The organism is Mesorhizobium sp. C268A (assembly GCF_040324475.1).
In the GTDB taxonomy this organism is placed as follows: domain Bacteria; phylum Pseudomonadota; class Alphaproteobacteria; order Rhizobiales; family Rhizobiaceae; genus Mesorhizobium.
Genome location: NZ_JAMYVX010000001.1, coordinates 4,872,858 through 5,097,596, shown reverse-complemented (window position 1 = coordinate 5,097,596; position 224,739 = coordinate 4,872,858). Strand labels below are relative to the sequence as shown.

The following is a 224,739-nucleotide window of genomic DNA, read 5'->3' as shown; positions in this document are numbered from 1 at the left end:
GGGTGGCGCGGCAACGGCGCGCGAGCGCACCGCCGCCGGCCTCAACCCGGTCGCCGGTCTCGACATCTCGCTGGAAGACGCCGAGACGATGGCCTCGGGCAGCGTCACCGCGACGGTCGCGGCGCTGTCGGCGCTGATCGAATCCGGCAACCCGCTGCACAAGGACGGCGTGCTGTGGACGCCGCACCGCCCTGCCCGCCCGGAAAAATCCGAAGGCGGCATCGCTATCAAGATGGTGTCGGATTTCGAGCCGGCCGGCGACCAGCCGACCGCCATCAAGGATCTTGTCGAGGGCGTCGATAACAATGACCGCACCCAGGTACTGCTCGGCGTCACCGGCTCCGGCAAAACCTTCACCATGGCCAAGGTGATCGAGCAGACGCAGCGCCCTGCCTTGATCCTGGCGCCCAACAAAACGCTGGCCGCGCAGCTCTATTCCGAGTTCAAGAAATTCTTCCCAGACAATGCGGTGGAGTATTTCGTCTCCTATTACGACTACTACCAACCGGAAGCCTACGTTCCGCGCACCGACACTTTCATCGAGAAGGAATCCTCGATCAACGAGCAGATCGACCGCATGCGCCATTCGGCGACGCGTTCGCTGCTCGAGCGCGACGACGTCATCATCGTCGCCTCGGTGTCCTGCATCTACGGTATCGGCTCGGTCGAGACCTACACGGCGATGACCTTCCAGATGCAGATCGGCGATCGGCTCGACCAGCGGGCGCTGCTCGCCGACCTCGTCGCCCAGCAGTACAAGCGCCAGGACATCAATTTCGTGCGCGGCTCGTTCCGCGTGCGCGGGGACACGATCGAAATCTTCCCGGCGCACCTTGAGGACCGCGCCTGGCGCATCTCGATGTTCGGCGACGAGATCGAGGCGATCACCGAATTCGATCCGCTCACCGGCCAGAAGACCGGCGAGCTGAAGAGCGTCAAGATCTACGCCAACTCGCACTATGTGACGCCGCGTCCAACGCTCAACCAGGCGATCAAGTCGATCAAGGAGGAGCTCAAGCACCGGCTGGTCGAGCTCGAGCGCGCCGGCCGCCTGCTGGAGGCACAGCGGCTCGAACAGCGCTGCCGCTTCGATCTTGAGATGCTGGAAGCCACCGGCTCCTGCGCCGGCATCGAGAACTATTCGCGCTATCTCACGGGACGCCAGCCGGGCGATCCGCCGCCGACTTTGTTCGAATATATCCCGGACAATGCGCTGGTCTTCATCGACGAAAGCCACGTCACCGTGCCGCAGATCGGCGGCATGTATCGTGGCGACTTTCGGCGCAAGGCGACGCTGGCGGAGTATGGTTTTCGCCTGCCCTCCTGCATGGACAACCGTCCGCTGCGCTTCGAGGAATGGGACGCCATGCGACCGCTCTCCGTCGCGGTTTCTGCGACACCCGGCGCCTGGGAGATGGAACAGGCCGGCGGCGTGTTCGCCGAGCAGGTCATCCGCCCGACCGGCCTGATCGATCCGCCGGTCGAAGTCCGCCCGGCGAAAAGCCAGGTCGACGATGTCGTCGGCGAAATCCGCGACACCACGGCCGCCGGCTACCGCACGCTGGTCACCGTTTTGACCAAGCGCATGGCCGAAGACCTGACCGAATATTTGCATGAGCAAGGCGTGCGCGTTCGCTACATGCACTCCGACATCGACACGCTGGAGCGCATCGAGATTCTGCGCGATCTCCGCCTCGGCGCTTTCGACGTGCTGGTCGGCATCAACCTGCTGCGCGAAGGCCTCGACATTCCCGAATGCGGTTTCGTCGCCATCCTCGACGCCGACAAGGAGGGCTTTCTGCGCTCCGAGACGTCGCTGATCCAGACCATCGGCCGCGCCGCCCGCAACGTCGACGGCAAGGTCATCCTCTATGCCGACCAGGTCACCGGCTCGATGGAGCGGGCAATGGCCGAGACCAACCGCCGCCGCGAAAAGCAGATGGAATGGAACGCGGCCAACGGCATCACCCCGGAATCGGTGAAGTCGCGCATCTCCGACATTCTGGACTCGGTCTACGAGAAGGACCATGTCCGCGCCGACATCTCGCAGTTCACCGACGGCGCCGGCGCGATGATGGGCAACAATCTGAAGGCCCATCTCGACGCCATGGAAAAGCAGATGCGCGACGCCGCCGCCAATCTCGACTTCGAGAAGGCCGCCCGCATCCGTGACGAGATCAAGCGGCTGCGCGAGATGGAACTGTCCATCTCGGAAGACCCGCTGGCCAAATACGCTGACATGGAAAGCCCGGTCTCGGGCCGCGAGAAGGGCAAGCACAACAAGGGCGTGGCCAAGCACCGTACGGCTGAGGAACAGGAGCGTTTCCGCAAGTTCGACGACGCACGCGCGGCTGAAGAGGCGGCCAGGGCTGCCCGGTCCAACCTCTTCCGCAAGCCGGCGCTCGACGAAATGGGTGCCGACGGCGCCGTGCCGGTGAAGAAACCGCTGTTTGCCAAGCCGTCGATCGACGATATGGGGCCTGGTACCGACATGCCGACACCGTCAGGCGCGGTGTCGCGCTCGCTGTTCAAGAAACAGTCGGCGCAGGAAGCGCACGGCTCCGACTTCGGCATCCCGGGCGACGCCACCAAGCCGCTGTTCAAGAAGAACTCACTGGACGAGATGACGGTTCGGCGGACCGAAAAGCCGATCGAAGGAAAAGTGCCGGCCAAGCCGCAGCCAATCTCCCCCCAGCTGGGGGAGATGTCCGGAGGGACAGCCGCGAAGGATCGCGACGCCAAGCCAATCATTCGCCAGCGTGCCGGCATCGGCTCCTATGAGGACCCAGGCGACGCGCGTCGCGAGAAACGACGGCCTGGCAAGACGGGCAGGCCGGGAAAGTAGCACCTCTTTCCTTCTCCCCTTGTGGGAGAAGGGAAGAGCGCTCCACCGCGGCCGCATCCGTCGCCCACTTGCCTCCACCCCCGCCTTTGGTGTAATCGCTCCACACACTCAAAGTTTTGTCTTGAAAGGAGGGCTGCGTGTCTATCGATCACCATCATCAGCGTGGCCCGATTTCTGCCCTGCGAGTTCGCTTGCAGGGTTGACCAGGGACATTACGGGTTTTTTCCCGTTTCGATTTTTTGGTCTGCCCTTCGTGGTGCGCAAAGCTGAGCCTGATGGCCGGCAAGCACACCGTCAAAGTGCATCCGGAGTTGTCTCCGGCGAGACCAGAGAAATCACAATGGCCCTGATCAGCCTCAAATCCTTCGGCGTCACCATGAGTGCGCCGCTGTTTTCCAACCTCGACCTCACCATCGGCACCGGCGACCGGCTCGGCATCGTCGCCGCCAATGGCCGCGGCAAGTCGACGTTGCTTAAATGCCTGACCGGCGCGCTGGAGCCGACCTCGGGCGACATTTCTCGCACGCGCGGCCTGCGTGTCGGCCATGTCGAGCAGTCGGTTCCGCCTGCCCTTCTTAGCCGCACCTTCCATCAGGTGGTGGCCGATGCCTTGCAGGCCGAGCAGGCCGACAGCGAGATGTGGCGCGTCGACGTGGTGCTGGATTCGCTCGACGTGCCCGAGCCGATGCGCGAACGGCCGATGCAGGCGCTGAGCGGCGGATGGCAGCGGCTGGCGCTGATCGCCCGCGTCTGGGTCACCGATCCGGATGTGCTTTTGCTCGACGAGCCGACCAACCATCTCGACCTCGCCAAGATCAGCCAGCTGGAAAGCTGGCTGAACGCCCTGCCGCGCGAGGTGCCGGTGGTCATCGCCAGTCACGACCGCGCCTTTCTCGACGCTGTCACCAACCGCACGCTGTTCTTGCGCCCGGAGGACTCGCCGGTGTTTGCACTGCCCTATTCCAGGGCGAGGCAAGCGCTCGACGACCTGGACGCTTCGACGGCGCGCCGGTTCGAGCGCGACATGAAGGTGGCGCAGCAGCTGCGCAAGCAGGCCGCCAAGCTCAACAACATCGGCATCAATTCCGGCAGCGACCTTTTGACGGTGAAGACCAAGCAACTCAGGGAACGGGCGGAGAAGCTGGAAGACGCCGCGGTATCGGCGCATCGCGAGAAATCAGCCGGCGCGATCCGGCTGGCCAACCGCGGCACCCATGCCAAGGTGCTGATTACGCTGGACGACGCCACGGTGGAAACGCCGGACGGCATGCTGCTGTTCAAGACCGGCAAGCGCCACATCTGCCAGGGCGATCGCATCGTGCTGCTCGGCCGCAACGGCGTCGGCAAGTCGCGTTTCGTCGATCTGATCCGCAACGCCATCGCCGAGCCGGACACGGTGCCGAACGTCAAGGTGACGCCGTCGACGGTGCTTGGCTACAGCGACCAGGCGCTGGCCGGCATCAGTGGCGACGACACGCCGCTGGCCCTGGTCTCGCACCGCTACGATGTCGGCGAGCAACGCGCCCGCTCGCTGCTTGCCGGCGCCGGCGTTGTCATTGAGATGCAGGAGAAGAAGATCGGCGTGCTGTCCGGCGGCCAGAAGGCGCGGCTGATGATGCTGGCGCTGAGACTCGCCAACCCCAACTTCTACCTGCTCGACGAGCCGACCAACCATCTCGACATTGACGGCCAGGAAGCGCTGGAGGAGGAACTGCTCAAGCACCAGGCGAGCTGTGTGCTCGCCTCGCACGACCGTTCCTTCATCCGCGCCATCGGCAACCGCTTCTGGCTGATCGACAAGCGGAAGCTGACCGAAGTCGAAGACCCCGAGGATTTCTTCCGCTCAGTGGCTGAAACGGCGGGCTGAGGAACTACCACCATGGGCCGCACTGTGTTGCGGCCCATGGTTTCACATCTCTCAGAATATTTTCAGCGCTCTGTCGGATCGCCTGAACCTGCTGCGTCCTTGGGATGCCGACACGATGATGCCGGCTTCATCTGAGGAGAACGCATCATGTCCATCCTGTCATCCATAGGCCGCGTCGCCGCCCGTTACGCACAGAACCGCGCCCGCTATCGCAGCGAGCGCGAGCTTCTGGCCCTGCCGATCGAACTGCGCAAGGATATCGGCTGGCCGGAAATCCTCATCGACGCGCAAAACGGCCCGCGGATCTGCAGGGCGCCCTGACCATGCGGTCGGGAAAGATCGATGCAGGCCGCCGCGGGGCGACCGTTGCTCAGTCATGCGTATCGCCAGACAGCGGCGTCGCCTGCATCGATCGACGCTTTTCGAACGCCTCGAACCAGCGCGTCAGCCGCGCCCGCGCGCGAAAGGACGGCAGCTGGCGGAACGCCATCCAGGACAGCGTGGTGGCAAGCGCTATATGGCCGACATGGAGCGATGTCTCGGCGTCCAGCGCGCTTTCGATCCAGTCATAGCTGGCCTCGATTTTTTCCCGGTAGCCTTCGGCAAGCGCTGCATAGCGCAACTGTTCGGGCCGCCTTTCCGTCTCCCAGCGCAGGCCTATGCCCGTCTGCGCCAGGCCTTGGGCGACCGCCTGCAGCCGCAACGCCTGCCAGCGCGCTTCGCCGTCCTGCGGCAGCAATTTGCGGCCGTCATGCAGCGTATCCAGATAGGCGCAGATGACATCGGAATCGAAGAGCGGCGGCGCATCCGGCCGCAGCAGCACCGGCACCTTGCCGAGCGGGTTTTCGGCGTAGACACGGGCATTGCGCAAGGTCGGGCTGGTCTCGTGATGAATGACCTCGAGCCGGTCGGCAAGCCCGACCTCATGGGCGAAGACGAGCGCCTTGCGCGCAAAGGGCGAATGGGTCTGGTAATAGAGGATCATTGTCGTCTCAGCGGGTTGGAGAAGCAGTCCCCTTTTCTAGCCTGCTCATACCGAGGATTGCGCTCTGATTGGGCGCCGCCGACGCAAGTTCGTTTCGCCAGAAAATCGCATCGGCCCAGAAAATCGCATCAGACATGTAGGATCGCCGCCGCCTCGTTCGTCCTAGGGTTCGCAAGGCCAACCAAGCGCCCAGACCAAACCCAAAGAGGAACAAGACATGACCGACCAGACCCCCATTCAGCCGGCCGCGAAAGTTCTCGGTGGATTGACCCCCTATCTGCAGCTGGACGGCGCCTTCAAGGCCGCCGAATTCTACAAGAAGGCTTTCGGCGCCGAACAGGTGTTCTTCTATCCGCCCGATGAGCAGGGCCGCACGATGCACATCCATCTCCACATCAACGGCTCGACGCTGATGATTTCCGATTTCTACCCCGAAAACGGCATGCCTGCCGTCAAGCCGCAGGGCTATACCATGCAGCTCCATCTCGGCGCCGACGAGATCGATGGCTGGTGGAAGCGCGCGGTCGGTGCCGGCTGCGAAGTCGCAGTGCCGCTGCAGCTGATGTTCTGGGGCGACCAGTGGGGCAACATGCGCGACCCCTTCGGGGTCGAATGGGCGATGAACGCGCCGGCGAAGAAAGACTGACCACCGCTGACAAAGCTCCTCACCGGCTGACGCCGGTAAGGAGCTTTGTGAGATACTCCAAGGAGAACCTCATGTCCTATGTCGATGGTTTCGTGCTCGCCGTGCCGAAGGCAAATATCGATGACTACAAGAAGCTGGCCAACGTCGCAGGCCCGATATGGAAGGAACACGGAGCGCTCGCCTACGTCGAATGTACCGCCGACGACGTGCCCTATGCGAGTTGACCTCGTTTCCGCGTGCCGTTCAGGCAAAAGACGACGAGATCGTCGTCTTCGCCTGGGCCGTCTATTCGTCCAGGCAAAGCCGCGACGCGGTAATGGCCAAGGTTATGGCCGATCCGCGTTTGACGCCCGATTCGGGGCCCATGCCCTTCGATATGAAGCGCATGATCTTCGGCGGCTTCCAGCCCTTCATCGAGCTTTAGCCGCTGCTCAGGCCAGCTTGTCCAGCAGCGGCTTCAACCTGTCGCCATAGCGCTTCCAGAGATCGACCGAGCCCTGATACATCGGCTGGCGCACCTGCGCGGCCGAGGCCGTGCGCACCGGGCGGTCGGTCTCGTGGAACGACAGCGCCTTGTCGTCCCAGGACAGGCCGAGATGCCCGATCAGCGCCCGCGTCTGTCCCTCCTGGTCGGCCACGAAATCCTCGTAACGCACGTCATGGACGACGCCCGGCAGAACATCGTGCCAATGCGCCATGATGTCGGTGTAGATGTTGTGGAAATCGGCGAGCTCGCCCAGATCATAGCCGTAGCGGTGGTTGTCGCCGCGGAAATGCACCTTGTAGATCGAAAGGCAGGTCGCCGCCGCATCGCGCGCGCAATGGATGATCTTGGCTTTCGGCAGCATCATATGGATGAAGCCGATGAGCAGGAAGTTGCCGGGCATCTTGTCGGTGACATGCCTGAAGTTGGGATAGCGCTCATGCAGCATGTCGAGATAGGCTTGGCCCGCCTCCGCAAACTCCGCGTCGGATACATCGACCAGTCCCCAGGGGAAACCTCCCGGCATGGTCAGCGGAAATTGCTTGCCGACCGCGGTTTTCAACATGCTGAGCTCGCCCGCGCCATAGACTTGTGGATGGCTGGCGATGATCTGTTCGACCAGCGTGGTGCCGGAGCGCGGCATGCCGACGACGAAAATCGGCGTGTCGTCGGAGATTGCACTTGGCTTGTGCTTTTCGAAAAAGCCGGCGTTGAACACCGTCTTCATCGCCTCGAATTCGGCCCGCGTCCTGACCGGATCATAATCGATGCCCTTGCGGCGGATCGCATTGCCTTCAGCGAAATAGTCGAAGGCCCTGTTGTAGTCCTTCAAATCGTCATTGGCCTTGCCGAGACCGAAGGACAGCTGCATGCGCGCCAGGCTGTCGGCCGGCGCCTTGGCATGCTGGGCCTCCATGCCGGCGAGTTCGGCGTCGCGCTCCTTCTGGCGCTTGACCTGCGTCAGCATCAGCCAGGCTTTTGCCATGCCTGGCGTGATCGCCAGCGCCTGCCGGAACAGGTCGGCCGCCTCATCGAGCTTGCCTTTTTCCATCAGCCCGACGCCGAGCCCGTGCAACAGGTCGGCATCCCTGGGCCGGATCGTCAGCGCCTCGCGAAAGGTCGCCAGCGCCTCGTCCAGACGACCGGCTTCCTGCAACGTTTCGGCAAGCCCGATGCGGGCGCGGACATGGAAGGGATTGCGCCCGATTGTGCCGCGATAGATGTCCTCCGCAGCCTCGAACTGGCCGAGCTGTTTCAACGCCGAACCCAGATTGTCGCGTGCCGCGAGCTGGTCGGGCTTGAGATCTACCGCGCCGCGGAAGAAATCGGCGGCCGCTGCGATGCGGCCGAGATCGCGCATCACCGTGCCGAGATTGTTGAGGAAATCGGGATTCTTCGGCTGCAGACGCACAGACTGCTCGATCAGCTCCAGGCCTTCGGGGTTGCGCCCGGTCTGGTGCAGCAACAGGCCCAGGAAATGCGCCGCTGCCGGGTGATTGGCCTTGCGCGCCAGCACCTGCCGGTACAGCGTCTCGGCCTCCTGCCGGCGCCCGGCCTGATGCAGCTGCAGCGCCTGCTGCACATATTGGTCGAGGCCCAGCGGCGGCTGTCCGCCAGCTCCAGCACCCGCCGCTCTTCTCTGATCTCTGTTGATGGGAAACCTGCCGTGTTTTGTCCGCTTGCCGCGATCTAGGCCATCGGCGCTGCAGGTTCAAGGGAAGAGTGGGCTCGCCAAGGGCGCGGACCTCTTCGAAACTCTAGAGGAATTCCAGGAAAATGTAGCGTTCAAATCAGCCGGTTGCTCTCGGCGAGCCGGCGCTCCCGCCGTTGCGTGCCGTCGGTGTCGGCAATCTTGCGCCGTGCCGCTTCGTCGCTTCTTATCGTCAGGCGCACTGATATTGCCTTGGGGAAGAGGACGATTGGCTCGATTGTTGCGGTCGGACGATCCGGCGTTTTCATGAATCTCATATATTTTTGCCTTTCGTAAAAAATAATCTTAGGGGCACCGGAATAATTATTCCGATGCGCTCTAAATAAGAAATTGGCTGATATTGTTCCACGATAGCAGATTTATTAGGGGTTTATACGAGAAATTTTTTATACCGGTCGAGCCGTGGCGGAAATCAGCTTGAATAGCCAACAATTTCGGATTATTGATCTGAGATCGTTTTTTGGGTCAAGCTTGGCATATAGCGGCGTCGGAGATACTCGACCCGCCAAACTCATTCCAATCGCCGATGGTTGAGTTCCCGGTTGATGCCGGAAAGCATCGACGAACCAGAGCCAAGCCAATGCCGGATCGCACCACCCGTTCCATCGCCCATTTCGCGGCACCCTTCGTGCTTGGCGGGCTGGAAGGGCAACTGCCGGCCGGCGACTATGACATCGATCACGACGAAGAGCTGATCGAGGGCATGTCGCGGCTTGCCTGGCGTCGCGTCGCCACCTTCATCCATTTGCCGGCAAGGGCGGTGAAGAACCCGGCCACCAGCCAGCTTGTCGCCATCGACTACCTCGAACTCGAAACAGCGCTGAGGCGCGACCAGGAGAACGCAGCATGATCCGCTTCCAGCAGAATGCGCGTCCGCGCACCGACACGCCCTCGCACCTCTTCGCCATCGGCCAGACCGTGCGCATGAAGAGCCGCAGCGGGCTCGCCCAGAAGACCGCCGAGCTGTTTCAGATCAAGAGCAGATTGCCGGTCAAGGATGGCTCGCCGCAATATCGCATCCGCAGCGAGGAGGAGACCTATGAGCGGGTCACCACGGAAGACAACCTCGAAGTAGCGGACGCCCCGGCTGTCCCCGACAGCCAGGCAGTCTGACACCGCACCCACCCAGCACGTACGAAGGAGCAGACAGATGGCCAAGGGTCAGCAGCGCAGCAATCGCGAAACGCGCAAGCCCAAGAAAGACAAGGTGGTGGCCAAGGCCGCCTCCCCGTTCGGTTCCTCGGTCAAGCAGGCAGAGAGCAGCCTGAAGCCGAAGTCGAAGGGCTGACCAGGCAGGGCGCGCCTGGCGCACCTGCCGGCAATGGACTGACGATCTCGGACTGACGATCTCGCCCAAAACTCTGCAACGGAGGCTTGCTTGACGTTCTTCGTCGAGCCGCTCGCGCGACGTCGACGAAGCCACGCTCGACAAGGTATCCTTCTTCCCTTGGAGGTGAGAAGCGGTCCGCGCAGCGGACGAAAAGCCAATTGTTGGCTTTTCGAGTTTCGAACGCCCTGAGCCTGCGAAGGACCAAGGGTGGTCCGGTCCACCCGCCCGGTCCCCGCTGCTTCGCAGGGTCCCGGCATTCGCCGCCTTTTTTATCGTGCCAGTGGGACGGTGAATTCGCCTCCGGCGGACTCACCCGACAGGGGAGAAGGAAAAATCAGCAGGGGCCGTCCTCGACGACGCGGTAGTCGGCGGCACGGGCCTCGCAGGCGTTGGGAAAGGTGCGCAGCTCGCCATGGCGGCGGGCGCAGACCGGGGCGTATTCGCGCGTGCAGAATGTCGGCTCTTCGCCACCACCGCCACCACCGCCGCCGTCGCGGCAAGGGCCGTCGCGAACGATGCGGTAGCCTTCCCGTTCGGCAAGGCAGGCATTGGCGAAGGTCTGGCGGTCACCGCCGCGCCGCGCGCAGACCGGCTCGTATTGCCTGGTGCAGAATTCCGGTTCCGGCCGTGGCGGGCGCGGACGTGGTCCCGGCCCGTCATCGACGACGACGGTGCAGGCCGCAAGAAGACCCGACAGGAAGAGAATAGTAAAACCCTGGCGCGAGAAGATCGTCGCAAGAAATCTCATGAATATGCCTCCCTCGAGACCCCCGTCCCCGGCGCAAAACGCGCCTGTCGATCCTCGCCATTCCCTTGCCAAATGCAACCCCCGTTTGCGGCGCGGGAGCCATGCGATGCCCGGCCCGCGCATTGCTTTGGCCCTGGACCAAACCGCTGGACCATGCGTGGCCGGGCTCTGGCTGATGAAACTTAAGAACCCAGGTTTATCGAAGCGCCTTCGTTGGGATGCGTCGATGGACGCGGCCCGCGGCGCTATCTTGCAACGATCACGTTTCCGTGCGATAAATTTTGTGTTCGGGCATTTGCGACCCGGAGAGCGGAACGTTTTGGACGACCTTTCCCCGATACTGTGAATCTCTGACGGCCCCATTTTCGGCGGGGGGTTTTACCATGCGCAAATGCAGGACTGCCGAAGCAACCACCGGGACTTGCCCACGATGCCAGGCGGCGGGCAAACCATAAGACTGACACGGGTGAAGGAGTTTCCCCAATGGCCCAGACCGGCACCGTTAAATTCTTCAACGCGACCAAAGGCTTCGGCTTCATCACGCCCGACGGCGGCGCCAAGGATGTGTTCGTCCACATTTCCGCGATCGAGGCCTCGGGCCTGCGTACCCTCGTCGACGGCCAGAAGGTCACCTTCGACGTTGAACCCGACCGCATGGGCAAGGGTCCGAAGGCGGTCAACCTCCGCGCGGCCTGAACCGGCGGTGCCCGCGCGCCCGTCGGGCGCTCGAAAAAGCACCTAAAGCGTGTTTGAACCGGCTTTGTCAGCCGTCCAGAGTTTCGAAGGCGCGACGTTTCCCGTTGCGCCTTTTTCATGACCGCCGTCGCCGGAGGCAAAGGACGCTTTATCGGTCAATGCCGTGGCTGATCGCCGGAGCAATCGTCTGGCGCGAATTGCCTTCGGTGCCACGATCTATTTGACCAGCCTTCAGCGTTGCCGCCGTCGCCAAAACTTTCTCTTGCCGATAGCGCTAAAATAAAGGACAAATTTCCCTTCGGGCATTTGCCGGCCCGAAACTGGACTTTATGGGATCAAAGGGAGCTTCCCATGCCGCAGACCGGCACCGTCAAATTCTTCAATCATGCCAAAGGCTTCGGCTTCATTACGCCCGACGACGGGCAGAAGGATGTCTTCGTTCATATTTCGGCCGTGCAGGCTTCGGGTCTTTCCGGTCTGGAGGATGGACAAAAAGTGACATTCGACACCGAGCCGGACAAGCGCGGCAAGGGTCCAAAGGCCGTCAACCTGTCGGTCGGCTAAGCCGGCTCAAGACAGTCCGGACGGAGATTGACGAGGCGGAGCGCCTTGCGTACGCGCTTGGTTTTGCCGCAAGAACTGGATCGTATCAGCCAATTCCGTTCAGCCCCCGTTCAGCCACGGTCTTCTATTAATCGTCCCCTAGGCTGGACCGCATCCCCGAAAACTATCCGGGCCGGCACGAAGGAGACCAAAATGAATCGCATTTTCAAGACCGCCATCCTGGGCGCCGCTCTCGCCGCGACCACCCTCGCCACCTTGCCTGCCGCCAATGCCAAGGACTGGAACCGCTGGCATCATGGCCATGGTCGTCATCATAATGGCGACGCGCTTGCGGCCGGTGTCGTCGGCCTTGCGGCCGGCGCTCTGATCGCCGGTGCGCTGAGCAACCCGCAGCCGCGCTACAGCAGCTATGATGACGATTACGACTACCGCGAAGTGCGGCCGGCGCCGGTGCGCCGTTACTATGCCGAACCGCGGGTCGTCTATGCCGACCGCTATGCCGAGCCGTGGACCCGCGACTGGTACGAATACTGCTCGGACCGCTACCGGAGCTTCAATGCCCGCAGCGGCACGTTCACCGGCAATGACGGTGAGCAGCATTTCTGCGTCGCGAATTGAGCTTCCCTGTCCCACAAAAAGCGCTGACCGCAAGGCCAGCGCTTTTTTCTTGGCAGAAAGACATCGCTAAGTCAGGAAGGGATTGGTCCGCCTTTCCTCGCCAAAGCGGCCACCCGGGCCGTGGCCGCAGATGAAGCCGATCTCGTCACCGAGCGGCAAAAGCTTGTTCTTAATCGAGGCGATCAGCGCCGCATGGTCGCCGCCCGGCAGGTCGGTGCGCCCGACCGAGCCGCGAAACAGCACGTCGCCGACATGGGCGAACTTCGCCGCGCGATTGTAGTATACGACATGGCCGGGCGCATGGCCGGGGCAGTGCAGCACCTCGAACATATGTGAGCCGAACGAAACCGTCTCGCCCTCTGCGAGAAACCGGTCGGGCACGCAGTTGCGCGCCCCGGCAATGCCGTAGCGCTGGCCCTGGTTCTCAAGATTGTCGAGCAATAGCTTGTCGGCTTCGTGCGGGCCGATGATCTCGATGCCGAGTGCTTCCTTCAGCTCCATGGCGCCGCCGGCGTGATCGATGTGGCCATGGGTGATCCAGATCGCAGCGGCGGTGATCGCATTGTCCCTCAGCACCGCCAGCACCTTGTCGATGTCGCCGCCCGGATCGACGACGACGCCATGCTTGTCATCCATGTCGAACAGGATGGTGCAGTTCTGCTGGAAAGGCGTGACCGGCACGATGCCGGCATTGAGCTGACCCATGATTGTCCTTTCGCTGTTCCAGCGTGATGTAGAGGCGCGGGCGAAGGCCGTCCACTGCTGAAAGGCAAACAGTCCGTCCCAAAACAGAAATGGGCGGCCCAACGGCCGCCCATTTGACGAAGCCTGAGTCTCGAGCAATTCCAGGAAAAGTGTAAAGCGGTTTTCCGTCCGGAATTGGGTAAAACAACAAACTAGATCATTCGCCGTGAAACGGTGAATGATCTAGAGGCTTACTTCTTCATCGCGCCCATGACCGCACCGATGATGCCGGTCAGGATGGCGCCGCCGCCGGCGCCGCCGAGCAGGTTTTTGAGGTTCAGCGTATCGCCCAATCCGCCCGCTGCCGTTGCAGCCGCTGCCGGGTCGGCCGTGCCGCCGAGCAGGCTGCCGAGGATCGCCGCCCCGCCAACGCCGCCAACCGCGCCGCCGAGGATTTTGGTCAACTGGCCCATCGCCGCATTCTTCAGCGCAACGCCGACCGCCTGACCACCGACAACACCTGCAATTACCTGTACAACGAGCGCAATGAGCGTATTCGTATCCATGTACCTAGTCCCTCCATAGCTGCCAGCCTCCCGGGCCGACACCATCATGAGACGCTGAATTGTACGAAAGTCAAATGCACAGATGCTGAAATAAAGGGGCCGGCCTCAAAACCGCCCCTGCTTGCGAAAAAAGCTGTGACTTTCGTTATTCTGCGGCTATCGCATGCTTAGGTTGCACCGCAGCAGAATAGTCGTTCATCAAAGTCTTGGCGATCTCGCCGACCTCGAATCGGTACGGACCGATCTCGGAGACCGGCGTCACTTCCGCTGCCGTTCCGGTGAGGAAGCACTGTTCGAAGCCTGCGAGTTCCTCAGGCATGATGGCGCGCTCGACGACTTCAAGGCCGCGGTCCTTGGCGAGGCCGATGACGGTGCGGCGGGTGATGCCGTCGAGGAAGCAATCGGGCTTCGGCGTGTGGATCTTGCCATCCTTGACGAAGAAGATGTTGGCGCCCGTTGCTTCGGCGACCTGGCCGCGCCAGTCGAGCATCATGGCATCGGCATAGCCCTTGGCCTCGGCGGCATGCTTGGACATGGTGCAGATCATGTAGAGGCCGGCGGCTTTCGACTTCGACGGCGCGGTGCGCGGATCGGGCCGGCGCCATTCCGCCAGATCGAGACGGATGCCCTTGAGCTTCTGCGCCGGGTCGAAATAGCTCGGCCATTGCCAGATGGCGATGGCGCAGTTGATGCGGCTGTTCTGCGCCGACACCCCCATCTGTTCGCTGCCGCGCCAGGCGATCGGCCTGACATAGGCGTCCTGGAAACCCTGCTTCTTCAGAAGCGTGGTCGAGGCGTCATTGAGCTCGGCCACGGAATAGGGAATATTGAAGCCGAGCAGGCGCGCCGATTCATGCAGACGCTCGGTGTGCTCGTTGAGCTTGAAGATGGCGCCACCATAGGCGCGCTCGCCCTCGAAGACGGCGCTGGCATAGTGCAGGCCGTGGGTCAGCACGTGGATCTTGGCATCGGCCCATTTGACGAACTCGCCGTTGATCCAGATGAAGCCGTCCAGTTGGTCGAAGGGAACGGATGCCATGGAAACCTCCCGCGGGCGGCGACCCGCACATCATTAGTGTTGTTCTTGTTGCGCGACAGCCGCGTCGGGCGGCCCTTGAAGCGTAAGCGGAGAATCGAACTCTGGCAAACTCAGGAAGTTCCGGAAAAACCGCACTCCCTTGCCTTTTCGTTCGCATTCAGCCGAAAAGCTTGTCAAAAATTACCATTGCGGGGAAATTACGTCAATAGTACTGACATAATTTCCCTCTATGGACGGAGAAATGATGACGGATCGAAGCCCAGCTGCCGGAAAACCGATCAAGACGCCGATCACCGACGAGGACGGCATCGACTTCGCCATCATCGAACTGTTCTTCTTTGCGTATCGCGATTTCACTTCCGATCCGGACCAGATCCTGGCCGATTACGGCTTTGGCCGCGCTCATCACCGTGTGCTGCATTTTGTCAACCGCCGGCCGGGACTGACGGTCGCCGAACTGCTCGACGTGCTCAAGATCACCAAGCAGAGCCTGGCGCGGGTGCTCAAGCAGCTGATCGACACCGACCATATCGTCCAATTGCAGGGTCCGCGCGACCGCCGCCAGCGGGAGCTCTATCCGACAGCCAAGGGGCGCGCCCTGGCGCTGGCCCTGGCGCGGCCACAGTCACGCCGCATCCGTGCTGCATTGGAAGATTCCGGAGCCAGCGAGCGTCCCTTGATCGAACGATTCCTGGAAGCCATGGTCAATCCGGAACTAAGGGCGCAGATCGACATTGTGCCTGCAAACATGTCAGGGAAAAGCCATGGAGACCATTGAGAGGGTGGACCAGCCGACGGCGCCGGACGATGACGCGCCGCATCTGCTTGTGGTCGACGACGACACCCGCATTCGCAATTTGCTCAAGCAGTATCTGACCGAAAACGGTTTTCGCGTCACAGTTGCCGGAAATGCCGGCGAGGCCAGGCGAAAGCTCGCCGGACTCGACTTCGACCTCCTTGTCCTCGACGTCATGATGCCCGGAGAGACCGGCGTCGACCTCACCAAGGCGCTGCGGGCGGAGAAGAACGTGCCGATCCTGATGCTCACCGCGCTATCGGAAACCGACAGCCGCATCACCGGGCTCGAGGCCGGCGCCGACGACTATCTGCCCAAGCCCTTCGACCCGCGCGAGCTGATCCTGCGCATAAACAACATCCTGCGCCGTGGCGGCCCCGCGACGACGCCCAAGGTCGAGCAGCTGGTCTTCGGCCCTTATACTTTCCAGATCGCCAGGCGCGAGCTGAAGCGGGGCGGCGAGGCGCTGAAGCTGACCGACCGCGAGCAGGAGATCCTGGCGATCTTTGCCGCGCGGGCCGGCGAAACGATCCCGCGCCATGAACTTGTCGGCGACGATTCGGAAGTCGGCGAGCGCACCATCGACGTTCAGATCAACCGGCTGCGCCGCAAGATCGAGCGCGATCCGTCCAATCCGGTCTGGCTGCAGACGGTGCGCGGTATTGGGTATCGGCTCAGCGTGGAATAGAATGCCGCTGACGGCCGCCCTTGGCCATAGATGTGCGGCCATCGACCAGCGGCCATTGACCCAGCGAAAGGACAAATGGCGACCACGCAACTGGAACGGCCGGAACAGGGCGGCTTTGGCGCGCGCGTATCACGCGCGCTGAAAGCAATGCCGCGTGCCTGGAAGCGGTTCTGGCGGCTGGTTGCGTTCTATATGCCCAAGCGGCTTTATGCCCGCTCGCTGATCATCGTCATCGCGCCGATGATCCTTCTGCAGTCGGTCGTCGCCTTCGACTTCATGGAACGCCACTGGGCAACCGTGACGCAGCGCCTGTCGCAGGCCACCGTGCGCGACATCGCCGCGATCATCGACATGATCGAGACCTATCCGCATGATGGCGACTACGCGAACATCATCCGCATCGCCCAGGACCGCATGCAGTTGAAGGTCGACCTCTTGCCGCCCGACCCGTTGCCGGCGCCTGGACCCAAGCCCTTCTTCTCGATCCTTGACGACGTCCTTTCCACCGAGATCACCCGCCAGATCAACCGCCCGTTCTGGATCGACACGGTCGGCAATTCCAACATCGTCGAGGTCCGCATCCAGCTCGAGGGCAAGGTGCTGCGCGTCTTCGTGCGCCGCAGCCAGGCCTATGCCTCCAACACCCACATCTTCCTGATCTGGATGGTCGGGACGTCACTGGTGCTGCTGACGATTGCCATCCCCTTCCTTCGCAACCAGATCCGGCCGATCCTGTCTCTGGCCGAGGCCGCCGAAAGCTTCGGCAAGGGCCGGCCGATGCCGCGCGATTTCCGCCCACGCGGCGCCGAGGAGGTTCGCCGGGCCGGCTTTGCCTTCATCCAGATGCGCGAGCGCATTGAACGCCAGCTGGAACAGCGCACCGCCATGCTGACCGGCGTCAGCCACGATCTCAGAACCATCCTCACCCGCTTCAAGCTGCAGCTGGCGCTGGCCGGCGGCAAGCCCGAGACCAAGGCCGCGCTCAACCAGGACATCGACGACATGCAGTCGATGCTGGAAGGCTATATCGCCTTTGCCCGCGGCGAAGCGTCGGAAGATGCCGGCCATTTCGATCTCGAGGCCTATTTCCAAAAGCTCGGCGAGGAGGCGTCGCTGCACAAGCGCAAGCTATCGACCGTGCTTGCCGGTGATCCGGACGTGCATGTGCGCCCGCACGCTTTCGCCCGGCTGTTGTCCAATGTCGCCGGCAATGCCTTGCGATATGCCAAGACGGTGGAGATCAGCGCCGATCACGGCCGCGGCTCACTCGTCGTCACCATCGACGATGACGGTCCGGGCATCCCGCCGGAAAAGCGCGAGGACGTGTTCAAACCGTTCGTGCGGCTCGACGAGGCGCGCAACCTCGACGCCAGCGGCACCGGCCTTGGTCTCTCTATCGCCCGCGATATTGCCCGCAGCCATGGCGGCGACATCATGCTGGAAGACAGCCCGCTCGGCGGCCTGCGGGCGGTGATCAAGGTGCCCGCCTGACCAAAGCATGATCTGGGAGGCGGGCTCGGCCAAAAACCACCTTCATCCGCGCGTCATGAAACCATGGTCAAGAGCGCGCATGAAGCGCGCGACCTCAGTTGATTCGGCTCAGCCGCCTTACTTCGACCTCGTGCCTGCCCGGGTGCGGTGGAGCGAAGCGAGGGCAGCCGGGCCGTACCGCTATCGCATCAAGGCAACCGTCGACCCGAGCAAAGGACCGCCATGCGCATCCTGATGGTCACCGACGCCTGGCGGCCGCAAGTCAACGGCGTCGTCCACACGCTGGAGCGGCTCACCGAAACGCTGAAAACCTTCGACGTTGCGGTCGACTTCCTGACCCCGAACATCTTTCGCACCTTGCCCTTGCCGACCTACCCCGACATCAGGCTGGCGATGACCACGCCCGGTCATGTCGCGCGGCTGATCGAGGCTCGCAAGGCCGACCATATCCATATCGTCACCGAAGGCCCGCTCGGCATCATGGCGCGGCGCTATTGCCGCAATGCTGGCCGTCCCTTTACCACCAGCTATCACACCCGCTTTCCCGAATATCTCAGCGCCCGCCTGCCGGTGCCGGAGAGCTGGGCCTATCGCTGGCTGCGTGATTTCCACAATTCGGGACAAGGCACGCTGGTCGCCACCCAGTCGCTGGCGGAGGACCTTGCGTCGCGAGGCTTCACCAAGCTCAGGCCGTGGACGCGGGGCGTCGACACCGATCACTTCCGCCCGGACAAGAAGAAGGACCTCGGCTTTCCCGGCCCGGTATTCCTGTGCGTCGGCCGCGTCGCCATCGAGAAGAACCTGAGCGCCTTCCTCGATCTCGACCTGCCCGGCAGCAAGGTGATCGTCGGCGAAGGACCGGAACTGGCCAGGCTCAGGGCGAAATACCCGCAGGCGCATTTCCTCGGCCATCGCCCGAACGATGAGCTGGCCGAGATCTACGCCTCGGCTGATGTTTTCGTTTTCCCCAGCCGCACCGACACGTTCGGCAACGTGATCATCGAGGCGCTGGCCAGCGGCACGCCGGTGGCCGCCTATCCGGTCACCGGACCGATCGACATTGTCGGCGACGGCATCGGCGGCGCGGTGTCGACCGATCTGCGCGAGGCCTCGCTCGCCGCGCTCAATGTCGACCGCGCCGAGGCGCGCGAACGCGCCATGCGCTACAGTTGGAAAGCCTGCGCCGAAATGTTCATGGACACGGTCGAAGAGGCGCTGAGCACAAGGCGCAAGCTGGCCGCCTGACGCAATCTTCCTAAAACAACCTGCCGCCGTCCGGCACCTTGCGCTCGATGGCGCCAAGGACCACGGCGCCTTCCTCATCAGGGAAGCCGAGCGTGAGCACTTCCGACATGAACGGACCGATCTGGCGCGGAGGGAAATTCACCACCGCAAACACCTGCCGTCCCACCAGCGTTTCCGGCGCATAGTATTTCGTGATCTGTGCCGAGGATTTCTTCACGCCGATCTCAGGGCCGAAATCGATCTTCAGCTTGAACGCGGGTTTGCGCGCCTCGGGGAAAGGCTCGGCCTCGACGATCGTGCCGGCACGGATGTCGACACGATCAAAATCGGCAAAGCTGATCTCGGGCTTGCGCGCGCTGCTCGAACTCATGGAAGCTCAGGCGTTGCCATAGGTCTCGAACAGGACACCGGCCAGCGCATCCTTGGCCGAGGTTCCCGACCAGACAACGAACTGGAAGGCCTGGAAATAGCATTCGCAGGCTTCAAGCGCCGACGACAAAAGCACCTCGACCTGCTGGCTCGACGGTTCGACCCCGCCGGCGAGCAGCAGTGACTGGCGAAACATGATCGCGCCCTCCTGCTCCCAGAGATCGAAATGGCCAAACAGCATCTGCTCGTTGATCAGCGACAAAAGCCGCATCACTTCCAGCGCGCGGGCTTCCGGCACCTTGATGTCGAAAGCACAGGCCAGATGCAGCGCCTCGAAGTCCTCCATCCACGAGAAGGAGACGTGATAATCGGTCCAGCTGCCGGCAACCGAGATCGAGATTTCGTCATCGCCGGCCCGTTCGAAGGACCAGTCATTGTTATGGGCGACCTGCTCGATGACATCCACCGGATGGATTTCGCGGGAGAATTCGAGTTCGAGAAGTTCCATGGAATGCTTCCTGTGTTCAGGGGAGCGCCACACGCTCCGCGGGGCACACACGACGAACAATCTTGTCTTGAACTCGGACGGCCAGGACTTCACGACACAAAGACCCCGGACCGGACCCCACCGCCCGGCCGCATGACCCTGCTCCGAATCATGCAACAAATTCAGTCTATTGATCGGGAGTCGCGTGAACAGCCTAATTTTTCGCACTGCGTCATCAGCATGTGGAAAGGCGCTGTCACAAAGATTCATGCATTGCCGGTAAACGATTCACGGCAAAGCATTTTTTCGGATTGTGCTTTGTGGAAAAGTTCAAATTTTATATTTTGCTTTGGGCTTTGCCGCAGCCGCAGGTGCGGCCTGTCCGGTCAATTCGGCAAGCCTGGCCTCGAGCGCGTCGATGCGGGCGGCCAGCCTGGTGTTTTCTTCGCGGGCCTTGGCAGCCATGTCGCGGGCAGCCTCGAACTCCTCGCGCTGCACCACATCCATGGTGTTGAGGATGCGCTCGGCCTGCCCCTTGAAGGCAGTCTCCACCTCGCGGCGCACGCCTTGTGCGGCACCCGCGGCATCGGTCATCAGCTTGGCGAATTCATCGAGAATGCGGTTCGGTCCGGTCGACATGGCAAATCCTCGCTTGCTGGAATTGACGTAGTGGCACTGCCTGCGGAATGCAAGAACGTTGAAGCTGGTGCGGCTTCATGTCGGACGCGATTTGGCTCACGGTCCGGCCGACAGATTGCTATTATCGCAAATGGATTCTTGGAACGACGGTTGCCGTGACGGACAGTGCGGACTTGGAGAAGCGCTTTGCAGCACTCGATGCAGCACTCGCAAAGGGCATTTCGGATGCCAGTGCGGGCCGGGTCTAGCCTGGCGACGAGGTGCTGGACAGGCTTGAAGCCAAATACAGGGCAATGGCAGAGAGAACCAAGTGAAGTTACTGGTCTTCACAGACCAGCGGCCTAGTTTTCCTCACGACTTGCTCCAGGCAAGAGTCACTCTCATTCAGGATCAACCAATGGCAACGCCCCCGCGCCGACCGACCAATCCGATGGAAGCCGCTGAAGCGGCCTTCAAGCCGGTCAAGAGACCCGCGCCACCCGTTCGCGAACCCTCCGCCGCACCAAACGTTCGCGAGCTTGTCTCGATCAGGATCGATCGCGCCGTGCTCGACCATTTCCAGGAAGATGGCCCCGGCTGGCAAGACAGGATCAACGATGCGCTCAGGCAATTGATCGCCGGCAAGCCGCAGGGTTGAGCCCATTATCTCTGACGATCAGGCTGTCGTCACCTTGCCTTGACCCCGCCAAAACCCTGCCGCATGGTCCGCGCCCTAACGCGAGCCCTCCCAGGAGATCCTGTTGAACGACTATTTCCCGCTGCCGATGGCGTCGCTGTCCTTCCCCAACATCGACCCGATCCTGGTTCAGATCGGCCCGCTGGCTGTGCACTGGTACGGCATCGGCTATATCGTCGGCATCCTGTTCGCCTGGTGGTACGCCAAGCGGCTCGTCACCAACACAAGGCTGTGGCCTGATGGCGTCTTGCCGATGAAGCCGATCGACCTCGACGATTTCATCGTCTGGGCCGCCGTCGGCGTCGTGCTCGGTGGACGCACCGGCTATGTGCTTTTCTACGATTTAAAGCGCTATATCGACCACCCGCTCGACATCTTCGCCGTCTGGCAGGGCGGCATGTCGTTCCATGGCGGCCTGCTTGGCGTCATCCTCGCCATGACGCTGTTTTCCCTCAAGCGCGGCATCCGCACCTGGACGCTGTTCGACGTGGTGGCAGCCGGCGTGCCGGTCGGGCTCGGCCTCGTCCGCATCGCGAACTTCGTCAATGCCGAACTCTGGGGTCGCGTGACCGACGTGTCGTGGGGCGTCGTCTTCTGCAACGAGCGTCTCCAGCAGACCGTGGCGGGTTGTGTCGCGGGCCTGGAGCCTCGCCATCCGAGCCAGCTCTACGAAGCGCTGCTCGAGGGCGCGGTGCTGTTCCTGGTCCTGCGCTTCCTCACCCATTCGCGGCTGAAGCTGAAGACGCCGCGCTTTGTCGGCGGCGCCTTTATTTGCGGCTACGGCCTGTCACGCATCTTCGTCGAGTTCTTCCGCGAGCCCGACCAGCAGCTCGGCTACCTCCTCGGCGGCTGGCTCACCATGGGCATGGTGCTGTCGCTGCCGATGGTGCTGGCCGGCATCTGGGCGATGGCCACAGCCAAACCGGCGCCGCAACCACAGCCGGCATGACACGGCTGAAGACCCGCATCGTCGACCTGATCGGCGCGCTCGGCGCCCTCCCCGTCAACGAGTACATGGCGCTCTGCCTGTTCGATCCCAGCGACGGCTACTACACCACGCGCGAGCCGTTCGGCGCCGCCGGCGACTTCGTCACCGCACCCGAGATCAGCCAGATGTTCGGCGAACTCGTCGCCGTCTGGCTCTATCAGGCCTGGCTGGCGATCGGCCGACCCCTGCCGGTCACCATCGCGGAGATCGGGCCTGGCCGCGGCACGCTGATGAAGGACATGCTTCGCACCCTGACGCGGCTCGATCCGGCTATCGCCGCCGGAGCCTCCTTCGCTCTGGTCGAGACCAGTCCGCGGCTGACCGAAATCCAGAAGCAGACGCTTGCCGAAACTTCGGTTGAGCTCGGCTGGCACGAAACCATCGCCACACTACCGCAGGCGCCGTTGCTGATTGTCGGCAACGAATTGTTCGACGCTGTGCCGATCCGCCAGTTCATCCGCGCCGGCGCCGGCTGGCGCGAACGGGTGATCGGCCTCGATGTCTCAGACGAGTTGAGCTTCTTCGCCGGCGCCGGCTCGGTCGAGGCGATGCTGCTGCCGGAAGACGCCGCCGAGGCGCCACAAGGCTCTATTTTCGAAATAGCACCGGCCCGCGCGGCACTGATGGCGACCATTGCCGAACGCATAGCCGACCACGGCGGCGCCGGGCTGTTCCCTGATTACGGCCATCTCCAGCCCGGTTTCGGCGACACATTGCAGGCCGTGCGCAGGCACGCCCCAGAAGATGTGCTGGCCAATCCCGGCGAAGCCGATCTCACCGCCCATGTCGACTTCGCGGCACTGGCCGCCGTCGTGCGGGCGCATGGCCTCGATGTGGAATTGGCGACGCAGGGCGACTTTCTGCTTGGCATGGGATTGCTTGAGCGAGCTGGCCAGTTGGGCAGCCAGGCAAGCCAAGAGGCACGACAAACCATTGCCGATGCCGTCGAGCGCCTGGCCGGACCCGACGGCATGGGCACGCTGTTCAAAATCCTGAAAATCCTGCCGCATCAGCCAGTCTGACCCTCAGAGATCGTTACAAGCCGTCCCGCCATGTCGCTTGTGGTCGCATGCCTGCTTTTGGCCAATGCAAAGTCGACGCAGCAGCACTGTCGCAATCACTCGGCCGAACTTCGCCTTGACGAAAACGCCGGCGCGGACAACAAACCCATCCATGCTGAATCAGACCAAACCGGATCCTGTTCGCTCGCCGCTGCTGGAAGCGGCCAAGCCGCGAGGTATCCGCCATGGCTATTTCACCCGTATCGGCGGCGTCTCCGGCGGCATCTATCAGGGACTTAACATCGGCACCGGGTCGGATGACGATCAGATGCTGGTCGCCGAGAACCGCCGCCGCGTCGCTGCCTGGATGGGTGTGCCGGCCAGCCATCTCCTGACCGCGCATCAGGTCCACTCGCCCGATGTCGTTATTGCCAGGGAACCCTTTCCCGGCCCGCGGCCCAAGGCCGACGCCATCGTCACCGACCGGCCGGGCATCGCCATCGGCGCCTCGACGGCCGATTGCGGCCCGGTGCTGTTCGCCGATGCGCAAGCGCGCATCATTGGCGCTGCACACGCCGGCTGGAAGGGCGCTTTCACCGGTGTGCTTGAAAACACCATTGCCGCGATGGAAAGCCTCGGCGCCCGCCGTGAGCGCATCATTGCGGTTCTCGGTCCTTCGATCGGCCCCGACAATTACGAGGTCGGGCCGGAATTCGTCTCCCGTTTCGTCGAAGCCGATGCCGAAAACATCGGCTATTTCGCGCCTTCGGCCAATCCGGCGCATGCAATGTTCGATCTCAACCTCTATACGGTCGACCGGCTGAAGAAGGCTGGCGTGACCGCCGAGGGGCTTGGCCGCTGCACCTATGCCGAGGAGGATCTCTTCTTTTCCTACCGGCGCGCGACGCATCGCAAGGAACCGGACTACGGTCGGCAGGTTTCGGCAATTGTTTTGGAGAACGGATAATGGCGCTGCATTTCGAACGGTCGGAATTTGACGCCCGGCGTGACCGGTTGATGATCGAGATGACGGAAAAGAAGCTCGATGCTGTACTGCTTTTCGCCCAGGAGAGCATGTACTGGCTAACCGGCTACGACACGTTCGGCTTCTGTTTCTTCCAGTGCCTGGTTGTGAAGGCTGACGGCTCGATGGTGCTGCTCACCCGCTCGGCCGATTTGCGCCAGGCGCGCCACACCTCGATCATCGACAACATCGTGCTGTGGACCGACCGCGACGGCGCCAACCCGGCGATCGACCTGCGCAACCTGCTCAACGACCTCAATCTCCTTGGCGCCCGCATCGGCGTCGAATACGACACCCATGGCCTGACCGCCTTCAATGGCCGCCGCGTCGACGAGCAGCTGCAGACCTTCGGCCAGATCGCGGACGCCTCCGGTATTGTCGGCCGTCTGCGCCTGTTCAAGAGCCCGGCTGAAATCGCCAAGGCCGAAAAGGCGGCCAACCTTTCCGACGACGCGCTCGACGCGGCCCTGCCGCTGATCAAGCAGGGCGGCGACGAAGCGCTGATCCTTGCCGCCATGCAGGGCGCGGTGTTTGCCGGCGGCGGCGACTATCCGGCCAATGAATTCATCATCGGCTCGGGCATCGACGCGCTGCTCTGCCGCTACAAGGCCGGGCGCCGCAAGCTGACCAAGAACGATCAGCTGACGCTCGAATGGGCCGGCGTGTTCCATCACTATCACGCGCCGATGATGCGCACCGTGCTGACCGGCAAGGCGTCGAAGCGCCATCAGGAGCTGTTCGACGCCGCCCGCGCGGCTCTTCTGGCGGTCGAGAAGGCGATGACGCCCGGCAACACCTTCGGCGACGTCTTCGACGCGCATGCCCGCACGCTGGAGGCGCACAGCCTGACCAAGCATCGGTTGAACGCCTGCGGCTATTCCGTCGGCGCCCGCTTCACCCCGTCCTGGATGGATATGCCGATGTTCTACCAGGGCAATCCCGAGCCGATCGCGCCCAACATGACATTGTTCGCGCACATGATCATCATGGACTCCGAAACCGAGACGGCGATGACGCTTGGCCGCACCTACCTGACCACCGAATCCCAGCCGAAGCCGCTTTCACGCCATGATCTCGACTTGATCGTACAGTGAATCCATAATGGTTGGTCCACGCGGGGGCGTTCACGACTAAGGAGTTTTCGGGCAGATGAGACGATCGCATGTGACGACCGTGTCATTGCTCGCAGCGCTTGTGCTAGCCGCTTGCACCAACGCCAAGGACGTCCTTGAGCCGTCCGTCATCACGCCGCCGGCAGCCTCGGCTCAGCCCTTGGCTGCCCCGGGCATTGCGCCCGCCGCCACACCAGCGCCGGCCGTCGGCGCCACGACACCCGCCAACCCCGCGCAGAGCGCCGCCGCTTTGTCGAAGACCCGGCTGCAGATCGCGCCGATCGTCGGCGCCTCGGTGGAAGCGGCAACGCCGCTGACGGCCGAACTGCAGACACGCGCCAAGCAGCGCGGCATCACCCTTGCCGGCAGCGCCGACCAAGCCGCCACCCATGTGCTGAAGGGCTACTTCTCGACGATGACGGAAGGCAAGGACACCACCGTTATCTATGTCTGGGACGTCTATGACCCCGCCGGCAACCGGCTACACCGCATCAATGGCCAGCAGAAGGCGCCCTCGGTCAATGCCGCCGAAGGCTGGCCCGCGGTTGCACCCGCTACCATGCAGGCGATCGCCGACCAGACGATCGACCAGTTCGCGGCCTGGCTCGGCGGCAGCGCCGGCTGATCCGCCTGTTACCGGCTTCCGTTCACTGTTGACGTTTTTGAGATTAGCCGGCGGATTCCCGTCAACGAGGCTTGCAATACCGGCACGGCTCGCTACAAGCCCGATTAAGAGGACCTCCCCATCCTTCGCCAGGAACGGTGCATGAAGCTTTTCGCGGGCAATTCCAACCGGGTGCTGGCCGAAGCGGTCGCCCGCTATCTCAATGTCCCGCTGGGCAAGGCCAGCGTCAGACGCTTCGCCGATCAGGAAATCTTCGTCGAAATCCAGGAAAACGTGCGCGGCGAGGATGTCTTCATCCTGCAGTCGACCTCGTTCCCGACCAACGATCATCTGATGGAACTGCTCATCATGATCGATGCCTTCATGCGCTCCTCGGCCAAGCGCATCACCGCGGTCATCCCATATTTCGGTTACGCCAGGCAGGATCGCCGGGCCTCGGGCCGCACACCGATCTCGGCGAAGCTGGTCGCCAACATGATCACCCGCGCCGGCGTCGACCGCGTCTTGACGCTCGACCTCCATGCCGGCCAGATCCAGGGTTTTTTCGACATTCCGACCGACAATCTGTTCTCGGTGCCGGTGATGGCCCGCGACGTGAAGGCAAAATACAAACAGCTTGCCAATGTCGTCGTCGTCTCGCCCGACATCGGCGGCGTGGTGCGCGCCCGCGCGCTCGCCAAACGCTTCGACGCACAACTGGCCATCGTCGACAAGCGCCGCGAACGTCCCGGTGAATCCGAAGTGATGAACATCATCGGCGCGGTCGCCGGCAAGGATTGCCTGCTGATCGACGACATCGTCGATTCCGGCGGCACGCTGTGCAATGCCGCCGATGCGCTGCTCGCCAACGGCGCTACCAGCGTCACCGCCTATATCACCCACGGCGTGCTGTCGGGCGGTGCGGTCGCCCGGATCAGCGGCTCGAAGCTGCAGGAACTGGTGATCACCGATTCCATCCAGCCAACGCAAGGCGTGCTCGACGCCCCGAATATCCGCGTCATCTCCATCGCCGACCTGATGGGCGAGGCGATTTCGCGCACAGCGACCGAAGAGTCCGTGTCGAGCCTGTTCGATTAATCCATGTTGCCCAAAAGCGTGCCCCCGGGCCTGGCTCGGGGGTAATCTCGTTTTTGGAATCTGCCCCAAACCGTCGTGAAAGGAGCGCAGCTGATGCGCAATCGAATCAAGGCTGCAGGCATCGCAGGAATGCTTCTCGCAATCGGCATCGCCAGCGCGGCCTATGCGCCGACAATCGCTCCGGTTTCGACCGCGCAGGCGCAAACGGAATATCTTCCCACCGAAACGGATTTCATCGGCAAATGGAGCATCGCAGGGTCCGCAATCCGGCCACCGCGTGATCTGAAAGAGCCGGCGAAGCCCGACCAGGAAGCGGCTGCGACCGAATTTCAGCAGACTGTGACCGCCTTTTATGGCGCCTTCGACTATCTGGAGATCACGGCGGACGGCCGCTACAATTTTCACCAACCGGGTGACCCGGCATCGGGGCCTTGCGTCTGGTGCGGGACATGGTCGTTCAAGAACGATTCCCTGTGGCTCGAACTGGACACGGCGCCCAGGCTCGACATCTACGCCGAGGGCGGCGACATGCAGATGACCTACACGGCCGAGCCTGAAGAGACGTCACGATACAAATGGCTTGTTTTCAGCTGGACCAAGGCTGATTGAACTGAGGGGTGAGGCGTTCTCGCGCACGCCAACCGAAGCATCGGTGTCAAGCCCGATCTCCTGAGGCGGGCAGTCAGTCCATGGTTGCATTGTGCGAGGAGTTCACCATGGCCATACTGCCCCTCCAATCAACGGAGGAGTAGCAGATGCGGCGTAGGACTTTGCTCGGGCTCGCGGTTTCCATCGCAGCCACCCTTTCAGCACCGGCGGCTTGGGCCGCCGATTTTCCGGACCGGACCATCACCATGGTTGTCCCCTTTTCCGCCGGTGGCTCGACGGATCTGGTCGCGCGCCTAGTCGCCAACAAGATGTCCGAAAAGCTGGGCCAGCAGATTGTCGTCGAAAATGTCGGCGGCGCCGGGGGCAGCATCGGCGCTGCCCAGGTCGCCCGAGCCGAACCGGACGGCTACACGATCCTGATGGGCACGGTCGCAACCCACGCGCTCAACCCGCTGATCCTGAAGACAAAGCCCTACGACGCGGAGAAGGATTTTGCGCCGATATCGTTGCTCGTGCTGGTGCCAAACGTCCTGGTCGTGAACCCTGAATTCCCCGCCAAGGACGTCAAGGAACTGATCGAGATGCTGAAGAAGGATCCGGACAAATATGCCTACGCCTCATCAGGCAATGGCACCCCGCTCCATCTCTCCGGCGAGCTTTTCAAGACGATGGCCGGCGTCAGCATGCAGCACATTCCCTACAAGGGCGCCGGACCGGCCTTGAACGACGTTATCGGCAATCAGGTGCCGATGATGTTCGACAACCTCCCCTCTTCATCGGGCCATATCAAGAGCGGGACGCTGAGAGCGCTTGGCGTCACCACCAAGGAGCGCGTTCCCTCCTTCCCCGACATACCGGCCATTGCCGAAACCATTCCCGGCTATGAAACCTACAGCTGGAACGCTCTGTTCGCGCCCGCAGGCACGCCGCCGGAGGTCGTCGCCGTTCTTCAGAAGGCGGCAGTTGAAGCCCTGAAAGACCCTGATGTGATCGCCCGCATGGCCCAGTTCAGCGCCTCGATCGTGGCCTCCACCCCGGAAGAGCTTGGAGCGCATGTGAAGGCCGAACTTGCCAAATGGGAACCAATCGTCAAGGCCAGCGGCGTTCAGCTGGACTAGGGCCTACGACAAAGTGCTGCGGGCTGTTCCTGGCGCTACGGCGCCGGGGCCTCAAGTCGGGGCTGAGCCCGTCGCATGCCTTCGCCGCGCGCGCCGCGCATATAGCCGCGCGGCGAGGCCCCGAGCATGCGCTTGAACATGGTTATGAATGCCGGCACGCTGTCATAACCGAGGTCGAGCGCCACCCTGGTAATCGGCTCGCCATCGGCGAGCCTGGGCAGGGCCGCAAACAGGCAGGCCTGCTGGCGCCAAGTCGACAAGGACAGTCCGGTCTGGCGCTGGAAGGCGCGGGTGAACGAACGGCGGCTCATGCCTGCGGCATCCGCCCACTCGTCGATCGTGGCGTGCGGCGAAGGTGCCGCGACAAAGCGTCGGCAGAGCGCCGCCAGCTTCGGGTCGGACGGGAACGGCAGCCCGAGCGGCCGTTCCGGCAAGGTCGGGATCTCGTGCAGCAACAGGTTCATGATCAGCCCGCCGCGGCCTTCCAGTTCGCCACCTTGCGGCAGCTTTTCCGATTCTACGATCAGGCTGTGCATCAGCTCGGTGACGCCGACGACACGCAAGCCTTCCGGCAGGCCTGGGATCGCGCCCGGCATGACATAGACCGAGCGCATCGAGACATCGCCCAGCATTTCGACGGAATGCTCGGTGCCGGCCGGTATCCACATTGCGTGGTCGGGTGGCACCATCCAGCGCCCGTACCTGGTCGTCACCAGCACGACACCGACCAGCGCATGCAGCAGCTGGCTGCGGCTGTGGCGGTGTTGCGGAACGTGGTAGCCGTCGGGATATTCGGTCGGCAAAGCCACCGCCGGCCCGGAAACCTCCTCCAGCCACTGCCAGCGGCTTTCGTGCAATCGGCCGAGATCGGCATTGCCGGCGCGGAAGATATCCCTGCGATGTGGCATCGGCTATGGCCCACTTGCGAAACTATTGGACCAAACCACGAAAGAAGTCGCCTCGCAAGCGGCTTATAAGGCAGCCATCCCCAAGGCGCTCCGCAGGGGCGTCGCCCAAGCGCTTCAGACGAGCGTCCTTAAGGCGGTCCGCGGGAGCGGCCGCCAAGCCTGCCCGCGGGCAAACACCCGCCAAAAGACCTCGGAGCCTGCCTTGACCGATACAGCCACCAGCATTGCACCGCAGCCAAGCGCCAGCCTCCCTTCAGCCCAGGCGACCGCCTTCACCGTCATTCTGGCGGTGAGCTTTTGCCACGGCATCAACGACATCATGCAATCGCTGCTGCCGGCGATCTATCCGCTGCTGAAAGAGAATTACGGTCTCGATTTCTGGCAGATCGGTCTTCTGACCTTCACCTTCCAGGTCACGGCGTCGCTGCTGCAGCCGGTCATCGGCATGATCACCGACAAGCGGCCAATGCCCTATTCGCTGCCCTACGGCATGGCGTCCTCGCTGATTGGCCTGATCGTTCTGGCCTATGCCGGCCACTATGCGCTGCTTCTGGTCGGCGCCTCGCTGATCGGAATCGGCTCGGCGATCTTCCATCCGGAATCCTCGCGCATTGCCCGCTTTGCCTCCGGCGGCCGCTTTGGCCTGGCGCAATCTTTGTTCCAGGTCGGCGGCAATTTCGGCCAGGCGATGGGGCCGCTGCTCGCTGCCTTCATCGTTGTGCCCTTCGGCCAGACCAGCATTTCATGGTTCGCCGTCGGGTCTCTGATCGGCATCATCGTTTTGTCGCGGGTCGGCGGCTGGTACAGCCGGATGCGCGCCGCGCAGGGCAATTGCAAGGCGGCGAGTTTCGTCTCGCCCTTCCCGCGCAAGAAGGTCATGGGTGCGCTCATCGTCCTGACGCTGCTGGTGCTGACCAAGAATGCCTACATCGCCTCGCTCTCCAGCTACTACACCTTCTATTCCATCCATAAGTTCGGCGTGTCGGTGCAGATGAGCCAGGTCATGCTGTTCCTGTTCCTCGGCGCCTCGGCGCTGGGCATCCTGCTCGGCGGACCGTTCGGCGACCGCTACGGCCAGAAGGCGATGATCTGGTTCTCGATCGTCGGCGTGCTGCCGTTCACGCTGGCGCTGCCCTACGCCAATTTCGAATGGACGATGGTGCTGACGGTGCTGATCGGCCTGATCCTGTCCTCGGCCTTCTCCAACATCGTCGTGTTTGCGCAGGAGTTGGTGCCGGGACGTGTCGGCACCATCGCCGGGATCTTCTTCGGCTTCGCCTTCGGCATGGGCGGCATTGCAGCCGCAGTGCTCGGCGTCGTCGCCGACATGAAGGGCATCGATTTCGTCTTCCAGATCTGCTCGTATCTGCCGCTGCTCGGCCTGCTGACGGTGTTCCTGCCCAACATGAAGGAAGCCAGGAAGGCGCAAGCGGCGGCCAGATAAAACCGGTCGATTTTGCGGATTTGACGCAGGGCGCGGCATTGCTGCGCCCTCTGTGATTCTTTCAGCATGCGCTGGTTGAAAAGCCTGCTAGAGATAGTCATCAACGAAGGCTTGGGGCCTTCGACGTCTCTGGGGATGACATGCGCAAGATCGTATTGGCCGTATTGGGTGTGCTTCTTGTTACCTTGCCGGCGACGGCACGCATCGTTCCCTTTCCGCCGGGTTTCAAGACGCAGTCCGTCGAAACCAACGGCACCAAACTCTATGTGCGCGTTGGCGGCAAGGGTCCCGCCGTCGTGCTGCTGCACGGCTTTGCCGATACCGGAGACATGTGGGGCGCCGCGGCCATCGCCCTCGCAAAGGACCACACCGTCATCGTGCCGGACCTGCGCGGCATGGGTCTGTCGGCCCACCCGGAAGCGGGCTACGCCAAGAAGAACCAGGCCGTCGACATCGCCGGCGTGTTGGATGCCCTGAAGATCGACAAGGCAGATCTCGTCACCCACGACATCGGCAACATGGTCGGCTATGCGCTTGCCGCGCAATATCCCAAGCGCATCACCAAATGGGTCATCATCGATGCGCCGCTGCCCGGCATCGGCGATTGGGAAAAGATCAAGCAAAGCCCGCTGCTTTGGCACTTCAACTTCCGCGGCCCGGATATGGAGCGGCTGGTCGCAGGGCGCGAGCGCATCTATCTCGATCGCTTCTACAACGAATTGTCGGCAGACCCCAAGAAGATCGACGAGGCCACGCGCAGGCACTACGCCAAGCTCTATGCCCGCCCGCATGCGATGCATGACGCTTTCGAGCAGTTCAAGGCGTTTGACCAGGACGCGATTGACAACCAGGCGATGCTTGCCGCCGGCGGCAAACTGACCATGCCGGTGCTGGCTGTCGGCGGTGAAAAATCCGCCGGCACCACGCAGGCCGATCTCCTGCGGCTTGTGGCGACCGATGTCACGAGCGGCATCGTGCCCGACTCCGGTCACTGGATCATGGAGGAAAATCCCGACGCGACCGTCAAGCTGATCACTGGTTTTCTCGATAAATAAGGCACCGCCTCGCTGACATTTCGATGAAAGCAAAGGCACCCGCCCGGCGGCGGGTGCCTTGCTTATCCGACTGGACGATGTCTATTCAACTGAACGGTTCTACGCCTTGAAGAAGGCCAGGAGGTCGGCATTGATGACATCGGCATGGGTCGTCGCCATGCCGTGCGGGAAGCCCTTGTAGACCTTGAGCTCGCCCTTTTTGAGCAGCTTGACAGCCAGCAGCGCGGAGTCGGCGATCGGAACGATCTGGTCGTCGTCGCCATGCATCACCAGCACCGGCACGTCGATGGCCTTCAGATCGTCGGTGAAGTCGGTTTCCGAGAACGCCTTGATGCAATCATAATGCGCCTTGGTGCCGCCCATCATGCCCTGGCGCCACCAATTCTCGACGACAGCCTGCGACACCTGGGCGCCGGGGCGGTTGAAGCCGTAGAACGGGCCGGCCGCAACATCGTGGAAAAACTGGGCGCGGTTGCCTGCCTGGGCGGAGCGGAAACCGTCGAAAACCTCGATCGGCAGGCCGCCGGGATTGGCCGCCGTCTTCAGCATGATCGGCGGCACCGCGCCGAGCAGTGCGGCCTTGGCGACACGGCCACCGGAACCGTACTTCGCGACATAGCGGGCCACTTCGCCGCCACCGGTGGAATGGCCGACATGGATCGCGTCCTTGAGGTCGAGATGCGCCGCAAGCTCCGCGACATCAGCGGCGTAGGTGTCCATCTCGTTGCCGGTATCGGTCTGGGTGGAGCGGCCATGGCCGCGCCGGTCATGGGCAATGACGCGATAGCCCTTGGACAGGAAGAACAGCATCTGGGCGTCCCAGTCGTCGCTGCTCAGCGGCCAGCCGTGATGGAAGACGATGGGTTGTCCCGTTCCCCAATCCTTGTAGAAAATTTCGGTGCCGTCCTTGGTGGTGATCGTGCTGCTGCCGGGCTTGGTCATCTCGCTCTCCATTGATTGCTTCCGCGATAATCAATATCGCGATAACCATACGACTAGCGCAGGTCCAAATCCTTGTCTACAGAAAATATGTAGCGATATCATTTTTCGTGGTACATATTGATGTGCTCAGTCGGCAAAGGAATGCCTCGTGCCTCTCCCGTTGGACAACCAGCTCTGCTTCACGCTTTACGCCACCAGCATGGCAATCAATCGCACCTACAAGCCCATGCTGGACGAGATGGGCATCACCTATCCGCAATATCTCGTGCTGAACGCACTTGCCGAAGCCGGCGGGATGTCGGTCGGCTCGATTGCGCACAGGCTCGCTTTGGAATCGAGCACCATCACGCCGCTGGTGAAGCGCATGGAACAGGCCGGTCTCGTCACCCGCCAGCGCAGCCAGACGGACGAGCGCCAAGTGCAGGTCGACCTGACGCCTGCCGGCCGCGCGCTGCTCGTCCAGTGCAACTGCCTCAACGAAACCCTGATCGAACGCTCGGGCATGACGATGGCTGATCTCGATGCCTTGAATCGGCGGATCCAGGCGCTGCGCGAAGCGTTGAGCAGCAAGCCGGACTAGCTGCCCTACAAACACGCCAGGCTTAATCCTTGCCGGCCAGCCAGCGCACGACGTTGCCCATCAGCTTGCCGTAGAGCGGCCAGCCGAGAAAGTCCTGCGACAGCCAGTGCGGGCCGATATCCGTCGCCCAGGCGACAGTGCGGCCGTGGCCAACGCTGCGAGCAGCAAGCAGCGGCCAGTCCGTGCCACGATAATGGCAGGTCGCCAGCAGCTGGGACGAGCCATCGCGCCTGAAATCGAGTTTGTTCATGCCGAGGATCGGCGGCAACGGGCCCGCGACACCGGCAAGGATTGGATGCGACGCCTGAAGGATCGACGGCTGCAGGCCTTGCGGCACTTCCAGCCCGTCCGAGAATGGCAGGCAGCGCACGGGCAGCACGTCCTCGACCGGGGTGTCGTGGAAACGCGCCGTGCCGAACATGCCCTGGAACCCCATATAGCCGCCGGCCAGCATCAGCCCGCCGCCGCCTTCGACATAGGCCTTGAGGACGTCGAGGCGGTTGACGCCGATGCGCCCGGCGCGGGCCTCCGGCGTGACCAGCAAGGTCAGCGCGCCGACATCGGAGATCACCACCGCCTGGTATTCGGCCAGCGCGTCGAGGTCATACGGAAATTCGGCCGCGCAGCGATCGCCACCGATCTGCGTCACCGCTATGCCCTCTGCGGCAAGTGCGGCATTGAAGGCCGTCGCGCCGTTTACCCACGTCGCACTCGTCAGCACATCGCCGCCGGCGGCGACCGAGGTCGTCGCCGCGAAGGTCTCGCCTGCCAGCAAGAGTTTCATCGTCGCCCTCGCACTGTTCGACTGAGGATTGAAAGGCGAGCGCCGGCTCGAACCGGCGCCCGCAACGCCTTGGGAGGCTTAGAGCAATTCCAGGAAAAGTGTGACCGGTTTTCCGTCCGGAATTGCGTAAAACAAAGGGATAGAGCGGTTCGCCGTTTCCGTGAAACGGTGAAACGCTCTAGAACTTGAACTCGGCCAGGTTTTCCGGCGTCACGATCTTGGCCGGGCCGAGGATCAGTTCACCGCTGGCGCCGATCGTGTACTCGCCGAGCCTGCCTGCCGTGAACTTCTCACCTTCCTTGCCGGTGATCTTGCACTGCGCCAGCGCCTGGGCCGCCTGATAGGTCAGGTAGCCGAGATCGGTGACATTCCACCAGATATCCTGGGCAGCGCCATCCTTGATGTATTTCGAAATCAAAGTGGCCGGCGCAAGGCCGGTCAGCTTGACCTTGCCGATCATACCGGCTTCCTCGAGTGCGCGCGCGGCCGCCGGAAGGCCTATGCCTGCCGGCACGATGATCACCTTGAGATCCGGAAACGCCTGCACCAGCGCCAAGGCCTGCTGCTGGTTGACCTGCTCGCTCTCCTCGCCATAGGCGACCTGCACCAGTTTCATCTTGGCGTATTTCGGCTCTGCCGCCATCTTCGCCTTCATGAAGTCGATCCAGGCGTTCTGGTTGGTCGCCGTCGGCGTCGACGACAGGATGGCGAACTCGCCTTCGCCGCCGCTGAGGTTGAATGCGCTTTCCAGCATCATTTCGGCCAGACTGTCGCCCTTCACCTGGTTCACGAACACCGCGCGCGCATCGGCCGCGACGTCGGAATCGTACGAGATCACCCGGACGCCTTGCTGAACGGCGCGCTTCAGCGCAGGCGCAACGGCATTGGCGTCGTTGCCGGCGATAGCGATGACGCCGACCTTCTGCGACACAAGGCTGTTGATGAATTCGAGCTGTGCCTCGGCCGTCGCCTGCGACGGGGCGACCTGGGTGGCGGTGCCGCCAATTTCCTTCGCAGCCTCTTCGGCGCCGCCGAAAGCCACCTTGAAGTAGGGATCGGTGTCGAGCTTGGGCAGGAAGCCGACGGTCACCGGTTCCTTGGCGCATTCCTGGCTGTAGGCCAGCGAGGCCGGCGCAAGCAGAACCGCGGATGCGAGCAGGGCTATTCTAAACGCTTTCATTGTGTCTCCTCCGTCAGAATTCGGGCTTGAAGAAAGGGGCCCGAGATCACCCCTTGGTTTCGCGCAGGACGCGCGATCTTGACAGCCGCTCCTCCAGGGAGCGCCAGTAATTGCCGACCAGCAGCGAGCCGATCAGAAGCAGGCCGATGATCATGCCTTGAGCGTCGCCGCCGATCTGGTTGAGCGCCAGCACATTTCGGATGATGGCGATCAACAGCAGCGCCAGCATGACCCCCGTGAGCCGCCCCTTACCACCGAAGACGCTGACGCCGCCGAGCAGCACGATGGTGATGACATCGAGCTCCATGCCGAGCGCATTGTTGGCGCGGGCGTTGGAGAGGCGCGCGGTGTAGACGATGCCGGCGATGGCTGCGACCATGCCCGAAACGACGAACAGCTTCAGCACCATTTTGCGCGTATCGATGCCGGAATAACGCGCCACTTCGGGGCTGCCGCCGAGCGCATAGATGCGCTTGCCGGTCGGCGTCTTCTGCAGCACCACCGCGAAGATCGGCGCCAGCAGCAGGAACGGCACGATGGTCCACGGGATTTGTGTGCCCGGCAGATTGCTGATGCCGAAATCGACGACCGCCGGCGGCAATATGTTGACCGAACCGGTGCCGAGCAGGATGTAGCCAATGCCCCGATAGAGCGCCATGGTGCCGAGCGTCACCACCAGCGACTGCAGCCCCAGCCCTGAAACCAGATAGCCATTGAAGGCGCCGAGCAGGCCGCCGAAGACCAGCGTCAGCGGAATGGCCGCCAGCGTCGGCACGCCGCCCTGGACGAGCAGGCCAAACACCACGGATGTCAGCGCCAGCACCGAGGCGATCGACAGGTCGATCTCGCGGGTGATGATGAGCAGCGTCATCGGCAGGATCAGCAACGCCTTTTCCGAGGCGCTCGCCGCCAGCTGAGAAAGGTTAAAGCCGGAAACGAAATTCGGCACGAAGACCGCCGCATAGACGAAGACAGCGAGGCAGGCGGTCGCCAGCAGCAGATCCCAGAAGTCGATCGAGCGGATAAACTTTTTCATCTCGCCCTCGCCTGTCTTGCCTGTTCGGCACGCCGCGCGATGAAGGTGTCGATGCCGATGGCAACCAGGATCACCAGGCCATAGACGCCCTGCAGCCAGAGCGGGTCGACACGCACCAGCGTCAGCCCGTTCTTGATGACCAAGAGCGTGAGCGCGCCAAGGATGATGCCGAGCAGCGTGCCCGAGCCGCCGCGGATGGCGACGCCGCCGACCACCGCAGAGGCGATCACCGTGAGTTCGAAGCCGAGCGCGACGCGGGCATCGATGGTGGCGTAGCGCGAAGCCCACAGGGCGCCGCACAGGCCGCCTAGCAGGCCGGCCATGCCGAAGGCCAGCAGGATGCGCCGGTCGACCGGAATGCCGATCAGCCTTGCGCCGTCCGGGTTGGAACCGGTGGCAAACAGCTCGCGCCCGGTTGCGGTGCGATAGAGCAGCACATAGCCGGCGCACAGGATGACAATAGCGATGATGACGATCAGCGGCACGCCTGCGATCTTCAGCCCGGTCATGTCGAGCCAGGCTTGCGTGACTTCGTCGGCGCTGACCTGGTCGCCCGCCGCCCAGATCGAGTTGAAACCGCGGAAGATCGACATCGAAGCCAGCGTAACGACGATGGCCGGGATCTTTCCCCTGGTAACGACAAGGCCGTTGAGCAGTCCGGCAAAGCCGCCGACGGCGCAGGCGGTGATCAGGCCGATGCCGATGTCCAGTCCGGGATAGGCCTGAACCATGCTGGCCGCCATATAGGCGGAGAGGCCGATCACAGCTGCGATCGACAGGTCGATGTTGCGGGTGATCAGCACCAGCATCTGCGCCAGTGCGGCGACAATCAGCAAGGCCGCGTCCATCGACACAGCGGTGAGGTTCGCCGCGCTCACCATGCGCGAGTTGATGATGGTGACCGGAATGGCGACGGCGAGCATCGCCGCAAGCAGGCCGAATTCCCGCCGCTTCAGAAAATCGAACGGTCCTTTTGCCTTTTCCTCCTCGGCGGCGCGTTCTATCTGCGCTGCCTGGCCGGCACGTTCATCGGTCCTGGTCGCCGATTCCAGTACCTTTTCCTGCGTGGCTTGCCCGCGCGAAAACTCGGCAGTCTGGCGGCCTTCGCGCAGCACGACAATGCGGTCGCACATGCCGATCAGCTCGGGCATCTCTGACGAGATCAGCAGGATCGCCATGCCTTGCGCGGCAAGGTCAGCGATCATTGCATGCACTTCCGCCTTGGTACCGACATCGATGCCTTGCGTCGGCTCGTCGAGGATGAGCACGCGCGGCTCGGTGCGCAGCCATTTGGCCAGCACCACCTTCTGCTGGTTGCCGCCGGATAACTCTTTCACCGGCTGCCCGTAGCCGGAAAAGCGCAGCTTCATGCGCTTCAGCCAGTCCGCCACCAGACCGATGGCGCGGTCGGTGCCGTAGAGACCGCGTTGTGCGGCCTTGTCGAGAACAGGTAGCACCGCATTGTCGAGGATGGAGAAATCCATCACCAGGCTCTGGCCCATGCGATCTTCCGACACATAGGCGATGCGCGCATCCATGGCGTCGCGCGCCGAGGCGAACTGCACGGGCTTGCCGTCGATCAGGATTTCGCCGGCGTCGGGCCGGTCGATACCGAACAGCACGCGCGCAATCTCGGTGCGTCCGCTGCCGACCAGGCCGCCAAGCCCCAGCACCTCGCCGGCGTGAAGCTTGAGGTCGATACCGGCAAACCCGCCGGCGCGCGAAAGTCCCTTCGCCTCCAGCACCAGCGCGCCTGAGGCATGGCGCCGTTCGGGATAGAGGTCGGTGACTTCACGCCCGACCATCATGCTGATGGCGGCAGCACGGCCAAGCTCGGCCTTCGGCTTGACGCCGATCAGGCGCCCGTCGCGCAGCACCGCGATGCGGTCGGCGATGCGGAAGATCTCGTCCATACGGTGGCCGACGAACATCATCGCCACGCCGTGCAGCCTGAGATCGGCAACGACGGAAAACAGCCGCTCGACCTCGCGCTGCGACAGCGCCGCCGTCGGTTCGTCCATGATCAGCACGCACGCATCCAGCGATAGCGCCCGGGCTATTTCGACCAGTTGCTGTTCTGAGGTACGCAGGGTTCCCAGCCGCGTTGCCGCCGGCACGTCGAGCCCGACGGTCGCCAGCACCTTGCGCGCGCCGGCCAGCATGGCGGCATTGTCGATGCCGCCAATGCGGTCGCGCGGCATGTGGCCGAGATAGATGTTCTCCGCCACCGACAGATCGGGAAACAAGCCAGGATGCTGGTGCATGACCGCAATGCCGGCCGCCTGCGCGTCATGCGGCGAATGGAAGACGGCTGATTTGCCGTCAACCTCGACATGACCGCTGGTGGGAGAATGCACACCGGCCAGAAGCTTCACGCAGGTGCTCTTCCCGGCGCCGTTTTCGCCAAGCAGCGCCAGCACCTCGCCGGAGCGCAATTCGAAGGAGGCGTCCTTGAGCGCAATCGTGCCGCCGAAAGCCTTCGTCGCCTGAACCAGGGCAACAGGAACAGCCCGCACCACCGCAGCGTCGGCTTCGCTTTGTGTGCCCGAGTGCAGCACGTCTCCTCCCTGACTAGTTATTTTTTCAATTTGCTATATTAAATAGCGCAAAGGCGCAACGGCAAAATTGACTTCCATGGTTCCGACGCGCACTGTCGCCTCTCGCACAGGCATCGCAGGATGCTTCGGCCGAAGGTGGTTTCGGCCTCTTGCGGTAAGAACGGCGACATTTGAGGAGACGCGGGTTTTGTCAGGGAAAGGCAGCAATTCTGTCAAAGTTCGCCACTACAACGAGCGTTTCGTGCTCGACGCCATCCGTCGCCTCAAGGAAGCCTCCAAGTCCGATCTGGCGCGCGCGGCCAGCCTGACGCCGGCGGCCGTCGCTGCCATCGTCGACGGCTTGGAATCATCCGGATTCGTAAAGCAAGTGGGAAAAAGGTTCGGGCAACGCGGATCGCCCTCCACGCTTTACCGGCTGACACCGGAACGCATCTACAGCGTCGGCATCAAGATCGGCCGGCGTGCGCTTGAAGCCGTTCTGGTCGACTTCGCCGGTGAAATCCGCGCAAGAGAGTCGCACGAATACCGCTTCCCCGATCCTGATCTGGTGCTGAAGGCCGGCAACATGGCGCTGGCCACCTTCGAAAAGCTGGTGGATGGGCTTGGCGATGCCAGCATCGTCGGCGTCGGCATTGCCTCACCCTATTTCCTCGGCGGCTGGAGCGAGGAACTCGGCTTTCCCGACGATCTCGGCAGCCCCTGGGAGGCGATCGACCTGACGACATGCTTTGCCACGCCGGCGAAGACGCCGGTGTTCGTGGAAAACGACGCCACGTCGGCGGCGCTGGCCGAACTTGTCCAGGGCGCCGGCGCCCGCTTCCGCGATTTCATGCACATCTCGATCGACACTTTTGTCGGCGGCGGCCTGGTGCAAGGCGGCAGGGTCCATACCGGGCCGCATGGCAACAGCGCTGCCCTCGGACCCTTGCCGGTCTCGCCCTCAAGCCTCGATTCGGTGGCGGCGAAGCCTGCGCGCTACCAGAGCCTGCTGCATCGCGCCTCGATCTATGTGCTGGTCAATCACCTGAGGTCGCGCGGCGTGGTGATCAACCGCGTGCGAGAGCTCGATCCGTTGCCGCCCGAGGCGCGCGCGCCCTTGTTCGAATGGATCGACGATTGCGCGAGCGCGCTGGTCGAGGCGATCATCGCCATCACCTCCATCATCGATATCGAGGCCATCGTTCTCGACTCGATCCTGCCCAGGCCGATCCATCTCGAACTGCTGGCAAGGGTGCAGGCCCAGTTCAACCAGGCCAGCGCCATCGGCATCGTGGCGCCGGAGATCGTGCCGGGGCAATTCGGCCCCGAAGCGTCCTCGATCGGCGCCGCCATGCTGCCGTTCTCGGCGCTGCTGGCGCCCGACAGCGGCGTGCTCATGATCGGCAAGGACCGGACGAAACTGCTGAGCGCTCTGTCCACGCTCGGTGGCGCCAAGGGAAACGGATCAAATCCGCCCACCGACCTGCCGGCCTGAGCGCAATGCGGCGCCCAACGCAGGCATCGGCCACCCTTGCCCGCCATGGCTTGCACGCCTGCCCGCCTTCCGCTATAGAGCCGCCACCCGCGTAGACACCCTTGGAGGCAACGCGGCGGAAGGCTGCCTTCCCTTGTGATCCCGAACAAAGCTCCGCGTATGCGGTTTCTGGCATTCGGACATCCAGGCCTGGCGGCTTTCGACGTTTACGGTCCAGGCACACTGCCACCGCAAACGCTCCATAAAACGCGAAAGGAAATGCCATGAGCCACGATACTTACGAGCTCAAGGCCGAAGCGCGCGAACAGGTCGGTAAGGGGTCCGCCCGTGCAGTTCGCCGCAACGGTAAAGTGCCTGCAGTTATCTACGGCGACAGACAGCCTCCCCTGGCGATTGCGCTGAACTATAAGGACGTCTTCTACAAAATCCATGGCGGCGGGTTTTTGACCACGATCGCCACGATCGATGTCGACGGCAAGAAAATCCAGGTTCTGCCCAAGGATTTCCAGCTTGACCCGGTCAAGGATTTCCCGGTCCATGTCGACTTCCTGCGCATCGGCAAGGACACCGAGGTCAACGTCGACGTGCCTGTCCACTTCATCAATGAAGACAAGTCGCCCGGCATCAAACGCGGCGGCGTGCTCAACATCGTGCGTCATGAAGTCGAGTTCCACTGCCCGGCCAATGCGATCCCGGAATTCATCACCGTCGATCTCACCGGCGCCGACATTGGCGATTCGATCCACATCTCGGCGGTTACCTTGCCGGCCGGCGTCAAGCCGGTGATCTCCGATCGCGACTTCACCATCGCGACCATTGCCGGCTCCTCGGCGATGAAGCCGGAGACGGAAGAGACGACGGAAGCGGCAGCCCCCGAAGCGGCGGCTCCTGCTGCCGAAGAGAAGTAATTTTCGGGCCCGGAGTTCACGATGCTTGTCTTTGCAGGCCTCGGCAATCCGGGCGCGAAATACGCTGATAACCGGCACAATGTCGGCTTCATGGCGGCGGACGCAATTGCCCGCCGCCATTCGTTTTCGCCTTGGTCGAAGAAGTTCCAGGGCCTGATCGCCGAAGGCACGATTGCCGGCGAAAAGATTCTCCTGATCAAGCCGCAGACCTTCATGAACCTGTCGGGACAGCCGATCGGCGAAGCCTTGCGCTTCTACAAGCTCGGCCCCGAGGCGCTGACCGTCTTCTACGACGAGATCGACCTGCCGGCCGGCAAATTGCGGGTCAAAGTCGGCGGCGGCGCCGGCGGCCACAACGGCATCCGCTCGCTCGACCAGCATGTCGGCAAGAATTTTCGCCGCGTGCGCATCGGCGTCGGACACCCCGGCGTCCGGGAAATGGTGCATGGCCATGTTCTCGGCGACTTCGCCAAGGCCGATCGCGAGTGGCTGGACGTGCTGCTCGACACCATCGCCGACGATGCCGGGCTGCTGGCCAAGGGCGACGACAGTTCCTTCATGAACCGCATTACTCTGGCCCTGCGTGACAAGCTGGTGCCGACCAGCGACGACGACCGGCCGCCGCCCAAGGCGCCGAAGGCTGAAGGTCCAAAGGCTCAAAGCCACATCCGCCAGGCACGGCCACAGCAGGCGCCGGCCAAGCTGCCGGAAAGCGGCCCTATGGCCGCCATGCTGAAGAAACTGTTCGGCAAGAAGGACTGAGCGTCGATAGGATCGGGACTGCGGGGCTTGACGTTGCTCACCCCTATCGCCCATAGCCCTCATCAAATTTCTAGTTTCCCGATAGGACCGGACACATGGGTTTCAAATGCGGCATCGTTGGCTTGCCCAACGTCGGCAAGTCGACGCTTTTCAACGCGTTGACCAGGACGGCGGCGGCGCAGGCCGCCAACTATCCGTTCTGCACCATCGAACCGAACACCGGCGAGGTGGCGGTGCCTGATCCGCGGCTGCAGAAGATCGCCGCAATCGCCAAGTCTAAGGAGATCATCCCGACCCGCATCTCCTTCGTCGACATCGCCGGCCTGGTGCGCGGCGCCTCCAAGGGCGAAGGGCTGGGCAACCAGTTCCTCGCCAACATCCGTGAGGTCGACGCCATCGTGCATGTGCTGCGCTGTTTCGAGGATGACGACATCACCCATGTCGAGGGCAAGATCGACCCTGTCGCCGACGCCGATACGGTCGAGACCGAGCTGATGCTCGCCGACCTCGACAGCCTCGAGCGCCGCATCGTGCAGATCCGCAAGCGCGCTGGCAGCAAGGACAAGGAAGCAACCACCGTGCTGCCGATGATGGAGGCCGCACTCGAGCTCCTCCAGGCCGGCAAGCCGACCCGCATCCTGCTCAACGGCATTTCAGCGGAAGACCTGCGCATCCTGCAGGGACTGAACCTCTTGACCTCGCACCCCGTGCTCTATGTATGCAACGTCGCCGAAGCCGACGCCGCCACCGGCAACGAGCACACCAAAGCCGTGGAAAAGATGGCGACCGCGCAAGGCGCCGGCACCGTGGTGATCTCGGCCGCGATCGAGGCCGAAGTCGCCCAGCTCTCCGACGAGGAAGAGATGGAGTTCCTGTCCTCGCTCGGCCTCGACGAGCCTGGCCTCAACAAGGTCATCCGCGCCGGCTACGATCTGTTGCATCTCATCACCTATTTCACCGCCGGGCCGAAGGAGACGCGCGCCTGGACGATCCACAAGGGCGACAGGGCCCCGCAGGCGGCCGGCGTCATCCACACCGATTTCGAGCGCGGCTTCATCCGCGCCCAGACCATCGCCTACAACGACTACATCACACTGGGCGGCGAAGTAGCGGCCAAGGAAGCCGGCAAGGCGCGCGACGAAGGCAAGGAATATGTCGTCCAGGACGGCGACGTCCTGCTGTTCAAGTTCAACACCTGAGACGCCGAGGCATCTCGCGGCTCGCGCGCTGACCGCGGCCGATCACAGCTGCGTCAAGTGGAGGAGCCAGCCTGCCGCTTCGCTTGACTGCCCTTGGCACCGGGTCTAAGGCCCTCTGCATCCGACTGGCCGTGGCCGTGGGAACTGCCGCGCGTGCAAGACCCATCGCTATCGAACGGAACCTCTTGGGCTCAACCAATGGAGAGCGGCGATGATCAAGGCCTTCGTCGTCGACAATGACCGCCTGCGCCCCGCCGACGATCTCATGGCCAATGGCGATCACGTCGTCTGGGCCGACCTTCTCAACCCGACCAAGGAAGAAGAAACAGCGATCGAGACCTGGCTCGGCGTTGCCATCCCGACGCGCGAGGAGATGGAGGAGATCGAGATTTCGAGCCGCCTCTACATCGAGGACGGCGCCTACTTCATGACCGCCACCTTGCCAGCGCAGACCGAAATCGATGATCCCTTGATGTCACCGGTTACCTTTGTGCTTGCCGGCCCGAGACTGGTCACCATCCGCTATCATGAGCCGAAGGCGTTCAAGACCTTTCCGCTGCGCGCCGAGAAGGTGGCGACCGGCTGCACCACCGGCAACACCATCCTGATCGGCCTGCTGGAGGCGATCGTCGACCGGCTGGCCGATATTCTCGAACGCGCCGGCCGTGACATCGAGACGATCTCGCGCGATATCTTCGAAGCGCGGTCGACCAAGGTGAACAAGCGCAATCGCGACTTCCAGGAACTGCTCAAGGCCATCGGCCGCAAGGAGGACATTGCCTCCTCGATCCGCGACAGCCTTATCTCGCTGCAGCGCCTCACCGGCTTCCTTGCCCATGTCGCGACCCAGATCAAGATGAGCAAGGACGTCCGCGCCCGCATCAAGACAGTATCGCGCGACGTGCTGTCGCTCGCCGACCACGCCACCTTCCTGTCGCAGAAGATCTCGTTCCTGCTCGACGCGACGCTCGGCATGATCTCGATCGAGCAGAACGCCATAATCAAGATCTTCTCGGTCGCCGCCGTCATCTTCCTGCCGCCGACGCTGGTAGCTTCGATCTACGGCATGAATTTCGACGTCATCCCGGAGCTGAAATGGGAACTCGGCTATCCCTTCGCCATCGGCCTGATGATCCTGTCGGCGATCCTGCCGTTCTGGTATTTCCGCCGCCGCGGCTGGTTGTAGGCCCAATAGAATTCGCTTGACCAAACGCCGCCCGGACGGCATCCGGATGCCCGGTAATCGTACAACCGGATTGGGATCATGACCGCAAAAAGCTGGGCCTACGAGGATTTCACCGAGGGCGCATCGATCGACCTCGGCGCCAAGCAGGTGAGTGCGGCCGAAATCATCGAATTCGCCACCGAATTCGACCCGCAGCCGATGCATCTCGACGAAGCCGCCGGCAAGGCCAGCATCCTTGGCGGCTTGGCCGCCTCCGGCTGGCACACCTGCGCGATCTTCATGCGCATGCTGTGCGACGCCTTCCTGCTCGACTCGACCGCGCAAGGCGCGCCCGGCATCGACCAGGTCAAATGGAAGAAGCCGGTGCTGGCCGGCGACACACTGGCCGGCAGCACCAGCGTGCTTGCCAGGCGCCTGTCGAAATCCAGGCCTCAGCTCGGCCTCGTCACCTTGCGCAGCGAACTGTTCAACCAGCGCGGTGAAAGCGTCTTCGAACTTGAGAACACTGTCATGTTCTTGACCCGCGAGGCCGGCGCATGAGCCTCGACGCGTTCTTCCGCATCGGCGATACCATCAACCTCGGTTCGCACACATTCGAAACCGAGGCGATCAAGGCGTTCGCCTGCAAATACGATCCACAGGTCTTTCATGTCGACGAGGAGGCGGCGAAGAAAAGCGTGTTCGGCCGCCTCTGCGCCTCAGGCTGGCACACCGCGGCCACCTGGATGAAGCTCAATCTCAAAAATCCTATGGACGCTTCTCAATGGACCGGACCCGGCCCGGAACCAGAATTCGGCCCCTCGCCCGGCTTCAGGAGCCTGAAATGGCCAAAGCCGGTCTATGCCGGAGAAACCGTCACCTTCATGCGCACGGCCCTGTCCCACCGCCCGCTCGCCACCCGCCCCGGCTGGCGGCTGCTCGCGCTGCGCTCGGAAGGATTCGATTCTACGGGCGACAAGGTGCTGGAGTTCGACAGCGCGGTGCTGGTGAAGGCTGGGTAGTGAGTAGTGAGTAGTGAGTAGTGAGTAGCGAGTAGCGAGTAGCGAGTAGTGAGTATTCAATATCAGAGTGTGTGAGCAAGCCTAGCGCCTGTCATTGAACGCTGACATTCACTATTCACTATTCACTATTCACTATTCACTATGCACTATTCACTACTCCCTACTCCCTACTCCCTACTCCCTAATGCCCCTCAAACCCGATCAACGTCCGCACCGGCACGCCCAGCGCTTCGAGCTTCGCCCGTCCGCCGAGATCCGGCAGGTCGATGACGAAGCACGCGGCAAGAATATCGGCGCCGATCTGCCTTAGCAGCTTGACCGCCGCCTCCGCCGTGCCGCCGGTCGCTATCAGGTCGTCAACCAGGATCACCTTCTCGCCCGGCGCAACGCCGTCCTTGTGCATCTCCATCTCGTCCAGCCCGTACTCCAGGCTGTAGGCGACGCGTACCGTCTCGTAAGGCAGCTTGCCCTTCTTCCGGATCGGCACGAAACCGGCCGAAAGCTGGTGCGCGACCGCACCGCCGAGGATGAAGCCGCGTGCCTCGATGCCGGCGATCTTGTCGATCTTCTGCCCGGCATAGGGATGCACCAGCTCGTCGATGGCGCGGCGGAAGGCGCGCGCATTGCCGAGCAAAGTGGTGATGTCGCGAAACAGGATGCCGGGCTTGGGGTAGTCCGGAATGGTGCGGATCGCGGCGAGCAGCGTGTCTTCGAGCGAGGATTTCATGGGTCGAGATTACCTGAAACGGAGGTTGTTGCGCGACAATTGTTCGATCGAACTGCAGCCCATCAGCTTCATGCCGCGCTCGATCTCGACCCGCATCTGCTCCAGCGCCCGCTCGACGCCCGGCTGTCCGGCCGCCGCCAAGGGGAACAGATAGTAGCGGCCGACGCCAACAGCCTTGGCGCCGAGCGACAGCGCCTTCAGCACATGGGTGCCGCGCTGCACGCCGCCATCCATGATGACGTCTATTCTGTCGCCGACGGCATCGACGATCTCGGCCAGTTGGTCGAACGCCGCCCGCGAGCCGTCCAGCTGCCGGCCGCCATGGTTGGACAGCACAATGCCGCTGCAGCCGATCTCGACGGCGCGCTTGGCATCCTCCACCGACATGACGCCCTTGAGACAGAACGGACCTCCCCACAGTCTGACCATCTCGGCAACATCGTCCCAGGTCATCGACGGATCGAGCATCTCGGTGAAGTAGCGGCTGATCGACATCGTGCCGCCGCCCATGTCGACATGCTCGTCGAGCTGCGGCAGCTTGAACCCCTCATGGGTGAAATAGTTGATCGCCCAGCCCGGCTTCAGCGCGAACTGCAGCATGCCGGCAAGGTTGAGCTTGAAGGGGATGGCAAAGCCGGTGCGCTTGTCGCGCTCGCGGTTGCCTCCGGTGATGCTGTCGACGGTCAGCATCATCACTTCGACTCCAACCGCTTTCGCCCGCTGCATCATCGCCCGGTTGAGGCCGCGATCCCGGTGGAAATAGAACTGGTAGACCTGCGGGCTGCTGCTGATCTTGCGCGCTTCCTCAAGACTGACAGTGCCGAGCGAGGACACGCCGAACATCGTGCCGAATTTGGCCGAAGCCTTGGCCACCGCGCGCTCGCCTTGATGATGGAACAGCCGCTGCAAGGCGGTCGGCGAGCAATAGACGGGCATGGCCAGCTTCTGGCCCATCACCGTCACCGACATGTCGATCTCGCTTACCCCGCGCAGCACGTTGGGAACGAGGTCGCAGCGCTCGAAGCTCTCGGTGTTGCGGCGGTAGGTGACCTCGTCGTCGGCCGCGCCATCGATGTAGTTGAAGATTGGCCCCGGCAACCGCTGCTGGGCCATGCGCCGGAAATCGGAAAAGTTGTGACAGTCGCGTAGCCGCATCATCGATCCCAAATGCCCCTTTAGCCGGCGATCCGCCGGGCGCGCGTGCAATACCAATCGCATGGCGCCGTGCCAACGGACTTCTTACTGGACGGCTGCTGCGCCAAGATGCGAACCATGCCCGGTTTGGCAAGCAAAAAGGGCGTCCGAAGACGCCCTTTCCATTTCCGAGGAATAAGATGCGGCTTAGTGCGCCACGCCTTCCCACACCTTGCGCTTGGTCAGATACATCAGCGCGCCGAACAGAAGCAGAAACACCAGAACGCGGAAGCCGGTCTTCTTGCGGTCTTCCATATGCGGCTCGGCCGCCCACATCAGGAACGCCGAGACGTCGCGCGAATACTGGTCGATCGTCTGCGGCGAACCGTCATCGTAGGTGACCTGGCCGTCGGAGAGCGGCTTGGGCATCTTCAGCGACACGCCGGACATGAAGTATGGATTGTAGTGGGTGCCTTCGGGGATCACCATGCCGGCAGGTGGCGTCTCGTCGTAGCCGGTCAGCAGCGAATGGATGTAGTCCGGGCCGCCCTGCGCATATTGCGTGAAGATGTCGAAGACGAAGCGCGGGAAGCCGCGCTCGACGCCGCGCGCCTTGGCCAGCAGCGACATATCCGGTGGGGCAGCGCCGCCGTTGGAAGCGGCAGCCGCCTCCTCATTGGCGAACGGCGCCGGGAAATGGTCGGACGGCTTGCCCGGGCGGTCGAACATGTCGCCGGCATCGTTGGGTCCATCATGGATGGTGTACTCAGCCGACAGCGACTTGATCTGCGCTTCCGAATAGCCGAGGTCCTCTAGCGTGCGGAACGCCACCAAATTCATCGAGTGGCAGGCCGAGCAGACTTCCTTGTAGACCTTCAAGCCACGCTGCAGCTGCGCCTTGTCGTAGGTGCCGAACGGACCGGCAAAAGTCCAGTCCATCTCCTTCGGCTCGTGGATCGGGAAATGCGTCGGTGCCGCCGCGTTGTGCGCCTCTTCAGCGGCGATCGCCACACTGCCGACGGCTCCGATGCCAGCGGCAAACACGCCTAGCAGGGCGAGCGAGGTGAGAATCTTTTTCATGCCAAATCCCCTTAGATTCTCACTCAGCCTTTGGTTTCCGGCGCCGCGGTCGCACCGGCCGGATGTCCCCCTCCGGCACCCTTGTTCTTCTCCAGCACCGCCTCGGTGATCGAATTCGGCAGTCTGCGTGGCGTCTCGATCAGGCCAAGCACCGGCAGGATGACGAGGAAGAAGGCGAAGTAGAACAGTGTCGCCGCTTGAGCGTAGCCAACGTAGTTGCCCGAGACCTCACCTATCAGGAGGGTCAACAGACCGCCACCTTCCGCCGGCTGCGAGCCAAGCCAGCCAAGCAGGACAGCGTCGGCGACGAACAGCCAGAAGAAAAGCTTGTACCAGGGCCGGTAGACCGCCGAGCGCACCTTGGAGGTGTCGAGCCACGGCACCAGGAACAGCATGACGATGGCGCCGAACATGCACAGCACGCCACCGAGCTTGGAGTTGATCGGCCCGATGTTGAAGGTGATCGCGCGCAGGATCGCGTAGAACGGCAGGAAGTACCATTCCGGCACGATGTGGGCCGGCGTCTTCAGCGGGTTGGCGATCGTGTAATTGTCCGGATGGCCGAGAAAGTTCGGCAGGTAGAAGACGAAATAGGCGAAGAAGAACAGGAACACGATCATGCCGAATGCATCCTTGATGGTCGCATAGGGCGTAAAGGCAACGGTGTCGGTTTTCGATTTCACCTCGATGCCGGTCGGGTTCGACTGGCCGACCACATGCAGCGCCCAGACGTGCAGCACGACGACGCCGGCGATCATGAACGGCAGCAAATAGTGCAGCGCAAAGAAGCGGTTGAGCGTCGGGTTGTCGACGGCGAAACCGCCGAGCAGCAGTTCCTGGATCCAGTTTCCGACCAGCGGAATGGCGCTGAAGAAGCCGGTGATGACGGTGGCGCCCCAGAAGCTCATCTGACCCCAGGGCAGCACATAGCCCATGAAGCCGGTCGCCATCATCAGCAGATAGATGATGCAGCCGAGGATCCACAGCAGCTCGCGCGGCGCCTTGTAGGAGCCGTAATAAAGCCCGCGGAAGATGTGGATGTAGACGGCGACGAAGAAGAACGAGGCGCCGTTGGAATGCATGTAGCGCAACAGCCAACCGGAATTGACGTCGCGCATGATCTTCTCGACCGAATTGAAGGCGAGATTGGTGTCGGCGGTATAGTGCATGGCGAGCACGATACCGGTCAGGATCTGCGCCACCAGCATGATCGTGAGGATGCCGCCGAAGGTCCACGCATAGTTGAGGTTGCGCGGCACCGGATAAGCGATGAAGCTGTCATAGATCATGCGCGGCAGCGGCATGCGGGCGTCGAACCAGCGTTCGATACCGGTCTTGGGCGTATAGGTCGAGTGTCCCTCGCTCATCGAATTATCCCCTGCCTCAACCGATAAGGATTTTGGTATCGGAAATGAACTTGAATACCGGCACGGCCATGTTTTCCGGCGCCGGGCCTTTGCGGATGCGGCCGGCGGTATCGTACACCGAACCGTGGCACGGGCAGAACCAGCCGCCGAAATCGCCTTCCTGGCCAAGCGGAATGCACCCCAGATGCGTGCAGACTTGCACCATCACCATCCAGGCTTCCTTGCCGGGCGTGGTGCGGTTGGCATCGGTCGCCGGCGCATCGGCGGGCAGATTGGCGTTGCGGGCAATAGGATCCTTGAGATCGGCAAGGTTCACGGCTTCGCCGTCCTTCATCTCCTGCTCGGTGCGATTGCGCACCACGACCGGCTTGCCGCGCCATTTGACGATCAGCGACATGCCAGGCGTCAGCGAGGCGACATCAACCTCGACCGAGGCCAGCGCCAGCGTCGAGGCATCAGGGCGCATCTGGTCGATGAAGGGCCAGGCAACGGCGCCTGCGCCAACCACTGCGGCCATGCCGGTGGCGACGTAGAGAAAATCACGACGGTTGGGATCCTGGGTGTCGGTTGCGCTCACGGGTGCCTGATCCTTTCGCCTCTTCCGAGCCGGCGGCCGAGCTTTGTCCCCGCTCCATCGCGCCGGCCCGACAGCGCATGGCGAACAAGCTAGCGAATTCCTCCGGCATTTGGATTTCGGTTTATGCGTGAAGCCCGTTTTTGTCCAGCGGGCTGAGGCCACAAGGGCAGATTGTCGCGGGCGTTCCGCACGAAGAGAAATTTGACGAGCTTGGCCGAATGTAGCAATATGTCTACATCTTCCGGATGGAGGTGTTGATATGAATATCTCGACGAAGACGATAACCATCATGTCGAGCCGTGAATTCAACCAGGACACGGCGCATGCCAAACGGGCAGCCAAGAACGGGCCGGTCATCATTACCGACCGCGGCAAGCCCTCCCATGTGCTGATGTCGATGGAGGAATATCAGCGTTTAGAGAAGAAGCCGAGAAGCCTCGCGGACGCGATTGCCGATGATCGCCCCGAAGCAGATTTCGACTGGGAACCACCTCGCCTGGAAGGACCGTTTTTCAAGATTCCCGAACTCGACTGATGTTCATTCTTGACACCAATGTCGTTTCGAATCTGCGTCGTCGGGACAAGGCCGATCGCAACGTTTTGGCCTGGTCAGAGACCCACGACATCGCCAGCTTTTTCATGTCGGTCATTTCGATCCTGGAACTCGAAATCGGAACATTGCTCTTGTCGAGGAAGGATACTCGCCAGGCCACCATGTACCGTGAGTGGTTGGATCAGACACTCATTCCACAGTTTGACGACCGGATATTGAGCATAGACAAGGCTGTTGTCGTGCGTTGCGCAAACCTCCACGTTCCCGATCCAAAGCCGGAGCGCGACGCCCTCATAGCCGCTACCGCGCTCGTCAAAAACTTGACAGTCGTGACCCGCAACACCAAGGATTTTGAAGGCACCGGCGTGAAGCTTTTCAACCCCTGGATACCGACGAAGGGTTAGAGGCTATGGCACACATCATCGACCGCGAGACCTGGACCAGGACGCCCGGCCGCTGGCAGGGCGAACTGCAATGCGGCGCCTACGACTCCAACTCCTGCCTGATTTTCAACTATCAGGAAGAGATTGGCGGCGGCCCGCGCCTGCACACGCATCCCTATTGTGAAATCTTCATCATCCGGCAAGGCACCGGCCTGTTCACGATCGGCGACCAGCAGATCGAGGCCACGGCCGGCCAGATCCTGATCGTGCCGCCTGATACGCCGCACAAATTCACCAATCTCGGCCCAGGCCCGCTCGAAACGACCGACATCCACGAAAACGGCAGCTTCATCACCGAATGGCTGGAATGATTGTTGCCGGCTGATGACCTCTAGCTTGCACCGAGCCTGACCAGCACGGCCCTTGGGATATCGTATTCGCGGATGACCGACTCATGCCGGCGCAGGCCGCAGAGTTCACGCTGGATGAAATAGGCGTGCACCGCTGCGGCAGCCTCCTTGAGCAGCCGCAGTCGCTGCTCCTCGTCGTCGTTGTTCTGACGGAGCTTGGCCAGCGTTTCCTCGACCCGTTGGCCGGCACGGCCGAGCGCTGCGGCCTTTTCAGCCAGTATCTCATGGCCGAGGGCGTCGAACGCGGCTTCGGCAGCCGAGGCGCCTAGGGATGGCGGACGCAGTGACATCTCAGCCTCCTTTTCTGTCTTGAGAGAGCATCATGCGGTGCGTGACGAATTCTTCGCCCACCACCGGCTGGAAGCCAAGCCGTTCATAGAACCCAAAGGCTTCTTGTGGCGCGCGGGTGTTCAGCACGGCAAAATGCTGACGTGCCCTGTCAATGACGGTCTCGACCAGCATGCGGCCAATGCCGCTGCGGCGATGACGCGCGCTGACGAACAGGTGCCTGACCCGGCCGTGGTCCCTGCCTTCGAAATAAGGATCGATGTTCAACCCGCACACACCAGCGAGTTCTCGGCCATGCCATGCACCAAACAGCGCCTCGCCTCGTTTCAGGAACTTGTTGCGGCCGCCCGCCCAGCCATCCGCCAGCCGCACCAGCATCCAGTAGCCTTCCAGCCGGCTCTCCTCCTTCAGCGCATCGAAGGCCGGCGCGGTTGGCCGCAGCCGCTTGAGGACGTAGCCGATATCAGGCGACGCTGCCATGCCCTACTCCGCCGGCCGTGTCTCTTCCAGCACGCTTTCCTCGTGGTAGAGGAAGCCGCCGGACTGCCGCTTCCACAGCCGCGCATAGAGCCCGTCGAGCGCCACCAGCTCGTCATGCGTGCCCTGTTCGACGATGCGGCCTCCGTCCAGCACCACAAGACGGTCGAGCGCGGCGATGGTCGACAGCCGGTGCGCTATGGCGATGACCGTCTTGTTCTCCATCAGCCTGGCCAGATTCTCCTGGATCGCCGCCTCGATGTCGGAATCGAGCGCCGAGGTCGCCTCGTCGAGGATCAGGATCGGCGCATCCTTGAGGAAGACGCGGGCGATCGCGACGCGCTGGCGCTGGCCGCCCGACAGTTTCACGCCGCGCTCGCCGACAAAAGCCTCGTAGCCGGTACGGTCCCGGTTGTCGCGCAGGCCCAATATGAACTCGTGCGCCTCGGCCTTCTTCGCCGCCGCGATCACCTCGGCCTCGGTCGCGTCCGGCATGCCGAGCTTGATGTTGTCGCGCAGCGAGCGGTGGAACAGCGCCGTGTCCTGGCTGACCACGCCGATATTGGCGCGCAGCGAGTTCTGCGTCACCTCGGCGACGTCTTGCCCGTCGATCAGGATTTTGCCGCTCTCGAGGTCGTAGAGGCGCAAGATGAGGTTGGCGAGCGTCGTCTTGCCCGCGCCCGACGGCCCGACCAGCCCGACCTTCTCGCCAGGCTTGACCACAAGGTCGATGCCATTCAGCACGCCAAAACCCTTGCCGTAGTGGAACTCGACATTCTTCACCTCGATGCGGCCGCCGGCGACGACAAGCTCTTTCGCATCCGGCGCATCGACAAGGCCAAGCGGCTGCGAGATCAGCGCCTTGGAGTTTTCCAGGACGCCGAGATTTCGCAATATGCCGTTGAGCTGCATCATCACGCGCCCGAGCAGCATGTTGAGCCGCAAGACCAGCGACAGCGTGAACGCGACGGCGCCGACGGTGATCGACCCTTCGACCCAGAGATAGACGGCAAAGCAGCCAATCGCGGTGATCATGATGCCCGACAGCGTCGTCAGCGCCATGCGCACGCCGGTCAGCCGGCGGGTGAAGGGCCGTAGTGCATCGAGATAGATGTCGAAGCCGTTCTTGATGTAGCGGTCGTCGCCGTCGGCCGAGAATAGCTTCAGCGTCTGCACGTTGGAATAGGAATCGATGATGCGCCCATTGATCATCGAGCCCGCTTCAGCCGTGGCCTCGGCATGCCTGCGGATTGAGGGCAGATAGAGCTTGGCCAGCCAGGCGAACGCGAGGATCCAGATCACCACCAGCACGGCCAGGCGCAGATCCAGCCCGGCGACCAGCGCCAAGGTCGTCACCGTATAGATGAGCATGAACCAGATGACCTCGATGAAGCTCTCCATCAGGTCGCCGGTCGCCTGCCCCGCCTGCCAGACTTTTGTCGCGATACGGCCGGCGAAATCGTTCTGGAAGAAGGTGTAGGACTGGCGCGATACGTGCCGGTGCGCCTGCCAGCGCACCAGATTGTAGAACCCCGGCGTGATCGTCTGTTCGTTGACCAGCGCCGACAGGCCGACGACGATGGTGCGGATGACCAGCACCACTGCGATCATGAAGACAAGCTCAGGCCCGGCGGCGGCCCACAGCGCGTGCCAGCTGCGCTCGCCGGGAAGCTGGTCGAGAATATCGACCAGCCGCCCGACGAAGTAGAACAGCCCGGCCTCGATCAGCGGCGCGATGCCGCCGATGACCAGCATGGCGAAGAAGTCGAACTTCGCCTGGCCGACATAGTGCCAGAGGAAGCCGCCGACGCTTGGCGGTGGCCGAAGGTCCGCCGGCTCCCTGAACGGATAGACCCAGTCCTCGAACCAGCGATAGACGGCTGTCATCATGCTGACGTCATCACTCTGCGGCTTCACCCTTCACGCCGATGTCGTTGGCAACAGCGTCATTGGCGGCATCGACCGGACCGTCATCGAGCAGGAACCCGCCCGACTGGCGCTGCCAGAGCTGCGCGTAGAGCCCGCCGCTGGCGACGAGTTCCTCGTGCGACCCCTCCTCGATGACACGGCCCTTGTCGAGGACGACGAGCCTGTCCATCGCCGCGATGGTCGACAGCCGGTGCGCAATGGCGATGACGGTCTTGCCTTGCATGAGCTTGTAGAGATTCTCCTGGATGGCGGCCTCGGCTTCGGAATCCAGCGCCGACGTCGCTTCGTCAAGGATAAGTATCGGTGCGTCCTTCAACATAACGCGAGCAATGGCGATGCGTTGCCGCTGGCCGCCGGACAATTTGACGCCGCGGTCGCCGACATGAGCGTCGAGCCCTTTACGTCCGGTGTGATCCGAAAGCCTGCCGATAAACTCCAGCGCCTCGGCCCGCCCGGCTGCCTCGACAAGCATTTCCTCCGTCGCATCGGGCCGCCCGTAAAGAATGTTGTCGCGCACCGAACGATGCAGCAGCGAGGTGTCCTGCGTCACCATGCCGATCTGCGCGCGCAGCGAATCCTGCGTCACCGAAGCGATCTCCTGGCCGTCGATCAGGATCCGGCCGTTCTCGAGGTCGTAGAACCGCAACAGGAGATTGACCAGCGTCGACTTGCCCGCACCCGAGCGCCCGACAATGCCGACTTTCTCGCCGGGCTTCACCGTCAGCGACAGGTTCTCGATGACGCCCTTCTGCTTGCCATAGTGGAAACGAATGTCGTCGAAGCGGATCTCGCCCTTGGTGACGGCAATGTCCTTCGCCCCCGGCCGGTCTTCGACCAGGCGCGGCAGCGAGATCGAGGCGATGCCGTCTTGCACCGTGCCGATGTTCTCGAACAGGCTCGACATTTCCCACATGATCCACTGCGACATGCCCCACATACGGAGCACGAGGCCGATGACCACGGCGACGGCGCCGATCGTCACCGCCTGGCCGAGCCACAGCCACAGCGCCGTCGCCGTCACCGAAAACAGGAGCAGCGCGTTGAGGATATAGAGCAGGCCGTAAAGCACCGTCACCAGCCGCATCGACCGGTAGACCGTGTCGAGGAAGCCTGCCATGCCTTCTCTGGCGAACGTTGCTTCGCGCCGTGCATGGGAAAACAACTTGACCGTCTGGATGTTGGTGTAGCTGTCAACGACGCGGCCGGTCATAGTCGAGCGCGCATTGGCCTGCGCCTCGCCGACCTTGCCCAGCTTCGGGATGATATAGCGCAACAACCCGATATAGCCGAGCAGCCAGACGCCGAGAGGTGCCGCCAGCCGCAAGTCGGCCGAGCCGACGATGAACAGCATGCCGAGGAAATAGACGATGACGTAATTGAGCACCTCGATCACCTTGATGACGCATTCGCGCACGGCGAGTGCCGTCTGCATCAGCTTGGTGGCGATGCGGCCGGCAAATTCGTCCTGGTAGAAGCTCATCGACTGCTTCAAGAGATAACGATGCACCTGCCATCGGATGCGCATGGGGTAGTTGCCCATCAGCGTCTGCTGGTTGAGCAAAGAATGCAGCCATACCGTACCCGGCAGCGCGAACAGCACGACGAAGGCCATGCCGGCAAGCTTCCAGCTCTCGGTCTGCAGGAAGGTTTCGCGGTTCTGCCTGGACAGCCAGTCGACGATGTGGCCCATGAAGCCGAACATCCACACTTCCGCGATGGCAATCGCCGTCACCAGCACCGCGTCGACGATGATGTATGGCCAGGCGCCGCGCGTATAATGCACGCAGAAGGCAACCAGCGTCTTCGGCGGCTCGACCGGTTCCGCTGCGGGGAACGGATCGAGCCTTCTTTCAAACCAGCTAAACATAGTGATGCTCACAAAACTGTTGTCCGCTCATGCGGCGCGGGAAAAATCCCCGGGGCGCTCCGCTTCCCCAGACCGTACGTCGGCGGGGACCGACGGCCCGGAATCACCCGGGCCATCGGTCCTGCTTCGCGCAATATAGGGACCTGCGGGCTTTTCACCGACAGAAGCCTTCGACTGAGCTGACGGCACGCCGCCGCCAGTCCGGTTTTTCGCGCCCGGCCGGATCAGCCGGATGATCCGGCGCACCAGCGACGGCCGGCTGTGGTCGGGAACCGCACGCGAGAAATCGACATCCGGCAACATGCCGCGATGCGGACGCCGGCGCGTCTCGGCATGAACCGCCGACGAATAGGTCTCGCCGACCAGCAACGCCCAGGTCGCCGTCTTGCGTTCGTGCAGGCTTCTTGAACCAGGTATCTTATAGGGATCGAACATCGGTCCGTCCTCCGTGTGAAAATAGACATAAAAAGGCGAAGCAATGTCGTGCGCCGGCCTTCGGCCGGAGGCACGGATTGCATCCGTCGGGACACGAGGATAGGCCTCGGTCGCGACATGCTCAGCTGGGGCTCTAGGCCCCTTTAACCGGTTGAAAAACATCGCAGGATTCCTTCAAGAGCCGAAAATTGGGTTCGGCGGGAATCGGTGCGATCAGATCTAAGAAATCAGGTAAATCGTCGTACCGAAACCGCCGGCAGGCAGGTAAGCCCACGGGAGGGGCGCAGGATGTGCATGGTCAGCATGAAATACCCCTCCATCGGTTCGGGTTGACAATGCCTGCGGTATAATCGACTTCGCAGAAAATGGCCACCCGCAGGTCCAGCAATTTCCAAAACCAGCCACCCGCTGTGGCCGATCTGCCACTTATTAGAAAGACGCGGAAATGAACCACCGTCTCCGCATCGCCCTCTACCAGCCTGACATCGCCGGCAACACCGGAACAATCCTGCGCTTCGCCGCCTGCCTCGGCCTTGGCGTCGACATCATCGAACCAGCCGGCTTTCCGCTCTCCGACAAAGCGCTCAAGCGCGCCGGGATGGACTACCTCGAAATGGCTGCCCTGACCCGGCATGTCGACTGGAACGCCTTCGAAGATTGGCGCAAGGGCCAAGCCTGCCGGCTGGTGCTGCTCACCACCAAAGCCGCGACCCCCTATACGGGCTTCAGCTTCGCCCAAGGCGACATCCTGCTGTTCGGCCGCGAATCCGCTGGGGTGCCGGATCCTGTCCATCAGGCGGCGGATACGCGGCTGACGATCCCGATGCAGCCGGGCACGCGCAGCATCAACGTCGCGCTGTCGGTCGCCATGGTCGCCGGTGAAGCCATCCGGCAGCTCGGCTAGACCCTTCAACGCGTTGTCGTCATCGCCAACGGCCGTTGCGTCTTGCATCATTCTCACCCAGGCGCACATCGCCTTCTCCTCAATTACCCTATCGACATTTCCTGGCTACAAGCTCAACTTAAGTTGAGGTCAAGCGGAAAATCGAGATGGCTCCGGTAAAGGAATTGACGGTCGGCCAGTTGGCCATGCGCAGCGGCGTGGCGGTGTCGGCGCTGCATTTCTACGAGGCGCGCGGGCTGATCCGCAGCCACCGCACGTCGGGCAACCAGCGGCGCTATGGCCGCGACGTGCTGCGGCGGGTGGCAATCATCCGGATCGCCCAGGAGGTCGGCATCTCGCTGGCCGAGATCGGCGCCGCACTTGAATCGCTGCCAGAAGGCCGTACCCCGACGCGCGAGGACTGGAACCTGTTGTCGACCGGCTGGCGCGACGACCTCGATCGCAAGATCACTCAGCTAAAGAAGCTGCGCGACGGCCTTACCGACTGCATCGGCTGCGGCTGCATGTCGATCGACAAATGCCCGCTGCGAAACAGGGAAGATCGCTTGAGTGCGCAAGGGCCGGGCGCAAGGCGACTGCTTGTGGAATCCTAATCCGCCGCGGGCAGCCGCCGTATGGTGAATTCGATTACGTCGCCCGGCCGCTCGAACCAGCTTTCGATCTCGGTCCAGTAGGCCTGCTTTGGAAAACGCTCGAACCATTCCTTGGCCTTGAGCCGCGCATCCGGGCGCGGCAGGACGAAGGTCTCGCGCAAAAACCCGTCACGCGGCATGCGCTCGCGCTCGGCGCGTGAACGATCGAGCCTTTTCTTCAGGCCATGCAGCGGCGGTCTTGCCGGCGTGCGCATGAAAGAACTCCTGGGCCGAACCAGATGACACTTGACCCTTGCCCCTAGGAGATTAGGGATCGCGCCCGGAAAAGGCTAGTGGTCCGATTCCAACATTCGCCTCCCTAGTCCCCAGGCGCCGTTGCGAATGTTGGAATCACAAGGACCGCTAGCAAGTTTATGTTTCTGGTGGAGTTTTCGAATTTGACATTTGCATCGTGCCCTGCGCCACGCTGTGTGCAAATGTCAAATTCACTCCACTAGGTCCTTTGTCGGCCGCGACCGGAGACAGCATTTTGGAACGACCAGAAATACCGGCAGGCCTGCCACCCGACATCGAACAGAAGAAAATGAAGGCTAGGCTCTGGTTCGAGACGCTGCGCGAGCGCATTTGCACAACCTTCGAGCAGATCGAACAGGAACTGCAGGGACCACTGGCCGAATGGTCGCCCGGCAGCTTCGAGAAGACGCCGTGGGAACGCGACAATGGAAAGGGCGGCGGCGGCGCCATGTCGATGATGCGCGGCCGCGTCTTCGAGAAGGTCGGCGTCCATACTTCGACCGTCTATGGCGAATTCTCGCCCGAATTCAGGAAGCAGATGCCCGGCGCCGAGGAAGACCCGAGCTTCTGGGCATCAGGCATTTCGTTGATCGCGCATCCCTGGAACCCCAACGTGCCGGCCGTGCACATGAACACCCGCATGGTCGTGACGTCGCGCCACTGGTTTGGCGGCGGCGCCGATCTGACGCCGGTGCTCGACCGCAACTGCACGGAAGATCACCCCGACACGGTCGCCTTCCATCGAGCCATGCAGTTCGCCTGCGAGAAGAACGCTGCGATCGCCGACCACCCCAAATTCAAGGCCTGGTGCGACGAGTATTTCTATCTGCCGCACCGCCACGAGCCGCGCGGCGTCGGCGGCATCTTTTTCGACTGGCTGCATTCGGGGGAGGAGAAAGGCGGCTGGAATGCCGATTTGAACTTCGTTCAGGATGTCGGGCGTTCTTTCCTTGTCGTCTACGGACACCTGGTTCGCGCCCATTTCAACGAGAACTGGACCGACGACGACCGCGACGAGCAGCTCATTCGCCGCGGCCGTTACGTCGAATTCAACCTTCTTCACGATCGCGGCACCATCTTCGGCCTGAAGACCGGCGGCAATGTCGCTTCGATCCTGTCCAGCCTGCCGCCGGAGGTCAGGTGGCCGTAAAAAATCGGTGAGCGAAACGTGAGCCGCATTGACGTCCCATTCGCCGAATCTGGGCAGCCAATGTGGCATCGCCATTATCTTTTTCGTCTAATAGGCAATTGAAATAAACGACTATTTGTCGTTTCGGGCCGGGAAGCGCCGGCGGTTCAGTCCCGAACCGCGACACGACGCTACCGGACGGCCCTGAACAAGGCGGAGCATTTTCCAAACGGATGCCCGCATTTCCAGGAGTATTACATGCGAAAGCTCATTGTTTCGGCAGCCGCCGCTGCCCTTCTCGCTTCCGGCTCGATTGCCTTTGCCGCGGTCAAGCACACCACGGGCACGGTCAAGACCTATGATGGCACGGCCATGAGCCTCGTTCTGGACGATGGATCCACCTTCACGCTGCCCCAGACCTTCAAGGATCCAGGCTTGAAGGCCGGCGAAAAGGTCCGCGTTTCCTGGGACATGAGCGGCAAGAACAAGGTTGCCGAGTCCGTCAAGATCGTGAAGTGATGGGGACAAGACCGAACGGTCTTGCCTTGGCTTAGCCTGACAAGAGGGGGCGGAGCAGCGCTGCTCCGCCTTTTCGCACCCACGGCAACCAAAACCGTCGAACCGTGTTATGCTAGCTCCCCCGTGCGTGCCCCCGAAACCGACTGCTGTGACAGGGCGCGGAACAGAGATGGCGGAGCTTCGTGTGCCCATGAGAGGCACAGGCTCCAAGGAGGAAAAGGAGAAAACCCCATGAAGGAATTCCATTGCGGCTCGCTGGTTCCCGGCTGTGAGTGGCACACCCGTGCCGGTGAGGAAGCCGAGGTCATGCGCCGCGCCGTCGACCATATGCGCGAGACACATGGCGAAACGGTCATTCGCGAGACGATGATCGAGGCGATCCGCTCGCGCATCGAGAAAGTTCGCGACGCGGCCTGAGCAGTCCTATCTGGCCTTCAGGGCTTCCGCGGCGCGCTCCAGCAGCGCGTCGCGATCGAGCGCAAAGCCGGACCCGATCCATTCCTTTTCCAGGTTTTTCAGAATCGCACCGAGTATTGGCCCCGGCGACGCGCCAAGCGCCGTCAGATCGCCGCCCTTGACTGGGAACACCGGTTTTTCCCATTTCAGCGCAAAAGCGAGCAGGCGCGAAAACCCGCCGGCCTGAACCAGCGCGTCATTGTCCTCGAGAGCCCGCGCTCGCGCCGACGCCAGCGACAGCCGCAGGCGATCGAGAAAACCCTGGCGCTCGCCGGAATAGAGTTTCTTGGCCAGTTCCGCTTCGCTTGTCTTGGGCTCGACGGCAGCCGTCAGCGCCCAGTGGCGCAGGCGCTCCGCCTCAGTGGTCGAAAGTTTCAGCCGCTCGGCCAGTGTCTTCATCCTCTCCGCATCGGGCGGCACGATCGCCTCCAGCCTGAGCAGCGGGTCCGGCGCCCAGCCCAGATCCTTTTCTGTCTTGGTCAGCCCATGAATGGCATCGATGCCCCATTTCTCGCTTTCCGGCAGGGCGCTGGTGAGCACGCCGGCCTGGCGCATCCACAGCAAGGCGCGCGACGGATCTGGGGCCGATAACAACTTCTTCAGCTCGGACCAGATGCGTTCGGCCGAGAGATGGGCGAGACCGTCCTTGAGCCGGGCGCAGGCCTTCAATCCCTCGGCATCGGGCCGACCCTCGCCATACCAGGCGAAAAAGCGGAAGAAACGCAGGATGCGCAGATAGTCTTCGCGGATCCGCTGCTCCGCATCGCCAATGAAGCGCAGCCTTCGTGCCTCGATATCGCCGACGCCGCCAACCAGGTCGACCACCGTCCCGTCAGCCTCCGCATAGAGCGCGTTGATGGTGAAATCGCGCCGTTCGGCGTCGGCCTTCCAGTCGCGGCCGAACGACACTTTGGCGCGGCGGCCATCGGTCTCGATGTCGGCGCGCAGCGTGGTGACCTCATAGGGCGCGCCGCCGGCAATCACCGTGATCGTGCCGTGCTCGATGCCGGTCGGCACCGCCTTGAAGCCCGCCGCCTCGGCCCGGCGAACGGTTTCCTCGGGCAGGCAAGTGGTAGCAACATCGATATCGGCGACCGGCTGCCCAATCAGCGCATTGCGCACCGCGCCGCCCGCGATGCGGGCTTCCTCGCCGCCCTGCGCCAGCACGGCAAGCAGCCGCTGCAGATGCTTTTCACCCAGCCAGTCGGCTCTGCCCGCCAGCGATACCGGATCACTCAAGCATAGAGCCTTTCATAGAGGGTGCGGATGATGCCGGCGGTGACGCCCCAGATGCGCTGGCCGCCATAGGGCATATCGTAGAAGAACCATTCCAGATCGTTCCACATGCGGCTGTCCCTGGTGTGGTTGGCCGGATCCATCAGGAACGAGAGCGGCACTTCGAAGGCGGCATCGACCTCGTCGGCATTGAGCGACAGCGTAAAACCGGGCTGCACGACCGCCAGCACCGGGGCGATGCGATAGCCGCTGCCGGCGACATAATCGGGCATGCGGCCGATGATCTCGATGCGGTCATGGCCGAGGCCGATCTCCTCGAATGTCTCGCGCAAGGCCGCTGCTTCCGGGGTCGCATCGGTGGGATCAATGGTGCCGCCGGAAAAAGCCACCTGCCCCGAATGGCTGCGCAGTTTTTCCGCCCGCTTGGTCAAAAGCACGGTCGCATCGCGTCCATGATCGACGACCGGGATCAGCACTGCGGCGTCGCGCAGCGCTTTGAGCTGCGTCAACCGTGGATGGCCGGGGTTGAAGCGATGATCGCCATAATCGTCGCCGGCATGGGCTTCAGCTTGCGCCGCGACCCGCGCGCGAAAATCCGCTGTGGAAAACGGCGGCGGCCTCACCTGATCCATCATGCGCTCAGCCGCTTCAGTTTTTCCGCCGGCATGATCGGATAGATTTCGCCTTTCGAGCGTACGGCAAACATCGTCTTGCCGCCGATATCGATCTCCTCGCCATGCTCGACCAGTTCGTACATCACCGGCCGCGCCACCAGCGCTTCCAGCCTCCCGCGCACCAGCACATAGGGCTTCAGGCCGCCGGTCTCGTTCTCGTCGACGAAGCGCAGCGGATGGCCAGGTCCGGCCTCGACGACATCGCCGACATTGGTGCGGAAAGTGATGGTCTGCTCGGCGCCGGCGCCGGAAACATCCATTTCAACCGCGATGAAAGGCGCGTCCACGACGCGGATGCCGACCCGTTCGACCGGCGTCACCAGATAGGTCCTGCCATCCTCGTCCTTGCGCAGCACGCTGGAAAACAGCTGCACCAGCGGCATGCGGCCGATCGGCGTGCCGAGATAGAACCACGTTCCGTCTTGTTTGATCTCCATGTCGAGATCGCCGCAAAAGTCGGGATTCCAGCGCTCCACCGGCGCCGCGCCCTTGCCGGCGCGAGCCGCACGCGAGATCAACGCTTCGAGACCGCGCGCCTCGGTTGCGGCAGCAAGGCTGTGTTCGCGATGTTCGGAGCGTTCCGTCATGGTCACGAAATAGTCACTGTTGTTCCGCTTGTCAGCCTAAGTCTGTGATTTAAATTCATTCGTAGGCGCCAGGCGAAGCCGAATCGCGGCATTCTAAGGCACTACAGTGCAAGCCGGTACTTCCAGCACAAGGATCGATGCGGCATGAGCGTAATGGTCAAGGAAAGCCCAATCAGCGAAAAGGACATGATCGCCCAGGCCGAGACGGCGCTGGCCGATATTTCCAGGGTACGCGACGGCGTCGGCCGTGTCATTTTCGGCCAGGAAGTGGTGGTCGAGCGCACGCTGGTGGCGCTGCTTGCCGGCGGCCATGCGCTGCTGGTCGGCGTGCCCGGCCTTGCCAAGACCAAGCTGGTCGAAACGCTCGGTGTCGTGCTCGGCCTCGATTCGCGCCGCATCCAGTTCACACCCGACCTGATGCCGTCGGACATTCTCGGCTCAGAGGTGATGGAACAGGACGAGGCCGGCAAGCGCTCCTTCCGCTTCATCTCCGGCCCGATCTTCGCGCAATTGCTGATGGCCGACGAGATCAACCGCGCCTCGCCGCGCACCCAGTCGGCGCTGCTGCAGGCGATGCAGGAATATCACGTCACCATCGCCGGCATTCGCCACGACCTGCCCGCGCCCTTCCATGTACTGGCGACGCAAAACCCGCTGGAGCAGGAAGGCACCTATCCCCTGCCCGAAGCGCAGCTCGACCGCTTCCTGATGCAGGTCGACATCCTTTATCCCGAAATCGAGGCCGAGCGGCGCATTCTGCTGGAGACCACCGGCATCGAGGACGCCAAGGCGCAAAACGTGCTGCAGCCGGCGCGGCTGAGGGAAATCCAGACGCTGATCCGCCGTATGCCGGTGCCCGAAAGCGTCGTCGACGCCATCCTCAAACTGGTGCGTTCGGCGCGTCCCGGCCAGGGCAATGCCGAGACCGACAAGCATGTCGCCTGGGGTCCCGGCCCGCGCGCCAGCCAGGCGCTGACGCTGTGCGCCCGTGCGCGCGCGCTTTATGACGGGCGGCTGGCGCCGTCGGTCGACGATATCCGCGCGCTGGCCGAACCAGTGCTGCAGCACCGCATGGCGCTGACCTTTGCCGCGCGCGCCGAGGGCACGACCGTGCGCGACGTGGTGGCGAAACTGGCCAAAGGAATCTGATGGCGCGTATCGGCGAAGTCCAGGCACCGGCAGCGACGCGCGACGCGCTCGCCAGGGGCCGGTTGCGGGCTTCGCTGGTGCCGGACCTGCTGGTCGAGGCGCGCCGTATCGTCAATACGGTAATTGCCGGCTGGCATGGCCGCCGCAAGCGCGGCATCGGCGAGAATTTCTGGCAGTTCCGCCCCTATGTCGAAGGCGATTCCTCGCGCATCGACTGGCGCCGTTCGGCCCGGGACGACCACACCTATGTGCGCGACCGCGAATGGGAAGCAGCCCACACGGTGTGGCTTTGGGCCGACCCCTCGCCCTCCATGCTCTACAAATCGACTGGCGCCAGCGTTTCCAAGGAATCGCGCGCGCTGGTGCTGGCACTGGCCATGGCCGAATTGCTATCTCGCAGCGGCGAGCGCATCGCATGGCCCGGCCTGACAGATCCGTTCACCGCCCGCAACGGCGCCGAGCGCATCGCAGCGCAATTGATGCACGCCGCGGACCTGCCAGCAAAGCCTGACCTGTCCGCCATCCGCCGCTTCTGCGACATCGTCGTCGTGAGCGATTTCCTCGACCCGGTCGAGGAGACCATGGAATGGCTCGATGTGCTGGCGCGGCATGGCGTGCGTGCGCATCTGATCGAGGTTGCCGATCCGGCGGAGGAGACCTTTCCTTATGCCGGCCGCACCGAATTCACCGATCCCGAGACCGGCGACAAGTTGACCGCCGGCCGCGCCGAAATGCTCGGCGACGAATACCGCCTGCTCTACACCGCCCGCCGCCAGGAGATGGCCAGCTGGTGCAAGCGCCTCGGCTGGAGCTACACCGTCAACCACACTGATCGCCTCGCTTCCGAGGCGCTGGTGCGCATCCACATGGCGATGACCGCCGATGGCGCATTCGTGGGAAGGGCCGGCGCATGAGCTGGCTGCCGCTCTCCTTTGGCGCTCCCATGGTGTTGTGGGGCCTGCTCGCGCTGCCGGTGATCTGGTGGCTGCTCAGGCTCACACCGCCCAAGCCGCAGTCCGAAATGTTTCCGCCGCTGAAGATCCTCGCTCGCGTGCTGAAGCGCGAGGAAACGCCGCAGCAGAGCCCGTGGTGGCTGACGCTGCTGCGGCTGTTGATGGCAGCCCTTGTTGTCGCGGCATTAGCCGAACCCGTTTTCAATCCGCGCGAAAAATTGCCGGCCGAGGGCGCCGCCCTGGCGCTCGTCATCGACAATGACTGGGCGAGTGCCGCCGACTGGGGCAAGCGCGTCGCCACCGCCCAGCGGCTGATCGCCGATGCCGGTTCGAACGGCGTACCGGTCGTCATCGCCTTCACCGCCGAAAAGCCGAACGCCGAGATCGGCCCCTTCGATGCGGCGGCTGCCCTCGACCGGCTGCGCGCCGCCAAGCCGAGGCCGATCCCGACCGACCGACCCGCTGTCTATGCCCGCGTCGCCGGCGTGCTGGGAACCTTGCCCGGCGCCAGCGTTGCCGTTCTCACCGACGGCCTTGCGGCAAAGGGCGACGAGGCCGCCTTCAACACACTGCTGTCGAAAAACGCCGCCCGCGTCGTCTGGGCCAATTCCGACCGGCTGGCGCTGACTGGGCTCACTGGCGCCGAAAATCAGGTCGACGGCTTCGCCCTGACCGCCATCCGCGCGCCCGGCGATCCGGCGCCGGCCCAAGTCACAGCCGGCGCCTTCGACGATAAGGGCCGCCGCATCGCCGACGCGACGCTGACCTTCGCGCCGGGTGAGACCACCGCCACCGGCACGATGGGGGTGCCGTTCGAACTGCGCAACGACTTCGCCTCGATCGCGCTCGACGGCGAACGCCAGGCAGGTGCGGTGCGCGTGCTCGACGAAAGCTCCAAGCGCCGCCGCGTCGGACTTTTATCGCAGGCCGAGGCCGACCAGGCGCAGCCGCTTCTGTCGCCGCTCTATTACATCAGGCGGGCGTTGCAGCCTTTCGCCGATCTGGTCGAACCGTCGAGCGTCGATCTCGCCGACGCCATCCCGCAGCTTCTCGACCAGAAGCCGGCGATGATCGTCATGGCCGACATCGGCACCATTCCGCCGCAGGTCCATCAGCGGCTGGTCGACTGGGTCGACAATGGCGGCACGCTGGTGCGCTTCGCCGGTTCGCGGCTGGCCGCCGCCGGCAATGACGACGACCTTCTGCCGGTCAGGCTGCGCACCGGCGAGCGCTCGCTTGGCGGCGCGCTGTCATGGACGACGCCGCAAGCGGTGACCGAATTCCCGAAGAACGGCCCGTTCGCCGACCTCGCACCGCCGGCCGAGGTCACGGTGAGCCGGCAGGTGTTGGCCGAACCGACGCCGGACATCGTCGAACGCACCTGGGCAACTCTTGCCGATGGCACCCCGCTGGTGACCGGGTTGAAGAAGGGCAAGGGCACGCTGGTTCTGTTCCACATCACCCCGGAAGCGACATGGTCGACGCTGCCGATCTCCGGCAGCTTCGTCGAGATGCTGCGGCGCATTGTGCAACTGTCGCGCAACCAGGGTGCGGCGGTTGCCAACGCTGAAGCCGCTGCTACGTCGCTGGCGCCTTATCGCATGATAGCCGCCGACGGCACTTTGGTGCCGCCGACGCCGGACGCGCGACCGCTGGTCCCCGGCGCCGGCTCGCTGCCGGTGACGTTCGAGAACCCGCCCGGCCTCTATGGCTCGGAAACCGGCGTTTTCGCCCACAATCTGCTCGACCCGGCCACCGCCTTCGCGCCGCTGGTGCGCCCGCAATTCACAGTGCCGGTGACCAATATCCAGTACGCTTTCGATGAATCGCGCGACCTCAAGGGATCGCTGGTCACAGCGGCACTTGTGCTTATGCTGCTCGACACGCTGGCGGTGTTCTGGATGGGCGGGCTGATCTCGCGCCGGCCGCGCCGCGCCCGATCGGCCGCGGCAACGACAACTGCGCTGCTGCTTGGCCTTGGCATGCTGTTTGGCCATGCCGACCTCGCCCGCGCCGACGACGCCAAGCCCGGCGATGCCGCCGCTATCGAGGACATTGCCAAGACCCGCATCGCCTATGTGCTGACCGGTGTGCCCGGTGACGATTCGATCAGCCGCGCAGGGCTCGAAGGCCTGACCCGCTTCCTGATCGAGAAGACCGCGCTCGAGCCGGGCGCGCCGGCGGGCGTCGATATCTCGAAGGACGAGCTTTCCTTCTATCCGCTGATCTACTGGCCGATCGACCCCTCCGCGCCGATGCCGAGCCAAGCCGCGATCGCCCGCATCGACGCCTATATGCAGCAGGGCGGCACGGTGCTGTTCGACACGCGCGACCAGTTCGCCAACGGCATCGGTGCGGATTCGGCGAGCCCGGCGACGGAACGGTTGCGCGACATTCTCGGCAATCTCAACGTGCCGCCGCTGGAGCCGGTGCCCGCCGACCATGTGCTGACCAAATCCTTCTTCATCCTGCCCGAATTTCCCGGCCGCTTCTCCGGCAGCCCGCTCTGGGTGGAAGCCTCGCTCGAGGCCAGCAATGCCGAGAATCGGCCGGTACGCGTCGGCGACGGCGTCTCGCCGATCCTGATCACCGCCAATGATTTTGCCGGCGCCTGGGCCGTCGACGAGAATGGTGACCCGCTTTTGCCGACCGTGCCATCGGATCCGATGCAGCGCATCTATGCGCTGCGCGCCGGCGTCAACATCATGATGTACATGCTGACCGGCAACTACAAATCCGACCAGGTGCACGTGCCGATCCTGCTCGAACGGCTGGGGCAGTAAGCCTATGAACTGGTCGGTTTCCTTCGAACCGCTGCTGTCCTGGCCCTTGCTGGCTTTGGTGCTCGCACCGCTGCTGGTGCTGGCGGCTGTCGGCTTGTGGTTTCGCCAGCGCGGCGCGATCTTCCGCTTCGCGGCGCTGATTGCGCTGGGCGCAGCACTCCTCAATCCGGTCTTCCTCGATGAGGAGCGCGAGGCGCTGAAGAGCGTCGTTGCCGTCATCGTCGACCGCAGCCAGAGCCAGGATATCGGCGACCGGACCAAACAGACCGACGAAGCGCTTGCCGGTTTGCAGCAGCGCCTTGGCCGCTTCAAGCAGTTCGACGTCCGCGTCGTCGAGGCCGGCAAGTCGGAAGCTGCCGACGAGCTCACCGAGACCAAGCTTTTTGCAGCGCTTGAAGGCGCCTTCCGCGACGTGCCGCCCTCGCGCATCGGTGGCGCCATCATGATCACCGATGGCGAGGTGCATGACGCCCCGGCCGCCCCCGACTTCAATGCGCCGCTGCACGCGCTGATCACCGGCAACGAGCACGAGAAGGACCGCCGCATCCGCTTCGAGAACGCGCCGCGCTTCGGCCTCGTCGGCAAGCCGCTCGACATGACCTACCGCGTCATCGCCACCGACGGCGAAACCGGCCCGGTCGATGTCCGCGTCTCGGTCAATGGCGAGCAGGTCGCGGTCGAAGAGGCGACCATCGGCCAGGCGATGCCGCTGCAGGTGACCATCCCCGGCGCCGGCCGCAACATCGTCGAACTCTCCATTGACCGCGAGCCGGGCGAACTGACCGACGCCAACAACCGCGCCATCGCGCTGATCGACGGCATCCGCGAGAACTTGCGCGTGCTTTTGGTTTCCGGCGAACCGCATGCCGGCGAGCGCACCTGGCGCAATCTGCTGAAATCCGACGCCTCGGTCGATCTCGTCCATTTCACCATTCTGCGGCCGCCGGAAAAGCAGGACGGCACGCCGATCAACGAACTGTCGCTGATCGCCTTCCCGACCCGCGAGTTGTTCGTCGAGAAGATCAAGGATTTCGATCTCATCATATTCGACCGCTACCAGCACCGCGACGTGCTGCCGATCCTCTATTACGACTACATCTCCGAATACGTCGAAAAGGGCGGCGCGCTGCTGATCGCCGCCGGGCCGGAATATGCCGGCGACTCCTCGATTGCCCGCACCCCGCTAATGTCGTCGCTGCCGGCAATGCCGACCGGCGAAGTCATCGACAAGGCCTTCTATCCGCGCCTCACCGATCTCGGCCAGCGCCATCCGGTGACGCGCGGCCTCGACGGCTCGGCGACCGAGCCGCCGCGCTGGAGCCGCTGGTTCCGCACCATCGGCGTGCAGAACCCCGAAGGCGAAGTGGTGATGAAGGGCGCCGACAACCGCCCGCTGCTTCTGCTCGATCATAAGGGCGAAGGCCGCGTCGGCATGCTTCTGTCCGATCAGGGCTGGCTATGGGCGCGCGGCTTCGAGGGTGGCGGGCCGCATGTCCAGCTTTACCGCCGCATCGCCCACTGGCTGATGAAGGAACCTGAACTCGAGGAAGAGCGGCTGACCGCCGACGGCCGCGGCATGATGCTGGAAATCCGCCGCCAGACGATGAGCGACGATCCCGGCCCGGCGCAGGTGATCACCCCTTCGGGCAAGGCGCTGATCGTCAAGCTGGAGAAGTCCGAACCCGGCGTTTTCCTGGGCAGCATCGAGACCAAGGAGATCGGCCTCTACCAGATCGGCAATGGTGACCTGACCGCACTCGCCCATGTCGGCCCGGTCAACGCGCCGGAATTCTCCGACGTCGTCTCTACCGAGGACCGCTTGAAGGCTCCGACTGAGGCCACGGGCGGCAGCGTGCGCCGGCTGGCGGCCTCCTCCACCCTTGGCCAGCTCACCGGCAGCGTCGCCCTGCCCTCCATCGTCCCGGTCCGCGCCTCCGGTGCGGCCTCGGGCGCAGACTGGATCGGCCTGCGCAGCACCGACGACAGCGTGCTCAAAGCCGTCTCGCGCGTACCCCTGTTCGGCGGCTTCCTCGGCCTTTGCCTGCTGCTGCTGGCCATGGGCGCGATGTGGTACAGAGAGGGAAGGTAAGGATCCCTTCTCCGTCACTATACGGGGAGAAAGACGCTCAACCTACTCCTCCGGCTCCGTCGTAAACAGCAGCGGGTACCCCTTGGCCTTGGCCGCGTCGACGGCCCGTGTCGCCTTGGTCTCGGCGACATCCCTGGTGAAGACGGCAACGACGCAAACGCCGAGCCGGTGCGCGGTGATCATCACCCGGTTAGCCTGGTCTTCGCTGAGCTTGAACTCGCCCTTCAGCACCGTCACCACGAATTCGCGCGGCGTAAAATCGTCATTGATGAGGATGACCTTGTAGAGCTTCGGCCGCTCGGTCCGCGGCTTGGTCTTGGTGCGGGTTTGGAACTGATTTCAGGCATCGGGAACCGGTATCGCGCGAGGGGTCGCTCTCACTTTGTCATGGGGGAAAGCCGTCGTCCATTTTGATCGGCGCGCCAAACCGGCTTCCCGGAAGTGCTGCCGTTCACAAATTTAGGAACTGTACGCTGCGGTTCAACGGCTCTGGCGATCGGCGACGCGACGAGCCTGGAATTGCCGTGCGCTGGATGCCGCATCCGGCCTTGATCCGGCCGCCTTGTATTCGACCCAGGCGACCGCGAGCCAGCCGAAGAAGCAGGCCAGCGCCGCGCCGGTGATCACGGTAAGCAGCAGGCTTTGCCATGGTGTGATGTATTGCCAGCTGCTGGAGATTGCCGGTGCAAACAGCGACGGCTCCGTGCGCCCGCTCACCGGATCGGGCACCGGGCTGGCGGTGAACTGGATCAGCACCCTGACCATTGCCGAGGCCACAAGGCCGCCGATGGCCATCGAGCGCAGAATGGATGAAAGCCGCTTCTTCATGCGGGCTATCCTACCGGACCGGCATTGCAAACGGGTTAAAGTCCTGGGTGGCCGGCACCCATCAACAGGTAATCATGCACTCACACGACAAGGCCGCTCCAGCCGGGGGGGTGCTGGAGCGGCCTTGTTACAGACAAGCCTGTTGGCTGTCTGGATCAGGCCTTCGGGGCGTCCGTCTTGACGACCTTCTTCGCCTTCTTGTGCTTCTTGACGGGCTTCTTGGCGACGACCTTCTTCACCGGGGGCTTGGCGGTCGTGGTCGCCGGAGCGGTGGTCGTGGAAGCAGCCGGAGCAGCGGTCGTGGTGGCAGCGGCATTGCCCAGAGCCGGCATTGCGAAAGCGAGAGCGACGGCGAGACCGGTGGCGGAGAGGATGGACTTTTTCATGGCTTCATTTCCTTCTTTGTGCGGGTCGAGTTTCGAGTGTCACTGAACCGGGTCGATCGGTGTCACTCCAAGCAGCTTCAAAGCGTTCGCGAGCATCCGGATACCCTGTGCCTGTTTCTTGTTGGCGCAGAACCGGTTTCCCTTTCTTTGCAGTGCTTTCGCCGCGGTGACCTGCGTTGCCGCGGCATGGGTTTCAAGGGCTTCGTCTACCTGGCGATTGAGATCGATGCAGCGCTCGCTCCTTGTGATCGGCGTCACCTTTGCGGTTGTGGCTCCGACCGCGGCTGTGACGAGCGGAATGCTGAGCAGCGCACCCATCAAGCTGATCGTGAACCTGTGCATTGGTGATGTCCGTTACTCCGGAGACTTCGCGTCGCAGCCGATGTCCTGACCGCCACGGCACCTTTTATGCCCTTGATTTTTTTCGGGAGTTTTTCCGGACTATAGAATTTTGTTTCTGGATTGTTTCTGGCAAATCGGCTTTGCGGGCGATCATCGCCGCTGGCCAACATGTGGCCAGAATTCTATCGTGTGGGTGACGCCACAGAAGCAGACTCAGAAGGCAGCCGCCGACCGGCCGCCAGCAATGACAGGATCGCCGTGAAATCCGATGCGCACATACTGATCGTCGACGACGACAAGGGCATTCGCGACCTGCTTCAGGAATTCTTCCAGAAGCGGGGCCTGCGCACTACGGTTGCCGCCGACGGCGTCGAGATGGAAGACATACTGCGCCGCACGCAGGTAGACCTGATCGTGCTTGATGTGATGCTGCCGGGAAAGAGCGGGCTGGAGCTCTGCCGCGACCTGCGCGCCAGCTACTCGACGCCGATCATCATGCTGACGGCGGTGACCGAGACCACCGACCGCGTCGTCGGCCTGGAGATGGGCGCCGACGACTATGTGCCCAAACCCTTCGATCCGCGCGAGCTGCTGGCCCGTATCCGCGCCGTTTTGAGGCGCAATGGTGCTGCCGAGCCGAAGCGCGCCACCACCAAGCAGATCTATCATTTCGCCGGCTGGACGATGGACTGCTCGCGCCGCCGGCTGATGGCGCCGGGCGACGTCAGGGTCGAGCTGACGATGGCGGAGTTCAACCTGTTGCAGACCTTCGTTAAAAGCGCGCAGCGAGTGCTCACCCGTGACCAGCTCATCGAGCTTTCCGGCGGCGACAGCGACTATTCCTTCGATCGCAGCATCGACATCCTGGTCAGCCGCCTCAGGCGCAAGATGGAAGACGACCCCAAGACGCCGAAACTGATCCTGACCGTGCGCAGCGGAGGCTACCAGTTTCTGCCCGAGACCACCTCCGAATGAGACGTTTCCTGCCGCAAACCCTGCCGGTCTGGGTTTTGCTCATCGTCATTGCCGGCCTGCTGATCAGCCAGGTCGCTACGCTCTATATCGTCTCGCGCGATCGCGCCGTCGCCAATGACGAGGTCGATCTCTACCGGCTGAACGACCGCGCCTATTCGCTGGTGCAGCTGATGCATGACGACACGCCGGAGCAGCGCAAGCTGACGGCCTCCGGTCTGTTCAACGCCACCTATGCGCTCACCGTTTCGGACACGCCCGCGGTCACCTCGTCGATCGCCGGCGACGACGAACTGGCCGAACTCGAGGACATCCTGGTCGGGCGGCTGTCGAAATTCGGCATCACCGACGCCCGCGTCCGGCGCGATCCGGCAACCCAGGCAGCCAACGCGCCTGGCGGTGTGGCCGTGACCAAGGATGTCGGCGCGGTGGAGCGTGACCTGCTATCGCTGGCGGCGAGCTTCGCCCAGAGCGACAAGCTGACGGCATCTGTCCGCTTCGCCGACGGCCAATGGCTGAATTTCACCGAGCCCAACACGCCGGTCGGACCGATATTGAGCTTCGACAGCCTGCCGCTCTATTCGCTGATCGCGGCCTTGGTGGTGATCATGTCGATCTGGTCGCTGCGCCGGCTGACAGCGCCCTATCGGATGATGGAAACGGCGGTCAACCGGATCGGCACGGACCTGAAGAGCCCGCCGATCGCCGAGACCGGCAGCCGCGAAATCCGCGCCGCGGCCAAAGCCGTCAACGCCATGCAGGTCCGGCTGCGCGACTATGTCGAGGACCGCGAACATCTGGCCGCCGCGCTCGCCCACGATCTGCGCACGCCGCTGACCCGCATGCGGCTGCGCCTCGAACTGTTGCGCAGATCGACGGCCCGCGAGGCGCTGGCCCACGACCTCGCCGACATCGAGAGCATCGCCAGCTCCGTCATCGACTTCGCCACCTTCGAAGTCACCGAGGAGAAGAGCGAGCGGATCGATTTCTGGTCGCTGGTGGAATCGATCGCCGACAGTTTCGAGGACGTCACGTTCGACCATGACGGCGCCAGGCCGCGTGGCATGATCTGCATCGCGCGACCGGTGGCGCTGAAGCGCTGCGTCAACAATCTGGTCCAGAATGCCGTGACCTACGGCAAGAAAGCCCATGTCAGCCTGCGGCAGTCGGACGGCACGGTCACGCTGGTCATCCGCGACGAGGGGCCGGGCATACCGCAGGCGCAGCTCGACCAGGTGTTCGGTTCCTTCGTGCGGCTGGAGCAATCGCGCAACCGCCAGACCGGCGGTCTCGGCCTCGGCCTGACCATTGCCCGCAACATTGCGCGTGCCGCCGGCGGCGATGTCAACCTGTCCAACCGTCCCCGCGGCGGCCTGCTGACGGAGCTCAGCCTGCCGCTGGCGGCATGAGGCAGCAGACTAGCGTCTCGATGGGCACCGGGGGTGGATCAGCCAACCCAACCTTGCAATAGTGCAGCCGCTCGAACAGGAGGAGATCGCCGCATGTTTTACGCCATCCTGGCCTATCACGTCGAACAGACCATCCAGTCCCTGACGCCGCAGCAGGATGCGGCGCTGATGCACGACCTGCTCGAAGTCAACGCCAGGCTGACCCGCGAAGGCAAGCTCGGGCCGGCGGCAAGACTGGGCGCGACCGCCGACGCCGTGACGCTGCGCGGTCCGGGCGAAGGCATCGTCATCGACGGGCCGTTTGCCGAGACCAAGGAACAATTGCTGGGTCTTTATGTCCTCGACTGCGCCACGCAGGAGGCGGCGATTGCGGCTGCGCGCGACTTGCGCCGCGTGAATCCCTCGGCAGTCTACGAAATCCGGCCGATCACATTTTACCTTCCCGGCGTGACGTTTCCCGCTACGGAGGGCGATTTAAAGGAGGCCGCCAGCGGCTGAGAACTACCCCATGGCCGGTCAGGCAGAAGCGATCTCGTTGACCAGGCGGACCGTTTCGGCGGCGAGAAGGTCGAGATCCTCGCGCCGGGTCCGGTGGTTGTTGATCGCCACCCTGAGGCAATGCCGGCCTTGCACCGTGGTATCGGAAATGGCGGCGGTTCCGTCTTCCTGCAGCCTCAGCATGATCTCGGTGTTGAGCGCTTTCGCGCGCTCGCCATCGAGACCATCCGCGCGATAGCGGAAGCAGACGATGTTGATGCTGGTCGGCGCCGTCAGTTCGAGCGCTGGTTCGGCCGCGATCAGCCCTGAGAGATACTGCCCCTGCGCAATGTTCTGGTCGATCAGGCGGCCGAATTTTTCGACGCCGTGTTCTCGCAACGCCATCCACACTTTGAGTGCCTTGAAGCCACGTGTCGTCTGCAGGCCATAGTCGTGCAGCCATTGGCCGGAGGCCAACCCGCGCGGTGTCGATTCCAGATATTCCGGCGTCACCGCGAAGGTCTTGCGATGCGCCGAGGCATCCCTGACCAACGCGCAGCCTGCCTCGAACGGCGCATGCAGCCATTTGTGCGGATCGAGCGCGATGGAATCGGCCCATTCGATGCCGGCGACGCGATGTGCATTCTCAGGCGCGATCGCGATCAGCGCGCCGATGCAGCCGTCGACATGGAACCAGAGATCCTCCTCATGCGCCAGCTTGGCCAGCGCCTGCAGATCGTCGATGGCGCCGGTGTTGACAGTGCCGGCGTTGCCGATGATGCAGGCCGGCTTGAACCCGGCCGCGCGATCTTCCGATATCGCAGTCCTCAAACCTTCAATGTCGATGCGCAGGCCGGCGTCGCTGGCAATGCGGCGCAGCGCCTTGTTGCCGAGACCGAGCGCTTCCATCCCCTTGCGGTGACAGGAATGGACCTGGTCCGAGCCATAGAAACGCAAAGGCTTTTCGATTGCTCCAACGCCGTGCTCGCGCACGTCGATGCCGGCCTTGGTGTTGCGCGCCACGGTGAGCCCGATGATGTTGGCCATCGAGCCGCCGCTGACCAGCGTACCGCTGGCCGAAGCCGGCATGCCCATCATCTGCTTGCACCAGTCGACCACCTGGCCGTCCATCAGGGCGGCGGCATGGTTGCCGCCGCCGAGATTGGAGCCCTGGATTGCCGCCAGGAAATCGCCGATCGCGCCGGTAAAATTGCTCGACCCCATATACCAGGACCAGAAGCGCGGATGGATGTTGCCCATCGGATAGGGCATCACCTTGTCCACGACATCGCCATAGATGTCGGCAAGCGGGGTCGGCGATTGCGGCAGCGAGGCGGTGAAGAAATCCCTCACATCTCCAGGCATTTCCTGCCACACCGGCCGTTGCCTGACATCGCGCAGGTAAGCGACGGCATCGTCAACGATCCGATGCGACAGGCTTTGCACATCGGCCCAGTCCGAGGGGTCAAGCGTTTCCTCGGCACTGGTAGCCGAGTGTCCAGGCATCGCGTCCATGCAATTTGCTCCCGCGTCATCATGCCGGGAACTGGCAACCGGGCGTCGAGCGCGAGAGAGCAAGCTCTTCCGCATTCATCTCGGCCTCGATGCCGTCGAACAAAGGCGTGGTCATGTAGCGTTCACCGGTATCGGGAAGCATGCACAGGATCACCGATCCGGCCGGTGCCGTGCCGGCGATCTGGCGCGCCACGGCAAAAGCCGAACCGCCGGAAATGCCGGTGAAGATGCCTTCCTGCTGCGCCAGCGCCTTGGCCCATTTCATGCCCTCCGGCCCGGCGATCGGCATCACCTCGTCATAGAAGTTGCCATCGATGGCCTCCTGCAGGACGTGCGGGATGAAATCCGGCGTCCAGCCCTGGATCGGGTGCGGTTCGAAGGACGGATGGCTGGCGGCCGGCGCTCCGCCGGCGCCACGCATCTGCGGCTTGCCGCTGCCGACAAGCTGCGCGTTGGCCGGTTCGGTGAGCACGATCCGGGTCTCAGGCCGCTCGCGGCGCAGCACCCGCGCCACGCCGGCGACGGTGCCGCCGGTGCCGTAGCCGGTGACGAAATAGTCGAGCCGCGAGCCGGCGAAATCGTTGACGATCTCGCGTCCCGTGGTTGCTTCATGGATGTCGGCGTTGGCCTTGGTCTCGAACTGGCGGGCCAGGAACCAGCCATTGGCTTCGGCCAGTTCCACCGCCTTCTTGTACATGCCGAAGCCTTTCTCGGCGCGCGGCGTCAGCACCACCTTGGCGCCCAGCATCCGCATCAGCTTGCGGCGCTCGACCGAGAAACTGTCGGCCATCGTCACCACCAGCTTGTAGCCCTTCTGCGCACAGACCATGGCAAGACCGATGCCCGTGTTGCCGCTGGTCGCCTCGACGATGGTCTGTCCCGGCTTGAGCGCGCCGGTGCGTTCACCTTCCTCGATGATGTTGAGCGCCAGCCGGTCCTTCACCGACGCAGCCGGATTGAAGAACTCGGCCTTGACGTAGATGGTCGCATGCGCCGGGCCGAGATTGTTGACGCGGATGACCGGCGTGTCGCCGACCGTATCGAGAATGCTGTCGAAAAGGCGGCCGCGGCCTGCCGTGGTTCTGATTTTCTGCTGATGCAACATGGGTAAACTCCTGGTTCTTGCTCACGGGCCGGTTACACACCGGCGGTTTGGGCGACGAGGTTTCGACACCTTGCCGCACTACAGGTCTTTGAAGTGCCACAATGTGGAAAGCACCACATTCGGCACACAATCTGCGAGCCGGGTGTGCACTTTGTCGCGTTCGGTGATAAAACAAGGTCCGGTGGGCAAGCGTGGGAAAAGGCGTGGAAACAGGCGTGGAATCGAGCCAGGCAAGCAGCCGGAAAGGCCTGTCTCTGCGGCTTTTCGGCCCGCTGGCGATTGTGCGCGACGCCGCTCCGGTGGCCTTGCCGGCATCGCGCAAGCTGCGCGCGCTGCTGGCCTATCTGGCGCTGGCGCCCCATCCGGTCGGACGTGGCAAGCTCTGCGAGTTGCTGTGGGACGTTCCAAATGATCCCAGGGGTGAGCTTCGCTGGTGCCTGAGCAAGCTGCGGGCCGCGCTCGACGAACCGGGCCGCGGCCGGATCGTAACCGTGCATGATACGATCGTGCTTGATCTCGACGGTATCTCGGTCGACGTGCTGGATGTTGGCGCGGCAACTGCCGCAGGCATCGAAACGCTCGAGCCGACGCGACTGCAGTTGCTCTCCGACCTGTTCGTCGGCGACTTCCTCGAAGGGCTGGAGATCGACCGCAGCCCTCTCTTCAACAGCTGGCTGACCGCGCAGCGCCGCCGTTTCGGTTCCTGCCAAGCTGCTATACTGGAACATCTGGTCAAGACGCTGCCGGCCGATTCCGAAGACGTCTCCGCCCATCTCGAAAAATGGCTGGAATTGACCCCGTTCGACAGCAGCGCCCATGTCGCACTCCTGGTGAGGCTGGCGCGGCGCGGCCAGTTCGGCGCCTGCGAAGACCATCTTGCCGCTGCGGCATCGCTCTTCCAATCGGAAGAGCTGGATTTCGGCCCTGTGCGCCAGGCGTGGCTTGCCATTCGCGCGGAACGTCACTGCGCGACTTTGCCGGCACAGCCTGCGGTAGCGCCGGTGGCGGGCCACAGCCCGATCGCGCGTGCCCCCACCGAAGCCGCGGCGCCCCACAAAGCTTCGCTTGCCGTGATGCCATTTGCCGAAGATGCCGGCGGCGTTTGTGGTGGGCTGGCCGACGGCTTGACCCACGACATCATTACCCGCCTCGCCAAGCTCAGGGACTTCTTTGTAATCGCCCGGGGCTCGGTCTTTGCGCTGGCAGAAAAGAACATCGCGCCGGAAGATGCCGGCCGCAGGCTGGATGTCGACTATGTCGCCACCGGCACGGTGCGCAGCCTGACCGGCCGCCTGATCGTCACCGTCGAGCTTGTCGAGGTGCGCACGGCCAGGATCGTCTGGGCCGAGACCTTCGAGCGCAAGCCCGAGGACATCTTCATTGTCCTCGACGATATCGGCAACAGCATCGTGGCCTTCATCTCATCCGAGATAGAGATGGTCGAGCGCAACCGCGCCATGCTGAAGGCGCCCAATTCGCTCAATGCCTGGGAGGCCTACCATCGAGGACTCTGGCATATGTATCGCTTCACCCGCAGCGAAAACGAGCAGGCCAGGCATTTCTTCGGCATCGCACTGCAGCAGGATCCGACCTTTACCCGCGCCTATGCCGGCCTGTCCTTCACCCATTGGCAGAGCGCCTTCCAGCGCTGGGGCGACCGCGACCAGGACAGCGCGCTTGCCTTTGAGGCGGCCGGCCAGAGCGTTTTGGTCGACGACCATAATCCCGCCGCGCACTGGGCGATGGGCCGGGCGCTGTGGCTGCGCGGCGAGGGTGATGCGTCCGTGCTAGAACTGCAAAGAGCCGTCGACCTCAGCCCGAACTTCGCGCTTGGCCACTATGCGCTGTCCTTCGTGCATTCGCAGTCGGGCGACCCGCACGCGGCGATCGGATCGTCGGATCATTCGCGCCATCTGTCGCCGTTCGACCCGATGCTGTTCGGCATGCTGGGCGCACGCGCCATGGCGCATGTCCGCCTCGGCCAGTTCGACGAGGCGGCCGAATGGTCGCTGAAGGCGGCCGCCCGCCCCAACGCACATGTCATCATCCTGTCGATCGCCGCCCACTGCCTGGCGTTGGCTGGGCGGCTGGACGAGGCGAAAAACTTCGCCGCCGCCATCCGCAAGACGCTTCCGGATTACCGAGCCGACGACTTCATCGACACCTTCCGCTTCGACCGGGATGCCACAGCCCTGTTCAAGCTCGGCGCCACGCGCATCGGGCTGGCTTAGAGCATGATCCCAAAAAGTGGGTACCGGTTTTTGGAAAAGATCATGCTCCAACAAAGGGTTAGATCATGATGAGATTTCAACCAAATCTCATCATGATCTAGCGCCGCAACACCGCGCTCAGCACATCGCGTATCCCGATCGCGCCGACAAAGCGCGACTGGTCGTCGAACAGCGCCACGGGTGCCGTCTGCGAGCGGTGCATGGCCAGCATCACCGTCTTCAGCGAGGTCCCGGGGTTGGCCCAGAACACTTGCGCCGTCTCCTCCGGCTGCGCCTCGACATCGGCGCACGACACCCATACCGCCGGTTTGCCGTCGCGTTCCGCCGCCGCCACCAGCCCGTGCTCGTCGATCTTGAAACGCGTCGTCTTGCGCCGGTCGAGCCACACCCAGCCATTATCGCCGTGCTCGAGGTCGCGGCTGTCGCGCATGACGTTCCAGGCGGTCAGCACCGACAACGGATTCACATTGGCGATGAAGTCGCGGACATAGTCATTGGCGGGCTTGAGCACGATGTCTTCCGGCGCCCCGGTCTGCACGATGCGACCGCCCTCCATGATGGTGATGTGGGTGCCGATCTTCAGCGCCTCTTCCAGATCATGGCTGACGAAGATGATGGTCTTCTTCAGCTCCGCCTGCAGCTGCAGCAATTCGTCCTGCAGCTTGGTGCGGATCAGCGGATCGAGCGCCGAGAACGGCTCGTCCATCAGCAGGATCGGCGCCTCGGTGGCGAAGGCACGGGCCAGGCCGACGCGCTGCTGCATGCCGCCGGACAGCTCATGCGCGTATTTCTTCGACCACTGGTCGAGATTGACCAGTTTCAGCTGGCGTTGCACGCGCTCCTTGCGCTCTTGCTCCGGCACGCCGGCGAGTTCGAGGCCGAGGCCGACATTCTCCTCCACCGTACGCCAAGGCAGCAGGCCGAACTGCTGGAACACCATCGCCACCTGCTTCTGCCGCAGCCGCCGCAGCGCCGCCTGATCGCAGGTCACGACATCGACGATATTGTCGCCGTCCTTGACCAGCACCTGGCCGCGCGACACCACGTTGAGCCGGTTGACCGCCCGCAGCAGCGTCGACTTGCCCGAGCCGGACAGGCCCATCAGCACCGAGATTTCGCCCTCATGCACGGTCAGGCTGGCGCCGGCGCAACCCAGCACATTGCCGGTCTTTTCGAGGATTTCGGCGCGCGTGGCGCCGCCGTCGATCAGCGCCAGCGAACCGGCCTGGTCGGACCCGAAGACGATATCGACATTCTTGAAGTCAACGGCGACGGTCATTTCTTGCCTCCAACGCCGATACGCGTCATCCGGTCGAGCACGATGGCGAGTACGACAATCGCCAGGCCCGCCTCGAGCCCGAGATCGATGCGGCGCGAGCCGAGCGCGCGGTTGATTTCAGTGCCCAGGCCGCCGGCGCCGATGAGTGCTGCAAACACCACCATCGACAGCGACAGCATGATCGATTGCGTCAGCCCGGCCATGATGGTCGGCAGCGCTGAGGGCAATTCGACCTTCCACAGCAGCTGCTGCTTGGTGGCGCCAAACGCCTCGCCGGCCTCGATGATCGACTTCGGCACCGAGACGACGCCGAGATGGGTGAGCCGGACCGCGGTCGGGATGACGAAGATGATGGTGACGATGAGGCCGGGCGCGTTGCCGAGACCGAACAGGGTCAGGACCGGGATCAGGTAGACGAAGGTCGGCAGCGTCTGCATCAGGTCGAGCACCGGCAGCATGATGCGGTAGACCTTCGGCTTGTGCGCGGCCCAGATGCCGAGCGGCACGCCGATGGCCATCGCCATGGCGGCGGCGGCCACGACCAGCACCAGCGTCTGCACCGTCTGCTTCCAGAGGTTCTGGTTGATGATGAAGATCAGGCCGAGAAAGACGCCTATGGCCAGCGGGCGCGAGCGCTGCAGCAGCCAGGCGATGATGGCGATGATCAGCGCCAGCAGCACCGGCGGCACCATCAAAAGGATGCCAACCAGCCCGTCGAGCAGGAAATTGAGGCCATTCGAGAAGGCTCTGAACACGGTGTCGAAATTGTCGGTGAGGAAACCGAAGAACGCCTTTCCCCAGGCGCCGATCGGTATCTTGTGATCAACCATGAATTTCGAAATCGGATCCATATCGCCCCTCTCATGCGAGAGACCGCCTGCTTCCGGCCTCCGCTGTCGTTAGGTCATCTTCTCACAGGATATGAAAAAGGGCAGCCTTTTCTAGATTGGCTGCCCTTCCTGGTTCGGCTTTGCCGAATTAGTCGGCTCAGCTTCCGAGCGCGGTCTTGACCGCCGCTGCCGCATCGCCGCCATCGAAGGTGGTGACGCCGGCAATCCACGGCGCAACCGCGTCAGGGTGCTTCTTCAGCCAGTCGGCTGCGACCGTGTTGGCGTCGCCGCCCTTCAGGATCGCGTCCATCATCTCGCCTTCCATGTCCAGGTTGAACTTCAGGTTGGCGATGAACTTGCCGGCATTCGGGCATTCGGTGGTGTAGCCCTTGCGCACATTGGTGTAGACGGTGGCGGCGCCGAAGCCGCTGTCGCCCATGCCGTCGAGATAGGTGAGCTTCATGGCGCCCATCACCGGATGCGGCGTCCAGCCGAGGAACGCGATCCACTCATTGTTCTTGATCGACTGCTCGGCCTGCGTCAGCATGCCGGCTTCCGAGGACTCGACCAGCTCGAAGCCTTCGAGATTGTCCTTCGGGTTCTTGATCATGTCGAGGATGATGCGGTTGCCGTCATTGCCCGCCTCGATGCCGTAAATCTTGCCGTTGAACTTGTCCTTGAACTTGCCGATGTCGGTCAGCGACTTGACGCCGGCCTCCGCGACATAGGTCGGTACGACGATGCCGTAGCCGGCGCCGGTCAGGTTGGTGCCGATCGTCTCGACCGAACCATCGGCGGTGTAGTCCTTGATGTCGTTGGTCATCGACGGCATCCAGTTGCCGAGGAAGACGTCGAGATCCTTGTTTTTCAGCGACGCCATGGTCACCGGTACCGATAGCTGGATCGTCTGCGGCTCGTAGCCGAGCGCGGTGAGCAGCACCGAAGCGACGCCGGTGGTTGCCTGGATGTCGGTCCAGCCGACATCGGAAAGGCGCACCGCCTTGCAGCTCTCCGGATCGCCGGCAAGTGCAGCGCTCGTGGACAGAAAAGTCGCCAGGCCGAGGCCGGCGACGAAGGTGTTCATACGCGACATTGGCAGTCTCCCATTGTGATTCTTTGGCGAAGCGTAGTTACGGTTTCTCTGCCCGCCTTGTTTCGTCAGCCAAACACCATTCTGGTGTGGTTTCAAGCGCTAAGACAATCACGATCAACGGCGCGGACTGGCCAAACAGCGACACGCCCGCCGCTTTTTCGATTGCAGACGGCTTTTCCCATCAAATGCAGCGGTGCCCTCTCCCCGCGCCGCGCCAACTCGGCTTAAAAGGACGGCATGGCCAAGCTCTACTTCCACTATGCGACGATGAATGCCGGCAAAACGACAATGCTGCTGCAGGCGTCCTACAATTATCGCGAACGCGGTATGACGACGATGCTGTTCGTCGCCGGCCACTACAGAAAGGGCGACACCGGGCTGATCTCGTCGCGCATCGGCCTGGAGACGGAGGCCGAGATGTTCCGCGACGGCGACGATCTCTACGCTCGCGTCGCCGAGCATCACGAACATACGACGGTGCATTGCATCTTTGTCGGCGAGGCGCAATTTCTCGAGGAAGAGCAGGTCTGGCAGCTCGCCCGTATCGCCGACCGGCTGAACATCCCGGTGATGTGCTACGGCCTGCGCACCGATTTCCAGGGCAACCTGTTTTCCGGTTCGCGAGCGCTTCTCGCCATCGCAGACGATCTGCGCGAAGTGCGCACCATCTGCCGCTGCGGCCGCAAGGCGACGATGGTCGTGCGTCTCGGCGCTGACGGCAAGGTGGCCAGACAAGGCGAACAGGTGGCGATCGGCAAGGACGTCTATATCTCGCTCTGCCGCCGCCACTGGGAAGAGGAAATGGGCCGCGCCGCGCCCGACGATTTCATTGGCTTCACCAGAGGCTGAACGGCCGGGACAACATGAAAATTCTGCAGTTCACAGTTGATTGCCCGTTTCCGCCGGTCTCCGGCGGAGAGATCCGGAACGCCGCCAATGCACGCGCCCTGGCATCGATGGGCGAGGTCCTGACGGTAAGCCTGACTGGCGCCCCGGCACCCTCCACACCGCCGAACATCCGTCACCGGATCATCGAGGCAGCGCGCGGCAGGGCGCCCTGGGGCAGGCGCAGCCCGCACCCGACCGTGCATATGATGCCGGACGACGAGCTGGCCGAAGCCGACGCCATCTGGAGGGAATTCGCGCCCGATCTCGTGGTGATCGAGGAGATCGTGCTTTCGCAGCTGCTGACGCTGGCGCCGAAGCATCGCGCGCGCACCGTCCTTGACCAGCACAACATTGATTCCCGGACGGTGTCCGACCGGATCGCCGGCCTGACGCTGTGGCAGCAAATTCGAGACTGGCGCCAAAACAGGCGAAGGAAGGCAGAGGCGCGCGAAGCCGACAGGTGTGCGGCTGCCCTGGCCGACCAGGTCTGGGTTTGTTCGCGGGCGGACGAAGCGCTTCTGTCCGCTCTCGGCCCCGTCAACGACGTCAGGTTCGTCGCCAACCCCATTCCAGACGAGAGCGTGCTTTCCCTGCCGATTGCTGCCGAGCGCTTCAGTGAGCTCAGCCTGTGCTTCATCGGGCATCTCGGCTATTTCCCAAACATCGACGCCGTCAAGCAGATCGGCCGCGCGATGGCGCCGCGCCTCGCCGCCTCCGGCCGGCCCTGGTCGATCACCGTCGCCGGCAGAAACCCGCGCGATGTCGTGCGCGGTCTATGCACCAGGCATGGTCTGCGGTTGATCGAGAACCCACCGCATCTGCCGGAATTGCTTGGGCGTGCCGGCTATGCGCCGATCCCGCTGCGCTTCGGCGGCGGAACCCGCATCAAGGTGCTGGAGGCGATGGCGGCGGGCCTTGTCGTCGCCGCCACCGAAAAGGCCGTCGAAGGGCTTGGCCTGCAGGCGGGCAGGCATTTCCTGTCCAGCGACGATGCCGGCAAGTTGGCATTGAAAATCATCGATCTCGCGACACGCCCGCAAGCGGCCGCCGAGATGGCGGAGATCGGCCGCGCTTTCGTGCGCGACAATCATTCGTCGGCGGCGATTGAAAAGCAGGTCAAGCAGGCGGTCGCGGCGATCCCGCGCACGGATTGAGCCCGGCTGCTATCCACCGGCATACGGCGTTTGTTAAGGCCTGCAGCCTATTTTGCCCTCAGCCAGAGCCAGCCGGGAACCGCCATGCTTCGAGCCATTTCATCAGGCCTTGTCATTTATTTGGCCGGTATCCTCGCCGCGCTGGCCGACGGCGATGCAGCACTTGGCAAGAAAGTGTTCTACCGCTGCATGGCCTGTCACGAGGCGGCAAGCGACCGCGACAAGGTCGGCCCGCATCTCCTCGGTATCGTCGGCCGCACCGCCGGCACCGCCCAGAACTTCAACTATTCGCAGGCCATGAAGGACGCCGGCGCGGCCGGCCTCGTTTGGGACGAAGCCAACCTCAAAGCCTATCTCGGCGCTCCCAAGCTGAAAGTACCCGGCAACAGGATGGGCTTCTCCGGCCTGAGCAGCGACGAGGACATCGCCAACGTCATCGCCTATCTGAAGGCCGATCCGAAGCCTTGAACGGCGCGATGCGTAGCGTGATGGCGACGGCTTCCGCCAGCAGTCTCGCACTTGCAACTCATTGAGCCCTCTGTCGAATTCAGCACACCCACACTGTCCGAGATCGACTTCTTCGCAGCCGTCAAAGTTCAATGACAATTGAACAAACTTGGCCGGCTGGTTAATCACGCCATGACCCCGCCTTCATTGCCTTTCAAGACGACCAGGCATTTTTTTGTTTTCGGGGCGGGTCTTGTCTTGCGTCTTTCAATCCCCTGATACCCCACATATATTCGCCGCTGTTCGCAGCCAGCGACCGGAAGCCGAAGCGGGAGGCCCCTATGGCGACATTGCAGAATTTCGATGCCGAAATTGCCAAGACCAGGCAGGTCGTGCAGGACATGCGCTCCAAGATCGAGCAGTCGGGCACGGTGCTTGATACGCTGGCCACCGCCGACAAGAAGATCGGCGACGCCAATTTCGACATCGAGAATGCCCGCATCGAGGACGTGCTGAAGCAGCAGAAGGTGATGGAAGGCAACATTGCCGACCTGATCATCGGGCTGGAAGACGCCACCAACGTCTTCGGCACCGAATTCGAGAGCATGAAGAACTACACCGGCTGGGAAAGCTTCGTCGGCGTCTTCTCGGCGCAACGCAAGCAGCGCATGCGCACCGACCGCGTCCGCAACATGTCGCTGGCCGGCAATCTGCAGGAGCTTCTGGTCAAGTCCGACACCATCGTCGGCATCCTGAAAGCGCAGAAAGAGGTCCTCGACCAGCGCTACAAGACCTCGGAAAACAGCCTGTCGCAGGTGATCGAGCGCCGCAAGGTCACCATGACCAACCTAGAGGCGGTGCAGAAGCGCATCGAGGAGGTCAATCCGCTGCTGCTCGACATCGAAAACAAGATCGCCGCTTCTACCAGTCAGAAGGAGCGCACGCAGCTTGAGGGCGAGCGCTCGAAACTGGCGACCGAATACAATGAAAAGCAGGCCAAGGAGCAGGAGCTTCTGGCCGAAAGCCAGACGCTGGAACGCTACACCTCGATGTTCCAGACCTTCGTCGATTCGCTCAACAATCAGATCGCAGCGCAGTCGACGCTGATCAACAAGCTGACCATCGATACCGAGCAGCGCATCGTGCTCTACAAGGCACTGGAAGATTCCTTGAAGACCGCCGCCCAGCAGGATGTCGCCCACAAGATCAACACGCTGGGCAGCCAGGTTGACAACACCGCCGAAGAGACCATGGCCGGCATTGGCGCCGCCTCGCAAAAGCACATCGGCGATCTCCTCGAAATGCACGAGAAGAACATGGTCGCCAGCTCCGACATCCAGCGCCGCAAGAAGCTCGCCGACGACGCCTTCGCCCGCCGTTTCGACGACGTGATGAAGAAGCACAATTCGGCCAACTACGTGCAGTCGTAAGAAGCGGCTGCACGCGGGCACACCGGCATGACTCCCGAAAACGAAGCGGCGGCGCGCTATTTTTCCGCCATCACGGCGGCACTCAGCGGCCTCGAAGTGTTCATGCGCGACGACCGCTCGCCGCTTTACCGGCACGGCATCGTCGCCAAGATCGTCGCCGAATACATTGCCCGGCTGGACAAATCGTTTTCCTGCTGGCGCAACCGGCTCGGCTTCATGGACACGTTCCGCATTTCGCGCGCCGACAGCGGCTATCCCGTCTTCCAGAACCTGCTCGAACTGGAAAACGACCGCCGCCAGGCCGAGGCGCGGCTGGCCAACATTCCGCTGGCCGGCGAATTGCGCGAGGAAATGGCCGACTTCATCCTGCGCCACAAGGAATTCCCCGAAGCGCTGCAGAAGTCGATGGCCGAGCGGCTCTATCTCGAGGACGTCAAGAGCGAACAGACTTTTGGCCCGTTCTCGCTGGCGCAGACGGCCAAGGTCTCGGTCAATCCAAAGACCGGGCGCCCCTATTACCTCGTGCACTGGGCGAGCTTCGACGGCAGCGCCAACCTGCCGCTGGTCTACATGGTGACGGTGGAGGATTCCTCCGAAAGCATGATCCGGCAGCTCGTTGACAGCAACGGCAAGCTCAATGAACGGGTCGACATCCCGCTGCCGGTGGACGGCCTGCTCAACCCCGAACTCGCCCATCGCTTCGACGATTTCACCGAGAAGAATTCCGCCTACACGCTTTCGCCCGCAACGATTGCGGTCAATCTCGACAAGGATTTCGAGCCGCTGCACCCTAAGCAGCTGCGCCGCGTCGTGCTCGGCCCCTTTTATTCCGCAGGCATTACCGACAACAATTCGACCGTGACCGAGGTGCTTGCCAAGGTGCGCAAGCCGGAAAATGCCTGGCTGCTCACCTGGACAATCCAGGAGGTCTACTCCAAGGGCGAGAAGCCCGGCCGCAAGGGGCTGTTTTCGAGCGAGAAGACGACGCAGGAATTCTTTATCAACACCGACGATCTCGAAGCCGCGCGCCAGGGTGTGTCGAGCTACGAGAACCACGCCCTGATCCCGCACGAAGCCTATCAAGCACTCTACGCCGCCGGCGAAGCTCAAAAGATCTTTTCCGGCTACAAGGTCCATATTCTGTCCAACGGACAGGTGATCAGCGATGTGTGAGGTGGCATTTTTGGTGGGCCTGACAATCTCCGGGGCGCGGTCAGGGGCAGAAGGCGATTGTGATCGAAACGGATAACCTTGCTTCCCGCAGTAATGAATCGCCCTACCGGGTTCTCGCTTGGTGGGATGTCGATATGCATATCGGTGCTTACAAGAAACACAAACTGACCGCCCGACCATTGCGTAACCTTGAGCGCATTCTCGGACACCGGGTTCACGTTGAAAGTCGGTGGCGTCATCGAGGATTACCGGATGGGGTGCGGAAGCTTGAAGCTTTCAATTACATCGATGTTGCAGACCCGGCGCTTGCCGCGTTTTTTGTTCTTCAAAAAATTTCCGGCTTATCCGAATGGTTTTCCGGGTTCGGCTACAGACCGGTTACTTCGCGGTCTGAAGATGAAAATACAGACGGTGACACGATCTGTACTTTCTATTGGTACGAATTGGATCAATATGAAGCATACCGTCACATTAGATCCGGAGGCGTCATGCTAATTCTGGTCGAAAAATTACCTGTCCGAACACGTAATTCATCCCGTCCGATCGTTGGAATAAGACAGAGTCGGCAACCAAGATATAGCTACGATGTAAAAATCGTGATTCAGTACTTTTGCGACAATAGACAAAGACTTATCGAATATCACTGGCCAAGATTGATGAAAAGATATGCATTTGAGCCAGAAGACCGTGTTGAATTCGGACCGCCATCTAACAACGGAAAACCGAATCAGATTTGCGTTAGCGCGATGTTAGCGGACCTAACTGAGTACCAGGCTGTCGCTTATTGTCTTGCACGGACTGAGCGTTGCCGTTTCAAGCTTGGAGGGCCGGGAGAGGCCATCTTTCAAGCCGAACGCTTTCCCGATCACGAACCCTTTGACGGGATGTTTTCAATTTTGCTCACGCGAGGGCAGGCACAAGAGTGAGTCGCGAGGAGGATTGATACGATGGACACCGGCCTGACCACCATCCCGGAAGCCGCAATCGAAAAGCACCGCGCCACGGCGCAGAGCTTCATCACCCGCGTCGTGGTTCTGGAAGACCCTGCGCGCGAATCCGGCACAGCACTTGCCGGCACCAATCGCCGCTTTGTCTCGACAGTCTCGGTCGGCTCGGTGCGCCGTACCCGCGAGGTCGAGCTTACCAAGACCGTCGCCGCGATCCATCCCGACGACCAGTTGATGAGCATCCCGCAGCACACGCTGCTGTTCCGCGCCCGCCGCGGCCTGGCGATAGCGCTCGCCATCTCCGACGTCTTCGCCGAGGGCTCCGACCTCGAAAGCCTCCAGGCCAAGAACACCCGTGCGCCTCTTGAGGGCGATGAGGCGGCGACCTTCAAGAAGCTTCTGTCAGCCTCTGCTTACGTTTCGGCCTTCAGCCTTGCCTCCTATCTGTTCCAGCTGATCGACAGCGATGGCGAGGCGCCCAACGATATCCCCGAACCCGACTTCCTGTTCGACACGCCGCAGGACGCGGTGAAGTCGATCGTCGCCGGTCTCGACAAGGCGATTGCGGACTCCAAGGACGATGGCGACCTGACGACGCGCGCGCGAGCTTTTGCACGGGTCGCCATTGATGGGCTGCTGGCCCGCAAAGGCCGCTTCGACGGCATCGGTCCGTTCGAGAACGCCCACATCCGCATCGACGCCGACGATTTCACCCTCGACGGCTTCGACGTCGCGCCCGGCAAGCGTTCGAAACCGCTGGTGATGACCTTCAAGAAGCCCGAAGAGGTCGTCGGCAACCACATCGCCAAATACCAGTCGGTCAAGCTCGCCAAGATGCTGATGGCCTATGATTTCGAGCGCGAGCTGAACCCGTTCGTCGAGCTCGGCGGCTTCCTCTTCACCTTCATCGGCGATGGCGCGCCGGGCACCGGCAAGACGACGCTGATCCAGATGATCGCCGGCCTCGTCAACAATTATTGCCAGGTTGCCGGCTATCCCTTCGCCTATGAGAACTTCGGCGTCGACCAGATCTCGTCCTACCAAGGCAAATCCGGCCAGAATTGCCGCCAGTTCATCAACAATGTCTTGAACCCACGTGTCATCGGTTTCGGCACCGTCGACGACATCGACCAGGTGGCGGCCCGCCGCTCCGACGACCGCGCCTCGGCCGGCCAACAGGAAATCACCGGCGTCTTGATGGACGCCTTTGCCGGCGCCGGCACGGTGGTGCGCGGCAATTGCTCGTTCGGCATGTTTTCCAACTATCCCGAAAATGTCGACGATGCGCTGCGCCAGCGCGCCGGGGCCCGCTGGCTGGTCGACGGCCCACAGAGCCGCGACGACTATATCGACATCTTCGTCCTGCTTGCCGGCAAGAACCACAAGATCCCACTCGGCGACCACAAGCTCTACGCCGCGCAGGAGATCCAGCGCGCGGTGACCGAAGCCTATGAGGAGCACGAGAAGCCTCAGGAAGACGGGCTGATGAAGGTCTATGAGCGCTACATGAAGGAGAATGGCGCGCCGAAATCGATGGCCAACATCGGCACCTATCTGCACCTGATCAAGGATGCCGAGCCGCGCTTCACCGGCCGAGCCATCAAGAACGTCACCGACGCCATCAAGATGCGCGCCATGGACATCGAGCTGCCCGACGACTGGTTCGAGAAGCCGGAAGCCTTCATGCACAAGGGCTACGACGAGAAGAAAGCCATGATCGAGGAACTGCGTGGGCCGTTCTCGATGGACATGGTCATGCAGGAGATCAACCGCTACGCCGACTCGGAGTTCCGCTATTCCGACAAATCCGACGACGCCGCGGTGGAGAAGCTGCTGCGCGACGCACGCCTGCGCGAACGGGCGGGGCGCGAGATGGAGGAGATGAAGAAGAAGGGGCTCTGGAATGCGTGAACTTCCTTCGCTGCCTGCGGGTGCTGAAAGGCTTGGCGCTAACGCTGACGCCCCCCTCTCCCCGTCCTTCACGGGGCGAGGGCAAGGGTGAGGGGCGGCGCATGCGTGGACCAGAGATCGCTACGACCATACTGGCAGCTATCGAACAGCGCCTCGATCGGCACATCCGGACCAATGATCTTCGATTTATTGCCGCCAAAGGCCATGGGGAGACATGGCCTTGATGCTAGCGCTGCCCCTCACCCTTACCCTCTCCCCGTGAAGAACGGGGAGAGGGAGGCGTCAGCGTTGGCGCTTCGCCACAACAGGCAACGCCGCTCGGAACGTTCTGCATGAGCCACGCCAAAAACCCGACCTCCTGCGCGACAATGAGCTGATTTACGGCCGTCTGCTGACGGTCGACGAGCCGCACCTCATCCAGCGTTACAACAAGGCGCTTGTCGCCTTCGGCCTCAAACCGACCAAGCTGAAGAGCTTCCAGATCGACCGCACCGGCTTCTCGCCCGAAGTGGCCGAGGAATGCGGCGATTACGATTATCTCGACCCCAACGAGGTCAACCGCCGCTTCATCATCCTGACGCCTTCGCAGATCGATCTGCCGGTGGTGCACACCGCCTTTTCCAACACCTCGCAGCTGATGTTCGAGTTCATGTCCAAGAACCAGCGCGCCATCGATGCGCTGACGATCAAGGATGTCATCTACGGGGAGATCGAGGATTCCGTTCCCCTGGTCAACGACATCGAGGATCTGCTGTCGATCAGCCAGGTCGAGTTCAGGGTGCTTTCGGCCGAGGACGTGCTGGGCAAGGCCGCCGAACTCGGCAAGCTGGTCGACCGGCTGAAGCAGGAGCCCGATGCCTGGCGCGACAACACCATGCTGAGCCGTATGGTGGAGCTGGCGAAGGTCTGCGGCGATATCCGTGAGAATGCGCTGGTGCCCGACCAGGTGATCTTCCGCCACAACGCCTACTGGACCAGCCATTTCGGCGGCGTCTACGTCTTCGTCGATCCTGATATGACCACCGTCATCGGCGACCCGGCCGCCCCCGGCTTTCGCCGTTCGCGGCCCTGGCAGGTCAGCTATCTCTCGATCAACGATGCCGACAAGGTGTTCAAGTTCCTGGCCAGCACCGGCCGCATCGAACTGCCCCGTGCGTCATGGGTCGAAAGCTCGGGCTATCTCGAGCATCGCGCCGAGATGGTGGTGCGCGCTCTCATCCGCGACACAGAGCCGAACCGCAATTTAACCGAGGTCGACAAGGTCTGGCTGCAGACCTGGATCCATGGCCATGCCGATCTGATCACCAAGGACGGCAATTTCCCCTTTCTCAACGCCGCCAAGCGTGAGATCGCCCAGCTCGGCCATCTCAAGATCGAGGATGTGTTTCCGCAACAGCGCTTCCTGGTCGTGCGTGGCAAGCCCGACCATCCCGACGCCTGGCTGACCAACCAGCTGATCTCGGATTTCGTGCCGCAGGACTTCGTCTCGCGTTACGTCTTCAACAAGCCGGGCTTCTACAAGGACTATGACGGCTACAGCGACGCCTGGCGGTCGCATGTTGTGGACGTTCTGAAAACCACATATTTGAAAGACAAAGTGGCGTTTCGCACGCGCCTTTACGGCCTGACTGACTGAGGGGTGAACGAGAGCCATGCTTGATCCGATCGTGAATTTCTTCACCCGCATCTTCCAATGGATAGGCCGCGGCATCGGCCTCGTCATCGGCGCGATCCTGTGGCCGTTCCTCTGGGCTGGGCGCTGGTATACGCAGCGCGGCTGGATCCTGAAGGCTGTGGTCGGCCTCGCGCTTCTGGTGTTGATCGGCCTCTACGCCAATTTCTTCTACGCCACCCAGTGGTGGAACAAGTTCGATCCCAACTACGTCGACAAATACACCTTCGAGAACCGCAACATTTCCGCCGGCGAACAGGTCGCCGCCGGCGCCGGCACCGACACCGCCAAGACCTGCGGCAATTCGGGCATCGCCCAGGTGGCGGCCGACCTGACGGACTTCAACGTCAACCAGAATGCCTGGATCTCGTCCATGATCCTCTACAAACTCGGCCTGTTCGGCATCGACTGGGACAACACGCCGTTCATGGACAACAAGGCCTCGTTCCAGCGCGGCATCAACCAGGCGGTGCGGCGCACCGCCACCGAGCTTGCCGACAATCTCGGGCGTGTTCGCACCACATCGCAGATCGACGGCGACCTGCAGGATGCGCGCGGCAATCTGCAGTTCGACGAGGAGACCTGGTATTTCGGCCTCAACCCGTTCGGCCCCAAGACGCCGACGCCGAGCTATTATCGCGATGCCGTCACCAAGCTGCGCTCCTTCAACGCCCGCCTCGGCAGCTGCCAGGCGACGTTCGATGCCCGCGCCGACAATCTGAAGCAGTATATCGACCGCATCTCCTCCGACATCGGTTCGACCTCGGCGATCCTCAAGGAGCGCGCCGAAAACCATAACAATGGCTGGTTCGACTTCCGCGCCGATGACCGCTTCTGGTTCGCCTATGGCCAGCTCTATGCCTATTACGGCCTGATGAAGGGCGCCCAGGCCGACTTCGAGGACGTCATCAAGGAAAAGCATCTCGGCAATCTGTGGGACACGATGGATGCGCAATTCGTCTCGGCGCTGCGCATCCAGCCCTTCATCATCGCCAATGGCCGCGAGGATGGTTGGATCATGCCGACGCACCTGACGACGATGGGTTTCTACGTGCTTCGCGTGCGCTCCAACATGGTCGAGATCAGCAACGTCCTGACTCAGTAGCGTTCACAGCTTTCCCGGCGAGCGATGGCGAATTTGCGCCGTCGCCTCTGTCGCATTCCGTGCATTGGGCGGCTGTTTTGAGACGGCGGAACGTCGCGTCCTCTGGCTTCTATACGGCGCGGCAACGGAGCCAGGAAGAACCGGCGACACGTCGGCCGGCCGCGGAGACACTTTCTTCATAGGAAACATAGTTGCATGCAAGTTGACGCCGCGGGAGCGACAGGGCTAGAACATGCCCACGCCCGGGTTCAACATGCCTGCGAGTGAGATCAAACCCGTCCCCTCCACCGTCCAATCCGAAGGAAAGCCGTCATGGCCGAAGTGAAGTCCGACATCGAGATCGCGCGCGGCGCCAAGAAAAAGCAGATCCAGGAGATCGGCGCCAAGATCGGCATCCCGACCGAGCACCTTTTGCCCTACGGCCACGACAAGGCGAAGATTTCGGCCGAATTCATCAAATCGGTGAAGGGCAACAAGGACGGCAAGCTGATCCTCGTCACCGCCATCAACCCGACGCCGGCCGGCGAAGGCAAGACGACCACCACCGTCGGCCTTGGTGACGGTCTGAACCGCATCGGCAAGAAGGCGATCGTCTGCATCCGCGAGGCTTCGCTCGGCCCGAATTTCGGCGTCAAGGGCGGTGCTGCCGGCGGCGGCTACGCGCAGGTCGTGCCGATGGAGGACATGAACCTCCACTTCACCGGCGACTTCCACGCCATCACCACGGCGCACAACCTTCTGTCAGCGCTGATCGACAACCACATCTACTGGGGCAATGAGCTCGGCATCGACACCCGCCGCGTCGCCTGGCGCCGCGTCATGGACATGAACGACCGGGCGCTGCGCGAAATCATCTGCTCGCTCGGCGGCGTCGCCAACGGTTATCCGCGCGAGGCCGGCTTCGACATCACCGTCGCCTCGGAAGTCATGGCTATCCTGTGCCTTTCCACCGACCTCAAGGATCTGGAAAAGCGCCTTGGCGACATCATCGTCGCCTACCGCCGCGACAAGACGCCGGTCTATGCCCGCGACCTCAAGGCCGACGGCGCCATGGCGGTGCTGCTGAAGGACGCCATGCAGCCAAACCTGGTGCAGACGCTGGAAAACAACCCGGCCTTCGTCCATGGCGGTCCGTTCGCCAACATCGCCCATGGCTGCAACTCGGTGGTCGCCACCACCACGGCGCTGAAGCTCGCCGACTACGTCGTCACCGAAGCCGGCTTCGGCGCCGACCTCGGAGCCGAAAAATTCTTCGACATCAAGTGCCGCAAGGCGGGTTTGAAGCCGGCGGCTGCCGTCATCGTCGCCACCGTGCGCGCCATGAAGATGAATGGCGGCGTCAAGAAGGAAGACCTCGGCAAGGAAAACATCGAGGCAGTCAAGAAGGGCTGCCTCAATCTGGGCCGCCACATCGAGAATGTGAAACAGTTCGGCGTGCCTGCGATCGTGGCGATCAATCATTTCACCACCGATACCGAGGTGGAAATCCAGGCGATGAAGGATTTCGTCGCCTCGCTCGGCGCCGAGGCGATCCTGTGCAAGCATTGGGCCAATGGCTCTGCCGGCATTGAGGAGTTGGCGCGCAAGGTCGTCGAGATCGCCGAATCCGGCGCCTCGCAGTTCGCGCCGCTCTATCCCGACGCAATGCCGCTGTTCGAGAAGATCAACACCATCGTCCAGCGCATCTATCGCGGCGACGAGGCGATCGCCGACAAGTCGGTGCGCGACCAGCTGCATGCCTGGGAGCAGGCCGGCTACGGGCACCTGCCGGTCTGCATGGCCAAGACCCAATATTCCTTCTCGACCGACCCGAACCTGCGCGGCGCGCCGACCGGGCACACCGTGCCGTTACGCGAGGTCAGGCTTTCGGCGGGCGCCGGCTTCGTCGTCGTCATCTGCGGTGAGGTCATGACCATGCCCGGCCTGCCCAAGGCGCCGTCCTCGGAAAAAATCTTCCTCAACGAGGCCGGCCAGATCGAAGGCCTGTTCTGAGATTTGTCTCGACAACCAAGGGCGCCGCAGCCATGCGGCGCCCTTTTGCTTGCCGGGCTTCTCACGCCACTGTCGAGGACCCGAACTTCTTGATCCCGGCGACCGACATGCTGACGAACTGGTCGAGAATGGTGAAGAAGATATCCAGACTGAACCCAAACAGGAAGGAGAAGGTGAAGAGGCTGAAGCCTATTCCCGAAGCCTCCTCTCCAAGCTTGGTGCCCGGTGCTACAAACCAGGCAAGCACCATGCCGGCCAGCGCCCCCAGTGCGATCCTGTGGATCAGCCGCGACAGCGGTGGATTGGGCAGCAGCGGATTGAGGATCATCCGCATGTGAAACATGATGGCTCCGAGCGCGCCGTAGAAGGCCGGGAGTATCCACAAGGCATATGGGCTGAGAACCTCGTCCAGCGTCTTTATCTGCGCGGTCAGCGTGTAGATCGAGTTCGGCGCGATCGTGATCACTCCGTCGCACTGCAGGCTGCGCGTTGCCTCGTCGAAATCGGCATTCACGTCCGTCACTTTTTCCGAAGACGTACCTTCAAGATTGTTCGGGTTTTTCTTTTCGGTGTTTATCTGCGCGCAATAGGCATCCGGCTGATTGGGGAGCTCCTTGAGCTTGTCTGGAGGCGTGGATTTACTCACCCCCAGCGGCTGGTCACAGAACTGGTCTATGGCACCTTGCTGGGAATACTGAGCCTGGCCCGCCGCTACGCCATCTGCCGTGGAGGTTGAATAAAATTTGCAGTACATCCATTGCATTCCCCAGATCGGGAATTGCGCGTCCTCAGTCATGAACCCTTGCGCTCTTCTCACCAGGGAGGAAAAGCGCTGGTCGAGAGCGTGAAGGCTATCTTCCGAATTGTAATAGGCGTCCTTCAGAAGCGTCAGATCCGTGGTCGAAGCCTGCTCGGACGATGCCGAGCTCAGTTGTTTCTTCGTCGCCCAAACCTGGCGTATCGCCTGTCCGAACCGTGCGCTGAAATCATTGTTGTCGATTTCTATGAGTTCGGAGTTTATCGCGACTCCCTTGTTGTAAATGTACGTCAATCTTCCGGTTACAACCATGAAAAGCACGGAAAGAGCCACGAGAAAGTACGTCGCCAGCGCGGTCTTGCGCGACATGTCACCGGGCGACCAGCCCGATCGCAGTGCCGCCAGGGTGGCAAATGGCACGGTGCCGGAACAATCGTTGAAAACCGTCTGAAGATTGACGACCTCAGGCTGGCTGGCCGTCGCATCGTCGAGCTTTTCGGCATTGCCGATGGCCGCAAACAGGGAACTGTCCTTGAACACGCCGTAGCGGCCGTAGTTGGCGACCAGCTTGGCGTCCGCGATGAGTCCAGAAACGAGAGGGTCGGCCGGTGTCGTCGTCATCGTGAAATCCCCCCGCCTGACGACTAGCCTAGATAGCCCGGCACATAGCCGTATTGCGACGGGCACCCGCACGGATATCCGGGCGGGCCGGGCGGCTGCGCCCAGCACCAGAAGGATTGAGTGAAGCAGATCGTCCCCGGCGCGTGCGAAGGGACCTGGGCGAAAGCGGGCCATGGCAAGAGTGCCGCGGCACCAGCCAAGGCGAGAACGACTGTAGTTCGTGCAATTCGCGCTTTCACTTGTTTCTCCCGGGGAAGTCTACCCCGTCCCACCCCTTGATCCAGATATACCGTTCCTCGGAGAGAGGCCTTCGTCTGTGAAAGACTTCACTCTGTTCTCCAGTTCCCCATCCTGAGATAGAGCCCGATCTGAGTTTCTTGCGTTTAGCCGGCTCTCATCCCGAACGTGAATGGGCCCAGCCGAAAAGACTTCCAAACGAGGCCACGCCCCGGTGGTCGTGATCAGGAACGCCAAGGGGCGCCGCAGACTGCGGCGCCCCTGTTCCTTCGCGGCAATTTGCCTATGCAGCGTTGCGCGCCAGCGCGCGCTGGTTGGACGCATAGGGCGTGTCGCGTTCGGGCAAAGCACCGGTCTTCAGGCAATCGATCCATTCGGCGGTCTTGAGCACGGCCGCAAAGCGCGACTGCAGGATGATGGACACCACGCGGTGGATCTCCTCGGCCGAGGCGTAGCCGGCGCTGTTGGCGTAAGGCAGCGAACCGGTGGCGTCGGACAGGAACTCGACCGCAAAGCCGACATGCGCGGCGTGGATGATGCTCGACAGGTCGCAATTATGCGTCATGTAGCCGATCACCGTTATCGTATCGATGGTATTGGCGCGCAGCCACGCCTCGAGGTCGGTGCCGGCAAAGGCGCTAGGCAGTGACTTCTCGACATAGTGGTCGCGGCTTCGCCGGGCGATCTCGGGATGCAGTTCGCCGCCATGGCTGCCCTTGGCGAAGACTGGCGAGGTCTCGGGCGCCATCTGCTTGACGACCACCACCTTCACGCCGGCCGCAGCGGCGGCATCCATAGCGCGCGCGACATTGACGACGCTGTCGCGGAACGGCGGACACTGGATGGCGAGGTTGCCGCCATCATAATCATTCTGGACATCGATAACGATGAGTGCGCGGCGCGGCGTGATATTGGCGGACATGGTGTTCTCCTTCGAGCTTGAATGGGACAGGAAATAGGCGAATCGCCCGACTGCCAAAAGTGGCCCGATTGACATCAGTCGAAAGAATTGGGACAATCCGCTTTTCGCTTGCTGGAAACACGCATGGCCGACCCGATCATTGCCGTTCTCGCCTTTGACGGCATCAGCCCGTTCCACCTCTCCGTGCCGTGCGTGGTGTTCGGCACCGACCGCACCAAGCTTGGCCTGCCGCGTTTCGACTTTCGCGTCTGCGCGCTCGACGGAGCGATCCACACCGATGTCGGGCTGACCATCGCGGTGCCGTATGGCCTTTCCGCATTCGACGATGCCGACATCGTCATCGTTCCGAGCTGGAAGGATCTCGAGGCCCCACTTCGGCCGCCGCTCCTGGCAGCGCTCACCCACGCGCACCGGCGCGGTGCGCTGATCGTCGGCCTCTGTCTCGGCACCTTCGCCATTGCCGCCGCCGGGCTGCTTGCGGGCCGGCGTGCGACGACACATTGGGCCTCCACCGACCGGTTGCAGGCATTGTACCCGGACATCGAAGTCGACGCCGACGTGCTCTATGTCGACGACGGCGACATCGTCACCTCGGCCGGCGTCGCCGCCGGGCTCGACTGCTGCCTGCACATTGTGCGCGCGCGCTATGGCGCAGAGGTAGCGCTGCGGCTGGCAAGGCACATTGTACTGTCGCCGCACCGGCAGGGTGGGCAGGCGCAGTTCATCGAGCGCCCGCTGGCGAAAACCCCGGCCACCGACCGCTTCACCCTGGCGCTGGACACGGTGCGGGCAACGCTCGGACAAACGCACAACCTCGACCGCGTCGCGGAGGCCGCGGGCCTGACTCGGCGCACTTTCACCCGCCGTTTCCAGAAATCGATCGGCACCAGCTTTGGCGAATGGTTGGCCGGCCAACGCACCGAACTGGCGCAACGGCTGCTGGAGGCGACGGAAAAATCGATGGACATGGTGGCCTTCGAAGCCGGCTTCGGCAGCGCCACCTCGCTGCGCCAGCATTTCGCCGCACGGCTCAAGACGTCACCGGCCCAATACCGGCGTGAATTCTCGCGGCGAGCCGGTCCGGACGAGCGCATAGCACGTACGGCTTCATACTGACCGCCCACGACGAGTTCAGCCCCGCTTGACCGCCCGCGCCGGATTGCCGACCACCGTGGTGTTGTCAGGGACGTCGCGCGTCACCACCGCGCCGGCGCCGACTATGACGCCATCGCCGATGCTGATGCCGCCGAGGATGATGGCGCTGCCGCCGATCCAGGCGTCATTGCCGATGGTGATCGGCCGGGCAATCTCCAGTCCCGACTGACGGCCCGCGGCCTCCTTGTGGTGCTCGGCGCAGTAGATCTGCACATTGGGGCCGAGAAGCGTCCGGCTTCCGATACGCACCGGCGCGGTGTCGAGGATGGTGCAGCCGGCATTGAGGAAGGCGCCGTCGCCGAGATGGATGTTGAAACCGTAGGCGCAGTGGAACGGCGCCTCGATGCGGCCGCCCTCGCCCGTGCTGCCGAGCAGCACCGATAGCGCTGGACCGATATTGCCGCGTTGCTGGGGCGGTATCGTATTATGCTCGAACACCGCATCGCGCGCGATCGCCCGCGGCGCCTCCAGTTCGTCGTCGATGCAGGTGTACCATTCGCCTGCAATCATCCTTGTGCGTTCGCTATCGGCCATCACAGCGACTCCGTCCCTTCGTCGTGTTCGACTGTTTACCAAAGTACAATGCTCACTGATGGAAGAAGCACCATCGCCTACTCTCGTCAAACGCAGGACCTATGCTAGCTTGCCCTCGTGGGCCAGTCCCGGGCCTGCTTTCGAGGGGATCGACATGCTCTATTTGCTTGCACTTCTGATCGGCGTCATTGCCGGTCTTCGCGCCATGACCGCGCCGGGCGCGATCGCCTGGGGCGCGTATCTCGGATGGCTGCCGGTGGCCGGCACCTGGGCAAGTTTCGTGGGCCATTGGGCCGCCGTCGGTATCTTCACCATCCTCGCCATCGTCGAACTGGTCACCGACCAGCTGCCCTCGACGCCGAGCCGCAAGGTGCCGCAGCAATTCGGCGCCCGCATCCTGCTTGGCGCCTTCAGCGGCGCGGTGATCGGCGCCACTGCCGGTTCCACCATTGGCGGCCTGATTGCCGGCGCCATCGGTGCCGTCATCGGCACCTATGGCGGCGCCGAAGCGCGCGGCCGGTTGGCCGCCGCCTTCGGCAAGGATTTGCCTGCCGCCCTCATCGAGGACGCGGTGGCGATCATCGGCGGCCTGCTGATCGTGGCGGCGGTGGTATGACTGCCCAAGCCTCAGACGCCAAGACATACGACGCCATCATCATCGGCGCCGGACAGGCCGGCCCTCCTCTCGCCGGCCGGCTGACGTCAGCCGGCATGAGCGTGGCGCTGATCGAGCGCAAGCTGGTCGGCGGCACCTGCGTCAACACCGGCTGCATGCCGACGAAGACCATGGTCGCCAGCGCCTATGCCGCGCATCTGGCGCGGCGTGCCGCGGACTATGGCGTGACGTTCTCAGGCCCTGTCGGCGTGGACTACAAGAGGCTCAAGGCGCGCAAGGACAAGGTCACCAATGACTCCCGCACCAATCTGGAGACCTGGATCGCCGGCATGAAGGGCTGCACGCTCTATCGCGGCCATGCCCGCTTCGAATCCGCCAACACGGTGCGCGTCGGCGACGAGCTTCTGACTGCCGAAAAGATCTTCCTCAACACCGGCGGCCGCGCCTCGGTGCCCGACCTGCCCGGCGTCAACGACGTCGACTACCTCACCAACTCCTCAATGATGGACCTCGAAATTCTGCCGCGCCACCTCGTCATCGTCGGCGGCAGCTATATCTCGCTCGAATTCGCGCAGATGTTCCGCCGCTTCGGTTCGGAAGTCACCGTCATCGAGAAGAGCCCGCGCCTGACCGGCCGCGAGGACGAGGACGTCTCAGCGGCCATCCTGTCGGTCCTCGAGAATGAAGGCGTAGCGGTCCATGTCGGCGCCGACAACATCGGCTTTGCCCAACAGGGCGAGGACATCGCCGTGACCTTCTCGTACGGCAAGCCGCCGGCTGTCGGCTCGCACGTGCTCCTGGCGCTCGGCCGCACCCCCAACACCGACGATCTCGGTCTCGACAAGGCCGGTGTCGCGGTCGACCTGCGCGGCTTCGTCACCGTCGACGACCAGTTGCGCACCAGCGTGCCCGGCGTCTGGGCGATGGGCGACTGCAACGGCAAGGGCGCCTTCACCCACACCTCCTACAACGATTACGAGATCGTCGCCGCCAATCTGCTCGACGACGATCCGCGCAAGGTCAGCGACCGCATCGAGGCCTATGCGCTCTACATCGATCCGCCGCTCGGCCGCTGCGGCATGACCGAGGCTGCGGTGAAGAAATCCGGCCGCAAGGCGCTGGTCGGCCAGCGGCCAATGACCCGCGTCGGCCGCGCCATCGAAAAGGGCGAGACGCAAGGTTTCATGAAGATCCTGGTCGATGCCGACACCAAGCAAATCCTCGGCTGCTCCGTGCTCGGCCCCGGCGGCGACGAGGCGGTGCACTGCGTGCTCGACCTGATGTACGCCAAGGCGCCGGTCGATACGCTGGCGCGCGCCGTGCATATCCACCCCAACGTCTCGGAGCTGTTGCCAACCATCGCCCAGGAGCTGAAGCCGCTCGCCTGATATGACTCCGCGTCAAGCTCAGCGCTTTCTGCATTGGTGCGTTGCAGCAATGTGCATTGCGCGCGGCAAGGCTTCTCGTTCAGTCTGAATTGAACCGATTCAGTCTGGATTTTCCATGCCTTTGCCGATCCTTGCGCTTGCCATTGCGTCCTTCTGCATCGGCACCACCGAATTCGTCATCATGGGCCTGTTGCCGGAGGTTGCGGCCGATCTCGGCGTGTCGATCCCCTCGGCCGGCCTGCTGGTCACCGGCTATGCGCTGGGCGTCGTCTTCGGCGCACCCATCGTCGCCATGGCCACCGCGCATCTGCCGCGCAAGCCAGTGCTGGTCACGCTGACGGCGATGTTCGTCGTCGGCAATCTGCTCTGCGCCATTGCGCCCAATTACTGGCTTCTGATGGCCGCGCGCGTCTTCACCGCGTTTGGTCATGGCGCCTTTTTCGGCATTGGTTCCGTCGTTGCCGCCAGCCTGGTGCCGCGCAACAAGCGCGCCAGCGCCATGGCGATGATGTTCGCGGGATTGACGCTCTCCAACATTCTCGGCGTTCCTGCCGGCACCGCGCTTGGCGAAGCCTTCGGCTGGCGCTCCACCTTCTTTGCCGTCGTCGGCATCGGCCTGATCTCTGTTGCCGCCATCGCCTGGCTGGTGCCATCCAATGTCGTCAAACCGAGCGGCGGCGGCCTGCGCAGCGAACTGCGCGTGCTGGGCAAGCTGCAGGTCTGGCTCGCCATGCTGATCGCCTCGCTGGCCTCGGCCAGCCTGTTTGCCGTCTTCACCTACATCAAGCCCTACCTTACCGATGTCTCCGGCCTGTCGACCTCCGCGGTCACCTGGGTCCTGCTGCTGTTCGGCGCCGGCATGACCATAGGCAACATCATCGGCGGCCGGCTGGCCGACTGGAAATTGATGCCGACGGTCATCGGCACGCTGCTTTTGATGGCAGTTCTGTTTGTCGGCTTCATGCAGTACGGCGCGATCGCCAGCGTCGCCATCGGCATCGTCTTCTTGTGGGGACTGCTGATCTTCGTCGTCGTGCCGCCGCTGCAGATCCGCGTCGTCGAAGCGGCTTCGGAAGGGCCGAACCTCGCCGCCACGCTCAACCAGGGCGCATTCAATGTCGGCAATGCCAGCGGCGCCTGGATCGGCGGCGTGGCTCTGTCGGCCGGCGTTTCCTATGCTCATTTGCCGCTGGTCGGCGCGGTGCTGGCCCTGCTGGCGGTCAGCGTCGCCGTTGTCTCGCAGGCGCTCGAAGGATCGGCGCCGATAACGACGGTTCCGGCCGCCGCCGAATAATTCCATTGCGCCCATGGCGGCGCGAACTGGACCAATCGACAGCCCCTCGGCAAACGTGCATGTGTTCTGCCTCTTATCCTGGAGGCATCCCATGCAGAAATCGATCGAACGCATCGCCGGCGATACCGAAGGCGTTTCCTACGAATTCCCGGTGTTCCGCTTCGCCGGCGCCGACAAGGCAGCACCTTCGGCCTATCTGCAGGCAGCACTCCACGCCGGTGAATTGCCTGGTGTCGTCGCCATCGACGCCTTGATGCCGGCGCTGAACAAGGCCGAAGCCGAAGGCCGCATCAAGGGCAACATCACGGTCGTGCCCTGGGCCAATCCGATCGGCCGCGCGCAATATCATTTCGGCGAGCACCAGGGCCGCTTCCATCTCGGCACCCGCAACAATTTCAACCGCGGCTTTCCGTTGCTCGCAGCACCGGACGCCAAGCTTTTGCCCGACACCACGCTTGGCACCCCCGACCAGCGATTGAAGACCCGTCTGGTGCAGCTGTCGCTCGGCCACGACATCGTGCTCGACCTGCATTGCGACGACGAGGGCCTTGCCTATCTCTACGTCCACGCCAGCCTGTGGCCGGCGATGGCCGATTGCGCCGCCGCCATGGGTGTCGACGCCGTGGTGTTGTGGAGCGAGGACACCGACGGCACCTTCGAGGGCGCCACGATCATGCCCTACCAGAACGTCCCCGCCAACGTGGCGAAGCTCGACCGCCGCGTTGCCACCACGGTAGAATACCGTGGCATGCTGGATGTCGACGGCGCGCTGGCAAGTTCCGATGCCGAAGGCCTTTACCGACTGCTGGCGGCGCGCGGCGTCATCGCCGATACCGCCCTTCCCGCACCCGGCGCGTTCAAGGGCCTCGTCGCGCCGCTGGAGAACATCGACATGATGCCGGCGCCCCGGGCCGGCGCCATCCTCTACGACGTCAAGCCCGGCGACCGCGTCGCCAAGGGCGCGCGCCTCGCCACCATCGTCCACACACCGGGCGAGGCCGGCGGCCGCACCGAAGTGCTGGCGCCGCAGGACGGCGTCATCCTGACCCGCCGCTCGCGCCGCATCATCCGCGCCGGCGAGGATCTCTTGAAGCTGGTCGGCGACAAGAAGAGCGCCGACGCGAGGTCAGGCACGCTGGAGGACTGAGCTAACCCGAAATCGCCAGCCGCGCCTTGGCCTCCAGCCATTCGGCCATCTGCCGGTACGGCACCGGGCCGTGGCTGACACGGGCGACACCAAGCTCGGCCAGGCGCTGGCGCGGCGGCACATGCGCCAGCGCGATGATGTTGACCGGCAATGCCGTCGCCTTGCACAGCGCCTCAATCAGACCCTCGTCGCCGAGCCCCGGCGCAAAGAAGCCGCTCGCTCCTGCCTTTTCATAAGCGTGCGCCCGCTCGATGGCCTGGTCGAGCAGCACGCTGTCATGCACATCCGGCTTGGCCTTGAGGAAAATGTCGGTACGGGCGTTGATGTAGGCGGGAATGCCGGAAGCCTTCACCGCCGCCGCTGCCGCCTCGATCCGCTTCACCTGTACCGCGATGTCGTGCAGACCAGCGCCGCCGACGATCTGGTCCTCGAAATTGAAACCGATGGCGCCGGCCTGCAGGGCACGTGTCACCGTCTGGGCGACAGTCTCCGGCTCGACGCCGTAGCCGCCTTCGAGGTCCATGGTCACCGGCAGGTCGACTGCCGCCACGATGCGCTTGATGTTGTCCAGCGCTAGCTCCAGCGGGATTTTCTCGCCATCGGCATAGCCGAAAGCAGCCGCGACCGGCCAGCTGCCGGTGGCGATCGCCTTGGCGCCCGCCCTCTCGACGATCTTGGCCGAGCCCGGATCCCAGGCATTGTAGAGAACGATCGGGTTGCCCTTGACATGAAGGGCATGGAACGTGCGTGCGCGCTCGATCTGCTCGGTCATTGCTGTCTTCCCGTCTTTCCGATGTTGGACGAACAGTCTAGGCAGGACCCCAAGCCTTGGCGATGTGCCATGGGCTGCGGAAGCGGCGGCCACAAACAGGCCTTTCAAACCTGTTGCGCATCCGGCTTTTCGCCGCTATGGATTTCGCCCATGAACATGCGCTCGATCAAGACCATTTGGTGGTGGGCCCGCTGACAGCGGCCTGTTCGAACGCGTGCGCGTGAAAATAGAGGGTGGCCGCAACGGAATGTCCGGGCGGCCATTTGTTTTTTCAAAGCCAGTCCCGGGTCCGTTGCCCCAACAAGCCATATGGAGACGGCAATGACGATCAAGGCTCTGGAAAACGGCGCGGAAAGCTTCGTGACCGCAGGTGGTGTCACCATCACCCGCGAACGCCACGACAAGCCTTACGCCGGTGCGATCGACGCTTATGTCGACGGCTTGAACTCGCGCCGTGGTGCGGTGTTTTCCTCGAATTACGAATATCCGGGCCGCTACACACGCTGGGATACGGCCATCATCGATCCGCCGCTGGTGATTTCCGCGCGTGGCCGCGCCATGCGCATCGAGGCGCTGAACGGCCGTGGCGAAGTGCTGCTGCCGATGATCGGCAAGACGCTGGCCGGCATTACCGAGGTGACGATTGCTGAAACCTCGAAAAAGCTGATCCGCCTCGATGTCGCCAAGCCCGGCCGCGTCTTCACCGAGGAAGAGCGCAGCCGCGTCCCCTCTGTGTTTACTGTGCTGCGCGCCATCACCGCTTTGTTCAAGACCGATGAAGACGCCAATCTCGGCCTTTACGGCGCCTTCGGTTACGACCTCGCCTTCCAGTTCGATCCAGTCGACTACAAGCTCGAGCGCAAACAGAGCCAGCGCGATCTCGTGCTGTTCCTGCCTGACGAGATCCTGGTCGTCGACCATTATTCGACCAAGGCCTGGACCGACCGCTACGACTATTCCGGCGACGGGTTTTCAACCGAGGGGCTGCCGCGCGACCAAATCGCCGAACCGTTCAAGCCCGCCGACCGCATCCCGCCGCGCGGCGACCATGAGCCGGGCGAATATGCCAATCTGGTGCGCAAGGCGATGGATAGTTTCAAGCGCGGCGACCTGTTCGAGGTCGTGCCCGGGCAGATGTTCTACGAACGCTGCGAGACGCAGCCTTCCGAAATCTCGCGCAAGCTGAAGTCGATCAACCCGTCGCCCTATTCCTTCTTCATCAATCTCGGCGAAAACGAGTATCTGATCGGCGCCTCGCCCGAAATGTTCGTGCGCGTCAACGGCCGCCGCGTAGAGACCTGCCCGATCTCCGGCACCATCAAGCGCGGCGACGACGCCATTTCCGACAGCGAGCAGATCCTGAAGCTGCTCAACTCCAAGAAGGATGAATCCGAGCTGACAATGTGCTCGGACGTCGACCGCAACGACAAGTCCAGGGTCTGCGATCCGGGCTCGGTGCGCGTCATCGGCCGCCGCCAGATCGAGATGTATTCGCGCCTGATCCACACAGTCGATCACATCGAAGGGCGCTTGCGCGAAGGCATGGACGCCTTCGACGCCTTCCTGTCGCATGCCTGGGCGGTCACCGTCACCGGTGCGCCGAAACTATGGGCGATGCGCTTCATCGAGCAGAACGAAAAGAGCCCGCGTGCCTGGTATGGCGGCGCCATCGGCATGGTCAATTTCAACGGCGACATGAACACCGGCCTGACCTTGCGCACCATCCGCATCAAGGACGGCATCGCCGAGGTGCGCGCCGGCGCCACGCTGCTCTTCGACAGCATCCCCGAGGAAGAAGAAGCCGAAACCGAACTGAAGGCATCCGCCATGCTCTCCGCCATTCGTGACGCCAAATTGGGCAATGCCGCAGGCGCCGAACGCACCACCGCGCGCGTCGGCGACGGCGTCAACATCCTGCTCGTCGACCACGAGGACTCCTTTGTCCACACACTGGCCAACTATTTCCGCCAGACCGGTGCCAATGTCTCGACCGTGCGTTCGCCGGTGCCGGAAGAAGTCTTCGAACGGCTGAAGCCCGATCTCGTCGTGCTGTCGCCCGGACCGGGCACGCCGAAGGATTTCGACTGCGCCGCGACCATCAAGAACGCCCGCGCCCGCGACCTGCCGATCTTCGGCGTCTGCCTTGGCCTGCAGGCGCTGGCCGAGGCCTATGGCGGCGAACTCAGGCAGCTGCACGTGCCGATGCACGGCAAGCCGTCGCGCATCCGCGTCTCCAAGCCCGGAATCATCTTCTCCGGCCTGCCCAAGGAAGTGACCGTCGGCCGCTACCACTCGATCTTCGCCGATCCGGTGCGGCTGCCCGACGATTTCATCGTCACCGCCGAGACCGAGGACGGCATCATCATGGCCTTCGAACACCGCAAGGAGCCGATCGCCGCCGTCCAGTTCCATCCGGAATCGATCATGACGCTCGGCCACAATGCCGGCATGCGCATCATCGAAAACATCGTTGCGCATCTGCCGCGCAAGGCCAAGGAAAAGGCCGCTTAGAAACGATGGCGGCAACGGACAACATGGCGGCGATCGCAGCGAAGGCAGCGGCCAGGCAAAGGATCGCCAGCCTTGCCTTCTGGTCGATTGTCATCGCCTGCGTGGTGCTCGCGCTCAAGCTTGCCGCATGGTACGTCACCGGCTCCGTTGCGCTCTATTCGGATGCGCTGGAGTCGATCGTCAACGTCATAGCCTCGGCCGCCGCCTATTGGGCGGTCCTGGTCAGCTACAAGCCGGCCGACCAGGACCATCCGTTCGGCCACCACAAGGCCGAGTATTTTTCGGCGGTGCTGGAAGGCGTGCTGATCGTGCTCGCCGCGCTTTTGATCCTCAACGAGGTCTGGCGCTCTTGGCAGACGCCGACCCCGCTCGAACAACCCTGGGAGGGCTTGGCGATCAACGGCGTCGCCACCGTCATCAACGCCTTCTGGGCCTGGACGCTGATCCGCGCCGGGCGCAGCGCAAAATCACCGGCGCTGGTCGCCGACGGCCGGCACATCATGACCGACGTCGTGACCTCGGTCGGCGTCTTCGGCGGCCTCGTCGGCGCTATCCTGACCGGTTGGCAGATCCTCGATCCGGCGCTTGCCGTCATCGTCGCGCTCAACATCCTGTGGCAGGGCTGGCACGTCATCGGCTCGTCGATGAACGGGCTGATGGACCGCGCAGTGGACACGACCGAACACATGCACATTCGCGACATCATCTCGGCCAATTGCAAGGGCGCGCTGGAGGTTCATGACCTCAAGACCCGCATCGCCGGCCGCGCCACCTTCATCGAGTTCCACCTGGTCGTCGACGCCGACATGACGGTCGGCGCCAGCCACGTCATTTGCGACCGCATCGAGGACGCGCTGAAGGCCGAAATCCCCTCGGTGCGCGTCACCATCCATGTCGAGCCCGACGACGAGGCGAAGCTGCCGAAAGGCACCACTGCTGTGCCGTTTGCTTGAGGAAAAACTCAGGGCATCATCCTCGGGCGAGGATCTGCCGACCTCGCCGGATCGATTGCGCCATTACCGCCATGTGGGGTAGCCCGCCAATGGCTACATCCAGGCGTTGATTGCCTCCAAATCGGGCAGCGCCTGCTGCTCAAGCGCGCGCCAGCTCGGCCTGAGCGTAGTCAGGCGAACCGTCTAAGTTCGTCAAATCCAAACTCGGCAAGCGAAGTCCGATCCAAGGTAGCACCCGCTTGCGATCGGCTCATCATGTGTCGGTCGAGATGTCATCCCATTCCTGCCCCATATACCCAATCAGCCAATTGAGCGCGTAATGACGTTCGACAACCACGTCTCGTTCCAATCCTACCGGCGCGGCTTTCCCATTCACCCGCGCATCCATCACAGCCCAATTGTACCGATAGATCAGATCGGCAGCATCGAGAAGCTCGCTTTGCGGGCGCAAATTGGCCCGCTTGAGCAGCCCTTCCGTGTCGAGGTCACGCAACACCGAAACCATACGCGACACATCGCAAGGCTTGTCTGGACGCCCAAGGTTTTTGAAGACTTGCAACGCCCACAACATTACGAAAGCCCCTTCATAGCGCCAGCTAAAATTTGCGCGATCTTGCTCGGTTGCAACGGGGTTACCGACAAACGCTTGCTCTTTGGGCGTAAAAAACCCTTCGGCTCCAAACTGGCTGATCAAGTTGCTTAAAAGATTTCGATCATTGGTCTCCGCTGTGACGGCCACGATCACCAGTGCGATGGCGCGTTTAACCACCTCGTCCTTCGTTCGTCGCCGACTTTCGGCTTCGGTTTCGATCGTCGGCAAATGGTCGATGAACGGCACGCCCTCCTTCTTCAACTGTGCTGTTGAGGCCGCCTTGCGAGCCTCAGCCTCGCCTTCAGCGTTGGCGGAACCGATGAAAGCCAAGGAAGTCAGAAAACCAAGAAAGCTGCGACGCATCATCATATTCATTTCCAAATGGCTGCTAAAGTGACTAAGGCGCACACGCCGACTGCGGCATGGCCTCCAACCGGTAGACCTTGTCATCGGACTTGGTCTTGCCATCCGCCGAGCACAAATCGACGATCGCCAGGCTGCTATTGGGGTTGGCCAGGATCAGGGTGCCGTTGGCGCCGCGCTTGAGGAAGATTTCCTTTTGCGCGATATCGCAGGAAAAGTTGCTCATCTTCGAACTGGCCGCGCAGCGCCATTGATCCGCTTCACCCTGGCAGGAATAGGTCTGCGTGACCTTCGTCCCGTTCTTCCTGGTGGTCACCGAAACGGCGACATCGGAGCCGTCGGGCCAGTTGGCGACATCGGCTGAGGCAAAGGAGGCGAGTTCGACCGGCCCGCGGAAGACCCGGATCGACTGCGTCACCTGGTCGGGATGCGAGGAGAGATGCGCGGCATCGTAGTCGCGCCCGAAGCAGAAGGGCTGGTCCGGCTTCAGCCGCTCGCGCAAGGGAACCCCAAGCGCCGGATCGATCGGGTCGATGCGCGCGAATTCGGCCTTGCAGGTTGCAACCGGCATCGGGTCGAGGCGGAAATTATCGTCCTCCGAGCCCAGCGCCTGCCGGTCATATTCGGCTTCGCCCAGTTCGTCTTCCGATCCGGCGTCGAGATAGAGATCGGACGAGACGTCGGTGAGGATCAGGCGGCCTTTGTCGTCGAGCTTCAGCGACGCCATGGTGCGGTCGCAGTCCATGCCGCAGCGGACCGGACCTGACTTGCCGTCCTCGGACTGGTGATTGCACCAGCCGCCGGCCCATTGCGGCGCCTTGGCGCCGCGCACCGTGGTGGTGAGAAAACCGTTGTAGGAGGTGTCGGCGTTTGCCACCGGGTCTTCGTTCGGATGGCTCACCGGATCATGGCCATAGAGGAAGAAGATCCGCGCCACCTTCTGCTTTGGATGCGCCTTGAGGTGCGCCGCATCATAGACGCGGCCGAAACACGCATCGGCGCCATTCGGGCTGAGTTCGGGTAATTTAAGCGCATCGCCGGCAAGGGCCGAACTTGCAAGCGCGCCGAGCAGCACGCAGCCAAATCCAGCGCTGGCAACAACCTTCCACTTCCTGAACGCCATGTGACCCCTCCTCGCATCGACAGGACGTAACGTCAATTTATGCTAGTATCATGGCCGCAGCCACGCAATTTGCGGTGAGCGCAAGCCGAGAGGATGCCATGCGTCGACGCGACATGTTCCGGGCCAGCCTTGCCGGCGCCGCCGGCCTGTTCGGGCTGAGCCGGGCGGCCGCCGCTGAAGACAGACCGAAGGTCGCCTATCACCTCAGCGACCTCGATAAGGTCAACTTCGTGCTCGGCAACATCAACAACCACTATGAAGGCACCGGCGGCAATGTCGACATCGTGCTGGTCGTGCATGGTCCGGCCCTTGCCGGCTTCAAGTCGAAAGGCATATCGGCGGCGATCTCGGGACGCTTTGCCGGCCTCGTCCAGCAGGGCCTTGAGCCGCATGCCTGCGGCAACACCATGCAAGGCATGGAGATCACGCTTGCCGACCTGCTCGAGGGCTTCCACGCCGCCGACAAGGGCGGTGTCGTCAAGCTCGCCGAACTGCAGCGCCAGGGCTACGCCTATCTCCGGCCCTGAGCCGCCGCGGGCTTGAACGTGAAGGCCATGAGAGCCTACGAAGGGCGGCCAAACATCCCGAAGGAAAGTGCTCATGACCGCGACCACCCTCGTCATCCCCGATCTTGCCGGCAAGGCGGTGCTGGTCACCGGCGCTTCGACCGGCATCGGTGCCGCCCTTGCACTGGCCTACGCCGGCCAGAAATGCCGGGTCGCCCTGCACTACAATTCGAGCCGGGAGGCCGCAGAAACGCTGGCCAAAACCATCCGCGACAGCGGCGGTGAGGTGTTCCTGACACAGGGCGACTTCTCACAGGCAGCCGATGTCGAGCGGGTAGTCGAGGAGAGCGCCGAAAAATTCGGCCGGCTCGACGGGCTGGTCAACAATGCCGGCGGCATGCTCGGCCGCGTGCCCTATGCGGAGCAGACCGAGGCGCACTACGACGCGGTGATGGACCTCAACGCCCGCTCCGTGCTGACGGCCTCGCGCAAGGCGATGCCATGGCTGAAGAAGCAGGGCGGCTTCATCGTCAACACCTCGTCGATCGCGGCGCGCAATGGCGCTGGCGGCGGCGCCGGGCTGTACGGTTCGGCCAAGGCCTTTGTCTCCAATGTGACGCGCGGCATGGCCAAGGAACTGATCGGCTTCGGCATCCGCGTCAACGCGGTGGCGCCGGGCACCATCGCGACACCCTTCCATGAGCGCTATTCCACCGACGAGCAGATGAAGGGCATGGTCGCCACCATTCCTCAAGGGCGTGCCGGCACGGCCGAAGACTGCGTCGGCGCCTATCTCTTCCTGTCCTCCGATCTCCTGAGTGGTTACATCACCGGCCAGGTGATCGAGGTGAACGGTGGCCAGTTGATGCCGTGAGCCGGCAATTGCATACTGCGTCTCGCAACCATGCATGTCGTGCGCACGTTTGCTGAGGTTGGAAGAAAGGGGAGAGGCAATGTACGGATTGATCGGAAAGATGCGGGCGGCGCGCGGCCAGCGCGACGCGATCATGGATGTGCTGCTCGCCTCGACCGGCGCCATGCCGGGTTGCCTGAGTTATGTCATCGCCCGCGACCCGGCCGATGCCGACGCGATCTGGGTGACCGAAGTGTGGACCGACGCCGCAAGCCACAAGGCTTCGCTGCAGCTGCCGGAGGTCCAGGCAGCGATCGCCAAGGCCCGGCCGATCATCGCCGGCTTCGAATTCCAGGTCGAGACCCATCCGGCCGGCGGTTTCGGCCTGCCCGCCATCAAGAACGAGTGACATCCCAACGCGGGGTCGGGGTCGTGAATTTCGTCCGAGACAGCGTTCGCATTTTTCTCTTCCAGGTCTAAGACCCAAACATGGACTCTTCGCCAGACCAACCGGCCGTCGAACGCATGGCGCGCATGCGTCCGGTTCGGCAGTGGCTGGTGCTGCTGATCGTCTCGCTGCTGTTCGCCGGCGCGCTGGAATACGCCGCACTGCCGGCGGCGCTGCTGATCGGCCCGATGCTGGCGGCGATCCTTGCCGGCACCAATGGCGCCACGGTGCGCGTGCCGCGGCCGCTGTTCGCCGCCGCCCAGGCCTTGGTCGGCTGTCTGGTCGCGGCGTCGATCTCCACCGACATTTTTTCGGTGTTCTACAAGGAATGGCCGCTGGTCCTTGTCGTGGTGCTGGCGACCCTTGCGGCGTCCAGCCTGCTTGGCTGGTTGATCAGCCGCTGGCGCATCCTGCCCGGCACCACCGCGGTCTGGGGCTCGTCGCCGGGTGCTGCCACTGCCATGGTGCTGATGGCCGGTGCCTTCGGCGCCGATCAGCGCCTCGTCGCCTTCATGCAGTATCTGCGCGTCATCTTCGTCTCGATGACGGCGGCGCTCGTCGCCAAGATGTGGGTCGACACGTCGGGCATCGAGGTACCAGCCATCGTCTGGTTCCCGCTGATCGAACCGGCAGCCTTTGCCGCCACGCTCGGCGTGGCGCTGGTCGGCGGCCTGCTTGGCCGGTTGTGCCGGCTGCCGTCACCCTTCTTCCTCGGCACTTTCATCTTTGGCACCATAGTCCATCTCGGCTTCGGCGCGGCGATGCAATTGCCGCCATGGCTGCTGGCGCTCTCCTATGCGATGGTCGGCTGGTCGATAGGGCTGAACTTTACCCGGGCGATCCTGCGCCATGCGACACGGGCGCTGCCGCAGATCGTCGGCTCTATCGTCGTGCTGATCGCCTTTTGCGGCGGGCTTGCCTGGCTGATCAGCCACGTCCTCGGCATCGATCCGCTGACCGCCTATCTCGCGACCAGCCCCGGCGGCATGGACAGCGTCGCCATCATTGCCGCCGCCGCGCAGAACGTCGACATATCCTTCGTCATGGCCTTGCAGTCGACCCGCTTCCTGGTCGTGCTCATCGCCGGGCCGAGCATAGCGCGGCTGGTGGCGAGAGCCGTCAGGGACTGAGATTCAAATATCCAGGGAAGAGGAAAAGTGCCCATGAAACGTCGTGTGAATGCCGTCGATCTCTCAGGCCGGGTCGCCGTGGTGACCGGCGGCGCGCAAGGCATCGGCCTTGCTGTCGCCCGGCGACTGCTGTCATCGGGCGCCAGCGTCGCCATCTGGGATGTGGACGAGACCGCCATGGCGAAAGCCGTTTCCGAACTCGCCCCGCTCGGCCGGGTCGAGGGTTTGCTGTGCGACCAATCGCTGATGGAGGCCGTCGACAGCGCCGCGACCGAAACCGAGCGCTCGCTTGGTCCGGTCGATCTGCTGGTAAACAATGCCGGCATCGCCGGACCGGCAGCGACGGTGGCGGATTATGATCCTGCCGCCTGGCGTCAGATAATCGACATCGACCTCAACGGCGTCTTCTACTGCTGCAAGCGCCTGGCGCCCGGCATGATCGCGCGCAGCTACGGCCGCATCGTCAACATCGCCTCGGTCGCAGGCAAGGAAGGCAATCCGAATGCCGCCGCCTATTCCGCCGCCAAGGCCGGCGTGCTCGCGCTGACAAAATCGCTCGGTAAGGAACTGGCCGGCCACGACATCGCCGTCAACGCGCTGACCCCATCGCCCGCCCGCACCCGCATCCTCGAACAGCTCACTGAGGCCCAGGTCGCCTACATGCTGGGCAAGGTGCCGCGAGGCCGGTTCGTCGAAGTCGAAGAGGCGGCTGCGATGATCGCCTTCATGCTATCGGACGAAAATTCCTTCACCACCGGCGCGACCTTCGACCTGTCCGGCGGCCGCGCCACCTACTGAGAAGCAGAGCTATTCCTCGCTGTCTTCGTTATCGCCGTCGGCCGCGAAGGACTAATTCAAGAGCCGCCCAGCGTCGCGGCAAGCCGGTCGGGAAGGAAATCGACGAAGGCGCGAACCTTCGGCGACAAATGACGATTGGACGGCCAAAGCAACCGGAACTGGCCGCGGCCGTCGACATGGTCGTCCAGCACCGTGCGCAGCAGGCCGTCACGCAGCGCCTCGCGGACCAAGAAATCGGGCATCGAGCTGATGCCGAGCCCGGCCATCGTGGCGCCCTTCAGCGCCTCCGTGTTGTTGCAGGTCAGCATCGAGCGGACCTGCGGCTCGGCGCTGCCGCCGATGAACGGCCAGCCTTGCAGCTTGCCGCTGTTGGGAAAGCGGAAGCGGATGCCGTAATGGTTCACGAGATCGTCCGGGCGGCTCGGGTTGCCGTGCTGCTCGATATAGGAGGGTGCCGCACACAACAGCAGCCGGAAGGGTGCAAGCGGCCGCGCCACCAGGCGCGAATCCGGCAGGTCGCCGCTCCGGATCGCGATGTCGACGCCTTCGTCGATGAGGTCGACGATGCGGTCATTGAAGTCAATGTCGAGTTCGATTTCGGGATAGCGCGCCATGAACTCCGACAGCACCGGGAACAGCAGGTGATAGGTCACGATCGGCGTCGAAACGCGCAGCCGCCCATGCGGTGTTTCGCGGCTCCGCGACAGCATCGCCTCGGCATCGTCGATGTCGTCGAGGATGCGCCGCACCCGCTCGTTGAACAGCTTGCCCTCTTCGGTCAGGCCGATGCGGCGCGTGCTGCGCTGAAGCAACCTTACGCCGAGATCCTGCTCGAGCCTGGCGACGCTCTTGCCGACGGCCGATGCCGAGATGCCGAGCGTGCGGCCCGCAGCGATGAAGCTGCCGAACTCAGCCGTGCGGGCAAAGGCCAGGAGCCCATTGAGGCGTTCCATCGGATCTCTCCATTCGAGCGTTTCAGTCCGATATATCTGGAGATTTAACACTATTTTTCTCTAGTGTCGCGGGCCTATCTTCGCATTACGACCGGCGCAGCAAGTTTGCGGCAGGCCGGCGGATCCTGGTTCAGATAGGAAAGCCATGACCTCGAAGACCACAAACGGCGCGGTCGCGCCATGGCTTGTCCTGTTGTCGGTATGCCTTGCCGCCATGACAATGCCCTTGACCTTCACCGGCCCGGCCGTCGCGCTTTCCCGCATTGCGGCCGACCTCGGCGGCAGCCCGATCGCGCTCAACTGGGTGACCAACGCCTTCATGCTGACCTTCGCCGCCACCTTGATGGCATCAGGCGCGCTGGCCGACAATCATGGCCGCAAGCGGCTCTTCCTTGTTGGCCTCGCCACCTATGTGCTGGCATCGCTGGGATCGATGTTTGCCCCTGATATCGTCTGGTTCGATGTGCTCAGGGCTGCGCAAGGGCTCGGCAGTGCCGCCGCCTTTGCCGGCGGCGCCTCCGCTCTTGCCCAGGAATTCGATGGGCCATTGCGGCTGCGCGCCTTCTCCTTCCTCGGCACCAGTTTCGGCATCGGCCTCGCTTTTGGGCCGATAGCGTCGGGCCTGCTCATAGATGCTTTCGGCTGGCGATCGATCTTCGTCTTGGTGGCAGTGCTCGCGATTGCAGCCGCTTTGCTCGGCCTGCGCACCATCAGGGAATCGCGCGATCCGGATGCGACCGGCCTCGACTGGGCGGGAGCCGGCACCTTTACGATCGCGCTGGCATCGCTGACCTACGGCATGCTGCAAGCGCCGCAGAGCGGCTGGACCGATCCCCTGGTGATCGCGCTTCTCGTGGCGGCCGCCCTTTGCTTTGCCGCTTTCGTCGTCGTCGAGCGGCGCGTGCGCCGGCCGATGCTCGATCTCTCGCTGTTCCGCTTTCCCCGCTTCGTCGGCGTCCAGTTCCTGGCGGCCGCTCCCGCCTATGGCTTCGTCGTCCTGCTGGTGCTGTTGCCTATCCGCTTCATCGGCATCGAGGGGATGAGCGAGATCAAGGCGGGGCAGTTGATGATCTGCCTGTCGGGACCGCTGTTGATCCTGCCACTGCTCGCCGGCCAGGTAGCGCGCTGGATCGCTCCGGCAACGATCTGCGGTGTCGGCCTGCTTGTGGCCGCCGGCGGCCTTGTCTGGCTGAGCCTGACACCGCCTGTCGTCGCAGCGCTGGTGGCGCCGCTGATCCTCATCGGCGTCGGCATCGCCTTGCCCTGGGGGCTGATGGACGGACTTGCCGTCGGCGTCGTGCCGAAAGAGCGTGCCGGCATGGCGGTCGGCATCTTCAACACCACCCGCGTCGCTTGCGAAGGCGTGGCGCTGGCGATCGTCATGGCAGTCCTGTCGGGTTTCACGGCAGCCCAACTGGCGGCTCAGGGAACGGCGTCTTCCCTGGATGCAACCGCCGCCGCGCAGCTGCTGGTGACCGGCAACATCGGCGAAGCGGCAGCCCGCTTGCCGGGTGCCGGAGCCACGGTCCTGGTCCAGGCCTATGAGATCGCGTTCGACAGGCTGCTGATCGTGCTGGCGGCAATCACCATCGTCACCGCCCTTGTCGTCTTTCTCGGCTTGCGCCGTGGATCGGCGGTGGAACACGAGACCATTGCTCTGCCGGTTTGCCAAGAAGGGTAGCTGAGCCGCGTCAGGAGATGACGAGGCTCGCTATGCGGTGGCCGTCGAGCACGAAGGTCATGTCACCCTCACCGTTGAAGCCATTGCCTTTCACGGCAATGCGGACGCGGTAGCTGCCCTCGACCTCGGCGATGCGGACAATGCGAAGATTGGACTTCACGCCGATATTATCCGACTGGTTCCAGCGCGCGATCTGCTGGCGGCCTTGGAAGGACCGCCCCCAGTCGGTCAGGGACGCGTCGGCTGTGAACGTGTGGAGAACGGCTTCGCTATCACCCGCATTGGTGGCCTCGATAAAGCGGCGGATAGGTTCGGGTGTGGTCATCAATCGAGCCGGTGCATCAGATCATCATCCAGCCAGCGGCCGAAGAAATAGACCAGCTGTTTGTGCCACCATGGCCAGTCATGACTGACATCGCCGCCCCAATAGTCGACCCAGGCGGGAATGGATTTGTCGCGCAGGATCTGTTCCAGCCTGCGGGTCTCGACCAGCATCCGCTCTTCCCAGGCGCCCTGCCCGCAGCAGAAGATCATCCTCAGCGCCTTCAGCCGGGCAAGCAGTTTTGGGTCTACGATGCCGGGCAGATAGTCGAGCGGCGAATTGTAGAAGATATCGCCTTCCAGCGCCTTGCCGAAGAAGTCGCCCGCCGAATAGACGCCCGACAGCGCGATGACGCCGCTGGCGAGTTCGGGAAAGCGAAAGACGAAATTCGTGGAATGATAACCGCCCATCGAACAGCCGGTGAACAGCGGCTTTAATTTGCGCCCGCCATTGGCTTGCTCAGCGGTCGCCAGAAACTCCGTCAGCGCCTCCTCGCGCACATATCGGAAATAAGCCTCATGGCGACCGATGCGGTGCGCGGCGCCGGCATGCTTGTTGAAGAACGATTCCGAATCGATGCCGTCGACCGCGAACAGCTGGATGCGGCCGGTATCGATGAATTCGGCCAGCGCTCCAACCCCCCCGGAATCCTCGAACTGGTAGAACCGCCCCTGCGACGTCGGGAACACCACCACCGGCCGGCCGGCATGGCCGTAGCGCTTGTATTCCATGTCGCGGCCGAGATTGCCGGAGAAACCCTTGTGATAGGAGATGTCCATCGCGTTCAAGCCTTTTCCGCGTGGATGTAGGCGACGGCCGCGCGCAGTGCTGCTTCTTCTTTCGAGCGCATCTGGTAGGCGTAATTTCCCATGGCGCGGCTGAAAACCTCTTCAATTGGCTGATGATGGACGATCTTGTCGCGATGCGCGGCTATCACGTCCTCATGGCTGTGCAAATAGTCGAGGCGCCGCTTGCGGCTGGCATAGGCGGTGAAATATTTGCCCTCGTAAGGCCCGCCGGCGGCATCCTTCACCACCATGTCCGCCCAGGCCGCGTAGACGTCGATGTCGAACGTGTAGTTGATCGCATCGGTCATCCAGGCGCCGGGCGGCCGCATGTTGACCTCAAGCGCGATGACGCGGTCGTCCTTGGTTTCGAACAGCTCGATGTGGAAGAAGCGCTCGCGCACGTCGAACGCTTTGAGGATCTTGCGGCCGGCTTCTTCGATCGCCGGTCGGACCTTGGGAAAGCAGGTGTAGCTCATGTGGCGGTCCTTGTTGACCACTTCCATGATGCTCTGGTCGTAGCGGTGGCTGGCCGCCAGCACCACCTCGCCGTCACGGTTGACCAGCCCATCGAAGGTCACCACCAGCCCCTCGATGAACTGCTCCATGACGAAGGTCACGTCCTCGGGCTTGTCTCTGAAGAACTGGTCAAGCTCCCTGGCGTTGGAAATCTTGAAGGTGTTCGAGGCGCCGGAACCGGAATCGGGCTTCACCACCACGGGATAGCCGACGCGGCGGATGAAGGTCATGGCACCGGCCCGGTCGGAGCATTTGCGCTGGGCGATGGTGTCGACGCCGCTCTTGCGAAAGAATGCACGCATGCGGCTCTTGCGCTTCAAATTCTTCACGAAATCGAGCTTGGTTCCGTAGATGTTGAAGTCGGTGCGGATGTTGGCCTCCAGCTCCAGCCAATGCTCGTTGAGTGACTCGAAGCGCTCGATCCGGCCCCATTTGTGGATGAAATGACCCATGGCCCGGAACACCGGATCGTAGTCCTCCATGTCGGCGATGCGGTAATATTCCGACAGGGCCACCTTCAGCTTGCCGTCCAGCGCCTCATAAGGCGCATCGCCAATGCCCAGCACCGTAGCGCCGGCCTTTTTCAGCCGGTCGCAGAAATCGGCGCCGTTGGCGGGAAAATGCGGCGAGAAGAAAACAAAATTCACGGATGATCCCTCCGACGGCGAAGCATTGCGGGCTCGGCTACACGCAAGTCTGGCGCATTTGCCGCGCATGGGGAAGAGTGCTCGCGAGTGGTGGAATGGCAGCCCACTTGCCTGTCCATGGCGGCTCCTGTATGAACCCCGCCATGAACACGCGCGTCTCCTCCGTCGCTTCCCGTCCGACCGGCTTTGCCGGCGAGACCGTGCGCGCGCTGGCATCGACCCTGCTTCTTCTCGGCCTTATCGGCGATCGCCGGGTTCGCTGAAGGAGCGCCCGGCGGTCGAACCGCCGCTTACGCGCACGCTCCTTGGCCAGTTCAGAAATTGGCAATTCACATCAAGCGAACGAAAATCTGATAAGGCGCTGCTCGCCCTGGAATCCGTCCGAAGACCGATCCGCGAGCCGCCGGGAGAACAAGACGATGAACGCACGAGAAGACATCCGCGCCGGCGAAGCCGAAAGCGTAAAACGCGCGGCCGGCCACATGCCGGGCGCGGCCCGAAAATACCAGCCCTACCCGACGGTCGGTCTCACCGACCGCACCTGGCCCAACAAGGTCATCGACAAGGCACCGGTCTGGTGCTCGGTCGATTTGCGCGACGGCAACCAGGCGCTGATCGATCCGATGGGTCATGAGCGCAAGGCGCGCATGTTCGCCCTGCTGCTCGACATGGGTTTCAAGGAGATCGAGATCGGTTTCCCCTCGGCCTCGCAGACCGATTTCGATTTCGCCCGCTGGTGCATCGAGGAAGGCAATGTGCCGGCTGATGTTTCGCTACAGGTGCTGGTGCAGTGCCGTCCCGAACTCATCACCCGCACCTTCGAATCTCTGAAGGGCGCCACCAACCCGATCGTGCATTTCTACAATTCGACCAGCGAGTTGCAGCGTCGCGTCGTCTTCGAGAAGGATGTCGGCGGTATCAAGCGCATCGCCACCGACGCGGCCAAGATGATCACCGACATGGCGGCCAAGGCCGGCGGCGGTTATCGCTTCGAATATTCGCCCGAAAGCTTTACCGGCACCGAGCTCGAAGTCGCGCTGGAGATATGCAACGCCGTCACCGAGATCGTGAAGCCGACAGCCGACAACAGACTGATCATCAACCTGCCCTCGACGGTCGAGATGTCGACGCCCAACATCTACGCCGACCGTATCGAGTGGATGTGCCGTAACCTCGACAACCGCGAGAACCTGCTGATCTCGCTGCACCCCCACAACGATCGCGGCACCGGCATCGCCACCACCGAGCTCGGCCTGATGGCGGGTGCGGACCGCGTCGAAGGCACGCTGTTCGGCAATGGCGAGCGCACCGGCAATGTCGACATCGTGACGCTGGCGCTCAACATGTACACGCAAGGGGTTGATCCCCATCTGGATTGCTCCGACATAAACCGGATGAAGGACGTCTACGAATATTCCAACCAGCTGAAGATCTCCGAGCGCCATCCCTATGTCGGCGAACTCGTCTACACCGCCTTTTCCGGCTCGCACCAGGACGCCATCAACAAGGGCATGAAGGCCTTGAAGAAGGCCAACACGCCGGTCTGGGAAGTGCCCTATTTGCCGATCGATCCGGCCGATGTCGGACGCAGCTACGAGGCGATCATCCGCATCAACTCGCAGTCGGGCAAAGGCGGCATCGCCTATGTACTGCAGGCCGATTACGGCCTCAATCTGCCGCGCAACCTGCAGATCGAGTTCAGCCAGGAGATCCAGGCGATCACCGACGCCGAAGGCAAGGAAGTGCCGGCAAAACGCATCCATGACCGCTTTATCGAAACCTATGTCGACCAGCCCGGCGCACGACTGAAGTTCCTCGACCATCACACCTATCCCGATACCGAGAAAAAGGGCCGGCGCGTGGTCGAGGCGGTGATCCTCGACAACGGCAAGGAGACGACAATCGCCGGCTCCGGCACCGGCCCGATCGACGGCTTCGTCGATGCGCTGTCGCGTCATGTTGGCGTCGACATGTCGGTGCTTGATTATTCCGAACATTCGCTCCAGCGCGGCTCGAACGCCTCGGCGATTTCCTATGTCGAGATGGAATATCCCGGCGGCAAGCTGTTCGGCGCCGGCATCAACACCAACATCGTCGCCGCCTCGCTGGAAGCCGTTGTTTCGGCCGCCAACCGGATAATCGGCCGCAAGGCCGGCTGATATTTTCCCGGGCGCCGAATGTCCGCGGCGCCCGGAAATCCCCCATTTGCCGAGGGAAATTCCGGTTTTTTGTGTCAACCACCGGCAACTATCCGGTGTGTTACGCGATCGCATAACATAAGCATGCTTGTATGGAAGTGCAGGCTCTATATGATTGCGCCTCAACCTGTGCCGACTTCGAGAGGATCGACACTTGCAGCATGCCACGCCTGCCGCCCCCGCAGTGCGCGAGACACTGGAGCGACTGCTCGCCAGCGAAACGTTCGGACGTTCCGAGCGCGCGCGCAAGTTGCTGCGTTATCTTGTTGAGCGCGAGCAGGCCGGCGAAGCCGACAGGCTCAAGGGTTTCTCCATCGCCATGGACGTCTTCGGCAAGGACGGCGATTTCGATTCGTCGACCGACGCCGTTGTCCGGGTGCAGGCAGGCCGGCTGCGCGAACTTCTCCAGCATTATTTCGCCAATGAAGGCATAGCCGAACCGGTTCGCATTGCCATTCCGCGCGGCGGCTACGTGCCGTCCTATGAGCTCAACGCCATACGCCTGCCGGTTGGGCAGGAGCCGCTTGCGGCGGCGGTAGCCGCCTTGCCCGGATCGCCCGACCAGGCGGCTCTTGACGCCGTTCCCGCTGCCGCGACAGCTTCGGGGGTTACAGAACCTGGGCCTTCGCTGGCGCGCCATCTCCAGTTCTTCTGGGTCGCCATGACGCTGGTCATTCTCATGCTGGGCGTGCTCATCCTGCGCCAGGGCAGCGGCGCATTGCTTGCCAGCAGCGATCCTACCGCGGTGGTCGAGACCGCGGGCGTAACGAGCAGCATCGCATCGCCGTCGATGGAGGCCCTGCCCCTCGTCTTCATCGCGGTGAAGGCCACCGGACCCGAGGCCGGCCGCGTCGCCGCTTCGCTGCGCGCCGGCCTTGCCGGTTTCGACACGATCGACTTCATCGGCCGCGACGCCGACAGCAAGCGCGATCCGAGCACCGACCCGACCAGCTTCGTTTTCGATGTCCTGCCGGGACCAATGGCAGGTGACGTGACGCTCGAACTGCAGAGCGTGGCGACCGGCCGCGTGCTTTTGTCCCGCAGTCTGACGGTCGCCGACAGCGCACCTGGCACCGTCGAGGATCGTATCGCCGCCATCCTCAGCTCGACCATTCCCGCCTCCGGCCCGCTCTACAGCTACATCGAACAGAACGGCATTCAGACCGGGCTGACGAGCTGCCTGATCCTCAACGACAGATACTATCTCGACCAGAGCACCAGGACGCACGAGGCTGCCTATCGCTGCCTGGACAAGCTCGCCGGCCAGGGTGCGAAATCGTCCTTGGTCTATTCGGAACTGGCCTCCCTGACCCTTGAGGCCGCCACCGATCATTACGCCTATCCGCCTGGCGCGACGGTCGATCAGGCAATGTCTTTCGCCCATCGCGCCATCCAGATGGGACCGACCAGCCCTTATGCGCACCGCGCCTATGGCTACCTCAACTCGCGCCTCGGCAACACCGAGGAATCGATCCGCTGGATGCGCAAGGCCTATGAGCTCAACCCCTACGACCTCGGCATGGCTGCCGCTTACGGCTATGGCCTGATCTTTGCCGGCAAATATGCCGAGGGAACACCGATCCTGACCCATGCCGTCGAGACGTTCAGCGGCCATCCGACATGGTGGGATTTTGGGCTTTTCGCCGGACAGTTCATGCTGGGCGACATGAACAAGGCCGCGATAGCCAGCGAGTCGCTGCGCACGACGGCGATGAAATCGCATTATCTGGCGGCGCGGCTGATCGGCGCCAAGGCTGCCGGCCGCGAACAGCTGGCAGCCAAGCTTCTGGATGAGCTGACCACCAAATTCCCGAAATTCGCCGCCGATCCGCGCGCGGCCTTCGCCGAGCGCAAATATCCCGCCGATCTGACCGACCGGCTGGTTGAGGCGCTGCGCGCCGCGGGCCTAGGCAACGCCAGCTAGTCTTTCCGGATCGCGAAAACTTTACTGGCCATCGGTCTGGACTGGGAGCAATCCAGCCTCGATTCGAATTTCCTCTCCAGTCTTGCAATAATCGCACATTTTCATGGTCTCATCCCTCTATGTTGCCGAGCGGGGCGCCGGGCCGAAGACGGTCGTCCTGCTGCATGGCTTCGGTGGTTGCCATGATATCTGGCGCGAGGTGACCGCGTCGCTAGGGCCCGATATCAGGACCTTGGCCTACGATCTTCCGGGACACGGACTGTCTCTCGAATTCCCTGGCAGCGGCCCGGCCAAAACAGCGGCGCGAGCGGTTCTCGCGGATATCGCCGCACGCGGGATAGCAAGGGTGCATGTCGCCGGTCATTCGATGGGCGGTGCGGTCGCCTCCCTGATGGCGCTTGCCGAGCCTGACAGGATAGGCTCGCTGACGCTTCTGGCGCCGGGCGGTGCTGGGTCAGAGATCAACGGACCGCTGTTGCGCCGCTACGCCGCGGCCGCCGACAGACGGGAAATCCGCGCCTGCCTTGCCGCCATGTCGGGACCGCGAAGCCCGCCGCCCGAACGCATCGTTGGCGTCCTGGCGGACCTACGCCGTCGCCCCGGCCAGTTGCGCAAGCTGATTGAGATATCGGCCGTCATGACCAGGAACGAGCGGCAGGGGTCATACCCCGCGAACAGCTGGACACCCTCGACATGCCGGTGATGGTGGTTTGTGGAACGGACGATCCGGTGCTGCCCTTTACCCAGGCTGATTGTCTGCCGGCGCATTTTCATATTCATCACGTGCTCGATGCCGGCCATATGCTGGTCGAGGAAGTGCCTGATGTGGTCGCCCAGGCCGTGCGCCGAAACATGGCACGCCGCGGCAGGCGCCTGCGCCCGACATTCGAGGCTGCGGCGAGCTAACTTACTTGCGCCCCGCATCTCGCCAGTGCATTTTGCCGCCGCCTGTGTTAACTCGCAATTAACCATATCAGCGAGGCGACGCCGATGAAGGACACTGGCGAAAACATCACCCCCATTGACACCTCCCGCAAACTGTCCGACGCCGTTCGCGATGTGAAAAATGCCTTCGCCGATCGCGACGATGTCGTGGTCGACATGCGCGAGGCGCACCGGATGCGGCTTGATCTGCTCGCCGCCGAGCTCGCCCCGGTCTTTGCCGACGTGCCCGCCGACATGGACAATTTCGACTTCGTCGTCTCCTCCGGCCTGCAGCCCCGCCTGTGGATCGACGCCGTCAGCCATGTCGCCATGGGGCGCGACCGCCGCACCTACCGCTTTCTCAGGGATACCCGCATCGGCCGCGTCGTGCTCGCCGAATCGACCGATATGAAACCGGTCGCCGATCAGGTCACGCGCTATGTGGCGGAGCGTATCGTCGAGCGCCAGCGCATGATGGAGGGCGGTGTCGAGCCGGCCGTCGCCGACCTGAAACGCGCCGCCGTGCCGGAAGCGGAGCCGCCCTTGCAAGCAGCCGCGCCAGGCAAGAGCTGGTCGACGTTCCTTTCCGGTCTCGGCTTGGTCGCCGCCGGCGCGCTTGTTGGCCTGGCGGTGGCGGCCGCGCTGTTTTGGGATCGCCTGATGGCGATGAAGATCAGCTTCTGATCAACGATCTGGAGGCCTCGGTGTCTGCGCGCCGAGTTCAATGACCTGCAGGTCCGATGGCGGCAAGGCCGGCCCGGTCAGGCCGCGCCGCGTCAGGCGAATCAGCCAATTGCCCTTCTCCCCGTCAATATCGAGCAGATTGTACTGTGCCGCCGGGTTCTTGCTGCCTGGCGACTGCCCGGCGGCGGCGACGCCGACGACCGGAATCCTGGCGCCGCGCCCGCCGATGAAGAACAGCGACGGCAGATGCGAATGGCCGTGCAGCACGAGTTCGGCGCCATGCCTATGAACGGTCTTGTGGAAGCGGGAGATGCCGAACAGGCGCTTTTGCTGGGCGACGGCGCCGCGCACCGGCGGATGATGGATCATGATCACCCGCAACAGGCCGCGTTTGTTCGTTGCGTCGAGCACTGTCGCCAGCCTTTGCGCCTGACCTTCGAGGAAGAAGCCGTTGGCCATGAACGGCGCCGTGGCGCGCGCCGTCGAAACGCCGATCAGCGCGACATTGCCGCGTACGCGCAGATAGGGAAAAGCGTTGCGGTCGATCGGCGCAGTCACGCCGTCGCCGCTCATCCACGCCGCCCAGGAGCGGCAGACCTTGTCGAAGGCGCCCGGCACATAGGCGTCGTGGTTGCCCGGCACCACCGAGACATCCTCCGGCGAACCCAGCGTCTCAAGCCAGTGCTTGGCCATCTCGATCTCGCCGTCGAGCGCCAGATTGACCAGATCGCCGGTAACGGTGAGGTGGTCGGGTGTGCTCGCCTTCATGTCGGCGACGATGGTGTCGATGACGGCATCGTGCATATGGCGGCGGCGGTTGCGCTGCCAGTTGACGTAGCCGACGACGCGCTTGGACGCGAGTTCGCGGTAGGTTACACCGGGAAGCGGCCCCAGATGGACATCGGAAATATGCGCGAGCCTGAACATCCTTCCTTCATAGGCGACGCGCTCCCCGCTTTCCACTCACTGTTTCCTGCCCATCCACGGTTTCGCTAGTCATGGCTATATCGGACCCGGAGCAGGCGTTTCGCCAGACCGGCTGGGCAGGCCTCAGGGCAAGGCTGTTCCATCTCTATTTCCTGATGCGGCGGCCGATGACGCTGGGCGTGCGCGGCCTGATCCACGATCGCGCCTCGAACACTGTCTTCCTCATCCGCCACACCTATGTTCCCGGCTGGCAATTGCCGGGCGGGGGCGTCGAAGTCGGCGAGACGCTCGGTGAGGCGCTGGTGCGCGAACTGGCCGAGGAAGGCAACATCGCGCTGACAGCCCAGCCGGTGCTGAAATCGATGCATTTCAACCGCCGCTCCAGCCGCCGCGACCATGTCGGCCTCTATCTCATCGAAACCTTCAACCAGACCGCGCCGAAACTGCCGGACCACGAGATCGCCGAAGCAGGCTTCTTTCCGCTCGACCGCTTGCCGCATGGCACGACGCCGGCGACGCTGCGGCGGCTTGCCGAGGTTTTTGAAGGCGAGCCGGTATCGCCGTTCTGGTAGGCTGTCAATCCGATGCTCACGCCGCCTGCCTGAACCGCGCCCGGTCGTGCGGCGCGCCATAGTCGAGCCCAGGCCCGACCGGCACGATGCGCGTCGGGTTGATGCTCTCGTGGCTGCCGTAATAGTGCATTTTGATGTGGTGCAGGTTCACCGTGCCGGCGATACCGGGCACCTGGTAGAGGTCGCGCAGATAGTTCGAAAGGTTCGGATAGTCGGCGATGCGGCGCAGATTGCATTTGAAATGGCCGACATAGACCGGGTCGAAACGCACCAGCGTGGTGAACAGCCGCCAATCGGCCTCGGTGACACGCTCGCCAGTGAGATAGCGCTGTTTTGACAGTCGGCCCTCCAGCGTGTCGAGCGCCGCGAACAGCTCGCCGAACGCCTCTTCATAGGCCGCTTGCGTGGTGGCAAAGCCAGCGCGGTAGACGCCGTTGTTGACGGCGGGAAAGACCAGCGCATTGACCTTGTCGATCTCGCCGCGCAGGCCTGGCGGATAGAAATCGAGAGCGGCATCGCCCCACTCGTCGAAGGCCGAATTGAGCATGCGGATGATTTCGGCGGATTCGTTGGAGACGATGGTCTCTTCCTTCTTGTCCCACAGCACCGGCACCGAAACCCGGCCCGAATAGGCTGGATCGGCCTTGGTGTAGATTTGGTGCAGGAACTCGAGGCCGTTGAGCGTGTCGCCGGTGGCGCCATCCTCGGCCAAAAACGTCCAGCCCTCAGCACCGAGGAAATGATGCACGACTGAAACCGGGATGATGTCTTCTAGCTTCTTCAGCGCGCGAAAGATCAGCGTGCGGTGCGCCCACGGACAGGCGAGCGAGACATAAAGATGGTAGCGTCCGGGCTCGGCCTTGAAGCCGCGCGTACGACCTTGCGCCGGCGCGCCGTCGCGCGTGATCCAGTCACGCCACTGCGTCTCGGCGCGGATGAACCTGCCGCTGCTATCGACATTGGCCGGACGGTCCTGCCATTTGCCTTCGACCAGCAATCCCATACGAAATCTCCTTGCGTGCCTTGGCCAATGTAGTCGCAAGGCGGCAATGTCGAAGCCGTCATCTGCTGAACAGAGCGTCACTCGTATGAAACGCCGGATGAAAACAGCCGATTGCAGCCGCCGGCAATTGATGCTAGCGGACACTCCGCATGTTCGATCTTGGCTTGATCCGGTTTGACCGACGACGAAAGGGCGCCCGCGCTTAGAAAGCGCTGACTGGCGAACGCTGCCGCTTGCAGCAACCTTTCCTCTTTATCGGACCGCGAAGACCATGAGCCTTGCCGACGTGAAATACCTGCCGGAAACTCCGGCGCATGATCCCGAAATCGAAGCCATCAACGACGAAGCCTTTGGCCCCGGCCGTTTCGTGCTGGCCGCCTACAAGATTCGCGAGACCGGCGGCCACGAGCGCTCGCTATCCTTTGTCGCCATGGATGGCGACATCGTCGTTGCTTCGGTGCGCATGACCCGCATCGCCGCCGGCGCCGGCCGCGCGCTGATGCTCGGGCCGCTTGCCGTGCGGCCCGCCTTCAAAAATCTCGGCATCGGCCGCCGGCTCGTGGCGATAGCGCTGGAGGCGGCCGCCAAGGCCGGCGCGCCGGCGGTGATCCTTGTCGGCGACGAACCTTATTACGGCCCGCTCGGCTTCAGAAAGATCCCCCGCGGCCAGATCTCCATGCCGCGCCCGGTCGACCTCGACCGGCTGCTGTCGCACGAGATCGTGCCCGGTGCCGTGGCGCGGCTCTCCGGCGAGGTCGGCCATGCCAACCTGGCCAGGATCGCCGAGCAGGCACCAGTGATGGCCTGAGCTCCAGGATCGGTCGCGGCAGCGGCCGCGATGGATCCCCATTGGTCAGGTTGCACCATGGCGGCGACCTCCGTAGCATGACCCGGAGCAGCACGGAGCACGCAGCATGAACCCGAACGGCCAGATTGCGATCGTAACCGGCGGCGGCTCCGGCCTCGGCGAGGCAACCGCCCGCGCGCTGGCCGACAAGGGCGCGCGCGTCGCCATTTTCGATATCGGCATCGACCGGGCATCGAAGGTGGCGGGCGACATTGGCGGCGCCGCCATCCAGTGCGATGTGAGCAGCGCCGACAGCGGTGCGGCCGCGCTCGCCGAGGTGGAAAAGAGACTTGGGCCAGCGCGCATCCTGGTCAATTGCGCGGGCATTGCCATCGGCTTGAAGACCATCGGCAAGGATGGTCCACATCCGCTCGACCAGTACCGCAAGGTGATTGAGATCAATTTGATCGGCACCTTCAACATGATCCGCCTCGTTGCCGACCGTGCCGCCAAACTCGAACCGCTGCAGGGCGGCGAGCGCGGCGTCATCGTCAACACCGCGTCGGTGGCCGCTTATGATGGCCAGATCGGCCAGGCCGCCTATGCCGCATCCAAGGGCGGCGTCGTCGGCATGACGCTGCCGGTTGCCCGCGACCTGGCGCGCTCCGGCATTCGCGTCTGCACCATCGCGCCCGGCATCTTCAAGACGCCAATGATGGCCGGCATGCCGCAGGAGGTGCAGGATTCGCTCGGCGCGGCCGTGCCCTTCCCGTCCCGCCTCGGCGAGCCGTCCGAATATGCCGCGCTCGCCCTGCATATCGTCGAAAACCAGATGCTGAACGGCGAAACCATCCGCCTCGATGGGGCAATCCGCATGGCGCCGAAATAGACGGCCATGGCGGCCGGCGCAGTGAAGACCGGTCCGCTGGCCGGCCTTAAAGTCATCGAGATGGCTGGGCTCGGCCCGGTGCCGCTGGCGGGGCTGATGCTGTCGGACATGGGCGCCGAGGTGCTGCGCATCGAGCGCACCGGTTCGGACCAACCCTTGCTGCCGCTCTCCGATGCGTACAATCTCGACCGTCACGGCCGCTCCATCCTGCGCGTCGACCTCAAGCAGGCCAAAGGAACGGAACTGCTGCTGCGCCTTGCCGAAAAGGCCGATCTGTTTGTCGAAGGCTTTCGCCCCGGTGTGATGGAGCGGCTTGGTCTCGGCCCGGATGCTGCATTGGCGCGCAATCCGGCGCTGATTTACGGCCGCATGACCGGCTTCGGCCAGGACGGGCCGCTCGCAGGTCGTGCCGGCCACGACATCACCTACCTCGCCTATTCGGGTGTGTTGCATGCCATCGGCCGGGAGGAAGGTCGGCCGGTGCCGCCGCTGAATCTGATCGCCGACAATGGCGGCGGCGCCATGATGCTGATCGCCGGGGTGCTTGCAGCGCTGTTCGAGCGCTCGCGCTCCGGCAAAGGCCAGGTGATCGACGCGGCGATGGTCGAGGGCGCTTCGATGCTGGCGGCCCCCATACACGCCTTCATGTCGGCAGGTCTGTGGAGCGACCGGCGCGGCGCCAACCTGTTCGATTCCGGTGCGCCCTTCTACGACACCTATGAGACGGCGGACGCACGCCACGTTGCGGTCGGCTGCCTTGAGCCGCGCTTCTTCGCCGCATTCGCAAGGCTGCTGCCGCTCGGCGAGGATTTTGTCCGCGGCCAATACGACAAGGCGTTGTGGCCGGACATGCGCGCGGCCATTGCCGACCGGTTCCGGCAGAAGACACGCGACGGCTGGGACGCGCTGTTTGCCGCAAGCGATGCCTGCGTGGCGCCGGTTCTGTCGCTGGCCGAAGCCAGGGATCATCCGCACAACCGGGCGCGTCACGCATTTGTGAAAGCCGGTGCGCTCGAGCGGCCCGCACCCGCGCCACGCTTCTCGACCTCGCAGCCGGCGCTTGCCGGCATGCCTGAAGATGACGATCAGCGACCTCAGACCGTGCTGGCGCGCTTCGGCTTTTCGACAGCCGAGATCAAAGCGCTTGTCAAAGCCGGCATGATTGGCCAATAACTGGATTTAGAAAATCAACTTACCTGGTGAGCATTTTGGACCAGCCGAAGAAGGACGTCATTCGCGCGACGGACGCCGAGGCAATCAGGCTGGCCGCAACGCTGATCCGCAGCGCCCGTTTCGGCGCCCTCGCGGTGATCGAGCCCTCGACCGGCGCACCGCTGGCCTCCAGGGTCGGAGTCGCCACCGACATCGATGGCACGCCTCTAATCCTTGTCTCGGCGCTGTCAGCCCATACCGGCGCCATCCTTGCCGAGCCGCGCTGCTCGCTGCTTGTCGGCGAACCCGGCAAGGGCGATCCGCTGGCGCATCCCAGGATAACGCTGGTCTGCCGGGCGCAGCCGCTGGAACGCGGGTCGAGCGCGCATGCCCGCGCCGAGCGGCGCTATCTCAACCGCAATCCCAAGGCAAAGCTCTATGCCGAGCTCGGCGATTTCTCGATCTTTCGCCTCGAGCCGGAGCGCGCCAGCCTGAATGGCGGCTTCGGCAAGGCCTACCTGCTCGACCGCGCCGATCTCATCACCGAGGGGCCGATCGTCGACGAGCTGGCCGCCAGCGAACAATCCGCTCTCGACCACATGAATGCCGACCATCTCGACGCCATCGCCGTCTATGCCCATCATTTCGCCAGGGTTGAAGGTGATGGTTGGACCATGACCGGCTTCGATGCCGATGGCATGGACCTGGCATCGGGCGACACCGTTTGCAGGATCTATTTTCCGCAGCCATTGAAGACCGCGCGCGACCTGCGGCCGGTTCTGGTCGACATGGCCAAAGCCGGTCGTGCGCCAGCTACGCAAGGATAATCGTCATGAATCAAAAGCACGTCTTGAGATTTGGGCGAAATGATCTACGATTCAGGCGACGCTGAATCAGCAGCGTGATCCATAGCTGAATTATAGCAGCCAACGCTATTTGCCCCCATAGCGTTTGGATGAGCAGGAAAACATGGGGCATCGATGGTCTCGACCAAACTAATCGCCAATGCCGAATCGGCGGCGACATTTCTGACCCTTATGGGCAACGAAAAGCGGCTCTTGATCATGAGCTATCTGGCCGACGGTGAAATGTCGGTCGGCGCCATCGCCGAAAAGGTGATGCTCAGCCAGTCCGCTTTGTCGCAACATCTGGCCAAGCTCAGGGCGCTCGATCTTGTCGAGACCCGCCGCGACCGGCAGATGATCTACTATTCCTGCAAGTCCGAAGCGGTGCGCGAACTGTTGCGCATGCTGGACGGCATTTTCGGGATAGGCGACTTGTCCCAGATGGCAACGCGTCTGCGCCGCGCCGGGACTTGACCTGCAGGGCTTGACTGGCGACTCCGATCGCTCCTTACCTCGCTGACGATTTTTCGCCGGCCGAGGTATTGATGGATCCGATCCAGATCGACGACGCGCGCGATCCGCGGGTCGCCGCCTATCTCGACATCCGCGAGCGCGATCTCACCGGCCGCCATGGCCGGTTCGTTGCCGAAGGCAAGGTGGTGCTGGACGTCCTGCTGTCAGCCGGACGCTTTGCTGCGGAGTCGGTCCTGGTTCTCGAAAACCGCCTGGCCGGGCTCCACGACATACTGCGCAAGGCCCCTGCCGACCTGCCGGTCTACGTTGCGGCAAGCGCCGTCATGGACAGGATCGCCGGCTTCCACATGCATCGCGGTATATTGGCGATCTGCAGCAAGGGCACGCCACAGCCCGCCGAGGCCTTGCTCGACACCTTGCCTGCCGAAGCGTTGATCGTCGTTCTCATCGGCATCGCCAACCATGACAATATCGGATCGATCTTCCGCAATGCCGCCGCCTTCGGCGCCGATGCCGTCTTCGTCGACGCCACCTGTTGCGACCCACTGTATCGCAAGGCGATCCGCGTCTCCGTCGGCGCCGCGTTGAAGGTGCCCTTTGCGTCCTTCGGCGACACTGAAGCTTTCATCGCGAAGCTCGGCGAGTTGGACTTCGGCCAGGTCGCTTTGTCGCCGCGTGGTGAGGCTGACATTCGCGATGCCGCGCGACCGAAACGACTGGCGCTCTATCTCGGCACCGAAGGCGAGGGCCTCCCGGAGAGGCTGCTCACTCGCCTGCGGACGGTGCGGATCGCGATGTCGGAAGGGTTCGACAGCCTGAATGTTGCGGCCGCCTCAGCCATCGCGCTGCATCATTTTTCGCGCTGATAGGGGTAGTCGGGCAATTCCAAGCCGAGGCTCGAAACTCGGCTCGGCGAGTCCGCCTTCTGCAACGCCCGGACGCGATCGGCGAGGCTGGTGGTTCCTGACCGCGTTTCCTGCGGCGCCGCCAGCGCCTTGGCGATCGGTGAATCCGGTCCTTCGAGCTTGGCCGTCAAATGGACGACCTCAGCCGCCAGATTGTTCATCTGTTCGCGCAAGGCAGAACCGGCATCATTGCCATTGCCGGGGCCATTCCGGGGCTTCGCGGATCCAGAACCGCCAAGCTCCGCCTTCATCCGCTTGTTTTCGCGGGCCAGCGTCGTCAGCCTGGCTTCGAGCCGCTCTCGGTCGCCTTCGAGCTTGGCGAGCGTCTTGTCGATGTCCTCGTTCCTGGCGCGGGCACTGTCTTGCGCACCAACCAGGCCAGCAGCCGCGGCGCCTCCTGTAGCCTCGCCCTTCACCCGCTCGCGAAGCCGGGCCAGTTCCTTTTCGCGGCGATCGAGCTTGTCCTCGCGATCGGCAAGCGTGGCGAGCAGGCGCTCGAGCTTTCTGTCGAGGTCGGCGGTTCTTTTCTTTTCGGCCTTCAAGGCGTCGCGCGTGGCCTTGCCTTCGGCGACGACTTCCTGATGGCGCTTGTCGGCCTCCTTGCGCTGGCCGCGCAGCACTGAAATGTCGTTGGCGAGTTTTTCCAGCTCGGATTCGCGCGCCACCAGTTCGATCTGACGATTGCTGGAGGAGAAGGACGCGTCGTCGTACATATGCTCGAGCTTTTCCAGCTCGAGCGCGCGCTTTTCCATCATGCGCTCTGTTTGTGCAAGCCTGTCAGACAGCTGTTGTATCTGCTGCTCGCGATGCAGGAGCAATTCGTTTTTTTCGCCGAGCTCCGAAAGCGCCAGCTTCTTGTCCTTGCGCTCGACCGCAAGGCCCTTCAGCGCCTCGCGCCCGCGATTGATTTCGACGAGTTGCTCATTCGCCCGCTCACGCAGCGTCTTGATGCTGATTTCGAGCCGGCGCGTCGTCATGGCGAACTCGGCCCGCAAGCTGTCCTTGTCGGCCTGGATCTCGGCCAGCGTTCGCGGCACCGACGCCTCGACACGCTTGCGTGTCAGCACAACCGCCCGCCGCCAGATGGCCGGCGCGACCAGCAGCGCCAGAAAGCCTGCGCACAGAAAGCCGAGGGCGAAGAACAGGATCGACTGAACCAAGGTGACTACCCGTTACGGGCGGGCCGCTATCCGGCAACCGCCAAGTCTGGACTTTGCCATGTTCGCATGACGCAAATCCAGCGCTGCGGCAAGGGTTTGCCGCAGCTGCACCGGGTCAGAATCTGTTGATCGGGTCGAAGTGTGGTCGGAATCGCTCAGAAAGGATTCCAGGTCGGCCTCTGCGTCAGCTTCAGATAGCCGAGATTGACGCCAAGTCGCGCGCCGACGCCGGTGCGGATCGGCACCAGCAGCACCCTGTTGCTCTGCAGCACGTTGAAGCCGACGCCGGCCACGACATAGGCCGAACCGGCAAGGCCGCCGAACCGATTGTAGAGATTGCTGACGTCGTCGAGGTTATAGACGAGCATCATCACCCGCGATCCCTCGCCGCCGAAATCCCAACCGAGCGAAGGCCCTTGCCAGAACACCTTATGGTCGCCGGCATTCTTGGTGTAGAGCGTACCTTCGCCATAGGTCAGGCCCCCGATCAGCGCGCCGGATCCCTCTTCGCCGAGCAGATAGCCATTGGGCAGGCCGTAGGAGGCAAAAATCTTCTCGACGACGGTTGCGAGACCGCCCGACGTCGCGCCGAAGAACTTGTGACCGGAATCGACGATCTCCTGAGCGGTGTATTCCTGTGCCCGCGACGCAGAGGTTGAAAAAGCGAGAGCGCCCATGAGGGCAATCGCCATGAAGAAGACGCGGACAAACGTCCGGTCGTAGAATCGGGAAACCATGCTTCCAATCTCCGTCAGGGAGCACTTTCGCCGACGCCTCGCACCCCGTCCGGCTCTTTAGGCGGCCGTTAAGGATGACTGTTACGGGCAAACTATGCCGTAATCCTTTTTCAACCATTAACCTCCCACATGAACATGGCGGTTCGAAGGCTGTATCTGACTGTCTGCGCCGGGCTCCCATCCTGTGCAAAGATGCCGTTTTTTCTCACGAGAATTGTGGATTGTTGCTGCACGCTCGGGCGCTGTGTATTCAGAATGCCTGGGGAGAGAGCGTGATTCGGGTGGTGAGCGTGGCAGTCGGTCGCGCGGCCACCAGGATGTGAATTTTAGCAGGGATTTTTCGCCGATGGCTGAGCTTTTCTCTCTCTCCGCACCCGATCTCGCAGCCTTGTTGTGCAGCCGAGTCTGCCACGACATCATTTCGCCGGTCGGCGCCATCAACAACGGCCTTGAACTCCTGGACGAGGGCGGCGCCGACGAAGACGCCATGAAACTGATCCGGCAGAGCGCCAGAAACGCTTCGGCCCGCCTGCAATTCGCCCGCATCGCCTTCGGTGCCGCCGGTTCGGCGGGCATGATGATCGACACCGGCGATGCCGAGTCCGTCGCCATCGCCTTCCTGAAGAACGAGAAGCCGGAATTGATCTGGAACGGGGTTCGCGCCCTGCTGCCCAAGAACAAGGTCAAGTTGCTGCTCAATTTGCTGCTCGTCGCCAATGCTGCCATCCCGCGCGGCGGCAGATTGGTGGTCACGCTGGAAAACCTCGACACCGAGCCGCGCTTTGCGCTTGCCGCAAGCGGCCCGATGCTGCGCGTGCCGCCGAAATTCCTCGAGCTCCATTCCGGCAACAAGCCCGAGGAGCCTATCGACGCCCATACCGTCCAGCCCTACTACACGCTGCTGCTGGCGCGTGAGGCCAATATGACGATCTCGATTCACGCGACCGCCGAAGAGATCGTGCTGTCCGCGGCTTGAGCGAAGCCGTTCGGCAGGACGCCGAACATCAAGAACAATCAAGTATCTTTTCCCGCTGATATTTGCGGCAATTCAGAACAGGCAAGTTTCATTGCCGGCAACGCCCCTGCGGAATGGGGCTGCAAACGACGTGTTTGTAAAAACTTTACCTAACGGCTTTTCTGCTTCTTTACCAGATCGGCCTAGTGTGCATCCCGATACCCGGATGCCGCCGGTTCGCCCCATGGCAAAGAGGACCCGGAAATGAAGCGCTGCATGTTTGTCGACGATTCGAGCGTCATCAGAAAGGTTGCAAAACGGATTCTTGGCGGCTCCGACATGGTGGTGATCGAAGCGGCAACTGGACTTGATGCTGTCGAGATGTGCGCTGCCGAGATGCCTGATGTGATTGTCGTCGACGGCGCCCTGCCGGACATGCAAGCGGTCGACGTCATTCGCCAGGTTCGCGCCATGGAGAGCACGATCAAACCGCAGATTCTGATCTCGCTGGTCGAGGTCGATGTTGCCTCGATCATGAAGGCAAAGCGCGCCGGCGCCCAGGGTTATCTGTTGAAGCCGTTCAACCGGCCGCAACTGCTCGAACGCTTTCGTACCTTGAAGGTTGCCGCCTGACTCGGCACGTCCTCGGCCAAGAAGGACAGCAAAAAACCCGGCCTGAGCCGGGTTTTTTGCATTGGTTCAATCGGATGGTGTTCGCTCAGGCGCTGACGCGGATGTCTTCCGGCTCGCGCAGCACATAGCCGCGGCCCCAGACCGTCTCGATGTAGTTCTGGCCACCGGATGCTGCGTCGAGCTTCTTGCGCAGCTTGCAAATGAAGACGTCGATGATCTTCAGTTCCGGTTCGTCCATGCCGCCATAAAGGTGGTTGAGGAACATTTCCTTGGTCAGCGTGGTGCCCTTGCGCAGCGAGAGCAACTCCAGCATCTGGTATTCCTTGCCGGTCAGATGCACGCGCTGGCCGCCGACTTCGACGGTCTTGGCGTCGAGATTGACCACCAGGTCGCCGGTGGTGATGACCGACTGGGCATGGCCCTTGGAACGGCGCACGATGGCATGAATGCGGGCGACCAGCTCGTCCTTGTGGAACGGCTTGGTCATATAGTCGTCGGCGCCGAAGCCCAGGCCGCGCACCTTGTCCTCTATGCCGGCCATGCCGGACAGGATCAGGATCGGCGTCTTCACCTTGGACAGGCGAAGTGTCCGCAAGACTTCGTAGCCGGACATATCGGGAAGGTTGAGGTCGAGAAGAATGATATCGTAATCATAAAGTTTACCGAGATCGACACCTTCTTCGCCGAGGTCGGTCGTGTAAACATTAAAGCTTTCAGATTTGAGCATCAGCTCGATGCTCTGAGCGGTTGCACTGTCGTCTTCTATCAGCAGAACGCGCATTTCATTCCCCTTTTCTGCCGCCGGACCATGTCACAACCCATCCGGGACCGGAGCAGTGATTGCCTGAACAGAGGCTGCCATCGAATGGTTAACAAAACCTAATTCCGCACCAAGGACGGTACCAGATTTTTTAACCCCTTTCTACACCCTCTTGAATCTAATGATGAATCACAGAACCAAATCGCTAATGCAACACATTAATAAATCGGACTAAGTGACTCAAGGGACTCGCTGGCCGGCTTCCGTATCGGGAGCCGGAATTTTTACCCGGCCTTAAGTCCTCGCCCTTATGATTAACAATGCGCGTAAACGAATGGTTACCGCCGGCAAAAAACTTTAGGGATTTGTTTCCCATAGTTCGGGGAATGCCGGTGGATACGGGCGGCGCCAGGCCCTGGCGGGCGGATTGGACGATATGTGCAGGTGTGCGTTTCCGGGAGTACCGAATCATGAAGTCACGTGAAAACCTCGTTCGGCTGAAGCAATTTCAGGTGAATGAGAAGCGGCGGCAGCTGCTGCAGCTCGACATGATGATCGCCGAGTTCGAGCGCATGGCCGTTGAACTGGAGCTTCAGATCACCGCCGAGGAGAAGAAGGCCGGCATCACCGACATCAATCATTTTGCCTATCCGACCTTCGCCAAGGCGGCGCGTCTGCGCCGTGATAACCTCAGAAACTCTCAAAGCGACCTCGCCCAGCAGCGAAGCGCTGCCGAATCATTACTCGGCGAAGCTGAAGCGGAGCTTTCCAAGGCCGAGATGCTGGAATCGCGCGACACCAAGATCCGCGACGCGGAACTCGGCGGTCGCAGCGCCATGATCGGCTGACGGCAGGGTTTTAACCCGACCGGCGCCGCCTGACGCCGCGCTTTGCTTTGCGTGTAGCGCGCCAAAAGGCTCCGGCGCTGCTGATCCGGCCCGTAAGGCGGCCGCAGCTTCAGGCCCGTGCCAAATCCCTGTCCAGGTTCGCCGCTGCCCTCGCCCGCGCTTGCTTGATGTCAGGCACATGCTCTTCCGACCAGGACCGTATCTGGGTGAGCAGCCCCGCCAGGTTCTGGCCAAGTTCGGTCAATTCATATTCGACCCGCGGCGGGATCACCGGAAAGATTTCGCGCCGCACAAGCCCGTCGCGCTCGAGGACGCGCAGCGTCTGCGTCAGCATTTTAGGCGTGATGCCTTCGAGCTTACGCGCCAGTTCGCCGTTGCGCATCCGGCCACGGCGCAGCGCACAAACCGTCAGATAGACCCATTTGCTGGCCAGCATCTCGAGCACGGCGTGCGAAGGACACGTCCGCTGGAAGGCGTCATAGCCGGAGCCGCAATCATTATCACTATCCATTAGGTGCCTATATATGGAAAAGGTACATACTGGACAAGGGAATATTACTATCCAAATGATAGTGGCACAGAAACCCCAGCAGGAGCCTCCCATGCGTGCCGTTGTCCAGAATTCAGTCGGCGGACCCGACGTCCTCGTCATCGCCGATCGCCCCGCGCCCTCGCCCAAGTCAGGCGAAGTGCTCGTGCGCGTGCATGCCGCCGGCATCAATCCGGTCGATGGCTCGGTGCGCGCCGGTTACTATCCTTTGCTGGGCGAACCGCCCTTCACTTTGGGCTGGGATATTTCAGGCACGGTCGAGGCGGTGGGCCCAGGCGTCGATGGCGGCCTCAAGGTCGGTGACGCCGTGTTCGGCATGCCGCATTTTCCCAAGCAGGCCGCAGCCTATGCGGAACTCGCTGTCACCCCGGCTGATGAAATCGCACCGAAGCCGCAGGGCATCGATCACTTTCATGCAGGCGCGCTGCCGCTGGCCGGCCTGACCGCCTGGCAAGGCCTTGTCCGCCATGGCGGCCTGAAGCGCGGCCAGCGCGTGCTGATCCATGCCGCGGCCGGCGGCGTCGGGCATCTGGCGGTGCAGATCGCCAAGGCGCGCGGCGCTTATGTCATCGCCACCGCCAGCCCGAAGAAACTCGATTTCGTCCGCTCGCTCGGCGCCGATGAAGTGATCGACTACACCAAGGGAGATTTCACCGCCGAGGTCAGCGACGTCGACCTGGTGCTGGAGCCGGTGGGCGGCGACCATGCCGACCAATCGCTGACAGTCCTGAAGGACGGTGGGGTCCTGGTGTCGCTGCTCAATGTCCACGACACCACCCGAGCCAAGGCTGCTGCGCGTGGGATCCGCGTCGAGCGCATGTCCGTCGTGCCCGACCGTGAAGGCCTCGTCGAACTTGGCAAACTGGTCGATGCGGGAAAGCTTGCGGTCCATGTGGCAAAGGCGTTTCCGCTCGAACAGGCGGGCGCCGCGCACGCTTTTCTCGCCACCCGGCCGATCGGCAAGGTGGTGCTGACGGTCTGAAGCAGGCATTACCGACAGGCAAAAGGGCGCGGTTACCGCGCCCTTTTCTGTTGTGGTCCTGGCTCTAGTGCCGGTATTGCTGGATGCGCGTCGTGCGCAGCCCGGCAAGGCCGTATTCGTCGATCGACGCTTGCCAGGACAGGAATTCCTCGGTGGTCAGCTTGTAGCGCTGGCATGCCTCGTCGAGGCTCAAAAGCCCGCCGCGGACCGCAGCAACCACTTCCGCCTTGCGCCGGATAACCCAGCGACGTGTATTCGTCGGCGGAAGATCGGCAATCGTAAGAGGGCTGCCGTCAGGCCCAATAACATATTTGACTCGCGGTCTAACAAGATCGGTCATCGTACTCTCTACTAAAAACTCAAAGACCCAATCCCCACCACATTACCGCCACAGCTTTAAAAATTGCCTAAGCGAACCCTAATGAGTAGGTAAGGATCATGAACGCCGCGTTAGTCTTTTTATCGGCATTTGAGGCAACGGCGGGCAGGCGCGCAATTTTCCCGCAAAATCGGCACCGCCGCAAAGCTGGCGCCGCTGGTGTGGTTGACCTATATTCGCGCCACTGCCATTGAAGCGCCGCGCAGAACGAAAGAACCATGAACAGCCTCGACCTTCCCTCCAGCCCGCAAAACACCCGCATCGTCGTCGCCATGTCGGGCGGTGTCGACTCGTCCGTCGTCGCCGGTCTGCTGAAGCGCGAAGGCTACGATGTCGTCGGCGTCACGCTGCAGCTCTACGATCATGGCGCCGCAACGCACCGGGCCGGGTCGTGCTGCGCCGGCCAGGACATTGACGATGCCCGCCGCGTTTCCGAGACATTGGGCATTCCGCATTACGTGCTCGACTATGAGGAGCGCTTCCGCAAGGCGGTCATCGACCCGTTTGCCGAGAGCTACGTTGCCGGCGAAACGCCCATTCCGTGCGTCTCTTGCAATCAGACGGTGAAGTTCGCCGACCTTTTGGCCACCGCCAAGGACCTTGGCGCCGATGCGCTCGCCACCGGCCATTATATCCGCTCCGGGGCCAATGGCGCCCACCGCGCGCTATTCCGGCCCGTCGATGCCGACCGCGACCAGAGCTATTTCCTGTTTGCCACCACGCAGGCGCAGATCGACTATCTGCGCTTTCCGCTGGGTGGGCTGTCCAAGCCTGCGGTGCGGGCCATCGCCGAAGAAATGGGGCTGACCGTTGCCGCCAAGCAGGACAGTCAGGACATCTGCTTCGTGCCGCAGGGCAAATATTCCGACATCATCGCCAAGCTGAAGCCAGCTGCCGCCAACCCAGGCGACATCGTCCATATCGACGGCCGCGTGCTCGGTCGCCATGACGGCATCCTGCGCTATACGATCGGCCAGCGCCGCGGCATCGGCATCGCCTCGGGCGAGCCGCTTTACGTCGTCCATCTCGACGCCGACCGGGCCCGTGTCATCGTCGGCCCGCGCGAGGCGCTGGAGACCCACAAGATCTATCTGCGCAACATGAACTGGCTGGGCGATCGCGCGCTGTCCGACATTCCGGCCGCCGGCATGGAGCTGTTCGCCAAGGTCCGCTCGACGCGGCCGCCGCGCCCGGCCGTGCTGCATCACCGCGCCGGCAGCACCTTTGTCGAACTGGTCGACGGCGAGTCCGGCATCGCGCCGGGACAGGCCTGCGTGCTCTATTCTGACGACGGCAACGAAGCCCGCGTTCTCGGCGGCGGCTTCATCGAGCGCTCCGAGCGCGGCGCCGAGGCCGAAGCCATGCTCAGCCGGCTCGCAGCCAGGCCGGCGCAGATTCCCGCAGAGTAAACACTACCCTCTCGGAGACAGTTTTAGTTTCGATCTGCCTTAAGAGCAGAGTTTCGAAACGGTCTCAGGACTTAGTGTGCGTGACTGTACCCGCCGTCAGGATGCGCAGCACCCTGATGGCTTCCTCGCCGCTGGTGCGCGGCTCGGCCCGCGTCTCGATACACTGGATAAAGTGCTCGAGCTCGCGCGTCAGCGGCATGCCCTGGCCGACCGCGACATAGGATGGCTCGTTGGTGGTGAAGGCCCACTGGCCGCTGTCCTGCCACACCGCGTGGCGGTAGACGGCCAGCTTGCGCTCCCAGGGCTCGACATCGTCGAACACCGCCATTGCCTTGGTGCCGACCACGGTCAGCCGCCGCTCGCGATAGGGATTGAGCCGCGAGGTGAAGAGATGGCTGCGCAGCCCGTTGGGAAAACGCATGTGCAGATGCGCGAAATCGCTGAGATTGTCGAGGAGTGCCGCCCCCTCGCCCCTGACCTCGATCGGCTCGGTGCCGGTGATGGCCAGGATCATCGACAGATCGTGCGGCGCCAGATCCCACAGTGCGTCGTTCTCGGTGTGGAATTTGCCGAGGCCGAGCCGGTGCGAGTGGATGTAGCGGACCTCGCCGAGCTCGCCATTGTCGATCAGCGCCTTCAGCGTCTCGAAGGCGGGATGGAAGCGCAAGACATGGCCGACCATGAACACGCGGCCATTGTCCCTGGCCGCCTGCACGGCGCGCTCGGCGTCGGGCACGGTCAACGCAATCGGCTTTTCCACCAGCACGTCCTTGCCGGCCTCAGCGGCGCGCATGGCAAGATCGGCATGGAACTGCGGCGGCAGCGCCATGACGATGGCGTCGATATCATCACGCACGAACAGCTGGTCGGGCTCGATCGCCAGGCAGTCCTGCTCGCTGGCAAAGCCTTCGGCCCGCGCCCGATTGGCATCGGAAACCGCATGCAGCGCGCCGAGCGCCTTGAGGGTGCGGATGTGGTTGCTGCCCCAGTATCCGCAACCGAGGACTGCAATGCGCGGCTTCATCAGCTTCAAACTCTAATTTCTTGGCCGAGACATAGCGGCGTGCCCCGTCGAACTCAACCCCGGTGGCTTACCGGAGATGCCAGCCCGGCAAAGCTTTTACCGGCGACAATATGCCGGCGCCCCTCGCGCATCGATGCTTGACAGGCTCGCCCTCCCAACCTTATATCCGCGCGACCTTGGCGAACGCCTCGAAATGCCTTTCGATTTAAGGCGGATTTCGGGCCTTTCGCCGCCCTGGCGGGGTAGCTCAGTTGGTTAGAGCACGGGAATCATAATCCTGGGGTCGGGGGTTCAAGTCCCTCTCCCGCTACCACTTCCAACCCACTATCGTACGTAACGGCAGCGTTGAAGTGGTTGCCCTGTCCGGTGGGCTTTTCAGTATACCGTGCATTGGGAAATGCGGCCCCGCCTATAAGGGCGGCAAGCTTGCCCTTGACCTCGATTTCGAAGCCCTCACGTGCCCGCTTGGGGTGCACGGTGACGCTATGAACAAGTCCTCGAAGGTTTTGGATCAGCGGGCCACGGTCGTCAGCAGCAGTTGCGTGGTCGGCCAACGCCTTTGAAAGGCCGTCGACGGTTTCGATGTAACGCTGCAAGGTCGCAGGGTGGAGAGCTACGGGTGACAGCGGCTCATCGAGACCGGAGAGCTGTGCCTCTACCTCGGAAAGCTGCGTCTTGAGTTCTGCAATACGCTGCTTGGCATCCTCTTCAGCAATGACGCTTCTGATCACAAGATCGATCGTGCGCTGCCGTTCGCCTTCTATCCGATCGTGCTTGCGTTGCAGCGCTGTGCGCATCGCATTCGCCTGTGCGGACAATTCTCGGCGCTCTTGGTTGTATCTGCGGATGTATGCCTCGATGAGGTCGGGGGCTTTCAGTTGGTCGCGCATGCCATCAAGGACCGCCTTTTCGATCTCGGGCAGATAGATGATGCGCCGATTGGAGCAGCTCCCGCTTTCTCGCACTGCCGAGCACCGAATACGCGTCTTGCCTGTCTTATCACGATCGTGAACCGACAGACCTGAACCGCAAACGCCGCAGCGGAGCAGACCGGACAACAGGTGAGCTGGCCGACGCTTGACATGAGAGGTTGCGTTCACCCTCACTGCCTTGCGAGCCTGCGCCTTGTGCCAAGTTTCGTCTTCGATGATGCGCAAATGCGGAACTTCTTTCGTCTGCCATTGGTCCCTTGGATTTGGCCTAGAAACACGCTTGCCAGTATCGGGGTTCTTCACCATTCGGACCTTGTTCCAGACGATCCGACCGACATAGAGCTCGTTGAAGAGCAGACCTACGCCGCGCTGTGCATTTCCGTTGATGGTGGAACCGTTCCACCGTATCCCCCGCGGTGGCGCTATACCATCCCGGTTGAGGTCACCGGCTAGGTCACGTGGAGCGCGACCGGCCGAATAAGCGGCAAAAATACGCCGGATAACGTCTGCCTCCTCTTGGACGATCTCGAGTTCGCCAGGATGGCCCAAGACCGGTCGATAGCCATAGGCCCGGCCTCCGGCATGACGTCCATCACGGACGACTCCAGCCATACCCCTACGGACTTTCTTTGCGCCATCCTCCCTCTGCATCTGACCGACAAGTCCACGAATACCAATGAGAACCGCATCGGCGATACCGTCATGAACAGCCTGGATTTCAATGTCGAGAAAAGAGAGACGTTTGTGAAGACCTGCGAGATCCGCCATGTCGCGCGATAGGCGATCGAGCGCCTCGACAACGACGATGTCGAACGCGTTCTGGCCCGCAGCTTCCATCAGGCGCATCAGCGCGTCGCGACCCAATATAGATGAGCCGGAGCGCGCCTTGTCCTCGTAGACCGCAACGATAGCCAGACCGTTGCGCGCTGCGTAAGCACGGCACAGCGCAATCTGGTCTTCAGTGGATTTTTCGTTCTGCAGCTCGGTCGAAAAGCGTGCGTAGACAGCGGCCCGCCTCATGTGTCGGAAGCCTTCTTCTTGCAGCGATCTGCATCCATGGCAGCATTTCGGCCAGCCGAAGCGCCGACGGATTTGAGATGATCGCCTCTGGCATCGGCGATGGCGAGTGCTTCGACAAACTTAAGCATGGCTGTGCGAAGCTCCTCCGGCGTTACCGCTAGGGCGGTTTCGCGCAGCAATCCACCATCGCGTCTGTGTCGTGCCGACTTCACGAAGCCGAGCATCACTAACACGACCGGCGATAAAAGGGGCACACGCCTTCGATCGTGCACTTGGGACCCTTCGGCGCGCAAATCGGATAGTCGCCGAACTGGCGAATCTAGATCGCACGGGCTGCAGCCGTGCTGCTGGGAAGCCTATGGCAGGAACTTGGGATGCGTTCGGAAGCTTTTTCATGCAACGCTCCCATCATCGCCGTAGGCAACGACCGGACCACTTTCTCCCTGCCTGCGGCGATATAGCCGTTGTCGAGGTCTCTTCGGGAAACACTCGCTCGACCATCCCCTCCCTGGCGGTGCGGATCGAGGCGACAGCGCGAACTTCGCCATTCCAGCCGTCGAAGGGAACTCGTTGAGCTTTGCCATAACTGCCGGTCAAGCCAGCCTGCATTCGACCGGCATGGGTTCGCTGGACCTAGCGCTCTCCTGCTTTGGGTCGATGACTGCCAGTTCCTCTCCTAATGCTGCGATTAAAGACGACACCCGACCTCGCACTCGCGGATGGAGATGCACAAGCCTTTCAATCAGGCGTCGACCTTCCGCGCTGGCAATAAAATTGATGCGTTCGTCGACCGGCAGCGGAGGAGGATCACGATCGATCTCATTGCCCGGCAGGCCTTCGAAGAAGCGGCCCACCGGAACACCTACTGAACTAGCGATCTCGTAGAGCATGGAAGCGCTCACGCGGTTTCTGGCGTTCTCATATTTCTGGAGCTGCTGGAAGCTGATACCGATGGATCGGGCAAGCTGTGCCTGCGAGACGTCCGACTGCACGCGAACCGCAGCGATCTGCCTGCCGACATGTTGATCAGCAGGGTGCGGGCCACTCTCGATTCCATGGTTTGCCGGTGCGTCGAAGACGCTGCGACGTCCTGGCTCCGCAAATGCCTTTCGGAACTGCATCGGTCGCTCCATGTGTAGAGAGTTTGTCTCGGTAAGCCCCGCGAAAATCACCACACCGACGAATGATCGCGATTCCGGTACCTTAGTGCCGAAGTTCAGCTTGAGACTTTCTGCTCTCTAATCCGAGCTATGTCGTCTAAGGCCGAGCGGATTTGTGGCCACGGGGGCTCACTGTCATGTAGCGAATACTCCCCTTCCCTAAGCGCTGCATTTAGCTTGGCGGCTATACCGGCGAGCGACGTTGCAGGAACTTGGGATAAGGTTTCGAGTAATTCCTTCGCCCGCTCGCCAGCTTCGCGCTCAGCAAGTAAGGCTGTCGAATAACCAATCTCCCTAGCGGCGGCATCCCAGCGCGCCTGATTGGCTACGATTTCAGCTTCAGCTTGGGTGCGGGCCACTGTGTTAGCGGGACGAACACCGAGCAATTCCTGGAGGGCTTCAACGGAGTGAACTGTCACGCTCTCTCCGTCGGACAAGGTAACTGTCGTGCAAGGGAAGCCAACGGTCTCGATAAGTACCCTCTCCAGCCGCTGCTGCTGATTGCAAAGCCGTTCAGCCTCTTCCCAAGCCGCCTGCCATCGTTTCCACACCGCCACCGCAGGATCAATGGCGTCGTCACCCTCCAAGTCGATGCCAGCGAACGATGTAGCCTGCGTCGCCGCCATTGCGGTTGCTGTTCCCACAAGCACCTTCCTGCGGGTGACGAAAGGCAAAGTCGTGTTATTGTCGGAATCAGCCATGATCCGAGCTCCGCAAAGCGTGGGCGTGGTTAGACTGTTGGAAGCGGGGAACCACTTCCAACGGCCGTTACCTAAAACAAGCATATTTGCACTTTTTGTGCAACAGGGCATTTGAACAATGAAGGTAAGTGCGGCCCAAGTTCGCGCGGCCCGTGGGCTTCTCGACATTTCTCAACAGGAACTGGCGGATCTATCCAAGGTAAGTTTGAGGACGATCGTGCAGTTCGAACGTGGTTCGAAACCAGCATCTGAATCAATCCTGCAAGCGCTGAAGCTATCGCTCGAAGCAGCCGGAATAGAATTCATTCCAGAGAATGGCGGTGGCCGTGGTGTGCGCTTGTCACGCGGTACCGCGAACACTTAGACGAAGGCGGCATCTACAGGCGCCTTTAGGATTATCTGTTTCTCAATCAATGTCAGCAATGCGCCTGATTTCCGCCGTTCAGGCAAATTCGTTTTTGCCTGTGAGCGGACGTTTGCCTGACCTGACCTCAATGGCACCTAAGCGCGCTCACATCGGCATTCAGAAGCCCGGCGTTTTGTCTCGCAAGCTGCCATAGCGTTAATAAAACACCGGTCGCATAATAGCCCGGCATAACTTGTTTCATCTTGACTCATCGACGCGTTCGTTGGCGAATTGCCTCGGGGCGGGGAGCAAAATGAAACGGCCGTATCTTTCCTTAAGTGTAAGCGAAATCGAGGCGATTGCGAATAAGGCACTGGCGGCCGGGAACACGCCAACCCTACGTGCGGTTGCCAGCGAGTTGCGCGACCATCGCAATACGCCGAGCGCGAAGAAATTGCTTGCGCGGATCCAGCAGCTCCAGGCGTCGAAGCAGCCTGACCTGTTTGAAGCTATGAAGCCTGCCGCCCGCACCTCTCGAAAGCCCAAGGCTATTGGGGGGCATGAGCGCGTGCCTATGAAAGCAGGCAGCCGAACACCTACGGCGGAGCAGGAACAGGCGATCCAAGCGTTTTTGTCCGGCGGGTCTCTGCGCATCAATGCCTACGCCGGAACCGGCAAGACCTCGACCCTCCAGTTCCTCGCACAGAGTACGCGACGGCGCGGGCAATACGTTGCCTTCAACAAGGCGATCGTTACAGATTCGAAGGGAAAGTTTCCGGCGACGGTCGACTGCGCGACAACCCATAGCCTGGCACTGAAGTCCATCTCCTCGGACTACAAGCGCAATCGGGATAAATGTTTCAGCCGCTTAAGCGCAAAGCAGTTGGCCGAGATTCTCGGCATCAAAAAATCCTGGCGGATCGACAAGGATCACAGCCTGCAGGCGGTATCGCAAGCCTACCTGGTTCAGGAGACCGTCCGGCGCTTCGCCCACAGCGCAGACGAGGTCATTTCCGAAATCCACGTGCCACGCCACGGGTCGTTGCTGGCCGCAGGGGAACCGACCCTCAAGGCCGTTAATGAATATGCTCTAACCAATGCCCAGCACGTTTGGGAGCGGATGTGTGATGGCCGCGACCCTCTACCGCTCGGCCATGACGGATATCTCAAGCTATGGGCGTTGTCGAAGCCGCAACTTGCCGTCGATTACATCCTCCTTGATGAGGCGCAGGACACCAACCCGGTCGTACTAGACGTCCTCAAGCGGCAGCAGTGCCAGCTGGTCTATGTGGGTGACCGATACCAGCAGATCTACGAATGGCGCGGCGCTGTCAACGCGATGGAGGCTATCGAGACCGACACAACAGTGCATCTAACACAGTCGTTCCGCTTCGGTCCGGGGATTGCGGATGAAGCGTCGCGCGTTCTCGCCCGCCTTGGTGAGCTGAGGCCGTTAACCGGCAACAGCGCGTTGCGCAGCCGGGTCGGCATCTGCAATCCCGACGCGATCCTGGCGCGCACGAATGCCAACGTTATGACCGCGCTTATCGATTGCCTGGAAGCCGACAGAAAGCCCCACCTTGTCGGGGACAACAAGGACCTGAAGACTCTCTTGCGAGGTGTGGTTGATCTGAAGGAAGGCCGGCCGGCCGAGGCGCCGGAGTTCTTCGGGTTCACCAACTGGCAGGCGGTGGTGGATTTCTCAAAAACCACCGAGGGCGAGCAATTGGCCATGTTCGTCAACCTGGTGCAAAGCAAGGGCGAGAAGCGTCTACTCTGGGCTCTCAATCGCTCTTTTGATGAGGGTGAGGCCGACATCGTCGTCTCGACGGCCCATAAAGCGAAGGGACGGGAGTGGCGGAACGTTCGGCTGATGGATGATTTCCTCAAGACCCGGGAAGCCCGCTCGCCAGCAGAACAGGCGGCAAATGAGCAGCATGATGCCGCCGAGTTACGACTGTTTTACGTCGCCGTAACGCGGGCCAAGGAGGTCATCGAGATTCCGACGATGCGGACGGGTCGGCGCGAGCCGGAGCGCGTCACTCCGCCTGCACCACGGGCCATCCCGCAACTGCCGAAGACGTCTATGGTCCAGCCCAGCGACTGGAAACCGGCTGCCAAACCGATCGCGAGTCCGGCCACCCCGCCTCCCGCGTCGAAACCCGCGAAGCGCGGTTTCTTAGCACGCCTATTTGGGGGATAGACCGATAGCCGCGTCATTCGGCTGTTTTGCGCCTCATTCCAGACATTGCTATAGTTCTCATCCGACCCCTAAAGCGGACGTCCCGTGATAGGAAATCGATGTCCTCCCGGACGCGGTCAAGGCAGCAGTAGCAGCCTCATGACCGCTTTCGACCAGAGTGATTTCTCAGTAAGGTATCTTTAGGCGATTCTGACGGTTTGGTGCCAAGCGTCGGATTCCGCAGCACGGAGTGAATATCTACTAGCTTACAAGGACAAAGCATAGGAATTCGGATGGCTCGCGGTGAATTAATGAAGAAATTGCTGGCGAGCTATGGCCGCGACGATGAGTTTCGTGCGGTTGCCGAGCAGATAATCGTCGAGGAAGAAAAGAAGAACAACAAGGTTCTTGCGCGCACTCTTCGCAAGACTCTCGAAAACGGTCCTTCGCCGAGCGGGCCTAGGTCCATGAAATCGCTTGCGCCACTCATCCCGTTTCCGGATGCCGCCAAGGACTTTGTCGAGCGGGTTGAGCCGACGCATACAACCAAAGACGTCGTTCTCAGCGCTTCCAACACGCGTGTCTTCATCGGTCTCCTCAAGGAGTTCCGACGGGCTGAAGAAATCCGACGCAGGGGTCTGCCTGTGCGGTCAAAGCTCCTGTTTTGCGGACCGCCCGGTTGCGGCAAGACCGTATCAGCGGAGGTTTTTGCCGCTGAGCTCGGCTTGCCGATGTTTGCCGTCAAACTCGACCAGCTGATTTCCTCCTATCTTGGGGAAACCGCGAGCAATCTTCGGAAGATCTTCGACTTCGCCCGGAAGCAGCCTTGTGTTCTTTTTCTCGACGAGTTCGACGCCTTGGCGCGGTCTCGCGATGATTCAAGCGAGCACAATGAGCTCCGGCGCGTCGTCAATAGTCTGCTCCTGTTCATCGACCGCCTCAGACCCCAGGGCTTCCTGATCGCTGCAACAAACCTCGACCACGCTCTCGACAGCGCGATCTGGCGGCGGTTCGACGAGGTGATCTGGTTCGACAAGCCGGATGAGCAGCTGATCGGCCGCTACCTACGCACAAAATTCCGAAATGTGTCGACGGCCTTCGATGTCGGAACGAAGGCTGGTGAACTGATCGGGTTATCTTACGCGGAGATCGAGCGCGTCTGCATTCAGGCGATAAAGTCGGCGGTCATCGAAAAGCGCAAGGACGTCAGGGAGCGGGATTTCAATGCCGCCATCCTCGACGAACAGCGTCGCAGTGCGGGTCGGTCGCGCCTCACCAGCCAGTCGTAGGAGGCCGCTTTAATGGCCCGGTACGACCATTTGCAGCTCGCAAGGCTGCCGGAGCAACTCGAACGCCGCAAGCGCCCGGGCTTTGGTGCAGCACCGGAGCGCGACCGTCCTGATCACAGCCGCCGAATCGCCGAGGAGCTCAACGATGCGGTCGCGGTTCAGCAGCGTCGCCGTCCTCCTGGGACCGTCAATCCATCTCTGATCCTTCGTGTCCGCATGACGGGTTCGCTGCTCGAAAGTGACTGGGAGGATCTAGGCCTAACCGTGCTATCGAGCGACGCTGACCGAACTCTTGTCCTTTTTTCGTCAAACGACGAATTGCACGACTTCCGGGCGCGGATCGTCGCCTATGGCGGTCCGATCCCGGCTGGGCAGGCGGGCGCTCCGTATGCGAACTTCGTCGCCTCGATTGCATCGGTTGGTACGGTCGATCCAAGAGATCGGATTGGGATGCGCCTGAGAGAAGAGGGCTACACCGATTCCGAAGACTTCGACGCTGTCGGTGAGTTGATCGCCGACCTGGAGCTCTGGGATCTGGGCCGACGTGACCTACGTCAGCGCAAACTTGGCGACATCGAAGCCTATGTGGTCGCTCGCGGCGGCGAATGGCTCGACGAGTATATTGGGCCGTCGATCACCATGGCACGTATCCGCGCCAGCGGAGAGGTTTTTCGATCGTTGCTGTCGCTTGAGGACGTCGCGTCCATCGACCTTCCGCCGTCCCCGGACGTTGCAACGGCAGAAGCCATGCGCCTCGAACTCGGCGAACTGCCGGAGCCGGGGCTCCTTGGTGAAGACGCGCCGCTCATCGGCGTGATCGACAGCGGCGTCAATGACCATCCCCTAATTGAGGACATCCTCGTGGGCGCGATCGGCGTTCCCGAACGTCTGGGCACTGCCGACGAATGGGGGCATGGAACGCGCGTCGGCGGCGTGGCCGTATTCGGAGATCTTCGTGCTCAGCTTGCCGGCGGTGCCCTCGCGCGCGCAGCGCGTCTTTGTTCCGCCAAAGTCGTCAACGAGCGTGGCGATTTCGATGAGAGGCGACTGGTACCCTCTCAGATGCGAGAAGCGGTCACTGCGCTTCACGCCCGTTTTGGATGCCGGCTGTTTGTCATCGCGCTAGCCGACCGCAAGCGCGTCTATGACGGTGGGAAAGTCGGCACCTGGGCCGCGACACTGGATGAACTCGCGCGCGAGCTTGATGTTGTGATCGTGGTCTCGGCCGGCAACCGTGCCCCGCGTGCGGGCAACAGGATCGAACAGGCTGTGACCGAGTATCCCCGCTACCTAATCGAAGAGGGCAACCGGATTTTTGAGCCCGGCGGCGCCATCAACGTTGTGACGGTCGGGTCTCTCGCCCATGGCAATGGGCTCGATGCGCGACTAGGCGCAGAGGTTGCGGTGCGTCCGATCACGCAGGAGGGCGAGCCGTCGCCATTTACGCGGGTCGGGCCCGGGGTGGAGGGATCGGTCAAGCCGGATTTCATAGACATCGGCGGTACGATGATCGTCGACCCTCTCGTTCAGAGACTACGCGACGGCCGCGACATCGCGAGCGCCGGCCTGCTAACGCTTCATCATCGGCCGATTGAGCATTTGATCACCAGCGGATCGGGCACCTCCTATGCGGCGCCGCTCGTCGCCTTCAAGGCGGCGCAGGTTTTGTCCCGATTTCCAGAGGCGTCGGCCAACCTCGTGCGCGCACTACTTGCCACCTCGGCGACTGTACCTGAGGCCGCACACCGGCGTTTGTCGCCGTTGGGCGACGACGCAGTCCGGTGGGTGTGTGGTTACGGGCAGATCAATCTGGAGCACGCCGCATTCTCCGATGACGCACGCGTCGTGCTCTGTGCGGAAGACGAGCTGGCGATCGATCATTTCGCCATCTACGAGCTGCCGGTTCCAGCACTATTTCAGAGCACAAATGGCCGGCGCACGATCCGCGTTTCGCTTGCGTACGATCCGCCGGTCCGTCACAGCCGCAATGACTATGCCGGCGTCGGTATGAGTTTCCGCCTTGTGCGGGGGTGCGAGCCGGCGCTGATCTCGGAACACTATCGCCGCCGACCGCGTGACGAGGCGATCCCCGACATCGCAAATCGGTTCCAGTGTAAGATGGTCCCCGGTCCGCAATCGAGGGAGAAGAGTACGCTCCAGTCGGCTACTGCGACGTTCAAGACCGACATTTCGAACTACGGCGATCGCTATTACATCGTCGTTCGATGCGAAGCCGGGTGGGCGACGGAGCTTGACCGCCAACGGTTTGCCATCGTCGTGCAGGTCGCACACGAAGCCGAGATTCAAATCTACCAGCAGATACGCCAGCGTATCCAGCTCCGCGGTTGAACCGGTGAAGGCGGACATTGATATGTGCTCGACCCATATGCTCACCGGGTCGCGTTTATCGCAATTCTCGCAGATCGTCGGATTGGGGGGGCGTGTGTTCGGCCGACACACGCGCATGAAATGGTAAATCCTGTCCAACTCGCCGCCCAGCTCCGCTTTCATTTGAGCGAGTTGGGTTCCCGTAATGCACACCACGAGTTCGAGCATCTCGCACGCCATCTTGCCCGCGCCCGCATCTACAGCAACATCCTGCCTGCGACGGGCCCCGTCAGCGCCGGTGGGGACGGAGGCCGCGATTTCGAGACGTTTCGAACCGGGATTCCGCTACCCGTGGCCGGCTCCCTGTTCGCGGCGCGCTCATCGCGAGAATGGGCGGTCGCGTTTGCCTGTAGTCTCGAAAAGCGCATAGAAAGAAAGATCCGTGGCGATGTCGAAAAGATCCTCGCGACTGGCAAGGTCGACGAGATCGTCTATTTCTGCGAGGCGAATCTCCCGATTGCCAAACGCCAGGAATTGGTAACCGCGGCCAGCGGCATGGGGGCTGAGCTCCAAATCTTCGACGGCAATACCATTGCAGAGTGGTTGGCTGAGCCCGACCTGTTCTGGATCGCGGAGGAATTTCTGCACGTCCCAGCCGAGATCAGCCCACAGATGCAGTCGGAGGACGACGGCTATGCGCAGCATAAAGTGGATTGGAAGGCTCGGACGGTGCTTCCGATCAGCCGCGCCGACTTCGTTGCGATCAAAGCGGGTCTGCGTCATGCTACGTTTGAAGCTGTCGCACGACCGGACCTATCATTCTGGATAGAGAGAATGGCGGGCTTCCTCGTGCCGATGGCGCCGCGCGATCTGGTTCGCTCGGCGAGTTATGAGATAGCCGTCGCTCATCTGCGTGGTCGCGGCGACATGACCAGTCAGGCTCATCTGGTTGCCGACTACTTCGTCGACGTCGAAGCCCATACAGACATCGGCGATCTGACTACGGCTGCGACGTTACTGACCTACGCGTTTGGTGGGTACTGGCTGGGACAGTTCCTCACGAAGGAGTCCGATCTGCATGACTATCGGCGCAAACTCGCAGATGCCGTGCAATCAGAACTCGACGAAGCGATCGGTCCGGGACGAAGGGCGGGCCTGCTGCACGTGCGGGGCCTTCTGGAGCAGACGCCTGCAGGACCCGGCCTGGCGCCCGATTTTTCTGCTGTGATCGCATTCTGGAACGCGATGTTGGACAGCGCCGAGCAAGCGTCACTTTATCCGATCGAAGCATTTGCGGATTTGCTGGTCGAGATAGTCAAGCTCCGCGGTGACGATCCGGAGTTGATGGGTCTCGCAGCACGAGCCGATGATCTGCTGGCTGAGCGTATGGGCGGCGTCGCGGCCGGTGAGAAGGCCATCGATCGAGCTCTGTCGCTGCTCGAGCGGGACCAACCCGCGGCTGCCATCCGGGAACTTCATCGAGCCAAAGCCAAGTGGTTCTCTGATGAGCGATTAGTAGGAGCGGTGCGCATCCTGGTCCTGCTTGCCGAACAATATCGCCAACATGGTCTCGCCTATGCTGCGAAGTACCATGCGATGACGGCCGCGCTTCTAACCCGTTACGAGCGGGACGACGGTGTCCGCCGCCTGCAACCCGAGGCTCTGCTCGACCTGCTCGATGCCGAAGACGGTGCCGGCAATTCGTTTGGGTTTCTTCGGCTGCTTCCCGTGTTCATTCAAGCCCATATTTTCCATGACGATCATCCACTGAACACCGAGCGGCATCCGCGCCTGCAGAGCAGTCTGGGACAGTTGGCGTCCCTACTTGGTTTCCTGAAGCGGGGGAGCCCGACGACACGCCAGGCGCTAGACGAACTTGTAGGCGAGTGGCCTCCCTTACTCAGAGATCCGATTCTGAGCGCCGCGAACGAGCCCGATGGCTTTTGGAACCGAGGCACCTGGCCGGAGGCGTGGACCGGCCTTGAGGAAGCACTACTCGATCGACCCTTCGGCGATCTCGGGCTCGAACGACACGTCCGCTGGGAGGGGCTGGGCATCCGCTGGACTTGCGTTTTCCTCAACGACTATCGCACGACCCCACCGGCCGAGCAGATCATCGCGGAACTGCAGCTTGTAGTCTTCGCCTTCGCGAACAGGGACCTGGGAATCGTCCCGGTCGATATCACCATGAATATCGAGGTTTCCGACGCGATTGAGAGACTGACGGTAGAAGAGCCGACCGAGACGCGAGCCGCATTTCGCGTGACGCTGCCGTCGCGGGACCGAGGGCCGGAGGAAAGTGCTGATGTTCTATTGGTGTTCGCTGCGGCCCTTCGCGCAATCTCCGTGCTCGATGATGAGGCCTTAGCGAGGCAATTTGACAGGTCCGTGCTGGAACCAACCTTTGTTGGTCGGCCCTACGCGGAACTATTCCGGGAGTTTGTTCCTGAGGATCTATTTGCCGAGTTCTTCCGCCAGTCGATCGCGCCTCTCGATCCCGAGCGTTCCTTCGTCAGCCGCGCCGGCGGCCGTGTTCAGTGGTTCGACGGGCCGGGTCCAACGTTCGAGTTGGAACGTGCACTCGGTGACGCGCAAAATAGGTATGACAAAGTCCTTGTATCGCTTCGGTACACAATTTCAGGCATCGCTCACGATCCTGGCACTCGGGCGCGATTGCTCGAGATGCATGAACGAGGCATGAAAGATTGGGAGATTCTGAGCATCTTAAGCAACATCGCGATGGGCATTCGGCTTGATGTGCCGGAAGATCTCCCACTTGAGGAGCTCCGAAGCCGGGGAATGGCCCTGTTAGATAAGGTCGAAACCGAGGCCGATGCGCTCCTACCGGCCGTGTTCACCGATGAGCTGCTAAGCGCCCATGCCAAGGTTTACCTTGGTGCCTTTTTCAGCAGCTGGCAGCTGCATTGGCCACCAAGCGTGGATTATCAGGGAGCTGAGAAATTTCTGATATCGCGATTTCGCCTTCGCGACGTCGACGTTCCGCATCAAGATGTATTTGGGTGGGATCAGGATGATGCGCCACTCAACCTATAGGCGATCATCGCGGTGGCTGCTGGCCGCAGGGCACGCGGTATTCTGACATCTCGATCTGAGCGACTAGCACGCACGGTTCACCTGCTCTCTAATGATCGGTAGGCAACGGCACTACCGCTGCCACATTCTTGCTATCGCCTCGAAACAAGCGTAGCTAGGAATGCGTCGGACTATGTTCCGGATATGGCTCCTCAATGAGCTGCCATTCCGCTTCCGGCCTCTTCCCAGTCGTTGAACTTACATCAGAGAGGACTGTTCAACGATGGGCGCAACCTGCCACTCCACCGCCACTAGTCGCTGTTTTTTCGTGATGCATTGGTGTGCCATGAGACAGGATCAGCGACCCACCGATTGATGTCCGACTCCCTCCATCCCGCACCGTTTAAGCTGATCTTGACCTGGGCCGGGAACGTGCCTTCGCCGATTTTTCGGTACATCGTCGAGCGGGACAAGCCGGTCCGCGCGAGGACGGTCTTAAGGCGAATGATACGATCCAGTTCAGGCATGGCTGCCTTGTCTTTCGCTCAGAGCATTTGGCACCTGCTGGAACCAGACAGGACAACCCAAGGTCGCCGCGCAATCAGATTTGTCATCGCGTCGATCTGGGGCGTGAAAACGGCGGCGAATCGGAGGGTTTAGATTCCTATGCCACGGCCGCTGCCAATGCCGTGGTTGAAAGCGAGTTCCACACCCAGACGCCGGCCGGATTCGACCTGGATGCCAAGCGCCTTCTTATGATTGGCCAGTAGGGATTCAAGTTGAGGATCGCGTTCAAGGCTCTTGGCCATATCGGACATGGCCGAACGCGTTGACTTGTAGCCGGACATGTCGCCGGTCTGATATTGCTCCCGTCCCGTCCGATCGAGCTTTTGCCAGCGTTCGACGAAACGGTCGGCGCGGCGGCCGGGATCGATGTCCATCCCGGTGCGGATTTCCGTTTCAAGCTGGAGAGCAAGCACGATTCGGTTGACGCGGCCGGCACCCGCTTCACGAACCAGCTCGGGATTTTTCACATAAGCCGCTTCGGCATCGCGCCAGCCATACGGCCGCACCTTCTCGAAGGCGCTACGTGCATCCCTCAACTCGCGCATCTGCTCGGGACTGCCCTGCCCATCCGCATCTCCGTTGTGCGATATCGCGTCGAGAGCGCGTGCGTGACGAACAAGCGCCTTCGTACGAGCGCTTCGCAACGCCGCTTCCGCGTCCACCGGCACATTCGCGGCGCGTGGCACTCCGGTGGCGAGATTTCCTCTGCCGGGCGTCGCGTCTGCATCTCCGATCCGCACCCCAACACTCTCCCTTCCCGGCCCAGGTCCACGTTCCTGCATGGGCTCGCCGTCTGCGGGCGAGCGCAACCCGTCCAGCAATCCGCTGATCCTGTCGCGCAGCTTCTCCGGAACGATCCGGCGCACGATCTCGACCACGCGCTCGCGGAACGTGATGCCGCGCCGCTCGGCATAGTGTTGCGCCGGGTCGACCTGCTCGTAATCCGACGCCATGTCCTTGGCGCGGTCCCGTGACAGCGTATGGACGAGGCGTTCGCGGGTTGTGAAGTCGTCTCCGCCGTAATGCAGGTCCGCGCTGTCTCGATGCCGCGACAATGCGACGTAGCTGCCATGTGCATCCATGCCCGGCGTGGCGAGCACATGCGTCCGGTCGACGGTCATGCCCTGCGCCTTGTGAATGGTCGCGGCATAGCCGTGGTCAATGTGCGCATAGTCTTTCAGGTCGAAGCGAACCGATCTGTTGTCATCGGTGCGCACGGTCATGCTCTGTGTGCTGAGCTCTTCCACCATGCCAAGCGTGCCGTTCTTGACGCCGAGGCCACGCTCGTTGCGCAGGAACATGACCCGGTCGCCGCTGGCGAAGGTTCTTGGGCCGCGTTCGACAATCACTTGCACCTCGTCGCCGAGTTCTCCAGCAGCGCGCATGCGCTGGCGCGCGGCCTGGTTCAGGGCGCTCACTTCGTCGTTTGTGTGGGTGAGAATGATCCGGCTTGCCTCTGGGTCTGCCTGCCTGTCGCGATCCCAGCGCACGACGAGATTGATGCGAGCCTCGTCGCGCGTCGCAGACTGATGCACCATGCCTTGCGCGTCGTAGGCGTTGATCGCAGCGCCGATCCTGCCGGTTGCCAGATCGCGCGTGGCATCACGCTGCCAGTCCTCGCGCTGCCGACGCACCTGACCGATTTCGACGCCGCCGTGTCGCTCGTGGATAGAGCGGAATGCAGCGCCCGCTTCGATTGCCTGCAACTGCTGCGGATCGCCGACGAGGACGATCTTTGCGCCAACGTCCGCCGCATGGGAGAGCACGCGCTCCAACTGGCGCGTGCCGACCATACCGGCCTCATCGATCACCAGGACATCGCGCGCGGTGAGCAGATCGCGGCCCTGTCCCCAGCTATGCTCCATACTGGCGATGGTGCGTGACGGGATGCCTGATCCGCCTTCCAGATTCTCGGCGGCAATGCCGGAGAGTGCGGCACCTCGAACCTCGTAGCCCGCCGCTGCCCATGCCTGGCGCGCAACGCCCAGCATGGCGCTCTTGCCCGTGCCGGCAAAGCCCACGACGACACCAAGACCGCGGCCATCGGTGATGTGATCCAACGCATCTGTCTGCTCGCCTGACAGGACAAGCCCGCGTTGCGCAGCCAGCGCCAGCGCTGCCTCGCGATGTGCGTCAATCACCGCGTGTCGGTCGTCCAAATCGATACGCTCTGCCGCGCGATGCAGGCGCTGTTCGGTCTCGATCATCTGCCGAGTGGTGAACCGGTCTTCGCTGCGCCTGTCCTTGCCGAGTTCGACCAGATCGGGTGCATTGCTGATGGCTGCCACGACCGCGTTGAACTGCTCCATTCCGTCGCTGTGTCGATGCGCAAACTTGGCGATGTCTTTTCGGGTGAAGGTCGACTGCTGATGGGTGATGGCGTCCAGCGCGACGTTAGAATCGGCAATGATGCGCGCGCCATTGTTGCGCGCGATCTCGCGATGCAGTTCGGCGCGATCGGCTTCAATGCCGCCAGCAGCAGGGCCACTGCCTTCGATGCGTTGAGCCGGTGCACCAATCTGCGTTTGCGGCTCCAGGGCAATGCCCTGCGCTTCCAGACTGCGATGATCGATGCGGGCGTCGATGTCGAGTTCGGCCAAGCGTTCATTGGCAAGCTCCGCCCATCGCTCGCGCCAGCGCTCGACCAGCTGGGTAGCATTCCAGTCGCGAACCTTGGCGCCAAAACCGTTCTCGTCCACGGACCGCATGGTGAGCATGACATGAGCATGCGGCTTGGGGCTGCCATCCTCTGCTCTGTCCCAATGCACATTGAGATCGGCCACCATGCCCCGGCTGACAAACTCGACTTGTACAAAGTCGCGCGCTAACTCGATGCCTTCCGCCTGGCTGAGTTCGCGCGGGAGCGCAAACTCGACCTCGCGGGCAAGCTGCGCATCCTTGCGGACTTCGAACGCCTCGACATCGTTCCACAGCCGTTCGCGGCCGCGCCAGGCTTCGGGTGCATTCGCAGGCAGCATCACTTCGGAATGGACGACACCACGTTTGGCTGAAAAATCATGGCTGCGTTCGATCCGCTCGTCACGCAGCCGCGAAGCCGAGCGGTAGGCGGCCGACGCTACAGCACTGCTCCCTGCCTTGCGGCCAATGACCTTGACGTGAAGATGATAGATCGCCATCGCGACCAGATCATTTGCACGCCAAAGCGCACGTCGGCACGACGTATAAGCGCGCCCTCCCTCGAAAAAATCTCGGGATGGACCAGCCCGTCCCCGGCTGTCTCGGCAAGCCTGAAGCCTTCCGGCGGACGCTCAACTATCATCCAGAGATCGACAACCGATGGAGACAATCATGCGCAAACCACGGGACTTCGACACCGAACTGAAGGCGCTGGAGGACAAAGCGCGAGAGCTCAAAACGCGCAAGGTGCTGCAACTTGGCGAGCTGGTGATCGCCACCGGCGCCGATGCCCTCAGCAGCGAAGAACTGGCTGGCGCACTGGTCGCGATCGCCGAGACGAAAGACGCCTCAAAGCGTGAGGCATGGGCCAAGCGTGGGGTGATGTTTTTCGAGAGCCGGTCCCGGCGAACTGCTCCGGCATCTCAGCGCAACCCTCGCGACGCTCAAGTGCAACAAGGCAGCACACAATCGTCGGCAATCGGCTCTGGCTCGGCATGACATGCGGACTTGGCAGGTCGCGCGCCGCAAGCGCACACGGCAGCTCATCGAACTCGGCGGGCTCGTCGTCAAGGCTGGCATCGTCGAGCTCACCAATGACGATCGCGCTATCATCTACGGCGCGCTGCTCTGGATCGGCGCCAAACTGCAGAGCCATGAAGGAGAGCATACGCGGGACCTGTGGAACGCGCAGGGAAAGCACGCCTTTGACGCCGAACGGCACGAAGAGCAAAAGGGCCGGCGAACGTAGAGTTGGTTCGCGAACGGCGGCTGGCCCAAAGTCCCTGAACATCGTTGCCCACGCGCGCTCGTGCGCGCTCTTCGCCAATCTCCCACTGCGTGGACAGCAAGCGAGATAGAACCTTAGACTGAATTTGGTGTCCGAACGCGGTGAGGTTTTGTCTGAAGTCGTTGAGCGGCAAGTGCAACTGTTGCGGTCGCAAGCGTGCTCCACATCAACAGCCCTAGAACACATCGAATAGCTGCGGTTGAATGCAGGATGATTTCGACGACGGCTTGCGACCCCATCACGGTCATTTGCGAGCTTCTAAACCAATGGCAGCTTCTGGCCCGAAGCCGACGTCTGGAATGTCTGCTCGTGGGCCGTCTTCGCCAAATTCATTCCCCTCCGATTTCAAAGCTCTTCAATGGTTCAAAACACATTCAGCAAGGCATATTCTGTCAGATCGGCCGGCACACCCAGCGATTCCATGCGCTTACGCAGCCCATCAAGATCGCCGTAGTAGCTGACCTTCCAGCGGACCCGATTGACGTCGATATTCTCGATGACCTCCTCAAAATACGGGTGGTCAACCTCCGACACCGAATGTCCCATCACAACAATCCGATCCACATCCGACAGCCCGGCAAAGAAGGCCGCATTTTTCTCGATGACGTTGGCGGTGGGCTTGAACGTGTCCCTGAAGTAGTCGTCGACAATCCCCTGCCCTTCGACGACACGCATATCCGCCCCCTCCGGATCCTGCTCGAAACGGTAGGGATCCGGATTTGGATCGGGCTCCCATCCATGGCCCAGCACCAACGTCTCCGTTGGGTTCGCGGCCGCTCCATGGATATGCAACACGTTGCTGTCGGGAACCCCGTACAGGCGTTGTAGCGACGGCGTGTAATTGAAGTTCAAGAAGACCGCTGAGGGATCCACCGGAACGCGCTGTCCGCTGAACTCAGCAGCGAATGGGACAGGAAGCTGGCGTATCCATTCGGCGAACCGCAACCGCAGCTTCGTCGAGATCGCCTCGACCGCCTGTTTGATCTCGTACTGGTAATCATGGTGGTATGCGTCACTCCAATCGTCGGCCCCATATCCGACCAGAAAGTTGGAGGCGTCCTCAATCAGTGAATCGCTGTCAAACGAGGCCAACCGATCCTCGAATTCGGCCCAGAACTGCGCATCCATCGCGAAGTATTTTTCGACCACCTCGTAGGTCTTGGCATCCGTCCGCTTCAGATACTCTCCGAAAGCCCAATAGGATGACGGAATTCCGTGGTGGAGGTCGAAGCCGTTTCCGATGATGTAAAGCGTTTTCCCCATCCCAGCCCTTCAGTGTTTTCCCGCTCGCAAACGCATTCGCCCATCTGCGTTGCACTTCAAGCGCTCATCTCCATATCCGGCTCCGCGATCAGCTCCTCCGCCAATTCCGAAAGCCAGGGCGACACATCATCGATCTGAACCGCGTTGGCGTGAGCTGCATAATAATCGCCGACCGTCCGGAAGCGCTCCCCAAACCGCTCCGTAAACATCGTCTGGAGCTTGGCGTTTCTGCTCAAGACACTCGACATGGCGCGACCGCCGCGCAAGAACCTGATCGCATGCTCCGTTCCGAGCAAATAAAGGTACTTGCGCTTCGCCGTCGGATGCTCCGCAAGCAGAAGGTAATCCTTGAAAACCGAATTCTGGCGGATCGTCTCGGGCCCGCCTCTCCACTGGATAAATTTGAATTCCGCAACCCGGACATTCGTCCAGATCGAAATCGCGGCCCGTATTTCCCGCACCGAGAGACACAGATTCGACGCGCTCGTCCGGCTCGAGAATATGTGGCAGGCACATGAGGATGCCGAGCGCGTGGATTGTGACGTTGATCTGTCCCGCAAGCCGCTTCATGCCGGCCGCGGCCGCCAGCACCTCACGGCCAGCCCCGGCACTTGCGAGGAAACCCGTGCAATCGCCGGCCGAGATGCCTCGCACTGCACCCTCGATGCGCGATAATGTCCGCGTCAAGTCCGGCCCGGTAAAGCGACCAAGCAGTTTCACGATCTCAACAAGATCTGCAGTCAATCTGCTCCCCCTAGCTCGGCGCGCATCCACTGCGTCAACTCTTCGTCCAACGCAGCATCGATATAGACGTCGCAACGCGGCGCAACCCCGCCTTCACGTCGATCACCAGATGAAGCCCAACCTGATACCCGTAAGCCCCGGCCTGCTCCGTCATTCCCTTCAGTTTCCAGATGTCCCCATCGAAGTCCTTGTTGGTCGACTTCTTGACCTCGACGACGAGCAAATTTTCACGCTTCCCGACCTGATGTACGATCAGGTCGGGGACGATCGCATCCTTGCCAATCAACTCATCATCACTCAGGTCATAGCGAAGGCGCTTGATCACATCCTCCCGGCGATTCCACTCCAGATCGACCAGCCGGCATATCTCCCATGAAGGAGATCCCGAATCCGAGCGACAAGCGCCCTCTCGGCGGGATCCGCATAGGCAAGATCCTTATCCTGCAGAAGTGCACGCACCGCAGCCGCTAATACTGAAAGTATTTCTTGCAAACCACCCCTCATGACATTCATTTACCATGAAATATCTCAATGGAAATCGAGGCCGCGACGTGAAAAACGAATTCGCCCGCAAGAAGACGAGACTCAACACTCTTTGCTTTTCCTATATGCGTGCCGATGGCATCGGCCTCCCGCAAAATTCTGTCAGGAAACCCCAGCCATACCAATTTTTTCGGAGCTATTTTCCGTGACCGAACAACAATCGCGCTCATCGCAATGGCTTGCCTGGATGAATGACTATGTCGACGCTGCCAGGCGCTTCACTTCAGAAGATCCGGTCGACGTCGCCTCAGACGAGGAGCGGGAGCTGATTGCGCTCAAAATGGCGCTGTACGCCCGAGCGCTGACGCTCTTCCAGGGTGCCTTGCTCCTGCTCGAAAACGACCGACAGCTTGATTTTCGCATCCATTCCCGGGGCGTCCTTGAGGCCACGATGTACCTCATCGCGCTGGACCGAAATCCCGCTTTCGTCTCAAAAATAAAGGACGACGACTTTAAGAGCCGGCATTCTCGGGCTGCTCTTCATCTCGATGCGAAGACGTTCAGCGGCACCGATGACGTCAGGCAACAGCTGCAGGAATTTGTCGATCAAGGACTCCAGGGCGCGAAGGCAATCCAACTCGGTACGCTCCTGGAGGGCAGCGACTTCGATCGGCTTTATCGCAGCTATCGCGATATTTCCGGGGACGCCGCTCACGTCAGCGTCACCGCTCTCAACCGGCACTATATCCAGCATCCCGAAACCGGCTTGGCAACGCTAAACCTTCATCCGGCGCTCGATGACGACGATTTTCACCGCACGGTGACAGAGCTCGGCATTTCCATGACAATCGCCACTCTGCTCATCATGAAGATCAAAGCAAAAACGGACGTTTGGGACGAAGTTCAGACGCTACTTCGACGCTACCGGGCCTTGGCAAGTGAACGGTACCGTGCCGACCAACAGTCGCAGCAGGAAGACAACGCCTAAAAATTTCAAAGTCAGCCTCCGGGGGAGTTTAGATGGGAAATTTCATTGCAGCAGTTCACGGCGTTCGACAGGTTATGGTCGGCCGCATCGTCACGATGGATGGCAACGGCACCATCTACTCCCATGGCGCGATCTGCATCGAAGCCGACCGCATTGCCGCCGTCGTCGCCGACCCTGGTCATGTTCCCAATGAATTCGCTGGCATCACGCCGATCGACACCCACGGGACGATCTACCCAGGCCTCATCGAGCTTCATAACCACTTGAGCTACAATTTCCTGCCGCTCTGGAACGTCCCTAAGACTTACACCAACCGAAATCAGTGGCGCGAGCACGAACCCGACTACAAGGTTTCGATCTCCCTCCCCGCCAATGTCATCGGTGGCAACGTTGATGTCGACTACCCGCGCAGCATCGCGCGCTTTGTTGAATGCCGGTCCCTGCTTGGCGGGACGACGACAACGCAAGGCCTAAGCAGAGGCGGCGGCTCGAAATGGTACCAAGGCCTCACCCGCAATGTCGAAGCGCCGCGCGACCCTGCCTTCACAGCCGCCGGTGGCCAGACGCTGGACTACACGGCACCCCAGATCGCATCGGACCTCGTCCCCGCGCTTCGGAAGGATCGCCCCTTCTTCTATCACCTCAGCGAAGGAACCGATCAGGACGCACGCCAGCGCTTCCTCGATCTCGAATACACGCCCAACACATGGGCCATCGATCCGGATCTGATCCCGATCCATTGCACCGGACTGCAGGCGGCCGACTTTCAACGCATCGCCGCTGCTGCCGGGATGGTCTGGTCACCGCTTTCCAACCTCCTGCTTTACGGAAAGACCGCAGACGTCGCATCCGCAAAAGCTGCCGGCGTCCCGATCGCACTCGGGTCCGACTGGTCGCCAAGCGGCAGCAAGAACCTCCTGGGCGAGCTCAAGATCGCGCGCATCGTCAGTGACCATCTGGGAGGCCTGTTTTCTCCTGAGGAGCTGTCACGGATGCTGACATCGACACCCGCGAAAATGCTCGGTTGGCAAGGCCAAGTCGGTAGCATTGAACGCGGATTGAAAGCGGACCTCCTGATCCTTGATGGTGACGTGGGCGACGCCTATGCGCAGCTCATCGACGCACGAGAGAGCGACGTACTGGCTGTGCTGATCAATGGAAGGCCCCGGCACGGTCGCCTTGGCTTCCTTGACTTCGACGCCAAGGAACAGGAACGCATCGTTATCGGCGGGAAGGATTACGTCCTCGATTTAACCGAAGCCGGCGACGATCCGCTTGCCGGGCTCTCACTTGGTACCGCAATCGCAAAGTTGACGTTCGGCCTTGCGCACCTGCCTGAGCTCGCAGCAAGCGCTCCTTCGCCTACGATCATGGGATTTCAGGCAATCGAGCGTGATGCGATCACAATCGATTTCGAGTTGGAAGACGATCAGCAATTCTCGACACTGCAGGACATCATGAAGGCCGCGGCGCCGGTGTTGAAACCTTTGCGCATGTCGCCGATCACGGCCGTCGACGATCCTGGTTTCATCCCCGCGTTGAAAGCCAACATCAACCTCCCGGCCTATATGAAGCAAGCCCTCTAGCCGGCCCGAACAGCCGAAGGCGACAGAATGCGAAAAATCCCGCAGTGGGAGTTCGATTTCTATGCATTGTCGCTCCCCCGTGGCAACGGTTTCGGCGAAGTGAAGACGACTCTGTCGAGGTGAACGGCACAACTTTCACTAAAGCGTTTCGGCCCTGTTTCAGCACGTGTTGGTCTCTATGATACCAGTCAGCTTTGCGCCTCATAGCGATTGCTGCGGAATCACAGCGACCGACTAGTCCGGAATATTGATTCATTTTAAGATATTCCCGGTCAGCGCGTTGATGGCAGTTGCAATCCGTCTGGACTAGGACACAGCCGACCGGGTCGGATTCTTTTTGCCAATTCAACCATTCAAATCAGCGATCTCGTCTGCGTTCTTGGCTCTACCGGAAGCCAACGGACCTCAGCGTGAGGCTGCGTACGACCAGTGACTTGAGCAAATCGGCCATATCGGCTGGGAGTTCTCCAATCGGTGCCTCGAACAGAAGTCTTCGCGAAAAACTTCGCCAAATCGCGGGCGGCATACACCGCCAAATCCGCCAAGATCAGTCTCAGACGCGACCAATCCCCCTGTCAAGCCAGTCGGAGAGGTCGTCCCACCATTCTTTCCAATCTTCCCTAAAATCATTAATCAACTCGCCAGGATCATCCCAATTTTCCTCGAGATTTTCCAAGCAGTTCTCCGCCAGCTCCTTGGTCGCGTCCCAAGGATCCTTGCCATCGCTAAGAATGCGGGCCGCCGGCTTTATTTCAACGCCGAGGCGCTCTAACAGCATGGGCACGACCTTCTGCACACGGCCTTCCCCATCCTGTACAAGTTCCCAAGCTCCTTTCGCCTGCCGTAACTCTGCTTCGAAGGGCGCAAATTTCAGGTAGATTTTGTGAGTGGCTAACGCCTGCTCGAGATAACATTGCAGTCGCTCGAAAGGCAATTCAGCGCCTTCTGAGCTCTCAACAAAGCGCGCGAACGCAGCTTTAGTTTCTTCGCGGAGGTCGTTAAGTACAGTCATCGGCGTTCACCCACTTCCTATTCCGATATGGGCCAAGCATGCCGGCGATTGAATGCCACCTACTATAGCTCACTGACATCGCCCATAATCTGTCAAAGAATTCAACAAAGGCCAAGCCAAGTTTGTCGTCAGCCGAGAGATAATTATTCTCGATGTTCTCTGTGATAGCTGAGTAAGTCAGGTTTCCAGAGCCAAAAAGCACTCGAACGCCAAATGACCCGCGAAATATAAAAAACTTCGCGTGCAGGAATCCCGTTTCAGGTCTAGTGATCAGGTAACCACGCGACACGTTTGATCCACATAATTGGCTGTCCCACAGAATGTGTTCGTCATAGCTATTGGATATCGGGAGGGATCCCGGGTCTGCGGACAAAAGTATGTCATCGTCCCGCAAGTACCTGATACTCGCGCCGTTATTGGCCGCCAGCTGTATGATGTGTAGTATCCTGTCAGAGTTGTAGCTCTGAGACGAGATATCTATCGCATCGGAGCGACCCGCCCAGAAGGCAAGCTCTGACAAGTACGCGTCTTGATCGAAGGGCATGAGGTAAGGGACGATCAAGGCGTTTCGGGTGCTGTAAGACGGCAGACTGCATTGTTGGTACAGCCGCTCCAAAGGCTCGTCCTGTGGAAACGCAATGAAGCGGTCAAAGGCCTGGACGACGCATCTGTGCCAGAGATATAGCTGGCTTGTTGTCGACCCTTGGAAGACTACGTTGAAGTCGATCACCGTCGATGACCTCGTTGTAGGATTTCCGCTCGAAACATAGGTCCAACTGTTCCCGCCGTCTGTCGTTGCTAGGAATTTCGGGTGGTACGACGCGATCCCGTCCAGTAGGGGGACTGCGCGTACGTTCTTGTAGGCCGAGGAGAGTTTGCAATCCAATAGTGGGCCAAGTGAACTGTCACTTCCTCCTACGAACAATCGAACGTGCGTCGCAGTTGGAGACATAGAATCGCACAAGAGGTCCGAGAAGGTTCGATCTGCAATAGCCCAGAATAGCCCGTCAGCTTGGGAGAACCGGCCAACGTGTGTAGTCAGGAAGGTTTTGACGTAACTGCTCCCTTGTCGATCTCGGTCGCGCGCATCACAAAAAAGTTGAAAGGCAGGAAGAAGACGGTCGGCGTCCAGAATTAAGCTCGGCTCACGCCCGCGCAAAATTGCGTCACAGGACGGAACATTGCCGAAAAAACTCACGGCGTTTTCCGGTGCGGCAGACTGCCCGGTCAACGTTACCCAAAGCGCCACTATAGCCTCAAGAAACATATATCGTCACACGCTGTTAGTTTGATAGCTGAAATGCCATGGGACAATGGTCGCTTATACGCCTTGGCACAAGATGGACTACGTCGCTCATATCGACGCTGATTGGCTCTAGCTTAAGCCCATCCCGAATTGTTGCGACCAGAACAAAATCGATAGGGTTGATTGAAGGCCTAAGCGTGCATGAGGGCACAGTTACAACCTTTTGAAGCCATGAAACATGCTCCTCGCGCCATGGTAAAAGACGCGGATTCATCAACTCGCGATTGAAATCTCCAATAACCAGCAATGCATCGACGCCGTCGATCTTCGCCTTTACTATGGTTTCGATTTGCTTGAATTGATCTGTCATCAACCTGCACTCCGATCTCGCGCTGACTACGGAATCGGGGCATCCGCTTTTCAGATGGACATGTACTAAACCGACTTTGTATTGCATCCACAACAATTCGACATACAGCGTGTCACGGGTCAGGTGAGCGCGGTCTTGAGCATCGTCTAGCCGAAAGCTTGCGACAGATGTGACATACATAGTGGGAGTCTCTAATATCGCGACGAATGGTTGGACCAATCGTTCGAGGAGTGGCGGAGCGCTCGTAAGTTTGCGGTATTCATCAGTCGAAAGAACTGAGTATGACGGACCGACCGTAGACCGTATGGCGAGCTCGTTGACTGCTTCCTGTAGGAATATCCCATCGTATCCATCGTCCAAGATTGCACGTATGGCAAGTAAGTCTGCTTCCGTGCGCCACGTGCCTATTTCACCACGATATGAGTAACCGGCCGCCGGTACGTAGTTCGATATATTCCATGACAGGATTTTCATGGTGTCTGCTCGAGATGACGGGGACCAGCCAATGGCTAGCACAAAAGGAATGAATAAGCCCAAGGCACGAAAGCAGCTTGCACGCCTTATCACTTCAAACCCCACAGAGCGTTCTTGCAACTACGCACATACAATGTGAAGTTTTTAAGCTTACGAGATCTATCCACCCCGGTCCAGCCGCCGATTGCGTGCTGAGAGAACGGCGGGTCTCGGTCAGCGCGTCGATTGGATTCGCGCACAACTCATTGGGGTTTCAGCTTACAAGTGTCCTCGTATCGGACCTTCGGGCTAGATTTTGCCGTTCCCCACCGGTCTTTGCAGCACCAAGACAGGTCTATCACGCCCAACACCGTAAAAAATACCGCAAGTCTTCTGAGAGGGGGGGAAAAGCGGTAGCGGTCTACCGACTCGAACGCCGATAGATGCCTAGCAGGCTGTTGAAGAAGTCTGTCGTATTGCCTTGAGGATGGCTTCGTCGCCGTTGTGGTATGCGAATGTGATCTCGATCGAGCCGTCGTCGAGCAATTCGGCGGAACCATCGCCGGCGACTTCATCCATCTCGTCGAAGCCGGCCCATGTGAAGAAGATCGTCGAGGGGCTGTAACTGAGATCGAGGCCGGCTTGCAGGGCGGCAAAGGCTATCTCGGCATGGTTGTCGGGTCCGACGGTGATGGTTGCGGGTCCACCGAGGTTCAGGTAGCCGCGATCCCACAGATCGGCTTCGATGATCCGGCAGTGGCCGATCAGTTGGCAGCCCGTGGGCGCGGTCATGCCGGCACCGCCAGCAGCTTGGGCAATCGCACCAGATTGTAGGCGGCGGCAGCGAAGGTAAAGGCCCACCCGACGCGGTCGCGACCGCGCAACTTGGTCTTCTCCTGCCCGGCGACCGTCTTGATCCAGCCGAACGCCTCTTCAATGCGCTTGCGAATACGCCGACTGACAGCATAGCCGCTATGCCGGGTGGTGCGCCCGTCGATGGCCGAACTGCGGCCGCTGGTGTTCTGCGCCACATGCGGCATTACCTTCATCGAACGCAGTTCGTTGACGAAGTCCTGCATCGTAGGCCTTGTCGGCACCGAGCTTGATCGCCTGCGGTCGGCCGGCGCGAGGCTCGACCATATGCAGTGCGGCCACCCGCTCGGCATGCCCGTCAGCCAGCGTCAGGCAGGCATCGACCAGCAGGCCATGGCGGTTCTCCATCAGCCCGTGCCCCATGAAGCAGAGCTTGGCCTCCTTGCCCCGCCCCTTGCGACAGAGCCTGGCATCGGGGTCGGTGGTCGAGCATGCGTCCCGTTCGACCGTTTCTGGCCATGGAAAATCCGCTTCCGCGTTACGTCCGCCGTCCTGAGCCGGCGGCTCGCCTGAGCCATCTTCGCCCGAGCCGTCCTTCGGCTTGACGCTCTTCATCGACGCCCAGGCCGCGATCGGCGTTCCGTCGACCGAGAAGTGATCCGTGGAAAGGAGCTTCTTGACCTTGGGCTGCGCCAGGACTGCACTGAGGAACTTCGCCGCGATGTTGCCCTCAAGCAGCCGGTCGCGGTTCTTCGAGAACACCGAATGGTCCCAGGCTGCGTCGTCGATGCCGATGCCGACGAACCAGCGGAACAGAAGGTCGTATTCCAGCCGCTCCATCAAAGGCCGCTCCGAGCGGATCGAATAGAACGCCTGCAAAAGCATCGCCCGCAGCAGCTTCTCCGGCGGGATCGACGGCCGACCGATCGGCGAGTACAGCGCCGCGAACTCGCGTTCCAGCGCGGAAAGGGCTTCATTCACGATCCTCCGGATCGTCCGCAACGGATGATTGCGCCGAACTCGGGCTTCAAGGTCCACGTAGCTGACCAGTTCGCCAGTTCGATCGTCTCCGCCTCGCATGCGTACGTCTCCGAATCCCTTCGGAGACAATGATCGTTGAAAACCGATGGCGAGTGCCTTTTTCAACAGCCTGCTAGATCAAGGTTGCACCACAGCGGATCCAGACAGCTCTACCTCCTTCAGAAGCGCGCGTAGAGCCGTTTCAGGCGGAGCGCAGGCGCAGGAGTTGGCGAAACATACTACGTCCTCTCTCGGGCTAAAGGCAGCGGCTGGGAGCAGTGGCGGAAAAAGGTGAAGCACAACAATTTCTGTGCGTATCTGTAGTTAAACATACATAATCGCTTAACTAACGCCTATCTTTATTTCGGGGAGATGGCGGTGGCACTCAAGGACGATTTACAGACCGAAGTAACGCAGATCTTTACGGAGAGATGGTCCAAACGAGACGGCACCACTGTTCCCGAACAAGATAGTTTGCGGCTTGGCAACGATGGCGTCGACCTGAATGCGACCGTTTTGTATGCCGACATTTCGGACTCTACAAAGCTTGTTGATAGCCACAGTGCCTTCTTTGCGGCAGAGGTTTACAAGGCATTTCTTAGATGCGCCGCCAAAATTATTATTTCGGAAGGCGGTGTGATTACGGCCTATGACGGCGATCGCGTGATGGCCGTCTACCTAGGAGACTCCAAAAACACGGCAGCTTCTAGGGCGGCGTTGAAAATCAATTGGGCGTGTCTGAACATAGTCCAGCCTTCCCTGATGAAGCAGTACACCACTGAATTTGTATTGAAACATACGGTCGGCATCGACACTTCGCAGTTGCGCGTCGCTCGTGCCGGAATTCGGGGCTCAAATGACCTGGTGTGGATTGGCCGAGCTGCCAACTGGGCAGCTAAACTCTGCACACTGCCGCATGAGCACTCTACCTGGATCACGAAGGAGGTGTTCGACATGCTTCACACCAGCCTCAAGATAACCGAAGGCCGGAGCATGTGGGATCAAATGACGTGGAACACCATGAATGGTGCCACGATCTATCGCTCTAACTGGTGGTGGAGGGTGCCATGAATCAGCTCAAAGAAATCGGCTTGGACGTGGCTGAACGTCAGCTCGACCGCATCATGGGATTCTTCCCGCGCATCGACTCCAAGGTGTCGGCGCTGTTCGCCATCGTCTCGGCGCAGGTAGCGTTCGCCGCCGTCAATCTTACTATTGATGATCTGAAGACGTGGTGGGTTGGGGTGCCTGCTTTTGTCTTCATAGCATCTGTGGCTTGGACAATCATCAACCTGTATCTCTGCGCGTTCCCACACCTTAAGGGCGGCCACGCGTCGCTGGTTTATTTCAAGGAGATCGCCAAACTCACGGAAGGTGATTACCTGCAAAAGTACGGTGCTCTCGATGAGCCATCTCTTAAGAGGGACGTGATGGGCCAGATTTGGCGCAACTCGGAAATCGTGGCGCTGAAGTACGACTACCTTAAGCGAGCCACGTTGGCTGTGATGTTCGCCATACTGCCGTGGTTTCTGCTGCTGATTGGAACGTCATACGTCCATTGGAAGCTTCCGGTTTGAAACCGGCAAAAGACCCCCGCAAACATCACTTCGTACCGAAGTTTTATCTAGAGTCCTGGGTTAGCTCGGAAGACCACCAGCTTGAGGAATTCAAGCGTAACTATGGTGGTCAAATCGTATCGAGACGTTGGGGACCCGGTGGAACTGGCTTTAAGAAAGACCTGTACGCTATGCCGGGCGTGCCAAAAGCGGAGCGACAAATAGTAGAGCGCACATTCATGAGTATGGTCGACACCACGGCGGCCGACGCCTACCGCGAACTACTCCAGGGACGGATTCCGCAGACGTTAAAGGGGCGCGTCGCTTGGGCACGATTTATGCTGTCACTCCTTATAAGGAACCCGGACGAAATCAGCGCTTTCAAGCAATTTGTTTCAAAGAGCTGGACACGGCCGCGACCAGAGGTGCAGGCGAAATATGTGCTATTTAAAAAGCCGGGAGATCCAGATAGCGCCGGGGAATTCCTCCTTAACAAAGACCCTACAATGCCTCTTCGTACAGCGATATTGAGCGCCACCAATACGATTACAAATCCTACGATTTTGGACGGATTTTTGAAGATGCAATGGCACGTCGCAGACCTGTCATCGCTAACAACTCGCCTCCTGACATCCGACAGACCGCTCTACATGACGGACGGCATTTCCCGCCCAGATGGGCACATGTTTCTTCCGTTGAGCCCTACGCATTTGTTCGTCGCCGCGTCATACTCGTCGGGGATGGATAAAATCACCCGCGCGCCACGTTCGAAGCTGTTGCGAACCTCGAACATGGCAGTGGTTCAACAGGCTCAGGAATGGGTCTATGCGGTAGACAATTCCCAAATTGGACTCATTAGACGGGAAATGTCCAAGATGAAGCAAGTCTCGCTGATAAGGCGTATATTGGCGGATGATGCGGATGAGGCGGCCACAACGGTCTAGTGGTCTAATCAGTCGGCCACCTCAGCGTGGGTGCTATATACTCTATCCGACATTTCAGGACTCCACAAAGGCGAACCAGGATTCGGACGCTTGGCAGAGTAAGCCCGAACATGGGCACTGCTCACCCGGCAAGACCATCCACCGCATGCGTCTGGATAGTGTGCTCTTCGCCGATGGCTTTGATCCGAAGGGCTTCGCATGGCGCCCAACGCCAGCGGACAAGGCCAACACAAGATCTACCTGTGGGCCGGCAAGATCCCGGCCAGGTTGGACCGTCGCAAAATCCGGCATCGAAAATAATTTGAGCCTAATCGCTGAAGCGTCTTGCCTGAGCAGGATCGACGCCTATGTGATCGCCACTAGACTAAGCCGATGTAGTGTCCTACAGCGTGTCGCGCTCAATCAAAACACAGTACACCTCGATCGTACGCATGCAGGATGCGCCCCCATCGAGAGCTTTCACCTTCATCGGTGAGGACTCTCTGCGCGTGCGCCGAGAGCTCCCTCACCCAACCCGGGAGCCCCGCTTTGTTACCACCGACACCCTTCTTTCCATTCTGACGATTCTGATGCTTTGGTCCGGCCTGACCATGGCCTTCGACATGATTGCGCCTGAACATCTGCAACCGGCAAAAATGGACCGCATTGCAAGCTTGGCTGAAAATGTGTTTGTCGGTGCCGTGTTCGCGCTACTTGCGCTATTGGCGGCGCTGTAACCGATCAGCCAAGGCGGTGGCGTCTCTCGTGGGCGTCACCGCTGGGCGATCATTCTGCGGCTCCTCCTCGCCGCTTTCGCTTCGCCGGTGCCGGTCGGGCCGCTGTCGGTCCCGCTTCCGCAGAAGGCACGGCTGCACCGCCTTCCACGCTCGACTTTAGGCGCCTCAAGCCTTCGAAAAAGCCTCCATCCCCTCGGAGGTCGATATCGTCGGCAGATGAACGTCCAAATGACTTGCGTCACGCCGCATGCCGACGAAAGCAAAAAAACGCCTTCTCAATGGTGGGTCTTGCGATGTAGCGGTCTCCCGCTACCACCATTCCCCCCGCTCGTTTGACGCCGTGGGGGAAGGCACCCTCGCCCAAGAGTGCCGTTAACCGCCCAGCGATTTCGACTTCGACGCCGCCGATCCTCGATGGATCTCGAAACACCGTGACGGTTTCGACCAAGTCGCGCATTGCCTCTGCACATTCGGAATCGCCAAAAGCAATGCCCTTAGCAAGCCCGGTCCGAAGTTGGTTTAGTTGTTCCTCGTAGCGAGCGAGCACCGCAGGGTGCAGCGCGATCACTCCCGTAGCGGCGGGCACCCGATCCAACTCGGCTAGAATGCCCTTACGCTCTTCATTCAGCGTTGTTGATTGCGGTCCCAGCACGGCTGGGTCGCCATAGCCCTTGGCAATGGCGTTGACCAGGCGCTCGATCTCCCGAGTTAGTTCTTCAAGCCGTCGCTCCAAACGGCTGCGCCTGGCATCGGTGTCGGCTGCCAAGCGCTTCCGTTCTTCGTGGTAGGTCTGGACGTACTGGGCAATCACTTCGGGATGGCGCAACTCGGCGGAAAGGCCGTTCAGAACTGCAGCTTCGACCGTATCCAAATAGAAGGTCTTGGGATCGGCGCATGTTCCGCTTTCAGTCGCGGCGGAACAGCGGATGCGAATGCGCTTGGACTTGTCCACGCCTTTCGACGATATTCCCGCACCACAGGCACCACACCTCAGGAGCCCCGTCAACATGTGCCGTGGTCGGCGCTGGTGGCTTGGATGAGTGGTTGCACGCGCCTTCTTGCGTGCTTGTGCTGCGTCGAACAGGTCGGACGGAACAATAGCGAGGTCGGGCACTGCGACTACTCGCCAGTCACCCTTGGGATTTGGGCGCGAGACACGTTTCCCCGTGTCAGGATCCTTGATCATTCTGACCCTGTTCCAGATCAGGCGGCCAGCATAAAGCTCATTGTGAAGCAGCCCCGTCCCTCTCTGCACATTTCCATTGATGGTGGAGGCATTCCAGGCACGACCGCGAGGCGGCGGTATGCGGTCTGTGTTTAGATCGTGAGCGATATCGCGCGGGGTTTGCCCTGCGACATACTCTCGAAAGACACGACGCACGATTTCCGCTTCATCCTCTGCGATCATCCGCTTCCCGGGATCGCCTAGCACGTACGAATAGCCATAGGTCAGACCGCCGGCGTGAAGCCCTTTGTTGACTCGGCCGGCTTGGCCCCTGCGGACTTTGTGAGCGATGTCCTCTCGGTATAGCTGGCCAACGAGACCGCGCAGGCCGACCAAGACCGTGTTCACCACGCCTTCGTGAACGGCACGAATTTCGATGCCGAGAAATGAAAGGCGTTTGTGAATGCCCGCAAGGTCTTCCATGTCGCGCGAGAGCCGATCAAGTGCCTCTACGACGAGCACGTCGAATTCGTGCTCACGCGCTTTGTCCATGAGCTGAAGTAATCCGTCACGGCCCAGGACGGAGCCACCGGAGCGTGCTCGGTCGTCAAACGTTGCGACAACGTTCAACCCCTCACGTTCTGCATATGCTCGGCACAAAGCGAGTTGATCGTCGATTGATCGCTCATTTTGAAGGTCGGTTGAGAAGCGTGCGTAGATCGCGGTTCGAGTCATGATAAGTTTTCTCGGCCTGTTCACGCTCGTGGTCTTCGCGAGCCGCTTGGCGCGCAAGTGCTTTTGCAAGGCGCAGAATCGCTCTATCAGGCGCTCGGAACAAGGCCCTTTTTTGGTGCCTCACAACCATTGCGAGTAGCGCTCGCTACGGATCGGCTGGGCTTCTGCTGAAAATAAGAATGCGCGGCTTGGTTCGATCCTGCCGAGATCATGATCTTGGTCCATGTCTCCCAGATGCGCGCATGCAGGAGATGAGAAAAGCCATCAAATTGATTAGTCGCAGAATTGGATAGCAAGGCGTGCTTTTCGGAAATCCGTAAGTCCCAACCTCAAGCCGCAAGCTATTCCGGGCGGCTCTGGAGAAGCTCTCAGGCATGTCTGGCGGGATCGCCTGACTACACCCACCGCCGTCTTTCCGAGGTTGTAGGCAACAAGTGGCGCGGGCCCTCACGACCTCCTCAACCTCGTTTCTAATACTCGTCTGGGCATTGCACAGGATCGATTTCCTTTCCCAATTCAAAGAGCAGAGACGACACGCGGTTGCGCACACGCGGGGGGAGTCGCATCAGCCTTTCGATCAAGCGTCTGCCTTCCGCGCTGGCGATGAATCCCAGGCGTTCGTCTACGGTCAGGAGCGGAGCGGTTGCCTCGCCATTGCCCGGCAGACCATCGAAGAAGCGGCTGACAGGAACATCCAGCGAGCGGGCGATTTCGTAGAGCGTGGAAGCGCTGACGCGGTTGCGCGCGCTTTCGTATTTCTGGAGCTGTTGAAAGCTGATGCGGATCGCACGGGCCAGTTGCGCCTGCGAGACGTCCGACTGGACTCGCAGAGTCGCGATCTGCCTGCCGACGTGACGGTCGGCCGGATGGGGACCGACCTCACCGTTAGGTGCCACACCGCTTTGAAAACGATCCAAGATTTTCATCAAGGCTTCACCTGCTCTGTGAGTTTTGCTGCTTTTCTGAGCTTGGGTTCGTCGCAACGTCTAAACGGTGAAGACGGACGAGGTCATTCAGTACCGATCGGATGTGCGGCCAGGGAAAATCGTCTGGATGTTCCCAGTGCTCACCGTCACGCAGGATGACCTTGAGCTTGGCCAAAATGCCTTCGATGGACGTGGCCGCTGTCTGCGGTAGATCATCCAGAAGTGCCCCTTCGACTGTTTCCGATTTTCGGATCAGTTCGTCTGTTCTCGAATAGCCGATCTCAGCATCAGCAGCGTCCCAGCGCGCCTGGTGTGCCACGAAATCCGCAAGCGCCCTGCCCCATTCGACTTCATTTTCAGGAGAGTGGGCATCGTTCAGGCTCTCGATGGAATGGAGCGTCACGTCCGTACCATCGGCAAGCCGCACCTTGGCGCAGGGAAAGCCAACTATCCTGGCGAGGTGTGTCTCCAACCGCTGCTGTTCGCGGCACAGCGCCAGTGTCTCATCATGGATTCTTTGCCAGCTCCCACACAGACGAAGAGCAGGATCGGCCGCGCTGCCGTCCGTCAGTTCGCCAGCCAGCGATTTTGCCTGGAAGGGCCATGCCGCCGCGCCCGTGGCCGTTCCCGTCAGCAAGCGCCGCCGGGTGATGAAAAACAAATTTATGCTATCGTCGGAATCATCCATGATCCGAGCTCCAAACAGCTTTGCATGGAGTGATACAGCCAAACGCTTTGGCGGCCTCAGTTAAATATCTGAATTTAAGATAACTGAAAATCAGATATAAAGGAAGCCCCCATCTGAGTTCAGATGAGGTGATAAGTGGTCGATACACTCGGTACGAATCGGCACAAAGCTTTGATCGCGCTGCTGATCAAAAACCGTGAAGCGGCAGGCCTTACGCAAGTTGAGTTGGCAACCAGGCTCGGCCAATACCAATCGTTCGTAGCTCGACTAGAAAGCGGACAGAGACGTGTTGATGTCGTGGAGTTTATAAACCTCGCCGAGATTCTCGGTTTTAGCGCTCCGTCAGCCATCAAGAAGCTATCGGAAGTAACAGGTTGAGCGATGGGAGCGTGTGACCGCGCTAGTGCAAATTGACAATTTGCAGAACCGGCAAGGAAGCCCCCAGGTTGTTGCACCTACCCGTTCAATCGGACCTCTTCACCTCAGCCTTCGACCCCCATCGAATGGGATCCTCAACCCAGCGGTTGATCTCGGATTCATGCCACCCGGCGCCATTGGTGCTGATCCTCAGTTGAGCCGGGAACGTGCCGTCGGCGATCTTGCGATAGATTGTCGAGCGGGACAGGCCGGTCCTGGCGAGGACTGTTTTGAGACGAACGATACGATCCGGCTCGGACATAGCTTGCGTCCACCTGAATGGTTGTAGCTGATTTCTGTTGGGACAGACAGGACGAACCCATGCCGGAGGCAATCCGATTTTTCGCTTCATCCGCCTGTAGCGTGAAAACGGTGGCAAATCGGAGGGGTGTCAGAGCCCAAGGCCCCGCCCCTTTCCGATGCCATGGCTGAATGCCAGTTCCACACCCAGACGCCGGCCGGATTCGACCTCGATGCCAAGCGCCTTCTTATGATTGGCAAGCATGGATTCAAGCTGCGGATCGCGTTCAAGGCTCTTGGCCATATCGGACATGGCCGAGCGCGTTGACTTGTAGCCGGACATGTCGCCGGCCTGATATTGCTCCCGTCCCGTCCGATCGAGCTTTTGCCAGCGTTCGACGAAACGGTCGGCGCGGCGGCCTGGATCGATGTCCATCCCGGTGCGGATTTCCGTCTCAAGCTGGAGAGCAAGCACGATGCGGCGGACACGGCCAGCCCCCGCCTCGTGGACAAGTTCGGGATTTTTCACATAAGCCGCTTCGGCATCGCGCCAGCCAAAGGGCCGCACCTTCTCGAAGGCCCTACGGGCATCCCTCAACTCGCGCATCTGCTCGGGACTGCCCAGCCCATCCGCATCTCCGTTGTGCGATATCGCGTCGATAGCGCGCGCGTGACGAATAAGCGCCTTCGTACGAGCGCTGCGCAACGCCGCTTCCGCGTCCACCGGCACATTCGCGCCGCGTGGCACTCCGGTGGCGAGATTTTCTCTGCCGGGCGTCGGGTCCGCATCTCCGATCCGTACCTCTACACTCTCCCTTCCCGGCCCAGGTCCACGTTCCTGCATGGGCACGGCGTCTGCGGGCGAGCGCAACCCGTCGAGCAGTCCGCCTATCCTGTCGCGCAGCTTCTCCGGAACGATCCGGCGCACGATCTCGACCGCGCGCTCGCGGAACGTGATACCGCGCCGTTCGGCATAGTGTTGCGCCGAGTCGACCTGCTCGTAATCCGACGCCATGTCTTTGGCGCGGTCCCGTGACAGCGTCCGGACGAGGCGTTCGCGGGTCGTGAAGTCATCGCTGCCGTAGTGCAGGTCCATTCCGTCTCGATGCCGCGACAGTGCGACGTAGCTGCCATGCGCATCCATGCCCGGTGTGGCGAGCACATGCGTCCGGTCGACGGTCATGCCCTGGGCCTTGTGAATGGTCGCGGCATAGCCGTGGTCGATGTGGGCATAGTCTTTCAGATCGAAGCGCACGGATCGGCCGTCGTCGATTTGAACCGTCATCCTCTGTATGCTGACCTCTTCGATCACGCCGAGCGTGCCGTTCTTGACGCCAAGCGCGCGCTCGTTGCGCAGGAACATGACACGGTCGCCGCCGGCGAAGGCCCTTGCACCGCGTTCCACATCCACCTGAACCTCGTCGCCGAGATCGCCGGCAGCGCGCATGCGCTCGCGCGCTGCCTGGTTGAGCGCGCTCACCTCGTTGTTTGTGTGGGTGAGGATGATCCGGCTTGCCTCTGGATGCGCCTGCCTGTCGCGATCCCAGCGCTCGACGAGTTCAGCTCGCGCCTCGTCGCGCGTTGCAGCCTGATGCACCATGCCTTGCGCATCGTAGGCGCCGATCGCGGCGCCGATCCTGCCGGTTGCCAGATCGCGCGTGGCATCGCGCTGCCAGTCCTCACGCTGCCGGCGGACCTGACCGATTTCGACGCCGCCATGACGCTCGTGGATGGAACGGAACGCGGCGCCGGCCTCGATCGCCTGCAACTGCTGCGGATCGCCGACGAGTACGACTTTTGCGCCAACGTCGGCGGCATGGGAAAGCACGCGCTCCAACTGGCGCGTGCCGACCATGCCGGCCTCATCAATCACCAGGACATCGCGAGCTGTGAGCAGATCGCGGCCCTGTCCCCAGCTATGCTCCATACTGGCGATGGTGCGTGATGAGATGCCTGATCCGCCTTCCAGATTCTCGGCGGCAATGCCGGAGAGTGCGGCGCCTCGAACCTCGTAGCCCGCCGCTGCCCATGCCTGGCGCGCAACGCCCAGCATGGCGCTCTTGCCCGTTCCGGCAAAGCCGACGACGACACCAAGACCGTTTCTATCGGTGATATGCGCCAGCGCATCGGTCTGCTCGCTCGAAAGGACAAGCCCGCGTTGCGCTGCGCGCGCCAGTGCCGCCTCGCGATGTGCCTTACTCACCGCGTGTCTCTCGTCCAAATCGATACGCTCCGCAGCGCGGTGAAGGCGCTGTTCGGTGTCGATCATCTGCCGAGTGGTGAAGCGATCTTCGCCACGTCCGTCCTTGCCGAGTTCAATCAGATCGGGTGCGTTGCTGATGGCTGCCACGACCGCGTTGAACTGCTCCACTCCGTCGCTGTGCCGATGCGAGAACTTCGCAATGTCCTTTCGGGTGAAAGTCGATTGCTGATGCGTGATGGCATCGAGCGCCACGGATGGATCGGCAATGATGCGCGCACCATTGTTGCGCGCGATGTCGCGATGCAGTTCGGCGCGATCTGCTTCAATGTCGCTAGCAGCAAGGCCACTGCCCTCAATGCGCTGTGCTGGCGCACCAATCTGGGTTTGCGGCTCCAGTGAAATGCCCTGCGCTTCCAGACTGCGATGATCGATGTGCGCGTCGATGTCGAGTTCGGCCAGGCGTTCATTGGCCAGCTCCGCCCATCGCTCGCGCCAGCGCTCAACCAGCTGGGTAGCATTCCAGTCTCGAACCTTGGCGCCAAAACCATTCTCGTCCACGGCCCGCATGGTCAGCATGACATGAGCATGCGGCTTGGGGCTTCCATCCTCTGCGCGGTCCCAGTGCACATTGAGATCGGCGACCATGCCCCGGCTTACGAACTCAGCCTGAACGAAGTCGCGCGCCAACTCGATGCCTTGCGCCTGGCTGAGTTCACGCGGGAGCGCAAACTCGACCTCGCGGGCAAGTTGCGCATCCTTCCTCACCTCGAACGCCTCGACATCGTTCCAAAGCCGTTCGCGGTCGCGCCAGGCCTCCGGTGCATCCTCCGGCAGCATCACCTCGGAATGAACGACACCGCGCTTGGCGGAGAAGTCGTGGCTGCGTTCTATCCGCTCGTCACTCAGCCGCGAGGCCGAGCGGTAGGCGGCGGACGCCACAGCGCTTGAGCCTGCCTTGCGGCCAATGACCTTGACGTGAAGATGATAGATCGCCATCGCGACCAGATCATTTGCACGTCAAAGCCCACGTCGGCACGACGTATAAGCGCGCCCTCCCTCGAAAAAATCTCGGGATGGACCAGCCCGTCCCGGGCTGTCTCGGCGACCCTGAAGCCTTCCGGCAGCCGCTCCCCTATCATCCTCCGACCGACAACCGATGGAGACAGCCATGCGCAAACCGCGGGACTTCGACGCAGAACTTCAAGCCCTGGAAGCAAAAGCGCGAGAGCTCAAAACCAGAAAGGTGCAGCAGCTTGGCGAGCTGGTGATCGCCACCGGCGCCGATCAGCTCAGCGCCGACGAACTGGCGGGCGCACTGGTCGCAATCACTGAGACGAAAGACACGGCAAAGCGTGAGGCATGGGCTAAGCGTGGGGTGATGTTTTTCGAGAGCAGGTGCCGGCGAACTGCTTCGGCATCTCAGCGCAACCCTCGCGGCGCTCCAGCGCAATCGGGCAGCGCGCAATCGCCGGCAGGCGGCACAGGCTCGCAATGACATGAGAACATGGCAGGTGGAGCGTCGCAAACGCACCCGACAGCTGATCGAGCTTGGCGGTCTCGTCCTCAAGGCAGGCATTGTCGAGCTCACCAATGACGATCGCGCAATCATCTACGGCGCGATGCTCTGGATCGCCGCGAAGCTGCAGGGCCATGACGGTAAGCATGCCCGGGAGCTTTTGGCCGCGAAGGGAAAGCAGGCATTCGATGGTGAACGGCGTGAAGAGCAGATGGACTGGCGAACATAGCCACAGTTGGCGCGAGCAGCGGCCAATCCAAAGTCGGAACAGCAAACTTCCGCCGGTGTGCCAGCGCCGCAGTCAAGCGCTTGCGCAGGAAGCTTTCGCGATCTCCTCGCGACCGCCGACAATCTTCTCTCGCGAGCCTTGATCCTGATCATATAGAGCGCAAGGCTCGCGTTGGCGACGCTCGTCAAAGCGGGCGCTGCCCTATGAGCGAACTTCAAAATCCAGATCGTGCCCTCGAAACCTCCCACGCCCTCCAGATTCGATCATGCACACTGCGCATTGATACAAACTCTATAGCCAGGGTGAGAGCCAGCGGCATTGCTCTGCACAGCTGGAACGGGCGGAAAAGTGAAGGAAGCTCCTCGCTTTAGATGAGATAGGCAAAAGCATCCCAGCCGATGGGACAACAGAAGCGAAACTTACTCTTGTCATGTTGCGCAAGAGAGGTGGATTTTACGAAGAAACGTACTATTTGCGCCGTGGGCAGGCTAGAAAAATCAAACGTCGCTCAATTCATCCAATACAAAAAAGGGAAATCATATGACCACTGCTCTCGAGCAAGGCAACAAACTGGATACCGTGTCGATAACGGCTGACATTGTCGCCGCCTATGTATCGAACAATCCAGTACCGGTTGGCGAGTTGCCAAAACTCATCGGCGACATCCATGCCGCCCTGAATGGCATCGGCACGCCGGCGGTAGAACCTGTGGTAAAACAGGACCCGGCAGTTTCGATCAAGAAATCGGTGACACCTGACTTCATCATCTGTCTGGAAGACGGAAGGAAATTCAAATCGCTCAAGCGGCACCTTCAGCACTTCAACCTGACCCCCGACGAATACCGGCAGAAATGGAACCTGCCGTCCGACTATCCGATGGTGGCGCCGAACTACGCGGCTACCCGGTCGGCTCTGGCGAAATCAATAGGGCTCGGGCGCAAGGCGGCGACGCCCACGTCTGCCGCGGCGGAAAAACCAAAACGGGCTACTCGTGCGGCGGCAGCGGCGACGACTGCGGCGGCCATGAAGTCGCCGCTGAAGAAGGTCCGCAAGGCGCCGGCCAAAGCGTAACGCGCTGCACCTAGCGGACGTGCCAAGTTGTATAGGACCTGAACATGGCAAAGCCCCGCCTTGCGGCGGGGCTTTGTGTTTTGTCGGGTCACTCTGCGGCGCGGCGTGACCAGATGAGCGAGAACTCACCCTCGGTGTCGGTCTCGACCAGGCTCGCATAGATCGGAGCGGGGAAGCTGGGATCGTCGAGCTTGACCGAGTGGTAGTCGCGTCCCTCGCGCGAGGTCTTCTTCCATGCCGCCCCGAACTCGGTGGCGCCAGCGAAGATGCGGAAGTCGGGACCCTTTTCATTTTCGCCATCCGTCGGAGCGAACGTTACCGTCTTGACGTTGAGATTGAGGGTCTTGACCGAGCCGGAGAAGCCGTTCGCGGTGCGGGAGAAAGTGCCGATCGTAGCCATGGTGATGTTCCTTTGTGTTTTCTCGGGCCGCGCCCATCGCGGCCTCGATGGTGGACGTGAGACCGGAAACGATCGGTCTGCATCCCGAAGGGGCTGAAACGAAGTGGAAGACGGCGACGCGAGGCTTTCTTGGACCGTGAGGAATGGACGCGCAGCGGACAGGGGAAGAAAACGCAGCGCCGACGTTGCGAGAAGACGATCGAGACGGAGTGAAACGAAGACGGTCTTCGGTCAGACCCAATCCATTCGAGGACGCCTTGGGCGTGGCCTGGAAAGAATACCCGGAAGGAACGCCACATTGGCTAAGATCCAGTCAGGGCCATTGTAGCTTGCGCCCTGCGCTTCTGAATTTCGGTCACAGACCTTCCTCACGCGCCAGGGCGGTGTTGGTCCTACTCCTAACCGGTGAAGAAGGGACGTCCGATTTCCCTAATCTTTGGGCTGAATCGTCATCGCGTTCGGGGCGGCTCCGAAGGCGACCAATTGATTGCTGAGGGCAGCACTTCTAAGCCGACAGATGCCGACGATTTCCTATAGATGCGTCACACCTGATCCTCCACCGCATGGCCGAATGTTCCCGCTGCGGTCACGCCGACGCGCGGTGAGGCATTGCTGGAAGGTCGGATTCACGCCGGGCGTCTGACGCCGAGGTGATGCGCTGCGTGACTTTCCCGATAAGAGTGGTGGAAATTCCCGGTTCGACCATTGGTTTGGAGGTGCACCCCGAGCATCTGCCGAAGCGCTTGATGATCCACAAGCCGATGAAGATCGACGGCAAGGTCGTCTGGCACACAGAGATTTCGAGGGTAGGACATGGCCAGGTCGAAAGGTTCGCAGCAATTATCACAGGCTGAAATTGAGCGCTTTGTGACGGCAGCGGAGGCACTGCACTTAAGTATCATCAAGCCGTTTATATCGCCCGATAGCGACCACTTACCGGCAGACGCGCGTCCTGCATGAGGTGCTGTTGAAAGCCGTGCGGGAAGTCACCGGGAAGGAAGTGGCGTTCATCCAGTGGAACGGGACAGGGCCGTGCAAGCCGTAGCGTGGCTCTAGCCGTTTTCGCAGCCGATCCCATCGCCGTGGCGGTCCAGATCATAGATATCCCTGCCGACAACAGTGACCGGGCCGCGTACATAGGCGGACCATTGCCCTTTCCGGAGGAGCAATCGACGTCGCTGGCGATTGGAACGCAGGCTCCCGCGTAGTTTGGGGCGCACGCGTCTTCGGCATGAGCGCAGCCGATGAAAGATGCCACACCAAAAGCGACCGCGCCTACACGACGGGAAGCCGCCGGCTGGATCCTTATCCGAATCAGCGCTGTATCTCAGTCGTCTATCTCTTCGCCTTCATCGTCTTCGTTCGAACCGCGAGACGAGTCTTCGACGAAGGTTTGGCAGCCCTCATTAAATGGTTGGCTGTTTGAGCTGCAGTCGCTGTTGTTGGAAATCTGATTTTGCTCAGCCCAGTCGTAGCCAGCTTTATGCCCGGAACAATCTTCGGTGCAGTCATTTCCTCCGAAAGTCCCCTGCGCATGACATGGCGTGGCTGATGCCGCCGCAAGCATCAATGTGCCCAAGTGGAACAGCCTTCGAATTCTCATCTGCGCCCCCCATGGTGAGCAACGCTGCTATCTAGGCGCCGCGAATATGCCTACTCGCACGAACCCAAATCACGCAATTTGGTCCTGATATCAGTGGCAGTGATACTCGCCAGTCTTGTGGTTGGTATGGCATCCATTGGCATCGGTGCCGCCGCCGTGTGCGAAGGTATCCATCGAAAATGCGAACATGGTCAAAGCCGCCATGGCGGCAAGGAAGCCCTCCCAAGATAATTTGGACAGAAGAGCACTATCGTGGAGTAGCACAACTGGCTGAATGCAAATTACCTACTTGTTAAGTGGCGATCTTCAATATCCAATATTGCCCCCGCATCAAGATCGGCCGATGAAATGGCGAGCGACGGGCTTAGACGCCCAATTGCGCGGCCATCATTTGCGTGGCCGCCGTCGTCCGGTCAATGCCGCTGGTGATCGACAGCAGATGTCGTTTCGTCGAAAGAAATTCGGAGTCGCTGCAATCGGCCACAGCGCGCTTGAACAGGGCTCGCATGGCGAATCAGCGCGACCTCGCCGCTACCAGATCACAGACCAGCGAGGCATCTGTCGGCGCAAGTTGATTTGCGACGGCCTTTCGGATCGCAAAGCTTCGCGAACTCGGCTTTCTCAAAGCGGGTCAACGGCGCGGCGGCGGAAAATCAGGGGATTTCGGATTGGTCTTGGCCATGACTTCTGTACACGATTCAAAAATCATTCTTCGCCGCAAAAAATTGCCGCATGCCGCATCTGTGGTCGCTCGTCGACACGCAACCGACATGTCCCTCCGTCGCGCAGTCGCTGTGGTAATGGGGGTGCCACCGCCACGGCGCCACAACGGCCTGTGGCGAGTGTCGATCAGCCTGGCTGACTCATAGCAGCCCGAATGCCATTGCGGTGAGAAAGGCCACCACTAGCACCACCAGGACCCCAATAATCAGCCAGACGGCGCTCTTGGCGTCCATTTAGACCCTCAACTGTCGGTTCCATTGATCACATAGCGCGACGCGAAGACGCTCACCAGTCACTGTGACTCCAGCGGATACGCGTCCTGGGCGAACTGACGGGCGTTTGTGGATAGGGACTACTGTGGGAGCGTGGGTTCGAAAAGTGGGAATATTCGCGCGCAAAAGGCCGGCCGGCTTACCGGCCTGTCGCGCGGTCAGTCTCAACTGGTTGCCGGCTTGGATGTAGGCGGCTCACGGCGAGCGAGCAGCTTGTCGATCCGCCTTCCATCCATATCGAGGATCTCGAAGCGCCAGCCCTCGTGGTCAAAGTGCTCACCGGCTTCCGGCAAGTGCCCAAGGCTGGACAAGGCGAACCCAGCGATCGTGTGAAAATCCCCTTCGGCAGACCCCGATCGGAATCCTAGGCGAGCGAACGCATCGTGCGCCAGCATCATTCCGTCGATGAGCAAGGACCCGTCATCGCGCTCGATGACATCAGGGTCCTCATTGTCCAGGTCAGGAAGGTCCCCTGCGATGGCTTCGAGCAGATCGGTCTGGGTGACGATCCCCTCCAGAGCGCCATATTCGTCGATGACGATCGCCAGACGCACCGGCGTCCGCTTGAACTGATCGAGTACACGGAAAATCGGCGTTGCCTCGTGAACGATCAAAGGTTCTCGGATGACCGCCATCGGGTCAAGCGTTTTGCCGTCGAGCACCTGGTCGAGAAGGTCCTTCTTCAGAATCATGCCAAGCGGTTCGTCTATCCCCCCACGGCCGACCAGAAGCTGCTCATGGCGACATTGCCGGATGGTGCGCAGAATCTCGTCAGGGATGTCGTCGGTATCGATCCAGTCGATATCGCGTCGCGGTGTCATGATGTCGGCAATGCGCCGATCGCCGATGTTGAAGACACGCTCGACCAGTTCCTGTTGCGTCTGATGAAGGAGCCCTGCCTCCTGGCTTGCCGCCACGAGCAGCTTCAGCTCTTCGGGCGAATGCAAGGACTCCTCGCCTGTGCCCGGACGCAGACCGCACAGACGCAGCACCAGATTGCCGAGACCGTTGAGAACAAGAATCGCCGGCCTGAGCAGGAGCAGGAACAGACCGAGAGGGCGGACGACCCGAAGTGCCGTGCTCTCGCTGCGCTGGAGCGCCAGACTTTTCGGCGCTAGTTCACCCAGGACAATGTGTAGCGCGGTTATGATGATGAAGGCGATTGCGACGGCAATGGTGTGCGAAGCTGCCGTGGCCAGCGACCCCATCACTCCCAAGAGGAGTGGCTCGATCAAATGAGCGAGTGCAGGCTCGCCGACCCAACCGAGCGCCAGCGATGAGATGGTGATGCCGAGCTGAGTTGCTGCAAGGTTCGCATCGAGATTCACCAAAGCCCGTTGAAGGAGGCTGGCGTTCGAGCGTCCAGCTGTAGCCAATTCGTCGACGCGGCTTCGTCTAACCGCGACCAGCGCAAATTCGGCGGCGACAAAGAAACCGTTGGCGCCTACGAGTAGGAGAACCAACAGAATTCCAAGAATGTCGCGTAGACTACCATCGTCCGCAGGCATGATATCCTCTTTATGAAACAGCCACTCTCATCTCTCAAGCGCGTATGCCGCCGTCGTGGAACCGCCGTTGGCCATCATTGCGGAGCGATCACCGCAGCTCCGCCTCTGACAATCAGGGGCAAGATAGCCAAATCCGCGCTGAGTATCCTACCCCCGCAAAAAATCCGCCGGCGCGAACCGGCGGGCCAGAAATCGGATAGAAAAAGAACCGGTCATGCCGGCCGAACTAAATGTGGCGTCTGGGTAGTCGAAGTCAATGGACCCGCCGCGTAGAGATCGCCTTTGATCCAGTGATTTAGCAATATCACCCCGATGCCGGCGAGGATCGCCAGCGCTATCATCCAAATGATCTTCTGACGGTCGCTCAATGTTCTAAACCCAAACCCGAACCGCGCGTGCCGGCACTTAATGGCACGACGTCGTTAATTGCAATGTGATCCCTATGAGAATCGCTGTGGCCTTGGCGGTCGGTCAAACTTTCTCATTTCGACGAGATTTGCCAGACAGCCACGCCAGTAAGAATAAGGCCGGCGGTACCTTCGATAGTTCGCGATATCACATCGAACAGGCGCGGCCGACGGTCGAAGAAATGCACCAGCCGTTCCCGAAACAGGATCGACAGAACTGCCACGCAAGACAACGTCAGTGCCACGCCGGCCATCATGGTGATTGCAAAGAGTATGCCCGCGACCGGAACACCTCTTGAGATCGCGAAGGTCATCGCGAAGAGCGTCAATGGACATGGGATCAGGCCGGCCATGACGCCCACAACCTCGCCTTCATGCTGATGGTGATGACCGTGGCTGAGCGCCCGCCAAAGCATCCACAGACCAATTAACCCGAGCAGGCCACGACTGACATCCTCCAAAAGCGGCGCCCGGCCGACGCTGCCCAGCGCAATCGAGACCAATGGCAACGAGAGGGCTGCAATCACAACGGCAATCGTGACATGGGTGAAGGAGAGTGTCAGCGACACCAGTAGGCCGCGACGGATGCTGGCATCCGATCCGGCCAAATAGGTAGCCAGCACGGCTTTGCTGTGTCCGGGTGTCAAAGCATGCGCAGCTCCGAACAGGACACCCATCGGCAGGAAGGCAGTGAACGCCAGCCAGTCGCCCCCGGCTGACAGCAATTTGATCTGTTCGGCGAGCGCCAAGTATATCGTGCGTTGAAACTCGACCAGGGTTTGGAAAAACACGTTCTATCCGTTCCGCCGCTTCAACTGCACGTCAATTCAAGGCGTGTCGCGAATATCTTGCCGAGATCGGTTCCGGTCGGATCGCTGAAGAAGGCATCCGTCAATTTCGTCTGATTCTGTGCGATTGCGGTATTCGGATCGGGGCGGACGACGGCCCTCGTGCAATCTTTCGGTAGGCCAGCCACGGCGATCTTATCGTCATCGGTGAAATCGATCGCGGTGTAGAAGGTCGGATCGTAGACGCCGATGCTCACCTTGCCGGCGAGCGCCAACGTGTCTTTCGGCTGCGTCTCGAATTGGATGATGAGTTGATTGTTCTCGTAGCTAGTGACCAGCCTCGCCGGCGGCGTCATCGCCACGTCCTTGCCTTCCACAGTGACCATTTGGAAATAATTGTATTCTTCCAGTGAGGCATGGATGGTGAGGGCGGCGGCGTCGAGTTCTTCGGCGTCGAGAGTAAAGTCGGAATTCTTGTCGAACTCCATCAGCACCGTCGAGGAGAAGAGCTCGTCGAACCGCCAGAGATGCTTGAGCGACTTGACCGACTTGTCAGCGCCAACCGTTAGGTCCAAACGGGCTTCCGCGAAGACATGAGGATGAGCGCCGACCGCGACGGTGGAGGCGAGCAGGAGCGCCATGCCAAAAATCGTGCTGGTCAGTCGCATTTGCGCTCGCTTTCTCGTCATTGCGCGCCAACCGAGTGATCTGGCAGCGCAAGCAGGCTAAATTGGGACGCGGCCCGCGAAGCCTTTTCAATCATCGACTATCGAACTTGCTATGATGGCGTTCGCTGTGCCCCGAACGGCTGGCGACGTCAAATGCACGAGCTGCTTGCGATTGCCCGCGATCAGTATGAACAGCCGGGAAACCTGCCTGCCCTTCCTCTCCTCGCCGATTTTTTCGGCGTCGGTGCGGTGGAAGAACCGTTTTTCAAACTCGGCGCGGTCGACATCGAAAAGCTTGAGCGAGCAGGTCTGGACGGACCTGCCGTCCATGGTCGCCCTGGTCACCGCGACCATCGTTCCGGCCGGAAGGTCGTCGCCGGTGACCTGCCATCCGCGGAACGCCTTCATGGCATCCACAGGAGCAAGTGCCGCGCCGTCGACGAGCGGCGTCCATCCGCGCGTCTTTGCCAATGTCGCGGTTCGCTCGAAGTCGGGGCCGTGCGCCAGGCATGTCGCGTGGAAGGCATCCAGCGCCCGGTCGACGCCATCGGCATGCGCAAGCGGTGATGCCAACCATGCGGCCGCAAGCGTCAAGGACAAGTAGGTCTTGGGCATTCGGTAGACTCGCGTATCGAAGCAGGCCGGGATAGCCAATCGGCAAGATAGCGCCGCGGCGGCTACGCACGCAATGCAGCGCGGCCCGCGACTACCGGCCCGCGCGTCTTCCTGGCGGCGGCGCGCCCGGTCCGGTCGCCGCGGCATGCGGCGCTCAGGCAGGCAGGATCTTGTCCGTGGTCGCGCGCACATAATCGAGGTTCATGGTCCCGACGGCGCCGGTATCGTCGACCCTGAAGCCTGTCTCGACCAGTAGAGTTCCGACCGCATTCATGTCGATATGCCCGTGCCGATGGAGCCTCGGCAATCTGGATTCGTGCAGCGGCCTTCCGAAGTCGATCAGCAGCAGTCGGCCTCCCGGCTTCAGAACCCGCTCCGCTTCACGGAAGAAGGTCGATCGGTCGGGTTTCGGCAGGTGATGCAGCATGAGCGTACCGATCACGATGTCGAATTGGCCATCCTCGAAGGGAAGTTCCTGGGCCGTCGCCTGGACGAAGGTAAGATCAACGCCGGCTCGCGTAGCCTTGACGCGCGCCCTCTCGACCATTTCGACCGATGCGTCGACGCCCGTGACGCGTCCGACCGCTCCGACCAACCGTCTCGCGGCTATGGCAAGCGTGCCCGTACCGCAGGCGACATCGAGCATCGCCTCGCCGGGCTGGAGCCTTGCCAGACGCAGCATGAATTCACGGAACCGGTCCTCGCGGCCCCAAGTCAGGACGCGCGCAAGCAGGTCATAGCCGACCGCCCTATGCAGGACGATGCCGATGCCCCTTTCGCCGGCGCCATGCGCGCCGGCAGTCCGCATGTGATGGAAGCCGCCCCAGAGTGCGAATGCCGCGACCGCAGCGAGGATGAGGCCGTGGACTGCAGCCGTCCAAGCACCGGCATTGAGATAGCCGTCCCCGAAATGAAGCATTAGCAGAAAACCGGCGACCAGCGACAGTTTGACGAGCACAGCAAGCATAATAACACCCTTTCGCGAATGCTGTCCGTTTCCAGCCCGATGACCAAATTGGTGCATTTCCTTTTGCCTCCTCGTCCGTTTCCGGAGTGCTCAAGGCATTCTTGAGCTTCTGGACTCGGCGTATCATACTGGACAGATTGTCCATTAGCGCTGTTGCTGGACAACGGACCGCTGAACGTCCCAAACCGCACGGTGGAAAGAGCAATGACCATTAAAATCGAGCGGCCCGACGACAGGGGTACGATCGACCGTCGTGTCGCGCGCACGCGCGCCATGCTGCAGGACGCGCTGATTGCTCTGATCCCAGAGTGCGGCTATGCGGCTCTCACCGTGGAAGACATCTGCCAGAAAGCTGATGTCGGCAGGTCGACCTTCTATACGCACTATGCCGGCAAGGACGAATTGCGCAGCGCGGCCCTTGAGGCGCATCTGCTGTCGCTGAGCAGGCGCGTGTCGGCAGACGAAAAGACAGGCAATCGCCTGTTCGAATTCAGCCTGCCGATGTTCGAGCACGCGCGGGCGTTCCGGTCGCTTCACAAAGCGCTACTTGCGAGCAGCGGCGACACGATCCACGATCAATTGCGTGAACGCATACGGCGCGCAGTGCGAACCGAACTGTCTGGCAAGCGGATCGGCGACGCGGGCGTGCCGCTGGAATTCGTCGTCCAGTTCATATCGGGAGCCTTTCTCTCGGTGCTTGCCTGGTGGATCGCCGAGGACTCCAGCCTATCGCCGGCCCAGGTCGACGACCTGTTCCAGCGGATGGCGGGTTCAGCTCTTCCGGGGCGGTCACCCTAGCAAGACCTTCCAAATCCAGATCTCGCGCCGGTTGAGGCTAACGTTCCTCGGGCGGCCGAATCTTGCGAAACGTCATGAGCAAAGGATTTCGTAGATGGTGTTCAAGCCACCGGCGACGAGAATTGGTCAGCCGAAACCGGAAACGGCAAGCAGGGGTCCGGCGACCATCGGACTGACCGCCGAACCGCGTTCGGCCAGAGCCCCACTCGGACCGCCAATCTTCGTCGATTCAAAATCGCATGGCAACGAGTCGAGCTATTTCGGCCGGCGCTTGATCGGGGATGGCAAAGACCGAGCTGACGTTGATCTCACAAAGCGCATACGTGTCTTCACCTGACACAGTCCGTGGTCCGTAGAGAAAATCGGCATCCCAAATGATCGGCAGCGACCTGGCATCGACGCCTAGCACAGCCATCATTTGCGGCGTCCACCCGGTTTCCATATTGGTCCGCAGCGACTGAAACGGTTCGGCCGTGGCGGGATGCATTATCCGCGGCCCTGGTTGCGCAGCCTCGGAATCTGGCCCTTCAGGAGGTGGTGGGATTAGGGCCTTGATGAACTGGTGGCCAAAGCCGACCACCTTGTCGGCGCCCATGTAACAGCGGATCATCCCGTCGGGTAAACGCGGTTGGAATGGCTGATCCACGATGCAGCCATCGGGTGTCAAATACACCTGGCAGCGCGCCATGAAATCCGGCAGTGCGAGTTCTTCCGGCATACTGCCGCGTCGCGCGTGCAGCACCCGAACCGCCGGCTCTCCGCCAGGAAGCGAACCGATCAGCTCGACCTTCCATACTCCCTGGCCGCCATTGCCGCGGTTCTGCTTCAGCACCCGTGGACCGGCCGTCCGAAGCCGCTCCGGAAACGCCTCGCGAAAAGCCTCGGCGGAGCCGTAGAGGTAAGTATCGGTTCCCCATCCGAGATGCTTCGTACGGTGCAGAACTTCCTTCACGCCCATTTTCAGGATCACGTCTGGATGTGCACTCACCCAGGGGCCGCGTGCCGCCACGTCGCGCAGCAGCGGGTCGAGCACCGCACGGGTTTTTCCCTCGTGCAAGGGATCGACCCAGACCAGCACGCCGTCCGTCGCCAGGAGCTGGGTCCGAACCTCCTCGGCAAACTCTTCGTCATAAACGGCGGGTTCGGCGTGAACACCGATCGCAGCGAGTTCCTCGAACACGCGATGAAACCGGTTGTTCTGCGGTGTCGCCGTGCGACGCGCCTCCCGGTCACCGCGCCAGACCACAGCCACTCGCCTCGTGCCCATTATACCTCGCCTCCTACTTGCTCGCCCATCAGGCAGCCCCGATACGAAATAGACTGCGATGCTCGCATCCGAGCAGAAAGATCGCCCTAGACCGAGCCCGCCGCGACGCCGAAAAGCACGCCCAGGATCGAACATGCCGCTAGCACCGGGATCACGCCGACCTTGAAGCGGAATACCGCCAGCATCGCACCGAGGGTCAGTACGAGAGACGGAATGTTGAGGGAACCGAGGACTGGCACGTCGAGCCTCATGCCCAGCAAGCCGATCTCATGCAAATCGCGAAACAGGACATGAAGCGCGAACCACACCGCGAGGTTCAGGATCACTCCAACCACCGCTGCCGTGATGGTCGACAGTGCGGCTGACAGGGCCTTGTTGCTGCGCATCGTCTCTATGTACGGCGCGCCGAGAAATATCCACAGGAAGCACGGGACGAAGGTCACCCACGTCGTCAGAAGGCCGCCGAGCGTTCCAGCGACCAACGCGTTAAGAACCCCCGGCTCCCGGAATGCTCCCATGAAACCAACGAATTGAGTGACCATGATCAGCGGACCCGGCGTCGTTTCGGCCATGCCGAGGCCATCCAGCATTTCTCCAGGCTTCAGCCAGCCATAGTGCTCGACTCCTTGCTGGGCGACATAGGCAAGCACCGCATAGGCCCCGCCGAACGTCACCACCGCCATCTTGGAAAAGAAGATGGCGATGTCGGTGAAGACATTGCCTTGCCCAAGAAACAGCAACAAGAAAAGGACCGGAACGAACCATAGCAGCAGAAACACCGCCGCAATCTTCAGCGACCATTCGATGGATGGCCGGGCATGCGCCGGCATCCCTTCGCCAAGCGCCGAGTCGACATCATCGACCTGCTTGCCACCAAGCTTGCCATGTCCATTGCCTGGCTGGAATGCGGCCCAACCCATCTTGCCCCCGACGTAGCCGATCACGGCCGCAACCAGGATGACCAGCGGGAACGGTGCATGGAAGAAGAACAGGGCGATGAAGGCTGCCGCAGCGAGGCCGACCATCACATTGTTCCTGAGCGCCCTCCTGCCGATCCGCAGGACCGCTTCGAGCACGATGGCCAGAACCGCCGCCTTCAGGCCGAAGAAGAGCGCCTGGATAGCGCCAACGTTGCCGAAGATGGCGTAGATCCAGCTCAGGACCATGATGGCGACCGCGCCTGGCAGCACGAACAGGATTCCCGCGACGAGGCCGCCTTTGGTCTTGTGCATGAGCCAGCCAATATAGATGGCCAATTGCTGCGCCTCCGGACCTGGCAGCAGCGTGCAGTAGTTGAGCGCATGCAGGAATCTCGTCTCGCCGATCCAGCGCTTTTCCTCAACGACGATCCGATGCATCATGGCGATCTGGCCGGCCGGGCCGCCGAAGCTGAGCATTGCAACGCGGGCCCATACTCGCATGGCGTCCGCAAACGAAATGTCATGGTCGTGGGTTTCGGCCAGAGATGGCGGCGTCGTGACGGACTGCTCCAGATTGGCCATAGTTTGAGTCCCTGCGGTCATCCGCGTTTCTTGCGGAAATACTGATAGAGGTTGTCGAAGACAGGAGCGCCCTGCGCGATCCGCTGTTCGTCGCTCTCGTTCGCCATGGCGATGCCTGCAATCAGACTGGCAATCCCAGTCGCCTCCTCGCGACCGAACTTGTTGTCCTTGAGGTCGATGTCATGGACGATCTCGGCGATGGCCTGGAGTGCCGGATCATTGATGCCGGCGCGGGTAAGCAGAACTTCGAAGCTGCAGCGATCGCCCTCATGGGTGATTTCGCCTTCGAACATGTCGAAGCGCAATTCCCCCTCCTTTGGCACGTATCCCTTGCCCGCTACGAAGCGGATGATCGCGTCAGCATCGATGAACCGGCGGATCAGCCAACTGCAGGCGATGCGGTCGACATGCACGTCCCGGCGCGTGACCCAGATTCGGCCCTTGAGCTCGCTCGGCTCGGCGGCCTTCTTCGGTTCCTTGGTCATGGCCTTGTCCTCTGTAAGCTGTGTTTCAAGTTCGGCGATCAGTCCCTCGATCGTGAGGCGACCGCTGGCACCAAAAAAGTCGATCATCACCACTTCAGTGAGCCGCTTGCGCAAGCGACCAAGTTGCGGACGCGCTTCTGCGTGTTTTTCCGATGTCGCGTCGGCCCCAATCGCTGCAGCCAGCTCGCGCGCTTCCCCAGCGATCTCCGCATAGTCGGCATCACGGGCCGCGTCGAACATCGCCCGCACCTGCGCGTCCGACAGACCGTCGACAAGGCGCGCCTCGCAAATCATGGCCTCGCCGCCGCCGGCGACGATCTCCTTCAGAAGCCATTCGAAATCCTCCTGCATCTCGGCATTGGCCGGCAGGGCGTAAACGGTGCTTTTGACTGCGACCGCGCCGATGCCTTGCAACCGTCGCCAGATCTTCACCCGGAAATAGGCGGGCTTGCTTGGCAGCTGATAAATCAGGAGCAGCCAGCGCTGCTCCTGCGATTGCCCCTCACTCATAAGTGAACCGTATCATGGACTGAATTAGATGCAACACTTGTATCATGGCTCATGCGCAAACCATACTAAATGGCCAAGATCCGCAGAGACACCATACTTCAATGCGGGGGAAGCTCATCGTCGGTTGTCGAAGCGCCCCAGCGCACTTCCGGGCGAAGAAAGAAAGCTCATGTGGCGCCCCTCGAACGTCGTCCGGCAGGAATGGAGGCCCCGGAAGTAATGGCGACGGCACCTTCGTGTACACAGTCACGGACAATCGCATCACACGCCTCGCCATCAAGGCTGGTGTCACCGAGAACGGTCGCGTCGAGGTGACGGCGGGCCTTTCGGAAGCGACATCGGTGGTGGCAACCACCCAAGGCGTGCCGCCCCTGAGGACTGCGGTTCAGCCGCAGATGGTTCGCTCCTCGTCCTTGGTGGAATACCCGGCGCAGCTGGGATCGATTCCCTCTCGCCCATAAGTGACCCGTATCAAACGCCTGAGCAAGATGCAACACTTGTATCATTTCTCGTTTGGGCATAACGTGCGCCTGCTCACGGATGGGCCGTGCCGCCGAGCGAGGAAATCCAATGCCGCACCAGATCATGCCGCTGCCGTTCAAGCCGCCCAGGCTCGTCGGACTGTCCGAACGCCTGCTGGCCAGCCATTATGAAAACAATTACGGCGGTGCGGTTCGCCGCCTCAACGCTATCGAACAGCGGCTCGATGAACTCGACTGGGGCGCAGCACCCGTCTTCGACATCAACGGGTTGAAGCGCGAAGAGCTGGTCGCGGCAAATTCGGCGATCCTGCACGAGATCTATTTCGATGGGCTCGGTGGTTCCGGCGATGCCGGAGGCGATCTTGCCGCAGCACTGGAGCGCGACTTCGGCAGCGTGGCGGCATGGCGCGCCAAGTTCATGGCTTGTGCTAAGGCGCAGGCCGGAGGCTCGGGATGGACGCTGCTGACCTGGTCGGAGCGCCGCGATCGGCTGACGATTCAATGGGCGGCGGATCACACCAATTGTCTCGCCGGCGGCATGCCGATCCTCGCGCTCGACATGTACGAACATGCCTACCACCTCGATTTTGGCGCCAAGGCTGGCGCCTATGTCGACGCGTTCATGAAGAACATCCATTGGGAGCGGGTTGCCGCCCGCCACCGGCGGGCTGTCGCGCAGCGCGATCCTTCAACAGGACCTGCATCGGACAATAAGGTTCCAACTGTTGCGCCAGAGGAACTGCGGGCCCGACTCGACCAGGGCGAAGATCTGGTCGTGCTCGACGTCTGCCTGGCCGACGATCTGGCAAAACGCAGCGATATGCTGCCGGGCGCCAAGCTCCGCGCTCCCGAGACCATTGCCGATTGGGCCGATGAACTGCCGAGGGACAGGCCTGTCATCGTCTATTGCGTGTACGGCTTCCAGGTCAGCGGCGACGCAGTCGCCGAACTGCGTCGCCGCGGCGTCGATGCAACGGCGCTCTCAGGCGGCATCGCCGCCTGGCACGCCATCGGCGCGCCAACCGTCCCTCTGGTGATGAGCGAAGAAAGGATTGCGTCATGAAATGGGTTACCCGTGAACGCCCGGTCATCGACCGCATCGCCTGCCCCTGGCTGATTGCACGCTTCATCGACAAGGAACCTGATTTCCTGTTCGCGGCACCTGATCAGGTGATCCGTGTTGCCCAGGAAGCGGGCGCGACACCCTACGACGTGCCCGGCGTCGAATTCACCCATGTCGGCGACGGTTGCAGCTTCGACACCTTCGTCTCGAAATTCGGCCTCGATCGCGACCCGGCGATCGTGACCATTGCCGCGATCGTGCGCGGCGCCGACACGGATCGGCACGATCTCACGCCACAGTCTGCAGGACTGCTCGCGATCTCCATGGGGCTGCGGGACGTGACGCCCGACGACCACGAGATCCTGAAGCACGGCTTCGTCATTTACGATGCGCTTTATGCCTGGGCCTCACGACGCAAGGCGGAGACCCATAGCTGGCCACCCGTCACGAAGCCGGCGGCGGCCTGAAGTAGCGGGCAACGAGGGCAGATCAAGTCGGCACTCAAATCACCGGCCGCCGCTCGCCGTCGGCAAGGTGGCAGGCCGCGACCCCGCCATGCGGCACCGAGCGCAACATCGGCTCCTCGGTCCGGCAGACATCGATCGCCACAGGACAGCGGGTGTTGAAGCGGCATCCCGGTGGCGGCGCGCTGGGGCTTGGAGGGTCGCCCGCGAGGATGATTCGGCGACGGCCGGCCTCGATACGAGGATCCGGCGAAGGAACCGCCGAAAGCAGTGCCTGGCTGTAGGGATGGGCCGGCTCGCGAAACAGCGGCCGCGTCACGCCGGCTTCCGCGATGCGGCCAAGATACATCACCGTCACGTTTGAGCAGACCTCGCGCACGATCGCCAGGTCATGCGCAACGATGACGATGGTAAGGCCAAGCTGTTTCTGCAATGATGTGAACAGGTTGACGATCTGCGCCCGGATCGAAACGTCAAGCGCGCTGAGCGGTTCGTCGCAAACCAGGATCGATGGCTTCAGCGCAAGCGCGCGAGCGATCGAAACGCGCTGGCGCTGGCCGCCGGAAAGCGAACGCGGCAGGCGGTCGAGCACGGTCGCTGGCAGCGCCACCAGATCCAGCAGCTCGCCGATACGGCGCCGGCGCTCGGCCGGAGATCCGAGGCGATGGATCTGCAGCGGCTCTTCCAGCGTCTGGTAGACGGTCTGGCGACGGCTCATCGAGCCCAGCGGATCCTGGAAGACGAACTGGACCTCGCGGCTGAACGATTTGCGGTCCGACTTCAGCCACTGGGCGCGATCCCGCCCCGAGATCAGCACCGTACCCTCAGTCTCCTTCTGCAGGCCGACGACGCTGCGAGCCAGCGTGGTCTTGCCACAACCGGATTCGCCAACGATGCCATGGAAGGCACCACGCGGAATGGTCAGGTCGATGCCGTCGACCGCCCGCACGGCGCCTGTGCCGGAGCGGTTGGCGAAATGGACCTTCAGGCCCTTAACCTCAATCGCCGCAATGTCAGCCATGGATTGCTATCCCTTCCCGCCTCAGCACCACCGGGCATCCCACCTTGTGCGGCGTCCCGCCCGTCGAGATCGTCTGGAGCGGCGGCCGATGCACGCGGCATTCGGGCTCAACCAGTTCGCAGCGGGCAGCGAAACGGCAGCCCGGCTCCAGCCTGATCTGGTTCGGCGGCAAACCTGGTATTTCCTTGGTCGCGGCGCGTTCGTCGGCGCGGAAATCCGGTACAGAGGCAAGCAGCCCGCGTGTATAGGGATGCGTCGGCCGCGTCAGCACATCCATCGCGATCCCCTCCTCCGCCACCTGCCCGGCATAGAGCACCATGACCCGGTCCGCGACCGAGGCGACGACGCCGATGTCGTGCGTGATCAGCACGACCGCGATGCCTTCCTCGCGCTGGATCTGGCGGATGAGCTCCAGGATCTGCGCCTGCACCGTGGCGTCGAGCGCAGTGGTCGGCTCGTCGGCGATCAGCACGCGCGGCCGGCTTGCCAGGGCCAGTGCGATCATGGCGCGCTGCAGCATGCCGCCAGACATTTCATGCGGATAGCGATCGTAGCGGTCTTCCGGGTCAGGGATGCCGGTGCGGGCGAGCAGCGAGACCGCTTCCTTGCGGGCATCCGCATACGAGAGATTGGCAAAGCGGCGCGCCTGGCGCGCCAGTTGCGGTCCGATCTTCAGCATCGGGTTCAGCGCGCTCATCGGGTCCTGGAAAATGACGCCGAAATAGCGGCCGCGAAGGTCAGACAAGCGCCTGGACTCCATTCCGACCAGTTCGCTCGCTTCGGCTCGGGCCGATCCCTTGATGTCGACGGTGACGCCCTCGGGCAGCAGGCCGAGCGGCCCAAGCGTCATGACGGTCTTGCCCGAACCGCTCTCGCCGACGACGGCGACTGTCTCGCCGGGACGGACGTTGAACGACACCCCATCGACCGCGCGCACGGAAACGGTCGTGGCGTAGAGATCAATGACCATGTTTTCTATGGAGTAGATCGGCTCGTCGCTCATGGCGCGGCTGTTCCCGTTTCGACGGCGTTCCGCTCCGCTTCCTCAACGGCGCGCGCCTTGCGACGCTTGCGCAGCAAACCGCCGCGCACCGGCCTCGGCACCTTTTGCAACGCGAAGGTCTCGCCCAGCAGATTGAAGCTGACCACCACCAAAGTGAGCGCAAGGCCCGGAAGGACGACAAGCCTCGGGTATTCCTCAATGTAGCTCATGCCGTCGACCAGCATCTGGCCCCATTCCGGCGCCGGCGGCGCGACGCCCAGGCCGAGGAAGCTCAGCGTCGCGATGGCCAGGACAAGGGCGCCAGCATCGGCGCTGGCATAGACCACGACGAGGGCCAGGACATGCGGCAGGATATGGCGCACAAAGATCCACAGATGGCTGGCGCCCATCACCCTTGCCGCTTCGATATAGGGCTGTTGCAATTCGGCGGTGACCACGGCGCGGCTCATGCGGGCATAGTTCGCCCACCACGCCAGCGTCAGCGCCGTGATCATCGACCAGTAGCCGGTGCCGAGAATGCCGATCAGCGCCAGCGCGATCACCAGGCTTGGCAGCGCCAGCGCGATGTCGATGAGGCTGATCAACACCAGCTCGACGCGCCCGCCGACATAACCGGCGAACGAACCGATGCTGACGCCGATGGCAAGTGCGGCCACCAGCACGATCACCATCGCCACCAGCGATATGCGGGCGCCGCCGATGATGCGGCTCAGAATATCGCGGCCGAGATAGTCGGTGCCCAGCCAGTGAGCCCAGCTCGGTCCCGCAAGCGTGACGTCGTAGTCTTGCGCGCCGGGATCGTAAGGCATGATCGAGGGACCGAGCACACCGACCGCGACAAAGAAGACGACTGGCAGCAGCACCAGCCAGGGCCAGTCCTTCATGCTCCTGAACAAGGACGTGTTCATCGGATCAAGCTCCTCTCGCCCTACGCATGCGCGGGTCGACAAACATGCAGATCACGTCAACCATCAGGTTGACGACAACGAAGAACACCACGAACAGCAACAGAACCGACTGCATGCCGACGAAGTCGCGGAAGCGGATTGCATCGATAAAGAAGGCGCCGACGCCGCGCAGCGCAAACACGGTTTCAACCACGATCGAACCGATGATCATCAGCGTGAACTGGGCGCCGAAGGTGGTCAGGAACGGGATGGCGATGTTGGGCAGAGCCTCGCGCATCAGCACCTGTGTCCTCGTGTAGCCCTTCGCGAAGCCCGTCGTGGCGAAGGGTCGCGACATGGCCTCCTGGAGGTTGACGCGGACGACGCGGCTCAGCACCGATGCCGGAAACAGGGCGATTGTCACCCACGGCAAGAGCCACGAGGTGAAGCCGCTGACGCCGAAGGTGGGCAGCCAGCCCAGCATCACCGAAAAGACGATGACCAGCAGCGCCGCCACGAAGAAGTTCGGCGTCGAGGCGCCGACCAGCGAGAAGGCGTGGAGGAACCAGTCCAACGCGCCACCATTGCTGACCGCACCGGCAACGCCGAGCGCCAGCGACAGGAAAAAGGCGAGAATGCCGCCGCCCGCAAGCAGCGCCGCCGTCATCGGGATTCTGGCGGCGAATTCCTGCGCGATCGGCTTGCCGGTGCGCAGCGAGACGCCGAGATCGCCTGTGATGGCGCTGAAAAGCCATCGGCCGTAGCGGACCGGCAGCGGATCATAGAGCCCGAGGTCCTCGCCGATCTTCTTGATCATTTCGGCATCCGCGCCCGGGCCTGCCGCACGCTCGGCCATGAGCGCGGCGACGTTGCCCGGCGCCGCGGCAACCAGGGTAAAGGTCAATGCCGATGCCGCCACGACAAGCAGACAGGCAAGCAACATCCTTCGCAGAATCGTGCGTCTCATCGGAACTCCCCCAGGAGGTTCGAGGCGTTCAGGCCTTCAGCGTGATCGCCTTGAACGGCAGGTCGTAGTCCGTCGCGGGAAGCGCGAAGTTCTCGACGCGAGGATTGTGCGCCCACAGCCGCTGGCTGACAACGAGCGGGCAGATCGCCCGGTTGTCGTGCAGCCAGTCGTAGAGCGCCTGCATCTTGGCTTCGCGTTCGTCGCCGCTCGCTTCGAGCGCGGCCTTGACCACGCCATCAAGCTCCGGGGAAACATAGATCTTGCCGTCCGGCCCGCTGTCGGCGGTGGATACGAACGCGTTGCCGAGCGTGCCGTGCGGATCATAGGGCGCGCCATAGGTGGTGAAGAAGGCAAGATCATATTCGAACGCCGGGCGACGGTCGTGCATGGTGGCGTTGTCGACTGACGAGACCTGAACCTGGAAGCCGACCTCGGACAGCTGACCCTGGATCATCTCGGCGATGCGGCGCGAACCCGGCAGCGATTCCTCCGATACGAGGAAATCGATCGCCAGCGGCGCGCTCTCCTTGCTCCAGGCGCCTCCGCTTTCGCTCCAACCGCCATCGGCAAGGATTTTCCTGGCCGCGGCGACGTCGCGTACCGGCACGTCATGCCGCTTGCCCGACGAAGGCACGTTGGCCGGGAAGAGATCCGCCGCCGGATCTGCGTAGCCTTCGAACAACACCTTGGCGATCGCGGCGCGGTCGACCGAGACATAGATGGCCTCGCGCACGGCCTTGTCGGCCATCATCTTGGCCTTCGGCGAATAACCGAGCAGCATGGTTGCGGTGCCGGCCTCGGCCACCACTTTCATACCGTCCTTTTCAAGCGCGCGGGCGCGGCGTGGCGACAGCGTCGCCACCCAGTCGCCGCCGATCACGTCGAGATCGCCGGAACGCAGGGCGTTGGCGCGGGCGAGTTCGTCGGGAACCACCTTCAGCTCCATGCGAGCAAACAGTGGCTTCTCGCCCCAGTATTTGTCGTTGCGCACCAGCACGGTGCCGGAGGAATCGTAGCTTTCGACGATCCACGGTCCGGTGCCGACCGGAGCGGTCTGCTTGCCGCCGGCGTCGACAGCCTTCGGCGACAGGAAGCGCACCGGACGCACGATGGTGAGCTCCAGCAAGGCGGCGGGCACCGGACGCTTCAGCTTGATCGTCAACTTGCTGGGTCCATCGGTGACGATGCTGTCGAATCCGTCGGACACACCGATCCATGAGAAATCCGCGACGCCCAGCCAGCGTTTGAGATTCCATTCGGCGGCGGTCGAATCGAAGGGTGTGCCGTCACTGAAGGCAACACCTTCGCGCAGGTCGAAGGCGATCGAAAGCTGGTCGTCGGCGACAGCCCACTTGGTGGCGAGCCCGGGCTCGAGCGCGCCGTCCTGGCCATAGTGTATGAGGGCGTCGAACACGACCGTGTAGGAACTCAGCGTGGAGACGTTTTGCAGCAGGTCGAGATCGCCGGTTTCGGCGGCAATGGCGACCTTCAACGTTTCATGCCCCTCCGAGTACGCGGCGCGCGGAAACGCGGCAATGAAGGCCAGGCCGGCTGTGGAGGCCAGGAAATTGCGGCGGTCGAGAGTCATCATGTTAGTTCCCCTTTTTGTTTGATTGGCAACGATCATGTGCACGCTTGCTAATTTGTATAGACATAAGACATAAAGTCGGAAAACCGTTTGAGAGTTTTACCCCAGCGACCCACTTGGTCGCGGTTGCGGCCTACAGCCAGTTCAGCACCGCCGCCGAGAGCGCGAGATAGCGGCCGGCTTTCGCCATCGTGACGATCGCAACGAAGCTCCAGAGCGGCTCGCGCAGAACACCGGCCATCATCGTCAGCGGATCGCCGATGACGGGAACCCAGCTCAGCAACAGGCTCCATCATCCGTAACGGCGGTAGCGCGCCGCGGCGCGATCGAGCGCAGTGGGCTTGACCGGAAACCATTTGCGGTCGCGAAAGCGGTCGATGCAGCGGCCGAGCAGCCAGTTGACAACCGAACCAAGCACGTTGCCGATCGTCGCGACCAGGATCAGCGCCGCCGGTGACTGGCTTCCGGTCAGCAGCAGGCCGGCCAGCACCGCCTCTGACTGCAGCGGCAGAATTGTCGCTGCGGCGAACGCGGTGAGGAACAGCGCGCCGAAGGCACCAACATCTCCCAGCATTGGGGCCGCTCAGCTCGCTTTCGGCCATTTTGGGTGCCTATCGTTAACGACATAACCATGCGCATGCTCGAAGCCTGCTTCGGTCCAGACGGCGTCCTCGAGGTGCGAATGCCCGTCAGACAGATCGTCATGGGCGTGGCTGAGAACGTCGGGATCGTGACGCGGCCACAACCACATCGCGGCAAAGAGTGCCGCGGCGCCAATGACGCCAAGCAGGATAAAGGTGAAGGGCAGGCCCATCGCCGCGCCGACGAGTCCGGCGATCGGATAGGTGATGAGCCAGCAGGCGTGCGAAAGCGCGAATTGCGCGGCAAACAATGCCGGCCGGTCGACGGGATCGGCCGAGCGCTTGATCAGCCGCCCAGACGGGGTCTGCGCCAGCGAATAGCCCAGCCCGAGCACGAACCAGAGCGGCAAGAGCAGCTGATAGCTGATGGCGAACGGCCCTGCGAACACGCCGGCAACCAGCAGGCCGGCGCCTGACAACATCGCAACCCGATCCGGGATGCTGTCCAGCAGCCGCGGCAGGACCAGCGCCGCGATCATCGAGCCGCCACCGAAGGTGGCAAGGGCAAGTGCCGTGTCGCTCTGGGAAAGGCCGAATTTTGCCTGAACCAGCACGACCGTGTTGACGATCACCATGGCACTGGCGGCGGCGACAGCGAGGTTGAGCGCCAGCAGGCCGCGCAATCTCGGCGTCGCCAGATAGATACGGATGCCGCGTGTGGTGCGCTCGTAAATGCCGCGCGGCTCAGAGGGTTTCGGGCTCGGCAGAACCACCGACACCACCAGCGCGGCCGACGCCAGGAAGCCGATGACCGTGCCTGCGAACAGGCTATGGAAGCTGATGACGGAAAGCAGTGCCGCCGCCAGTATCGGACTGACCACGCTCTCCAGATCGTAGGCAAGCCGCGACAGCGACAGCGCCCGCGTGTAGTCCTTCTCTTCGGGCAGCACGTCAGGGATCGAAGCCTGGAAGGTCGGGGTGAAGCCGGCTGACGCCGACTGCAGGATGAAGATGAGAAGATATATCTGCCAGACTTCGGTGACGAAGGGCAGGAATACGGCAACCCCTGCCCTGATGAGGTCGAGCGAAACCAGCATGGTACGGCGTGGTAGGCGCTCGGCGAACGCGGCGGAAACGGGCGCCACGCCGACATAGGCGATCATCTTGATGGCAAGCGCCGTGCCGAGCACCGCGCCGGCATCGGCGCCGGCAAGGTCATAGGCCAGCAGCCCGAGCGCCACGGTGGCAAGGCCAGTGCCAATCAGGGCGATGACCTGGGCCAGGAAAAGATGGCGATAAGTGCGATTGGCAAGGACTTGCAGCATATGTCTGTCTTCTTGGAGGAGCGATGGGTCGTTGATCCGTGGCGATTGAATGGCGGGCCTGATCTCAGTGATGGTGGCCTTCCGGCTCGACCATTTTGAACGGCAGCACCTGCTCGCGACCCTTCGCGGCCAAGACCAGCCTCGCCTGGAACTCATGCGGCTCAGCAGGAGCCACGGTGCTCTCAAGGCGATGATGGTTGTCGGCGACGGGTTCGAGGCGAAGCGTCTCCGGCCCGCCAGGCCTATCGATGATCACCGTTGCCATCAGATCGTCGGCATGCCGGTCGATGGTCAGCCGCATCCGCTCGCCAGCCGGCGTGTCGACGATTTCCAATGTCCCGGCAGCCAGATCGCAGTCGACCTTGAAGGGCTCCGGCGCATGATGACCATGTGAGTGAGAGGGTTCCGTGCCCGTCGCGGCAGACCCGGCCGAACTCTCCAGACGAACATTCGCTTCAGCCAACGCCGGCAAGTGGGCGAACAGTTCCTCCTTGAGGGCTTCGGTGACGCCCATCACGTCCTTGGCCGTCGCCGCGTCGGCGACACTGATGGCGACGTCGGCATGCAGGCGATGGCCGATCCAGCGCGCCTGCACGCTTTGGACACGTTCGATACCGGACACATGCTCGGCGGCATGATGGATTTCATCGACGATGCCGGGCTCGACACCGTCGAGCATGCGCGTGAGGACTGCCTTCGAAGACTGCCAGACGATCGCGAAGATGGCCACCGTGATCAAGAGCCCGATGATCGGATCGGCCAGCGGAAACCCCAGCCATACGCCGATAGCACCCAGCACAACCGCCAGACTGGTAAAGCCGTCGGTGCGCGCATGGTAGCCGTCGGCGATCAGCGCCGCGCTGTTGATCTCGCGGCCGACCCGGATACGGAACACTGCAACGGCCTCGTTGCCTAAGAAACCTATAATGCCGGCTATGGCGACCCAGCCAAGAAATGCGATCGGCTGCGGATTGATCAACCGGTCGATCGCCTCGTAGCCGGCAACGATGGCGCTGAACAAGATGATGAGGACAATCAGAATGCCGGCCAGATCTTCGACGCGGCCCAGCCCGTAGGTGAACGTCTTGCTCGGTTTGCGACGGGCCAGCATGAAGGCGACCCACAATGGGATGGCGGTGACCGCGTCGCCGACATTGTGGATCGTGTCGGCCAGCAGCGCCACGCTGCCGGAGAGGAACACGACCACCAACTGCAGCGCCGCCGTGATGGCCAGAACGACGAATGACCATTTGATCGCCCAGATGCCGCGCGTCGTCGTGGCGATCGTCGGGTCGATGACGCCATGCGTGTGGCCATGGCCGCCCTCGCCGTGATCATGTCCGTGGCCGCCCATGCCTTGCGTCATCGGGCCGAACCCGAACCAATCGCGCACTTTGTCCATCATGGCGCTTCTCACAGGTACTTGGTGATATCCTTGAACTCGTCGATCGAGCGGCGCTGCTCGAGCGCCAGCGGTCCGACGACGTCCTCAAGGCAGTGGTTGAGGTGGTCCTGGATCAGCGTCTTCTTGGCCTGGGCGATGGCCTTCTCCACGGCATGAAGTTGCTGGGCGATGTCGAGGCACGGTCGCCCGGCCTCGATCATCTCGACGATCCCGCGCAGATGGCCGTCGGCGCGCTTCAGCCGCTTGATGATGGCAGGATGGGTTTCGTGGACGTGGGGACGCTCATTCATGCCCTTGATGCTATCCCCCCAGAGAGGATATTCCAAGCCTCAAAGTGGCCTCGATTCTGGTGCATGCCACCATTCGTTAGGATTTTAGAGAATAATCGTTAAGCATGCCGAATTGGATCCCTAGCACAGCCTTTCGTCTCATCGTCGCGTGCGCGATGACTCTCGGCGTGCTGCTCTCCCCAGTGGGTAGTTCGGCCTCGCATAGCCCGATTGCGCTCGCTGCCGCCGAGGCAGCGCGTCACGCAGAGCTGACAGCACAGATCGAAAAACACGGCCACAGCCATGACGATGGCGAAGCCGATGAGCAGAGCTTTGGTCATACCCACGGCCACAATCCGGCCGACCACACCCATGAAACGGCGAGCACGCTTCCGGGCTTCGCGCAGCCAGCACCGCCGATAGGCCGGAGCTGGCTGGTTTACCCGCCTTCGTTTGCCGACCTCGAAATCCGTTTCCGGCTTGAGCGCCCTCCCAGGCAGATCGTCATCGCATGATCGCGGCCGCACGCGCGGCCATCCTCAACGACGACGATTGGAATTCTCATGCAAGGATCCTTCTACAAGGGTCCGCCACGCACGCCTTGCGCGCGCTGGCGGTTGGCCCTTCCTGTGCTCATTGCTCTCCTGACCCTCCCATTGCTTGGGGGGACTGCCCTCGCCCATGCCGTTGCCGAAGGCGACAAGGGCTATATCCAGGAGATCACGGGCATCAATCTGCTGCCCTTCATCTATCTCGGCGCCAAGCACATGGTGACGGGATACGACCACGTCCTGTTCCTGTTCGGCGTGATCTTCTTCCTCTACCGGATGAAGCACATTGGCATCTATGTGAGCCTGTTCGCGCTCGGCCATTCCACGACCATGCTGCTTGGCGTCTATTTCAACGTTGGCATCAACAGCTACATCATCGACGCGATCATCGGCCTGTCGGTCGTCTACAAGGCGCTCGACAATATGGGTGCCTTCCAGAGGTGGCTCGGCTTCCAGCCGAACACCAAGATCGCGACGCTGATCTTCGGCTTTTTCCACGGCTTCGGCCTGTCGACGAAGATCATCGAATACAACATCTCGCCCGACGGGCTCGTGCCCAACCTACTTGCCTTCAACGTCGGCGTTGAGGTCGGTCAGCTTCTCGCGCTCGCTGCTATCCTTATCGTCATGGGCTACTGGCGCCGGACCGACAGTTTCTGGCGCCACGCATACACCGCCAACACCATCATGATGACCGCCGGGTTTGTGCTGATCGGCTATCAGCTCACCGGCTGGGTCGTCTCCTGAACCTCCAAGTAAAGATCAAAAAAGGAATTCTCCCATGTACAACACAGACATCCCGACCCGCGCTGAACTGCCGACATCCATGCAGCTCCTCCGATCTACCCTCATCGCCATTGTCGCGGCAGCGGCCATCCTTGTGACCATCGTGCTGCCGGCCGAATACGCCATCGATCCCACCGGCGTTGGGCGAGCGCTCGAGCTCACCGAGATGGGCGAGATCAAGACACAACTCGCCGAAGAGGCCGAGCAAGACCGCCTTCGCGAATTGCAAAACGGCACGCCGACCGCAGTGCCAGGCCAAGATCAGCGGTCGAGTCTTCTGGAGCGCGTCTTCGCTGAACTGGTGATTGGTTCCGCCTCTGCCCAGGAACTGCGGACGGACGAAATGTCGGTCACCCTCAAGCCCGGCGAAGGAGCTGAGATCAAGCTCGTCATGGCCAAGGGCGCAAAGGCAAACTACTCTTGGACAGCCAATGGCGCGGCGGTGAACTTCGACACCCATGGTGACGGCGGCGGCGAAAGCATCTCATACGAGAAGGGACGCGGTGCTGCAGAGGACGAGGGCGTACTTGAGGCAGCCTTTGACGGCAATCACGGTTGGTTCTGGCGCAACCGCACCGGTGCCGACGTCACCGTGACGCTGAAGACGAATGGCGCGTACACCGACATCAAACGCATGATGTGATCGATACGGCACGTCTTATCCGGCGCCGTTTGGCGCCGGGGGAGATCAAGCAGGTGAAATAGCCAACTCGGACCAACACAGTTTGATAATATCCAACCTGTGTTGGTCCCCTTCGGATGTCGTTGGTTAGAATCAGCTCGCAATGATGTAACAGGAGCGTCGCGCTAGCTTCCCCAAAGCGTAATCACGCCGCATTGGCCGCGAGCGCGCTCAAAACCCCTTGCGGCAAAGGGCTTCAAGATCCGTCTTTGTCATTTTCTCGATGCCGAGCCCAGGAAGAATATCATTATCTCCCTTGAGATCCCGGCCATAAGCCGCCGACAATATGGAAATTCCGGATTCATGGAGAACCGCCGGATTTCCGCTGATCTTCCCCAGGACTGCGGTTGGTAACAGGCCGAACGGAACGTCCTCGAGAATATAGCGGCTCTCGATAGTCGTCGGGCCAAAGCCGCCACGACCTTGGCGATCCATCTCCAGGTTCATTTCCGAAACGGTGCTCATGGGGACGTGGAACGACAATGAAAAATGTTCCTGGACGGTACGAACCGCGATACCGAAATTGCCAGCTATGGCCAATCGTTCGGCATCCAGAGCCTCGATGAAGCGACCAACGGCAGGAGTGACATTTCCCCCCTGGCTCCATCGCTCGGCCTTCTCCATTCGTGTGAGATTGAGAAGGGCAATTCCCAGATGGTTCTGCGGATTGAGGTTGCTGAGCGCAATTGCCAGCAGACCATCGCGCTTGACGAAACGATCGCCGAACAAGGCCGTGCAAAGCTTGTACCCTTGATCGAGCGCATCGAAAGGCAGCGTCGCAACATCAAGCTTCTGGCGAATGGAAGTGACCTGGACTTCTGCTGGTCCGAGCTGGCGGCCGGTCAAGAGCGTTGTGCCCCAAACGACGATCGGCAACCTGACCTTGCGCTCGGCTAACCGCTTGGAGAGATACAGCGCGCCGAACGAACTGTGCGAACTGACGATGACAGGAATACCATCTGCCAGGTGAGGGACGGCGGCATCCATCACTATCTTGTGGCCGTAAGCGGGAAGCGCGATCACCACCACATCCGCGTGATCGATGGCATCTTTACAATCATTGGCAATACGCACCGGCACCGTCGCCTCGATATCCCCCGTCGCCTTCAATAATTCGCCAGTCGCCAACGTTCTGGTGCGGTCTCCCGACGGTGACCAAAGTGTTGGCGTATGTCCCGATTGTGCCAAATAGGCCGCAAGGCCATAGGCAATTGCTCCAGCGCCCAGAATACTCACGCGCATAACATTCCTCCTGTCGCCGGCTTTATGGTTCGAGAATCCTTGCCGTCCCCGCCTACAAGTTTTTTCATCGGGAGGATCCGAATTGAAGTCACGTCGGTTGCCATCAGCCGTTTCGATCAGGACTCCGGCTCTGAGCCGGCAAACGCCGCAACGACTATTAGTTTCCGCTTGACATATATCAAAAATGAATGAGACGATGTCAATCATACGAATTACGCATGTAGGGAGAACATGGAAACCCGGGACCTTCAGACCTTCCTTGCGGTTGCTGCCAGCGGCAGCATTACCAAGGCGGCTGACATGCTCGGGCGTTCCCAACCTTCGGTGACACGCACCATTCAGGAGCTCGAGGCCGAACTTGGCTTCGAATTGCTGCATCGGATCGGTCGACGGGTGCAGCTGTCTGAAGAGGGTGTCGCATTCGAGGAGGAAGCGCGGCGATTGTTGATGTCTTTCACCGAACTTGCAGCGCGGGCCAAGATGATCGCCGCCGGCCGTGGGCGGATCCTGCAGATTGTCACAACCTCCGCGATCGGCACCGGCTTGATCCCGGCGGCCCTGGCCGAGCTCAAGGGTGTCGAGCTTCCGCACGAGACGCATCTCGGGCAGTTTCTTCCCTCGATCGTCGCCCAGGAAGTGCGCAGCGGACGTGCCGAGATCGGGTTTTCAAGCCTGCCGCTCGATACGCCCGGTCTGGATGTCCTACGGCTCTATTCGGCGCCTGATGTTGCTGCCGTGCGGGAGGACGATGCGCTGGCTGAACTTGATGTCATACCGCTTTCGGCTTTTGCGGGTCGTCGCGTGGCTACGTTGCTCAATCCGCTGCGGTTTCAGTTGCATGTCGCCAAGGCACTCGCTGCCCGGGGCATCGACACCGGCCCGGTGATCCGGACCAATACTGCCTACGGCGCGTTGCAGATCGTGCGCCATACTGGTGTCGCGGCCGTCATCGATCCCCTCACGGCCTATGGCGTCGCCCTGCCTGGGGTCGTCATTCGCCCGATCGATGTAACCGTTCTCTTTTATTGGGGCGTTGTGGCTGCCTCAAAACGTCCCCTTCGCCCAGTCGCGCAGGCGCTGATGGATGCGGTCGAAGCGGTGGCTGAACGGTCGATCGTCGGTTTCAAGAAGCTCGATCCAGCTTTGGCCAGCCAATTGGTGAACGATCCCGCGTCGGGCACAAATAACGGAACTGGAATATGAAGCATACTCCCACCCCGGCAGCATCGACGGGCCTTGCCGCGTTGGAAGCCCAGCTCGCGCAGGATCTCGACTTTGTCGAGCTGCCCGCCAAGCCCTGGGTCCCCACACGCATGCATGAGGGCGCCCCGGTCCGTGATGTCGTGGTCATTGGCGCTGGCATGTGCGGACTTGCTGCCACGGCAAAGCTGGTGCTGGCAGGGATCACCAATGTCGTCGCCTATGATGCGGCGCCGGCTGGGCTCGAAGGACCGTGGATAACGTTTGCCCGCATGCAAACACTCCGGTCGCCGAAGACCCTGCACGGTCCGTCGCTCGGCTTGCCGCAATTGACGTTCCGCGCCTGGTTCACGGCGCAATGGGGCGTCGACGCCTGGCGGTCGCTGGACAAAATCCCCAAGGGCCAGTGGATGGATTACCTGGTCTGGTACCGCAAGGTTCTTGCTCTGCCTGTGCGCAACGGCGTGCGCATGACCGGCGTCGCACCGGTTGGTGATCTGATTGCGATCGATATCGAAGGCGCGGAATCCGGCCGGGTTCTCACCCGTCATCTCGTTCTGGCCACCGGCCGCTCTGGTCTGGGCGGTTTTGCCGTGCCCGATTTCCTCAGGGGCATCGATCGCGCTTATTGGGCCCATTCTGCGGACGAGATCGATTTCGACGCGCTGCAAGGTAAGCGTGTGGCGGTCATCGGCGCCGGTGCCTCGTCCATGGACAATGCCGCAACCGCACTCGAGGCGGGCGCCGGATCTGTGGACATGTTGATCCGGCGCAAGGAAATGCCGCGCGTCAACAAGCTGACCGGAATCGGCAGTCCGGGTGTTGTACTCGGCATGCATCAATTGCCCGATGCCTGGAAGTGGAAGTTCTTCGACTACACCGCCTCAACCCAGACGCCGCCGCCGCGTTCATCGACGCTTCGCGTTTCTCGCCACCCCAATGCCCGGTTCTTTCTCGACTGCGGCATCGTCGCGGTCACGGAAGATGCGGGAGGCCTGCTTATCGAAACCACCCAGGGGCTGATGCGCTACGACTTCCTGATCGCGGCAACCGGCTTTTCAAACGACTTCAACGGCCGCCCGGAATTTGCAGCCATCGCGCCACATATCCGCACCTGGTCGGATGGCCGATATACACCGGACATGGGGCCGGCGCGTGCAGGCATGTCCGACGCACCGGACCTAGGTCCCGCCTTCGAGTTTCGTGAGCGCGTCCCCGGCTCCTGCCCGATGCTGTCGCATATCCACTGCTTCAACGACGCCGCCATGCTGACGCACGGCAAGGTCTCCGGTGATATCCCAGCCGTCAGCGCGGGTGCCGACCGTTTGGTCCGCGGCATTGCCGCATCGCTGTTTGCCGAAGATGTCGAAACCCACTTCGCCAACCTGATCGCTTACGACACGCCCGAACTTCTGGGCGACGAATGGGTCGATTCAACACCCTTGTTGGAGAAGGAGGCCGCGCTGTGATCGACGCAATGGACAAGGCCGCCGGTCTATCACCGCACGATGCGCTTTTCAGCGCGCGTCGGTTTCGGCCTGAATTCGTGCTGGGGGCCGAGGAATGTCGCCTCTCCGTCCTGCAGCCAGCAAACGACCAAGGGCTTGCGCCTAATTTGCGGGTTGCTCTGGCCCGTCGCATGGCCGCTCTGAATGCCGATCCGGTCCTGATGGCCGAATTTGATGTGCAGCTGGCTCAGCTCGATCCGACTGAGCAGCTTCTGGCCTTAGCCCAGGGGGAAACGGATTTGGAAGAGCCATTGGCGACCATCGCACGTCATGTGGACCTGATTACGCTGACACCGAAAAAGGCGGAAGCGGGCCACATCGCCCTGCTCGCCCAAGCTGGATTGAACAATCCTCAGATCGTCGCCCTTTCCGAGCTCATCGCCTTCGTCAATTTCCAGACGCGGGTGGCAACCGGCCTGCGATTGTTGAGGACGGCATGATTTCCGCGGTGCGCCTGAAGCCATTGAATTGGCATCCGTACATAGCGCCGGTCGAGCTATCCGAGGCCACGCCGGAACAGCTTGAAGCGATGAAGGTCACGCCATCAGCCAAGAAAGTTTCGGAATATGTGCGCACCCTTGCGCATGACCCTGAGAGCTACCTTGCCCGCACCATCTTGTTCAACGCCATCATGTATGTCGAAGGCGGGCTTGCCCGCCCTGACCGCGAGCTTGGTGCATTAGGTGCGTCCATCGTCAATGGCTGCAAATTCTGCGCCGTTGTTCACGCCCGCAGGCATGCAGAGCTGACCAAGAACGACGAAGTGGTCACCGCGCTCTATCTCGATAAACCTGAAGCGCTCGGCCCACGCGATGCGGCAATCTACAGTTTTGCCCGCCGCCTGTCGGCGGCCCCGTCGGAAGCAACGGCAGACGATATCGCCGCGCTTCGATCAGTCGGCATGGACGACCGCGAGATTATCGACCTGATCCACGCCATATCGATCTTCGGCTGGGCAAACCGGCTGATGCACGTTCTCGGCCATGCGGAGAGCGGGTGATGATGTCGCATGCGGTCGAAGCAGTCCGTCTCACACTTTCCGAAGGGACAACCAGCAATGCTTGAACTCAAAGATGTAAAGCTGTCTTACGGAAGCACGCAGGTTCTGAACGGCGTCAATCTCTCGGTAAAGCGGGGTGACGTGGTTTCGATCATCGGCCCCAGCGGCACCGGCAAGACCACGTTGCTGAAATGCATCAACTACCTGGCCAAGCCGTCGTCAGGAACCATCGCGTTCGATCAGATCCGGATGGATTACCAGCGTGCCGACAAGGTCGCTGTCCAGGCGATCCGGTTGCGAACGGCGATGGTCTTTCAACAATTCAACGTCTTCAAGAACATGACGGTCCTGCAGAACGTGATGGATCCACTGGTCGTCGTGCAGCGCAAGTCCGCGGACGAGGCGCGGGAGATCGCCTTGCGGGAGCTCGAGCGGGTCGGCCTCACCCCGAAGCGAGACAGCTATCCCTCCCAACTGTCGGGCGGCCAGCTCCAGCGCACCGGCATTGCGCGCGCCCTGGCGGTTCGTCCCGACGTGATACTCTTCGATGAGCCTACGTCATCGCTGGATCCAGAACTCGTCGGTGAAGTCCTGAAGGTGATCAAGGACGTCACCTCGTCAGGGATCACTTCGCTGCTTGTGACCCATGAGATGCAATTCGCAAGGAACATCTCCAACCGGATCGTCTTCATGGACCGTGGCGTGGTCGCCGCCGATGGCAGCCCGGCTGATATCTTCGACGCGCCTTCCAGCCCACGACTTGCTCAATTCCTGCAGTCAGAACTCGCTTTTCAATAATCCAACAACAAGGGAACCTAAGAAATGTCTGTAATCACATCCCGCTTTTCCCGTCGTCATGCCCTGGCTGTCGTCGGCGGCATCGCAATAGCCCTTGCAACGGCGGGGGTCAGCTATGGCCAGACCGTTCGGACAATCAAGATCGCGACGTCTGCCGAATCCAAGCCGCTGGCATGGGGCGCGATCGGCGTCGAGCCGCAAGGCTATGAGCCCGATCTCCTGAGGGCGATCAACGCAAAGCTGCCGCAATACAAGTTCGAAATGGAAGGCGTCTCCGACATTGCCCAGGAAACCGGTCTCGCTACGGGCAAGTACGACATCGCGGTGGGTGGCTACTACAAGTCGCCCGAGCGCTCCAAGCAGTTCTTCATTCCGGAAAATCCCATGGGCGCCAGCCTGATGAAGATCTACAGCAAGAAAGACAGCGGCATCAAGGAAATGAAAGACCTGGTCGGCAAGAGGATCGTTCCGACCACGGCCGGCGGTGGAACCTACAAGTTCATCATGAACTGGCAGAAAGAAAACCCGCAATACAAGCTCGATGTCACGGCATCGAGTGCAGGCATTCCCTACCCGAACCGGCTGGACGAAGTTCAGAACGGTAAGTTCGACGCTCTCGTCTTGCCGTCCAATCTCGGTGAGCAGACCGTCATCGAGCAAAAGAAACTCGATATCGTGGCGTCCGAACCAGTGTTCAGCAACAACACCTACATGCTGATCCACAGATCAGACGAGAACAAGGTTCTGGCTGACGATGTGAACAAGGTTCTCAAGGAATTGAAAGACGACGGCACGATCGAGAAGCTCTCGCAGAAGTGGTTCGGCGAGGGCATCGTCCAGTACATGAAATAGCACGGCCGTCGAGGGCCATATTCGCTAGTCAGCGGCAAGGCTGAATTGCAAAAAGGAGCGTTTCAAAGTGGATGTATCTGCTATGATTCCCGAGTTGCTCTCGGCACTGCCGCTGACGCTCGCCATCACGTTTACGGCCCTCATTTCCGGGTTCTGTCTGGCTCTCATCGCGACAACACTCCGGGTTCGCAGGGTGCCACTGATCAGTCACCTGGTGGACCTCTACGTGTCCTATGCCCGGAGCGTTCCTGTCGTCCTGCAGCTGTTCGTCGCGTTTTATGGGCTTCCGCTGTTGGTGATCCTGTTCGGCGCCAAAGATTTTATTTCGCCGACGATGGCTGCCATGGTGGGGTTGAGCCTCTACCATGGAGGATATCTGTCGGAAGTCATGCGGCCTGCATATCTTGCCGTCGATCGCGGCCAGCACGATGCGGCCGATAGCCTTGGATATACGTTCCGGCAGAAAATTACTCGCGTCGTCGGCCCGCAAGCGGTGCACTTCGCACTACCGGGCTACGGGAACTCCGTCATCTACCTGATCCATAACGTTGCGCTGGTCATGTACATCGGCGCCGCCGACGTCATGGCGACTGCGCATTTGATCATGGAGCGCGACTACAACCAGTTCCAGTTCGAAACCTACCTCGTCCTGGCGGTCATCTATTCGCTGATGTGCCTGGTCGCATGGCTCATCGTGCGCTTCTTCGAGCTTCGATCACCGATGCAAGCGCCAGAGTCAACGACAACAACTCCGATCAAGAACGAGCTCCTCGCGAGCGTCTGACGTAAGGGTATTCAACCATGTTTGATACCGATATTTTGCTCCAGGACACGCAGGAAATTCTGAGTGCCGTACCCGTGACCGTTGGAATGGCACTCTTGATTTTCGTCCTGTCGACGATAGTCGGCAGCATATTCGCGCTGATCGAATACAGACGGGTGCCGGTTCTGCGAGAGCTCATCATGACTTACAAGATCGTCTTCAAGGGCGTTCCAATGGTCATCGTTATTTTCCTCGCCTATTTCGGTCTGCCGCCCGCATTTCAGTTCCTGTTCTCGTTGCTCGGGATCAACTTCAACGCTCACGAAACCCCCAATTGGGTCATTCTTGTCGTCGCGATTACCGGCTGTGTCGCCGCGTTCCAATCCGAGATTATCAAGGGAGCCCTGAATGCATTCGACACCGGTCAGTCGGACGCGGCCCATTCGCTCGGCTATACGGGCGGCCAACTGTTTCGACGTATCCTGTTTCCCCAGGTGGCCCTCACCGCAATTCCCGACCTGACGACTTCGATGATGGTCATCATGAAGGCGCTTTCTCTCGGATTCGCCATCGAGGTCGTCGATATCTTCGCCCAGTCCCAGCTGACCGCCGCCCTGAACTACTACTACCTCGAAGCCTTCGTGATTGCCGTCGTGATCTACATGGTGATTGCCTATATCGTCACACAGATTGCCGACAGGCTGGAGCAGGCGCTGAGGGTGCGGACGTGAGGCGGATGTGGGATAGAATCGTCAAGCTTCGGATATCGAGCCGCACCTGGGAGGCAATTCTTTCGGGGATGAAAAGCTTGAGGAGAAACCCAAGTAGCCGATGTATGTACCGCTGAATGCCGACTGAAGCACCGATCGCGCCGACGCAACGTTGCGACTGTGCCGACCAGAGGAATCCGGTCTCCGGCTACTGGCATGGAGATCCCCAAGCCGTATTCGGCGCCGCGAGTACGCATCAATATTGGAGAACCTGGGCCTCTCCGTCTCCCACGCCGGTTTATCCGACTTGTCTCACGTCGTATTCCTGCAGGATACCCGCTTTGATCCGACCAGCGAAATGACAACTTGCGAGATGCGATTCCGACAAGCTGTTGACCGGAGGCGATGTCTCACAAACACTTTGCACGGCAGGGCAGCGCGTACGAAAACGGCATCCGGTCGGCGGATTCACAGGGCTTGGCACATCTCCCTTTAGAATGATCCGCTGACGTTCGCGCTCCTCAACTGGATTTGTCGACGGGACCGCGCTGAGCAGCGCCTGTGTATACGGATGTGCGGGCTGGCTATAGAGCGCGCCGCTCTCACCTTCTTCCATGACGCGGCCGAGATACATCACGTAGACGCGCTGTGCGGCCTGGCGAACGATGGCCAGATCGTGCGCAATGAGAAGACATGACATTCCGAAATCATCGCGCAGCTTCAGAAACAGGTTCATGATTTGCGCTCTGATGGAGACATCGAGCGAACTGACAGGCTCATCGCATATGAGTACGGTTGGGTTGGCAGCAAGCGATCGCGCGATACACACGCGTTGACGTTGGCCACCCGACATCTCGCGCGGATAGCGCTCCATTATCTGTTCGGGCAGCCCCACTTGGTCCAAGAGTTCTTTGACATGTGCCGCCCGCGCGGAATGGTTGTTCTCCCCATTGATGAGCAGCGCTTCATCGATCGCCTGACCAATCGTCTGTCGGGAACTCAGCGAGGAAAGCGGATCCTGAAAGATGTATTGGATCTTGCGCCTTCGTTCGAACAAATGCTTGCCGCTCATAGCCAGGAAATTTTCGCCCTTGAATCGGATCTCTCCGGATTTGGCGCTCTCGAGACCGACGATCGTGCGACCCAGTGTCGATTTTCCGCATCCCGACTCCCCGACCAATCCTACAATCTCGCCCGCGCCAATCTTCAGGCTCACGCCATCACAGGCCTTAATCTCAGCCCCTGTGTGGCGGTCGCGAAAGTGAGTTTTGAGATCGACGATCTCAATGAGGTTCTCAGGCATCTTCCATCACTCGCGCAAGCTTGTTGATGATGACCGGGCATGCGGCGACGTGCGTCGACGACTCTCCTGGTACTGAAAGCAAGTGCGGTTGAGTGGCGCTGCAGCTCTGCAGCGCCGAAGCGCAGCGTGGCGTGAACGCACAACCGCGTATCAACCGAGACAGATCTGGCGGCTGGCCAGGAAGACCAATAAATTTCGAACCAATGTCTGCATTTAGCGATGGAACTGAACCGAGCAGACCTTTGGTGTAGGGGTGGACCGGCGTCATCAGCACGTCGTCCACCGGACCCAGTTCTGACAGCCGGCCGGCGTACATCACCGCCACCTTGGTCGCCATGCCGGAGACCACACCAAAATCGTGAGTGATGATGACGATGGCCATCTGCAGGCGCCTCTGTAGGTCTTTCAGCAGCTCCACGATCTGAGCCTGAACCGTGACATCGAGCGCGGTGGTAGGCTCATCCGCTATGAGGAGCTTGGGCTCGCCGGCAATGCTCATCGCTATGCCAACGCGCTGGCGCATACCCCCGGAAAGCTCGTGCGGATACTGCTGCAGTCGGCTTAGTGGATCGGGTAGCCCGACCAACGCCAGCAGTTCGGCGGCTCGTTTGTCGGCCTGCGCCGCAGTCATGCCAAGGTGCAATTCCGAGACCTCGGCGATCTGCCTTCCAATGCGTCGGACCGGGTTGAGAGAACTCAACGGATCCTGAAATATGACGCCGATCTCGCCGCCACGCAGTTTGCGCATTTGTTGCTCAGGCGCTCGCAGGATGTCGAGGCCGTTGAATTTCACCGTCCCCTCTATTTCAGCGTCGAGTCCCGTCGGAAGCAGAGATAGCGGCGCCATGTTGAGGATGGTCTTGCCGCTGCCGCTTTCGCCGACAATCGCCAGGACCTCGCCTTCGTTCACACGGTAGCTCACGCCATCGACCGGCTTGACGCTGGTTCTCGCCGTATGGAGCGTCACCGACAGATTGGAGACTTCGAGCAATGCAGGTGTTGGGGAACTCCCAGTGCTCATGTCGCGATCTCCTTCATGAACAGTTTCTTGCGGGCGGCCAAGCTCCGCTTGGTCATCCGGCGCGGGTTCTTGGACAGCGCGATCTTCTCGCCGAACAGGTTGAAACCTACGACCATGATGGTAAGCGCGAGCCCCGGAAGGATCACCAGGCGCGGTGCTTCTTCAAGATAGGGCAGGCTCGAAACCAGCATCTGTCCCCACTCCGCTTGCGGCGGCTGCACACCGAGCCCCAGAAAGCTCAAGTTAGCGATCGCGAGGGCCAAAATACCGACGTCCGCGCTCGCGTAGATCAGCACGGATCCCAATGCGACCGGCACCAGATGTTTGAATATGATCCTGAGTCGGCTGGCGCCCAAAACGCGAAGGCTTTCGATATGCGGCTGGTTTACTGCCGCCGCCACCACACCTCGCGTCAGCCGGGCATAGATTGGCGTCCAGGCGATCGCCAGCGCAATGATCATATTCCAATAGCTAGGACCGAATACACCAACGATCGCCAGCGCCACCACGAGACTAGGCACACTGAGGCCGAAGTCGACCATACGCATGAGGATTTCGTCGATCCAGCCACCGAAATAGCCGGATATGGTCCCAACCAACATTCCAAATATGCCGGCAAGAAACAGGACAATGGTCACACCCACGAGCGTGGTCTGGGCACCCGCAATAAGTCGGCTGAGCACGTCGCGCCCGAGGTTGTCGGTGCCCAGCCAGTAGACTCCTGAAAACGATTCAGTTGGAGCAAGGAGGTTTTGCGTATTCGGGTCATAAGGGCTGACCAGTGAGCCGAAGGTCGCGATGAAGACAAAGAACCCGATCATCAGCGAGATCGGCCAGCCGACGCTGCGAAAGAATGATTTTATCGAACTCATGATCAGGCCCTCGCAGCTCGACGTTGAAGCGGATCGACGACAATGACGATCAGGTCGACGACGAGATTCACCACAATGAACAGCACGGAGAAGATCAGCAGGCACGCCTGCAGTACTGGGAGATCCCGGAAGCGAGCTGCCTCAACAAAATAGGCGCCAAGACCTTGCCACGAAAAAATCGGTTCGATGATGAACGCGTTGGGCACCATCTGGGCCAGCGCCATTCCAAACGCTGTCAAAACGACCGGGACGATATTCGGCAAGGCGTCGCGAAACAGAATTCTTCGTCTGCTGAAGCCTTTGCTGATCGCGGTGATGACATAAGGCTTGCTCATAGTTTCCTCCAGCGCGACCCGTGCGACGCGGCTGAGGAGCGCACCTGGAACAACCCCAATGGCGATGCTCGGCAAAATCCAACTGGAAAGTCCCCTGAAGCCGAAAGTGGGAAACACGTTCCACGTCACGCCGAACGCATAAATGAGCATTGATGCTAGGAAAAATTTTGGGATCGACACGTTCAAAACGGCGAAGGCGCGGATCATCCGGTCTGTCGTTCCGTTAGGCCACATGGCACCCATGAAGCTGAGCCCGACACCAACGATCAGCATGACAATGCCGCCGCCAGCAATAAGAACCAGAGTGGGCTCAAGGCGTTCCATTATGGCTTCTGAGACCGGCTGACCGGTTCGCAGCGACCTTCCGAAATCGCCCTGCAACACATCGCCGAGCCAGTGCACATATCGCAATGGCAGCGGATCGTTCAGGCCGTATTCGATCGCCACCTGCTCAACGACCTTGTGCGACACAAAGCCGCCTCTCAACTCAGCTATGAGCGCGGCCACGTTTCCGGGAAACGCTGCGATCAAGATGAAAGAGAACACAGAGGCGATGGCGATGAGGATGGCGGCGGAAACACCGCGCTTCATGGCTATTCTCAGCATGGCGAACCTTTGGCTTTCCTGAGACTGCGGGTGCCTCGGCGCGAAGCCGAGGCACAGGTACAGCTTAAAGAGATATGCCTTTCAGCGGCATCTCGTATTCTGTCGCGGGTATGGCAAAAGCCTTGACGCGATCATTGTGCGCCCAGATTCGCTGGGCGTGGAACAGCGGCATCATCGCCCAGTTGTCATGCAGCCAGGTGAAAACGGCCTGGAATGCCTCAGCCCGCTCGGGCTCCGGAGCCGAGAGTGCCTTGAGGATCAGTGGGTCAACCGCCTTGTCCTCGTAGATCTTTCCGTCCGTTCCCGGTTCGATCGTCGAGAGGACCATCAAACCAATTGAATTGAAGGGGTCATACGGCGCGCCGTTGGTTATAAACAGCGAGAGATCATACTTGAACTCCGGAATATCACCGTGACGCGTAGCGTGGTCGACGTTGCGCAACTTCACGCCGATACCGGCTTCCGAAAGCAACGCCTGTATAACCTCGCCTAGGGCCCGGGAGCTCGGGACCGCGTCTTCGGATATGACAAGATCGATGTTCAGCTGCTTGCCGTCCTTGGATCGGACAGGCTCTCCAACCCAACCGGCCTCGTCGAGCAGGCTCTTAGCTTTTTCCAGGTCACGCTTCGGAACTTCAAATCGGGTTCCCGAATAGGCGATCACCTCGGGATAAAGGTTCATCGTAGGCGTGGCAAAACCCTTCATCACTGCCTTGCAGATGCCCTCGCGGTCGATAAGCAGGTTGAACGCCTCGCGAACACGCACATCCTTAAAAGTATCGATGCGCGGGTTGAAGCCGAGCACAATCGTATCCGTGCCCGTGTCGGTCACCACGGTCATGCCGGAAGACTCAAGGGTCTTCGCATCCTGAGGACTGACGGGAGCGATGAACTGTCCGCCCATCGCGTCGATGTCGCCTGCTCGTAGCGCCGACATCCGACTGCGTGCGTCCGGCATGACAATCAGCGAAACCTTGTCAACAGAAGGCTTTGCCCCCCAGTACTTTTCGTTGGGAATGAGGTCGGTGCCCTCAGGCGCGTCCTTCTCGATCTTCCACGGACCGGTTCCCACAGGAGATGCGTACTTACCCTCTCCATCAACTGCTTTAGGGCTCAGGAACCTTACGGGCCTGACATAGGAAAACTCTACGAGAGCCGTGGGAGTCGGCTGCTTGAAATGGATTGCGATCGTCATCGGGTCGACGATCTCGATCTTGTCGAGATTCGCGCTGATACGCATCCAGTTGTAGTCTTCCTTCGGAAGCCAGCGATCCAGATTCCACTTTGCCGCTTCGGCGTTCCAAGGCTCGCCATCCGTGAACGTCACCTCGGGGCGAAGCTTGAACGTGTATACTTTGTCATCGGGTGACTTGTCCCACGAGGCAGCCAGAGCCGGTTCGATCTTGCCGCCCGAAGAGTAGTGCACGAGCGGGTCGAAGATCATATCCTGCACGGCGAAGATGCCGACATAACGCTGCGGATCGAGATTTCCCGCTGCGCGACCGATCGGCAGTCGCAACGTGTTGCCTTCTTCTGCCGAAGCTTGATTCGTACCAACACCGGTGACCAAGAGGCCGCCAATGGCCGCCGATCCCAGCAATAGAGTTCTGCGTGAAAGAAGTGTCATCTGAGTTCCCCTGTTATGGTTATGACCTGTCTTCTGCGTAGCCTTCGACCCTTGCGCTTCCTTTTGATTGTCGCCCCTTTCCGAGGCTGCGCTCATTTGTTCGATTCGAATTCCGGACTGGTTGATCTCCTACGGCAGCGCCACACCTCGGTGCTTGACTTGCCTGAATGCTCAGTCGTGGCTGGGGCCGGCAACCGCGGATTTGGGTACGACGCTGCCAGGGGCTCCGCCGAAGAAGCGCGCTGGTCTGAACATGGCGAGTTCTTCGCGGATGTTCCCGTGAACAATCTCATCAGCCAGCAACCGCGCCATCTGCGGGGCGATCGTGACACCGCTATGTGTCACGCCAACATAATACCCATCGACTTGCGGCATCGGGCCGGCACAGCTCAATCCGTCGCCGGGAATCGGGCGAACCGTCGTCCTGACGGCCTCGATGCTGACTGCCTCGAGCGCTGGAAGCAGCTCACGTGCAGCATTGAGGATGGTGGTCGCTTCGATGCCATCGGGCCGAAGCAGTTTCGGTTCGGAGAGCTGATCGTCGACTGATATTTTATGAAGCATCAGGCGGCCTGCGCCGTCGGGACGGACATCGAGATCGTCAGCGTGGAACTGCCGTCTCAAGGTCATCGCCACTGGCTGAGTGAACGCCAGAACGCCGATTGACGACTTCATTGGGATGCCGGGAATCTCGCCCAAGCTGTCTTTGGATGCCCCCCCTGCGCAATTCACCACAATGTCAGCTTCAAATCGTTCGCCGGCCGCCGTGCGCACGCCTGAAACGCGTCCAGACCGCGTCTCCAACGACTTGACTTGCGTGCCGGTGTACACCTGCGCGCCCCAGCGTTCGCACGCACTGCGCAACAGGCAAGCTGCGTACAGAACTGGATCGATCCAGCCCTCTTCGGGGTAATAGACGATAGGCGCCTCACCTATCGCCCGAACATCGAGGTCGGGCTCCATCGCGGCAACGCGATCCCGGGAGATGAAATCGACGCCATACCCCCATTCCTGTTCAAGCTTTACTCCCGCCAGCTGCTTTGCCTGTGCAGCCTCCGTGGTCCACCATTCGAAACTGCCTGTTTGGTTGAACCAGCCCGCGCCCTCGAACTCACGGGCGAGATCGATATAGGCGCGCATACCAGCGACATTGAGCGCATGGTATTCGCGAGGTCTTTTGCCGTTGGCATTGGTCCAAGCAAAACTTACCGCGGAAGCGCCAGAAGCAACTCTACCCTGCTCAAGGACAGAAACTTTCGCTCCCGCTTTCGCCAACTCGTATGCAACGGAGGTACCAATAACTCCTGATCCTATAACGATAGCACGCATATATTATTGCTCCGAGCGCTTTATCCCAGGAATGCTTTCGGCATCTCAGCATGCAGCCGAGTTCGTCTTGGAAGCGGCTGTCTCTGCTGGCGTATTCTGCTGAGAGCGACATGCATCGTCAACGATCCAGCAACGTGTGGTTTATGCTTTAAAGTTATGAACTTCGCGGATGAGTCCGGTAGTGCCGGTGATAGGCTGCACGAAAATTGCCCAGGGACGCATGCATCATGAGTGCCGATCATCAAGCACCAGCTTTTATGGTGCTCGACAAAAATGCCATTCGAGCTGCGCTCTCGATCGAACTGTCGCTCGAGATCGCAGAAGCAGCCCTACGCAAGACGTCGAACGGCGTTGCGAGCCAAGATGTCCGACGAACGCTGACGCTGCCTGGGTCGGAAGGAACTTGCCTATCCGTAATGTACGCGGCGCTCTCCGACCGTGACCTGTTCGGTGCGAAAGTCCTCTCTATCTTTCCTGACAACTTCGCCCTGGGGCTGCCTTCTCATCGAGGAGCTATCATCCTCTTTGATAAGGAAAATGGCAGTCCGGTTGCACTGGTCGATGGCGGGGAATTGACCGCCTGGCGCACAGCGGCAGCGAGTGCCGTCGCTACCAGAGCACTATCTCGCGCCGACTCCTCAATCCTTGCGATCTTTGGATATGGCGAACAGGCGCGACGCCACATAGAAACGATCTCGAAGGTGCGGCCTATCAAGCGGCTTCACATCTGGGGGCGAAATCCTGGGAAGGCGTCGCGTTTCGCCGAAGAACAGGCGAGCGCAGGCTTTCAGACATTGGTCTTCCCATCCGCAAGAGACGCCCTGGTAGAAGCGGACATTGTCTGCACCACAACCTCGGCGCAGGAGCCGGTACTGTTCGGCGAATGGCTGCCTCCGGGGATTCACATCAACGCCGTCGGCGCAAGCGTGTCTCAATGCCGCGAACTCGACCTGGAATGCGTGCGCAGATCGAGCATTTGGGTCGACTACATGCCAATGGCGCTCATCGCGGCCGGAGAGATGGTCGAAGCTTTCAAGCTCGGGGTTGCTAGCCGAGACGACATCCGCGGAGAAGTCGGCGCGATGTTGGAAGGCGCCATCCCCGGCCGCACTACCGATGCGGAGATCACTCTATACCGTTCTCTCGGCGTCCCGGCGCAGGATATCGAACTTGCGAATTTCGTTTACTGCGTTGCCCGCGAAAAGTCGCTTGGCACGCCCATTGATTTCGAGGTGTGATCGTATGCTGGACTGCCAACGTGATCTTTTCGATCTCCCAAGGTCGATCTCCTATCTCGACGCCGCATACATGTCTCCAATCCCGAAAATATCGCTTCAGGCTGGCATAGCCGGGACGGCGGTGAAAGCGTCGCCCTGGAAGATGTCCATCGGGTCGTACTACGACGAGGTCGAGGATGCACGGACACTGGCCGCTTCGATGATCAACGCGGATGCGGACGATATCGCAATCGTTGCTGCCACAAGCTACGGTACAGCAGTTGCCGCGGCCAACGTGCCTGTGGAGCCCGGCTCGACGATCATCCTCATGGAGAACGAACATCCGTCGCATCGGTATGTCTGGTACGAACTTGCGGAGAAAAAAGGTGCGTCGATCACAATCGCGAAACGGCCCGCCGACAATGACTGGACGTCTGCGATCATCTCGACGATCGGGTCGTCCAGCGTGCCGGTCGCTGTCGTCGCAGGTACGATGGTGCACTGGTTCGAGGGAATGTCGGTTGACCTGGAGGCAATCGCATCCGCCGCACGGGAGGTTGGCGCCTGTGTCGTCGTCGATGGAACCCAGTGGGTGGGAGCGCTGCCTTTCGATGTCAAGACGGTGCGTCCGGATTTTCTCGTTTTCGCGACCTACAAATTCCTTCTCGGGCCATATCGGCTCGCGTTTCTTTACGCGGACCGCCGATGGCATTCGACAGGCAAGCCTCTCGAACACCATTCGTGGAACCGTGTAGGCGGCGATAAATCGGACTTCTATGCGGTAGATGTGGCTGAGTTTCTACCAGGCGCCCGGCGATTTGACATGGGCGAACGCTCCGATTTCGCGGTACTGCCAGTTGCGACCGCTTCTCTTCGCCTCTTGAGTGAGTGGAGCGTCCCAACCGTGTTTTCCCGGCTTGATTACCTCAACCAATTGATCTGGGACGAAGCTGCGAAGCTCGATCTAACGGTGTCTGACAACCGCTTTCGAGCCCCGCATATTGCAATCGTCGATCTTGGCGACAGGCCG

At 61.6% G+C, this 224,739-nt stretch carries 224 protein-coding genes, 1 tRNA gene and 6 pseudogenes (2 of these 231 running past the window's edge); 126 read left to right on the top strand and 105 right to left on the bottom strand.

The window, feature by feature from the left end; translation table 11 throughout:
* The 3 genes from uvrB to NKL06_RS24905 all read left to right on the top strand — a co-directional run.
* On the top strand, window positions 1–2,845 hold the 3' portion of the coding sequence (gene uvrB, locus NKL06_RS24915) for an excinuclease ABC subunit UvrB (RefSeq protein ID WP_023691560.1). 320 nt of this gene lie to the left of the window's left edge; the window shows 2,845 of its 3,165 coding nt (coding positions 321–3,165); its start codon lies beyond the left edge, outside the window; it ends in the stop codon at window positions 2,843–2,845.
* Between the two features lie 340 nt (window positions 2,846–3,185).
* Window positions 3,186–4,712, top strand: a complete 1,527-nt coding sequence (locus NKL06_RS24910) for an ABC-F family ATP-binding cassette domain-containing protein (protein WP_023691561.1) — start codon at window positions 3,186–3,188, stop codon at window positions 4,710–4,712.
* 147 nt (window positions 4,713–4,859) lie between these two features.
* The gene (locus tag NKL06_RS24905; RefSeq protein WP_023672009.1) at window positions 4,860–5,033 is read left to right on the top strand and encodes a hypothetical protein; all 174 of its coding nucleotides are present in this window, start codon (window positions 4,860–4,862) and stop codon (window positions 5,031–5,033) included.
* A 49-nt stretch (window positions 5,034–5,082) separates the two neighbouring features.
* Here NKL06_RS24905 and NKL06_RS24900 read toward each other — a convergent pair whose 3' ends face one another.
* On the bottom strand, window positions 5,083–5,697 hold the full coding sequence (locus tag NKL06_RS24900; protein WP_023691562.1) for a glutathione S-transferase family protein: 615 nt from the start codon (window positions 5,695–5,697) through the stop codon (window positions 5,083–5,085).
* 217 nt (window positions 5,698–5,914) lie between these two features.
* Here NKL06_RS24900 and NKL06_RS24895 point away from each other — a divergent pair, with 217 nt between their 5' ends.
* Together NKL06_RS24895 and NKL06_RS24890 are read left to right on the top strand one after the other, a co-directional pair.
* Entirely contained in the window at window positions 5,915–6,343 is a 429-nt protein-coding gene (locus NKL06_RS24895; RefSeq protein WP_023691563.1) for a VOC family protein, read from the top strand.
* 71 nt (window positions 6,344–6,414) lie between these two features.
* Window positions 6,415–6,767 (top strand): annotated as a pseudogene (locus tag NKL06_RS24890) (DUF1428 domain-containing protein).
* A gap of 7 nt (window positions 6,768–6,774) precedes the next feature.
* Here NKL06_RS24890 and NKL06_RS24885 read toward each other — a convergent pair.
* Together NKL06_RS24885 and NKL06_RS24880 are read right to left on the bottom strand one after the other, a co-directional pair.
* Window positions 6,775–8,409 (bottom strand): tetratricopeptide repeat-containing sulfotransferase family protein, encoded by a 1,635-nt coding sequence (locus tag NKL06_RS24885; protein ID WP_023691564.1) that lies wholly within the window; start codon window positions 8,407–8,409, stop codon window positions 6,775–6,777.
* Between the two features lie 203 nt (window positions 8,410–8,612).
* Window positions 8,613–8,795: a hypothetical protein gene (locus NKL06_RS24880; RefSeq protein ID WP_023683727.1), complete on the bottom strand. Its 183-nt coding sequence runs from the start codon at window positions 8,793–8,795 to the stop codon at window positions 8,613–8,615.
* 323 nt (window positions 8,796–9,118) lie between these two features.
* On the opposite strand from NKL06_RS24880, the gene NKL06_RS24875 reads away from it, so the two are divergent.
* Genes NKL06_RS24875 through NKL06_RS24865 form a run of 3 tightly spaced genes read left to right on the top strand, consistent with a single transcriptional unit; the run spans window position 9,119 to window position 9,826 of the window.
* The gene (locus NKL06_RS24875) at window positions 9,119–9,388 is read left to right on the top strand and encodes a hypothetical protein (protein ID WP_023672014.1); all 270 of its coding nucleotides are present in this window, start codon (window positions 9,119–9,121) and stop codon (window positions 9,386–9,388) included.
* On the top strand, window positions 9,385–9,651 hold the full coding sequence (locus NKL06_RS24870) for a hypothetical protein (protein WP_023672015.1): 267 nt from the start codon (window positions 9,385–9,387) through the stop codon (window positions 9,649–9,651). Before NKL06_RS24875 ends, NKL06_RS24870 begins: the two co-directional genes overlap by 4 nt.
* A 37-nt stretch (window positions 9,652–9,688) precedes the next feature.
* A complete protein-coding gene (locus NKL06_RS24865; protein WP_023683725.1) occupies window positions 9,689–9,826 on the top strand; it encodes a hypothetical protein in 138 nt (45 codons plus the stop codon).
* Between the two features lie 376 nt (window positions 9,827–10,202).
* Here NKL06_RS24865 and NKL06_RS24860 read toward each other — a convergent pair whose 3' ends face one another.
* The gene (locus NKL06_RS24860; RefSeq protein ID WP_023672018.1) at window positions 10,203–10,616 is read right to left on the bottom strand and encodes a Kazal-type serine protease inhibitor domain-containing protein; all 414 of its coding nucleotides are present in this window, start codon (window positions 10,614–10,616) and stop codon (window positions 10,203–10,205) included.
* Window positions 10,617–11,099: 483 nt separating this feature from the next.
* On the opposite strand from NKL06_RS24860, the gene NKL06_RS24855 reads away from it, so the two are divergent.
* The 3 genes from NKL06_RS24855 (at window position 11,100) to NKL06_RS24845 (ending at window position 12,494) form a co-directional block, all read left to right on the top strand.
* Entirely contained in the window at window positions 11,100–11,312 is a 213-nt protein-coding gene (locus tag NKL06_RS24855) for a cold-shock protein (RefSeq protein ID WP_006202520.1), read from the top strand.
* 351 nt (window positions 11,313–11,663) lie between these two features.
* Window positions 11,664–11,876 (top strand): cold-shock protein, encoded by a 213-nt coding sequence (locus tag NKL06_RS24850; protein ID WP_023672019.1) that lies wholly within the window; start codon window positions 11,664–11,666, stop codon window positions 11,874–11,876.
* A gap of 192 nt (window positions 11,877–12,068) precedes the next feature.
* Window positions 12,069–12,494, top strand: a complete 426-nt coding sequence (locus tag NKL06_RS24845) for a BA14K family protein (RefSeq protein ID WP_023672020.1) — start codon at window positions 12,069–12,071, stop codon at window positions 12,492–12,494.
* A gap of 66 nt (window positions 12,495–12,560) precedes the next feature.
* Here the strand turns inward: NKL06_RS24845 and NKL06_RS24840 are convergent, their stop codons facing one another.
* The 3 genes from NKL06_RS24840 to NKL06_RS24830 form a co-directional block, all read right to left on the bottom strand.
* Entirely contained in the window at window positions 12,561–13,199 is a 639-nt protein-coding gene (locus NKL06_RS24840) for an MBL fold metallo-hydrolase (RefSeq protein WP_023691565.1), read from the bottom strand.
* Window positions 13,200–13,429: 230 nt separating this feature from the next.
* The gene (locus tag NKL06_RS24835; protein WP_023672022.1) at window positions 13,430–13,744 is read right to left on the bottom strand and encodes a hypothetical protein; all 315 of its coding nucleotides are present in this window, start codon (window positions 13,742–13,744) and stop codon (window positions 13,430–13,432) included.
* Between the two features lie 145 nt (window positions 13,745–13,889).
* Entirely contained in the window at window positions 13,890–14,783 is an 894-nt protein-coding gene (locus NKL06_RS24830; protein WP_023691566.1) for a branched-chain amino acid aminotransferase, read from the bottom strand.
* Between the two features lie 244 nt (window positions 14,784–15,027).
* Between NKL06_RS24830 and NKL06_RS24825 the strand changes: the two genes are divergently transcribed.
* The 4 genes from NKL06_RS24825 (at window position 15,028) to NKL06_RS24810 (ending at window position 19,003) form a co-directional block, all read left to right on the top strand.
* Window positions 15,028–15,561: a MarR family winged helix-turn-helix transcriptional regulator gene (locus NKL06_RS24825; protein ID WP_023683723.1), complete on the top strand. Its 534-nt coding sequence runs from the start codon at window positions 15,028–15,030 to the stop codon at window positions 15,559–15,561.
* Window positions 15,548–16,267 (top strand): response regulator, encoded by a 720-nt coding sequence (locus tag NKL06_RS24820; RefSeq protein WP_023672025.1) that lies wholly within the window; start codon window positions 15,548–15,550, stop codon window positions 16,265–16,267. Before NKL06_RS24825 ends, NKL06_RS24820 begins: the two co-directional genes overlap by 14 nt.
* Window positions 16,268–16,342: 75 nt before the next feature.
* Window positions 16,343–17,758 carry an ATP-binding protein gene (locus NKL06_RS24815; protein ID WP_023672026.1) on the top strand — a complete coding sequence of 472 codons (1,416 nt, stop codon included), beginning with the start codon at window positions 16,343–16,345 and terminating at the stop codon, window positions 17,756–17,758.
* Window positions 17,759–17,980: 222 nt separating this feature from the next.
* Window positions 17,981–19,003: a glycosyltransferase family 4 protein gene (locus NKL06_RS24810; protein WP_023691567.1), complete on the top strand. Its 1,023-nt coding sequence runs from the start codon at window positions 17,981–17,983 to the stop codon at window positions 19,001–19,003.
* 10 nt (window positions 19,004–19,013) lie between these two features.
* Here NKL06_RS24810 and NKL06_RS24805 read toward each other — a convergent pair whose 3' ends face one another.
* The 3 genes from NKL06_RS24805 to NKL06_RS24795 all read right to left on the bottom strand — a co-directional run bounded on the left by NKL06_RS24805 (window position 19,014) and on the right by NKL06_RS24795 (window position 20,498).
* The gene (locus tag NKL06_RS24805; RefSeq protein WP_023672028.1) at window positions 19,014–19,373 is read right to left on the bottom strand and encodes a tRNA-binding protein; all 360 of its coding nucleotides are present in this window, start codon (window positions 19,371–19,373) and stop codon (window positions 19,014–19,016) included.
* 6 nt (window positions 19,374–19,379) lie between these two features.
* Window positions 19,380–19,880, bottom strand: coding sequence for a type III secretion system chaperone family protein (locus NKL06_RS24800; protein WP_006202532.1), 501 nt, complete (start codon window positions 19,878–19,880; stop codon window positions 19,380–19,382).
* Between the two features lie 309 nt (window positions 19,881–20,189).
* On the bottom strand, window positions 20,190–20,498 hold the full coding sequence (locus NKL06_RS24795; protein WP_023691568.1) for an accessory factor UbiK family protein: 309 nt from the start codon (window positions 20,496–20,498) through the stop codon (window positions 20,190–20,192).
* A gap of 397 nt (window positions 20,499–20,895) precedes the next feature.
* Between NKL06_RS24795 and NKL06_RS24790 the strand changes: the two genes are divergently transcribed.
* The 9 genes from NKL06_RS24790 (at window position 20,896) to NKL06_RS24750 (ending at window position 28,728) form a co-directional block, all read left to right on the top strand.
* Complete coding sequence (locus NKL06_RS24790) at window positions 20,896–21,135, top strand: BrnA antitoxin family protein (RefSeq protein ID WP_023691569.1); 240 nt, start codon at window positions 20,896–20,898, stop codon at window positions 21,133–21,135.
* Window positions 21,136–21,238: 103 nt separating this feature from the next.
* Window positions 21,239–22,123 (top strand): prolipoprotein diacylglyceryl transferase, encoded by an 885-nt coding sequence (lgt, locus tag NKL06_RS24785; protein WP_023672032.1) that lies wholly within the window; start codon window positions 21,239–21,241, stop codon window positions 22,121–22,123.
* On the top strand, window positions 22,120–23,184 hold the full coding sequence (locus NKL06_RS24780) for a class I SAM-dependent methyltransferase (RefSeq protein WP_031207892.1): 1,065 nt from the start codon (window positions 22,120–22,122) through the stop codon (window positions 23,182–23,184). Before lgt ends, NKL06_RS24780 begins: the two co-directional genes overlap by 4 nt.
* A gap of 151 nt (window positions 23,185–23,335) precedes the next feature.
* Window positions 23,336–24,130 (top strand): peptidoglycan editing factor PgeF, encoded by a 795-nt coding sequence (gene pgeF, locus NKL06_RS24775; protein WP_023691570.1) that lies wholly within the window; start codon window positions 23,336–23,338, stop codon window positions 24,128–24,130.
* Window positions 24,130–25,281, top strand: a complete 1,152-nt coding sequence (locus NKL06_RS24770) for a M24 family metallopeptidase (RefSeq protein WP_023672036.1) — start codon at window positions 24,130–24,132, stop codon at window positions 25,279–25,281. The genes pgeF and NKL06_RS24770 overlap by 1 nt, the downstream gene beginning before the upstream one ends.
* 55 nt (window positions 25,282–25,336) lie before the next feature.
* Entirely contained in the window at window positions 25,337–25,924 is a 588-nt protein-coding gene (locus NKL06_RS24765) for a hypothetical protein (protein WP_023691571.1), read from the top strand.
* A gap of 141 nt (window positions 25,925–26,065) precedes the next feature.
* Entirely contained in the window at window positions 26,066–27,001 is a 936-nt protein-coding gene (locus tag NKL06_RS24760) for a ribose-phosphate pyrophosphokinase (protein ID WP_023686119.1), read from the top strand.
* Between the two features lie 93 nt (window positions 27,002–27,094).
* Window positions 27,095–27,610: a hypothetical protein gene (locus tag NKL06_RS24755; RefSeq protein WP_023691572.1), complete on the top strand. Its 516-nt coding sequence runs from the start codon at window positions 27,095–27,097 to the stop codon at window positions 27,608–27,610.
* A gap of 146 nt (window positions 27,611–27,756) precedes the next feature.
* On the top strand, window positions 27,757–28,728 hold the full coding sequence (locus NKL06_RS24750; RefSeq protein ID WP_023691573.1) for a Bug family tripartite tricarboxylate transporter substrate binding protein: 972 nt from the start codon (window positions 27,757–27,759) through the stop codon (window positions 28,726–28,728).
* A 35-nt stretch (window positions 28,729–28,763) separates the two neighbouring features.
* Here the strand turns inward: NKL06_RS24750 and NKL06_RS24745 are convergent, their stop codons facing one another.
* Window positions 28,764–29,636, bottom strand: a complete 873-nt coding sequence (locus NKL06_RS24745) for an AraC family transcriptional regulator (protein ID WP_023691574.1) — start codon at window positions 29,634–29,636, stop codon at window positions 28,764–28,766.
* A gap of 202 nt (window positions 29,637–29,838) precedes the next feature.
* On the opposite strand from NKL06_RS24745, the gene NKL06_RS24740 reads away from it, so the two are divergent.
* Entirely contained in the window at window positions 29,839–31,080 is a 1,242-nt protein-coding gene (locus tag NKL06_RS24740) for an MFS transporter (RefSeq protein ID WP_023691575.1), read from the top strand.
* A gap of 140 nt (window positions 31,081–31,220) precedes the next feature.
* Window positions 31,221–32,135, top strand: a complete 915-nt coding sequence (locus NKL06_RS24735) for an alpha/beta fold hydrolase (protein WP_023691576.1) — start codon at window positions 31,221–31,223, stop codon at window positions 32,133–32,135.
* A 99-nt stretch (window positions 32,136–32,234) separates the two neighbouring features.
* Here the strand turns inward: NKL06_RS24735 and NKL06_RS24730 are convergent, their stop codons facing one another.
* Window positions 32,235–33,077 (bottom strand): alpha/beta fold hydrolase, encoded by an 843-nt coding sequence (locus NKL06_RS24730; protein ID WP_155927111.1) that lies wholly within the window; start codon window positions 33,075–33,077, stop codon window positions 32,235–32,237.
* Between the two features lie 148 nt (window positions 33,078–33,225).
* Here NKL06_RS24730 and NKL06_RS24725 point away from each other — a divergent pair, with 148 nt between their 5' ends.
* Window positions 33,226–33,657, top strand: coding sequence for a MarR family winged helix-turn-helix transcriptional regulator (locus NKL06_RS24725; RefSeq protein ID WP_023670043.1), 432 nt, complete (start codon window positions 33,226–33,228; stop codon window positions 33,655–33,657).
* Window positions 33,658–33,679: 22 nt separating this feature from the next.
* Here NKL06_RS24725 and NKL06_RS24720 read toward each other — a convergent pair whose 3' ends face one another.
* From NKL06_RS24720 to NKL06_RS24705, 4 genes are all read right to left on the bottom strand, one after another.
* Entirely contained in the window at window positions 33,680–34,441 is a 762-nt protein-coding gene (locus NKL06_RS24720; protein WP_023691578.1) for a glutamine amidotransferase, read from the bottom strand.
* 178 nt (window positions 34,442–34,619) lie between these two features.
* The gene (locus tag NKL06_RS24715; RefSeq protein ID WP_031198263.1) at window positions 34,620–35,621 is read right to left on the bottom strand and encodes a rhamnose ABC transporter substrate-binding protein; all 1,002 of its coding nucleotides are present in this window, start codon (window positions 35,619–35,621) and stop codon (window positions 34,620–34,622) included.
* A 46-nt stretch (window positions 35,622–35,667) separates the two neighbouring features.
* Entirely contained in the window at window positions 35,668–36,657 is a 990-nt protein-coding gene (locus tag NKL06_RS24710; RefSeq protein WP_023691580.1) for an ABC transporter permease, read from the bottom strand.
* The gene (locus tag NKL06_RS24705) at window positions 36,654–39,215 is read right to left on the bottom strand and encodes an ATP-binding cassette domain-containing protein (protein WP_023691581.1); all 2,562 of its coding nucleotides are present in this window, start codon (window positions 39,213–39,215) and stop codon (window positions 36,654–36,656) included. The genes NKL06_RS24710 and NKL06_RS24705 overlap by 4 nt, the downstream gene beginning before the upstream one ends.
* Window positions 39,216–39,402: 187 nt before the next feature.
* Between NKL06_RS24705 and NKL06_RS24700 the strand changes: the two genes are divergently transcribed.
* From NKL06_RS24700 to NKL06_RS24670, 7 genes are all read left to right on the top strand, one after another.
* Complete coding sequence (locus NKL06_RS24700) at window positions 39,403–40,689, top strand: ROK family transcriptional regulator (protein WP_023691582.1); 1,287 nt, start codon at window positions 39,403–39,405, stop codon at window positions 40,687–40,689.
* Window positions 40,690–40,952: 263 nt separating this feature from the next.
* On the top strand, window positions 40,953–41,597 hold the full coding sequence (locus tag NKL06_RS24695) for a 50S ribosomal protein L25/general stress protein Ctc (protein ID WP_023683704.1): 645 nt from the start codon (window positions 40,953–40,955) through the stop codon (window positions 41,595–41,597).
* A 21-nt stretch (window positions 41,598–41,618) separates the two neighbouring features.
* Window positions 41,619–42,359: an aminoacyl-tRNA hydrolase gene (gene pth, locus NKL06_RS24690; protein WP_023691583.1), complete on the top strand. Its 741-nt coding sequence runs from the start codon at window positions 41,619–41,621 to the stop codon at window positions 42,357–42,359.
* Between the two features lie 95 nt (window positions 42,360–42,454).
* A complete protein-coding gene (ychF, locus tag NKL06_RS24685) occupies window positions 42,455–43,558 on the top strand; it encodes a redox-regulated ATPase YchF (protein ID WP_023691584.1) in 1,104 nt (367 codons plus the stop codon).
* Between the two features lie 211 nt (window positions 43,559–43,769).
* A complete protein-coding gene (corA, locus tag NKL06_RS24680; RefSeq protein WP_023691585.1) occupies window positions 43,770–44,744 on the top strand; it encodes a magnesium/cobalt transporter CorA in 975 nt (324 codons plus the stop codon).
* 78 nt (window positions 44,745–44,822) lie between these two features.
* Window positions 44,823–45,284 carry a MaoC family dehydratase gene (locus NKL06_RS24675; protein WP_023670033.1) on the top strand — a complete coding sequence of 154 codons (462 nt, stop codon included), beginning with the start codon at window positions 44,823–44,825 and terminating at the stop codon, window positions 45,282–45,284.
* Window positions 45,281–45,745: a MaoC family dehydratase gene (locus tag NKL06_RS24670; protein ID WP_023691586.1), complete on the top strand. Its 465-nt coding sequence runs from the start codon at window positions 45,281–45,283 to the stop codon at window positions 45,743–45,745. The genes NKL06_RS24675 and NKL06_RS24670 overlap by 4 nt, the downstream gene beginning before the upstream one ends.
* 181 nt (window positions 45,746–45,926) lie before the next feature.
* Here NKL06_RS24670 and NKL06_RS24665 read toward each other — a convergent pair whose 3' ends face one another.
* From NKL06_RS24665 to petA, 5 genes are all read right to left on the bottom strand, one after another.
* Window positions 45,927–46,472, bottom strand: coding sequence for an adenine phosphoribosyltransferase (locus NKL06_RS24665; RefSeq protein ID WP_013529989.1), 546 nt, complete (start codon window positions 46,470–46,472; stop codon window positions 45,927–45,929).
* Between the two features lie 9 nt (window positions 46,473–46,481).
* On the bottom strand, window positions 46,482–47,627 hold the full coding sequence (locus NKL06_RS24660) for an alpha-hydroxy acid oxidase (protein WP_023691587.1): 1,146 nt from the start codon (window positions 47,625–47,627) through the stop codon (window positions 46,482–46,484).
* Between the two features lie 186 nt (window positions 47,628–47,813).
* Window positions 47,814–48,686, bottom strand: a complete 873-nt coding sequence (locus tag NKL06_RS24655; protein ID WP_023670029.1) for a cytochrome c1 — start codon at window positions 48,684–48,686, stop codon at window positions 47,814–47,816.
* 23 nt (window positions 48,687–48,709) lie between these two features.
* Window positions 48,710–50,053, bottom strand: coding sequence for a cytochrome b (locus NKL06_RS24650; protein ID WP_023683697.1), 1,344 nt, complete (start codon window positions 50,051–50,053; stop codon window positions 48,710–48,712).
* A 16-nt stretch (window positions 50,054–50,069) separates the two neighbouring features.
* Window positions 50,070–50,630, bottom strand: coding sequence for a ubiquinol-cytochrome c reductase iron-sulfur subunit (gene petA / locus NKL06_RS24645; RefSeq protein ID WP_023670027.1), 561 nt, complete (start codon window positions 50,628–50,630; stop codon window positions 50,070–50,072).
* 259 nt (window positions 50,631–50,889) lie between these two features.
* On the opposite strand from petA, the gene NKL06_RS24640 reads away from it, so the two are divergent.
* Genes NKL06_RS24640 through NKL06_RS24630 form a run of 3 tightly spaced genes read left to right on the top strand, consistent with a single transcriptional unit; the run spans window position 50,890 to window position 51,937 of the window.
* On the top strand, window positions 50,890–51,165 hold the full coding sequence (locus NKL06_RS24640; protein ID WP_023701566.1) for a type II toxin-antitoxin system Phd/YefM family antitoxin: 276 nt from the start codon (window positions 50,890–50,892) through the stop codon (window positions 51,163–51,165).
* Window positions 51,165–51,587, top strand: coding sequence for a type II toxin-antitoxin system VapC family toxin (locus NKL06_RS24635; protein ID WP_023691588.1), 423 nt, complete (start codon window positions 51,165–51,167; stop codon window positions 51,585–51,587). Before NKL06_RS24640 ends, NKL06_RS24635 begins: the two co-directional genes overlap by 1 nt.
* A gap of 5 nt (window positions 51,588–51,592) precedes the next feature.
* Window positions 51,593–51,937, top strand: coding sequence for a cupin domain-containing protein (locus tag NKL06_RS24630; protein ID WP_023683696.1), 345 nt, complete (start codon window positions 51,593–51,595; stop codon window positions 51,935–51,937).
* 20 nt (window positions 51,938–51,957) lie between these two features.
* On the opposite strand, the gene NKL06_RS24625 is transcribed toward NKL06_RS24630, so the two are convergent.
* Genes NKL06_RS24625 through NKL06_RS24605 form a run of 5 tightly spaced genes read right to left on the bottom strand, consistent with a single transcriptional unit; the run spans window position 51,958 to window position 56,972 of the window.
* Window positions 51,958–52,266 (bottom strand): DUF6665 family protein, encoded by a 309-nt coding sequence (locus NKL06_RS24625; protein WP_023691589.1) that lies wholly within the window; start codon window positions 52,264–52,266, stop codon window positions 51,958–51,960.
* Between the two features lies 1 nt (window position 52,267).
* A complete protein-coding gene (locus NKL06_RS24620; protein WP_023691590.1) occupies window positions 52,268–52,744 on the bottom strand; it encodes a GNAT family N-acetyltransferase in 477 nt (158 codons plus the stop codon).
* A 3-nt stretch (window positions 52,745–52,747) separates the two neighbouring features.
* A complete protein-coding gene (locus NKL06_RS24615; protein ID WP_023691591.1) occupies window positions 52,748–54,631 on the bottom strand; it encodes an ABC transporter ATP-binding protein in 1,884 nt (627 codons plus the stop codon).
* A gap of 10 nt (window positions 54,632–54,641) precedes the next feature.
* On the bottom strand, window positions 54,642–56,537 hold the full coding sequence (locus NKL06_RS24610) for an ABC transporter ATP-binding protein (protein WP_023691592.1): 1,896 nt from the start codon (window positions 56,535–56,537) through the stop codon (window positions 54,642–54,644).
* A gap of 27 nt (window positions 56,538–56,564) precedes the next feature.
* Window positions 56,565–56,972 (bottom strand): hypothetical protein, encoded by a 408-nt coding sequence (locus NKL06_RS24605; protein ID WP_023691593.1) that lies wholly within the window; start codon window positions 56,970–56,972, stop codon window positions 56,565–56,567.
* Between the two features lie 445 nt (window positions 56,973–57,417).
* Between NKL06_RS24605 and NKL06_RS24600 the strand changes: the two genes are divergently transcribed.
* Complete coding sequence (locus tag NKL06_RS24600; protein ID WP_023691594.1) at window positions 57,418–57,876, top strand: tRNA (cytidine(34)-2'-O)-methyltransferase; 459 nt, start codon at window positions 57,418–57,420, stop codon at window positions 57,874–57,876.
* Between the two features lie 146 nt (window positions 57,877–58,022).
* Window positions 58,023–58,469, top strand: a complete 447-nt coding sequence (gene soxR, locus NKL06_RS24595) for a redox-sensitive transcriptional activator SoxR (RefSeq protein ID WP_023691595.1) — start codon at window positions 58,023–58,025, stop codon at window positions 58,467–58,469.
* On the opposite strand, the gene NKL06_RS24590 is transcribed toward soxR, so the two are convergent.
* Window positions 58,466–58,723, bottom strand: a complete 258-nt coding sequence (locus NKL06_RS24590; RefSeq protein ID WP_023683688.1) for a hypothetical protein — start codon at window positions 58,721–58,723, stop codon at window positions 58,466–58,468. The two genes, soxR and NKL06_RS24590, sit on opposite strands and share 4 nt — an antisense overlap.
* A gap of 275 nt (window positions 58,724–58,998) precedes the next feature.
* Here NKL06_RS24590 and hemF point away from each other — a divergent pair, with 275 nt between their 5' ends.
* The 3 genes from hemF to NKL06_RS24575 all read left to right on the top strand — a co-directional run bounded on the left by hemF (window position 58,999) and on the right by NKL06_RS24575 (window position 60,828).
* Window positions 58,999–59,913, top strand: a complete 915-nt coding sequence (gene hemF / locus NKL06_RS24585; RefSeq protein ID WP_023691596.1) for an oxygen-dependent coproporphyrinogen oxidase — start codon at window positions 58,999–59,001, stop codon at window positions 59,911–59,913.
* Between the two features lie 237 nt (window positions 59,914–60,150).
* Complete coding sequence (locus tag NKL06_RS24580) at window positions 60,151–60,411, top strand: DUF1344 domain-containing protein (RefSeq protein WP_023691597.1); 261 nt, start codon at window positions 60,151–60,153, stop codon at window positions 60,409–60,411.
* Window positions 60,412–60,642: 231 nt separating this feature from the next.
* Window positions 60,643–60,828, top strand: coding sequence for a DUF1059 domain-containing protein (locus tag NKL06_RS24575; RefSeq protein ID WP_023670013.1), 186 nt, complete (start codon window positions 60,643–60,645; stop codon window positions 60,826–60,828).
* A 6-nt stretch (window positions 60,829–60,834) separates the two neighbouring features.
* On the opposite strand, the gene NKL06_RS24570 is transcribed toward NKL06_RS24575, so the two are convergent.
* Genes NKL06_RS24570 through NKL06_RS24560 form a run of 3 tightly spaced genes read right to left on the bottom strand, consistent with a single transcriptional unit; the run spans window position 60,835 to window position 63,364 of the window.
* On the bottom strand, window positions 60,835–62,106 hold the full coding sequence (locus NKL06_RS24570; protein ID WP_023691598.1) for a CCA tRNA nucleotidyltransferase: 1,272 nt from the start codon (window positions 62,104–62,106) through the stop codon (window positions 60,835–60,837).
* Window positions 62,103–62,735 (bottom strand): CoA pyrophosphatase, encoded by a 633-nt coding sequence (locus tag NKL06_RS24565; RefSeq protein WP_023691599.1) that lies wholly within the window; start codon window positions 62,733–62,735, stop codon window positions 62,103–62,105. The genes NKL06_RS24570 and NKL06_RS24565 overlap by 4 nt, the downstream gene beginning before the upstream one ends.
* On the bottom strand, window positions 62,735–63,364 hold the full coding sequence (locus NKL06_RS24560) for a DUF1285 domain-containing protein (protein ID WP_023670010.1): 630 nt from the start codon (window positions 63,362–63,364) through the stop codon (window positions 62,735–62,737). The genes NKL06_RS24565 and NKL06_RS24560 overlap by 1 nt, the downstream gene beginning before the upstream one ends.
* A 144-nt stretch (window positions 63,365–63,508) precedes the next feature.
* Between NKL06_RS24560 and NKL06_RS24555 the strand changes: the two genes are divergently transcribed.
* From NKL06_RS24555 to NKL06_RS24540, 4 genes are read left to right on the top strand one after another with little or no spacing between them, the layout of a single operon-like run.
* On the top strand, window positions 63,509–64,513 hold the full coding sequence (locus tag NKL06_RS24555) for an AAA family ATPase (protein WP_023670009.1): 1,005 nt from the start codon (window positions 63,509–63,511) through the stop codon (window positions 64,511–64,513).
* Complete coding sequence (locus NKL06_RS24550) at window positions 64,513–65,427, top strand: DUF58 domain-containing protein (RefSeq protein WP_023683683.1); 915 nt, start codon at window positions 64,513–64,515, stop codon at window positions 65,425–65,427. The genes NKL06_RS24555 and NKL06_RS24550 overlap by 1 nt, the downstream gene beginning before the upstream one ends.
* A complete protein-coding gene (locus NKL06_RS24545; protein ID WP_023691600.1) occupies window positions 65,424–68,249 on the top strand; it encodes a DUF4159 domain-containing protein in 2,826 nt (941 codons plus the stop codon). The genes NKL06_RS24550 and NKL06_RS24545 overlap by 4 nt, the downstream gene beginning before the upstream one ends.
* Window positions 68,250–68,253: 4 nt before the next feature.
* Window positions 68,254–70,338, top strand: a complete 2,085-nt coding sequence (locus NKL06_RS24540; RefSeq protein ID WP_023691601.1) for a membrane protein — start codon at window positions 68,254–68,256, stop codon at window positions 70,336–70,338.
* A 42-nt stretch (window positions 70,339–70,380) separates the two neighbouring features.
* Here NKL06_RS24540 and clpS read toward each other — a convergent pair.
* The 4 genes and pseudogenes from clpS to NKL06_RS24520 all read right to left on the bottom strand — a co-directional run.
* Window positions 70,381–70,662 (bottom strand): annotated as a pseudogene (gene clpS, locus NKL06_RS24535) (ATP-dependent Clp protease adapter ClpS); the annotation flags it as partial.
* A gap of 156 nt (window positions 70,663–70,818) precedes the next feature.
* On the bottom strand, window positions 70,819–71,166 hold the full coding sequence (locus NKL06_RS24530) for a hypothetical protein (protein WP_023670005.1): 348 nt from the start codon (window positions 71,164–71,166) through the stop codon (window positions 70,819–70,821).
* 155 nt (window positions 71,167–71,321) lie between these two features.
* Entirely contained in the window at window positions 71,322–71,552 is a 231-nt protein-coding gene (locus tag NKL06_RS24525; RefSeq protein WP_023670004.1) for a hypothetical protein, read from the bottom strand.
* Window positions 71,553–71,591: 39 nt separating this feature from the next.
* On the bottom strand, window positions 71,592–71,894 hold the full coding sequence (locus tag NKL06_RS24520; protein ID WP_023683677.1) for a hypothetical protein: 303 nt from the start codon (window positions 71,892–71,894) through the stop codon (window positions 71,592–71,594).
* A 258-nt stretch (window positions 71,895–72,152) separates the two neighbouring features.
* Between NKL06_RS24520 and NKL06_RS24515 the strand changes: the two genes are divergently transcribed.
* The 3 genes from NKL06_RS24515 to NKL06_RS24505 all read left to right on the top strand — a co-directional run bounded on the left by NKL06_RS24515 (window position 72,153) and on the right by NKL06_RS24505 (window position 74,773).
* On the top strand, window positions 72,153–72,869 hold the full coding sequence (locus NKL06_RS24515; RefSeq protein WP_023670002.1) for a response regulator: 717 nt from the start codon (window positions 72,153–72,155) through the stop codon (window positions 72,867–72,869).
* The gene (locus tag NKL06_RS24510) at window positions 72,866–74,275 is read left to right on the top strand and encodes an ATP-binding protein (RefSeq protein ID WP_023683676.1); all 1,410 of its coding nucleotides are present in this window, start codon (window positions 72,866–72,868) and stop codon (window positions 74,273–74,275) included. The genes NKL06_RS24515 and NKL06_RS24510 overlap by 4 nt, the downstream gene beginning before the upstream one ends.
* A 93-nt stretch (window positions 74,276–74,368) precedes the next feature.
* Entirely contained in the window at window positions 74,369–74,773 is a 405-nt protein-coding gene (locus NKL06_RS24505; protein ID WP_023691602.1) for a YciI family protein, read from the top strand.
* Window positions 74,774–74,791: 18 nt separating this feature from the next.
* Here the strand turns inward: NKL06_RS24505 and NKL06_RS24500 are convergent, their stop codons facing one another.
* Both NKL06_RS24500 and NKL06_RS24495 read right to left on the bottom strand, forming a co-directional pair.
* Window positions 74,792–76,267 (bottom strand): pyridoxal phosphate-dependent decarboxylase family protein, encoded by a 1,476-nt coding sequence (locus NKL06_RS24500; protein ID WP_023691603.1) that lies wholly within the window; start codon window positions 76,265–76,267, stop codon window positions 74,792–74,794.
* Between the two features lie 19 nt (window positions 76,268–76,286).
* A complete protein-coding gene (locus tag NKL06_RS24495; protein ID WP_023691604.1) occupies window positions 76,287–77,372 on the bottom strand; it encodes a PLP-dependent cysteine synthase family protein in 1,086 nt (361 codons plus the stop codon).
* A 215-nt stretch (window positions 77,373–77,587) separates the two neighbouring features.
* Here NKL06_RS24495 and NKL06_RS24490 point away from each other — a divergent pair, with 215 nt between their 5' ends.
* Window positions 77,588–79,603, top strand: coding sequence for a transcriptional regulator (locus tag NKL06_RS24490; protein ID WP_031210353.1), 2,016 nt, complete (start codon window positions 77,588–77,590; stop codon window positions 79,601–79,603).
* A 97-nt stretch (window positions 79,604–79,700) separates the two neighbouring features.
* Here the strand turns inward: NKL06_RS24490 and choV are convergent, their stop codons facing one another.
* The 3 genes from choV to NKL06_RS24475 all read right to left on the bottom strand — a co-directional run bounded on the left by choV (window position 79,701) and on the right by NKL06_RS24475 (window position 82,805).
* Window positions 79,701–80,882, bottom strand: a complete 1,182-nt coding sequence (gene choV / locus NKL06_RS24485; RefSeq protein ID WP_023691606.1) for a choline ABC transporter ATP-binding protein — start codon at window positions 80,880–80,882, stop codon at window positions 79,701–79,703.
* Window positions 80,879–81,733 carry a choline ABC transporter permease subunit gene (gene choW / locus NKL06_RS24480; protein ID WP_023669995.1) on the bottom strand — a complete coding sequence of 285 codons (855 nt, stop codon included), beginning with the start codon at window positions 81,731–81,733 and terminating at the stop codon, window positions 80,879–80,881. The genes choV and choW overlap by 4 nt, the downstream gene beginning before the upstream one ends.
* A gap of 136 nt (window positions 81,734–81,869) precedes the next feature.
* On the bottom strand, window positions 81,870–82,805 hold the full coding sequence (locus tag NKL06_RS24475; protein ID WP_023686157.1) for a choline ABC transporter substrate-binding protein: 936 nt from the start codon (window positions 82,803–82,805) through the stop codon (window positions 81,870–81,872).
* Between the two features lie 237 nt (window positions 82,806–83,042).
* Here NKL06_RS24475 and NKL06_RS24470 point away from each other — a divergent pair, with 237 nt between their 5' ends.
* The 7 genes from NKL06_RS24470 to NKL06_RS24440 all read left to right on the top strand — a co-directional run bounded on the left by NKL06_RS24470 (window position 83,043) and on the right by NKL06_RS24440 (window position 90,755).
* Entirely contained in the window at window positions 83,043–83,654 is a 612-nt protein-coding gene (locus NKL06_RS24470) for a thymidine kinase (protein ID WP_023691607.1), read from the top strand.
* Between the two features lie 14 nt (window positions 83,655–83,668).
* Window positions 83,669–84,847: a glycosyltransferase gene (locus NKL06_RS24465; RefSeq protein WP_023691608.1), complete on the top strand. Its 1,179-nt coding sequence runs from the start codon at window positions 83,669–83,671 to the stop codon at window positions 84,845–84,847.
* Between the two features lie 84 nt (window positions 84,848–84,931).
* Window positions 84,932–85,315, top strand: coding sequence for a c-type cytochrome (locus NKL06_RS24460; protein WP_023669991.1), 384 nt, complete (start codon window positions 84,932–84,934; stop codon window positions 85,313–85,315).
* Between the two features lie 320 nt (window positions 85,316–85,635).
* On the top strand, window positions 85,636–86,724 hold the full coding sequence (locus NKL06_RS24455; RefSeq protein WP_023669990.1) for a hypothetical protein: 1,089 nt from the start codon (window positions 85,636–85,638) through the stop codon (window positions 86,722–86,724).
* Between the two features lie 27 nt (window positions 86,725–86,751).
* Entirely contained in the window at window positions 86,752–87,897 is a 1,146-nt protein-coding gene (locus tag NKL06_RS24450) for a hypothetical protein (RefSeq protein WP_023683666.1), read from the top strand.
* Window positions 87,898–87,956: 59 nt separating this feature from the next.
* On the top strand, window positions 87,957–88,823 hold the full coding sequence (locus NKL06_RS24445) for a hypothetical protein (RefSeq protein ID WP_156939126.1): 867 nt from the start codon (window positions 87,957–87,959) through the stop codon (window positions 88,821–88,823).
* A 21-nt stretch (window positions 88,824–88,844) separates the two neighbouring features.
* A complete protein-coding gene (locus NKL06_RS24440) occupies window positions 88,845–90,755 on the top strand; it encodes an ATP-binding protein (RefSeq protein ID WP_023691609.1) in 1,911 nt (636 codons plus the stop codon).
* A 68-nt stretch (window positions 90,756–90,823) separates the two neighbouring features.
* Here NKL06_RS24440 and NKL06_RS24435 read toward each other — a convergent pair whose 3' ends face one another.
* Complete coding sequence (locus NKL06_RS24435; RefSeq protein WP_023686163.1) at window positions 90,824–90,961, bottom strand: hypothetical protein; 138 nt, start codon at window positions 90,959–90,961, stop codon at window positions 90,824–90,826.
* A 122-nt stretch (window positions 90,962–91,083) separates the two neighbouring features.
* Between NKL06_RS24435 and NKL06_RS24430 the strand changes: the two genes are divergently transcribed.
* The 3 genes from NKL06_RS24430 (at window position 91,084) to NKL06_RS24420 (ending at window position 95,524) form a co-directional block, all read left to right on the top strand.
* Complete coding sequence (locus NKL06_RS24430; protein WP_352581230.1) at window positions 91,084–92,391, top strand: DUF6638 family protein; 1,308 nt, start codon at window positions 91,084–91,086, stop codon at window positions 92,389–92,391.
* A 16-nt stretch (window positions 92,392–92,407) separates the two neighbouring features.
* Entirely contained in the window at window positions 92,408–93,532 is a 1,125-nt protein-coding gene (locus NKL06_RS24425; RefSeq protein ID WP_023686165.1) for a DUF2333 family protein, read from the top strand.
* A gap of 312 nt (window positions 93,533–93,844) precedes the next feature.
* Complete coding sequence (locus NKL06_RS24420; protein ID WP_023691611.1) at window positions 93,845–95,524, top strand: formate--tetrahydrofolate ligase; 1,680 nt, start codon at window positions 93,845–93,847, stop codon at window positions 95,522–95,524.
* Between the two features lie 61 nt (window positions 95,525–95,585).
* Here NKL06_RS24420 and NKL06_RS24415 read toward each other — a convergent pair whose 3' ends face one another.
* Together NKL06_RS24415 and NKL06_RS24410 are read right to left on the bottom strand one after the other, a co-directional pair.
* Window positions 95,586–96,902: a hypothetical protein gene (locus NKL06_RS24415; protein ID WP_023691612.1), complete on the bottom strand. Its 1,317-nt coding sequence runs from the start codon at window positions 96,900–96,902 to the stop codon at window positions 95,586–95,588.
* Between the two features lie 520 nt (window positions 96,903–97,422).
* Window positions 97,423–98,061 (bottom strand): isochorismatase family protein, encoded by a 639-nt coding sequence (locus tag NKL06_RS24410; RefSeq protein WP_023686167.1) that lies wholly within the window; start codon window positions 98,059–98,061, stop codon window positions 97,423–97,425.
* A 123-nt stretch (window positions 98,062–98,184) separates the two neighbouring features.
* Between NKL06_RS24410 and NKL06_RS24405 the strand changes: the two genes are divergently transcribed.
* A complete protein-coding gene (locus NKL06_RS24405) occupies window positions 98,185–99,177 on the top strand; it encodes a helix-turn-helix domain-containing protein (protein WP_023691613.1) in 993 nt (330 codons plus the stop codon).
* 15 nt (window positions 99,178–99,192) lie between these two features.
* Here NKL06_RS24405 and NKL06_RS24400 read toward each other — a convergent pair whose 3' ends face one another.
* Window positions 99,193–99,750 carry a sugar O-acetyltransferase gene (locus NKL06_RS24400; protein WP_023691614.1) on the bottom strand — a complete coding sequence of 186 codons (558 nt, stop codon included), beginning with the start codon at window positions 99,748–99,750 and terminating at the stop codon, window positions 99,193–99,195.
* A gap of 154 nt (window positions 99,751–99,904) precedes the next feature.
* Here NKL06_RS24400 and NKL06_RS24395 point away from each other — a divergent pair, with 154 nt between their 5' ends.
* The 4 genes from NKL06_RS24395 (at window position 99,905) to NKL06_RS24380 (ending at window position 104,195) form a co-directional block, all read left to right on the top strand.
* Window positions 99,905–100,366 (top strand): membrane protein, encoded by a 462-nt coding sequence (locus tag NKL06_RS24395; protein ID WP_023691615.1) that lies wholly within the window; start codon window positions 99,905–99,907, stop codon window positions 100,364–100,366.
* A complete protein-coding gene (locus tag NKL06_RS24390) occupies window positions 100,363–101,754 on the top strand; it encodes an FAD-containing oxidoreductase (RefSeq protein ID WP_023691616.1) in 1,392 nt (463 codons plus the stop codon). Before NKL06_RS24395 ends, NKL06_RS24390 begins: the two co-directional genes overlap by 4 nt.
* Window positions 101,755–101,869: 115 nt before the next feature.
* Window positions 101,870–103,048, top strand: a complete 1,179-nt coding sequence (locus NKL06_RS24385) for an MFS transporter (RefSeq protein ID WP_023691617.1) — start codon at window positions 101,870–101,872, stop codon at window positions 103,046–103,048.
* Between the two features lie 91 nt (window positions 103,049–103,139).
* A complete protein-coding gene (locus NKL06_RS24380) occupies window positions 103,140–104,195 on the top strand; it encodes a succinylglutamate desuccinylase/aspartoacylase family protein (protein WP_023691618.1) in 1,056 nt (351 codons plus the stop codon).
* Window position 104,196: 1 nt separating this feature from the next.
* On the opposite strand, the gene NKL06_RS24375 is transcribed toward NKL06_RS24380, so the two are convergent.
* Window positions 104,197–104,967 (bottom strand): isocitrate lyase/PEP mutase family protein, encoded by a 771-nt coding sequence (locus NKL06_RS24375; protein WP_023691619.1) that lies wholly within the window; start codon window positions 104,965–104,967, stop codon window positions 104,197–104,199.
* Window positions 104,968–105,288: 321 nt separating this feature from the next.
* Here NKL06_RS24375 and NKL06_RS24370 point away from each other — a divergent pair, with 321 nt between their 5' ends.
* Both NKL06_RS24370 and NKL06_RS24365 read left to right on the top strand, forming a co-directional pair.
* Window positions 105,289–107,478 (top strand): anthranilate synthase, encoded by a 2,190-nt coding sequence (locus NKL06_RS24370; protein WP_023691620.1) that lies wholly within the window; start codon window positions 105,289–105,291, stop codon window positions 107,476–107,478.
* 23 nt (window positions 107,479–107,501) lie between these two features.
* A complete protein-coding gene (locus NKL06_RS24365; protein ID WP_196813681.1) occupies window positions 107,502–108,431 on the top strand; it encodes a cation diffusion facilitator family transporter in 930 nt (309 codons plus the stop codon).
* A gap of 253 nt (window positions 108,432–108,684) precedes the next feature.
* On the opposite strand, the gene NKL06_RS24360 is transcribed toward NKL06_RS24365, so the two are convergent.
* Entirely contained in the window at window positions 108,685–109,392 is a 708-nt protein-coding gene (locus NKL06_RS24360; protein WP_245267079.1) for a DUF4272 domain-containing protein, read from the bottom strand.
* A gap of 28 nt (window positions 109,393–109,420) precedes the next feature.
* Entirely contained in the window at window positions 109,421–110,509 is a 1,089-nt protein-coding gene (locus NKL06_RS24355; protein WP_023691622.1) for a hypothetical protein, read from the bottom strand.
* Between the two features lie 98 nt (window positions 110,510–110,607).
* On the opposite strand from NKL06_RS24355, the gene NKL06_RS24350 reads away from it, so the two are divergent.
* From NKL06_RS24350 to NKL06_RS24330, 5 genes are all read left to right on the top strand, one after another.
* Window positions 110,608–111,036, top strand: a complete 429-nt coding sequence (locus NKL06_RS24350) for a DsrE family protein (protein ID WP_023669972.1) — start codon at window positions 110,608–110,610, stop codon at window positions 111,034–111,036.
* A gap of 73 nt (window positions 111,037–111,109) precedes the next feature.
* Window positions 111,110–111,889: an SDR family NAD(P)-dependent oxidoreductase gene (locus NKL06_RS24345; protein WP_023691623.1), complete on the top strand. Its 780-nt coding sequence runs from the start codon at window positions 111,110–111,112 to the stop codon at window positions 111,887–111,889.
* Window positions 111,890–111,968: 79 nt separating this feature from the next.
* On the top strand, window positions 111,969–112,277 hold the full coding sequence (locus NKL06_RS24340) for a putative quinol monooxygenase (protein ID WP_023691624.1): 309 nt from the start codon (window positions 111,969–111,971) through the stop codon (window positions 112,275–112,277).
* 80 nt (window positions 112,278–112,357) lie between these two features.
* Entirely contained in the window at window positions 112,358–113,446 is a 1,089-nt protein-coding gene (locus NKL06_RS24335) for an AbrB family transcriptional regulator (protein WP_023691625.1), read from the top strand.
* Window positions 113,447–113,491: 45 nt separating this feature from the next.
* Window positions 113,492–114,244: an SDR family NAD(P)-dependent oxidoreductase gene (locus tag NKL06_RS24330; RefSeq protein ID WP_023691626.1), complete on the top strand. Its 753-nt coding sequence runs from the start codon at window positions 113,492–113,494 to the stop codon at window positions 114,242–114,244.
* A gap of 56 nt (window positions 114,245–114,300) precedes the next feature.
* Here NKL06_RS24330 and NKL06_RS24325 read toward each other — a convergent pair whose 3' ends face one another.
* Complete coding sequence (locus NKL06_RS24325) at window positions 114,301–115,197, bottom strand: LysR family transcriptional regulator (RefSeq protein WP_023691627.1); 897 nt, start codon at window positions 115,195–115,197, stop codon at window positions 114,301–114,303.
* A 145-nt stretch (window positions 115,198–115,342) separates the two neighbouring features.
* On the opposite strand from NKL06_RS24325, the gene NKL06_RS24320 reads away from it, so the two are divergent.
* Complete coding sequence (locus tag NKL06_RS24320) at window positions 115,343–116,878, top strand: MFS transporter (RefSeq protein WP_023691628.1); 1,536 nt, start codon at window positions 115,343–115,345, stop codon at window positions 116,876–116,878.
* Window positions 116,879–116,888: 10 nt separating this feature from the next.
* Here the strand turns inward: NKL06_RS24320 and NKL06_RS24315 are convergent, their stop codons facing one another.
* The 3 genes from NKL06_RS24315 to NKL06_RS24305 are packed head-to-tail and all read right to left on the bottom strand — an operon-like array spanning window position 116,889 to window position 119,151.
* The gene (locus NKL06_RS24315) at window positions 116,889–117,203 is read right to left on the bottom strand and encodes a nuclear transport factor 2 family protein (RefSeq protein ID WP_031192978.1); all 315 of its coding nucleotides are present in this window, start codon (window positions 117,201–117,203) and stop codon (window positions 116,889–116,891) included.
* Window positions 117,203–117,979 carry an esterase family protein gene (locus tag NKL06_RS24310; protein WP_023691630.1) on the bottom strand — a complete coding sequence of 259 codons (777 nt, stop codon included), beginning with the start codon at window positions 117,977–117,979 and terminating at the stop codon, window positions 117,203–117,205. Before NKL06_RS24310 ends, NKL06_RS24315 begins: the two co-directional genes overlap by 1 nt.
* Before the next feature lie 5 nt (window positions 117,980–117,984).
* Window positions 117,985–119,151, bottom strand: a complete 1,167-nt coding sequence (locus tag NKL06_RS24305; protein WP_023691631.1) for an ATP-grasp domain-containing protein — start codon at window positions 119,149–119,151, stop codon at window positions 117,985–117,987.
* Between the two features lie 482 nt (window positions 119,152–119,633).
* Between NKL06_RS24305 and leuA the strand changes: the two genes are divergently transcribed.
* From leuA to NKL06_RS24285, 4 genes and pseudogenes are all read left to right on the top strand, one after another.
* Window positions 119,634–121,310, top strand: coding sequence for a 2-isopropylmalate synthase (gene leuA, locus NKL06_RS24300; protein ID WP_023691632.1), 1,677 nt, complete (start codon window positions 119,634–119,636; stop codon window positions 121,308–121,310).
* A 193-nt stretch (window positions 121,311–121,503) separates the two neighbouring features.
* Window positions 121,504–123,273, top strand: a complete 1,770-nt coding sequence (locus tag NKL06_RS24295; RefSeq protein WP_023691633.1) for a tetratricopeptide repeat protein — start codon at window positions 121,504–121,506, stop codon at window positions 123,271–123,273.
* A gap of 103 nt (window positions 123,274–123,376) precedes the next feature.
* Window positions 123,377–124,179 (top strand): annotated as a pseudogene (locus NKL06_RS24290) (alpha/beta fold hydrolase).
* An 84-nt stretch (window positions 124,180–124,263) separates the two neighbouring features.
* Window positions 124,264–124,881, top strand: coding sequence for a hypothetical protein (locus tag NKL06_RS24285; protein WP_023691635.1), 618 nt, complete (start codon window positions 124,264–124,266; stop codon window positions 124,879–124,881).
* On the opposite strand, the gene NKL06_RS24280 is transcribed toward NKL06_RS24285, so the two are convergent.
* Window positions 124,882–125,808 carry a metallophosphoesterase family protein gene (locus tag NKL06_RS24280; RefSeq protein ID WP_023683636.1) on the bottom strand — a complete coding sequence of 309 codons (927 nt, stop codon included), beginning with the start codon at window positions 125,806–125,808 and terminating at the stop codon, window positions 124,882–124,884.
* A 71-nt stretch (window positions 125,809–125,879) separates the two neighbouring features.
* On the opposite strand from NKL06_RS24280, the gene NKL06_RS24275 reads away from it, so the two are divergent.
* Entirely contained in the window at window positions 125,880–126,380 is a 501-nt protein-coding gene (locus NKL06_RS24275; RefSeq protein WP_031207879.1) for an NUDIX domain-containing protein, read from the top strand.
* A gap of 16 nt (window positions 126,381–126,396) precedes the next feature.
* On the opposite strand, the gene NKL06_RS24270 is transcribed toward NKL06_RS24275, so the two are convergent.
* Window positions 126,397–127,383: a glutathione S-transferase family protein gene (locus NKL06_RS24270; protein WP_023691637.1), complete on the bottom strand. Its 987-nt coding sequence runs from the start codon at window positions 127,381–127,383 to the stop codon at window positions 126,397–126,399.
* A gap of 271 nt (window positions 127,384–127,654) precedes the next feature.
* Here NKL06_RS24270 and NKL06_RS24265 point away from each other — a divergent pair, with 271 nt between their 5' ends.
* From NKL06_RS24265 to NKL06_RS24240, 6 genes are all read left to right on the top strand, one after another.
* Entirely contained in the window at window positions 127,655–128,191 is a 537-nt protein-coding gene (locus NKL06_RS24265) for a GNAT family N-acetyltransferase (RefSeq protein WP_023691638.1), read from the top strand.
* A gap of 106 nt (window positions 128,192–128,297) precedes the next feature.
* Window positions 128,298–129,059: a 3-hydroxyacyl-CoA dehydrogenase gene (locus NKL06_RS24260; RefSeq protein ID WP_023691639.1), complete on the top strand. Its 762-nt coding sequence runs from the start codon at window positions 128,298–128,300 to the stop codon at window positions 129,057–129,059.
* A gap of 6 nt (window positions 129,060–129,065) precedes the next feature.
* Window positions 129,066–130,232 (top strand): CaiB/BaiF CoA transferase family protein, encoded by a 1,167-nt coding sequence (locus NKL06_RS24255; protein WP_023691640.1) that lies wholly within the window; start codon window positions 129,066–129,068, stop codon window positions 130,230–130,232.
* Window positions 130,233–130,267: 35 nt separating this feature from the next.
* A complete protein-coding gene (locus NKL06_RS24250; RefSeq protein WP_023691641.1) occupies window positions 130,268–131,038 on the top strand; it encodes a HugZ family pyridoxamine 5'-phosphate oxidase in 771 nt (256 codons plus the stop codon).
* Between the two features lie 153 nt (window positions 131,039–131,191).
* The gene (locus NKL06_RS24245) at window positions 131,192–131,530 is read left to right on the top strand and encodes an ArsR/SmtB family transcription factor (RefSeq protein WP_023669951.1); all 339 of its coding nucleotides are present in this window, start codon (window positions 131,192–131,194) and stop codon (window positions 131,528–131,530) included.
* A 71-nt stretch (window positions 131,531–131,601) separates the two neighbouring features.
* Entirely contained in the window at window positions 131,602–132,396 is a 795-nt protein-coding gene (locus NKL06_RS24240) for a TrmH family RNA methyltransferase (RefSeq protein WP_023691642.1), read from the top strand.
* Here NKL06_RS24240 and NKL06_RS24235 read toward each other — a convergent pair.
* A complete protein-coding gene (locus NKL06_RS24235) occupies window positions 132,381–133,595 on the bottom strand; it encodes a coiled-coil domain-containing protein (protein WP_023691643.1) in 1,215 nt (404 codons plus the stop codon). The genes NKL06_RS24240 and NKL06_RS24235 overlap by 16 nt on opposite strands.
* Window positions 133,596–133,750: 155 nt before the next feature.
* Window positions 133,751–134,287, bottom strand: a complete 537-nt coding sequence (locus tag NKL06_RS24230; protein WP_245267094.1) for a DUF1134 domain-containing protein — start codon at window positions 134,285–134,287, stop codon at window positions 133,751–133,753.
* A gap of 391 nt (window positions 134,288–134,678) precedes the next feature.
* Here NKL06_RS24230 and chpT point away from each other — a divergent pair, with 391 nt between their 5' ends.
* Both chpT and NKL06_RS24220 read left to right on the top strand, forming a co-directional pair.
* Window positions 134,679–135,308 (top strand): histidine phosphotransferase ChpT, encoded by a 630-nt coding sequence (chpT, locus tag NKL06_RS24225; protein ID WP_023669947.1) that lies wholly within the window; start codon window positions 134,679–134,681, stop codon window positions 135,306–135,308.
* A gap of 243 nt (window positions 135,309–135,551) precedes the next feature.
* Window positions 135,552–135,920, top strand: coding sequence for a response regulator transcription factor (locus NKL06_RS24220; RefSeq protein WP_023669946.1), 369 nt, complete (start codon window positions 135,552–135,554; stop codon window positions 135,918–135,920).
* 85 nt (window positions 135,921–136,005) lie between these two features.
* Here NKL06_RS24220 and ctrA read toward each other — a convergent pair whose 3' ends face one another.
* A complete protein-coding gene (gene ctrA, locus NKL06_RS24215) occupies window positions 136,006–136,701 on the bottom strand; it encodes a response regulator transcription factor CtrA (RefSeq protein WP_006203583.1) in 696 nt (231 codons plus the stop codon).
* A gap of 449 nt (window positions 136,702–137,150) precedes the next feature.
* Between ctrA and NKL06_RS24210 the strand changes: the two genes are divergently transcribed.
* Window positions 137,151–137,528, top strand: coding sequence for a flagellar export protein FliJ (locus tag NKL06_RS24210; RefSeq protein ID WP_023669945.1), 378 nt, complete (start codon window positions 137,151–137,153; stop codon window positions 137,526–137,528).
* Between the two features lie 109 nt (window positions 137,529–137,637).
* On the opposite strand, the gene NKL06_RS24205 is transcribed toward NKL06_RS24210, so the two are convergent.
* Window positions 137,638–138,039, bottom strand: a complete 402-nt coding sequence (locus NKL06_RS24205) for a winged helix-turn-helix transcriptional regulator (protein WP_023691645.1) — start codon at window positions 138,037–138,039, stop codon at window positions 137,638–137,640.
* Window positions 138,040–138,130: 91 nt separating this feature from the next.
* Here NKL06_RS24205 and NKL06_RS24200 point away from each other — a divergent pair, with 91 nt between their 5' ends.
* Window positions 138,131–139,060 (top strand): NADP-dependent oxidoreductase, encoded by a 930-nt coding sequence (locus NKL06_RS24200; protein WP_023691646.1) that lies wholly within the window; start codon window positions 138,131–138,133, stop codon window positions 139,058–139,060.
* Between the two features lie 64 nt (window positions 139,061–139,124).
* Here the strand turns inward: NKL06_RS24200 and sciP are convergent, their stop codons facing one another.
* Window positions 139,125–139,400 (bottom strand): CtrA inhibitor SciP, encoded by a 276-nt coding sequence (sciP, locus tag NKL06_RS24195; RefSeq protein ID WP_013529904.1) that lies wholly within the window; start codon window positions 139,398–139,400, stop codon window positions 139,125–139,127.
* 257 nt (window positions 139,401–139,657) lie between these two features.
* Here sciP and mnmA point away from each other — a divergent pair, with 257 nt between their 5' ends.
* The gene (gene mnmA / locus NKL06_RS24190) at window positions 139,658–140,848 is read left to right on the top strand and encodes a tRNA 2-thiouridine(34) synthase MnmA (RefSeq protein WP_023691647.1); all 1,191 of its coding nucleotides are present in this window, start codon (window positions 139,658–139,660) and stop codon (window positions 140,846–140,848) included.
* Between the two features lie 64 nt (window positions 140,849–140,912).
* Here mnmA and NKL06_RS24185 read toward each other — a convergent pair whose 3' ends face one another.
* A complete protein-coding gene (locus NKL06_RS24185) occupies window positions 140,913–141,872 on the bottom strand; it encodes a Gfo/Idh/MocA family protein (protein ID WP_023691648.1) in 960 nt (319 codons plus the stop codon).
* 236 nt (window positions 141,873–142,108) lie between these two features.
* Here NKL06_RS24185 and NKL06_RS24180 point away from each other — a divergent pair.
* Window positions 142,109–142,185 (top strand) — tRNA-Met (locus tag NKL06_RS24180).
* Here NKL06_RS24180 and NKL06_RS24175 read toward each other — a convergent pair.
* The 4 genes from NKL06_RS24175 to NKL06_RS24160 all read right to left on the bottom strand — a co-directional run bounded on the left by NKL06_RS24175 (window position 142,142) and on the right by NKL06_RS24160 (window position 145,685).
* Complete coding sequence (locus NKL06_RS24175) at window positions 142,142–143,824, bottom strand: recombinase family protein (protein ID WP_084567698.1); 1,683 nt, start codon at window positions 143,822–143,824, stop codon at window positions 142,142–142,144. The two genes, NKL06_RS24180 and NKL06_RS24175, sit on opposite strands and share 44 nt — an antisense overlap.
* Window positions 143,821–144,048, bottom strand: a complete 228-nt coding sequence (locus tag NKL06_RS24170; RefSeq protein ID WP_023691649.1) for a hypothetical protein — start codon at window positions 144,046–144,048, stop codon at window positions 143,821–143,823. The genes NKL06_RS24175 and NKL06_RS24170 overlap by 4 nt, the downstream gene beginning before the upstream one ends.
* A gap of 369 nt (window positions 144,049–144,417) precedes the next feature.
* Window positions 144,418–144,945, bottom strand: a complete 528-nt coding sequence (locus NKL06_RS24165; protein ID WP_023691650.1) for a helix-turn-helix domain-containing protein — start codon at window positions 144,943–144,945, stop codon at window positions 144,418–144,420.
* A gap of 95 nt (window positions 144,946–145,040) precedes the next feature.
* Window positions 145,041–145,685 carry a hypothetical protein gene (locus tag NKL06_RS24160; RefSeq protein ID WP_023691651.1) on the bottom strand — a complete coding sequence of 215 codons (645 nt, stop codon included), beginning with the start codon at window positions 145,683–145,685 and terminating at the stop codon, window positions 145,041–145,043.
* A gap of 118 nt (window positions 145,686–145,803) precedes the next feature.
* On the opposite strand from NKL06_RS24160, the gene NKL06_RS24155 reads away from it, so the two are divergent.
* The 5 genes from NKL06_RS24155 (at window position 145,804) to NKL06_RS24135 (ending at window position 154,884) form a co-directional block, all read left to right on the top strand.
* On the top strand, window positions 145,804–146,049 hold the full coding sequence (locus NKL06_RS24155; RefSeq protein WP_084567686.1) for a helix-turn-helix domain-containing protein: 246 nt from the start codon (window positions 145,804–145,806) through the stop codon (window positions 146,047–146,049).
* Window positions 146,050–146,344: 295 nt separating this feature from the next.
* Complete coding sequence (locus NKL06_RS24150; protein ID WP_023691652.1) at window positions 146,345–148,234, top strand: UvrD-helicase domain-containing protein; 1,890 nt, start codon at window positions 146,345–146,347, stop codon at window positions 148,232–148,234.
* 272 nt (window positions 148,235–148,506) lie between these two features.
* Window positions 148,507–149,502 (top strand): AAA family ATPase, encoded by a 996-nt coding sequence (locus NKL06_RS24145; protein WP_023691653.1) that lies wholly within the window; start codon window positions 148,507–148,509, stop codon window positions 149,500–149,502.
* A 12-nt stretch (window positions 149,503–149,514) separates the two neighbouring features.
* Window positions 149,515–151,851: a S8 family peptidase gene (locus NKL06_RS24140; protein WP_031210365.1), complete on the top strand. Its 2,337-nt coding sequence runs from the start codon at window positions 149,515–149,517 to the stop codon at window positions 151,849–151,851.
* 120 nt (window positions 151,852–151,971) lie between these two features.
* The gene (locus NKL06_RS24135; RefSeq protein ID WP_023691654.1) at window positions 151,972–154,884 is read left to right on the top strand and encodes a hypothetical protein; all 2,913 of its coding nucleotides are present in this window, start codon (window positions 151,972–151,974) and stop codon (window positions 154,882–154,884) included.
* 290 nt (window positions 154,885–155,174) lie between these two features.
* On the opposite strand, the gene NKL06_RS24130 is transcribed toward NKL06_RS24135, so the two are convergent.
* Both NKL06_RS24130 and traA (NKL06_RS24125) read right to left on the bottom strand, forming a co-directional pair.
* On the bottom strand, window positions 155,175–155,390 hold the full coding sequence (locus tag NKL06_RS24130; RefSeq protein WP_032998854.1) for a helix-turn-helix transcriptional regulator: 216 nt from the start codon (window positions 155,388–155,390) through the stop codon (window positions 155,175–155,177).
* Between the two features lie 129 nt (window positions 155,391–155,519).
* The gene (traA, locus tag NKL06_RS24125) at window positions 155,520–158,567 is read right to left on the bottom strand and encodes a Ti-type conjugative transfer relaxase TraA (RefSeq protein WP_023691656.1); all 3,048 of its coding nucleotides are present in this window, start codon (window positions 158,565–158,567) and stop codon (window positions 155,520–155,522) included.
* Between the two features lie 172 nt (window positions 158,568–158,739).
* Between traA (NKL06_RS24125) and NKL06_RS24120 the strand changes: the two genes are divergently transcribed.
* Both NKL06_RS24120 and NKL06_RS24115 read left to right on the top strand, forming a co-directional pair.
* The gene (locus NKL06_RS24120; protein WP_023691657.1) at window positions 158,740–159,066 is read left to right on the top strand and encodes a conjugal transfer protein TraD; all 327 of its coding nucleotides are present in this window, start codon (window positions 158,740–158,742) and stop codon (window positions 159,064–159,066) included.
* A 1-nt stretch (window position 159,067) separates the two neighbouring features.
* The gene (locus NKL06_RS24115; protein WP_023691658.1) at window positions 159,068–159,316 is read left to right on the top strand and encodes a conjugal transfer protein TraD; all 249 of its coding nucleotides are present in this window, start codon (window positions 159,068–159,070) and stop codon (window positions 159,314–159,316) included.
* A 402-nt stretch (window positions 159,317–159,718) separates the two neighbouring features.
* Here the strand turns inward: NKL06_RS24115 and NKL06_RS24110 are convergent, their stop codons facing one another.
* The 3 genes from NKL06_RS24110 to NKL06_RS24100 form a co-directional block, all read right to left on the bottom strand.
* On the bottom strand, window positions 159,719–160,618 hold the full coding sequence (locus NKL06_RS24110) for a bacteriophage abortive infection AbiH family protein (RefSeq protein ID WP_023691659.1): 900 nt from the start codon (window positions 160,616–160,618) through the stop codon (window positions 159,719–159,721).
* 56 nt (window positions 160,619–160,674) lie between these two features.
* Entirely contained in the window at window positions 160,675–161,079 is a 405-nt protein-coding gene (locus NKL06_RS24105) for a hypothetical protein (RefSeq protein WP_245267080.1), read from the bottom strand.
* Window positions 161,080–161,396: 317 nt separating this feature from the next.
* On the bottom strand, window positions 161,397–161,687 hold the full coding sequence (locus NKL06_RS24100) for a hypothetical protein (protein ID WP_023691660.1): 291 nt from the start codon (window positions 161,685–161,687) through the stop codon (window positions 161,397–161,399).
* Between the two features lie 363 nt (window positions 161,688–162,050).
* Here NKL06_RS24100 and NKL06_RS24095 point away from each other — a divergent pair, with 363 nt between their 5' ends.
* Window positions 162,051–162,833 (top strand): DUF5677 domain-containing protein, encoded by a 783-nt coding sequence (locus NKL06_RS24095; protein WP_031210367.1) that lies wholly within the window; start codon window positions 162,051–162,053, stop codon window positions 162,831–162,833.
* Window positions 162,834–162,865: 32 nt separating this feature from the next.
* The gene (locus NKL06_RS24090; RefSeq protein WP_023691664.1) at window positions 162,866–164,419 is read left to right on the top strand and encodes an amidohydrolase family protein; all 1,554 of its coding nucleotides are present in this window, start codon (window positions 162,866–162,868) and stop codon (window positions 164,417–164,419) included.
* A 553-nt stretch (window positions 164,420–164,972) separates the two neighbouring features.
* Here NKL06_RS24090 and NKL06_RS24085 read toward each other — a convergent pair.
* From NKL06_RS24085 to NKL06_RS24065, 5 genes and pseudogenes are all read right to left on the bottom strand, one after another.
* The gene (locus NKL06_RS24085) at window positions 164,973–165,431 is read right to left on the bottom strand and encodes a hypothetical protein (protein WP_023691665.1); all 459 of its coding nucleotides are present in this window, start codon (window positions 165,429–165,431) and stop codon (window positions 164,973–164,975) included.
* On the bottom strand, window positions 165,418–165,975 hold the full coding sequence (locus NKL06_RS24080; protein WP_352499166.1) for a phospholipase D family protein: 558 nt from the start codon (window positions 165,973–165,975) through the stop codon (window positions 165,418–165,420). The genes NKL06_RS24085 and NKL06_RS24080 overlap by 14 nt, the downstream gene beginning before the upstream one ends.
* Window positions 165,976–166,714: 739 nt before the next feature.
* Complete coding sequence (locus NKL06_RS24075) at window positions 166,715–167,047, bottom strand: exonuclease/endonuclease/phosphatase family protein (RefSeq protein WP_156939127.1); 333 nt, start codon at window positions 167,045–167,047, stop codon at window positions 166,715–166,717.
* A gap of 900 nt (window positions 167,048–167,947) precedes the next feature.
* Window positions 167,948–168,292, bottom strand: coding sequence for a hypothetical protein (locus NKL06_RS24070; protein WP_023691668.1), 345 nt, complete (start codon window positions 168,290–168,292; stop codon window positions 167,948–167,950).
* Window positions 168,289–169,393: pseudogene (locus tag NKL06_RS24065) on the bottom strand (IS5 family transposase). The gene NKL06_RS24070 and the pseudogene NKL06_RS24065 overlap by 4 nt, the downstream one beginning before the upstream one ends.
* Before the next feature lie 318 nt (window positions 169,394–169,711).
* Between NKL06_RS24065 and NKL06_RS24060 the strand changes: the two are divergent.
* From NKL06_RS24060 to NKL06_RS24045, 4 genes are all read left to right on the top strand, one after another.
* Window positions 169,712–170,404 (top strand): adenylate/guanylate cyclase domain-containing protein, encoded by a 693-nt coding sequence (locus tag NKL06_RS24060; RefSeq protein ID WP_023691669.1) that lies wholly within the window; start codon window positions 169,712–169,714, stop codon window positions 170,402–170,404.
* Window positions 170,401–170,910, top strand: a complete 510-nt coding sequence (locus tag NKL06_RS24055; protein ID WP_023691670.1) for a Pycsar system effector family protein — start codon at window positions 170,401–170,403, stop codon at window positions 170,908–170,910. Before NKL06_RS24060 ends, NKL06_RS24055 begins: the two co-directional genes overlap by 4 nt.
* Window positions 170,907–171,833 carry a DUF4238 domain-containing protein gene (locus NKL06_RS24050; RefSeq protein ID WP_023691671.1) on the top strand — a complete coding sequence of 309 codons (927 nt, stop codon included), beginning with the start codon at window positions 170,907–170,909 and terminating at the stop codon, window positions 171,831–171,833. The genes NKL06_RS24055 and NKL06_RS24050 overlap by 4 nt, the downstream gene beginning before the upstream one ends.
* Before the next feature lie 431 nt (window positions 171,834–172,264).
* Entirely contained in the window at window positions 172,265–172,549 is a 285-nt protein-coding gene (locus NKL06_RS24045; protein WP_031210372.1) for a hypothetical protein, read from the top strand.
* 238 nt (window positions 172,550–172,787) lie between these two features.
* Here NKL06_RS24045 and NKL06_RS24040 read toward each other — a convergent pair whose 3' ends face one another.
* The 3 genes from NKL06_RS24040 to NKL06_RS24030 form a co-directional block, all read right to left on the bottom strand.
* Complete coding sequence (locus NKL06_RS24040) at window positions 172,788–174,449, bottom strand: recombinase family protein (RefSeq protein WP_023691673.1); 1,662 nt, start codon at window positions 174,447–174,449, stop codon at window positions 172,788–172,790.
* Between the two features lie 470 nt (window positions 174,450–174,919).
* Window positions 174,920–175,375, bottom strand: coding sequence for a helix-turn-helix domain-containing protein (locus NKL06_RS24035; protein ID WP_023686247.1), 456 nt, complete (start codon window positions 175,373–175,375; stop codon window positions 174,920–174,922).
* Window positions 175,376–175,382: 7 nt separating this feature from the next.
* Window positions 175,383–176,063, bottom strand: coding sequence for a hypothetical protein (locus NKL06_RS24030; RefSeq protein ID WP_023691674.1), 681 nt, complete (start codon window positions 176,061–176,063; stop codon window positions 175,383–175,385).
* A gap of 135 nt (window positions 176,064–176,198) precedes the next feature.
* Between NKL06_RS24030 and NKL06_RS24025 the strand changes: the two genes are divergently transcribed.
* Window positions 176,199–176,441: a helix-turn-helix domain-containing protein gene (locus tag NKL06_RS24025; RefSeq protein WP_023699715.1), complete on the top strand. Its 243-nt coding sequence runs from the start codon at window positions 176,199–176,201 to the stop codon at window positions 176,439–176,441.
* 85 nt (window positions 176,442–176,526) lie between these two features.
* Here NKL06_RS24025 and NKL06_RS24020 read toward each other — a convergent pair whose 3' ends face one another.
* On the bottom strand, window positions 176,527–176,742 hold the full coding sequence (locus tag NKL06_RS24020) for a helix-turn-helix transcriptional regulator (protein WP_023669907.1): 216 nt from the start codon (window positions 176,740–176,742) through the stop codon (window positions 176,527–176,529).
* 129 nt (window positions 176,743–176,871) lie between these two features.
* Window positions 176,872–179,919, bottom strand: a complete 3,048-nt coding sequence (traA, locus tag NKL06_RS24015; RefSeq protein WP_023691675.1) for a Ti-type conjugative transfer relaxase TraA — start codon at window positions 179,917–179,919, stop codon at window positions 176,872–176,874.
* A gap of 172 nt (window positions 179,920–180,091) precedes the next feature.
* Here traA (NKL06_RS24015) and NKL06_RS24010 point away from each other — a divergent pair, with 172 nt between their 5' ends.
* The 3 genes from NKL06_RS24010 to NKL06_RS24000 all read left to right on the top strand — a co-directional run bounded on the left by NKL06_RS24010 (window position 180,092) and on the right by NKL06_RS24000 (window position 181,739).
* A complete protein-coding gene (locus NKL06_RS24010) occupies window positions 180,092–180,418 on the top strand; it encodes a conjugal transfer protein TraD (protein WP_023691676.1) in 327 nt (108 codons plus the stop codon).
* Window position 180,419: 1 nt separating this feature from the next.
* Window positions 180,420–180,668, top strand: a complete 249-nt coding sequence (locus tag NKL06_RS24005) for a conjugal transfer protein TraD (protein ID WP_023669904.1) — start codon at window positions 180,420–180,422, stop codon at window positions 180,666–180,668.
* Between the two features lie 540 nt (window positions 180,669–181,208).
* The gene (locus tag NKL06_RS24000; RefSeq protein WP_023669903.1) at window positions 181,209–181,739 is read left to right on the top strand and encodes a Ros/MucR family transcriptional regulator; all 531 of its coding nucleotides are present in this window, start codon (window positions 181,209–181,211) and stop codon (window positions 181,737–181,739) included.
* Between the two features lie 88 nt (window positions 181,740–181,827).
* On the opposite strand, the gene NKL06_RS23995 is transcribed toward NKL06_RS24000, so the two are convergent.
* A complete protein-coding gene (locus NKL06_RS23995) occupies window positions 181,828–182,139 on the bottom strand; it encodes a DUF736 domain-containing protein (RefSeq protein WP_023669902.1) in 312 nt (103 codons plus the stop codon).
* Between the two features lie 662 nt (window positions 182,140–182,801).
* Between NKL06_RS23995 and NKL06_RS23990 the strand changes: the two genes are divergently transcribed.
* Window positions 182,802–182,993, top strand: a complete 192-nt coding sequence (locus tag NKL06_RS23990; RefSeq protein WP_155929562.1) for a hypothetical protein — start codon at window positions 182,802–182,804, stop codon at window positions 182,991–182,993.
* Window positions 182,953–183,184: pseudogene (locus NKL06_RS23985) on the top strand (hypothetical protein). The gene NKL06_RS23990 and the pseudogene NKL06_RS23985 overlap by 41 nt, the downstream one beginning before the upstream one ends.
* Before the next feature lie 282 nt (window positions 183,185–183,466).
* Here NKL06_RS23985 and NKL06_RS23980 read toward each other — a convergent pair.
* From NKL06_RS23980 to NKL06_RS23945, 8 genes are all read right to left on the bottom strand, one after another.
* Window positions 183,467–183,718 (bottom strand): hypothetical protein, encoded by a 252-nt coding sequence (locus NKL06_RS23980; RefSeq protein WP_245261776.1) that lies wholly within the window; start codon window positions 183,716–183,718, stop codon window positions 183,467–183,469.
* 114 nt (window positions 183,719–183,832) lie between these two features.
* Window positions 183,833–183,916: a YHYH domain-containing protein gene (locus NKL06_RS23975; RefSeq protein ID WP_348529716.1), complete on the bottom strand. Its 84-nt coding sequence runs from the start codon at window positions 183,914–183,916 to the stop codon at window positions 183,833–183,835.
* A gap of 190 nt (window positions 183,917–184,106) precedes the next feature.
* Window positions 184,107–184,250, bottom strand: coding sequence for a hypothetical protein (locus NKL06_RS23970; RefSeq protein ID WP_023686252.1), 144 nt, complete (start codon window positions 184,248–184,250; stop codon window positions 184,107–184,109).
* Window positions 184,251–184,901: 651 nt separating this feature from the next.
* On the bottom strand, window positions 184,902–186,245 hold the full coding sequence (locus tag NKL06_RS23965; RefSeq protein WP_023686253.1) for a hemolysin family protein: 1,344 nt from the start codon (window positions 186,243–186,245) through the stop codon (window positions 184,902–184,904).
* Window positions 186,246–186,726: 481 nt separating this feature from the next.
* Window positions 186,727–187,443 (bottom strand): HoxN/HupN/NixA family nickel/cobalt transporter, encoded by a 717-nt coding sequence (locus NKL06_RS23960; protein ID WP_023669894.1) that lies wholly within the window; start codon window positions 187,441–187,443, stop codon window positions 186,727–186,729.
* 20 nt (window positions 187,444–187,463) lie between these two features.
* A complete protein-coding gene (locus NKL06_RS23955; RefSeq protein WP_155929560.1) occupies window positions 187,464–188,108 on the bottom strand; it encodes a DUF1007 family protein in 645 nt (214 codons plus the stop codon).
* Between the two features lie 87 nt (window positions 188,109–188,195).
* On the bottom strand, window positions 188,196–188,723 hold the full coding sequence (locus tag NKL06_RS23950) for a hypothetical protein (protein WP_023685957.1): 528 nt from the start codon (window positions 188,721–188,723) through the stop codon (window positions 188,196–188,198).
* A 154-nt stretch (window positions 188,724–188,877) separates the two neighbouring features.
* Window positions 188,878–189,690, bottom strand: a complete 813-nt coding sequence (locus NKL06_RS23945) for a class I SAM-dependent methyltransferase (protein ID WP_050587014.1) — start codon at window positions 189,688–189,690, stop codon at window positions 188,878–188,880.
* A gap of 153 nt (window positions 189,691–189,843) precedes the next feature.
* Here NKL06_RS23945 and NKL06_RS23940 point away from each other — a divergent pair, with 153 nt between their 5' ends.
* Window positions 189,844–190,488 (top strand): TetR/AcrR family transcriptional regulator, encoded by a 645-nt coding sequence (locus NKL06_RS23940; RefSeq protein ID WP_023669890.1) that lies wholly within the window; start codon window positions 189,844–189,846, stop codon window positions 190,486–190,488.
* A 229-nt stretch (window positions 190,489–190,717) separates the two neighbouring features.
* Here the strand turns inward: NKL06_RS23940 and NKL06_RS23935 are convergent, their stop codons facing one another.
* From NKL06_RS23935 to NKL06_RS23925, 3 genes are all read right to left on the bottom strand, one after another.
* Complete coding sequence (locus NKL06_RS23935; RefSeq protein ID WP_031202368.1) at window positions 190,718–191,755, bottom strand: Cj0069 family protein; 1,038 nt, start codon at window positions 191,753–191,755, stop codon at window positions 190,718–190,720.
* A gap of 86 nt (window positions 191,756–191,841) precedes the next feature.
* The gene (gene chrA, locus NKL06_RS23930; RefSeq protein ID WP_031192963.1) at window positions 191,842–193,257 is read right to left on the bottom strand and encodes a chromate efflux transporter; all 1,416 of its coding nucleotides are present in this window, start codon (window positions 193,255–193,257) and stop codon (window positions 191,842–191,844) included.
* Window positions 193,258–193,274: 17 nt separating this feature from the next.
* Entirely contained in the window at window positions 193,275–194,252 is a 978-nt protein-coding gene (locus tag NKL06_RS23925; RefSeq protein ID WP_023669887.1) for a chromate resistance protein ChrB domain-containing protein, read from the bottom strand.
* Between the two features lie 236 nt (window positions 194,253–194,488).
* On the opposite strand from NKL06_RS23925, the gene NKL06_RS23920 reads away from it, so the two are divergent.
* The 3 genes from NKL06_RS23920 (at window position 194,489) to NKL06_RS23910 (ending at window position 196,264) form a co-directional block, all read left to right on the top strand.
* A complete protein-coding gene (locus NKL06_RS23920; protein ID WP_023814962.1) occupies window positions 194,489–194,713 on the top strand; it encodes a hypothetical protein in 225 nt (74 codons plus the stop codon).
* Between the two features lie 109 nt (window positions 194,714–194,822).
* A complete protein-coding gene (locus tag NKL06_RS23915) occupies window positions 194,823–195,797 on the top strand; it encodes a Fe-Mn family superoxide dismutase (protein WP_023669886.1) in 975 nt (324 codons plus the stop codon).
* Window positions 195,794–196,264, top strand: coding sequence for a chromate resistance protein ChrB domain-containing protein (locus NKL06_RS23910; RefSeq protein WP_023669885.1), 471 nt, complete (start codon window positions 195,794–195,796; stop codon window positions 196,262–196,264). The genes NKL06_RS23915 and NKL06_RS23910 overlap by 4 nt, the downstream gene beginning before the upstream one ends.
* A 34-nt stretch (window positions 196,265–196,298) precedes the next feature.
* Here NKL06_RS23910 and NKL06_RS23905 read toward each other — a convergent pair whose 3' ends face one another.
* The 9 genes and pseudogenes from NKL06_RS23905 to NKL06_RS23865 all read right to left on the bottom strand — a co-directional run bounded on the left by NKL06_RS23905 (window position 196,299) and on the right by NKL06_RS23865 (window position 205,328).
* Window positions 196,299–197,282 (bottom strand): ABC transporter ATP-binding protein, encoded by a 984-nt coding sequence (locus NKL06_RS23905; RefSeq protein ID WP_023686257.1) that lies wholly within the window; start codon window positions 197,280–197,282, stop codon window positions 196,299–196,301.
* Complete coding sequence (locus NKL06_RS23900) at window positions 197,275–198,285, bottom strand: ABC transporter ATP-binding protein (RefSeq protein ID WP_023686258.1); 1,011 nt, start codon at window positions 198,283–198,285, stop codon at window positions 197,275–197,277. Before NKL06_RS23900 ends, NKL06_RS23905 begins: the two co-directional genes overlap by 8 nt.
* Window positions 198,282–199,193: an ABC transporter permease gene (locus NKL06_RS23895; RefSeq protein ID WP_023669882.1), complete on the bottom strand. Its 912-nt coding sequence runs from the start codon at window positions 199,191–199,193 to the stop codon at window positions 198,282–198,284. The genes NKL06_RS23900 and NKL06_RS23895 overlap by 4 nt, the downstream gene beginning before the upstream one ends.
* A gap of 4 nt (window positions 199,194–199,197) precedes the next feature.
* A complete protein-coding gene (locus NKL06_RS23890) occupies window positions 199,198–200,139 on the bottom strand; it encodes an ABC transporter permease (RefSeq protein ID WP_023686259.1) in 942 nt (313 codons plus the stop codon).
* A 28-nt stretch (window positions 200,140–200,167) separates the two neighbouring features.
* A complete protein-coding gene (locus NKL06_RS23885; RefSeq protein ID WP_023686260.1) occupies window positions 200,168–201,730 on the bottom strand; it encodes an ABC transporter substrate-binding protein in 1,563 nt (520 codons plus the stop codon).
* Window positions 201,731–201,860: 130 nt separating this feature from the next.
* Window positions 201,861–202,301 (bottom strand): annotated as a pseudogene (locus tag NKL06_RS23880) (YqaA family protein).
* 9 nt (window positions 202,302–202,310) lie between these two features.
* Window positions 202,311–203,633 carry an MFS transporter gene (locus NKL06_RS23875; protein WP_023691678.1) on the bottom strand — a complete coding sequence of 441 codons (1,323 nt, stop codon included), beginning with the start codon at window positions 203,631–203,633 and terminating at the stop codon, window positions 202,311–202,313.
* A gap of 64 nt (window positions 203,634–203,697) precedes the next feature.
* Entirely contained in the window at window positions 203,698–205,038 is a 1,341-nt protein-coding gene (locus NKL06_RS23870) for a cation diffusion facilitator family transporter (RefSeq protein ID WP_023686263.1), read from the bottom strand.
* An 8-nt stretch (window positions 205,039–205,046) separates the two neighbouring features.
* The gene (locus NKL06_RS23865) at window positions 205,047–205,328 is read right to left on the bottom strand and encodes a metal-sensing transcriptional repressor (RefSeq protein ID WP_023669876.1); all 282 of its coding nucleotides are present in this window, start codon (window positions 205,326–205,328) and stop codon (window positions 205,047–205,049) included.
* Between the two features lie 104 nt (window positions 205,329–205,432).
* Here NKL06_RS23865 and NKL06_RS23860 point away from each other — a divergent pair, with 104 nt between their 5' ends.
* The 3 genes from NKL06_RS23860 to NKL06_RS23850 are packed head-to-tail and all read left to right on the top strand — an operon-like array spanning window position 205,433 to window position 207,287.
* Window positions 205,433–205,822, top strand: coding sequence for a hypothetical protein (locus NKL06_RS23860; RefSeq protein ID WP_156939128.1), 390 nt, complete (start codon window positions 205,433–205,435; stop codon window positions 205,820–205,822).
* A gap of 48 nt (window positions 205,823–205,870) precedes the next feature.
* Window positions 205,871–206,605 (top strand): HupE/UreJ family protein, encoded by a 735-nt coding sequence (locus NKL06_RS23855; RefSeq protein WP_031202371.1) that lies wholly within the window; start codon window positions 205,871–205,873, stop codon window positions 206,603–206,605.
* 34 nt (window positions 206,606–206,639) lie between these two features.
* The gene (locus tag NKL06_RS23850; protein ID WP_023691679.1) at window positions 206,640–207,287 is read left to right on the top strand and encodes a hypothetical protein; all 648 of its coding nucleotides are present in this window, start codon (window positions 206,640–206,642) and stop codon (window positions 207,285–207,287) included.
* Window positions 207,288–207,497: 210 nt separating this feature from the next.
* Here NKL06_RS23850 and NKL06_RS23845 read toward each other — a convergent pair whose 3' ends face one another.
* Entirely contained in the window at window positions 207,498–208,568 is a 1,071-nt protein-coding gene (locus NKL06_RS23845; protein ID WP_031202372.1) for an NAD/NADP octopine/nopaline dehydrogenase family protein, read from the bottom strand.
* A 231-nt stretch (window positions 208,569–208,799) separates the two neighbouring features.
* Between NKL06_RS23845 and NKL06_RS23840 the strand changes: the two genes are divergently transcribed.
* The 8 genes from NKL06_RS23840 (at window position 208,800) to NKL06_RS23805 (ending at window position 215,420) form a co-directional block, all read left to right on the top strand.
* Window positions 208,800–209,771 carry a LysR family transcriptional regulator gene (locus tag NKL06_RS23840; protein ID WP_023669872.1) on the top strand — a complete coding sequence of 324 codons (972 nt, stop codon included), beginning with the start codon at window positions 208,800–208,802 and terminating at the stop codon, window positions 209,769–209,771.
* Entirely contained in the window at window positions 209,768–211,237 is a 1,470-nt protein-coding gene (locus tag NKL06_RS23835) for an NAD(P)-binding domain-containing protein (protein WP_023686266.1), read from the top strand. The genes NKL06_RS23840 and NKL06_RS23835 overlap by 4 nt, the downstream gene beginning before the upstream one ends.
* Complete coding sequence (locus NKL06_RS23830) at window positions 211,234–211,716, top strand: CMD domain-containing protein (RefSeq protein WP_023669870.1); 483 nt, start codon at window positions 211,234–211,236, stop codon at window positions 211,714–211,716. Before NKL06_RS23835 ends, NKL06_RS23830 begins: the two co-directional genes overlap by 4 nt.
* Window positions 211,713–212,276: a peroxidase-related enzyme gene (locus tag NKL06_RS23825; protein WP_023669869.1), complete on the top strand. Its 564-nt coding sequence runs from the start codon at window positions 211,713–211,715 to the stop codon at window positions 212,274–212,276. Before NKL06_RS23830 ends, NKL06_RS23825 begins: the two co-directional genes overlap by 4 nt.
* A gap of 57 nt (window positions 212,277–212,333) precedes the next feature.
* Window positions 212,334–213,074 (top strand): amino acid ABC transporter ATP-binding protein, encoded by a 741-nt coding sequence (locus NKL06_RS23820; protein ID WP_023669868.1) that lies wholly within the window; start codon window positions 212,334–212,336, stop codon window positions 213,072–213,074.
* A 24-nt stretch (window positions 213,075–213,098) separates the two neighbouring features.
* Complete coding sequence (locus NKL06_RS23815; protein ID WP_023669867.1) at window positions 213,099–213,926, top strand: transporter substrate-binding domain-containing protein; 828 nt, start codon at window positions 213,099–213,101, stop codon at window positions 213,924–213,926.
* A 67-nt stretch (window positions 213,927–213,993) separates the two neighbouring features.
* Window positions 213,994–214,710 carry an amino acid ABC transporter permease gene (locus tag NKL06_RS23810; RefSeq protein WP_023686267.1) on the top strand — a complete coding sequence of 239 codons (717 nt, stop codon included), beginning with the start codon at window positions 213,994–213,996 and terminating at the stop codon, window positions 214,708–214,710.
* Window positions 214,711–214,727: 17 nt separating this feature from the next.
* The gene (locus NKL06_RS23805) at window positions 214,728–215,420 is read left to right on the top strand and encodes an amino acid ABC transporter permease (RefSeq protein WP_023669865.1); all 693 of its coding nucleotides are present in this window, start codon (window positions 214,728–214,730) and stop codon (window positions 215,418–215,420) included.
* A gap of 277 nt (window positions 215,421–215,697) precedes the next feature.
* On the opposite strand, the gene NKL06_RS23800 is transcribed toward NKL06_RS23805, so the two are convergent.
* The 6 genes from NKL06_RS23800 to NKL06_RS23775 all read right to left on the bottom strand — a co-directional run bounded on the left by NKL06_RS23800 (window position 215,698) and on the right by NKL06_RS23775 (window position 222,492).
* Complete coding sequence (locus NKL06_RS23800) at window positions 215,698–216,702, bottom strand: ABC transporter ATP-binding protein (RefSeq protein WP_023686268.1); 1,005 nt, start codon at window positions 216,700–216,702, stop codon at window positions 215,698–215,700.
* The gene (locus NKL06_RS23795) at window positions 216,695–217,723 is read right to left on the bottom strand and encodes an ABC transporter ATP-binding protein (RefSeq protein WP_031202375.1); all 1,029 of its coding nucleotides are present in this window, start codon (window positions 217,721–217,723) and stop codon (window positions 216,695–216,697) included. The genes NKL06_RS23800 and NKL06_RS23795 overlap by 8 nt, the downstream gene beginning before the upstream one ends.
* Window positions 217,720–218,595, bottom strand: a complete 876-nt coding sequence (locus NKL06_RS23790; protein ID WP_023683335.1) for an ABC transporter permease — start codon at window positions 218,593–218,595, stop codon at window positions 217,720–217,722. The genes NKL06_RS23795 and NKL06_RS23790 overlap by 4 nt, the downstream gene beginning before the upstream one ends.
* Window positions 218,596–218,597: 2 nt before the next feature.
* Window positions 218,598–219,536 (bottom strand): ABC transporter permease, encoded by a 939-nt coding sequence (locus NKL06_RS23785; protein WP_023686269.1) that lies wholly within the window; start codon window positions 219,534–219,536, stop codon window positions 218,598–218,600.
* A gap of 64 nt (window positions 219,537–219,600) precedes the next feature.
* On the bottom strand, window positions 219,601–221,163 hold the full coding sequence (locus NKL06_RS23780) for an ABC transporter substrate-binding protein (RefSeq protein WP_031202376.1): 1,563 nt from the start codon (window positions 221,161–221,163) through the stop codon (window positions 219,601–219,603).
* A 171-nt stretch (window positions 221,164–221,334) separates the two neighbouring features.
* Complete coding sequence (locus NKL06_RS23775) at window positions 221,335–222,492, bottom strand: NAD(P)/FAD-dependent oxidoreductase (protein ID WP_081727304.1); 1,158 nt, start codon at window positions 222,490–222,492, stop codon at window positions 221,335–221,337.
* 227 nt (window positions 222,493–222,719) lie between these two features.
* Here NKL06_RS23775 and NKL06_RS23770 point away from each other — a divergent pair, with 227 nt between their 5' ends.
* Complete coding sequence (locus NKL06_RS23770; RefSeq protein ID WP_023683339.1) at window positions 222,720–223,730, top strand: ornithine cyclodeaminase family protein; 1,011 nt, start codon at window positions 222,720–222,722, stop codon at window positions 223,728–223,730.
* Window positions 223,731–223,734: 4 nt separating this feature from the next.
* Window positions 223,735–224,739, top strand: the 5' portion of a protein-coding gene (locus NKL06_RS23765; RefSeq protein ID WP_023683340.1) for an aminotransferase class V-fold PLP-dependent enzyme. The gene runs 132 nt beyond the window's last position; only the first 1,005 of its 1,137 coding nucleotides appear in the window; its start codon is at window positions 223,735–223,737; the stop codon falls past the right edge of the window.

Coding starts and splice junctions, on each gene's coding strand:
- NKL06_RS24910 (WP_023691561.1), top strand. CDS start 3,186: ATGGCCCTGATCAGCCTCAAATCCTTCGGCGTCACCATGAGTGCGCCG.
- NKL06_RS24625 (WP_023691589.1), bottom strand. CDS start 52,266: ATGTCACTGCGTCCGCCATCCCTAGGCGCCTCGGCTGCCGAAGCCGCG.
- NKL06_RS24135 (WP_023691654.1), top strand. CDS start 151,972: ATGGTAAATCCTGTCCAACTCGCCGCCCAGCTCCGCTTTCATTTGAGC.
- NKL06_RS24830 (WP_023691566.1), bottom strand. CDS start 14,783: ATGGCATCCGTTCCCTTCGACCAACTGGACGGCTTCATCTGGATCAAC.
- NKL06_RS24045 (WP_031210372.1), top strand. CDS start 172,265: ATGCAGGATGCGCCCCCATCGAGAGCTTTCACCTTCATCGGTGAGGAC.
- choW (WP_023669995.1), bottom strand. CDS start 81,733: ATGGATCCGATTTCGAAATTCATGGTTGATCACAAGATACCGATCGGC.
- NKL06_RS24400 (WP_023691614.1), bottom strand. CDS start 99,750: ATGGCCGATAGCGAACGCACAAGGATGATTGCAGGCGAATGGTACACC.
- NKL06_RS24415 (WP_023691612.1), bottom strand. CDS start 96,902: ATGACGACGACACCGGCCGACCCTCTCGTTTCTGGACTCATCGCGGAC.
- NKL06_RS24610 (WP_023691592.1), bottom strand. CDS start 56,537: ATGTTTAGCTGGTTTGAAAGAAGGCTCGATCCGTTCCCCGCAGCGGAA.
- NKL06_RS24310 (WP_023691630.1), bottom strand. CDS start 117,979: ATGGACATCTCCTATCACAAGGGTTTCTCCGGCAATCTCGGCCGCGAC.
- NKL06_RS24070 (WP_023691668.1), bottom strand. CDS start 168,292: ATGACCGCGCCCACGGGCTGCCAACTGATCGGCCACTGCCGGATCATC.
- NKL06_RS24020 (WP_023669907.1), bottom strand. CDS start 176,742: ATGTCCGAGCCGGATCGTATCGTTCGTCTCAAAACAGTCCTCGCCAGG.
- NKL06_RS24420 (WP_023691611.1), top strand. CDS start 93,845: ATGGCCGAAGTGAAGTCCGACATCGAGATCGCGCGCGGCGCCAAGAAA.
- NKL06_RS24735 (WP_023691576.1), top strand. CDS start 31,221: ATGCGCAAGATCGTATTGGCCGTATTGGGTGTGCTTCTTGTTACCTTG.
- NKL06_RS23770 (WP_023683339.1), top strand. CDS start 222,720: ATGAGTGCCGATCATCAAGCACCAGCTTTTATGGTGCTCGACAAAAAT.
- NKL06_RS23785 (WP_023686269.1), bottom strand. CDS start 219,536: ATGCTGAGAATAGCCATGAAGCGCGGTGTTTCCGCCGCCATCCTCATC.
- NKL06_RS24710 (WP_023691580.1), bottom strand. CDS start 36,657: ATGAAAAAGTTTATCCGCTCGATCGACTTCTGGGATCTGCTGCTGGCG.
- NKL06_RS23950 (WP_023685957.1), bottom strand. CDS start 188,723: ATGCCCAAGACCTACTTGTCCTTGACGCTTGCGGCCGCATGGTTGGCA.
- NKL06_RS24615 (WP_023691591.1), bottom strand. CDS start 54,631: ATGATGACAGCCGTCTATCGCTGGTTCGAGGACTGGGTCTATCCGTTC.
- NKL06_RS24660 (WP_023691587.1), bottom strand. CDS start 47,627: ATGCGGCTACGCGACTGTCACAACTTTTCCGATTTCCGGCGCATGGCC.
- NKL06_RS24390 (WP_023691616.1), top strand. CDS start 100,363: ATGACTGCCCAAGCCTCAGACGCCAAGACATACGACGCCATCATCATC.
- NKL06_RS24495 (WP_023691604.1), bottom strand. CDS start 77,372: ATGTTGCATCAGCAGAAAATCAGAACCACGGCAGGCCGCGGCCGCCTT.
- NKL06_RS24030 (WP_023691674.1), bottom strand. CDS start 176,063: ATGGATGATTCCGACGATAGCATAAATTTGTTTTTCATCACCCGGCGG.
- NKL06_RS24185 (WP_023691648.1), bottom strand. CDS start 141,872: ATGAAGCCGCGCATTGCAGTCCTCGGTTGCGGATACTGGGGCAGCAAC.
- NKL06_RS24560 (WP_023670010.1), bottom strand. CDS start 63,364: ATGACGGAACGCTCCGAACATCGCGAACACAGCCTTGCTGCCGCAACC.
- NKL06_RS24410 (WP_023686167.1), bottom strand. CDS start 98,061: ATGTCCGCCAATATCACGCCGCGCCGCGCACTCATCGTTATCGATGTC.
- NKL06_RS24695 (WP_023683704.1), top strand. CDS start 40,953: ATGAGCCACGATACTTACGAGCTCAAGGCCGAAGCGCGCGAACAGGTC.
- NKL06_RS24085 (WP_023691665.1), bottom strand. CDS start 165,431: ATGACTGTACTTAACGACCTCCGCGAAGAAACTAAAGCTGCGTTCGCG.
- NKL06_RS24460 (WP_023669991.1), top strand. CDS start 84,932: ATGCTTCGAGCCATTTCATCAGGCCTTGTCATTTATTTGGCCGGTATC.
- NKL06_RS24335 (WP_023691625.1), top strand. CDS start 112,358: ATGGACTCTTCGCCAGACCAACCGGCCGTCGAACGCATGGCGCGCATG.
- NKL06_RS24605 (WP_023691593.1), bottom strand. CDS start 56,972: ATGTTCGATCCCTATAAGATACCTGGTTCAAGAAGCCTGCACGAACGC.
- NKL06_RS23855 (WP_031202371.1), top strand. CDS start 205,871: ATGCAAGGATCCTTCTACAAGGGTCCGCCACGCACGCCTTGCGCGCGC.
- NKL06_RS24265 (WP_023691638.1), top strand. CDS start 127,655: ATGAGCCTTGCCGACGTGAAATACCTGCCGGAAACTCCGGCGCATGAT.
- NKL06_RS23815 (WP_023669867.1), top strand. CDS start 213,099: ATGTCTGTAATCACATCCCGCTTTTCCCGTCGTCATGCCCTGGCTGTC.
- NKL06_RS24315 (WP_031192978.1), bottom strand. CDS start 117,203: ATGACCACACCCGAACCTATCCGCCGCTTTATCGAGGCCACCAATGCG.
- NKL06_RS23840 (WP_023669872.1), top strand. CDS start 208,800: ATGGAAACCCGGGACCTTCAGACCTTCCTTGCGGTTGCTGCCAGCGGC.
- traA (WP_023691675.1), bottom strand. CDS start 179,919: ATGGCGATCTATCATCTTCACGTCAAGGTCATTGGCCGCAAGGCAGGC.
- NKL06_RS24855 (WP_006202520.1), top strand. CDS start 11,100: ATGGCCCAGACCGGCACCGTTAAATTCTTCAACGCGACCAAAGGCTTC.
- NKL06_RS24590 (WP_023683688.1), bottom strand. CDS start 58,723: ATGCGCACGCCGGCAAGACCGCCGCTGCATGGCCTGAAGAAAAGGCTC.
- NKL06_RS24120 (WP_023691657.1), top strand. CDS start 158,740: ATGCGCAAACCACGGGACTTCGACACCGAACTGAAGGCGCTGGAGGAC.
- NKL06_RS23860 (WP_156939128.1), top strand. CDS start 205,433: ATGCCGAATTGGATCCCTAGCACAGCCTTTCGTCTCATCGTCGCGTGC.
- NKL06_RS24130 (WP_032998854.1), bottom strand. CDS start 155,390: ATGCCTGAACTGGATCGTATCATTCGCCTTAAGACCGTCCTCGCGCGG.
- NKL06_RS24000 (WP_023669903.1), top strand. CDS start 181,209: ATGACCACTGCTCTCGAGCAAGGCAACAAACTGGATACCGTGTCGATA.
- NKL06_RS24115 (WP_023691658.1), top strand. CDS start 159,068: ATGCGGACTTGGCAGGTCGCGCGCCGCAAGCGCACACGGCAGCTCATC.
- NKL06_RS24730 (WP_155927111.1), bottom strand. CDS start 33,077: ATGACCAAGCCCGGCAGCAGCACGATCACCACCAAGGACGGCACCGAA.
- NKL06_RS24715 (WP_031198263.1), bottom strand. CDS start 35,621: ATGAAAGCGTTTAGAATAGCCCTGCTCGCATCCGCGGTTCTGCTTGCG.
- NKL06_RS24450 (WP_023683666.1), top strand. CDS start 86,752: ATGACTCCCGAAAACGAAGCGGCGGCGCGCTATTTTTCCGCCATCACG.
- NKL06_RS24815 (WP_023672026.1), top strand. CDS start 16,343: ATGGCGACCACGCAACTGGAACGGCCGGAACAGGGCGGCTTTGGCGCG.
- NKL06_RS24810 (WP_023691567.1), top strand. CDS start 17,981: ATGCGCATCCTGATGGTCACCGACGCCTGGCGGCCGCAAGTCAACGGC.
- NKL06_RS23875 (WP_023691678.1), bottom strand. CDS start 203,633: ATGCTGCAAGTCCTTGCCAATCGCACTTATCGCCATCTTTTCCTGGCC.
- NKL06_RS24640 (WP_023701566.1), top strand. CDS start 50,890: ATGAATATCTCGACGAAGACGATAACCATCATGTCGAGCCGTGAATTC.
- NKL06_RS23900 (WP_023686258.1), bottom strand. CDS start 198,285: ATGAGCGACGAGCCGATCTACTCCATAGAAAACATGGTCATTGATCTC.
- NKL06_RS24655 (WP_023670029.1), bottom strand. CDS start 48,686: ATGAAAAAGATTCTCACCTCGCTCGCCCTGCTAGGCGTGTTTGCCGCT.
- NKL06_RS24620 (WP_023691590.1), bottom strand. CDS start 52,744: ATGGCAGCGTCGCCTGATATCGGCTACGTCCTCAAGCGGCTGCGGCCA.
- NKL06_RS24520 (WP_023683677.1), bottom strand. CDS start 71,894: ATGCACAGGTTCACGATCAGCTTGATGGGTGCGCTGCTCAGCATTCCG.
- NKL06_RS23850 (WP_023691679.1), top strand. CDS start 206,640: ATGTACAACACAGACATCCCGACCCGCGCTGAACTGCCGACATCCATG.
- NKL06_RS24245 (WP_023669951.1), top strand. CDS start 131,192: ATGGTCTCGACCAAACTAATCGCCAATGCCGAATCGGCGGCGACATTT.
- NKL06_RS24510 (WP_023683676.1), top strand. CDS start 72,866: ATGAGACGTTTCCTGCCGCAAACCCTGCCGGTCTGGGTTTTGCTCATC.
- NKL06_RS24285 (WP_023691635.1), top strand. CDS start 124,264: ATGAAGGACACTGGCGAAAACATCACCCCCATTGACACCTCCCGCAAA.
- NKL06_RS23835 (WP_023686266.1), top strand. CDS start 209,768: ATGAAGCATACTCCCACCCCGGCAGCATCGACGGGCCTTGCCGCGTTG.
- NKL06_RS24865 (WP_023683725.1), top strand. CDS start 9,689: ATGGCCAAGGGTCAGCAGCGCAGCAATCGCGAAACGCGCAAGCCCAAG.
- NKL06_RS24280 (WP_023683636.1), bottom strand. CDS start 125,808: ATGTTCAGGCTCGCGCATATTTCCGATGTCCATCTGGGGCCGCTTCCC.
- NKL06_RS24360 (WP_245267079.1), bottom strand. CDS start 109,392: ATGATGATGCGTCGCAGCTTTCTTGGTTTTCTGACTTCCTTGGCTTTC.
- NKL06_RS24455 (WP_023669990.1), top strand. CDS start 85,636: ATGGCGACATTGCAGAATTTCGATGCCGAAATTGCCAAGACCAGGCAG.
- NKL06_RS24665 (WP_013529989.1), bottom strand. CDS start 46,472: ATGAAATCCTCGCTCGAAGACACGCTGCTCGCCGCGATCCGCACCATT.
- NKL06_RS23870 (WP_023686263.1), bottom strand. CDS start 205,038: ATGATGGACAAAGTGCGCGATTGGTTCGGGTTCGGCCCGATGACGCAA.
- NKL06_RS24145 (WP_023691653.1), top strand. CDS start 148,507: ATGGCTCGCGGTGAATTAATGAAGAAATTGCTGGCGAGCTATGGCCGC.
- NKL06_RS24230 (WP_245267094.1), bottom strand. CDS start 134,287: ATGGCGATTGCCCTCATGGGCGCTCTCGCTTTTTCAACCTCTGCGTCG.
- NKL06_RS23800 (WP_023686268.1), bottom strand. CDS start 216,702: ATGCCTGAGAACCTCATTGAGATCGTCGATCTCAAAACTCACTTTCGC.
- NKL06_RS24650 (WP_023683697.1), bottom strand. CDS start 50,053: ATGAGCGAGGGACACTCGACCTATACGCCCAAGACCGGTATCGAACGC.
- NKL06_RS24850 (WP_023672019.1), top strand. CDS start 11,664: ATGCCGCAGACCGGCACCGTCAAATTCTTCAATCATGCCAAAGGCTTC.
- soxR (WP_023691595.1), top strand. CDS start 58,023: ATGGCTCCGGTAAAGGAATTGACGGTCGGCCAGTTGGCCATGCGCAGC.
- NKL06_RS24600 (WP_023691594.1), top strand. CDS start 57,418: ATGAACCACCGTCTCCGCATCGCCCTCTACCAGCCTGACATCGCCGGC.
- NKL06_RS23845 (WP_031202372.1), bottom strand. CDS start 208,568: ATGCGCGTGAGTATTCTGGGCGCTGGAGCAATTGCCTATGGCCTTGCG.
- traA (WP_023691656.1), bottom strand. CDS start 158,567: ATGGCGATCTATCATCTTCACGTCAAGGTCATTGGCCGCAAGGCAGGG.
- NKL06_RS24150 (WP_023691652.1), top strand. CDS start 146,345: ATGAAACGGCCGTATCTTTCCTTAAGTGTAAGCGAAATCGAGGCGATT.
- NKL06_RS24755 (WP_023691572.1), top strand. CDS start 27,095: ATGCGCAATCGAATCAAGGCTGCAGGCATCGCAGGAATGCTTCTCGCA.
- NKL06_RS24170 (WP_023691649.1), bottom strand. CDS start 144,048: ATGCTCGGCTTCGTGAAGTCGGCACGACACAGACGCGATGGTGGATTG.
- NKL06_RS24325 (WP_023691627.1), bottom strand. CDS start 115,197: ATGGAACGCCTCAATGGGCTCCTGGCCTTTGCCCGCACGGCTGAGTTC.
- NKL06_RS23925 (WP_023669887.1), bottom strand. CDS start 194,252: ATGAGTGAGGGGCAATCGCAGGAGCAGCGCTGGCTGCTCCTGATTTAT.
- NKL06_RS24350 (WP_023669972.1), top strand. CDS start 110,608: ATGCGTCGACGCGACATGTTCCGGGCCAGCCTTGCCGGCGCCGCCGGC.
- NKL06_RS24005 (WP_023669904.1), top strand. CDS start 180,420: ATGAGAACATGGCAGGTGGAGCGTCGCAAACGCACCCGACAGCTGATC.
- NKL06_RS24345 (WP_023691623.1), top strand. CDS start 111,110: ATGACCGCGACCACCCTCGTCATCCCCGATCTTGCCGGCAAGGCGGTG.
- NKL06_RS24540 (WP_023691601.1), top strand. CDS start 68,254: ATGAACTGGTCGGTTTCCTTCGAACCGCTGCTGTCCTGGCCCTTGCTG.
- NKL06_RS23915 (WP_023669886.1), top strand. CDS start 194,823: ATGCCGCACCAGATCATGCCGCTGCCGTTCAAGCCGCCCAGGCTCGTC.
- NKL06_RS24440 (WP_023691609.1), top strand. CDS start 88,845: ATGGACACCGGCCTGACCACCATCCCGGAAGCCGCAATCGAAAAGCAC.
- choV (WP_023691606.1), bottom strand. CDS start 80,882: ATGACCGTCGCCGTTGACTTCAAGAATGTCGATATCGTCTTCGGGTCC.
- leuA (WP_023691632.1), top strand. CDS start 119,634: ATGCCGGGCGCGGCCCGAAAATACCAGCCCTACCCGACGGTCGGTCTC.
- NKL06_RS24630 (WP_023683696.1), top strand. CDS start 51,593: ATGGCACACATCATCGACCGCGAGACCTGGACCAGGACGCCCGGCCGC.
- NKL06_RS24750 (WP_023691573.1), top strand. CDS start 27,757: ATGCGGCGTAGGACTTTGCTCGGGCTCGCGGTTTCCATCGCAGCCACC.
- NKL06_RS24770 (WP_023672036.1), top strand. CDS start 24,130: ATGGCGCTGCATTTCGAACGGTCGGAATTTGACGCCCGGCGTGACCGG.
- NKL06_RS24530 (WP_023670005.1), bottom strand. CDS start 71,166: ATGAAGAAGCGGCTTTCATCCATTCTGCGCTCGATGGCCATCGGCGGC.
- NKL06_RS23970 (WP_023686252.1), bottom strand. CDS start 184,250: ATGCGAGCCCTGTTCAAGCGCGCTGTGGCCGATTGCAGCGACTCCGAA.
- NKL06_RS23890 (WP_023686259.1), bottom strand. CDS start 200,139: ATGAGACGCACGATTCTGCGAAGGATGTTGCTTGCCTGTCTGCTTGTC.
- NKL06_RS24240 (WP_023691642.1), top strand. CDS start 131,602: ATGGATCCGATCCAGATCGACGACGCGCGCGATCCGCGGGTCGCCGCC.
- mnmA (WP_023691647.1), top strand. CDS start 139,658: ATGAACAGCCTCGACCTTCCCTCCAGCCCGCAAAACACCCGCATCGTC.
- NKL06_RS24805 (WP_023672028.1), bottom strand. CDS start 19,373: ATGAGTTCGAGCAGCGCGCGCAAGCCCGAGATCAGCTTTGCCGATTTT.
- chrA (WP_031192963.1), bottom strand. CDS start 193,257: ATGGCCAATCTGGAGCAGTCCGTCACGACGCCGCCATCTCTGGCCGAA.
- NKL06_RS23885 (WP_023686260.1), bottom strand. CDS start 201,730: ATGATGACTCTCGACCGCCGCAATTTCCTGGCCTCCACAGCCGGCCTG.
- NKL06_RS24470 (WP_023691607.1), top strand. CDS start 83,043: ATGGCCAAGCTCTACTTCCACTATGCGACGATGAATGCCGGCAAAACG.
- corA (WP_023691585.1), top strand. CDS start 43,770: ATGATCAAGGCCTTCGTCGTCGACAATGACCGCCTGCGCCCCGCCGAC.
- NKL06_RS23965 (WP_023686253.1), bottom strand. CDS start 186,245: ATGCCTGCGGACGATGGTAGTCTACGCGACATTCTTGGAATTCTGTTG.
- NKL06_RS23790 (WP_023683335.1), bottom strand. CDS start 218,595: ATGAGTTCGATAAAATCATTCTTTCGCAGCGTCGGCTGGCCGATCTCG.
- ctrA (WP_006203583.1), bottom strand. CDS start 136,701: ATGCGCGTTCTGCTGATAGAAGACGACAGTGCAACCGCTCAGAGCATC.
- NKL06_RS24765 (WP_023691571.1), top strand. CDS start 25,337: ATGAGACGATCGCATGTGACGACCGTGTCATTGCTCGCAGCGCTTGTG.
- NKL06_RS24205 (WP_023691645.1), bottom strand. CDS start 138,039: ATGGATAGTGATAATGATTGCGGCTCCGGCTATGACGCCTTCCAGCGG.
- NKL06_RS24635 (WP_023691588.1), top strand. CDS start 51,165: ATGTTCATTCTTGACACCAATGTCGTTTCGAATCTGCGTCGTCGGGAC.
- NKL06_RS24790 (WP_023691569.1), top strand. CDS start 20,896: ATGGCAACGCCCCCGCGCCGACCGACCAATCCGATGGAAGCCGCTGAA.
- NKL06_RS24385 (WP_023691617.1), top strand. CDS start 101,870: ATGCCTTTGCCGATCCTTGCGCTTGCCATTGCGTCCTTCTGCATCGGC.
- NKL06_RS23905 (WP_023686257.1), bottom strand. CDS start 197,282: ATGGCTGACATTGCGGCGATTGAGGTTAAGGGCCTGAAGGTCCATTTC.
- NKL06_RS24090 (WP_023691664.1), top strand. CDS start 162,866: ATGGGAAATTTCATTGCAGCAGTTCACGGCGTTCGACAGGTTATGGTC.
- NKL06_RS24795 (WP_023691568.1), bottom strand. CDS start 20,498: ATGTCGACCGGACCGAACCGCATTCTCGATGAATTCGCCAAGCTGATG.
- NKL06_RS24175 (WP_084567698.1), bottom strand. CDS start 143,824: ATGAGGCGGGCCGCTGTCTACGCACGCTTTTCGACCGAGCTGCAGAAC.
- chpT (WP_023669947.1), top strand. CDS start 134,679: ATGGCTGAGCTTTTCTCTCTCTCCGCACCCGATCTCGCAGCCTTGTTG.
- NKL06_RS23780 (WP_031202376.1), bottom strand. CDS start 221,163: ATGACACTTCTTTCACGCAGAACTCTATTGCTGGGATCGGCGGCCATT.
- NKL06_RS24275 (WP_031207879.1), top strand. CDS start 125,880: ATGGCTATATCGGACCCGGAGCAGGCGTTTCGCCAGACCGGCTGGGCA.
- NKL06_RS24575 (WP_023670013.1), top strand. CDS start 60,643: ATGAAGGAATTCCATTGCGGCTCGCTGGTTCCCGGCTGTGAGTGGCAC.
- NKL06_RS24425 (WP_023686165.1), top strand. CDS start 92,408: ATGCTTGATCCGATCGTGAATTTCTTCACCCGCATCTTCCAATGGATA.
- NKL06_RS24905 (WP_023672009.1), top strand. CDS start 4,860: ATGTCCATCCTGTCATCCATAGGCCGCGTCGCCGCCCGTTACGCACAG.
- NKL06_RS24675 (WP_023670033.1), top strand. CDS start 44,823: ATGACCGCAAAAAGCTGGGCCTACGAGGATTTCACCGAGGGCGCATCG.
- NKL06_RS24545 (WP_023691600.1), top strand. CDS start 65,424: ATGAGCTGGCTGCCGCTCTCCTTTGGCGCTCCCATGGTGTTGTGGGGC.
- NKL06_RS24505 (WP_023691602.1), top strand. CDS start 74,369: ATGTTTTACGCCATCCTGGCCTATCACGTCGAACAGACCATCCAGTCC.
- NKL06_RS24010 (WP_023691676.1), top strand. CDS start 180,092: ATGCGCAAACCGCGGGACTTCGACGCAGAACTTCAAGCCCTGGAAGCA.
- NKL06_RS23825 (WP_023669869.1), top strand. CDS start 211,713: ATGATTTCCGCGGTGCGCCTGAAGCCATTGAATTGGCATCCGTACATA.
- NKL06_RS24155 (WP_084567686.1), top strand. CDS start 145,804: ATGAAGGTAAGTGCGGCCCAAGTTCGCGCGGCCCGTGGGCTTCTCGAC.
- NKL06_RS24375 (WP_023691619.1), bottom strand. CDS start 104,967: ATGACCGAGCAGATCGAGCGCGCACGCACGTTCCATGCCCTTCATGTC.
- NKL06_RS23795 (WP_031202375.1), bottom strand. CDS start 217,723: ATGAGCACTGGGAGTTCCCCAACACCTGCATTGCTCGAAGTCTCCAAT.
- NKL06_RS23955 (WP_155929560.1), bottom strand. CDS start 188,108: ATGCGACTGACCAGCACGATTTTTGGCATGGCGCTCCTGCTCGCCTCC.
- NKL06_RS24745 (WP_023691574.1), bottom strand. CDS start 29,636: ATGCCACATCGCAGGGATATCTTCCGCGCCGGCAATGCCGATCTCGGC.
- NKL06_RS24365 (WP_196813681.1), top strand. CDS start 107,502: ATGGCGGCGATCGCAGCGAAGGCAGCGGCCAGGCAAAGGATCGCCAGC.
- NKL06_RS24525 (WP_023670004.1), bottom strand. CDS start 71,552: ATGAAAAAGTCCATCCTCTCCGCCACCGGTCTCGCCGTCGCTCTCGCT.
- ychF (WP_023691584.1), top strand. CDS start 42,455: ATGGGTTTCAAATGCGGCATCGTTGGCTTGCCCAACGTCGGCAAGTCG.
- NKL06_RS23945 (WP_050587014.1), bottom strand. CDS start 189,690: ATGCTTGCTGTGCTCGTCAAACTGTCGCTGGTCGCCGGTTTTCTGCTA.
- NKL06_RS24395 (WP_023691615.1), top strand. CDS start 99,905: ATGCTCTATTTGCTTGCACTTCTGATCGGCGTCATTGCCGGTCTTCGC.
- NKL06_RS24500 (WP_023691603.1), bottom strand. CDS start 76,267: ATGGACGCGATGCCTGGACACTCGGCTACCAGTGCCGAGGAAACGCTT.
- NKL06_RS24760 (WP_023686119.1), top strand. CDS start 26,066: ATGAAGCTTTTCGCGGGCAATTCCAACCGGGTGCTGGCCGAAGCGGTC.
- NKL06_RS24140 (WP_031210365.1), top strand. CDS start 149,515: ATGGCCCGGTACGACCATTTGCAGCTCGCAAGGCTGCCGGAGCAACTC.
- NKL06_RS24380 (WP_023691618.1), top strand. CDS start 103,140: ATGCAGAAATCGATCGAACGCATCGCCGGCGATACCGAAGGCGTTTCC.
- NKL06_RS24165 (WP_023691650.1), bottom strand. CDS start 144,945: ATGCAGTTCCGAAAGGCATTTGCGGAGCCAGGACGTCGCAGCGTCTTC.
- NKL06_RS24550 (WP_023683683.1), top strand. CDS start 64,513: ATGGCGCGTATCGGCGAAGTCCAGGCACCGGCAGCGACGCGCGACGCG.
- NKL06_RS23935 (WP_031202368.1), bottom strand. CDS start 191,755: ATGGGCACGAGGCGAGTGGCTGTGGTCTGGCGCGGTGACCGGGAGGCG.
- NKL06_RS24820 (WP_023672025.1), top strand. CDS start 15,548: ATGGAGACCATTGAGAGGGTGGACCAGCCGACGGCGCCGGACGATGAC.
- NKL06_RS24040 (WP_023691673.1), bottom strand. CDS start 174,449: ATGACTCGAACCGCGATCTACGCACGCTTCTCAACCGACCTTCAAAAT.
- NKL06_RS24840 (WP_023691565.1), bottom strand. CDS start 13,199: ATGGGTCAGCTCAATGCCGGCATCGTGCCGGTCACGCCTTTCCAGCAG.
- sciP (WP_013529904.1), bottom strand. CDS start 139,400: ATGACCGATCTTGTTAGACCGCGAGTCAAATATGTTATTGGGCCTGAC.
- NKL06_RS24845 (WP_023672020.1), top strand. CDS start 12,069: ATGAATCGCATTTTCAAGACCGCCATCCTGGGCGCCGCTCTCGCCGCG.
- NKL06_RS23910 (WP_023669885.1), top strand. CDS start 195,794: ATGAAATGGGTTACCCGTGAACGCCCGGTCATCGACCGCATCGCCTGC.
- NKL06_RS24255 (WP_023691640.1), top strand. CDS start 129,066: ATGGCGGCCGGCGCAGTGAAGACCGGTCCGCTGGCCGGCCTTAAAGTC.
- NKL06_RS24565 (WP_023691599.1), bottom strand. CDS start 62,735: ATGGATCAGGTGAGGCCGCCGCCGTTTTCCACAGCGGATTTTCGCGCG.
- NKL06_RS24465 (WP_023691608.1), top strand. CDS start 83,669: ATGAAAATTCTGCAGTTCACAGTTGATTGCCCGTTTCCGCCGGTCTCC.
- NKL06_RS24055 (WP_023691670.1), top strand. CDS start 170,401: ATGAATCAGCTCAAAGAAATCGGCTTGGACGTGGCTGAACGTCAGCTC.
- NKL06_RS24435 (WP_023686163.1), bottom strand. CDS start 90,961: ATGGCCTTTGGCGGCAATAAATCGAAGATCATTGGTCCGGATGTGCCG.
- NKL06_RS24200 (WP_023691646.1), top strand. CDS start 138,131: ATGCGTGCCGTTGTCCAGAATTCAGTCGGCGGACCCGACGTCCTCGTC.
- NKL06_RS24320 (WP_023691628.1), top strand. CDS start 115,343: ATGACCTCGAAGACCACAAACGGCGCGGTCGCGCCATGGCTTGTCCTG.
- NKL06_RS24835 (WP_023672022.1), bottom strand. CDS start 13,744: ATGGATACGAATACGCTCATTGCGCTCGTTGTACAGGTAATTGCAGGT.
- NKL06_RS23895 (WP_023669882.1), bottom strand. CDS start 199,193: ATGAACACGTCCTTGTTCAGGAGCATGAAGGACTGGCCCTGGCTGGTG.
- NKL06_RS24720 (WP_023691578.1), bottom strand. CDS start 34,441: ATGAAACTCTTGCTGGCAGGCGAGACCTTCGCGGCGACGACCTCGGTC.
- NKL06_RS24900 (WP_023691562.1), bottom strand. CDS start 5,697: ATGATCCTCTATTACCAGACCCATTCGCCCTTTGCGCGCAAGGCGCTC.
- NKL06_RS24875 (WP_023672014.1), top strand. CDS start 9,119: ATGCCGGATCGCACCACCCGTTCCATCGCCCATTTCGCGGCACCCTTC.
- NKL06_RS24270 (WP_023691637.1), bottom strand. CDS start 127,383: ATGGGATTGCTGGTCGAAGGCAAATGGCAGGACCGTCCGGCCAATGTC.
- NKL06_RS24160 (WP_023691651.1), bottom strand. CDS start 145,685: ATGGCTGATTCCGACAATAACACGACTTTGCCTTTCGTCACCCGCAGG.
- NKL06_RS24110 (WP_023691659.1), bottom strand. CDS start 160,618: ATGGGGAAAACGCTTTACATCATCGGAAACGGCTTCGACCTCCACCAC.
- NKL06_RS24210 (WP_023669945.1), top strand. CDS start 137,151: ATGAAGTCACGTGAAAACCTCGTTCGGCTGAAGCAATTTCAGGTGAAT.
- NKL06_RS24895 (WP_023691563.1), top strand. CDS start 5,915: ATGACCGACCAGACCCCCATTCAGCCGGCCGCGAAAGTTCTCGGTGGA.
- NKL06_RS24260 (WP_023691639.1), top strand. CDS start 128,298: ATGAACCCGAACGGCCAGATTGCGATCGTAACCGGCGGCGGCTCCGGC.
- NKL06_RS24860 (WP_023672018.1), bottom strand. CDS start 10,616: ATGAGATTTCTTGCGACGATCTTCTCGCGCCAGGGTTTTACTATTCTC.
- NKL06_RS24080 (WP_352499166.1), bottom strand. CDS start 165,975: ATGCCCTTCGATCAAGACGCGTACTTGTCAGAGCTTGCCTTCTGGGCG.
- NKL06_RS24220 (WP_023669946.1), top strand. CDS start 135,552: ATGAAGCGCTGCATGTTTGTCGACGATTCGAGCGTCATCAGAAAGGTT.
- NKL06_RS23820 (WP_023669868.1), top strand. CDS start 212,334: ATGCTTGAACTCAAAGATGTAAAGCTGTCTTACGGAAGCACGCAGGTT.
- NKL06_RS23995 (WP_023669902.1), bottom strand. CDS start 182,139: ATGGCTACGATCGGCACTTTCTCCCGCACCGCGAACGGCTTCTCCGGC.
- NKL06_RS24340 (WP_023691624.1), top strand. CDS start 111,969: ATGTACGGATTGATCGGAAAGATGCGGGCGGCGCGCGGCCAGCGCGAC.
- NKL06_RS24880 (WP_023683727.1), bottom strand. CDS start 8,795: ATGAGATTCATGAAAACGCCGGATCGTCCGACCGCAACAATCGAGCCA.
- NKL06_RS24555 (WP_023670009.1), top strand. CDS start 63,509: ATGAGCGTAATGGTCAAGGAAAGCCCAATCAGCGAAAAGGACATGATC.
- NKL06_RS24075 (WP_156939127.1), bottom strand. CDS start 167,047: ATGACAGATCAATTCAAGCAAATCGAAACCATAGTAAAGGCGAAGATC.
- NKL06_RS23775 (WP_081727304.1), bottom strand. CDS start 222,492: ATGCGTGCTATCGTTATAGGATCAGGAGTTATTGGTACCTCCGTTGCA.
- NKL06_RS24825 (WP_023683723.1), top strand. CDS start 15,028: ATGACGGATCGAAGCCCAGCTGCCGGAAAACCGATCAAGACGCCGATC.
- NKL06_RS24580 (WP_023691597.1), top strand. CDS start 60,151: ATGCGAAAGCTCATTGTTTCGGCAGCCGCCGCTGCCCTTCTCGCTTCC.
- NKL06_RS23865 (WP_023669876.1), bottom strand. CDS start 205,328: ATGAATGAGCGTCCCCACGTCCACGAAACCCATCCTGCCATCATCAAG.
- NKL06_RS24800 (WP_006202532.1), bottom strand. CDS start 19,880: ATGGAACTTCTCGAACTCGAATTCTCCCGCGAAATCCATCCGGTGGAT.
- pth (WP_023691583.1), top strand. CDS start 41,619: ATGCTTGTCTTTGCAGGCCTCGGCAATCCGGGCGCGAAATACGCTGAT.
- NKL06_RS24370 (WP_023691620.1), top strand. CDS start 105,289: ATGACGATCAAGGCTCTGGAAAACGGCGCGGAAAGCTTCGTGACCGCA.
- NKL06_RS24780 (WP_031207892.1), top strand. CDS start 22,120: ATGACACGGCTGAAGACCCGCATCGTCGACCTGATCGGCGCGCTCGGC.
- NKL06_RS23975 (WP_348529716.1), bottom strand. CDS start 183,916: ATGGATACCTTCGCACACGGCGGCGGCACCGATGCCAATGGATGCCAT.
- NKL06_RS23805 (WP_023669865.1), top strand. CDS start 214,728: ATGTTTGATACCGATATTTTGCTCCAGGACACGCAGGAAATTCTGAGT.
- NKL06_RS24405 (WP_023691613.1), top strand. CDS start 98,185: ATGGCCGACCCGATCATTGCCGTTCTCGCCTTTGACGGCATCAGCCCG.
- pgeF (WP_023691570.1), top strand. CDS start 23,336: ATGCTGAATCAGACCAAACCGGATCCTGTTCGCTCGCCGCTGCTGGAA.
- NKL06_RS24670 (WP_023691586.1), top strand. CDS start 45,281: ATGAGCCTCGACGCGTTCTTCCGCATCGGCGATACCATCAACCTCGGT.
- NKL06_RS24475 (WP_023686157.1), bottom strand. CDS start 82,805: ATGTCGCGTATGAACACCTTCGTCGCCGGCCTCGGCCTGGCGACTTTT.
- NKL06_RS24355 (WP_023691622.1), bottom strand. CDS start 110,509: ATGGCGTTCAGGAAGTGGAAGGTTGTTGCCAGCGCTGGATTTGGCTGC.
- NKL06_RS24870 (WP_023672015.1), top strand. CDS start 9,385: ATGATCCGCTTCCAGCAGAATGCGCGTCCGCGCACCGACACGCCCTCG.
- NKL06_RS24035 (WP_023686247.1), bottom strand. CDS start 175,375: ATGAAAATCTTGGATCGTTTTCAAAGCGGTGTGGCACCTAACGGTGAG.